At 62.6% G+C, this 226,225-nt stretch carries 209 protein-coding genes, 1 other RNA gene and 2 pseudogenes (1 of these 212 running past the window's edge); 119 read left to right on the forward strand and 93 right to left on the reverse strand.

All coding sequences use genetic code 11. From position 1 onward, the window contains the following. Positions 1-185: 185 nt before the first annotated feature. Entirely contained in the window at positions 186-707 is a 522-nt protein-coding gene (locus CCOS864_RS05070) for a hypothetical protein (RefSeq protein WP_115085690.1), read from the forward strand. Positions 708-773: 66 nt separating this feature from the next. Here CCOS864_RS05070 and CCOS864_RS05075 read toward each other — a convergent pair whose 3' ends face one another. The 3 genes from CCOS864_RS05075 to CCOS864_RS05085 form a co-directional block, all read right to left on the reverse strand. Next, positions 774-1,142 carry a YcgJ family protein gene (locus CCOS864_RS05075; RefSeq protein WP_244211882.1) on the reverse strand — a complete coding sequence of 123 codons (369 nt, stop codon included), beginning with the start codon at positions 1,140-1,142 and terminating at the stop codon, positions 774-776. A 63-nt stretch (positions 1,143-1,205) separates the two neighbouring features. Further along, positions 1,206-1,508: a DUF3077 domain-containing protein gene (locus CCOS864_RS05080; RefSeq protein ID WP_115085328.1), complete on the reverse strand. Its 303-nt coding sequence runs from the start codon at positions 1,506-1,508 to the stop codon at positions 1,206-1,208. A 62-nt stretch (positions 1,509-1,570) separates the two neighbouring features. Further along, positions 1,571-1,798: a hypothetical protein gene (locus CCOS864_RS05085; RefSeq protein WP_115085329.1), complete on the reverse strand. Its 228-nt coding sequence runs from the start codon at positions 1,796-1,798 to the stop codon at positions 1,571-1,573. 467 nt (positions 1,799-2,265) lie between these two features. On the opposite strand from CCOS864_RS05085, the gene CCOS864_RS05090 reads away from it, so the two are divergent. Continuing rightward, positions 2,266-2,868 (forward strand): transglycosylase SLT domain-containing protein, encoded by a 603-nt coding sequence (locus CCOS864_RS05090; RefSeq protein ID WP_115085330.1) that lies wholly within the window; start codon positions 2,266-2,268, stop codon positions 2,866-2,868. Here CCOS864_RS05090 and CCOS864_RS05095 read toward each other — a convergent pair. After that, the gene (locus tag CCOS864_RS05095) at positions 2,865-3,740 is read right to left on the reverse strand and encodes an EamA family transporter (RefSeq protein ID WP_115085331.1); all 876 of its coding nucleotides are present in this window, start codon (positions 3,738-3,740) and stop codon (positions 2,865-2,867) included. The genes CCOS864_RS05090 and CCOS864_RS05095 overlap by 4 nt on opposite strands. Positions 3,741-3,835: 95 nt before the next feature. On the opposite strand from CCOS864_RS05095, the gene CCOS864_RS05100 reads away from it, so the two are divergent. From CCOS864_RS05100 to CCOS864_RS05110, 3 genes are all read left to right on the forward strand, one after another. After that, the gene (locus CCOS864_RS05100) at positions 3,836-4,612 is read left to right on the forward strand and encodes an AraC family transcriptional regulator (protein WP_115085332.1); all 777 of its coding nucleotides are present in this window, start codon (positions 3,836-3,838) and stop codon (positions 4,610-4,612) included. Further along, positions 4,609-5,163, forward strand: a complete 555-nt coding sequence (locus CCOS864_RS05105; RefSeq protein WP_115085333.1) for a nucleotidyltransferase family protein — start codon at positions 4,609-4,611, stop codon at positions 5,161-5,163. The genes CCOS864_RS05100 and CCOS864_RS05105 overlap by 4 nt, the downstream gene beginning before the upstream one ends. 79 nt (positions 5,164-5,242) lie before the next feature. Then, positions 5,243-5,749: a hypothetical protein gene (locus tag CCOS864_RS05110; RefSeq protein WP_115085334.1), complete on the forward strand. Its 507-nt coding sequence runs from the start codon at positions 5,243-5,245 to the stop codon at positions 5,747-5,749. Positions 5,750-5,752: 3 nt separating this feature from the next. Here the strand turns inward: CCOS864_RS05110 and CCOS864_RS05115 are convergent, their stop codons facing one another. Both CCOS864_RS05115 and cra read right to left on the reverse strand, forming a co-directional pair. Further along, entirely contained in the window at positions 5,753-6,541 is a 789-nt protein-coding gene (locus CCOS864_RS05115; RefSeq protein WP_115085335.1) for a TatD family hydrolase, read from the reverse strand. A 2-nt stretch (positions 6,542-6,543) separates the two neighbouring features. Next, a complete protein-coding gene (gene cra, locus CCOS864_RS05120) occupies positions 6,544-7,539 on the reverse strand; it encodes a catabolite repressor/activator (protein WP_115085336.1) in 996 nt (331 codons plus the stop codon). A gap of 1,426 nt (positions 7,540-8,965) precedes the next feature. On the opposite strand from cra, the gene ptsP reads away from it, so the two are divergent. The 3 genes from ptsP to CCOS864_RS05135 are packed head-to-tail and all read left to right on the forward strand — an operon-like array spanning position 8,966 to position 14,507. Then, positions 8,966-11,824, forward strand: a complete 2,859-nt coding sequence (gene ptsP, locus CCOS864_RS05125) for a phosphoenolpyruvate--protein phosphotransferase (protein ID WP_115085337.1) — start codon at positions 8,966-8,968, stop codon at positions 11,822-11,824. Beyond that, positions 11,824-12,774: a 1-phosphofructokinase gene (gene pfkB / locus CCOS864_RS05130; protein WP_115085338.1), complete on the forward strand. Its 951-nt coding sequence runs from the start codon at positions 11,824-11,826 to the stop codon at positions 12,772-12,774. The genes ptsP and pfkB overlap by 1 nt, the downstream gene beginning before the upstream one ends. Then, positions 12,771-14,507: a PTS fructose-like transporter subunit IIB gene (locus CCOS864_RS05135; protein WP_115085339.1), complete on the forward strand. Its 1,737-nt coding sequence runs from the start codon at positions 12,771-12,773 to the stop codon at positions 14,505-14,507. The genes pfkB and CCOS864_RS05135 overlap by 4 nt, the downstream gene beginning before the upstream one ends. Here the strand turns inward: CCOS864_RS05135 and CCOS864_RS05140 are convergent, their stop codons facing one another. Continuing rightward, positions 14,508-14,738 (reverse strand): DUF3820 family protein, encoded by a 231-nt coding sequence (locus tag CCOS864_RS05140; protein WP_115085340.1) that lies wholly within the window; start codon positions 14,736-14,738, stop codon positions 14,508-14,510. 203 nt (positions 14,739-14,941) lie between these two features. On the opposite strand from CCOS864_RS05140, the gene CCOS864_RS05145 reads away from it, so the two are divergent. Beyond that, entirely contained in the window at positions 14,942-15,418 is a 477-nt protein-coding gene (locus tag CCOS864_RS05145) for a PA2169 family four-helix-bundle protein (protein ID WP_115085341.1), read from the forward strand. On the opposite strand, the gene CCOS864_RS05150 is transcribed toward CCOS864_RS05145, so the two are convergent. The 7 genes from CCOS864_RS05150 to CCOS864_RS05180 all read right to left on the reverse strand — a co-directional run bounded on the left by CCOS864_RS05150 (position 15,415) and on the right by CCOS864_RS05180 (position 25,371). After that, positions 15,415-16,908: a GGDEF domain-containing protein gene (locus tag CCOS864_RS05150; RefSeq protein WP_115085691.1), complete on the reverse strand. Its 1,494-nt coding sequence runs from the start codon at positions 16,906-16,908 to the stop codon at positions 15,415-15,417. The genes CCOS864_RS05145 and CCOS864_RS05150 overlap by 4 nt on opposite strands. A gap of 194 nt (positions 16,909-17,102) precedes the next feature. Further along, positions 17,103-18,434, reverse strand: coding sequence for an OprD family porin (locus CCOS864_RS05155; RefSeq protein ID WP_115085342.1), 1,332 nt, complete (start codon positions 18,432-18,434; stop codon positions 17,103-17,105). Positions 18,435-18,640: 206 nt separating this feature from the next. After that, positions 18,641-18,856 carry a hypothetical protein gene (locus CCOS864_RS05160; RefSeq protein ID WP_115085343.1) on the reverse strand — a complete coding sequence of 72 codons (216 nt, stop codon included), beginning with the start codon at positions 18,854-18,856 and terminating at the stop codon, positions 18,641-18,643. Positions 18,857-19,074: 218 nt separating this feature from the next. After that, positions 19,075-20,457: a heavy metal sensor histidine kinase gene (locus tag CCOS864_RS05165; protein ID WP_115085344.1), complete on the reverse strand. Its 1,383-nt coding sequence runs from the start codon at positions 20,455-20,457 to the stop codon at positions 19,075-19,077. Beyond that, the gene (locus CCOS864_RS05170; protein ID WP_115085345.1) at positions 20,432-21,106 is read right to left on the reverse strand and encodes a heavy metal response regulator transcription factor; all 675 of its coding nucleotides are present in this window, start codon (positions 21,104-21,106) and stop codon (positions 20,432-20,434) included. The genes CCOS864_RS05165 and CCOS864_RS05170 overlap by 26 nt, the downstream gene beginning before the upstream one ends. Positions 21,107-21,115: 9 nt before the next feature. Beyond that, positions 21,116-24,208 carry a multidrug efflux RND transporter permease subunit gene (locus CCOS864_RS05175; RefSeq protein ID WP_115085346.1) on the reverse strand — a complete coding sequence of 1,031 codons (3,093 nt, stop codon included), beginning with the start codon at positions 24,206-24,208 and terminating at the stop codon, positions 21,116-21,118. After that, positions 24,205-25,371, reverse strand: coding sequence for an efflux RND transporter periplasmic adaptor subunit (locus CCOS864_RS05180; RefSeq protein WP_115085347.1), 1,167 nt, complete (start codon positions 25,369-25,371; stop codon positions 24,205-24,207). The genes CCOS864_RS05175 and CCOS864_RS05180 overlap by 4 nt, the downstream gene beginning before the upstream one ends. A gap of 269 nt (positions 25,372-25,640) precedes the next feature. Between CCOS864_RS05180 and CCOS864_RS28660 the strand changes: the two are divergent. Both CCOS864_RS28660 and CCOS864_RS05185 read left to right on the forward strand, forming a co-directional pair. Beyond that, positions 25,641-25,922 (forward strand): annotated as a pseudogene (locus CCOS864_RS28660) (PAS domain-containing protein); the annotation flags it as partial. A 258-nt stretch (positions 25,923-26,180) separates the two neighbouring features. After that, complete coding sequence (locus CCOS864_RS05185; protein WP_415842521.1) at positions 26,181-27,224, forward strand: methyl-accepting chemotaxis protein; 1,044 nt, start codon at positions 26,181-26,183, stop codon at positions 27,222-27,224. A gap of 6 nt (positions 27,225-27,230) precedes the next feature. Here CCOS864_RS05185 and CCOS864_RS05190 read toward each other — a convergent pair whose 3' ends face one another. The 4 genes from CCOS864_RS05190 to norR form a co-directional block, all read right to left on the reverse strand. Next, positions 27,231-27,998, reverse strand: a complete 768-nt coding sequence (locus CCOS864_RS05190) for a YkgJ family cysteine cluster protein (protein WP_115085349.1) — start codon at positions 27,996-27,998, stop codon at positions 27,231-27,233. Next, positions 27,977-28,288 (reverse strand): hypothetical protein, encoded by a 312-nt coding sequence (locus tag CCOS864_RS05195; protein WP_115085350.1) that lies wholly within the window; start codon positions 28,286-28,288, stop codon positions 27,977-27,979. The genes CCOS864_RS05190 and CCOS864_RS05195 overlap by 22 nt, the downstream gene beginning before the upstream one ends. Positions 28,289-28,367: 79 nt before the next feature. Continuing rightward, positions 28,368-29,267 carry a chemotaxis protein gene (locus tag CCOS864_RS05200; RefSeq protein WP_115085351.1) on the reverse strand — a complete coding sequence of 300 codons (900 nt, stop codon included), beginning with the start codon at positions 29,265-29,267 and terminating at the stop codon, positions 28,368-28,370. Between the two features lie 80 nt (positions 29,268-29,347). Beyond that, a complete protein-coding gene (gene norR / locus CCOS864_RS05205; protein ID WP_115085352.1) occupies positions 29,348-30,901 on the reverse strand; it encodes a nitric oxide reductase transcriptional regulator NorR in 1,554 nt (517 codons plus the stop codon). A 153-nt stretch (positions 30,902-31,054) separates the two neighbouring features. On the opposite strand from norR, the gene hmpA reads away from it, so the two are divergent. Both hmpA and CCOS864_RS05215 read left to right on the forward strand, forming a co-directional pair. Continuing rightward, positions 31,055-32,236: an NO-inducible flavohemoprotein gene (hmpA, locus tag CCOS864_RS05210; RefSeq protein WP_115085353.1), complete on the forward strand. Its 1,182-nt coding sequence runs from the start codon at positions 31,055-31,057 to the stop codon at positions 32,234-32,236. Positions 32,237-32,407: 171 nt separating this feature from the next. Further along, positions 32,408-32,875, forward strand: a complete 468-nt coding sequence (locus tag CCOS864_RS05215; RefSeq protein ID WP_093379589.1) for a phosphate-starvation-inducible protein PsiE — start codon at positions 32,408-32,410, stop codon at positions 32,873-32,875. Here the strand turns inward: CCOS864_RS05215 and CCOS864_RS05220 are convergent. Next, a complete protein-coding gene (locus CCOS864_RS05220) occupies positions 32,844-33,146 on the reverse strand; it encodes a DUF3509 domain-containing protein (RefSeq protein ID WP_115085354.1) in 303 nt (100 codons plus the stop codon). The two genes, CCOS864_RS05215 and CCOS864_RS05220, sit on opposite strands and share 32 nt — an antisense overlap. Positions 33,147-33,455: 309 nt before the next feature. Here CCOS864_RS05220 and CCOS864_RS05225 point away from each other — a divergent pair, with 309 nt between their 5' ends. The 3 genes from CCOS864_RS05225 to CCOS864_RS05235 are packed head-to-tail and all read left to right on the forward strand — an operon-like array spanning position 33,456 to position 35,637. Then, entirely contained in the window at positions 33,456-33,818 is a 363-nt protein-coding gene (locus tag CCOS864_RS05225; RefSeq protein ID WP_115085355.1) for a hypothetical protein, read from the forward strand. A gap of 15 nt (positions 33,819-33,833) precedes the next feature. Next, positions 33,834-35,246: a PAAR domain-containing protein gene (locus CCOS864_RS05230; protein ID WP_244211883.1), complete on the forward strand. Its 1,413-nt coding sequence runs from the start codon at positions 33,834-33,836 to the stop codon at positions 35,244-35,246. Continuing rightward, positions 35,239-35,637 (forward strand): hypothetical protein, encoded by a 399-nt coding sequence (locus CCOS864_RS05235; protein ID WP_115085357.1) that lies wholly within the window; start codon positions 35,239-35,241, stop codon positions 35,635-35,637. Before CCOS864_RS05230 ends, CCOS864_RS05235 begins: the two co-directional genes overlap by 8 nt. Before the next feature lie 57 nt (positions 35,638-35,694). On the opposite strand, the gene CCOS864_RS05240 is transcribed toward CCOS864_RS05235, so the two are convergent. The 4 genes from CCOS864_RS05240 to CCOS864_RS05255 form a co-directional block, all read right to left on the reverse strand. Then, the gene (locus CCOS864_RS05240) at positions 35,695-36,099 is read right to left on the reverse strand and encodes an HPF/RaiA family ribosome-associated protein (protein ID WP_115085358.1); all 405 of its coding nucleotides are present in this window, start codon (positions 36,097-36,099) and stop codon (positions 35,695-35,697) included. A 178-nt stretch (positions 36,100-36,277) separates the two neighbouring features. Continuing rightward, positions 36,278-38,617 (reverse strand): TonB-dependent Fe(3+) dicitrate receptor FecA, encoded by a 2,340-nt coding sequence (gene fecA, locus CCOS864_RS05245; protein ID WP_115085359.1) that lies wholly within the window; start codon positions 38,615-38,617, stop codon positions 36,278-36,280. Positions 38,618-38,707: 90 nt separating this feature from the next. Next, positions 38,708-39,640 carry a FecR domain-containing protein gene (locus tag CCOS864_RS05250; protein ID WP_115085360.1) on the reverse strand — a complete coding sequence of 311 codons (933 nt, stop codon included), beginning with the start codon at positions 39,638-39,640 and terminating at the stop codon, positions 38,708-38,710. Beyond that, positions 39,637-40,131, reverse strand: coding sequence for a sigma-70 family RNA polymerase sigma factor (locus CCOS864_RS05255; RefSeq protein WP_115085361.1), 495 nt, complete (start codon positions 40,129-40,131; stop codon positions 39,637-39,639). Before CCOS864_RS05255 ends, CCOS864_RS05250 begins: the two co-directional genes overlap by 4 nt. A 219-nt stretch (positions 40,132-40,350) precedes the next feature. Between CCOS864_RS05255 and CCOS864_RS05260 the strand changes: the two genes are divergently transcribed. The 7 genes from CCOS864_RS05260 (at position 40,351) to CCOS864_RS05290 (ending at position 48,661) form a co-directional block, all read left to right on the forward strand. Next, positions 40,351-42,318, forward strand: coding sequence for a ligand-gated channel protein (locus CCOS864_RS05260; protein ID WP_115085362.1), 1,968 nt, complete (start codon positions 40,351-40,353; stop codon positions 42,316-42,318). Between the two features lie 75 nt (positions 42,319-42,393). Continuing rightward, positions 42,394-42,699 (forward strand): DUF3649 domain-containing protein, encoded by a 306-nt coding sequence (locus CCOS864_RS05265; protein WP_045197184.1) that lies wholly within the window; start codon positions 42,394-42,396, stop codon positions 42,697-42,699. Continuing rightward, the gene (locus CCOS864_RS05270; RefSeq protein ID WP_115085363.1) at positions 42,696-44,270 is read left to right on the forward strand and encodes a PepSY-associated TM helix domain-containing protein; all 1,575 of its coding nucleotides are present in this window, start codon (positions 42,696-42,698) and stop codon (positions 44,268-44,270) included. The genes CCOS864_RS05265 and CCOS864_RS05270 overlap by 4 nt, the downstream gene beginning before the upstream one ends. Then, entirely contained in the window at positions 44,270-44,596 is a 327-nt protein-coding gene (locus CCOS864_RS05275; protein ID WP_115085364.1) for a DUF3325 domain-containing protein, read from the forward strand. Before CCOS864_RS05270 ends, CCOS864_RS05275 begins: the two co-directional genes overlap by 1 nt. 22 nt (positions 44,597-44,618) lie before the next feature. Continuing rightward, the gene (locus CCOS864_RS05280; protein ID WP_115085692.1) at positions 44,619-45,182 is read left to right on the forward strand and encodes an RNA polymerase sigma factor; all 564 of its coding nucleotides are present in this window, start codon (positions 44,619-44,621) and stop codon (positions 45,180-45,182) included. Next, positions 45,179-46,153, forward strand: a complete 975-nt coding sequence (locus CCOS864_RS05285; RefSeq protein WP_115085365.1) for a FecR family protein — start codon at positions 45,179-45,181, stop codon at positions 46,151-46,153. The genes CCOS864_RS05280 and CCOS864_RS05285 overlap by 4 nt, the downstream gene beginning before the upstream one ends. Before the next feature lie 105 nt (positions 46,154-46,258). After that, a complete protein-coding gene (locus CCOS864_RS05290; RefSeq protein WP_115085366.1) occupies positions 46,259-48,661 on the forward strand; it encodes a TonB-dependent siderophore receptor in 2,403 nt (800 codons plus the stop codon). 61 nt (positions 48,662-48,722) lie between these two features. Here the strand turns inward: CCOS864_RS05290 and CCOS864_RS05295 are convergent, their stop codons facing one another. The 3 genes from CCOS864_RS05295 to CCOS864_RS05305 all read right to left on the reverse strand — a co-directional run bounded on the left by CCOS864_RS05295 (position 48,723) and on the right by CCOS864_RS05305 (position 52,521). Then, positions 48,723-49,157: an outer membrane protein assembly factor BamE gene (locus CCOS864_RS05295; RefSeq protein ID WP_115085367.1), complete on the reverse strand. Its 435-nt coding sequence runs from the start codon at positions 49,155-49,157 to the stop codon at positions 48,723-48,725. A 74-nt stretch (positions 49,158-49,231) separates the two neighbouring features. After that, positions 49,232-51,316, reverse strand: a complete 2,085-nt coding sequence (locus tag CCOS864_RS05300) for a YadA family autotransporter adhesin (protein WP_115085368.1) — start codon at positions 51,314-51,316, stop codon at positions 49,232-49,234. Between the two features lie 329 nt (positions 51,317-51,645). Beyond that, entirely contained in the window at positions 51,646-52,521 is an 876-nt protein-coding gene (locus CCOS864_RS05305) for an AraC family transcriptional regulator (RefSeq protein WP_115085369.1), read from the reverse strand. A 137-nt stretch (positions 52,522-52,658) separates the two neighbouring features. On the opposite strand from CCOS864_RS05305, the gene CCOS864_RS05310 reads away from it, so the two are divergent. After that, entirely contained in the window at positions 52,659-53,561 is a 903-nt protein-coding gene (locus CCOS864_RS05310) for a DMT family transporter (protein WP_115085370.1), read from the forward strand. A gap of 192 nt (positions 53,562-53,753) precedes the next feature. Beyond that, positions 53,754-54,134 (forward strand): hypothetical protein, encoded by a 381-nt coding sequence (locus tag CCOS864_RS05315; protein WP_115085371.1) that lies wholly within the window; start codon positions 53,754-53,756, stop codon positions 54,132-54,134. 14 nt (positions 54,135-54,148) lie between these two features. Here the strand turns inward: CCOS864_RS05315 and CCOS864_RS05320 are convergent, their stop codons facing one another. Both CCOS864_RS05320 and CCOS864_RS05325 read right to left on the reverse strand, forming a co-directional pair. Next, on the reverse strand, positions 54,149-55,120 hold the full coding sequence (locus CCOS864_RS05320; RefSeq protein ID WP_115085372.1) for a 2-hydroxyacid dehydrogenase: 972 nt from the start codon (positions 55,118-55,120) through the stop codon (positions 54,149-54,151). 73 nt (positions 55,121-55,193) lie between these two features. After that, the gene (locus CCOS864_RS05325) at positions 55,194-56,141 is read right to left on the reverse strand and encodes a LysR family transcriptional regulator (RefSeq protein ID WP_045197201.1); all 948 of its coding nucleotides are present in this window, start codon (positions 56,139-56,141) and stop codon (positions 55,194-55,196) included. A gap of 186 nt (positions 56,142-56,327) precedes the next feature. On the opposite strand from CCOS864_RS05325, the gene CCOS864_RS05330 reads away from it, so the two are divergent. The 4 genes from CCOS864_RS05330 to CCOS864_RS05345 are packed head-to-tail and all read left to right on the forward strand — an operon-like array spanning position 56,328 to position 61,105. Further along, positions 56,328-57,854 (forward strand): efflux transporter outer membrane subunit, encoded by a 1,527-nt coding sequence (locus tag CCOS864_RS05330; RefSeq protein WP_115085373.1) that lies wholly within the window; start codon positions 56,328-56,330, stop codon positions 57,852-57,854. After that, positions 57,851-60,037 carry an FUSC family protein gene (locus CCOS864_RS05335; RefSeq protein WP_115085374.1) on the forward strand — a complete coding sequence of 729 codons (2,187 nt, stop codon included), beginning with the start codon at positions 57,851-57,853 and terminating at the stop codon, positions 60,035-60,037. Before CCOS864_RS05330 ends, CCOS864_RS05335 begins: the two co-directional genes overlap by 4 nt. Further along, positions 60,027-60,227: a DUF1656 domain-containing protein gene (locus tag CCOS864_RS05340; protein ID WP_028943216.1), complete on the forward strand. Its 201-nt coding sequence runs from the start codon at positions 60,027-60,029 to the stop codon at positions 60,225-60,227. Before CCOS864_RS05335 ends, CCOS864_RS05340 begins: the two co-directional genes overlap by 11 nt. Positions 60,228-60,238: 11 nt before the next feature. Beyond that, positions 60,239-61,105, forward strand: a complete 867-nt coding sequence (locus tag CCOS864_RS05345; protein WP_115085375.1) for an efflux RND transporter periplasmic adaptor subunit — start codon at positions 60,239-60,241, stop codon at positions 61,103-61,105. A gap of 7 nt (positions 61,106-61,112) precedes the next feature. On the opposite strand, the gene CCOS864_RS05350 is transcribed toward CCOS864_RS05345, so the two are convergent. After that, on the reverse strand, positions 61,113-61,565 hold the full coding sequence (locus tag CCOS864_RS05350; protein WP_115085376.1) for a universal stress protein: 453 nt from the start codon (positions 61,563-61,565) through the stop codon (positions 61,113-61,115). 162 nt (positions 61,566-61,727) lie between these two features. On the opposite strand from CCOS864_RS05350, the gene CCOS864_RS05355 reads away from it, so the two are divergent. The 5 genes from CCOS864_RS05355 (at position 61,728) to CCOS864_RS05375 (ending at position 67,661) form a co-directional block, all read left to right on the forward strand. Further along, complete coding sequence (locus CCOS864_RS05355) at positions 61,728-62,633, forward strand: LysR family transcriptional regulator (RefSeq protein ID WP_115085377.1); 906 nt, start codon at positions 61,728-61,730, stop codon at positions 62,631-62,633. A 110-nt stretch (positions 62,634-62,743) separates the two neighbouring features. After that, the gene (locus tag CCOS864_RS05360) at positions 62,744-64,285 is read left to right on the forward strand and encodes an MFS transporter (protein WP_115085378.1); all 1,542 of its coding nucleotides are present in this window, start codon (positions 62,744-62,746) and stop codon (positions 64,283-64,285) included. Between the two features lie 23 nt (positions 64,286-64,308). Next, positions 64,309-65,379, forward strand: a complete 1,071-nt coding sequence (locus CCOS864_RS05365; protein ID WP_115085379.1) for an HlyD family secretion protein — start codon at positions 64,309-64,311, stop codon at positions 65,377-65,379. Continuing rightward, positions 65,376-66,830, forward strand: coding sequence for an efflux transporter outer membrane subunit (locus CCOS864_RS05370; protein ID WP_115085380.1), 1,455 nt, complete (start codon positions 65,376-65,378; stop codon positions 66,828-66,830). The genes CCOS864_RS05365 and CCOS864_RS05370 overlap by 4 nt, the downstream gene beginning before the upstream one ends. Positions 66,831-66,866: 36 nt before the next feature. Then, positions 66,867-67,661 carry an SDR family NAD(P)-dependent oxidoreductase gene (locus tag CCOS864_RS05375; protein WP_115085381.1) on the forward strand — a complete coding sequence of 265 codons (795 nt, stop codon included), beginning with the start codon at positions 66,867-66,869 and terminating at the stop codon, positions 67,659-67,661. Here CCOS864_RS05375 and CCOS864_RS05380 read toward each other — a convergent pair. From CCOS864_RS05380 to yaaA, 16 genes are all read right to left on the reverse strand, one after another. Further along, a complete protein-coding gene (locus CCOS864_RS05380; RefSeq protein WP_115085382.1) occupies positions 67,658-68,482 on the reverse strand; it encodes an SDR family oxidoreductase in 825 nt (274 codons plus the stop codon). The genes CCOS864_RS05375 and CCOS864_RS05380 overlap by 4 nt on opposite strands. A gap of 12 nt (positions 68,483-68,494) precedes the next feature. Continuing rightward, positions 68,495-68,869, reverse strand: a complete 375-nt coding sequence (locus CCOS864_RS05385) for a YbbN family protein (protein ID WP_115085383.1) — start codon at positions 68,867-68,869, stop codon at positions 68,495-68,497. Between the two features lie 83 nt (positions 68,870-68,952). Further along, positions 68,953-69,417, reverse strand: a complete 465-nt coding sequence (locus tag CCOS864_RS05390; RefSeq protein WP_115085384.1) for a multidrug transporter — start codon at positions 69,415-69,417, stop codon at positions 68,953-68,955. A 106-nt stretch (positions 69,418-69,523) separates the two neighbouring features. Beyond that, positions 69,524-70,975, reverse strand: coding sequence for a mannose-1-phosphate guanylyltransferase/mannose-6-phosphate isomerase (locus CCOS864_RS05395; protein WP_115085385.1), 1,452 nt, complete (start codon positions 70,973-70,975; stop codon positions 69,524-69,526). 33 nt (positions 70,976-71,008) lie between these two features. Then, the gene (locus tag CCOS864_RS05400) at positions 71,009-71,665 is read right to left on the reverse strand and encodes an alginate O-acetyltransferase AlgF (protein WP_115085386.1); all 657 of its coding nucleotides are present in this window, start codon (positions 71,663-71,665) and stop codon (positions 71,009-71,011) included. 13 nt (positions 71,666-71,678) lie between these two features. Next, positions 71,679-72,836: an alginate O-acetyltransferase gene (locus CCOS864_RS05405; RefSeq protein ID WP_115085387.1), complete on the reverse strand. Its 1,158-nt coding sequence runs from the start codon at positions 72,834-72,836 to the stop codon at positions 71,679-71,681. An 11-nt stretch (positions 72,837-72,847) separates the two neighbouring features. After that, the gene (locus tag CCOS864_RS05410; protein WP_115085388.1) at positions 72,848-74,305 is read right to left on the reverse strand and encodes an MBOAT family O-acyltransferase; all 1,458 of its coding nucleotides are present in this window, start codon (positions 74,303-74,305) and stop codon (positions 72,848-72,850) included. A gap of 196 nt (positions 74,306-74,501) precedes the next feature. Next, positions 74,502-75,626, reverse strand: coding sequence for a mannuronate-specific alginate lyase (locus tag CCOS864_RS05415; RefSeq protein WP_115085389.1), 1,125 nt, complete (start codon positions 75,624-75,626; stop codon positions 74,502-74,504). 7 nt (positions 75,627-75,633) lie between these two features. Then, positions 75,634-77,043 carry an alginate O-acetyltransferase gene (locus CCOS864_RS05420; RefSeq protein WP_115085390.1) on the reverse strand — a complete coding sequence of 470 codons (1,410 nt, stop codon included), beginning with the start codon at positions 77,041-77,043 and terminating at the stop codon, positions 75,634-75,636. Between the two features lie 13 nt (positions 77,044-77,056). After that, the gene (gene algG / locus CCOS864_RS05425; RefSeq protein ID WP_115085391.1) at positions 77,057-78,622 is read right to left on the reverse strand and encodes a mannuronan 5-epimerase AlgG; all 1,566 of its coding nucleotides are present in this window, start codon (positions 78,620-78,622) and stop codon (positions 77,057-77,059) included. 18 nt (positions 78,623-78,640) lie between these two features. After that, positions 78,641-80,122, reverse strand: a complete 1,482-nt coding sequence (locus CCOS864_RS05430; protein ID WP_115085392.1) for an alginate export family protein — start codon at positions 80,120-80,122, stop codon at positions 78,641-78,643. Then, positions 80,119-81,645: an alginate biosynthesis TPR repeat lipoprotein AlgK gene (gene algK / locus CCOS864_RS05435; RefSeq protein WP_244211884.1), complete on the reverse strand. Its 1,527-nt coding sequence runs from the start codon at positions 81,643-81,645 to the stop codon at positions 80,119-80,121. Before algK ends, CCOS864_RS05430 begins: the two co-directional genes overlap by 4 nt. 7 nt (positions 81,646-81,652) lie before the next feature. Further along, positions 81,653-82,819, reverse strand: coding sequence for an alginate biosynthesis protein Alg44 (locus CCOS864_RS05440; RefSeq protein ID WP_115085393.1), 1,167 nt, complete (start codon positions 82,817-82,819; stop codon positions 81,653-81,655). 37 nt (positions 82,820-82,856) lie between these two features. Further along, positions 82,857-84,347 (reverse strand): mannuronan synthase, encoded by a 1,491-nt coding sequence (alg8, locus tag CCOS864_RS05445; RefSeq protein WP_026001177.1) that lies wholly within the window; start codon positions 84,345-84,347, stop codon positions 82,857-82,859. Between the two features lie 63 nt (positions 84,348-84,410). Beyond that, a complete protein-coding gene (locus CCOS864_RS05450) occupies positions 84,411-85,727 on the reverse strand; it encodes a nucleotide sugar dehydrogenase (protein ID WP_010220716.1) in 1,317 nt (438 codons plus the stop codon). 791 nt (positions 85,728-86,518) lie between these two features. Beyond that, positions 86,519-87,298, reverse strand: a complete 780-nt coding sequence (gene yaaA / locus CCOS864_RS05455; RefSeq protein ID WP_115085394.1) for a peroxide stress protein YaaA — start codon at positions 87,296-87,298, stop codon at positions 86,519-86,521. A 134-nt stretch (positions 87,299-87,432) separates the two neighbouring features. Between yaaA and CCOS864_RS05460 the strand changes: the two genes are divergently transcribed. Both CCOS864_RS05460 and CCOS864_RS05465 read left to right on the forward strand, forming a co-directional pair. Further along, positions 87,433-88,560, forward strand: coding sequence for a polysaccharide deacetylase family protein (locus tag CCOS864_RS05460; RefSeq protein WP_115085395.1), 1,128 nt, complete (start codon positions 87,433-87,435; stop codon positions 88,558-88,560). A 340-nt stretch (positions 88,561-88,900) separates the two neighbouring features. After that, positions 88,901-90,295 carry a PhoH family protein gene (locus tag CCOS864_RS05465; protein ID WP_038998824.1) on the forward strand — a complete coding sequence of 465 codons (1,395 nt, stop codon included), beginning with the start codon at positions 88,901-88,903 and terminating at the stop codon, positions 90,293-90,295. Between the two features lie 41 nt (positions 90,296-90,336). On the opposite strand, the gene CCOS864_RS05470 is transcribed toward CCOS864_RS05465, so the two are convergent. After that, positions 90,337-91,566 (reverse strand): MFS transporter, encoded by a 1,230-nt coding sequence (locus CCOS864_RS05470; protein ID WP_167458861.1) that lies wholly within the window; start codon positions 91,564-91,566, stop codon positions 90,337-90,339. Between the two features lie 736 nt (positions 91,567-92,302). On the opposite strand from CCOS864_RS05470, the gene moaC reads away from it, so the two are divergent. From moaC to CCOS864_RS05490, 4 genes are all read left to right on the forward strand, one after another. Beyond that, positions 92,303-92,779 carry a cyclic pyranopterin monophosphate synthase MoaC gene (gene moaC / locus CCOS864_RS05475; RefSeq protein WP_010220726.1) on the forward strand — a complete coding sequence of 159 codons (477 nt, stop codon included), beginning with the start codon at positions 92,303-92,305 and terminating at the stop codon, positions 92,777-92,779. Next, the gene (moaD, locus tag CCOS864_RS05480; protein WP_038998825.1) at positions 92,776-93,021 is read left to right on the forward strand and encodes a molybdopterin converting factor subunit 1; all 246 of its coding nucleotides are present in this window, start codon (positions 92,776-92,778) and stop codon (positions 93,019-93,021) included. The genes moaC and moaD overlap by 4 nt, the downstream gene beginning before the upstream one ends. Before the next feature lie 2 nt (positions 93,022-93,023). Next, positions 93,024-93,470 carry a molybdopterin synthase catalytic subunit MoaE gene (gene moaE, locus CCOS864_RS05485; protein ID WP_115085397.1) on the forward strand — a complete coding sequence of 149 codons (447 nt, stop codon included), beginning with the start codon at positions 93,024-93,026 and terminating at the stop codon, positions 93,468-93,470. A 247-nt stretch (positions 93,471-93,717) separates the two neighbouring features. Beyond that, a complete protein-coding gene (locus tag CCOS864_RS05490; RefSeq protein ID WP_115085398.1) occupies positions 93,718-94,494 on the forward strand; it encodes an ABC transporter substrate-binding protein in 777 nt (258 codons plus the stop codon). A gap of 29 nt (positions 94,495-94,523) precedes the next feature. On the opposite strand, the gene CCOS864_RS05495 is transcribed toward CCOS864_RS05490, so the two are convergent. From CCOS864_RS05495 to CCOS864_RS05515, 5 genes are all read right to left on the reverse strand, one after another. After that, positions 94,524-95,150, reverse strand: coding sequence for a helix-turn-helix transcriptional regulator (locus CCOS864_RS05495; protein ID WP_038998828.1), 627 nt, complete (start codon positions 95,148-95,150; stop codon positions 94,524-94,526). 74 nt (positions 95,151-95,224) lie between these two features. Next, positions 95,225-96,355: an NAD(P)/FAD-dependent oxidoreductase gene (locus CCOS864_RS05500; protein ID WP_115085399.1), complete on the reverse strand. Its 1,131-nt coding sequence runs from the start codon at positions 96,353-96,355 to the stop codon at positions 95,225-95,227. A 10-nt stretch (positions 96,356-96,365) separates the two neighbouring features. After that, on the reverse strand, positions 96,366-97,316 hold the full coding sequence (locus tag CCOS864_RS05505) for an ornithine cyclodeaminase family protein (RefSeq protein ID WP_115085400.1): 951 nt from the start codon (positions 97,314-97,316) through the stop codon (positions 96,366-96,368). Positions 97,317-97,461: 145 nt separating this feature from the next. After that, positions 97,462-98,901 carry an ATP-dependent RNA helicase RhlB gene (rhlB, locus tag CCOS864_RS05510; protein WP_415842520.1) on the reverse strand — a complete coding sequence of 480 codons (1,440 nt, stop codon included), beginning with the start codon at positions 98,899-98,901 and terminating at the stop codon, positions 97,462-97,464. A gap of 102 nt (positions 98,902-99,003) precedes the next feature. Further along, a complete protein-coding gene (locus CCOS864_RS05515) occupies positions 99,004-99,660 on the reverse strand; it encodes an alpha/beta hydrolase (protein ID WP_115085402.1) in 657 nt (218 codons plus the stop codon). A gap of 335 nt (positions 99,661-99,995) precedes the next feature. Between CCOS864_RS05515 and CCOS864_RS05520 the strand changes: the two genes are divergently transcribed. From CCOS864_RS05520 to CCOS864_RS05535, 4 genes are all read left to right on the forward strand, one after another. Next, positions 99,996-101,024 (forward strand): amino acid ABC transporter substrate-binding protein, encoded by a 1,029-nt coding sequence (locus CCOS864_RS05520; RefSeq protein ID WP_115085403.1) that lies wholly within the window; start codon positions 99,996-99,998, stop codon positions 101,022-101,024. Between the two features lie 67 nt (positions 101,025-101,091). Further along, positions 101,092-102,270 carry an amino acid ABC transporter permease gene (locus CCOS864_RS05525; protein WP_115085404.1) on the forward strand — a complete coding sequence of 393 codons (1,179 nt, stop codon included), beginning with the start codon at positions 101,092-101,094 and terminating at the stop codon, positions 102,268-102,270. A gap of 10 nt (positions 102,271-102,280) precedes the next feature. Continuing rightward, entirely contained in the window at positions 102,281-103,378 is a 1,098-nt protein-coding gene (locus tag CCOS864_RS05530) for an amino acid ABC transporter permease (RefSeq protein ID WP_115085405.1), read from the forward strand. 10 nt (positions 103,379-103,388) lie between these two features. Beyond that, positions 103,389-104,153 (forward strand): amino acid ABC transporter ATP-binding protein, encoded by a 765-nt coding sequence (locus tag CCOS864_RS05535; RefSeq protein ID WP_010220739.1) that lies wholly within the window; start codon positions 103,389-103,391, stop codon positions 104,151-104,153. 77 nt (positions 104,154-104,230) lie between these two features. Here the strand turns inward: CCOS864_RS05535 and CCOS864_RS05540 are convergent, their stop codons facing one another. Both CCOS864_RS05540 and algW read right to left on the reverse strand, forming a co-directional pair. Next, positions 104,231-105,160: an IS110 family RNA-guided transposase gene (locus CCOS864_RS05540; protein WP_115085406.1), complete on the reverse strand. Its 930-nt coding sequence runs from the start codon at positions 105,158-105,160 to the stop codon at positions 104,231-104,233. Between the two features lie 259 nt (positions 105,161-105,419). Continuing rightward, positions 105,420-106,577, reverse strand: a complete 1,158-nt coding sequence (algW, locus tag CCOS864_RS05545) for a Do family serine endopeptidase AlgW (RefSeq protein ID WP_100782540.1) — start codon at positions 106,575-106,577, stop codon at positions 105,420-105,422. A 229-nt stretch (positions 106,578-106,806) separates the two neighbouring features. Between algW and CCOS864_RS05550 the strand changes: the two genes are divergently transcribed. The 4 genes from CCOS864_RS05550 to cysN all read left to right on the forward strand — a co-directional run bounded on the left by CCOS864_RS05550 (position 106,807) and on the right by cysN (position 111,017). Continuing rightward, positions 106,807-107,565, forward strand: a complete 759-nt coding sequence (locus tag CCOS864_RS05550; RefSeq protein WP_115085407.1) for a Nif3-like dinuclear metal center hexameric protein — start codon at positions 106,807-106,809, stop codon at positions 107,563-107,565. 136 nt (positions 107,566-107,701) lie between these two features. Further along, positions 107,702-108,619 (forward strand): sulfate adenylyltransferase subunit CysD, encoded by a 918-nt coding sequence (cysD, locus tag CCOS864_RS05555; RefSeq protein ID WP_038998836.1) that lies wholly within the window; start codon positions 107,702-107,704, stop codon positions 108,617-108,619. Positions 108,620-108,720: 101 nt separating this feature from the next. After that, complete coding sequence (locus tag CCOS864_RS05560; protein ID WP_010220745.1) at positions 108,721-109,062, forward strand: four helix bundle protein; 342 nt, start codon at positions 108,721-108,723, stop codon at positions 109,060-109,062. Between the two features lie 53 nt (positions 109,063-109,115). Beyond that, complete coding sequence (gene cysN, locus CCOS864_RS05565) at positions 109,116-111,017, forward strand: sulfate adenylyltransferase subunit CysN (RefSeq protein WP_115085408.1); 1,902 nt, start codon at positions 109,116-109,118, stop codon at positions 111,015-111,017. Between the two features lie 100 nt (positions 111,018-111,117). Here cysN and CCOS864_RS05570 read toward each other — a convergent pair whose 3' ends face one another. Further along, positions 111,118-111,597 (reverse strand): Lrp/AsnC family transcriptional regulator, encoded by a 480-nt coding sequence (locus CCOS864_RS05570; RefSeq protein WP_115085409.1) that lies wholly within the window; start codon positions 111,595-111,597, stop codon positions 111,118-111,120. A gap of 128 nt (positions 111,598-111,725) precedes the next feature. On the opposite strand from CCOS864_RS05570, the gene CCOS864_RS05575 reads away from it, so the two are divergent. Together CCOS864_RS05575 and mdeB are read left to right on the forward strand one after the other, a co-directional pair. Further along, positions 111,726-112,922, forward strand: a complete 1,197-nt coding sequence (locus tag CCOS864_RS05575) for a methionine gamma-lyase (RefSeq protein ID WP_115085410.1) — start codon at positions 111,726-111,728, stop codon at positions 112,920-112,922. Positions 112,923-112,959: 37 nt separating this feature from the next. Next, entirely contained in the window at positions 112,960-115,656 is a 2,697-nt protein-coding gene (gene mdeB, locus CCOS864_RS05580) for an alpha-ketoglutarate dehydrogenase (protein ID WP_167458862.1), read from the forward strand. 154 nt (positions 115,657-115,810) lie between these two features. Here the strand turns inward: mdeB and CCOS864_RS05585 are convergent, their stop codons facing one another. Further along, a complete protein-coding gene (locus CCOS864_RS05585) occupies positions 115,811-116,245 on the reverse strand; it encodes a Z-ring associated ZapG family protein (RefSeq protein WP_115085412.1) in 435 nt (144 codons plus the stop codon). Between the two features lie 138 nt (positions 116,246-116,383). Here CCOS864_RS05585 and CCOS864_RS05590 point away from each other — a divergent pair, with 138 nt between their 5' ends. The 3 genes from CCOS864_RS05590 (at position 116,384) to zapE (ending at position 119,567) form a co-directional block, all read left to right on the forward strand. Next, positions 116,384-117,016: an alpha/beta hydrolase gene (locus tag CCOS864_RS05590; protein WP_115085413.1), complete on the forward strand. Its 633-nt coding sequence runs from the start codon at positions 116,384-116,386 to the stop codon at positions 117,014-117,016. Between the two features lie 24 nt (positions 117,017-117,040). Then, on the forward strand, positions 117,041-118,390 hold the full coding sequence (locus tag CCOS864_RS05595; RefSeq protein WP_115085414.1) for a tryptophan--tRNA ligase: 1,350 nt from the start codon (positions 117,041-117,043) through the stop codon (positions 118,388-118,390). A gap of 82 nt (positions 118,391-118,472) precedes the next feature. Then, entirely contained in the window at positions 118,473-119,567 is a 1,095-nt protein-coding gene (gene zapE / locus CCOS864_RS05600) for a cell division protein ZapE (protein ID WP_115085415.1), read from the forward strand. Between the two features lie 119 nt (positions 119,568-119,686). Here the strand turns inward: zapE and CCOS864_RS05605 are convergent, their stop codons facing one another. Further along, positions 119,687-120,583, reverse strand: a complete 897-nt coding sequence (locus CCOS864_RS05605; RefSeq protein ID WP_166675646.1) for a GlxA family transcriptional regulator — start codon at positions 120,581-120,583, stop codon at positions 119,687-119,689. 214 nt (positions 120,584-120,797) lie between these two features. Continuing rightward, positions 120,798-121,838, reverse strand: coding sequence for an NADP(H)-dependent aldo-keto reductase (locus CCOS864_RS05610; protein WP_115085416.1), 1,041 nt, complete (start codon positions 121,836-121,838; stop codon positions 120,798-120,800). Positions 121,839-122,090: 252 nt separating this feature from the next. On the opposite strand from CCOS864_RS05610, the gene rplM reads away from it, so the two are divergent. The 7 genes from rplM (at position 122,091) to CCOS864_RS05645 (ending at position 126,961) form a co-directional block, all read left to right on the forward strand. Then, positions 122,091-122,519: a 50S ribosomal protein L13 gene (gene rplM / locus CCOS864_RS05615; protein WP_115085417.1), complete on the forward strand. Its 429-nt coding sequence runs from the start codon at positions 122,091-122,093 to the stop codon at positions 122,517-122,519. Positions 122,520-122,533: 14 nt separating this feature from the next. Further along, positions 122,534-122,926 (forward strand): 30S ribosomal protein S9, encoded by a 393-nt coding sequence (gene rpsI / locus CCOS864_RS05620; protein WP_115085418.1) that lies wholly within the window; start codon positions 122,534-122,536, stop codon positions 122,924-122,926. Between the two features lie 263 nt (positions 122,927-123,189). After that, complete coding sequence (petA, locus tag CCOS864_RS05625) at positions 123,190-123,783, forward strand: ubiquinol-cytochrome c reductase iron-sulfur subunit (RefSeq protein ID WP_010220763.1); 594 nt, start codon at positions 123,190-123,192, stop codon at positions 123,781-123,783. Continuing rightward, a complete protein-coding gene (locus CCOS864_RS05630) occupies positions 123,783-124,994 on the forward strand; it encodes a cytochrome b (protein WP_115085419.1) in 1,212 nt (403 codons plus the stop codon). The genes petA and CCOS864_RS05630 overlap by 1 nt, the downstream gene beginning before the upstream one ends. Next, a complete protein-coding gene (locus CCOS864_RS05635) occupies positions 124,994-125,773 on the forward strand; it encodes a cytochrome c1 (protein WP_115085420.1) in 780 nt (259 codons plus the stop codon). Before CCOS864_RS05630 ends, CCOS864_RS05635 begins: the two co-directional genes overlap by 1 nt. 118 nt (positions 125,774-125,891) lie before the next feature. Further along, positions 125,892-126,509 carry a glutathione S-transferase N-terminal domain-containing protein gene (locus tag CCOS864_RS05640; protein ID WP_010220766.1) on the forward strand — a complete coding sequence of 206 codons (618 nt, stop codon included), beginning with the start codon at positions 125,892-125,894 and terminating at the stop codon, positions 126,507-126,509. 17 nt (positions 126,510-126,526) lie between these two features. Further along, a complete protein-coding gene (locus CCOS864_RS05645) occupies positions 126,527-126,961 on the forward strand; it encodes a ClpXP protease specificity-enhancing factor (protein WP_115085421.1) in 435 nt (144 codons plus the stop codon). Between the two features lie 51 nt (positions 126,962-127,012). Here CCOS864_RS05645 and CCOS864_RS05650 read toward each other — a convergent pair whose 3' ends face one another. The 5 genes from CCOS864_RS05650 to CCOS864_RS05670 form a co-directional block, all read right to left on the reverse strand. Further along, positions 127,013-127,231: a YgdI/YgdR family lipoprotein gene (locus CCOS864_RS05650; RefSeq protein WP_038998857.1), complete on the reverse strand. Its 219-nt coding sequence runs from the start codon at positions 127,229-127,231 to the stop codon at positions 127,013-127,015. An 80-nt stretch (positions 127,232-127,311) separates the two neighbouring features. Continuing rightward, complete coding sequence (locus CCOS864_RS05655) at positions 127,312-127,890, reverse strand: BON domain-containing protein (RefSeq protein WP_115085422.1); 579 nt, start codon at positions 127,888-127,890, stop codon at positions 127,312-127,314. After that, entirely contained in the window at positions 127,887-128,480 is a 594-nt protein-coding gene (locus CCOS864_RS05660) for a phosphoheptose isomerase (protein WP_115085423.1), read from the reverse strand. The genes CCOS864_RS05655 and CCOS864_RS05660 overlap by 4 nt, the downstream gene beginning before the upstream one ends. Positions 128,481-128,615: 135 nt before the next feature. Then, positions 128,616-128,987: a YraN family protein gene (locus tag CCOS864_RS05665; RefSeq protein ID WP_045197304.1), complete on the reverse strand. Its 372-nt coding sequence runs from the start codon at positions 128,985-128,987 to the stop codon at positions 128,616-128,618. Next, positions 128,987-130,807 (reverse strand): penicillin-binding protein activator, encoded by a 1,821-nt coding sequence (locus tag CCOS864_RS05670; RefSeq protein ID WP_115085424.1) that lies wholly within the window; start codon positions 130,805-130,807, stop codon positions 128,987-128,989. Before CCOS864_RS05670 ends, CCOS864_RS05665 begins: the two co-directional genes overlap by 1 nt. 186 nt (positions 130,808-130,993) lie before the next feature. Here CCOS864_RS05670 and rsmI point away from each other — a divergent pair, with 186 nt between their 5' ends. The 18 genes from rsmI to lpxC all read left to right on the forward strand — a co-directional run bounded on the left by rsmI (position 130,994) and on the right by lpxC (position 150,388). Continuing rightward, on the forward strand, positions 130,994-131,869 hold the full coding sequence (rsmI, locus tag CCOS864_RS05675; protein WP_115085425.1) for a 16S rRNA (cytidine(1402)-2'-O)-methyltransferase: 876 nt from the start codon (positions 130,994-130,996) through the stop codon (positions 131,867-131,869). A 67-nt stretch (positions 131,870-131,936) separates the two neighbouring features. Then, positions 131,937-132,296, forward strand: an RNA gene (gene rnpB / locus CCOS864_RS05680) — RNase P RNA component class A. 308 nt (positions 132,297-132,604) lie between these two features. Further along, positions 132,605-133,060 (forward strand): division/cell wall cluster transcriptional repressor MraZ, encoded by a 456-nt coding sequence (gene mraZ / locus CCOS864_RS05685; protein ID WP_010220775.1) that lies wholly within the window; start codon positions 132,605-132,607, stop codon positions 133,058-133,060. Further along, positions 133,057-134,004: a 16S rRNA (cytosine(1402)-N(4))-methyltransferase RsmH gene (gene rsmH / locus CCOS864_RS05690; protein WP_167458863.1), complete on the forward strand. Its 948-nt coding sequence runs from the start codon at positions 133,057-133,059 to the stop codon at positions 134,002-134,004. Before mraZ ends, rsmH begins: the two co-directional genes overlap by 4 nt. Next, positions 134,001-134,294: a cell division protein FtsL gene (gene ftsL, locus CCOS864_RS05695; protein WP_115085426.1), complete on the forward strand. Its 294-nt coding sequence runs from the start codon at positions 134,001-134,003 to the stop codon at positions 134,292-134,294. The genes rsmH and ftsL overlap by 4 nt, the downstream gene beginning before the upstream one ends. After that, positions 134,294-136,027, forward strand: a complete 1,734-nt coding sequence (locus CCOS864_RS05700; RefSeq protein WP_166675647.1) for a peptidoglycan D,D-transpeptidase FtsI family protein — start codon at positions 134,294-134,296, stop codon at positions 136,025-136,027. The genes ftsL and CCOS864_RS05700 overlap by 1 nt, the downstream gene beginning before the upstream one ends. Next, positions 136,027-137,490 (forward strand): UDP-N-acetylmuramoyl-L-alanyl-D-glutamate--2,6-diaminopimelate ligase, encoded by a 1,464-nt coding sequence (locus CCOS864_RS05705; protein ID WP_115085428.1) that lies wholly within the window; start codon positions 136,027-136,029, stop codon positions 137,488-137,490. Before CCOS864_RS05700 ends, CCOS864_RS05705 begins: the two co-directional genes overlap by 1 nt. Beyond that, complete coding sequence (locus tag CCOS864_RS05710; RefSeq protein ID WP_115085429.1) at positions 137,483-138,853, forward strand: UDP-N-acetylmuramoyl-tripeptide--D-alanyl-D-alanine ligase; 1,371 nt, start codon at positions 137,483-137,485, stop codon at positions 138,851-138,853. The genes CCOS864_RS05705 and CCOS864_RS05710 overlap by 8 nt, the downstream gene beginning before the upstream one ends. Continuing rightward, complete coding sequence (mraY, locus tag CCOS864_RS05715) at positions 138,853-139,935, forward strand: phospho-N-acetylmuramoyl-pentapeptide-transferase (RefSeq protein ID WP_115085430.1); 1,083 nt, start codon at positions 138,853-138,855, stop codon at positions 139,933-139,935. Before CCOS864_RS05710 ends, mraY begins: the two co-directional genes overlap by 1 nt. A 6-nt stretch (positions 139,936-139,941) precedes the next feature. Next, the gene (gene murD / locus CCOS864_RS05720) at positions 139,942-141,288 is read left to right on the forward strand and encodes a UDP-N-acetylmuramoyl-L-alanine--D-glutamate ligase (RefSeq protein ID WP_115085431.1); all 1,347 of its coding nucleotides are present in this window, start codon (positions 139,942-139,944) and stop codon (positions 141,286-141,288) included. Continuing rightward, complete coding sequence (ftsW, locus tag CCOS864_RS05725) at positions 141,285-142,499, forward strand: putative lipid II flippase FtsW (protein WP_115085432.1); 1,215 nt, start codon at positions 141,285-141,287, stop codon at positions 142,497-142,499. Before murD ends, ftsW begins: the two co-directional genes overlap by 4 nt. Next, positions 142,489-143,568, forward strand: coding sequence for an undecaprenyldiphospho-muramoylpentapeptide beta-N-acetylglucosaminyltransferase (gene murG / locus CCOS864_RS05730; RefSeq protein WP_115085433.1), 1,080 nt, complete (start codon positions 142,489-142,491; stop codon positions 143,566-143,568). The genes ftsW and murG overlap by 11 nt, the downstream gene beginning before the upstream one ends. After that, entirely contained in the window at positions 143,561-145,015 is a 1,455-nt protein-coding gene (gene murC / locus CCOS864_RS05735) for a UDP-N-acetylmuramate--L-alanine ligase (protein ID WP_115085434.1), read from the forward strand. The genes murG and murC overlap by 8 nt, the downstream gene beginning before the upstream one ends. Next, the gene (locus CCOS864_RS05740) at positions 145,012-145,971 is read left to right on the forward strand and encodes a D-alanine--D-alanine ligase (RefSeq protein ID WP_115085435.1); all 960 of its coding nucleotides are present in this window, start codon (positions 145,012-145,014) and stop codon (positions 145,969-145,971) included. Before murC ends, CCOS864_RS05740 begins: the two co-directional genes overlap by 4 nt. A gap of 4 nt (positions 145,972-145,975) precedes the next feature. Beyond that, positions 145,976-146,845, forward strand: coding sequence for a cell division protein FtsQ/DivIB (locus CCOS864_RS05745; protein ID WP_115085436.1), 870 nt, complete (start codon positions 145,976-145,978; stop codon positions 146,843-146,845). A 15-nt stretch (positions 146,846-146,860) separates the two neighbouring features. After that, the gene (ftsA, locus tag CCOS864_RS05750) at positions 146,861-148,120 is read left to right on the forward strand and encodes a cell division protein FtsA (protein ID WP_010220793.1); all 1,260 of its coding nucleotides are present in this window, start codon (positions 146,861-146,863) and stop codon (positions 148,118-148,120) included. A 56-nt stretch (positions 148,121-148,176) separates the two neighbouring features. Then, entirely contained in the window at positions 148,177-149,364 is a 1,188-nt protein-coding gene (ftsZ, locus tag CCOS864_RS05755) for a cell division protein FtsZ (protein WP_115085437.1), read from the forward strand. A gap of 112 nt (positions 149,365-149,476) precedes the next feature. After that, complete coding sequence (gene lpxC, locus CCOS864_RS05760; RefSeq protein WP_115085438.1) at positions 149,477-150,388, forward strand: UDP-3-O-acyl-N-acetylglucosamine deacetylase; 912 nt, start codon at positions 149,477-149,479, stop codon at positions 150,386-150,388. Between the two features lie 137 nt (positions 150,389-150,525). On the opposite strand, the gene CCOS864_RS05765 is transcribed toward lpxC, so the two are convergent. Then, positions 150,526-150,993: a DUF721 domain-containing protein gene (locus CCOS864_RS05765; protein WP_115085439.1), complete on the reverse strand. Its 468-nt coding sequence runs from the start codon at positions 150,991-150,993 to the stop codon at positions 150,526-150,528. Positions 150,994-151,276: 283 nt separating this feature from the next. On the opposite strand from CCOS864_RS05765, the gene secA reads away from it, so the two are divergent. The 4 genes from secA (at position 151,277) to CCOS864_RS05785 (ending at position 157,008) form a co-directional block, all read left to right on the forward strand. Next, on the forward strand, positions 151,277-154,009 hold the full coding sequence (secA, locus tag CCOS864_RS05770; RefSeq protein WP_115085440.1) for a preprotein translocase subunit SecA: 2,733 nt from the start codon (positions 151,277-151,279) through the stop codon (positions 154,007-154,009). A 126-nt stretch (positions 154,010-154,135) separates the two neighbouring features. After that, a complete protein-coding gene (gene argJ, locus CCOS864_RS05775; protein ID WP_115085441.1) occupies positions 154,136-155,353 on the forward strand; it encodes a bifunctional glutamate N-acetyltransferase/amino-acid acetyltransferase ArgJ in 1,218 nt (405 codons plus the stop codon). Between the two features lie 81 nt (positions 155,354-155,434). Then, the gene (locus CCOS864_RS05780) at positions 155,435-156,067 is read left to right on the forward strand and encodes a glutathione S-transferase (protein WP_115085442.1); all 633 of its coding nucleotides are present in this window, start codon (positions 155,435-155,437) and stop codon (positions 156,065-156,067) included. Continuing rightward, on the forward strand, positions 156,064-157,008 hold the full coding sequence (locus CCOS864_RS05785; protein ID WP_115085443.1) for a Nudix family hydrolase: 945 nt from the start codon (positions 156,064-156,066) through the stop codon (positions 157,006-157,008). The genes CCOS864_RS05780 and CCOS864_RS05785 overlap by 4 nt, the downstream gene beginning before the upstream one ends. A gap of 97 nt (positions 157,009-157,105) precedes the next feature. On the opposite strand, the gene CCOS864_RS05790 is transcribed toward CCOS864_RS05785, so the two are convergent. The 3 genes from CCOS864_RS05790 to CCOS864_RS05800 are packed head-to-tail and all read right to left on the reverse strand — an operon-like array spanning position 157,106 to position 160,650. Then, on the reverse strand, positions 157,106-157,666 hold the full coding sequence (locus CCOS864_RS05790) for a cob(I)yrinic acid a,c-diamide adenosyltransferase (protein WP_115085444.1): 561 nt from the start codon (positions 157,664-157,666) through the stop codon (positions 157,106-157,108). 2 nt (positions 157,667-157,668) lie between these two features. Further along, positions 157,669-159,681, reverse strand: a complete 2,013-nt coding sequence (locus CCOS864_RS05795) for a sensor histidine kinase (RefSeq protein WP_115085445.1) — start codon at positions 159,679-159,681, stop codon at positions 157,669-157,671. Positions 159,682-159,732: 51 nt separating this feature from the next. Then, complete coding sequence (locus CCOS864_RS05800; RefSeq protein ID WP_115085446.1) at positions 159,733-160,650, reverse strand: putative 2-dehydropantoate 2-reductase; 918 nt, start codon at positions 160,648-160,650, stop codon at positions 159,733-159,735. Between the two features lie 113 nt (positions 160,651-160,763). Between CCOS864_RS05800 and CCOS864_RS05805 the strand changes: the two genes are divergently transcribed. The 3 genes from CCOS864_RS05805 (at position 160,764) to CCOS864_RS05815 (ending at position 163,625) form a co-directional block, all read left to right on the forward strand. Then, positions 160,764-161,249: a YajQ family cyclic di-GMP-binding protein gene (locus CCOS864_RS05805; protein ID WP_010220808.1), complete on the forward strand. Its 486-nt coding sequence runs from the start codon at positions 160,764-160,766 to the stop codon at positions 161,247-161,249. A gap of 116 nt (positions 161,250-161,365) precedes the next feature. After that, positions 161,366-162,208: a mechanosensitive ion channel family protein gene (locus tag CCOS864_RS05810; RefSeq protein ID WP_115085447.1), complete on the forward strand. Its 843-nt coding sequence runs from the start codon at positions 161,366-161,368 to the stop codon at positions 162,206-162,208. A gap of 166 nt (positions 162,209-162,374) precedes the next feature. Continuing rightward, the gene (locus CCOS864_RS05815; RefSeq protein ID WP_115085448.1) at positions 162,375-163,625 is read left to right on the forward strand and encodes an MFS transporter; all 1,251 of its coding nucleotides are present in this window, start codon (positions 162,375-162,377) and stop codon (positions 163,623-163,625) included. 24 nt (positions 163,626-163,649) lie between these two features. Here the strand turns inward: CCOS864_RS05815 and CCOS864_RS05820 are convergent, their stop codons facing one another. Beyond that, positions 163,650-165,191, reverse strand: a complete 1,542-nt coding sequence (locus CCOS864_RS05820; protein ID WP_115085449.1) for an AmpG family muropeptide MFS transporter — start codon at positions 165,189-165,191, stop codon at positions 163,650-163,652. Between the two features lie 43 nt (positions 165,192-165,234). Next, a complete protein-coding gene (locus tag CCOS864_RS05825) occupies positions 165,235-165,588 on the reverse strand; it encodes an MGMT family protein (protein ID WP_115085450.1) in 354 nt (117 codons plus the stop codon). 152 nt (positions 165,589-165,740) lie between these two features. Between CCOS864_RS05825 and CCOS864_RS05830 the strand changes: the two genes are divergently transcribed. The 5 genes from CCOS864_RS05830 (at position 165,741) to groL (ending at position 170,406) form a co-directional block, all read left to right on the forward strand. Beyond that, on the forward strand, positions 165,741-166,748 hold the full coding sequence (locus CCOS864_RS05830) for a DUF481 domain-containing protein (RefSeq protein ID WP_115085696.1): 1,008 nt from the start codon (positions 165,741-165,743) through the stop codon (positions 166,746-166,748). Between the two features lie 107 nt (positions 166,749-166,855). Further along, positions 166,856-167,587, forward strand: a complete 732-nt coding sequence (locus CCOS864_RS05835; RefSeq protein WP_115085451.1) for a HugZ family pyridoxamine 5'-phosphate oxidase — start codon at positions 166,856-166,858, stop codon at positions 167,585-167,587. A 64-nt stretch (positions 167,588-167,651) separates the two neighbouring features. Next, a complete protein-coding gene (locus CCOS864_RS05840; protein ID WP_115085452.1) occupies positions 167,652-168,155 on the forward strand; it encodes an FxsA family protein in 504 nt (167 codons plus the stop codon). A 257-nt stretch (positions 168,156-168,412) separates the two neighbouring features. Continuing rightward, the gene (locus tag CCOS864_RS05845; RefSeq protein WP_003260750.1) at positions 168,413-168,706 is read left to right on the forward strand and encodes a co-chaperone GroES; all 294 of its coding nucleotides are present in this window, start codon (positions 168,413-168,415) and stop codon (positions 168,704-168,706) included. A gap of 47 nt (positions 168,707-168,753) precedes the next feature. Continuing rightward, entirely contained in the window at positions 168,754-170,406 is a 1,653-nt protein-coding gene (gene groL / locus CCOS864_RS05850; protein ID WP_115085453.1) for a chaperonin GroEL, read from the forward strand. Between the two features lie 162 nt (positions 170,407-170,568). Here the strand turns inward: groL and CCOS864_RS05855 are convergent, their stop codons facing one another. Further along, on the reverse strand, positions 170,569-171,303 hold the full coding sequence (locus CCOS864_RS05855) for a phosphatase PAP2 family protein (protein ID WP_115085454.1): 735 nt from the start codon (positions 171,301-171,303) through the stop codon (positions 170,569-170,571). A 189-nt stretch (positions 171,304-171,492) separates the two neighbouring features. On the opposite strand from CCOS864_RS05855, the gene colR reads away from it, so the two are divergent. From colR to CCOS864_RS05880, 5 genes are all read left to right on the forward strand, one after another. Continuing rightward, positions 171,493-172,176 carry a two-component system response regulator ColR gene (colR, locus tag CCOS864_RS05860; protein WP_100782556.1) on the forward strand — a complete coding sequence of 228 codons (684 nt, stop codon included), beginning with the start codon at positions 171,493-171,495 and terminating at the stop codon, positions 172,174-172,176. Next, on the forward strand, positions 172,166-173,464 hold the full coding sequence (locus CCOS864_RS05865) for a sensor histidine kinase (protein WP_115085455.1): 1,299 nt from the start codon (positions 172,166-172,168) through the stop codon (positions 173,462-173,464). Before colR ends, CCOS864_RS05865 begins: the two co-directional genes overlap by 11 nt. Before the next feature lie 136 nt (positions 173,465-173,600). Next, on the forward strand, positions 173,601-174,281 hold the full coding sequence (locus CCOS864_RS05870) for a class I SAM-dependent methyltransferase (RefSeq protein ID WP_115085456.1): 681 nt from the start codon (positions 173,601-173,603) through the stop codon (positions 174,279-174,281). Between the two features lie 7 nt (positions 174,282-174,288). Continuing rightward, positions 174,289-174,999: a lipopolysaccharide kinase InaA family protein gene (locus tag CCOS864_RS05875; protein ID WP_115085457.1), complete on the forward strand. Its 711-nt coding sequence runs from the start codon at positions 174,289-174,291 to the stop codon at positions 174,997-174,999. After that, entirely contained in the window at positions 174,999-175,226 is a 228-nt protein-coding gene (locus CCOS864_RS05880) for a hypothetical protein (protein WP_115085458.1), read from the forward strand. Before CCOS864_RS05875 ends, CCOS864_RS05880 begins: the two co-directional genes overlap by 1 nt. A gap of 61 nt (positions 175,227-175,287) precedes the next feature. On the opposite strand, the gene CCOS864_RS05885 is transcribed toward CCOS864_RS05880, so the two are convergent. From CCOS864_RS05885 to CCOS864_RS05925, 9 genes are all read right to left on the reverse strand, one after another. Further along, on the reverse strand, positions 175,288-178,356 hold the full coding sequence (locus CCOS864_RS05885) for a multidrug efflux RND transporter permease subunit (RefSeq protein ID WP_115085459.1): 3,069 nt from the start codon (positions 178,354-178,356) through the stop codon (positions 175,288-175,290). A 13-nt stretch (positions 178,357-178,369) separates the two neighbouring features. Beyond that, positions 178,370-179,521 (reverse strand): efflux RND transporter periplasmic adaptor subunit, encoded by a 1,152-nt coding sequence (locus CCOS864_RS05890; protein WP_115085460.1) that lies wholly within the window; start codon positions 179,519-179,521, stop codon positions 178,370-178,372. Positions 179,522-179,646: 125 nt separating this feature from the next. Continuing rightward, positions 179,647-180,744: a DUF1513 domain-containing protein gene (locus CCOS864_RS05895; protein WP_115085461.1), complete on the reverse strand. Its 1,098-nt coding sequence runs from the start codon at positions 180,742-180,744 to the stop codon at positions 179,647-179,649. Between the two features lie 2 nt (positions 180,745-180,746). Then, positions 180,747-181,811, reverse strand: coding sequence for an imelysin family protein (locus tag CCOS864_RS05900; RefSeq protein WP_115085462.1), 1,065 nt, complete (start codon positions 181,809-181,811; stop codon positions 180,747-180,749). 15 nt (positions 181,812-181,826) lie between these two features. Beyond that, on the reverse strand, positions 181,827-183,254 hold the full coding sequence (locus CCOS864_RS05905) for a di-heme oxidoreductase family protein (protein WP_115085463.1): 1,428 nt from the start codon (positions 183,252-183,254) through the stop codon (positions 181,827-181,829). 195 nt (positions 183,255-183,449) lie between these two features. Then, positions 183,450-184,790, reverse strand: a complete 1,341-nt coding sequence (locus CCOS864_RS05910) for an imelysin family protein (RefSeq protein ID WP_115085464.1) — start codon at positions 184,788-184,790, stop codon at positions 183,450-183,452. Between the two features lie 148 nt (positions 184,791-184,938). After that, positions 184,939-186,990, reverse strand: a complete 2,052-nt coding sequence (locus tag CCOS864_RS05915) for a putative bifunctional diguanylate cyclase/phosphodiesterase (protein WP_115085465.1) — start codon at positions 186,988-186,990, stop codon at positions 184,939-184,941. Positions 186,991-187,335: 345 nt separating this feature from the next. Beyond that, positions 187,336-187,932, reverse strand: coding sequence for a superoxide dismutase (locus tag CCOS864_RS05920; protein WP_010220832.1), 597 nt, complete (start codon positions 187,930-187,932; stop codon positions 187,336-187,338). Positions 187,933-188,121: 189 nt separating this feature from the next. After that, the gene (locus tag CCOS864_RS05925; protein ID WP_115085466.1) at positions 188,122-188,721 is read right to left on the reverse strand and encodes a LysE/ArgO family amino acid transporter; all 600 of its coding nucleotides are present in this window, start codon (positions 188,719-188,721) and stop codon (positions 188,122-188,124) included. Between the two features lie 121 nt (positions 188,722-188,842). Here CCOS864_RS05925 and CCOS864_RS05930 point away from each other — a divergent pair, with 121 nt between their 5' ends. The 3 genes from CCOS864_RS05930 to CCOS864_RS05940 all read left to right on the forward strand — a co-directional run bounded on the left by CCOS864_RS05930 (position 188,843) and on the right by CCOS864_RS05940 (position 191,720). Continuing rightward, the gene (locus CCOS864_RS05930) at positions 188,843-189,733 is read left to right on the forward strand and encodes a LysR family transcriptional regulator ArgP (protein ID WP_115085467.1); all 891 of its coding nucleotides are present in this window, start codon (positions 188,843-188,845) and stop codon (positions 189,731-189,733) included. A 52-nt stretch (positions 189,734-189,785) separates the two neighbouring features. Further along, on the forward strand, positions 189,786-190,790 hold the full coding sequence (locus CCOS864_RS05935; RefSeq protein ID WP_115085468.1) for an NAD-dependent epimerase/dehydratase family protein: 1,005 nt from the start codon (positions 189,786-189,788) through the stop codon (positions 190,788-190,790). 87 nt (positions 190,791-190,877) lie between these two features. Further along, entirely contained in the window at positions 190,878-191,720 is an 843-nt protein-coding gene (locus tag CCOS864_RS05940) for an ATPase (protein ID WP_115085469.1), read from the forward strand. A gap of 127 nt (positions 191,721-191,847) precedes the next feature. Here CCOS864_RS05940 and CCOS864_RS05945 read toward each other — a convergent pair whose 3' ends face one another. Genes CCOS864_RS05945 through CCOS864_RS05955 form a run of 3 tightly spaced genes read right to left on the reverse strand, consistent with a single transcriptional unit; the run spans position 191,848 to position 194,400 of the window. After that, positions 191,848-192,897 carry an alkene reductase gene (locus CCOS864_RS05945; protein WP_115085470.1) on the reverse strand — a complete coding sequence of 350 codons (1,050 nt, stop codon included), beginning with the start codon at positions 192,895-192,897 and terminating at the stop codon, positions 191,848-191,850. A 17-nt stretch (positions 192,898-192,914) separates the two neighbouring features. Beyond that, on the reverse strand, positions 192,915-194,084 hold the full coding sequence (locus CCOS864_RS05950) for an MFS transporter (protein ID WP_115085471.1): 1,170 nt from the start codon (positions 194,082-194,084) through the stop codon (positions 192,915-192,917). A 13-nt stretch (positions 194,085-194,097) separates the two neighbouring features. Continuing rightward, positions 194,098-194,400, reverse strand: a complete 303-nt coding sequence (locus tag CCOS864_RS05955) for an ArsR/SmtB family transcription factor (protein ID WP_028943335.1) — start codon at positions 194,398-194,400, stop codon at positions 194,098-194,100. 155 nt (positions 194,401-194,555) lie between these two features. On the opposite strand from CCOS864_RS05955, the gene CCOS864_RS05960 reads away from it, so the two are divergent. Next, entirely contained in the window at positions 194,556-195,128 is a 573-nt protein-coding gene (locus CCOS864_RS05960; protein ID WP_115085472.1) for an acyl carrier protein phosphodiesterase, read from the forward strand. Here CCOS864_RS05960 and CCOS864_RS05965 read toward each other — a convergent pair. Together CCOS864_RS05965 and olsB are read right to left on the reverse strand one after the other, a co-directional pair. Further along, positions 195,125-195,910, reverse strand: coding sequence for a lysophospholipid acyltransferase family protein (locus tag CCOS864_RS05965; protein WP_115085473.1), 786 nt, complete (start codon positions 195,908-195,910; stop codon positions 195,125-195,127). The genes CCOS864_RS05960 and CCOS864_RS05965 overlap by 4 nt on opposite strands. Beyond that, positions 195,910-196,665, reverse strand: a complete 756-nt coding sequence (olsB, locus tag CCOS864_RS05970; RefSeq protein ID WP_115085474.1) for an L-ornithine N(alpha)-acyltransferase — start codon at positions 196,663-196,665, stop codon at positions 195,910-195,912. Before olsB ends, CCOS864_RS05965 begins: the two co-directional genes overlap by 1 nt. Positions 196,666-196,798: 133 nt before the next feature. On the opposite strand from olsB, the gene CCOS864_RS05975 reads away from it, so the two are divergent. From CCOS864_RS05975 to CCOS864_RS06005, 7 genes are all read left to right on the forward strand, one after another. Then, the gene (locus CCOS864_RS05975) at positions 196,799-197,686 is read left to right on the forward strand and encodes an acyl-CoA dehydrogenase middle domain-containing protein (protein WP_115085475.1); all 888 of its coding nucleotides are present in this window, start codon (positions 196,799-196,801) and stop codon (positions 197,684-197,686) included. A 63-nt stretch (positions 197,687-197,749) separates the two neighbouring features. Then, a complete protein-coding gene (locus CCOS864_RS05980) occupies positions 197,750-198,826 on the forward strand; it encodes a serine hydrolase domain-containing protein (protein ID WP_115085697.1) in 1,077 nt (358 codons plus the stop codon). Further along, on the forward strand, positions 198,823-199,119 hold the full coding sequence (locus tag CCOS864_RS05985) for an amidase (RefSeq protein ID WP_115085476.1): 297 nt from the start codon (positions 198,823-198,825) through the stop codon (positions 199,117-199,119). Before CCOS864_RS05980 ends, CCOS864_RS05985 begins: the two co-directional genes overlap by 4 nt. A 45-nt stretch (positions 199,120-199,164) precedes the next feature. Then, positions 199,165-199,746, forward strand: coding sequence for a YceI family protein (locus CCOS864_RS05990; protein ID WP_115085477.1), 582 nt, complete (start codon positions 199,165-199,167; stop codon positions 199,744-199,746). A 1-nt stretch (position 199,747) separates the two neighbouring features. After that, the gene (locus CCOS864_RS05995; RefSeq protein ID WP_115085478.1) at positions 199,748-200,905 is read left to right on the forward strand and encodes a phospholipase D-like domain-containing protein; all 1,158 of its coding nucleotides are present in this window, start codon (positions 199,748-199,750) and stop codon (positions 200,903-200,905) included. A gap of 65 nt (positions 200,906-200,970) precedes the next feature. Continuing rightward, complete coding sequence (locus tag CCOS864_RS06000) at positions 200,971-201,552, forward strand: DJ-1/PfpI family protein (RefSeq protein ID WP_115085479.1); 582 nt, start codon at positions 200,971-200,973, stop codon at positions 201,550-201,552. Between the two features lie 263 nt (positions 201,553-201,815). After that, positions 201,816-202,745: an IS110 family RNA-guided transposase gene (locus CCOS864_RS06005; RefSeq protein ID WP_115085006.1), complete on the forward strand. Its 930-nt coding sequence runs from the start codon at positions 201,816-201,818 to the stop codon at positions 202,743-202,745. Positions 202,746-202,888: 143 nt separating this feature from the next. On the opposite strand, the gene CCOS864_RS06010 is transcribed toward CCOS864_RS06005, so the two are convergent. Next, entirely contained in the window at positions 202,889-204,412 is a 1,524-nt protein-coding gene (locus CCOS864_RS06010) for a fumarate hydratase (RefSeq protein WP_045197431.1), read from the reverse strand. A gap of 315 nt (positions 204,413-204,727) precedes the next feature. On the opposite strand from CCOS864_RS06010, the gene CCOS864_RS06015 reads away from it, so the two are divergent. Both CCOS864_RS06015 and CCOS864_RS06020 read left to right on the forward strand, forming a co-directional pair. Beyond that, entirely contained in the window at positions 204,728-205,840 is a 1,113-nt protein-coding gene (locus tag CCOS864_RS06015; protein WP_115085480.1) for a GGDEF domain-containing protein, read from the forward strand. Beyond that, positions 205,833-206,771 carry an iron-sulfur-binding ferredoxin reductase gene (locus tag CCOS864_RS06020; protein WP_115085481.1) on the forward strand — a complete coding sequence of 313 codons (939 nt, stop codon included), beginning with the start codon at positions 205,833-205,835 and terminating at the stop codon, positions 206,769-206,771. The genes CCOS864_RS06015 and CCOS864_RS06020 overlap by 8 nt, the downstream gene beginning before the upstream one ends. Before the next feature lie 62 nt (positions 206,772-206,833). Here the strand turns inward: CCOS864_RS06020 and pyk are convergent, their stop codons facing one another. Beyond that, positions 206,834-208,285: a pyruvate kinase gene (gene pyk, locus CCOS864_RS06025; protein ID WP_115085482.1), complete on the reverse strand. Its 1,452-nt coding sequence runs from the start codon at positions 208,283-208,285 to the stop codon at positions 206,834-206,836. Positions 208,286-208,514: 229 nt separating this feature from the next. Between pyk and CCOS864_RS06030 the strand changes: the two genes are divergently transcribed. From CCOS864_RS06030 to sbcB, 3 genes are all read left to right on the forward strand, one after another. Continuing rightward, the gene (locus tag CCOS864_RS06030; protein WP_115085483.1) at positions 208,515-208,901 is read left to right on the forward strand and encodes a tetratricopeptide repeat protein; all 387 of its coding nucleotides are present in this window, start codon (positions 208,515-208,517) and stop codon (positions 208,899-208,901) included. Positions 208,902-209,027: 126 nt separating this feature from the next. Next, a complete protein-coding gene (locus CCOS864_RS06035; RefSeq protein WP_115085484.1) occupies positions 209,028-209,387 on the forward strand; it encodes a PilZ domain-containing protein in 360 nt (119 codons plus the stop codon). 61 nt (positions 209,388-209,448) lie between these two features. Then, the gene (gene sbcB, locus CCOS864_RS06040; RefSeq protein ID WP_115085485.1) at positions 209,449-210,879 is read left to right on the forward strand and encodes an exodeoxyribonuclease I; all 1,431 of its coding nucleotides are present in this window, start codon (positions 209,449-209,451) and stop codon (positions 210,877-210,879) included. Between the two features lie 77 nt (positions 210,880-210,956). Here the strand turns inward: sbcB and mvaT are convergent, their stop codons facing one another. Further along, positions 210,957-211,334, reverse strand: coding sequence for a histone-like nucleoid-structuring protein MvaT (gene mvaT / locus CCOS864_RS06045; RefSeq protein WP_045197447.1), 378 nt, complete (start codon positions 211,332-211,334; stop codon positions 210,957-210,959). 312 nt (positions 211,335-211,646) lie between these two features. Between mvaT and purU the strand changes: the two genes are divergently transcribed. Together purU and CCOS864_RS28160 are read left to right on the forward strand one after the other, a co-directional pair. Further along, positions 211,647-212,498 (forward strand): formyltetrahydrofolate deformylase, encoded by an 852-nt coding sequence (gene purU / locus CCOS864_RS06050; RefSeq protein WP_115085486.1) that lies wholly within the window; start codon positions 211,647-211,649, stop codon positions 212,496-212,498. Between the two features lie 23 nt (positions 212,499-212,521). After that, positions 212,522-212,695 (forward strand): hypothetical protein, encoded by a 174-nt coding sequence (locus tag CCOS864_RS28160; RefSeq protein ID WP_166675645.1) that lies wholly within the window; start codon positions 212,522-212,524, stop codon positions 212,693-212,695. Here the strand turns inward: CCOS864_RS28160 and CCOS864_RS06055 are convergent. From CCOS864_RS06055 to CCOS864_RS28670, 5 genes and pseudogenes are all read right to left on the reverse strand, one after another. Continuing rightward, positions 212,670-213,674, reverse strand: a complete 1,005-nt coding sequence (locus CCOS864_RS06055; RefSeq protein WP_115085487.1) for a glucosaminyl phosphatidylglycerol flippase — start codon at positions 213,672-213,674, stop codon at positions 212,670-212,672. The two genes, CCOS864_RS28160 and CCOS864_RS06055, sit on opposite strands and share 26 nt — an antisense overlap. Then, entirely contained in the window at positions 213,671-214,432 is a 762-nt protein-coding gene (locus tag CCOS864_RS06060) for an N-acetylglucosaminyl phosphatidylglycerol deacetylase (protein ID WP_115085488.1), read from the reverse strand. Before CCOS864_RS06060 ends, CCOS864_RS06055 begins: the two co-directional genes overlap by 4 nt. Then, the gene (locus tag CCOS864_RS06065; protein WP_115085489.1) at positions 214,425-215,546 is read right to left on the reverse strand and encodes an N-acetylglucosaminyl phosphatidylglycerol synthase; all 1,122 of its coding nucleotides are present in this window, start codon (positions 215,544-215,546) and stop codon (positions 214,425-214,427) included. Before CCOS864_RS06065 ends, CCOS864_RS06060 begins: the two co-directional genes overlap by 8 nt. 202 nt (positions 215,547-215,748) lie before the next feature. After that, positions 215,749-216,513 carry a methyl-accepting chemotaxis protein gene (locus CCOS864_RS28665; protein WP_371128668.1) on the reverse strand — a complete coding sequence of 255 codons (765 nt, stop codon included), beginning with the start codon at positions 216,511-216,513 and terminating at the stop codon, positions 215,749-215,751. 93 nt (positions 216,514-216,606) lie between these two features. After that, positions 216,607-217,629 (reverse strand): annotated as a pseudogene (locus CCOS864_RS28670) (HAMP domain-containing protein); the annotation flags it as partial. Between the two features lie 170 nt (positions 217,630-217,799). Here CCOS864_RS28670 and CCOS864_RS06075 point away from each other — a divergent pair. Beyond that, positions 217,800-219,278, forward strand: coding sequence for a helicase HerA-like domain-containing protein (locus CCOS864_RS06075; RefSeq protein ID WP_115085491.1), 1,479 nt, complete (start codon positions 217,800-217,802; stop codon positions 219,276-219,278). A 55-nt stretch (positions 219,279-219,333) separates the two neighbouring features. On the opposite strand, the gene CCOS864_RS06080 is transcribed toward CCOS864_RS06075, so the two are convergent. Further along, positions 219,334-220,806 (reverse strand): inorganic phosphate transporter, encoded by a 1,473-nt coding sequence (locus tag CCOS864_RS06080; RefSeq protein WP_115085492.1) that lies wholly within the window; start codon positions 220,804-220,806, stop codon positions 219,334-219,336. Between the two features lie 166 nt (positions 220,807-220,972). Here CCOS864_RS06080 and CCOS864_RS28005 point away from each other — a divergent pair, with 166 nt between their 5' ends. Continuing rightward, on the forward strand, positions 220,973-221,152 hold the full coding sequence (locus CCOS864_RS28005) for a hypothetical protein (RefSeq protein WP_134061452.1): 180 nt from the start codon (positions 220,973-220,975) through the stop codon (positions 221,150-221,152). Here CCOS864_RS28005 and CCOS864_RS06085 read toward each other — a convergent pair. After that, positions 221,149-221,349 (reverse strand): hypothetical protein, encoded by a 201-nt coding sequence (locus tag CCOS864_RS06085; RefSeq protein WP_038998948.1) that lies wholly within the window; start codon positions 221,347-221,349, stop codon positions 221,149-221,151. The two genes, CCOS864_RS28005 and CCOS864_RS06085, sit on opposite strands and share 4 nt — an antisense overlap. A 602-nt stretch (positions 221,350-221,951) precedes the next feature. Between CCOS864_RS06085 and pcaR the strand changes: the two genes are divergently transcribed. From pcaR to CCOS864_RS06105, 4 genes are all read left to right on the forward strand, one after another. Further along, a complete protein-coding gene (pcaR, locus tag CCOS864_RS06090) occupies positions 221,952-222,827 on the forward strand; it encodes a pca regulon transcriptional regulator PcaR (RefSeq protein WP_174242307.1) in 876 nt (291 codons plus the stop codon). Positions 222,828-223,104: 277 nt separating this feature from the next. Beyond that, positions 223,105-224,451: a 4-hydroxybenzoate transporter PcaK gene (pcaK, locus tag CCOS864_RS06095; RefSeq protein ID WP_115085493.1), complete on the forward strand. Its 1,347-nt coding sequence runs from the start codon at positions 223,105-223,107 to the stop codon at positions 224,449-224,451. 254 nt (positions 224,452-224,705) lie between these two features. Next, positions 224,706-225,563 carry a CoA transferase subunit A gene (locus tag CCOS864_RS06100; RefSeq protein ID WP_115085494.1) on the forward strand — a complete coding sequence of 286 codons (858 nt, stop codon included), beginning with the start codon at positions 224,706-224,708 and terminating at the stop codon, positions 225,561-225,563. Then, positions 225,560-226,225: the 5' portion of a CoA-transferase subunit beta gene (locus tag CCOS864_RS06105; RefSeq protein WP_115085495.1), read on the forward strand. Its footprint extends 114 nt past the window's final position; 666 of the gene's 780 nt are visible here — the first part of the coding sequence; it begins with the start codon at positions 225,560-225,562; the stop codon falls past the right edge of the window. Before CCOS864_RS06100 ends, CCOS864_RS06105 begins: the two co-directional genes overlap by 4 nt.

Consider the following 226,225-nt stretch of genomic DNA (forward strand, 5'->3'; position numbering starts at 1 on the left):
TCTGGCTGCCTAAGACCTCTACGAAATGCCCAACAAGGCCCGCCTTGTGCGGGCTTTGTTGTTTCCGGCTTCTCCTGATGTCTTGTTGCCTATCTGCTGGTCCAAGGGATAAATAGGGACATCCAGGTGGTACCATCGATGAGTATTGCGGATAATGGAAACCATGGAGTCATGGAGTGTCCAGTGTGAAAAAGTGGAAGTCAGCTTTAGCCGGTATAGTGTCGCTGGCTCTCGCAGCCTGTGAGCAAGCACCCCCTTATGAGTTCGAGGGCACGTATTTCATAACTGAAGGTGAAGACTGCACTATTCCGACAAGTGCGGAAGACAATGAGAATTATTTTTTGGAAATAGCCAGGCAGGTTCACAATGGAAGCTTGTCGTACTCCGCTAAGCTTCCATCAGCTGCAAAGGCTGAAATGCCTATTACTAGCGTGCAAAGCGCTTCGCCAACCAGCGATAATGAACTAACTTTCAATTTCACTCACGCTAAGGTGCCCGGCGCCGTGCCGGGGGGCTCAAAGATGAGCTTCGAAATCTCTGTAGTGCCGAATAAAAATAAGGAAAACCATCTATGGCTGACCAAACAAAAGGCCATCATGGTTCGGGACGAGAAAGTATCCGAGTACGACGTTCTCGATAATTTGAGAAGATTTTTCGAGCTCGGGAAGGCAGGGGCTTGCTTGAGAAAAGGAACAGTGGAAGGCTGAGTACAGCAGGGAGGCGGTCTTGGCGAGGATAACCAGACGCGCTCAACCTCGCCCGCCACCTTTCGGTTATTCGCCAAACAGCGCCTTGGTGTATTTTTTGGAGACCGCTCCGGATCGCTTCCCGTCCGCGCCGTAGTAGCGATCTTCGCGACATAGCCGCTCTTTCACGTCGCAGAATATCCCGTTGGCGAAGGTGAATTCGCTCAGGTCGACGTCACTCGATGTGAATACGTCGGTCGCAGCTGCCTTCTTGCCTAGATACTTTTCCGTCAGCGCGCGGGAGATGCCTTTGTCATTGGCGCACACGTAACGGTCGCAGAGCACGCCCGACACTGGCGTTTTCAGTACGGCTCGCTGTTTGGCCTGTGCGGGCATCACGCCCACCGCCAGCAGCAGCGCCAAAGAAAACGAAAGATGTGATTTATTCATACTCATTGGACTTCGTTCAGTGGGTTTCAGATTTACGCAAGCCACGGCGCAGCAGGTTAGCAGACCATGTTAAGGCAAAGAGGTTTCTACGAGACCAGGCGATTCATTCGCCGTAGCCAAATCCTCAACCAACGCCTTCGCCATCCCACTCAGAAAATGAGCCGCACAAGCCATCGCCTCATCCTCTTCAAGCATCACCTGATGAGTCAGCTTATTCACGCACCCCATCAACAAAGCCGCTTGCTCCAGCACAAAACCCGCACTATGCCCTGGCTCAACCCGAAACAGTCGTTCAGTGGTCTTCCCGCTTGGGCCTTCGCCGAACGTACCAACACCTATCGTTTTCAGAACTGAAGCATGATCATCGTTCATCCATACCTCCCAAAGCAGGCAGCCAGCCCTGCCAAAGCAACACTGGCGCTCGCCTGAAAAACTCAGTGCTTCAACTGAACCTTGCTCAAAGCCACTTCAACCAAGCTTCGGGCGTGTTCAATCTCATGCATGGTCGCCAAGGTCAGTACTTGCTCAGGTGGCCTGGGATGGAGCAGCACTGTCTGCTGAGCAATAGTCAGCGCACGGACCAAGTATCCGGAAGTCTGGACGAGAAGGTCTTCAAGGGATTGGTTGGGATGATGCGGAGGATCTGGGACGATTTTTAACATGGTGTCTCCCCGGTGAATGGAGCCGCCACGAATCTGCTGTCAAACAAATGGGTGGCAACTGTACGCGGGTTGACAGACCGAACACCGGAGAACTCGGCGCACACGAAGGTGCCCCACGTACAATCGCCATGAAGGCTTGCACATGTCCACGGTGTAGTCGGCCTGTCAAAACCGGTCGTTGAATTGCCAACGACCGGCCGAGACTAGAGTCCTACCGGGACCACTGCAATGCTTTGAAAGCGGCAAAAGTATGATTGGGAAATGGACTACATGGAATCAGGAAATTCTGAAGATTTCCGCCGCTAAAGTACCGTTCTCATGACTATTCGTTACAAATCCACAACACCTCTCTGGTGACCCTGCCATCACCCACGCCATCATAGGAGGTCACCGCAACCTGGCCCGTCCAGGCGCTGCGTTATATACGAAGGGCAACTAACGCCCTCTTTTTTCTGCTGGGGCGATGGATGAAACAAGGGCGAGTGTGGGCGCTGATGTTGATGGTTGCGGTCTTGTCGGGCTGCGCCACGGCGCCGCCGAGGGATCAGAACAATCTGTGCAATATCTACCGCGAGTACCCGGACTGGTACGAAGATTCGCTGAAGATGCAGCAGCAGTTTGGCACGCCGCAACATGTGGCGATGGCGATCATGAAACAGGAAAGCAGTTTCGTCTCCGATGCGCTGCCGCCCCGCGATTACTTGCTGTGGGTAATTCCGTGGGGGCGGGTGAGTTCGGCCTACGGTTATGCACAGGCCCAGGACCCGGTCTGGGGTGAGTACAAATCCGGTACCGGCAATGGCGGTTCGCGCGATAACTTCGATGACGCGGTCATGTTCATTGGCTGGTACACCGCTGGCACCCAGCGGCAGTTGGGGATTTCCAAGTGGGATGTCTACAACCAGTACCTGGCCTATCACGAAGGGCGCGGCGGTTTTAGTCGTGGGACTTATCGCAGCAAGCCGTGGCTGATGCAGGTGGCGCGCAAGGTAGAGGCGCAGTCGCGGCTCTACGGTGCCCAGCTCAAGGCGTGTCGCCAGGAGCTGGAGGATGATCGCGGCTGGTTCTAATTTGCACGGCGCAGCAGGGGACGGGTCTTGATCAGGCCCGCTGCAAGGGCGGCCAGAATCAAGGCAATGGCAATGCCTTCGTCCCGGTCGATGTGATGGCCGAGCAGGAGGATGGAGCCGGCGATGCCGAAAATCGGGATCAGCAACGACAGCGGCGCAACGGTTGAAACCGGGTACTCGCGCAACAACAGGTTCCAGCCCCAGTAACAGAAGTGCGTCGCCGCGTAGACCTGGAACAACAGCGATAACAGCGCGACACCCTCAACATGGCTGGCCAGGGCGGTGAATGGCGCGCTGCCCTGGCTGAGCCAGGTGAGCAGCAGCAAGGGGATCGGCGGGAACAGGCTGGCCCACACCACAAAGGCAAACATCTCACGCACTTTCGAGCGTTTGATGATGACGTTGCCCAGGCTCCAGCTGAAGGCGCTGACCAGCAATACGCTGTACCCCGCGGTCGTTGCCTGGCCGGGGCTGTTGGCGATAATGCAGATCAAGCCCAGGGCGGCGAGTACCACGCCAACGCACTGGCCAAGGCTCATGCCTTCGCGAAACAGCAGCACGCCCCAGCCCAAGGTGAAGAAGGCACTGAACTGGATCAGCAGGGCAGCGGTGCCGGGTGGTACGCCCAGGCTGATCCCCAGGTTGATCAGTGCCCACATCGCCACGCCGAAGATCAAGCCGTAGGCGGCCAGCCAGCCCAGGGCCACGGGCGGGCGTTTGATCAAGAACACCCAGGGCAGGGCGGCGAGGGTAAAGCGCAGGGCGGTGAGCAACAGCGGGTCGATCTCGGCCAGGGCCAGTTTGCTGATGGGGAAGTTCAGGCCCCAGATGGCTGTCACCAACACGGCGAGCAGCAGGTGTTTTCGTTGCATGGTGTTGTTATCCACAGGCGGGCAGGGTGCAACTATGCGCAATGCGGCTGCTGGCCCGCTTGCGCTATCGGGTCGTAGGTCGTTAGATTCGGGCCATGATTGAAATTGACCCGTCTGAACACATTCCCCGCGACGCGGTGGTGACCGCCGTTGACTATGCCGATGGTCATCACTTCGCCCTGCACACCCACCAGCGCGGGCAGTTCGCCTATGCGGCCTGTGGGGTGATCACCGTGTTCACGCGCCAGGGCAACTGGGTGGTGCCGCCGCAACGGGCCATCTGGGTGCCGGCGCAGGTGCCCCATGAGATGGTCATGAGCGGGCCGGTGACCATGCTCAACACCTACATCAGCAACGAGGCGGCGGCGCGTTTGGGGTTGCCGGGGTTGTGTCAGGTGTTCGATGTGTCGGCGTTTTTGCGCCAGTTGCTGATCCAGGCTGCGGATGTGCCGGCGCTGTATGCGCAAGAACAGCGCGACGGTCATTTGATGTCGTTGCTGCTGCACGAAATCGCCAGCATGGCGCCGTTGTCGCTGAATGCGCCGCTGCCGGATGATCCGCGCCTGGCCCAGGCTTGCCAGCGGCTGTTGCAACAACCGTCGCTTGAAGTGAGCATCGATGACATGGCCCGGCAGGTGGGCAGGAGCCGGCGCACGTTCACCCGGCTGTTTCGTCAGCAAACCGGTATCAGCTTTGTCGAATGGCGCCAGCAGGCATGCCTGTTGGCGGCGGTGGTGCGCCTGGGCAATGGCGAGTCGATCACCCGGGTGGCGGTGGACCTGGGCTATGGCAGCCCGAGTGCGTTCACCAGTGTGTTTCGCAAGGTGCTGGGAGCGGCGCCGAGTCGGTATTTCAGCAAGGAAGCGCTATGAACCATGAAGCACAGGTGCAGCAGATTATCTCGACCGATGCACGCCGATGGCAGGTGCTTGAGGTGGTCCGGCGCCTGGACCTGCCGGACTGCTGGATCGGTGCGGGATTTGTGCGTAATGCGGTGTGGGATCACCTGCACGGTCGTACGCCGTCAGCGCTGACCGGGGATGTGGATGTCATCTGGTTTGATCCCGCTCGGGCAGACGCTGGCGAAGACCAACGCCTGGAAGCGACGTTGCGCGAGCTGGCCCCAGGCATCGACTGGTCGGTAAAAAACCAGGCGCGCATGCACAGTCGCAACGGCGATGCGCCCTACGGTTCATCCGCCGAAGCGATGTCCTTCTGGTGTGAAACGGCTACCGCCATTGCGGTACGGCGTACTGCAGAAGATGAATGTGAAGTGTCGGCGCCTTTGGGGTTATATGACCTGTTCGAGCTGTTGCTCAGGCCGAGCCGGCGCTTTGTGGTGGAGAAGCGGTCGGTCTATGAAGAGCGGATTGTGGCCAAGGCGTGGTTGAGTAAATGGCCAAGGTTGCGGTGTGTTGGTTAAACCTAGCTGTCTGCGTTTGACAGTTCATGTCTGAATGACATCATTGCTGCCCTAAAGGTGTTTTTAGTAAGGATTTCGCATGACGTGGAAAGGTCGATTTTGGACCGAGTTCTGGGCTGTATTACTGTTGGGTTGCCTGCCAGTAGCGTTCAGTTATTGGTACGGAAACGTTGCGGAACTTACGAAGACGATGGATAGCTTGCTGAGCTCGGGGTTCATCGCCAACTATTCCATTGCGCTGTCTTTGGTGTTTTTTGCAGTTGCCGCTATCGAGAGATTTTTATGGAAGCGCACAGAGGCAAGCCGCAGCTTTTGGGCGTTTGTGAGTGATGTTTTTACTGAAGTGGGCACAGGTTTGATCGTGTTCTTACGGCTCGGTGTTGGAGCGATGATCGCATTTCCGACGCTGTGGTTTTTCGTTGAGCCGGAGTCATTCGAGCTCAAGAAGGTGGTTCACTTCTATATGGGGGGTGTCTTTACTTTCTTTGTAACGTTGCTGGTTTCGTATGGGTATGAGTACGTCAAAATCAAATGGCGTCGTAGGCCTTGGATAGATTCATCCTTGAGCCGCAGCGCGAGCCCGTGAAGCTCAAGAAGTCAGCGGCCAACCAAACAACTCACAAGCATTGCCCGTACTCGCCTCAGCCAACCGCTCAACCTCAATCCCCATGATCCCAGCCAGCGCCTGGGCAATCTGCGGCAGATGCTCCGGGCTGTTGCGCACGCCCGGGAACATCACCGGCGCCATGTCCGGCGCGTCGGTTTCCAGCACCACGCTGTCCAGCGGCAACTGCGGCAGCACCTTGTGCAAGCGCAGCGCCTGCGGCCAGGTCGCGGCGCCACCAAGGCCGAGCTTGAAGCCGAGCTTGTGATACTCGCGCGCCTCTTCAACGCTGCCGGCAAAGGCGTGGATGATGCCGCCGCGCTTGAGCTTGTAGCGCTTGAGCGTGGCGATCACCACGGCATGGCTGCGGCGCACGTGCAGCAGGGCGGGCAGGTTGCAGTCAACGGCCAGTTGCAGCTGGGCTTCGAACAGCGCCTGCTGGCGCTCGCGGTCGAGTTCGGGCAGGTAGTAATCCAGGCCGAACTCGCCGACGGCGCACAGCTGGCGCTCACCCTGCAGGCGGGTCAGCCAGTCGCCCAGTTCGGTCAGGTGTTCGGGGCGGTGCTGGTCGAGGTACACCGGATGCAGGCCGAACGCCGCGTACAGCTGCGTGTCGCTGCGCACCAGGTCCCAGACCCGCTGCCAATTGCTTTGATACACCCCCAGCACCACCATGCGCTCGACCCCGCCGGCCCGGGCATTGGCCAGCAGGGCCGGGCGGTCGGGGTCGAAGTCTGGAAAATCCAGATGGGTGTGGGTGTCGATCAGGCGCATGGTCAGGCCGGGAAGATTCGCTGTTTGAAGGTTCGACCGATGGCGTGCACGCCGGGTTCGTATTGCTTTTGTTCAACAGCGGCGAGGGCCAGTTTGAGCGCGGTTTCGGCGATCAAGCCGTGTTGCTGGGCCATGGCATTGACCGGCAGCGGCAAGAAGTCCAGCAACTGGTTGTCACCGAAAGTGCCCAGTTGCAGGCTGCGCGAGTCGGCCGGGCGTGCTTGCAGCACGTCGAACACGCCTTGCAGCAGCACGTAGGAGGTGGTCACCAGGGCGTCGGGCAGGCGGCCGAGTTCTTCGATCAGTTGGTTCATCAGGCGCTGGCCGCACTCGCGGCTGAAGGCTTCGCCTTGCAGGCGGCTGATCTTGCCGTTGAAGCCTTCCAGGGCCTGGTCGAAGCCGCCGGCGCGGGCCTGGCTGACGCTGAGCTCCGGGCGGGCGCCGATCAGGGCGATGTGCGCGGGTTTGGTGGCCAGCAGGCTGCGGGTCAGTTGCTGGCTGGCGTTGCGGTCGTCGCTGACGATCGAGCAGAAGTGTGCCGGGTCCAGGCTACGGTCGATGGCGATGATCGGCAGGCCCTTGGCTTGCAGTTCGCGGTAGCTGTCGTCTTCCGGCGGCAGGCAGCTGGCGACGAACAGCGCGTCGCAACGGCGGGCGCGGAACAGTTGCTGGAGCTGGCGCTCGCTCTCGGGCTGGTCGTCGCTGCTGGCGATCAGCAGTTGGTAGCCCTGGGCCCGGGCGCGTTGCTCCAGTTGCTTGGCGATGCGTGCGTAGCTGGGGTTTTCCAGGTCGGGGAGGATGAACCCCAGGGTACGCGTGTGCCGGCTGCGCAAACCTGCAGCCTGGGGGTTGGGGGTAAAGCCATGGGCTTCGACCACCGCCCGCACCCGCTCGACAGTGCTGTTGCTGATGCGTTGCTGTTCGGCCTTGCCATTGATGACGTAGCTGGCGGTGGTGACGGACACACCGGCCAGACGCGCGATATCGCTGAGTTTCACCGCATTTTCCTTGTTATTACCGAGACTGGCTGCAGAGCCTGACCGGGTATTGTCGCCGATCCTGTGAGGGCGGCGCAGACGACCATTGTCGCAATTGTCCGACAATATGGGCAATGTTGTTCACATCGGTGTGAGCAACTGTCATTGGCAGGTAGCCAGCATATCAGGCGGTGCCTGGGTTACGACCGCTTCGCGCTCGATCGCCGGCAAGGCCAGCTCCCACAGAGTTGGCGCAGTACCTGTGGGAACTGGTTTGCCAGCGATGAGGCCAGTGCAGCCAACAAAGTAGGTGGCGCTTGGGTTACGACCGCTTCGCGCTCGATCGCCGGCAAGTCCAGCTCCCACAGAGTTGGCGCAGTACTTGTGGGAGCTGGCTTGCCAGCGATGAGGCCAGTGCAGCCAATAAAGTAGGTGGCGCTTGGGTTGCGACCGCTTCGCGCTCGATCGCCGGCAAGTCCAGCTCCCACAGAGTTAGCGCAGTACCTGTGGGAGCTGGCTTGCCAGCGATGAGGCCAGTGCAGCCAACAAAGTAGGTGGCGCTTGGGTTACGACCGCTTCGCGCTCGATCGCTGGCAAGTCCAGCTCCCACAGAGTTGGCGCAGTACCTGTGGGAGCTGGCTTGCCAGCGATGAGGCCAGTGCAGCCAGTAAAGTAGGTGGCGCTTGGGTTACGACCGCTTCGCGCTTGATCGCTGGCAAGTCCAGCTCCCACAGAGTTGGCGCAGTACCTGTGGGAGCTGGCTTGCCAGCGATGAGGCCAGTGCAGCCAATAAAGTAGGTGGCGCTTGGGTTGCGACCACTTCGCGCTTGATCGCCGGCAAGGCCAGCTCCCACAGCGTTGGCGCAGTACCTGTGGGAGCTGGCTTGCCAGCGATGAGGCCAGTGCAGCCAACAAAGTAGGTGGCACTTGGGTTGCGACCGCTTCGCGCTCGATCGCCGGCAAGGCCAGCTCCCACAGAGTTGGCGCAGTACCTGTGGGAGCCGGCTTGCCGGCGATGAGGCCAGTGCAGCCAACAAAGTAGGTGGCGCTTGGGTTACGACCGCTTCGCGCTCGATCGCCGGCAAGTCCAGATCCCACAGAGTTGGCGCAGTACCTGTGGGAGCTGGCTTGCCAGCGATGAGGCCAGTGCAGCCAACAAAGTAGGTGGCGCTTGGGTTACGACCGCTTCGCGCTCGATCGCCGGCAAGGCCAGCTCCCACAGAGTTGGCGCAGTACCTGTGGGAGCGGTGCAGCTCCAGCAATACGACAAGCAGGGCTTCATTGATCGCACATTATCGAGTAACGTGCTCGTGAATCTAGATTAAACGTTTCAGCAGGCGATTTTCTGCCGATCCATTCGCCTGGACAGGGCCATTGCAACTGGCCTTACGCTGAACAATTCACAACAATACCTCAGCACCCACCTGGTGCTGCAAAGGAGAAGGTCATGCTCGAGCTCACCGTGGAGCAGATATCCATGGGCCAATCGGCTGTGGATAAGTCGGCGGCGCTGCACCTGTTGGCCGAGCGCCTGGTCAGCGATGGCCTGGTTGCCGACGGCTATCTGGCCGGCCTGCAAGCCCGCGAAGCGCAAGGCTCGACCTTCCTCGGCCAAGGTATTGCCATCCCCCACGGCACCCCCGAAACCCGCGAGCTGGTACATGCCACCGGCGTGCGCCTGCTGCAGTTTCCCGAAGGCGTGGACTGGGGCGATGGCCAGATCGTCTACCTGGCCATCGGCATCGCCGCGCGCTCCGATGAGCACCTGCGCCTGCTGCAACTGCTGACCCGCGCCCTGGGCGAGACCGACCTGGCCGAAGCCCTGCGTCGCGCCAGTTCCGCCGAAGCCTTGCTCAAGTTGCTGCAAGGCGCGCCGCAAGAGCTGGCCCTGGATGCGCAGATGATCGGCCTGGGCGTGCCCGCCGAAGATTTTGACGAGCTGGTGTGGCGCGCCGCGCGCCTGCTGACCCGCGCAGAATGCGTTGGCGGCGGCTTTGCCGGGGTGTTGCAGCAGGTTGATCCGCTGCCGCTGGGCGAGGGCCTGTGGTGGCTGCACAGCGAGCAGGCGGTGCGCCAGCCGGGCCTGGCCTTCGTCACCCCGCAACAGCCGCTGCGCCACAACGGCCAGCCGGTGCATGGCCTGTTCTGCCTGGCCAGCCTCGGCGCTGCGCATCAGGCCTTGCTTGAGCGCCTGTGCACGCTGTTGATCGAAGGCCGCGGCCAGGAGCTGTGCCGCGCCACCAACAGCCGCACCGTACTGGAAGTGCTGGGCGGCGAGTTGCCCGCCGACTGGCCGAGCGCGCGTATCGGCCTTGCCAACGCCCTCGGCCTGCATGCGCGCCCGGCCAAGGAGCTGGCGCAACTGGCGAAAAATTTTGCAGGCGAGATTCGCCTGCGCCTGGTCGACAGCGCCCAGCCCGCGGTGTCGGCCAAGAGCCTGAGCAAGCTGCTCAGCCTCGGCGCACGGCGTGGGCAGATTCTGGAAATCATCGCTGAACCAGCCATTGCCAACGATGCCTTGCCTGCGCTGCTGGCCGCGATTGAAGCGGGCCTGGGCGAAGAGGTGGAGGCGCTGGCGCCCGTCGTCGAGGCGCTCATCGAGGTGATGGCTGAGCCTGAACTTGTCGCGCCCGTAGCCGGTGCGCTGATCCAGGGCGTTGCCGCCGCACCGGGCATTGCCAGTGGCCCGGCGCATATCCAGATATTGCGCGAGTTCGACTACCCGTTGCGCGGTGAGTCGCTGCCCATCGAGCGGCAACGCCTGCAGCAAGCGCTGGCCAATGTGAACCACGAAATCGAAGCGCTGACCCAGCGCAGCCCGGCCAAGGCCATCCGCGAGATTTTCGTCACCCACCAGGAGATGCTCGCCGACCCGGACCTCAGCGACGAAGTCGACCAGCGCCTGCGCCAGGGCGAAAGCGCGGCGGCGGCGTGGATGGCGGTGATCGATGCCGCCGCGCGCCAACAGGAAGCCTTGCATGATGCGCTGCTCGCCGAGCGCGCCGCCGACCTGCGCGATATCGGTCGGCGGGTATTGGCCCAACTGTGTGGCGAAGCCGACGTGCCGGCGCCGGAGCAGCCTTATGTGCTGGTGATGGAGGAGGTCGGCCCGTCGGATGTGGCGCGACTCGACCCGCAACGGGTGGCCGGGATTCTTACCGCCCGTGGCGGCGCCACCGCCCACAGTGCCATCGTCGCCCGCGCCCTGGGTATCCCTGCCGTCGTTGGCGCTGGCGATGCCGTGCTGCTGATTGCCCCGGGCACGCCGCTGCTGCTCGACGGCCAACGCGGTCGCCTGACCGTGGCGCCAGCCGCTGACGAACTCGAACGTGCCCTGGCCGAACGTGACCGTCGCGAGCAACGCCTGCAAGCCGCCAAGGCCCGGCGTCTGGAGCCGGCGATCACCCGCGACGGCCATGCCATCGAGGTGTTCGCCAATATCGGTGAAAGCGCCGGGATCGAAGCGGTGGTTGATCAAGGCGCCGAAGGCGTCGGCCTGCTGCGCACCGAACTGATTTTCATGGCCCACCAGCAAGCCCCCGACGAAGCCGTGCAAGAGGCCGAATATCGCCGCGTGCTCGATGGCCTCGCCGGTCGGCCGCTGGTGGTGCGCACCCTCGATGTCGGTGGCGACAAGCCGTTGCCCTACTGGCCGATCGCCAAGGAAGAAAACCCTTTCCTCGGCGTGCGCGGCATTCGCCTGACCCTGCAACGCCCGCACGTGATGGAAAGCCAGCTGCGTGCCCTGCTGCGCGCCGCCGGCGACCGGCCGCTGCGGATCATGTTCCCGATGGTCGGCCAGCTCGAAGAGTGGCGCCAGGCCCGGGCCATGGTCGAGCGCCTGCGCGAGGAAATCGCCGTCAGCGACCTGCAGCTGGGGATCATGATCGAGGTGCCGTCGGCCGCCTTGCTGGCGCCGGTACTCGCCCAGGAAGTGGACTTCTTCAGCATCGGTACCAACGACCTGACCCAGTACACCCTGGCCATCGACCGCGGCCACCCGAGCCTCTCGGCGCAAGCCGACGGCCTGCACCCGGCGGTGCTGCAGTTGATCGACATCACCGTGCGCGCCGCCCATGCCCATGGCAAGTGGGTCGGGGTGTGCGGCGAGCTGGCGGCCGATCCGCAGGCGGTGGCGCTGTTGCTCGGCCTTGGCGTCGATGAGCTGAGCGTTGCGGCAAGGAGCATTGCCGAGGTGAAAGCCGAAGTACGTGAACTGAATTTTGAACATGCCCGGCAGCTGGCGCGCCAAGCGTTGCTGCAGGGCAGTGCCGGCGCAGTGCGGGCACTGGTGGAGACCCGTTGATGGCCAAGATACTGACCCTGACCCTGAACCCGGCGCTGGACCTCACCGTCAGCCTCGACAGCCTGCAGGCAGGTCAGGTCAACCGCAGCCAGGCGCAGCACAGCCACGCCGCCGGCAAGGGCCTGAACGTTGCCCAGGTGCTGGCCGACCTCGGCCATAGCGTGACCGTGGGCGGCTTTCTCGGCCGCGACAACCTGGCGCCGTTCGAGGCCCTGATCGCCCGCCGTGGCTTTGCCGATTGTTTCGTGCGGGTGGCAGGCGAAACCCGTTGCAACATCAAACTGGTCGAAGCCAGTGGCCAGGTCACCGATATCAACGGCCCCGGCCCGCAGGTCGATGAGCAAGCGCGCCTGGAACTGCTGACCCGCCTGGAGCAGATCGCCCCCGGCCACGCTGCGGTGGTGGTCGCCGGCAGCTTGCCGCGGGGCATCAGCCCGCAGTGGCTGCAGATGCTTCTGGCCCGGCTCAAGGCCATGGGCCTGAAAGTGGCCCTGGACAGCAGCGGCGAAGCCTTGCGTGCCGGGCTTGCCTGCGCACCGTGGCTGGTCAAGCCGAACACCGACGAGCTGGGTGAAGTGCTGGGCAGCGCTGTGCATGACTTTGCCGAACAGCAGCAGGCGGCGACCCGCCTGATCGGCCAGGGCGTCGAGCATGTGGTGGTGTCCCAGGGCGAGCAGGGGGTCAACTGGTTCCGCCAGGGCAGCACCCTCGGCGCCGTGCCGCCCAAAGTCAAGGTAGCCAGTACCGTCGGTGCCGGTGACTCGCTGCTGGCGGGCATGGTCCATGGCTTGCTGAGCGCCGATAGCCCTGCGCAAACCCTGCGCCGGGCCACGGCGATTGCCGCCCAGGCGGTGACCCAGATCGGCTTCGGTATTAACGACCGGGCGCAACTGGCGCAGCTGGAAAGCCAGGTGCAGCTGACAGAAGAACAACAAGAGGGTTGCAGATGAACATTGCCATCGTCACCGCCTGCCCCAATGGCCAGGTGTCCAGTGTGCTCAGCGCGCGTCTGCTGGCAGCGACAGCCCAGCGCCAGGGCTGGAGCACCAGCGTCGAAGTGCACGACCCGCAGCAACCCGAACGCCAATTATCCGAAGCCGCGATTGCCGCCGCCGACTGGGTGCTGGTGATCAACACCGGCCCACTGGACCTGCGCCGTTTCGCCGGCAAGCGCCTGTACCAGAGCACCCCGGCGCAAGCCCTGACGGAGGTGGAAAATTTTCTGCGTGAAGCGGCCGACAAGGCTGTGGTCTATCAGCCCGAAGCCGAGCAGGTAGCAGCCCCTGTCGAGCGCAGCGCCAAAGTCGTCGCGGTCACCGCCTGCCCGACTGGCGTCGCCCATACCTTCATGGCCGCCGAAGCCCTGCAGCAGGCGGCGCAGCAACTGGGCTACCAGCTCAGCGTCGAGACCCAGGGCTCGGTGGGCGCGCGTAACCCCTTGTCGGCAGCGGCCATTGCCGAAGCCGATGTGGTGTTGCTGGCCGCCGATATCGAGGTGCCCACTGCGCGGTTTGCCGGTAAGCGCATCTACCGCTGCGGCACCGGCGTGGCCCTCAAGCAGGCCCAGGCCACGCTGAAGAAAGCCCTGGCCGAAGGCCGCGAAGAAGCTGCCGTGCAAGGCGACAGCGCAGCCCCGGCCCGCAGCGAAAAAACTGGCGTGTACAAGCACCTGCTCACCGGCGTGTCGTTCATGCTGCCGATGGTGGTGGCCGGTGGCTTGCTGATCGCGCTGTCGTTCGTCTTCGGTATCGAAGCCTACAAGGAGCCCGGCACACTGCCTGCCGCCTTGATGCAGATTGGCGGTGACGCGGCCTTCAAACTGATGGTGCCGTTGCTGGCCGGTTACATCGCCTATTCGATTGCCGACCGCCCAGGGCTGGCGCCGGGGATGATTGGTGGCTTGCTGGCCAGCACCCTGGGCGCGGGTTTTATCGGCGGGATCGTCGCAGGCTTTCTCGCCGGTTACAGCGCCAAGGCCATCAGCCGCTGGGCGCGCCTGCCCAGCAGCCTCGAAGCACTCAAGCCGATCCTGATCATCCCGCTGCTGGCCAGCCTGTTCACTGGCCTGGTGATGATCTACGTGGTCGGCAAACCGGTGGCCGGCATGCTCGAAGGCCTGACCCATTTTCTCGACAGCATGGGCACTACCAACGCGATTCTGCTTGGGGTGTTGCTGGGCGGGATGATGTGCGTCGACCTGGGCGGGCCGATCAACAAGGCGGCCTATGCGTTCTCGGTCGGGCTGTTGGCTTCGCAGAGTTATGCACCGATGGCCGCGACCATGGCTGCGGGCATGGTGCCGCCGATTGGCCTGGGCATCGCCAGCTTCATTGCCCGGCGCAAGTTCGCCCAGAGCGAGCGCGAAGCCGGCAAGGCGGCGCTGGTGCTGGGCCTGTGCTTCATTTCCGAGGGGGCGATTCCGTTTGCCGCCAAGGACCCGCTGCGGGTGATCCCGGCCAGTGTCGTCGGCGGCGCGCTGACCGGCGCCTTGTCGATGTATTTTGGCTGCAAGCTGATGGCGCCCCATGGCGGCCTGTTCGTCATGCTGATCCCCAATGCGATCAACCATGCCTTGCTGTATCTGCTGGCGATCGTCGCCGGTAGCCTGCTGACGGCGCTGGTGTATGCAGTGCTCAAGCGCGGCGAAGGGGTGGAGCTGGCGGTGCAGCCGGCCAAGGCCTGATCAGTTGCGCGGGCGCGGGTGCTTCTTGCGCAGGGGTACCAGCAGGTCGCTCAGGCCGTTGTGATCGACCTCGTGCATCAGCGCCAGCAGGCCACCGAGCTCGCCCTTGGGAAAGCCCTGGCGGGCGAACCAGTTGAGGTAATCACCAGGCAGGTCGGCGATCAGCCGGCCCTGGTACTTGCCGTAGGGCATTTCACGGGTGACCAGCAGGACGAGGGCTTCCGGGTTCATGGCAACGCTGTTCTTTGAAAGGATGAGGCCAACATACATGCAATCTGCATGAAGGCCAAAGGACAGTTCATGCAGAACGCGTGGAAGTCATAAGTTCATTTAATTTCAAGTCATTGAAAGTAAACGATATTTTCTCAATTATCAGGCTGGCACGAACCCTGCTCCGATCTATTGCATCTTCCCTCATGCAAAGGAGCAATGTCATGACTACCCCCAACAAAGAAGTCGTCTCGGTTCTCAACGAACTGATCGAGTTCAGCAAGGATGGCGAAAAGGGTTTCAAAACCTCTGCCGAGGATGTGAAGAATCCCCAGCTGAAAAGCTACTTCATCCAGCGTGCTGGCGAATGCGGTACCGCTGCCGCGGAACTGCAGCAGCAAGTGCGCAGCCTCGGTGGCGATCCGGAAACCTCTACCAGTGTCAGCGGTGACCTGCACCGTGGCTGGGTCAACCTGAAGTCGATGCTCACCGGCAAGGATGAAGCCGCAGTGCTCAACGAAGTCGAGCGCGGCGAGGACCATGCCCTGAAAGCCTACAAGGACGCCCTGGAAAAACTGGCCCGCCTCAACACCCTGCCAAGCAGTGAGGTCTATGCCCTGGTTGAGCGTCAGTACCATGGCGTGCAGCGCAACCATGACCAGGTCAAGGCCCTGCGCAACGAGGCTCGCGCCCGCTCTTAAGCGGCGGCTTCGACCCGGTTGCGACCGTTGCCCTTGGCACGGTAAAGCGCCTCATCGGCAGCGCCCAGCAAGGTCTGAAGATCTTGCTGGGTGCCTGGCGTGTGGCAACCGATGCCGATGCTCACGGTGACCGGCGCCGTGTCATCGCCAAACGGCGGCAGCGCTTCGACTGCCGCGCGAATACGCTCAGCCAACAACCGCGCCCCTGCCAGTTCGGTCTCCGGCAACACCACCAGAAACTCCTCGCCACCGTAGCGCGCGGCCAGGTCGGCCGGGCGGCGGATGCTGCTGGCTATTGTTGTGGCCACTTGGCGCAAGGCGGCATCACCGCCCGGATGACCATGGCGATCGTTGAACGCCTTGAAGTGATCGACATCGACCATCAGCACTGCCAGCGGCCGGGCATTGCGCTGGCTGCGTGCCCATTCCTGGCGCAGTACCTGGTCCAGGCGCCGGCGATTGGCGAGGCCAGTCAGGCTGTCGGTGGCGGCGAGGGCGGCCAGGCCTTGTTCGGCGCTCTGCCGGCGGCGCAATTCGCGGCCCAGCAGCAAGGTCAGCCAGAGAATGCCGATGCACAGCACACCGGTGGCCACGCTGACCAGCAAGGCCGTGCGCCGCCACGACTCGAAGACTTCGTCGGCGGAGTGGGCGACGATAACGATCAGCGGCAAGTCGCCGACCCGGGCAAAAGTAAACAGCCGTTCTTTGCCGGTGCGGGTGGAGATGCCGGCAAAGGTGCCGCTGACATCCGCGCGCATGCGCTGAAAATTCGGCCGGTCGCTGTAGTTCTGGCCGATGCGCGGTTCGTCGGGCGTGCCCGGCTGGCGCACCAGCAGGGCGCCATCGGTGTTCATCAGGTTGATGCTGCTGTCGCTGCCGATATCCAGACGCTGGAACAGCGTGCTGAAGTACGACAGGCGCAAGGCGCCGGCAGCAACCCCGAGAAACTCACCGTTGGGCCCGGAAATGCGCCGGCTGAAGCTGATGCACCAGTCCAGGTCGCCCAGCCGCGCCTTGAATGGCTGGCCAATCAGCAGGCCCAGGTTGGGGTTGTTGCGGTGCTGCAGGAAGTCTTTGCTGTCGGCGAAATTGGCCTGGCGCGGGATGGCGCTGGTGGAGTCGGCGACTACATTGCCCTTGGCATCGAGCCAGAGGATATCGCCGCGTACCGGTGCGGTAACGGCCTGGTTGAAGAGAATCTGTTGGCGTAGCTCGGCGGGCACGGCGAGCAGTTCCGGGCGCTGTACGGCCCAGATCAGGCCTTGCAGCGAGAGGTCATAGAGTTCGACATTGCGCACGATGTCGCTTTCGATCAGCTGCACGATGTTGCTGGCCGAGCGTGCGGCGGCCTGTTCGACGCTGCTGCGTTCGCGCATCAACAGGAAGGTGACGATGGCAACGATGGCGAGCACCGCGAGGCAACTGCCCAGATTGAGGATCAGCTCCGGATGAGACTTGTACAGGGCGGATCGCTGGGATCGGGTGGGCAACGTCATGGTCACTGATGCCGAAGACCGTCTGGAAAGTGCGGTATTACTGCGCGGCGGCCGTATTCTAGGGGCCTGGGGATTGTCGGACAAGGATTTAATCGTGTCGTCTGACGAATGCAGGAGCGGGCTTGCCCGGCGATTGCAATGGGCCAGGCACATCGTATCGCGAGTCAAGCTCGCTCCTGCATTGCCGATCAGAAAATGTTCAGCGGGTAGTCAACGATCACCCGGTACTCATCGACATCGTTGTCGATATGCGAGTAGCCCTGGGTGCCACGGTGCGAGGCCCAGCGCAGCAGCACCGAAAGGTCCTTGAGCTGGCCTTCCTGGAATACGTACCGCAGGTCGACGTCGCGTTCCCAGTGCTGGGCGTTCTCGCCGTCGGCGTTGTACCAGTGGCCGTAGCCGACGCTATTGGGGTCGACCTTGCTCATGTCCAGCTCACCGCGCGAGTAGGACACCACCGAGCTCAGGCCCGGGATCCCGGCACCGGCGAAGTCATAGGCGTACTTGAGCTTCCACGAGCGCTCGTTGGGGCCGTTGAAGTCCGAGTAGATCTGCGAGTTGTCCAGGAAGATGCTGTCACCCTGGTTGATGTAGTCGAACGGCGTGTTGCCGTTGACCCGCTGGTACACCGCGGTAAGGCTGTTGTAGCCGACGTTGACGGTGAAATGCAGGCTGTAGGTGTTGTTGTCGATGTGCCCGAGCAGCGCCTGACCGGTGTCCTGGGTGTGATAGAAGTGCAGGCCGGGGTTGAGGCTGACCAGCTCGTTGACCTGCCAGGTGTAGTCAACGTCGAAGTAGTACTGGTTCCAGATGTCCTCGAGCTCGGCGGCATACAGGCTCGAGGTCAGGTTTGGCACGCCGCTCCAGGCCACGCCGGCCCAGTTCAGGTGGCGGCTGTCGCGCTCGTCCTGCAACTTGCTGTAGAAGGTGTTGATGCGCCGATGGCCGCTCTGGTTGTAAGGCTTGGTGAAGCTGGCCTGGCCGGCTTCGAGCATCACCCCGTCAAAGCTGTTGTTGGTGACGCTGACGCCGCGGAAGGTCTGCGGCAGCATGCGCGACTCGCCCCCGGCGATCACCGGGTTGGTGAGGAACAGGTCGCCGGCCTTGAGCACGGTGTCAAACGCCTTGAGCTTGAGCGCAGCACCGGCGGTGGAGAACGAATCATGGGCCTTGCCCGGTTCGCCATCACCCTTGGTGTTGATCGGCAAAATGCTCGAGCCCGAGGTACCGCCGCCGCCGTCGAGTTTCAGCCCGAGCATGGCGTAGGCATCGAGGCCGAACCCGACCGTGCCCGGGGTGTAGCCCGATTCGAACTTGCCGAGAAAACCCTGACCCCATTCGCGGTTGTCACGCACACCTGGCAGCAGCTGGTTACGGTTCAGGTAGTAGTTGCGTGCGTGCACGTTGAGGCTCGACCCTTCGATAAAACCTTCGGCCTTTTCCTCGTCGGCCTGGGCGGTGAAGGGCATCGTTGCAGCCAATGCAACGAACAGCGGGGTGAAGCGTAAAGCAGTGTTCACCGGTGTGGACTCCTTGAGGTGAATGTACGGCAGTTTTTATTGTGCGAAAGACGGTCTTGTCATGAACAAACGAGCCAGCGCGCTGGCACTTTTCGACACACGAAAAAAAAGCCGCTGATCGGCAGCGGCTTTGAAAGACAACCGCACAGGCGCTCAAGTCACCTGTGCGGCCATCGAGGGAGTCGAAGGGGTGGAACGTGGGCCGATCAGCTTTCGGAGGCGTCACTCGCATCAGCCTTGGAAGCGGTCTGTTCCAGGCTTTGCGCCTGCTCGGACTTCTGTGCGGCGATGGCTTCCTGGAGGACGGCGGCACGCTCGGCATTTCGGGCAACAAAGGCCTGGGATTCTTCAGCCATGGCCAGTGGCGACAGCAACAGGGACGACAGGACGAATACGCTGGCAACACCCATACTGTTGGACATTTGCAACAACCTTCTTGCTTGGCAAGAGTGAATTAGGTCTGAGTAAATTAGTCGGAAATGGGTGGGGGAAACAGTGACTTTTGGGATAAGCACTGTTGCGTCAAAGGTAATAGTTGACCGGGGGCTGCTTTCGCAGCCCATCGCTGGCAAGGCCAGCTCCCACAGGAGTGGCGTGCACCGATCTATTGTGGGAGCCGGCTTTGCCGGCGATGAGGCCCTCAAGCCGGCAACAAGATCCCGAAGGTATTGGCCCCCGCCTGGCTGCGCACAAACACACTGCCGCCGTGCATCAGCGCAATCGCCTTGACGATCGCCAGGCCCAGCCCGTGGTTGCCACTGCCACTGTTGCTGCGCGCCGCATCCACCCGGTAGAAGCGCTCGAACAGCATCGCCAGGTGCTCCTCGCCAATCGCCGGCCCCGGGTTGCTCACGGCGATACTCACTTGGCCATCCTGCTCCTCGATGCGCACCTGGATCACCTGCTCGGGCAGGGTGTGCTGCACCGCGTTGTTCAGCAGGTTGATCAGCGCCCGGCGCAACTGGGCCTTTTCGATCCGCGCCTGGGCATCGCCACTGACCTGCACGCGGATGTGCGCGTCTTCGAGGATGTAATCCAGGTAGTCGAGAGTGGTCGCCACTTCTTCGGCAAGCGAGGTGGAGGTCAGCGCCGTGGCCTTGCTGCCCTGGTCGGCGCTGGCGAGGAACAGCATGTCGTTGATGATGCTGCGCAGGCGCTCCAGTTCCTCGAGGTTCGATTGCAGCACCTCGAAGTAGTGCTCGGCACTGCGCCCACGGGTCAGGGCCACCTGGGTCTGGCCGATCAGGTTGGTTAATGGCGAGCGCAGTTCATGGGCGACGTCGGCGTTGAAGGCTTCCAGGCGGCTGTAGGCCAGGTCGACGCGCTCCAGGGTCGAGTTGAAGGCGCTGGCGAACTGCGCCAGCTCCGGCGCCAGGTCGGCCAGTTGCAGGCGCCCGCTCAGGCGCGGTGGCGCCAGCTTCTGGGCTTCGGCCGAGAGCGCCAGCAGCGGCCGCAGGCCAACCCGCGCGACCCAGTAACCGAGCAACGAGGCCAGCACCACGCCGAACACCGACAGGCTGATGATTGCCACCAGCAAGGTGTGCTGGGTGTGCCAGAAGGTCTCGGTGTCGATGCCAATCAAAAAGCGCAGGGCCGGCCGCGTGCCCATGGCCGGCAGTTCGCTGACCAGCACCTTGTACGGATAGGGGCTGCCGGCCAGGTGCAGGTCGCGCATGCCCAGCGGGCCCTGGGCGAAGTTGCGGAGGCTGGCGTCGGGTTGGCCGTATTCGAACGGGCTGGCGCCGCTCACCACCCAGAAGCGGATGCGCCGGTCTTCTTCGCTGAGCAGGTTGAGCTTGTTGGTGATCTTCAGCCAGTGCTCGCGGGTGTCGTAGCGGGTCAGCGATGACTCCAGCACGCTGAAGCGCGCTTCAAGCTCTGCGGTGGGCAGCAGGTCGAGGCTGCGGTCGACCTGCTTGTACAGCGCCGTGCCGATCAGCAGGAACACGCCCAGCGCGACCAGGGTGAACAGCGCGCTCAGGCGCAGGGCGATGGAGTTAGTCGGCACGGTTTTCCAGAACATAGCCCATGCCCCTTATGGTGTGCAGCAGTTTGGTTTCGAAAGGGCCGTCGAGCTTGGCGCGCAGGCGCTTGATCGCTACCTCGACGACGTTGGCGTCGCTGTCGAAATTGATATCCCAGACCAGCTCGGCGATGGCCGTCTTGGACAGGATTTCACCGTGCCGCCGGGCCAGCACGCTGAGCAACGAGAACTCCTTGGCGGTCAGCTCCAGGCGTTGCCCGGCGCGGCTGGCCTTGCGGCTGATAAGGTCGACCCAGAGGTCGGCGACCTGGATCTGCACCGGCTCATGGGCGCCGCCGCGACGGGTCAGGGCCTGCAGGCGGGCGACCAGTTCAAGGAAGGAAAACGGCTTGCCCAGGTAGTCGTCGGCGCCTTCGCGCAGGCCATGAATGCGGTCTTCGACCCGCTCGCGGGCGGTGAGCATGATCACCGGCGTCTGCTTGCGCGCGCGCAGGGCGCGCAGCACGCCGTAACCGTCGAGGCCCGGGAGCATCACATCGAGGACGATCACCGCGTAGTCACCTTCCAACGCCATGTGCAGGCCATCGATACCGTCGCGCGCCAGGTCTACGGTAAAGCCTTGCTCGCTCAGGCCGCGGTGCAGGTAGTCGGCGGTTTTTGCTTCATCTTCGATAATCAGCACACGCATGATCGGCTCTCAACGGGCATCGGTTTGCGCCAGGGTCACGGCCATCTGGCGCCGGTGGAACAGGCGCTCCAGGGCCAAGTATATGACCGGTGTGGTGAACAGTGTCAGGGCCTGGCTGACCAGCAGCCCGCCGACCACGGCAATGCCCAGCGGCTGGCGCAGTTCGGCGCCGGCGCCGATGCCGAACATCAGCGGCACGGCGCCGAGCAGGGCGGCGAGGGTGGTCATCATGATCGGCCGAAAACGCGTCAGGCAGGCCTTGTGGATCGCCTCTTCGGGGCTCAGGCCCTGATGGCGCTGGGCGTCGAGGGCGAAGTCGATCAGCAGGATGCCGTTCTTCTTGACGATGCCGATCAACAGCACGATGCCGATCAGGCCCATGATCGAGAAGTCCTGGCCCGACAGCCACAGCAGCGCCAGGGCGCCGAGCCCGGCCGAGGGCAGGGTGGAGATGATGGTCAGCGGATGGACGAAACTCTCGTAGAGCACGCCGAGGATGATGTACACCGCCACCAGCGCCGCGAGGATCAGCCACGGCTGGCTCGACAGCGAACTCTGGAAGGCCTGGGCCGCGCCCTGGAAGGTGCCGATGATCGAGTCGGGCATGCCCAGTTCGCGCTGGGTGCGCTCGAGGATCTGCACCGCATCGCCGAGGGCGACGCCGGGGGCCAGGTTGAACGACAGGTTGGCGGCCGGGAACAGGCCGTCATGGGCAATCGACAGCGGCCCGGTGCTCGGTGGCGCGACCTTGGCCAGCACCGACAGTGGCACCATCTCACCGCTCAGCGGTGAGCGCAGGTAGAAGTAGTTGAGGCTTTCGGCCTTGCCACGCTGGCGGGCGTCGAGTTCGAGGATCACCTTGTACTGGTTGGTCTCGGTCTGGAATTCGCTGATCTGCCGCTGGCCGAAGGCATCGTACAGCGCCTGGTCGACGTCGGTGGTGGTCAGGCCGAAACGCGCCGCGGCCTTGCGGTCGATGTCGATGCGGGTGACGCTGGCGCCCAGCTGCAGGTCGTTGGACAGGTCGCGAAAGGCCGGGTTGGCCTTCAGGCGTTCGGTCAGGCGCTGGGTCCAGAGGTTCAGCGCCGGGCCGTCGTTGCTCTTGAGCACGTACTGGTACTGGCTGCGGCTCGGTCCGGAGCTCAAGTTGATGTCCTGGCCGGCGCGCAGGTACAGGACCACGCCCGGCACCTTGGCCAGTTTCGGCCGCAGGCGGTCGATGAACTCGCTGGCCGACACGTCGCGATCACCGCGGTCCTTGAGGGCAATCCAGAAGCGGCCGTTGGCAATGGTCTGGTTGCTGCCGGTGACCCCGACGGCGTGGGAGAAGGCCCGTACTGCAGGGTCGGATTCGACGATCCTGGCCAGCGCTTTGTGTTTCTCGAGCATGTCCGGGTAGGACACATCGGCCGCCGCCTCGCTGGTGCCGAGCACGAAGCCGGTGTCCTGCACCGGGAAAAAGCCTTTGGGAATGGCCACGTAACCGATCACCGCCAGCGCCAGGGTCAGGCCGAAGATCCCCAGCATCAGCCGCTGGTGGGCCAGGGCCTTGACCAGCCCGCGCTCGTACCAGCCGAGCAGGCGGCTGGGGGTGTCATGCGCGTTGTGCTGCGGGCGGCGCATGAACAGGGCGCAGAGGGTCGGCGCCAACGTCAGCGATACCACCACGGAAATCAGGATGGTCGAAGTGGCGGTGAGGGCGAACTCCTTGAACAGCCGACCGACCACCCCGCCCATGAACAGCAGCGGAATGAACGCGGCAATCAGCGAGAAACTGATCGACACCACGGTAAAGCCGATCTCGCCCGAGCCCTTGATCGCCGCCTCGCGCATGCTGTCGCCGGCTTCCAGGTGGCGGTGGATGTTTTCCACCACCACGATTGCATCATCGACCACGAAGCCCACGGAGATGACGATGGCCACCAGGGTCAGGTTGTTCAGGCTGAAGCCGAACAGGTACATCAGGGCGAAGCTTGCGACCAGCGACACGCCGAGCACGCTGGAAACGATCAGGGTCGCCGACCATTGACGCAGGAACAGCGCCATCACCCCGATCACCAGCAGCACGGCGATCATCAGGGTGATCTCCACCTCGCGCAGCGACGCGCGGATGGTCTGGGTGCGGTCGTTGAGCACCGACACCTGCACCGCCGCCGGCAGCATCTGCTCAAGGCCGGGCAAGGCCTCCATGACCCGGTCGACGGTATCGACGATGTTCGCCCCGGGCTGGCGGAACACCACCAGATTCAGGCCCTGCTGCTCGCCGGACCAGGCTTTGACGTAAGCGTTTTCGGCACCGTTGATGACCTTGGCGACATCCTGCAGGTGCACCGGCGCGCCGTCGCGGTACGAGACGATCAGCTGGGCGTATTCCTCGGGGTGGAACAACTGGTCGTTGGTGGCGATGGTCGACACGCTGTTCTGCCCGTACAGCGCGCCCTTGGCCAGGTTCAGGCTGGTTTGCTGGATGGCCTGGCGCAGGTCGGCCAGGGTCAGGCCCAATGCTGCGAGTTTCTCTGGTTGGGCCTGCACGCGAATCGCCGGGCGCAGTTGCCCGGTGATGTTGATCAGGCCGACCCCGTCGATCTGGCTCAACTGGCGGGCCAGCAGGGTTTCGGCGTAGTCGCTGAGTTCGTTGGCCGGCATCTGCGCCGAGCTCACGGTGAGGATCAACACCGGGCTGTCGGCCGGGTTGACCTTGCGCCAGGTCGGCGGGCTGGGCATGTCCTGGGGCAGGCGCGCGGTGGCGGTGTTGATCGCTGCCTGGACTTCCTGGGCGGCGGTGTCGATGCTCTTGTCGAGGGTGAATTGCAGGATCAGGTTGGTCGAGCCCAGGGCGCTGCTGGAGGTCATCTGGGTCATGCCGGGGATGGCGCTGAACTGCACTTCCAGCGGCGTTGCTACCGACGAAGCCATGGTTTCCGGGCTGGCGCCGGGCAGTTGCGCGGTGACCTGGATGGTCGGGAAATCGGCTTCCGGCAGTGGTGCCACCGGCAGGCGCGGAAAGGCAATGATCCCGAGCAGCAGCAGGGCGAAGGTCAGCAGCAGGGTGGCGACCGGGCGGTCGATGCACCAGGCGGAAATCGAGCCGCGCGGGTTCATGGCCGTTCCTTGCCGCTGGCCACGTCTTCCACCGGCGGCGCATCAGGCGCCACTTCAACGTGCGCGCCGGGCTTGAGCCGCGACTGGCCGTCGGACACCAACGGGTCGCCGACCTCGACCCCGGCAATGATGTTCAGCACGCTGTCCTGGTACAGCACCTTGACCGGTATGCTGTCGACCTTGTTGCCATTGAGGCGGTACACGTAATGGCCGTCGATGCCGCGTTGCACCACCTGCGGCGGTACTACCAGGGCTTTTTGATCCAGCGCGGTTTGCAGCTTCAGGGTCACCAGTTGCCCGGGCCACAGCCGCGCGTCGGGGTTGGCGAACTCGGCCTTGACCCGGATGGTGCCGGTGTTGGCCGCCACCTGATTGTCGATCAGGGTCAGCTTGCCTTCGCCCAGCAGCGTGCCGCCGCTGTCGCCGTCGCCTTCCAGATAGGCTTGCACCACGGCTGGGGTTTGCGCGGCGAGCAGGCCTTGCAGGGTCGGCAGCAACTGCTGAGGCAGCGAGAACTCGACGCCGATCGGGTCGATCTGGGTAACGCTGAACAGCCCCTGGGCATCGGCGACGCGCAGGAAGTTGCCTTCATCCACATTGCGAATACCTACCCGGCCGCTGACCGGGGAGCGAATCTGGGTATAGGAGAGTTGCACCTGGGCGGCGTCAATCGCCGCCTGGTTGCCCAGCGCCGTGGCCTTGAGCTGGTTGAACAGCGCCTGCTGCTGGTCGAGGGTCTGCTTTGAGACGCTGTTGTCGGTACTCAGCAGGCGGTAGCGCTTGAGGTCGACTTCGGCCACCTGCAACTGCGCCTGGCTCTGGCCCAGTTGCGCCTTGGCCTGTTCGAGGCTGGCGCGGATCGAGCGGTCGTCGATGGTTGCCAGCAGGTCGCCCTGCTTGACCGCCTGGCCTTCCTTGACCAGCACGCGGGTCAGCACCCCCTCGACCTGCGGGCGAATCACTACGCTGTGCAGCGATAGCACCGAACCGATGCCGCTGACAAAGCGCGGTACGTCCTGCTGCTTGACGCTGACGATGCGCACCGGGATAGCGGCGGCGGTGGTGGAGTTTTCCTTGCCAGGCCGGTTCACCAGCCACAGGGCGGTGCCTGCCAGGGCGATGAGCAGGGCGCAGATAACGAGGGAACGAGGCTTGATTCGCATGCTTGCAGGGCACCGCGGGCGCAGGGGTGGGTATTTAGCGTTATAGCTGCTCAATCAGGTCAGCAGAGTGACCGCTAACTGACAGCGCGGACAGGTTCGGCGTACACATCCCCCGTAGGAGCGGGCTTGACCCGCGATAAGGCCAGTCCTGCCTGGAATCAGCGGTAATGGCCAAGTGCCAATATCCTGCGCTGGATCAAGATTGCGCAATAAATTGCCACTAGAGTCGTACGCCCTGCCGATTCTCCCGACAATAACGAGTGCCTCCGATGAAGAGCAATTTGCCTGTGACCGGTCGCAATGTGGATTATCCCGGTGACGCCAATATCCTTTCCACCACTGACCTGACCAGCCAGATCACCTATGCCAATGACGACTTCGTCAAGGTCAGTGGCTTTACCCGCGAAGAGTTGATAGGCAGCGCCCACCATATCGTCCGCCACCCGGACATGCCGCCCCAGGCCTTCGCGCAGATGTGGCAGACGCTAAAGAGCGGCCGCTCGTGGATGGGCCTGGTGAAGAACCGTTGCAAGAACGGCGATCACTATTGGGTCAGCGCCTTCGTCACGCCGATTTCCAGTAACGGCCAGGCCGTGGAATATCAGTCGGTGCGGACCAAGCCCAGTGCCGAGCAAGTCGAGGCCGCCGAGCGCTGCTACGCCCAGCTGCGCAGTGGCCGAAGTCGCTGGTGGCAGCGTTTGCCGGTGGTTGGATTGGCCTGGCAACTGTGGGGCGGGGTGACTCTGGCGCTTGCGGCGGTGTTCGCATTCAGCCGGCTGCTATTGCCGGCCCTGCCATGGCAAGGTGCGCTGGAGCTGATCCTGGCCAGTGGCCTGGCGGCCTTGATGATCTTCATCGCCTTGCGCCCGCTCGAGCGCTTGCGCGTCCAGGCCCAGGCCATCGCCGACAACCCCCTGAGCCAGCAGTTGTACACCGGCCGGCGCGACGGTATCGGCCAGATCGACTTCGCCCTGCGCATGCTCAAGGGCCAGTTGGGCGCGGTGGTCGGGCGTATCGGCGACACCTCGCGGCGCCTGGCCGGGCATACCGGCACGCTTGCCCAGTCGCTGCAAAGCAGCCACAGCAACAGCCTGGAACAACAGAGCGAAGCCGATCAGGTGGCCACCGCGATCAATCAGATGGCCGCCAGCGTTGCCCAGGTTGCCAGCAGCGCCCAGCAGGCCTCCCAGGCCGCCGATCAGGCCGAGGGTGAAACCCAGGCCGGGCACCAGTTGGTTGACCTCAACCGCAGCGCCATCCAGAACCTGGCCAACTCGTTGAACTCGGCCACTGAAGTTATCCACAATCTGGAAAGCCACAGCAGCGAGATTACCGGGGTGCTGGAGGTAATTCGCGGCATTGCCGAGCAGACCAACCTGCTGGCCCTCAATGCCGCCATCGAAGCGGCCCGGGCCGGTGATCAGGGCCGCGGTTTTGCCGTGGTCGCCGACGAGGTACGCGGCCTGGCCCAGCGCACCGCGCAGTCGACCCACGAAATCCAGCGGATGATCAGCGCCTTGCAAAATGGCGCGCGTGAAGCAGTGCAGGTCATGCAGCAGAGCAGCGAACATGCCGGGCACAGTGTCGAGCAGGCCCAGCGCGCCGCCAGTGCCCTGGACGGCATCAGCCTGCGGGTCAACCAGATCAGTGAAATGAGCCTGCAGATTGCTGCGGCAGTGGAGCAGCAAAGCCAGGTCAGCGAGAGCATCAACCGCAACATCATCAGCATCCGCCAGGCCAGCGAAGCCACCGTGCAGGTCGGCCAGCAGAGCCATCTGAGCGCCACTGATGTGGCCGGGCTGGCGCAGGACCTGCGCCGGCTGGCGGATGAATTCTGGCGGCGCTGCCAGTAGGGCAGTTCAGAAACCGATGAAGCTGTAGTAGGTGCCCGGTTCGCTGCGCACCTGCGCACCGCAGGCCTCAAGTTCGGCACTCAAGGCCGGATCGACGACGTGCAACGTCCACGGCGCCACAGGCTGGTCCAGCTGTGGTTGCTGCAGGGCTTGCTCCAGCGCCGCGATGTCGGGCAGGTAAGCGGTAAAGCCATTGCCTTTCAGCGCGCTGACGTCGATGCCCAGCGCCTGGCAGATGGCGAGCTTGGCGCGGATATCGTCGCGGTCGGCCTGGCGCGAGCGCTCGATCAGTTCGGCCAGGCGCTTATCCACCAACTGATTGCCGTGAATCAGCGCCGGGCCGCTTTGCCAGGCTTCGCTCGGGCAGTCCTTGGCTTCGGGGCGCAACGGGATGTGCGGATTGATTTCCATCGGGTAGATACGGCACACCAGCGGGCGTATCTCGTAGATGCCGCAACGGTTGTCGTCATCCAGGTTGCGGCAGCGGCCGGGGTTGAAGGCGGCGAAGGTGATGGTCACCCAGGCCTGGCTGCTGCCGCAGGGCACCAGCCAGGAGCGGCGCATGGCGTGCTCGCGCTGTTCTGCCGGCAGGCCCAGGCCGTTGGCGAGAAAGGCTTCGACCAGGACCATGACCTGGCCGCCAGCGCCAGCCCACTGCCGGGCTTCGCCCAGGGTCAGGGGTACATGATGGCCGGTGCAGCATTTGCCACAGCCGGTGCAGTCGAAACGGATATCGGATGCAGGTGCGCTGTTCACGGTTGGCCAGGTGTCCATTCGGTGACGAAAGCAGCCTTGCGCTTTTTATCGAACAGGCACAGTTCGGTGCCCTTGCGGTTGTTCATGTGTTTTTGCGGGTAGCGGCCTTCGAGCAGCAGGGCGCTGTAACCGACGCGATCGTCGAATTCGGCAGCCTTGCCCAGGGCCTTGACCTCTTTGAGCTGGCTGGCGGCGATGCAGCTTTGCAGCACGCGTTGTTCATGATCGCTCCAGGCCTGGCTGCTGGATGCCTGGGCACCGCTGCTGAACACAGCGCAGCCTAGCAGGGTGAAGAGGAGGGCTTTCATGGCGGGTACTCGCAAAGACGTACGCACAATTGTGCCTGAGCTTCAGGCACATTCAAGCGCAAGGCTTCCCGGGTATGTATCAGCGCTCTTCGAAGGCCACGGTGCGGGCGGCGACGATCAGGCAGTCGGTCAGGTCCGGCGAGGAGAACTTGGTCAACACCGCATTGGCCCCGGCGTCCTTGGCTTTATCGCTGTTCATGGCACTGTCCAGCGAGGTATGCAGCAGCACGTAGAGGTGCTGGAAATCCGGGGTTTCGCGCAGGGTGCGGGTGAAGGCGTAGCCGTCCATCTCCGACATCTCGATGTCCGACACCACCACGTTGATCTCGCGCTCGGTGCCTTGCAGCTCCAGCAGGGTATTGATCGCATCCTTGGCACTGCGCGCGGTGTGGCATTCGATGCCGAGGCTGCGCAGGGTATGCACCGATTGCTGCAGCGCCACCTGGCTGTCGTCGACCACCAGGATGTTGGTGGCGGCCAGCACCGCGGCGTCTTCGGCACTGAGCTCGGAGGTGACCACCTCGTGGGGCGGCGGGGCGATGCCGTGGATGACCTTTTCGATATCCAGCACCTGCACCAGGGTGTTGTCGACCCGGGTCACGCCGGTGATGAACGACTTGCTGCCCGAGCCATAGGGTGGAGGCTTGATGTCGGTGCTCAGGCAGTGGACGATCTTGCTCACCGCCTGCACATGCAGGCCCTGCTTGGAGCGGCTGATGTCGGTGACGATCAGGCAGCCGCCGTCCGGGTCTTCCAGCGGCCGTTCACCGATGGCCCGGGACAGGTCGATGACCGACAGCGAGTTGCCCCGCAGGGTAGCCACGCCTTTGACGTGGGGGTGCGACTCCGGCAGCTTGGTCAGCGGCGGGCAGGGGATGATTTCACTGACCTTGAGCAGGTTGATCGCCATCAGCTTGCCGCTGCGCAGGGTGAACAGCAGCAGCGACAGCGAATCCGCGCGGGCATTTTGCGACGCCATAGGCACCTTCAGGGCAGAGTAATAGGGGGAGATGCCAGGTTATCGACCCGGCAGCCCGTGGCTTTAATCAGTCGGTGAAATCAGCGTAGACCCAAGCGCCGCGCCAGGCGACTGAGATTGGCCCGGTCCAGGCCCAGCTCGCGGGCGGTGCTGGCCCAGTTGTGCTGGTGACGCTCCAGGCAAGCCTGGATCAGCTGGCGCTGGTAGTCATCCAGGGCCTGGCGCAGGTCGCCGCCGGGCAGTGGCGCATCGCTCAACTGAGTTGTTTCGGTTTGTGTGGGGAGCGACTCGACCGGGCGCAGGTCCAGATCGGCGGCATCCAGGGTGAGGATTTTCGGCCGCTGCGCATGCTGCCCCAGGGCCTTGAGCGCTGAGCGGCCAATCAGGTGTTCGAGCTCGCGTACGTTACCCGGCCAGCTGTAGGCAATCAGCGCGGCCTGGGCTTCGGGGCTCAGGCGCAGGCTGCCCAGGCCCATGCGCGAACGGTTCTGCTCGAGAAAGTAGCCGCTGAGCAGCAGCACATCGCGCCCGCGCTCACGCAGCGGCGGCACCAGCAGCGGGTACACGCTCAGGCGATGGTAGAAGTCGGCGCGGTAGCGCCCGGCGCGCACTTCTTCGGCCAGGTCGCGATTGGTGGCGGCGATCAGGCGCACATCGACGCGGTGCTCCTGGTCCGAGCCCAGGCGCTGCAGCTGGCCACTCTGCAGCACGCGCAAGAGCTTGGCCTGTACGGTCAGCGACAACTCGCCGACTTCATCGAGAAACAACGTGCCGCCATTGGCCAGCTCGAACTTGCCGCGGCGCTCGCCCACCGCGCCGGTAAAGGCGCCGCGCACATGGCCGAACAGCTCGCTCTCGACCAGGGTGTCGGGCAGTGCGGCGCAGTTGAGGCTGATCATCGGCTGGTTGGCGCGGCTCGAGGCCTGGTGGATGGCCTGGGCTACCAACTCCTTGCCAACCCCGGTTTCGCCGGTAATCAACACCGTCAGGTCGCTGCTGCCGACCAGGCGGATTTCCTCCAGCAGGCGTTTGTGCGTCTTGCTCTGGCCGATCAGTTCCTTGTGTTGCTGACCGCTGGCCTGGCGATAGACCTCGGCACGCGCGTGTTCATCTTCGGCGCGCAAGGCCAGGTGCTCGATGCGCTCGGCGACGTTGACCGTGGCCGCCGCCAGGCTGGCAAAGGCTTGCAGGGCATCCAGCTCGACCTGCTGGAACTGCTCCGGGTCCAGCGCATCGAGGGTGATCAGGCCCCAGGGCTGTTCATCGACGAACAACGGGCAGCCCATGCAGTCGTGCACCTCCAGGTGCTGGTGCAGACCTTCGACCAGGCCGTCGTAGGGGTCGGGCAGCTCGCTGTCGCTGGCAAAGCGGGTCGGCTCGTTGCGGCTGAGGATCGCTGCAAAGCGTGGATGCTCATCGACCTTGAAGCGCCGCCCGAGGGTGTCGGTGCTCAAGCCGTCCACCGCCAGCGGCACCAGCCATTCGCCGTCCAGGCGCAGCAGCGCGGCGGCATCGCACGGCAGCAGGCTGCGCATGGCTTCGAGCAGGCGCCGGTAGCGTTCGCGCTCGGGCAGTTCGCGGGACAGGTCGCTGACCAGCGGCAGCAAGGCGGTGAGCAGGGATTTTGCGGTCATAAAGACTCCTGTGGGTCAAAATGACTATATCGCAAGTGTTGTCCTTATGACTCTTTAATTTTTAACTCATTGATTTATAAGGATTAAAAAGTTGGCACGAAAGCTGTAATAACCAAGGCATTCATCAAGAAGCCACAGGCTCAGGAGTCATCCATGCTCAATGCCCAGGATCGTGCAATCGTCAAAGCCACCGTACCTCTGCTGGAAAGCGGCGGTGAAGCGCTGACCACCCATTTCTACAAACTGATGCTCAGCGAGTACCCCGAAGTGCGTCCGCTGTTCAACCAGGCGCACCAGGCCAGCGGCGACCAGCCACGGGCCCTGGCCAACGGCGTGCTGATGTACGCCCGGCACATCGACCAGCTCGAACAGCTGGGCGGCCTGGTCGGCCAGATCATCAACAAGCATGTGGCCTTGCAGATCCTTCCGGAACATTACCCGATCGTCGGTAGCTGCCTGCTGCGCGCCATCGAAGAAGTACTCGGCAAAGAGATTGCCACCCCCGAAGTGATCGCAGCCTGGGGCGCGGCCTATCAGCAACTGGCCGATATCCTCATCGGCGCTGAAGGCGATGTTTACGCGCAAAAAGCCGCGGCCCCTGGCGGCTGGCGCGGTGCGCGAGCGTTCAAGCTGGTCGAGCGGGTCGAGGAGAGCAGCGAGATCGTCTCCTTCTACTTCGCCCCGGTTGATGGTGGTGCGATCCTGCAGGCCGAGCCCGGCCAGTACATCGGCCTGCAACTGTTCATCGACGGCCAGGAACAGCGCCGCAACTACTCGCTGTCGGCCCTGAGCAATGCCGGCCAGTACCGCATCAGCGTCAAGCGCGAAGCGGGCGGCAAGGTTTCCAACTACCTGCACGAGCAGTTGGCGGTAGGCGACACTATCAACCTGTTCCCGCCATCGGGCGAGTTCACCCTGAGTGCCAGCGCCAAGCCTCTGGTGCTGATCAGCGGCGGCGTCGGCATCACCCCGACCCTGCCGATGCTCGAAGCAGCGCTGGAAAGCGGTCGTTTGGTGCACTTCATCCACTGCGCGCGCAACGGCGCGGTGCATGCCTTCCGTGGTTGGGTCGATGAACTGGCGGCGCGCCACCCGCAGGTCAAGCGCTTCTACTGCTATGCCGAAGACGACGGTGTCAGCCAGCCGGCGGATGCAGTGGGTCTGCTCAGCGCCGATCAACTCGGCCAGTGGTTGCCGCAAGAGCGTGATGTGGACGCCTACTTCCTCGGCCCCAAAGCCTTTATGGCGACCATCAAGCGCCACCTCAAGGGCCTGGGCGTGCCAGAGCAGCAAAGCCGCTACGAGTTCTTCGGCCCGGCGTCTGCGCTGGAGTAAACACGTTTCGGTAACCGCGAACTGAAAGGATAGGGGCACAGCCAGCGATGGCTGTGCCTTGCGGCAATCGGTCGCCTTCTCAAGCAGGGGGCCTGGCCTTTTTACTGCATGCAGACAAAGCGTCATGCGCTTGCCGCATCATCCTTCCAGCCGTATCAAGGAAACCGTATCGTGAGCATCAATTGGGCTGACAAACTGCGCAAGAGCCTGCATGGCTCGGCCGATTCGCTGGGCAACCTGTGCGTCGAAGCGTTCCATTACCTGGCCCTGTTCGGCATCGGTGGCATCACCGCCTACGCGGCCGTGGTCACCTTTATCGAGATGCTCGGCAAGGGCGTCAGCGTCGACGACATCCTGCTGCTGTTCATCTACCTCGAACTCGGCGCCATGGTGGGGATCTACTTCAAGACCAACCACATGCCGATCCGCTTCCTGCTGTATGTGGCGATCACCGCTCTGACCCGCCTGCTGATTGGCGACGTGTCGCACCACAAGGCGCCGGACGCCGGTTTGCTGTACGTGTGCGGCGGCATCCTGCTGCTGGCGTTCTCGATCCTGGTGGTGCGCTACGCCTCGTACCGCTACCCGTCGACCAAGGCTATCGATGCTAGTGGCAAGGAGATCGAGGAAGCGAAGTAACCTGGCCGGCTGCACCGTTGCGGGTCATGGCGGCGAGGATCTCCACGGCGCTGTGGCCTTGCTCGATGGCGATGCCGAACTGGATGCTCTCGATCAGCCGCTGCAGGCGCTGCGGGTCGTTGCGCTGGGCCGGGCTGATCAGCCGTTTGGCGACGATGCCGGTATCGTTGGAGAGGGTCAGCATGATGCTGCCGTCGAGCCGCTCGATACTCAGGTTGACCCGGTACTCGGGGGCGAAAGCGTCGTTGATCTGTTCGAAAGGGTTGATCATGGGGCTTCACCTGGCAAAGACATGCAGTGATTGACCGGGTGGGGGAGGGTTGGTTCAGGTTAATTCATCGGTCTGCTTAGACTGTGGGCGCGGCGGTGCAAGGCCTCGACTTGACCCTCGATTACGATTTACCCGTCACATTGCATCGCGGGGCAAGCCCGCTCCCACAGATTTTTCCCACATTAATTTTCCAAATCTGACGGCTAAATCCTACGACCGAGTGGGATGTTTCTGAATTGCTTCTGCCGGGGCAGAAGGCCACCTTTGCCGTGCTAGGTTCCGGGCTCCATTTGCCCAAGGAATCTGCACATGACAAGGAATGATCAACCCGCCAAACCCGAAGCCATCTATCGTCTGGCGACCCAAGGCAGCCGCACGCGCAAGGGTGGCGTCATTCGCCAAGCCAGCGCTCCACTGACCATCATGCTGGACGATGGCCAGATTGTGCGCGTGGCTCAGACCGGTGACGATGCCGAGTACCCGGACGGCAGCCGCGCGCACATCATCAGTGGCGCCGGAACCCAGGGGCAACTGCAGGAACAGGCCGTCGCCCTGGTCGGTAGCGCCTTGAGCAACGGTGATGAAATCATCGATACCCCACAAAACACTGCGCTGATCAGCAAGCGGCAAGGCGTACCCATGGCCGACGACTTCCTGACGAGCGTGGGGTGAGCGATGGTCTACCGCATGAACCTCAATGGTCGCGGCGCCGGGCAGCATGGCGACCACACCACCACCGGGGCGACCTGCCTCAGCAGCCAGTCCTGTCACCTGCAGAACGGGGTGGGCAATCTGCGCCTGGGCGATGCCACCACGCCGTGTCCGCAATGCGGTCAGGCCGGCAAGATTGCCGAAGGGTATGACGGCTGGACCATTAACGGGCTGCCGATTGCCGTTGACGGTGCGCAGATTGACTGCGGCTGCCCGGCCGGGAGCAATCGGCTGGTGGCACCTTTGGAGGGTGTGAGCAGCAGAGCGGTGCCGGCATCGGGCGGATTTGCCGAGCCGGCTCGCCAGGCCTTCAGCCCGCCTGCGTCGACATCCAAATCCGCCCCCGTCGCCACGGCTAACCCCGCTTCGGCCATGTCCGGCGCGCCGGGCACGCTGGAGCCGGGCTTCCATGTAGTGCCACGCAGCATGTCGGGTCAGCAGGTGCTGGCGCAGCTTGGCGGCGAAAGCCGCTACCTGAGCGCCCGGCTGCAGCGGCTCAACCCTACCTTCGCCGAAGGTTTCAAGGCCGGTGAACTGTTCGTCATCGGCGATCCCGACAATGGCACCAGTTGCACACGCGAGGAAGCCCAACTGATGGCTGCTGCCGCCCAGGTGCGCGAGGCACTGGCGCCGCTGGACGAAGAAGAAGCCAACTTCATGGTCCGCTACCAGGGTGAAATCGCCGGCTTGTTCAGCAGTGCCAGCCAGTCGATGGGCGTCGGCAAGGACATGCTCGGTCATGGCTTGAGCCAGGTTGAAAACAGCCTGCGCGCGCTTGAACAGCTGCATCAGCGCTCGTTCAGTACCTACGGGCATCTGAACAGCCCGCAGTTTTTCGCTTCCCGCCAACAGTTGTACCGCCAGCTGGATGCGCAGTTGAAAGCGGCTTTTCTCAACAAACCGTTGAACCTGGGCAGCTACGACAGCCTGCGTCGTGACCTGGGTATCTCGACCAAAAGCCTGGTGCACCACTGGAGCCGTGCCGGTGTGCCGGGTGAGATCCCCGGTTATGCCACGCACCTGGAGCAGGTATCCAGGACAGCGAAATACCTTAAACACGGGGGGTATGTCGGCATTGCACTAGGTGGTGGCGCGTCCGTTCTCAAAGTGCAGGAAGTGTGTAGAGCGGGGGAGAGGGAGGAATGTAAGAAGATTCGATTTACTGAGGCGGGGAGTTTTTCTGGGGGGCTGGCGGGTGGTGCCGCTGGTGCCTATTTGGGAGGGAAGACAGCTGTAGCAGTGTGTGGTGTCGCCGCGGCTGCCGGCGGGATTGGTCTGGCGGTATGTGGGATCGTCCTAGTGGGAGGGGGATCACTTGCAGGGGGGAGCGGCGGTGGATCATTTGGAGAATGGCTAGGAGACAAGATTTATGAGGTGAAACATGATTGATATCAACACTTGGCCGCCTAGCGTTGCGATCGCTTTCGGTTTTGCGCCCTTTGTGATCAGCTTATCTGGCGTAGCCATGGAGACCTACATCGCCCGAAGCCGTGACTTCGACCTCATCATTGCCAGCCTTCCAAACAGCCTCTGGCTCAAGCAGCAGATACCGTTCTGGGGGACCACCAGGTTGAAATCACGCTGCTATTTGCTCAGCACGATTTGCGGTGCAATGCTTTATCCAAGGCTTTGCATCCGCCTGGGAATGATGGATGCAGAGGACTTGCGCAACTTTCCGCCGCGGCTTCGCCGACGCTTGTTGATTGCTTCCTGGCTGATCATCATTGGCTCGGCATGGCTGTTTATCGGTGTCGGCCTGATCAAGCTTTCAAAAACCTGAGCATAAAAAAAGCGAGCCCCCTGGGCTCGCCTTTTTACCGTCTGCGTTGCTGCTTGTTCAGTTGATGCGAGCTTGCTCGTTCTCCAGAAACTCTTCCTGCAACAGCCCGTCATTCTGGGCGCCGTCGATGCTTTGCTGGGCCACCGCGCGTTTGCTGCGCAGTTTGCCGTAGAAGTGCTCCAAAGCGTGGTTCAGTTTGATTGCGGCGCCTTCGACAGCCTGGTCGAGGGATGCGGATTTATGGCTTACGGAAATCGGTTGATGGCCTTTTGGGCGTGCCTCCATCTGGCAGCGTTTGTCGTGCGGACCAGGCTTGTCGCCGTTCTCGTCGCGCAGGTGGACCTCGATGCGGGTGAGGTCTTCGTCAAATCGTTCGAGCGTGCTTTCTACCGTGCTGCGGACCCACTCTTCCAGCCGGATGTTGCCTTGAATATGGTTGTCGCTATTGACTTGGATTTGCATAGTTCAATCCCTTATTCAGCTAGCTCGCAAGAGAATCGATGGGGCCTTTGCGGCCTGTGAGAACCATCGCCTCTTGACTACAAGGTCAGGCACTTGGCCGAACAATTCAAGCCCTTTTGAAATAAAAATATCTTGTAGCAAAAAGCCCGGCACAGGCCGGGCTTTTGCATGCGCTGGATCAGAACGCGACGGAGGTCTGCAGGTATACCGTACGGGGTTCACCCACGTACTTGCCCTTGTTGTTGTCGTCGAACGAGCGGGTGTAGTACTGGTGATTGAAGATGTTCTTCACCCCCACGGCGACGTTGAGGTTCGCCAGTTGCGGGCCGAAATCGTAGGCCGCGCGGCTGCTGAACAGCATGTAGCCGGGGATGCGTCCGGTGCTGCCGTCGGCGCTTTCGGCCGAGGTGTTGGCGTTGTCGGCGAACTGGTCGCTCTGGTAGGTGCTGTCGAGGTTGAGCTTCCATTGGCCTTCGCTGTAGCCGACGCCCAGGGTGCCTTTGTGGCGTGACGAGAAGGGCACACGATTACCCTTGTTAGACCCGTCTTCGCGGATTTTAGCGTCAACAAAGGCATAGGTGGCGTACACGTCAAAACCTGCCAGCGCCGGGTTGAGGCCTTCAAGGGCGTACTTGACGCTGGTCTCGATGCCCTGGTGGCGGGTTTCGCCGCGGGCGATCACCGAATCGTTGGTCTGGTTGCTTTCGTACTGGTTGTCGAAGTTGATCAGAAACGCGCCGATTTCGGCCTGCAGGTTGCCGTTGTCGTAGCGGGTACCCAGTTCCCAGGTGCGGGCTTTTTCCGGTTTTACTTCACCGCTGCTGACCCGGTTGGGCATCTGGCTGTACTGCACGCTGCCGAACGAGCCTTCGGTGTTGGCGTACAGGTTCCAGCTGTCAGTCAGGTGGTACATGACGTTGAGCGCCGGCAGGGCGGTGTTGTAGTCGCCCTGGTAGCGCTGGCCGTTGAGCTTGTTGGACTGCTCGGAGTCGATCATTTCGTAGCGGATACCCGGGGTGATGGTCCACTGGCCGATGTCGATGCGGTCATCGAGGAAAATCGCGTGGGCTTCGGTGCTGCCACGGGTGTCGCGGTCGTTGCGGCTGGCGGTGGTCGGCAGCTGGTTGGCGGCGATCGGTTCGCGGTAGCGCAGTTCATGGCCGGCTTCGTTGATGTAGCGGTAGCCGACGCCGACTTCGTGCCAGCTCTCACCGAGGGCAAAGCCCTGGGAGAAGCGCGTTTCGATGCCGCGTACCCAGTACTCGCGTGGCGACAGCGAGACGAAGCTGCCCTGGTCCAGGTAGCCGCTGCGCAGGGTCTTGGTGAAGAAGCTGTTGACGCTGAACTGGCGGGCGTCTTCCTTGTAGTCGTAGCCGAAGTTGAACATCGTCCGCCGCCCCCAGAATTTGTCTTGCAGGCGGGTCGACTGGTACGGGTCGGCATCGTAGTCGGCAACGTTCAGGCCGCCGGGCATCTGTGCTTCGCCTTCGTAGTACTGGGCCATGGCGTGCAGGCTGTTGGCCTCATCGAGCTGGTACTTGCCCTTGAGGATCAGGTCGTCGATCTGCGTGTCGCTGTGCTCGCGCCAGTCGCCGCCACGGCTGCCGGAGTAGAGCAGGGCGCCGCCCAGGCCGTTGGCGTTGGTGCCACCGGCGAGCAGGTTGGCGCTGGTCTTGAAACCGTCATGGCTGGATGACGGGCTGGTCTGGGTCTGGAAACCGGCCTTGACCGTCGGCTCGTCGGGGATCGCCCGGGTCACGAAGTTGACGATGCCGCCGACGTTCTGCGGGCCATAGCGTACCGCTCCGCCGCCGCGCACCACGTCCACCGCGTCCATGTTGCCCATGCTGATCGGGGCGAACGACAGCTGCGGCTGGCCGTAGGGGGCGAAAGGCACCGGGATGCCGTCCATCAGCACCGTCGAGCGCGAGGCCAGGCGTGGGTTGAGCCCGCGAATGCCGAAGTTCAGCGCCATGTCGTGGCTGCCGGTGCCGTTGTTCTCCGGGGCGTTGACGCCGGGGATGCGGTTGAGCACTTCGCGCGCAGTGGTGGCGCCGCTGCGTTCGAATTCTTCGCGGCGGATCACGTCGCGGGCACCGGCATGTTCGAAGACGTTGTCCTGCTGCGCCGCACCCAGCCAGTCACCGACCACGGTGGAGGCACCGAGCTCGACCGGCGCACTGGCGGCGGCAAGCGGTTGCAGGCTGAAGGCGTTGTCACCTTCGGCGCGGGCTTGCAGGCCGCTGCCTTGCAGCAGTGCATCCAGACCCTGCTGCGGGCTGTACTGGCCTTGCAGGCCGGGGCTCTGCACACCGCGGGTGACCTGCGAGCCGAACGAGATCAGCACGCCGCTTTCGCGGCCGAACTGGTTCAGGGCGTTTTCCAGGCTGGTCGGCGCGATCTGGTAAGTGCGCGCAGGGGCTTGGGCGGCGTGTGCGCCAACAGCGGCAACGCTCAGGCTGGCGCCCAGCAGCAGGGCGCGCAGGGCCTGGGCAAGTGGACTCGGTCGAAGGGGCATGCAGGAGGTCCTTGAGAAGGTCAAAGCAAAGGGTTCTGCCTTCTCTGTCACGCGAGAATTGAAAACGGCTCAGGTCAGTTGAAAAAAGTTTCAGGCCTGCGCTTCGACTGTCACCCAGTAGCGGGTAAAGCGCCTGACGCGCACCGGCAGCGCCACCTCGAGCATGTCCAGAATGCGCTCGCTGTCAGCCAGTGGATAACTGCCGGAAATCAGCAAATTGGCCACTTCTGGCGCGCAGTTGAGCTGCCCGCGACGGTAGCGGCCCAGCTCGTCGAGAAACGCGCCCAGGGGCATGTGCGCGGCCACCAGCATGCCGTCGACCCAGGCCCCGACGTTGCTGTCCAGCGCCTGGCTGGCCTGCCATTGCGGGCCGTTGAAACGCGCTTGCTGGCCGCTGGGCAAGAGATTGCCAGCCAGGCTGGCGCTGCCTTCAAACACCGTCAACTGGCTGTACTGGGCGAACTGACGCAGGTTGTAGCGACCGCTGCTCAGGTTCAGCAGGCCATGTTCGCCGAGCAATTGCAGTGGTCGCGTATCACGGGCCACAGTCAGTTGCAGTTCACCTTCAAGCAGGCGCACCAGGCGCTGGCGGGAATCAAAACGGACATCGGCGGCGCTGCGGGTGTTGAGCTGCAGCTGGCTGCCGTCGTCCAGGGCCAGGCGGCGCCGCTCGCCGACCGGGCTGCGGTAATCGGCGAGTAGCGTCGGCAGTGGGTTGTGCTGCTGCAAAGCCAGGCCACTGGCGCTGCCGACGCCGAGGATCAGCAGGGTTTTCAGCGCCCGTCGGCGGCTGGTCGAACGCGGCGCCTGCAAGGCGGCGTGGGCCAGCGGCGACGACAAACCACGCAAGCGCTGGTTGACCCGCTGAATGTGTTCCCAGGCGCGCTGGTGATTGTCGTCGGCCTGCAACCACTGCTGCATGGCCTGCTGCTGACGCGCATCGAAAGCACCGCCCTGCATCTCGATCAGCCAGTGCACGGCCTGTTCGGCCACCTGCGGGGAAAATTCCTGATGGCCGTTCACAGGGCAAAGTAACAGCGCATGGCCGCCTTGTTCAGGTAGCGCTTGACCGTGGCCAGGGAGATGCCCAGTTGCACACCGATCGCGCTGTAGCTCAGGCCATCGACCTGAGCCATCAGGAAGGCGCGCTTGACCGGCAAGGGCAGGCCGTCGAGCAGGCGGTCGAGCTCAAGCAGGGTCTCGAAAATAATTGCCCGGTGTTCTTCTGATGGCGCCAGGTCTTCCGGCAGCTGCGCCAGTGCCTGGAGGTAGGCGCGTTCCAGGTCCTGGCGGCGGTAGTGGTTGCACAGCACACGTTTGGCCACGGTGGTGAGGAACGCCCGCGGCTCGTTGAGCAGCGGCGCTTGGCGGGCCTGGAGCAGGCGCATGAAGGTGTCCTGGGCCAGGTCCGCGGCGCTGTCGGGGCAGCCGAGACGCCGGCGCAACCAGCCGGTCAGCCAGTTGTGATGGTCGAGGTAGAGGCCTTCGAGCGAGGAAGAGGGAGCGCTGGGCACCGTGAACACTCCGGCGCCGGGATGCGCAACAGAATAAGAATTGTTCGCATTGTAGTGAAAAGTGCCACTACTCGGCAATCGGCGGCTGACTGACGGGCATAGCAGAGGATCGGGAAAATGTAAAAAACGTAAATACGCTTTACTCTCATTTGAGAATAACTAGCATTCGCTCCCTTGATGAATTTACGCAACCTTTACATTTCTCAGGGAGAGGTCCTCGTGTCCCCGACTTTCAGCAAATCCTGCCTCGCGCTCACCCTCTGCTCGCTGTACACCGCGAACGCCACTGCCCAGACCCAACCGCTGGAGCTGGACAACATGGTGGTGACCGCGTCGGGTTTCTCCCAGCAGATCAAGGATGCGCCGGCGTCGATTTCGGTCATTACCCGCGAGCAGATCGAGAACAAATCCTACCGTGACGTCACCGATGCCCTGCGCGATGTGCCGGGCGTGGTGGTCACCGGTGGCGCCAGCTCCAGCGACATCAGCATTCGCGGCATGGCCTCCAAGTACACCCTGATGCTGGTCGACGGCAAACGCCAGGACTCGCGTGCCACTCGCCCGAACAGTGACGGCGCCGGTATCGAGCAGGGCTGGATGCCACCGCTGGAAGCTATCGAACGTATCGAAGTGGTGCGCGGGCCGATGTCGTCGCTGTACGGCTCCGACGCCATGGGCGGGGTGATCAACATCATCACCCGCAAGGTTACCCCGCAGTGGTACGGCGGCATCCGCACCGAAGCGACCTTCCAGGACCGCTCCGACTCGGGCAACTACAACAGCACCAATGCCTTCATCTCCGGGCCGCTGGTCGACAACCTGGTCGGCCTGCAGCTGTACGGCCAGCGTTCGCGCCGCGACGAAGACCATATCGTCAACGGCTTCAACGAGCAGAGCACCGACAGCGCCACGGCCAAGCTGTCGTTCACCCCGGATGAACACAACGACATCACCCTGGAAGCGGGCAAGTCCGAGCAGGAGCGCAACTCGCACAAAGGTCGTTCGGCGAGCCGATCCGACAGCCGCAACGACTACGACCGCACCAATTTCGCCATCACCCATTCCGGGCGCTGGGACAGCCTCACCAGCGAAAGCTACCTGCAGCGCGAGAAGATCGAGAACCCCGGCCGGCGCATGGAACTGGAAAACACCGTGCTCAATTCGCAGGTGTCGTTCTTCAGCGATTCGCACATCACCACTTTCGGTGGCCAGTACAAATACGAAGACCTCAGCGACGAGGGCAACCAACTGGCCTCGGCGGCCAGCGTCAACCAGCTGACCCGCTGGTCGTGGGCACTGTTTGCCGAAGACGAATGGCGCCTGACCGAAGCCTTCGCCCTGACCGGCGGCCTGCGCATGGACCGCGACGAGAACTACGGCACCCACTGGTCGCCACGCCTGTACGGGGTCTATCACCCGACCGAGCAGTGGACCATCAAGGGTGGCGTATCCAGTGGTTATCGCTCGCCGGACATCCGCGCCGCCGTGGATGACTGGGGCCAGATCACCGGTGGCGGTGGCGACCCGGCAATCATCGTCGGTAACTCCAGCCTCAAGCCGGAGAAGAGCCTGAGCCAGGAAATCGGCTTCATCTGGGACAACCTCGAAGGTTTCTCCACCGGCCTGACCCTGTTCAACACCGACTTCAAGGACAAGATCACCGAGACCCGCCGCTGCACCGACAGCACCGGCAATGCCTCGGGCCAGTGCCAGATCGGCGGTACCTCGTACAAGTTCATCAGTGACCGGGTCAACGTCGATGAAGCGCAGATGCGTGGCATTGAAGCGACCCTGGACTGGGACATCACCCAGACCGTCTCGCTGGCCACCAACTACACCTTCACCGCCTCCGAGCAGAAGAGCGGCCCGCAGAAAGGCAAGGCCCTGAACCAGATGCCGCGGCACATGTTCAACGCCACCCTCGACTGGCAGGCCACCGATCAGCTGGGTACCTGGGCGCGCCTGAACTACCGCGGCAAAACCTCGGACTACCTGGGCCGGAGCACCATGTCCGACGGCACGCCGTCGTACACCTTCGTCGACTTCGGCGGCACCTATCGGGTGACCAAGAACGTCAAGCTGCTGGCGGGTGTGTACAACGTCTTCAACAAGGAAGTGGACTACGACAACTACCAGACCGTACTGGACGGCCGCCGCTACACCATGGGCGTCGACCTGTCGTTCTGATCCGTCTGGCCCGCGGCTTTGCTTATGAGAATATAAATCATTATTATTGTGCGCTTCTCGTAATGGACGGATGCCATGAAAAGCAAAGCCGCCGGGCTACCCATCAGCTATCGCCTGGCCGTGACCTCCCGCAGCCTGGCTGCCGTGTTCGGTGGCTACCTGCTGGCGGCCATGGCCAGCGTCTGCATCACCCTGCTGTTGCCGGTGCCGCGCGCCGAGGCGGTGATCAGCGGCATGATGCTGTCGTTCCTGTTCTACCTAGTGGCCTTTCTCTGGTGCTTCGCCTGTCGTAGCGCCTGGCAGGCCTGGCTGGGGGTACTGGTGCCGAGCCTGGTGCTGGCGATGATCAGCGGCCTGGCCTACTGGATGAAAAACCCATGAAAGAGGGCTTTCGCCAGGCCATGGCCTGGCTGCATACCTGGACCGGGCTGATTTTCGGCTGGTTGCTGTTTGCGATTTTCATGACCGGGACCATGTCCTATTTCAAGGAAGAAATCAGCCACTGGACCCAGCCGGAAGTGCCCAACCGGGCGCTGGACCCGGCGGCCAGCCTGGACCTCGCCCAACGCTACCTGCAAGAGCATGCGCCGACGGCGGGCAGCTGGTTCATCGAGTTGCCCAATGCCCGCGAACCGGCGCTGAGCGTGAGCTGGCCGAAGGCCGGTGGCGGGCGCCGCGACTTTACTTCCAAAACCCTCGACCCTGCCACCGGCGCCGAATTGCAGGCGCGCGAGACCCGTGGCGGCAATTTTTTCTACCGCTTCCACTTCCAGCTGGAGATGCCTCACCCCTGGGGCCGCTGGCTGTCGACCTTTGCCGCGTTCATCATGCTCCTGGGCCTGGTGACCGGGATCATCACCCACAAGAAGATCTTCAAGGAGTTCTTCACTTTCCGTCCGGGCAAGGGCCAGCGTTCCTGGCTCGACGGGCATAACGCCATTGGCGTGCTGGTGCTGCCGTTCCACCTGATGATCAGCTACAGCAGCCTGGTGATCTTCATGGCCATGGTCATGCCGGCCAGCATCATCGCCAGCTATGGCGACAACACCCGTGGCTTTTTCAACGACCTGTTCGGCGGCCAGAGCCAGGTACAGGCTGCCGGTACTGCGGCGCCGTTGCTGCCGTTGCCGCAGTTGTACGCCAAGGTCCAGGAGCAGGCGCCCGGGGCCAACCTGGCTTGGGTCGAGGTACAGAACCCCGGTGACCAGAACGCCCGGGTCCGGTTCGCCCGCCATGCCGGTGACCGCATCGCTCACCAGCGCGGCGGTGGCTGGCTGTTCGACGGGGTCAATGGCACGCTTGAGGGCGGCAGCCAGATCGAGGCCACGCCGGTGCTGATTTCCGGCGGCATGTACGGCCTGCACATGGGCATTTTCGCCGGCCCCTGGCTGCGCTGGCTGTACTTCTTCTTCGGCCTGGCCGGCACGGCGGTGATCGGCACTGGCCTGGTCATGTGGCTGGGCAAGCGCCAGCTCAAGCATGCCAAGAGCGGCACCCAGCCGTTCGAGTTGCGCCTGGTCGAGGTGCTGAACATCGCCAGCATGAGCGGCCTGCTGATCGGCGTGGCGGCGTTCTTCTGGGCCAACCGCTTGTTGCCGATCGGCCTTGAAGGCCGAGCCGACTGGGAGACCAACTGCTTCTTCCTGCTCTGGGCCTTGTCGCTGGTACACGCCATGCTGCGCCGCGGCCGCCGTGCCTGGGCCGAGCAACTGGGATTCGGTGCGCTGATGTGGGCGGGCTTGCCACTACTCAACGGCCTGACCACCGGCCAGGGCCTGAACCACTCGCTCGCCGTCGGCGACTGGGCCATGGCCGGTTTCGACCTGACCGCCTTGGCCAGCGGCCTGTTCCTGGCATGGGCTGCCAGCAAGATGTGGCGGGCGCCGGTAGTGGCGGCCAAGCGTGCGCCAAAGGCCGCGCCCGGCAAGCTGATCGAAAGCGAGGTGAACTGATGCTGGCCATTGCCCTGTTTGGTTTTGCCGGCTTCGCCGCCCTGTGCCTGGCGATGGAGAAGCACTACAAGGACCTGCTTGGGCACAAGCCCAGCAGTACCCGGCTCAAGGCGTTGCGGGTGGCGGGCTGGGTGCTGCTGGCCCTGGCGTTGCTGCTGGCCGTGCGTCACAGCGGCTGGGCCATGGGCCTGGTCGAGCTGTTCGCGGTGCTGATGGCCGGCGTTACCCTCTGGGTGTTCCTCTTGCCCTACCAGCCGCGGCTGCTGCTGTGCCTGGCGGCGGCCAGCGTGGTGCTGGCGCCGTTGACGGCCGTGGCTTCGCTGTAAGTTGGTCAACGAGCCGCTCGATCTGCCCACCGACGGTGCCAACGACACCGACGCGGCGAGCGGGCGCGCGCGTTTTGTGCAGGTGTTCCTCGCCCAGCGGGCGCAGATGGAAGCCCTGGTCAACCGGCGCATCGGCTGCCGGGCCACGGCCTCGGACCTGGTCCAGGAGCTGTTCCTGCGCTTCTGGCGGCGCCCGCAGGTCAAGGTCGAGGCGCTCGATACCTACTTGCTGCGTTGCGCCGGCAACATCGCCATCGATCACCTGCGCAGCGAAGGTGCCCGCGAGCGGGTCAACGACAGCTTGCAGCGGGAAGTGGCCGACGATCATGTCAGCGAACCGCAATTGGCACTGGAGGCGAACAGCGACCTGCAGCGCATCGAAGCGGCATTGCGCCAACTACCCGAGCGTACCCGGCAGATCTTTCTGCTCAACCGTATCCATGGGCGCAAGTACGCCGAGATCGCCAAGGCCATGGACCTGTCTCAGAGCGCGGTGGAAAAACATATGATGCGTGCCCTGGAGGCGTGCAAGGCGAGTGTTGCGCTGCCGCCAGCCAGTACGCGCATGCCAGGGAAAGCACCATGAGTGAAATCACCGCCGAGCACGAACAAGCCGCCCTGAACTGGCTGAGCCGGATCAATGAGCAACCGCAACTGGCCGAGCGCGCCGAGTTCAAGCGCTGGTTGCTGGCCAACCCGGCCCATGGCCGCGCCTATGCCCAGGCCCAGGCAGTGTGGCGCCTGAGTGAGGGGCCGGCGAGCCTTTTGGCGAGCGAGGATGACCAGGCCCTGCAAGGTTATTTGCGCGCCATGCAGCAACCTGCGCCGGGACGCACCTGGCGCCGCATTGCCACCTTCGCTGCAGCCGCTTGCCTGGTGCTGGCGCTGGGGACTGCTGCGGGCTGGCATCCAGGGTACTGGCTGGATGATCTGCAGGCGGATTACGTCACGGCGGCGGGGCAGGTCGAAGAGGTGGTGCTGGCGGACAACTCGCACATGACGTTGGATGCCGGCAGTGCGGTGTCAGTGGATTTTCGCGACGGTGAGCGCCAAGTGACGATCCGCCGCGGCGCGGCGTTCTTTCATGTCACCCACACCGGCGCGCCGTTCGTGGTCGAGGCGGCAAAAGGCCAAACCCGTGTGCTCGGCACGCGCTTCGAGGTGCGCAAGCACAATGGCGGCGCGCGGGTCACCGTGCTCGATGGCCGGGTGGCGGTGACGGCCGCGCCGGGGCGCGTGCAGCAACAACTGAGCGGCGGCCAGCAGGTGGGCTATCGCGACGGCACCGCCAGCGCGGTCGAAGCGGTGGACAGCGAGTCGCGCCTGGCCTGGCGCCAAGGCTGGCTCAATTATTATCAGGTGCCGCTGAGCACGGTGATCGACGACCTGGCTCGCTACTACCCGGGGCGCATCATGCTGCTCGACAGCGAACTGGGCAAACGCAAGGTCAGCGGCAGCTTCCCGGCCAGCCAGCCGCTGGCGGCGCTGGATTCGCTCGGCGCGGTGCTGGGCTTCAAGCGCAGTACCCTGCTGGAACGGGTCACCCTGATCCGCTGAAAAATATTTTCAGAAAAGTGATGAGGTAAGTTCGCGCGACAACCGTGTAGTGAGTGAAAGTGCGATTCATTCGCATAAACGTCACTCCTTCACAGGTCACCGGTCATGAAGTTCACACCCTTGGCAGCGCGTAGCTTTTCAATCTGGCTCAGTGTTTCGGCTCTGGCTGCGGGTAGCGCGTTACCCTTGGGGGCCGTTGCCGCGCAGCAGGTCTACGTGTTTGCCCAGGCGAGCAAGCCACTGGTGCAGGCGCTCAACGACTTCAGCCGGCTGACCGGGCAAAGCGTGATCTATACCACCGACCTGCCGATGCTCAACGCCCCGGCCCTGAATGGCAGCCTGACTGCCGAGCAGGCTTTGCAGCAACTGCTGGGCAATTCCGGTTTGGTCTTTCGCCGCGTCGACGCTCGCACCCTGACCCTCGAACCGCTGGATACCAGCGCTGCGCTCAAGCTCGACGCGACCACGGTGAACTCGCAAGCCGATGCCGACTACAGCTACCAGCCGCCGCCAAACAGCTCGGTGATGCGCAGCCAGGCATCGATCATGGAGACGCCCCAGGCCATCAACGTGGTGCCGGCCCAGGTGCTCAAGGACCAGGCCCCGCGCAACCTCGACGACGCCCTGGCCAATGTCAGCGGCGTGACCCAGGGCAACAACTTCGGCGGCACCCAGGACACGGTGATGAAACGCGGCTTCGGCGACAACCGCGACGGTTCGATCATGCGCGACGGCATGCCGATCGTGCAGGGGCGCAGCCTTAACGCCACCACCGAACGGGTCGAAGTACTCAAGGGCCCGGCCTCGTTGCTGTATGGCATCCAGGACCCGGGCGGGGTGATCAATGTGGTCAGCAAGCGGCCACAGCTGCAGCGCTACAACGCCCTGAACCTGCGTGGCTCCACCTATGGCAGCGGCAAGAACGGCAGCGGCGGCGGCCTGGACAGCACCGGCGCGCTGGGCGAGAGCAACTTCGCCTACCGCCTGGTGCTCGACCATGAAGACGAAGACTACTGGCGCAACTTCGGTACCCACCGCGAATCGCTGGTGGCGCCGTCGCTGGCCTGGTTCGGCGAAGACACCCAGGTGCTGCTGGCCTACGAGCACCGCGAGTTTCTCTATCCGTTCGACCGTGGCACGGCCATCGATCCGCGCACCAACCACCCGCTGGATATCCCCAGCACGCGGCGCCTGGACGAGCCGTTCAATGACATGGAGGGGCGCTCGGACCTCTACCGCCTGGAAGTCGACCATCAGCTTGCGGACGACTGGAAAGCTCACTTCGGTTTCAGCTACAACCGCGAAACCTACGACGCCAGCCAGGTGCGGGTGACCGCCGTCAACGCTGCCCGCGGCACCCTGACCCGGAGCATGGACGGTACCCACGGCGCGCTCAGCAGCGACCGTTTTGCCACCGTCAGTCTTGAGGGCAAGGTGCAACTGGCGGGGATGCAGCATGACCTGCTGTTCGGCCTGGATAACGAGTACCGCAAAGTCTACCGCGCCGACCTGATCCGCCAGAGCAGCCTGAGTACCTTCAGTTACCTGAACCCGGTGTATGGCCGCGAAGTCGAGGGCACCAGCGTGCGTGACAGCGACAGCGCGCAGACCGACAAGCTGCGCAGCGACTCGCTGTTCTTCCAGGATTCGATCCACCTCGACGAGCACTGGATTCTGGTCGCCGGTGCGCGCTACCAGATGTACGACCAAATCGCCGGGCGCGGGCGGCCGTTCAAGGCCAACACCAACAACAACGGCCAGGCCTGGGTGCCGCGGGTGGGCCTGGTGTACAAGGTTGACGAGCAGCTGTCGTTCTATGGCAGCTACACCGAATCGTTCAAGCCCAACTCCAGTATCGCTCCCTTGACCGGCGGCCTGGTGCTGGACTCGGGTATCGAACCGGAAGAAGGCAAATCCTGGGAACTGGGGGCCAAGCTCGACATGCCGGGGGCGCTGACCGGCACCCTGGCGCTGTTCGACATTCGTAAGCGCAACGTGCTGGTGGCCAACTTCGACTCGGCAACCGGCGACACCCTCTACAGCAACGCCGGCGAGGTACGCTCGCGGGGCGTCGAACTGGACCTGACCGGCCAGTTGAGCGAGCGCTGGAGCCTGATCGGCAACTATGCCTTTACCGACGCCGAAGTTACCCAGGACCCCACGCTCGAAGGCAATCGCCTGCAGAACGTGGCGCGCCACAGCGGCTCGCTGTCGGCGGTGTATGACGCTGGCAGCCTGTTCGGTGGCGACCGCCTGCGCCTGGGCGCCGGTGCGCGCTACGTCGGTGAGCGGGCGGGCAACGCCGAGAATGATTTCGAGCTGCCGGGCTACACCGTCGCCGATGCTTTCGCCAGTTACGAAACCCGCCTGGACGAGCACAAGGTGCGCTTGCAGTTGAACGTGAAGAACCTGTTCGACCGCACCTATTACAGCTCGGCGGTGAACCGCAACTTTGTCTCGGTGGGTGATGCGCGCCAGGTCAGCCTGTCCAGCACCCTGGAGTTCTAGCCGCTGCGCCACACCTCGAACTTCGTTCACGGCTGTGGCGCTGGCCAGGGGGGTAACCCGGTTACCCGTGCTTGAGTTGCTCGGCGCATTGCGCGGGCAACCAGAAAACATCCTGGGTCTTCATGTTCCGGTCGAACAGGATCTTGTATTGGCAGGTTCTATATTCAGTGCCGTTACCGCTAGGCAGCCTGAGGACATAGTCCCATTCGCGTACGGCCACTTGCCCCTCGGCGAAATGCGGGCGCCCCAACAGCTCGTAGACCTGAGGCTTGCTCAGTCCCGGCATCATGCGGCCAAGGTTATCAAGGTCAGGGAGGCTGCCTTCCGGCTGCCAGTGGTTGTCCTCGACGGAGGGCCAGACCGGCTCGGTATGGGCTTGCAGATGCCCGTCCTCGGTAATCTGGCTTAGTCGGGATGTACCGCAAGCCGCCAGCACGGTGCCGATTGCTAGTAAGGCAGCCCAGCGGGCAGCAGGCAAAATCGAACGTTTGTTCATGTCGAAATCCGTTGGAATCAGAGTGATTGATTGACCCGTGGCAGTTGCCCTGTAGCGGGCAACTGCCTTGCCGTTTACCAGTGGAAGCCCGCACCGACACCAACGCCCATCTGCCCGCGGGTGTCGGCCGAACCATTGGCCTTGAACACCCACTTGCCGTTGTCGGACAGCGTCGACAGGCCCACGGCCATCGAGGCCTCGCCACCGGTCGTGGCCATGCCGCTAGCCAGCATGCTTCGGCCGGGCAGATAGGCCTGGGGCATGCTGGCCATGGCCATGGCACCGGCAGCCGCGCCCATCGCATCCTTGCGCAGGTTGTTGACGTCCGAACGGATCTGGTCGAACTGGCCTTGCGTGCCGCCCCTGATTGCCGAGTGCAGTTGATTCACGTTGACCGCATCGGTGCCCTGGATGCCTGGCGCGACGTTGTGCACAGCGACAGGGCCACTGTTTCTGCCGGACAAGGTGACGTCATTGGAGGGCACATCAGGTGTCGCTACGCCGTGCGCATCCGAGTACTGAACCGGCGCGCCGGTCTGCAGCTTGTCGATAGCTTCGCCGACATTGCTGGTGTTGTTGCCATACACGGTGTAGGTCGGGTTGCTGACCTTGCCGGTGTTTGCGTCATAGCGCGAGCCTGCACCCAGGGTGTTGGCGACGCTATTGCCCTGATTGTGGAGGTGCTGTCGGGTCTGGTGCAGTTGGCCGCCATTGACCGCGTCCTTGCTGTCGCGCGCCACCACGCCATCCTGCACGTTGTGCAGGCTCACGGGTTGGCCCGGGGCGTTGCCGACCAGGGTGACGTCCTGAGTGGGGGTAATGCCGTTGACCGAACCGGCGCTTGAGCTTCCACCCGCGCCTCCCGAGCCGGGCGCATAGGGGTTTGCCTGGGTAGGCGTTTGCGGGTTGCTGTACTGCACGGGGCTCTTATCGCGCAGATCGGTGATCCGGGTGTCCAGGCTGGTCAGTGTGGTGTTCACTGCCTTGAACGCGTCGCCGACATTGTTGTAGTTGGAGCCCTGGATGAGGTAGCTCGGTGCAGACATGTTGCCGGTGAACGGGTTGTACACGGCACCGGCGCCGAAGTAATTGGCGATGTCACCGCCGAGACTGTTCAAGCGGCTGCCCACCAGGTTGACCGCCTGATGGGTAGCGAACAGCTGACTGCCGTTAATCGCATCGGTGCTGGTGCCGGTGATGCGTCCGGCCGCGACGTTGCTGATTTGGCGTTCGGCATCTTGGGCGCCGACACTGACCACGCTGGCAGGCTTGCTGCCTGCATAGATGTAGGCGTTACCGTCGATCACCGCGCCGGCTGTCGGCTGTGCGGCGGCGGTCTGGCTGCCGGCACCCAGTGCCACGTCATTGTGATTGATTGCACTTGCGCGGTTACCCAGGGCAACCGCGTCGGAGGCCGTGGCGCTGGCGTCGGTGCCGATGGCCACCGTGTCGTTGGCGCTGATCTTCGAGCCTGAGGTTCTGCCGATGGCAATGTTGTTGTCGCCACTTACGTTGTTGCCGGCGGAGAAACCTGCGGCGAAGTTGGAGCTGCCGTTAACCTGTTTTCCGGCGTGTGCGCCTGTCGCGGTATTGGTGTCGCCGGTCACATTCCAGCCGGAAAATGCCCCGTTGGCGCTGTTGAAGCTACCGTTGACCCGATTGCTTGCGTTGTTGCCGGCGCCGGAGTTGAAGTTGCCGGTAATGTTCTGCCCGGCGTTTGCACCTAAACCGCTGTTGCCCGTTCCGTTGACGGTGCGACCGGCATTGATGCCGAATCCGGTATTGCCCCGACCCTTGACGCCATTACCGGAATCGTTACCGGCGTAGGTGTTGTTGTCACCAACCACGTTACTGCCCGCGTTGCGCCCGACAGCGCTGTTGAATGAGCCTTCGACATTGACCCCGGCGTTCGATCCGACCGTCGTGTTGTGCTTGCCCGTAACCTTGGCACCGGCATTGAAACCGTAGGCCGAGTTTCCCGAGTTGCTGGTGATTTCGGGGTCTACGGCGCCGGCGCCGTAGGTGTTGTCGGTGCCAAACCCTGAGACTGAGTCCGCTTGAGCCAGTGGCGAAAGCACTGCCAGCAATGAAAGATAAAGGCTCGATCGCTGCAGGGAGTGCCGCTGTCGCAAGTGGCTGGGAGTCTGTACGTCGCTCATGGTGCTGTCCTGGTTTTAGGGGCCGCGTAAGCAGGCCGCTGGAATTGTCCTGATGAATAAATGGTTTTTGTTAGGCACGAATTTCTCTGAATTCTTGTTAATTCCCCAATAACCAAACAGCGAAGCTCCGCTGTTCTTTCACCCCGTTCAGCGCTCGTTTTCGGCTTAGGAAGATGAAGGCGGCGAAGCTTAAGGTGCGCAGACGTATTCACTAATTCGATTGTTTTGATCGAGATTATGAATAAATTCAATGAGCAGACGGCGGCCCGGCGTGCCGGGGCAGCGCCAGGGAGCGGGCGTCCTGGTGAGGGCTTGTGAGGCGGGGGGTATCAGCTTTTGAGCGCGGTTCGGTAGGCACCGGGCGTCGCGCCCAGGGCCTGGCGGAAGCGGTTGCTGAAATGGCTGGCGCTGGCAAAGCCGCACAGCAGGGCTACTTCGCCCAGCGGCAGTTGGCCATAGCGCAGCAGTTGGCGCGCCTTGGCCAGACGCCGGGCCAGCAGGTACTGGTGCGGCGGCAGGCCGAAGCTTTCGCGAAACATCCGTGCGAAGTGGTACTCGGAGAGGTTGCACAGCGCCGCCAGCTCGCCAAGGCTCAGGGGTTGATCCAGATGGCCTTCGACATACTCGCTCAGTTGCCGGCGCTGGTGCGCGGCCAGCCCGCCCTTCAGGCGCAGGCCCTGGCGCAGGCCGACCTGGCTGAGCAGGGCGTGGTCGAGAATCTCGTGGGCCAGGCTGCTGGTCAGCAGGCGCTCGGCGGGCTCGTCCCAGTCCAGGGCGATCAACTGACGAAAGCGTCGGGCCTGTTCAGGGTCGTCGAGAAAGGTCGCTTCCTGCAGTTGCAGCTCACGGGGTTCGCGGTCCAGCAGGCTGACGCAGCCGAGGGCGAACTGTTCCTGACTGATGTACAGGTGCGCCAGGCGGATCGAGCCGTTGACCACCCAGTGCGACGCCGACCCTGCAGGCATGATGCACAGCTTGTCGGGCGCGCCGGTGTGGCCGGGACGGTCGCGGCGGAAGGTGCCGGTGCCGTCGGCGATGTAACACGACAGGGTGTGATGGCTGGGGGCTTCATAGTCGCGGGCGTCGTGGCGGTTGTTCCATAGGGCTGCAGCCAGGCCGTCACCCAGGTGCGCGCTGTGTTCCAGGCGGGCATGGGGTGAGTCGTGCATGGCTTTGAAGACTTGCAGCTGGTCCAACGGCGTCATGGTTCTTACCTCTGTGGGCCATCGTACTCCGCCAGGCCGGGGCTGGCAGCTGCTGCCTGCGCAAAAGCGCAAGAATGTGCAAGTGCCGGCTGAGGGTGCAGTTGCACACTGGTGGCCTGGAATCGAGGAGTGCCGCCATGAACCTGTCGTTATATCTGCTCACTGTGCTGATCTGGGGGACTACCTGGATTGCCCTGAAGCTGCAATTGGGGGTGGTTGCCATTCCGGTGTCGATCGTCTACCGCTTTGCCCTGGCGGCGCTGGTGCTGTTTGTCATCCTGCTGCTCAGCCGCCGCCTGCAACCGATGAACCGCCGCGGCCACCTGATCTGTCTGGCCCAGGGGCTGTGCCTGTTCTGCGTCAACTTCATGTGCTTTCTCACCGCCAGCCAGTGGATCCCCAGTGGCCTGATCGCCGTGGTGTTCTCCACCGCCACCTTGTGGAACGCGCTGAATGCGCGGGTGTTCTTTGGGCAGAGGGTTGCTGCCAATGTGCTGGCCGGCGGCGCACTGGGCCTGGCCGGGCTGGGCCTGCTGTTCTGGCCGGAACTGTCCGGGCATGCCGCCAGCCGCGAAACCATCATCGGTCTGGGCCTGGCCCTGCTGGGCACCCTATGCTTCTCAGCCGGCAACATGCTCTCCAGCCTGCAACAAAAGGCTGGCCTGCGGCCGCTGACCACCAATGCCTGGGGCATGCTCTATGGCGCGACCATGCTCGGGCTGTATTGCCTGGTCAATGGCATTCCGTTTGCGATGGAGTGGAACACGCGCTACATCGGCTCGCTGTTGTACCTGGTGATCCCGGGCTCGGTGATCGGCTTTACTGCCTACCTGACCCTGGTCGGACGCATGGGGCCGGAGCGGGCCGCTTACTGCACGGTGCTGTTCCCGCTGGTGGCGTTGAACGTCTCGGCGTTCTACGAAGGTTATCAATGGACGGCGCCGGCGTTGGCAGGCCTGGTGCTGGTGATGCTGGGCAACGTCCTGGTGTTTCGCAAGCCCCGGCCCAAGGTGGTCGAGCCGGTCGTGGCCTTGAGGTAGCCAGCGCGGGGCAAGCCCGCTCCTACAGATATCGCACTGAACCTGTGGGAGCGGGCTTGCCCCGCGATGAGGCCGGTACAGCCAAGTACATCAGCTGTTGTCGACGCGGACCTGACAAAAATGCCAGGTTTCAATGGCGTTCCAAAGGCGTAGCTTGCGCAGAACACATTCGCAGCGTTCGGAGCAACGGTTATGGAAGTGATGATTGGCAAGTCCGATAAACCGGTGGTCGCGCCGCCCACTCCCAAAGACGCGGTCTGGACCATCAGCCTTTCCCAGGTGGGGGACGAGGGACTGACGCTTAGTGGTTATTCCTTGCCAGGCCTGCAGGGCTCTCAAGGGGCAACCTTGCTGTTTGGCTGGATTGGCACTCCACCGGAAGGGGCGCCGGAACTCTACGGGGAAACCTTTGTAATCGAACGCTGGGAAGATTATCGCGGGCATGACTTCGTACTGCCCAGGCACTATCTGCAAAGCGCGCTGGGCGGTACCGGTGTGCTGTTTTTCGATCTGGCGGTGCTCAGCCTGCCGTCGCAGATCTCACCACTGGTAACGGTAAGGGTTGTTGATTAGCTATACGTAACGCCTTACTTCCACACCTGCGGATTGACCAGATCCCGCGGCCGTTCACCCAGCAACGCGCTGCGCAGGTTATCAATCGCGCGATTGGCCATGGCCTCACGGGTTTCAGCGGTGGCTGAACCTACGTGCGGCAAGGTCAGGGCGTTTTTCAGCTGGAACAGCGGCGATTCGCTCAGCGGCTCTTTCTCGTACACATCCAGCCCGGCACCGCGAAGGGTGCCGGCCTGCAAGGCTTGCACCAGCGCCGCCTCATCGACCACCGGGCCACGGGACACGTTGATCAGAAACGCACTCGGCTTCATCAGTTGCAGTTCACGGGTGCTGATCAGGTGTTTGGTCTGCGCCCCCAATGGCACCACCAGGCAGACGAAATCAGCCTCAGCCAGCAGCTCATCGAGGCTGCGGTATTGCGCGCCCAGTTCCTGTTCCAGGGCCGGCTTGCGGCTGTTGCCGCTGTAGAGGACCGGCATGTTGAAGCCGAAGCGCCCACGCCGGGCGATGGCCGCGCCGATATTACCGAGGCCGACGATGCCCAGGGTCTTGCCGTGCACGTCGCTGCCAAACTGCGCCGGGCCCACGGTGGCCTGCCATTGCCCGGCCTTGGTCCAGGCATCCAGCTCGGCCACCCGCCGTGCCGCACCCATGAGCAGGGCAAAGCCCAGGTCCGCGGTACTTTCGGTGAGCACATCCGGGGTGTTGGTCAGGGCGATGCCGCGCTGGTTGAAGTAGGCCAGGTCATAGTTGTCATAACCCACCGAGACGCTGGCGACCACTTCCAGGTTGCTCGCGTTTTCCAGCTGTGCCTGGCCGAGTTTGCGGCCGACGCCGATCAGGCCATGCGCCTCGGGCAAGGCTTCGTTGAACTGGGCGCTGATGTCGCCGAGCTTGGGGTTCGGCACGATCACGTTGAAGTCTTGCTGCAGGCGTTCGACCATCGCCGGGGTGATGCGGCTGAAGGCAAGGACGGTCTTTTTCATCGGCGAAATCTCTGCGGGCGGTGGAGAATGGGTAGCACGCTATCATTCTCCACCGTCGCTGTGCAGCAAGATTTCAGGTGGCAATGCGCAGTTCGTGGGTTTTCAGGTCCGCTTCATGGGCGGCGAGAATCTCCGGCAGCGAGTTGCGCAGGTACTCGACCCAGGTCTTGATCTTGGCATCCAGGTACTGGCGCGACGGGTAGATCGCGTACAGGTTGAGCTCCTGCAGGCGGTACTCGGGCATCACCCGCACCAGCGAGCCATCGCGCAGGCCCTCTATGGCCGAGTAGATCGGCAACACGCCGACGCCCATGCCACTGCGGATCGCGGTTTTCATCGCGTCGGCGGAGTTCACCTGGAACGGCGCCTGGGTGATGTTGACCACTTCCTGGCCTTCGGGGCCGTCGAACAGCCATTTCTCCAGCGGGATCACCGGGCTGACCATGCGCAGGCAGGCGTGGTTGAGCAGGTCGCTGGGCTTGTGGGCAATGCCGTGGCGCTTCACGTACTCGGGCGAGGCGCAGACGATGCTGTAGGTGATGCCCAGGCGCTGGGAGACAAACCCCGAGTCCGGCAGCTCGCTGGCCAGCACGATGGACACGTCATAGCCTTCGTCGAGCAGGTCCGGCACGCGGTTGGCCATGGTCAGGTCGAAGGTTACGTCCGGGTGGGTTTCGCGGTAGCGGGCGATGGCGTCGATGACGAAATGCTGGCCTACCCCGGTCATCGAATGCACCTTCAACTGCCCGGCGGGGCGGGCGTGGGCATCGCTGGCCTCGGCTTCGGCTTCCTCGACATAGGTGAGGATCTGTTCGCAGCGCATCAGGTAGCGCTTGCCGGCTTCGGTCAGGGCAATGCGCCGGGTGGTGCGGTTGAGCAAGCGGGTTTGCAGATGGGCTTCAAGATTGGAGACCGCCCGCGACACGTTGGCGGTGGTCGTATCCAGTTGCACGGCCGCGGCAGTGAAGCTGCCGACTTGCGCGACGCAACTAAAAGCACGCATGTTTTGCAGGGTGTCCATGGGTCGCTCTCAAAGTAGACGACAAATTGTGACATGAAGTAACCGAGGCGGTCTTCAGACTAAAGCCGGATTATCGCTGTTTTCGTAACAAAGATTCGCAGTAATGCACGCTTATCGCCAGTGCGGCAGCCCCCTAGAATTGCGTCTCCAAGCGTCATCCACCTTCTACGTCGGGAATTTGCAGCTGTGCCGCGTCGCATCATCAGAGCGCTCAATGCGCTCAGTGCCTGTGCCTTTAGCTTGACCTTGAGCGGCTGTATCGGAACCTGGGGCATTGCCCCGCAAAGCAAGACGCTGCAAGCCAATACCCTGACCACCGACGCGGCGATCCGTGAAGCCGCCCGCGACGCCCATTGGCCCGACCAGCAATGGTGGCGGGCCTACGGCGACCCGCAACTCGATCGCTGGATCGCCCTGGCCGTGCAAGACAGCCCGAGCATGGCCATGGCCGCCGCCCGTGTGCGCGAAGCCAAGGCCATGGCCGGGGTGGTCGAGTCGGCGGAAAAACTGCAGGTCAATGGCCAGTCGACGCTCAAGCGCCACAACTGGCCGGAAGACCAGTTCTATGGCCCCGGCGCGTTGTCCGGTTCCAACACCTGGGACAACAATGCCGCGCTCGGCTTCAGCTACGCCCTCGACCTCTGGGGCCGTGAGCGCAATGCCAGCGAGCAGGCCGTGGACATGGCCCACATGAGCGTGGCCCAGGCCCGCCAGGCCCAGCTCGAGCTGCAGAACAATATCGTCAAGGTCTACATCCAGCTGTCGCTGCACTTTGCCCAGCGCGATATCGTCAAGGCCGAGCTTGAGCAGCAGGAGCAGATCCTGGCCCTGGCCGAACGGCGTCTGGCCGGCGGCATCGGCACCCATTTCGAAGTCAGCCAGGCGCAGACGCCGCTGCCGGAAACCCACCGTCAGCTCGATGCAATGAATGAAGAAATCGCCCTGGCCCGTAACCAGCTGGCAGCCCTGGCCGGTAAAGGTCCAGGCGAGGGTGCGCAACTGCAGCGTCCACAGCTGGCGCTGGGGACCGCGCTGAAATTGCCCTCGGCCTTGCCCGCCGAGCTGGTCGGCCAGCGCCCGGACGTGGTCGCCAGCCGCTGGCAGGTCGCGGCCCAGGCCCGCGGTATCGATGTCGCCCATGCCGGTTTTTTCCCCAACGTCGACCTGGTCGGTGGCCTCGGTTTCATGGCCACCGGTGGCGGGGCGCTGGAGTTTCTGACCGGGCGCAAGTTCAACTACAACGTCGGCCCGGCGATCAGCCTGCCGGTGTTCGATGGCGGTCGCCTGCGTTCGCAACTGGGGGTTGCCTCGGCCGGTTATGACATCGCCGTGGCGCGCTACAACCAGACCGTGGTCGAGGCGCTCAAGGGGATTTCCGATCAGTTGACCCGCCGTGAGTCGATGCACGAGCAGCAGCACTTTGCCGCCGAATCGGTGGCCTCGGCGCAGAAGACCTACGACATCGCCATGATCGCCTTTCAGCGCGGCCTGACCGATTACCTCAATGTGCTCAACGCGCAGACGATGCTGTTCCGCCAGCAGCAGATCCAGCAGCAGGTCCAGGCCGCACGCCTGAGTGCCCACGCCGAACTGGTCACGGCCCTGGGCGGCGGCCTGGGCGCGGGCCATGATGTGCCGGAAGCAGACCGGCAACAGGCACCGAAAACCCCGGCGACCCTGGCGATTTTCGACAAGCCGGGCCATGCCGAATGAGCGCACTGACCCTGCCGTTTCGCTGGCTGGCCACCCTGGAGTGGCGTCGCGGGTTCTTTGAATGGGTGCGCACCGACGGGGTGACCTGGGTGTACATCTTCAAGGTTCTCAGCGCCGCCTTCCTGACCCTGTGGCTGGCCATGCGCCTGGAGTTGCCGCAGCCGCGCACGGCGATGATCACCGTGTTCATCGTCATGCAACCGCAGAGCGGCCATGTGTTCGCCAAGAGCTTCTACCGGCTGCTGGGCACCCTGGCCGGCTCGTCGATGATGGTCGCGCTGATCGCCTTGTTTCCGCAGAACACCGAGCTGTTCCTGCCGAGCCTGGCGATCTGGGTCGGCCTGTGTTCGGCCGGCGCCATGCGCTACCGCACCTTCCGCGCCTATGGCTTCGTGCTCGCCGGTTACACCGCGGCGATGGTCGGCCTGCCGGCCCTGCAGCATCCCGACGGCGCGTTCATGGCCGCGGTGTGGCGGGTGCTGGAAATCTCCCTGGGGATTCTGGTTTCGACCCTGGTCAGCGCCGCGATTTTGCCGCAGTCGGCCAGCGCCTCGATGCGCAACGCCCTGTACCAACGCTTCGGCGTGTTTGCCGGCTTCGTTGCCGAGGGCCTGCGCGGCGACAGCCAGCGCGACCGTTTCGAAAGCAGCAACGTGCGCTTTATCGCCGAGGCCGTGGGCCTGGAAAGCCTGCGCAGTGTCACCGCCTTCGAAGACCCGCACATGCGCCGGCGCAACGGGCGCCTGGGGCGGATGAACAGCGAATTCATGGCCATCACCACGCGCTTCAACGCCTTGCACCAGTTGCTGGAGCGCTTGCGTTTGCGTGGGCCGCTGCAGATCGTCACCGCCATCGAGCCGGGGCTCACCGCCCTGGCCGAGCTGCTCGACGGCTATGCCGGTCGCGGTCTCACCGAGGGTGATGCGGCGCGCCTGGCCGAGCAGCTGGCCGCCTACAAGGAAGGCTTGCCGGAGCGCGTGCGCACCCTGCGTGCAGCGTATGTCGAGAGCGGCCCGAGCGATGCCGACCTGCTGGACTTCCACACCGCCTACGAACTGCTGTACCGCTTCGTCGACGACATGCACAGCTACGCCCAGACCCACGCTTCGCTGACCGAGCACAACCATGCCCGCGAGCAGTGGGATGAGCCCTATGTGGCGCAGACCAACTGGATGGCCTCACTGGCCGCCGGTGTGCGCGCCTCGTTCATCCTGCTGGTGCTGGGCAGCTTCTGGATACTCACCGCCTGGCCGAGCGGGGCGATGATGACGCTGATCGCCGCGGCCACCGTCGGCCTCTCGGCGGCCACGCCAAACCCCAAGCGCATGTCGTTCCAGATGGCCTGCGGGACCTTGTTCGGCGCCTTTGTCGGCTTCTTCGAAACCTTCTTCGTGTTCCCCTGGATCGACGGTTTCCCGCTGCTGTGCCTGGTGCTGGCGCCGGTGTTCGTGTTCGGCGCGTTCCTCGCTTCGCGACCGGCCTATGCTGGTTACGGGCTGGGCCTGCTGATCTTTTTTGCCACCGGTTCCGTGCCCGACAACCTGACCATCTACAACCCCTACAACTTCATCAACGACTACATCGCCATGGTCATCGGCATGCTGGTCTGCGCCGCTGCCGGGGCAATCATCCTGCCGCCCAACAGCCGCTGGTTGTGGAGCCGCCTGGAGCAGGATTTGCGTGCCCAGGTGCTGTATGCGATCACCGGGCGCCTACGCGGCTTGGGTTCGAGCTTCGAAAGCCGCACCCGCGACCTGCTGCACCAGGCCTATGGCCTGGCGGTCGGCCAGCCGCGGGTGCAGAGCAAGTTGCTGCGCTGGATGTTCGTGGTGCTTGAGGTCGGTCACGCGATCATCGAGCTGCGCAAGGAGCAGGCGATTTTGCCGGTGCACCCGTGCTACGCCGAATCGCAGCCCTGGCGCCAGGCCATCCGGGTCATGGGCCGTGCGCTGGCGCGGCTGTTCATGCAGCCGAGCGCGAGCAACCACGAGCGCGCGTTGGTGGCGGTGGATCACGCCATCAGCCGGGTGCAGGCCACCGACGAGCCGTTCGCCCGCCACTTCGACACCTCGGCCCTGCGCCGGGTGCAGAGCTACCTGCATTTCATCCGTACTTCGTTGCTCGACCCTCAGTCGCCGCTGGCCGAACTGGCCCCGGCCAAAGGACTGCCCCATGCCTCGTGAAATCGCCTTCCATGGCGTCTACATGCCGACCATGACCCTGATGTTCCTGTTCGCCGCCGGGCTTGCCTGGGGTTTGGACCGGTTTATCGCCAGCCATGACGGCTACCGCTTCTTCTGGCACCCGGCGTTGCTGCGCCTGTGCCTGTTTATCTGCCTGTTCGGTTCCATGGCCCTGACTCTCTACCGTTGAGACCCCTGTTGATGAAAAAGTTTTTCAGCCTGATCGCCACCTTGCTCGTGCTGGCCGCTGCCGTGGTGATCGGTCGCCAGCTCTGGGTGCATTACATGAACACGCCCTGGACCCGCGACGGGCGCGTGCGCGCCGACATCATCAACGTTGCTGCCGACGTGCCGGGTTATGTGGTCGATGTGCCGGTGCGCGACAACCAGTTGGTGAAGAAGGGCGATGTGCTGCTGCAGATCGACCCCGAGCACTACGAAGTGGCGGTCCGCCAGGCCCAGGCGCTGGTCGCTTCGCGCAAGGCCACCTGGGAAATGCGCAAGGTCAACGCCCATCGCCGCGCCGACATGGACAACCTGGTGATCTCGCGGGAGAACCGTGACGATGCCAGCAACATCGCCAACTCGGCGCTGGCCGATTACCAGCAGGCCCAGGCGCAACTGGCGGCGGCCGAGCTCGACCTCAAGCGCACCAGGATCCTTGCCACGGTCGATGGCTACGTCACCAACCTCAACGTCCATCGCGGTGACTACGCGCGCACCGGCGAGCCGAAGATGGCGGTGGTCGACAAGGACTCGTTCTGGGTCTACGGCTTCTTCGAGGAAACCAAACTGCCGCATGTTCGGGTGGGTGACCAGGCCGAGCTGCAGATGATGAGCGGCGAAAGGCTCAAGGGGCATGTCGAGAGCATCTCGCGCGGCATCTATGACCGCGACAACCCGGAAAGCCGCGAGCTGATCGCCGACGTCAACCCGACCTTCAACTGGGTACGGCTGGCCCAGCGCGTGCCGGTGCGGATTCATATCGATGAAGTGCCGGAGGGCTTTTTGCTGGCGGCGGGGACCACCTGTACGGTGGTGGTCAAGCCGGGTCAGAAAGAGGGTTAAAAGCGGCTCAGTCCTGGCGCGAATCCACCAGCACCGGGCAACTGACCTGATCGATCACCTTGTTGCTGATCGACGGATCCAGCAAGCGCCCCAGGCGGTTCAAGTGCCGGTGGCCGACGATGATCAGCTCGCACTCAAGCTCGCGGGCGGCAGCAACGATTGCCGCCACCGGCTCGCCTTGCACCAGCTTGCCTTCACTCTCGAACCCCAGCGCGCGCAGGTTCTCCAGGGCCTGGCGCACGGCCTGGGTGGCATGGCGCTGCTCATCGGTGGCCGCCGGATACTCCTGCTGCTCGTACAGGCTGATCGCCCCCGGCCCGTCACTCAGGGCAAAGGCGCTGTCGATGGCCAGCACCACCAGCAGGCGATGGCAGTTGGGCAGGCAGTACTGCTGCGCCAGTTCGACCAGGCGCTGGGAAGCGGGCGATCCATCGATGGCAATCAATACGGGGCTGAGCATGGGCGGCTCCTGTGGGCGGCAGTCGAGCCGGCTATTGTTGGGGATTCCCGGCCTGCGGATAAATGGCCTGGCCTGCACTGTGTAGTTGCGTGCGGCGCAAACCGAAGGCCGCTGTCGAGCTGTTAAGATCGCCCCTTGTTTACACGTCATGGATGCCTGGCAATGCAGATCCCGGATATGAACCTGTTGGTCGCCCTCGATGCCCTGCTCGATGAAGGCAGCGTGGTCGGCGCGGCGCGGCGCATGAACCTCAGCCCGGCGGCAATGAGCCGGACCCTGGGGCGGATCCGCGAGGCCATCGGCGATCCGATCCTGGTTCGCGCCGGCCGCGGCCTGGTGCCGACACCGCGGGCGCTGGCCCTGCACGAGCAGGTGCGGGCCCTGGTCGAGCAGGCCGGGCTGGTGTTTCGCAGCCGTGAAGAAGTCGACCTGGCGACCCTCGACCGGGCCTTCAACATCCGCACCAATGACCTGTTCATCGCCCTGTATGGCGCGCAACTGCTGCAGATGATGCACGAGCAGGCGCCGCATACCGTGCTGCGCTTCGTCCCCGAAAGCGGTGGCGACGATGATGCGGTACTGCGCGACGGTGGTACCGACCTGATCGTCAGCTCGACCATCGACCTGGGTCCAGAGATCAAGATGCAGAGCCTGTTCAACACCATCTACGTCGGCCTGGCGCGCCACGATCACCCGATCTTCGAGGCCGAGATCACCCCCGAACGCTTTGCCGCCTACCCGCAGATCAGCGTGTCGCGCCGTGGTCGGGCCAACGGCCCGATCGATGTCGAGCTGGCCAATTACAAGGTGCAGCGGCGGGTGGCGCTGATCACCCCGAGCTTTCATTCGGCGATGTTCTCCCTGCCGGACTCTGACCTGCTGCTGCCGATGCCGGCCAACATCCTCAGCAGCGTGACCAAGCTCGGCCTGCCGCTGCGCTCGTTCCACATCCCCTTGCCGATGGAGCGGGTGACGGTGATGCAGGCCTGGCACCCACGCTTTGACAACGATCCGGCGCACCGCTGGCTGCGCCAGATCCTCAAGGCCTGCTGCAGCGAGCAGCGCTGAACCGGCCGATTGCGTTTGCTGCACTAGTAAACTGCCAATATGTCAGTTTTCGTTAGCATTGACCCTTCATAGACTTCTGCCGGTTCCTTGTCTGTCCGGAGATGTCTGTCATGAGTTCGCTGATCGCGACTCCCTTACCTGTGCTGCCCCCACCTGCTGCCGCCGCTGCGGCGCCGGCGGCTTTCGGCACGCGCATTCTGGTCGGCCTGCTCGGGGTGCTGCTGGCGGTGCTGTGCGCCGGCCTCAACGAGATGGTCACCAAGGCCTCGCTGGCCGATATCCGTGGCGGCATGTTCATTGGCGCCGATGAAGGCGCCTGGCTGATTGCGGTGTATTCGGCGGCGTCGGTCTCGGCCATGGCCTTTTCGCCGTGGCTGGCGGCGACCTTTTCCCTGCGCCGCTTCACCCTTTGTGCCATCGGCGTGTTTGCCCTGCTCGGCCTGCTGCAGCCCTATGCACCGAACCTGTCCAGCCTGCTCCTGTTGCGCACGTTGCAGGGGCTGGCGTCGGGGGCGCTGCCACCGATGCTGATGAGCGTCGCCCTGCGCTTTCTGCCACCGGGGATCAAGGTCTACGGCCTGGCCGGTTACGCCCTGACCGCCACCTTCGGGCCCAACCTGGGCACGCCGCTGGCCGGGCTGTGGACCGAGTATGTCGGCTGGCAGTGGGCGTTCTGGCAGATCATCCTGCCGTCGTTGCTGGCCATGGCCTGTGTGTCCTGGGGTTTGCCTCAGGACCCGCTGCGCCTTGAGCGCTTCAAGCAGTTCGACTGGCGCGGCCTGCTGCTCGGCCTGCCGGCCATTTGCACGCTGGTGATCGGCCTGACCCTGGGTGACCGCATGGGCTGGTTCGACTCGACGCTGATCTGCTGGCTGCTCGGTGGCGGCCTGGTACTGCTGGTGCTGTTCCTGTGCAACGAGTGGTCCGAGCCGCTGCCGTTCTTCAAGCTGCAGATGCTCAAGGTGCGCAACCTGACCCACGCCCTGGTGACCCTGTTCGGCGTGCTGATCGTGTTGACTGCGGTGATCATCATCCCCTCCAGCTACCTCGCGCAGATCCAGGGTTACCGCCCGGCGCAGACCGGCCCGCTGATGCTGCTGGTGGCCTTGCCGCAATTGTTGGCGCTGCCGCTGGTAGCGGCGCTGTGCAACATCCGCGCGGTGGATTGCCGCTGGGTGTTGGCGACGGGGCTGGGCATGCTGTCGTTGTCTTGCGCGCTGGGCACCCAGCTCACCAGCGTGTGGATTCGCGACAACTTCTACCTGCTGCAACTGCTGCACATCTTTGGCCAGCCGATGTCGGTGATCCCTTTGCTGATGCTGGCCACCGGCGGCATGACCCCGCAGGACGGGCCGTTCGCCTCGGCCTGGTTCAACACGGTCAAGGGCCTGGCCTCGGTGGTCGCCGCCGGGCTGATCGAGGCGCTGACTACCGTGCGCCGGCATTTTCATTCCAACGCGCTGGTTGACAGCCTGGGCAATTCGCCGCTGGCCGACAGCAGCGCGCCGGGCCTGGCCAGGCGCATCCACGAACAAGCCCTGGTGCTGACCTCGGCCGACCTCTACCTGTGCATGGCGCTGCTGGCCGCGGCGCTGATTGTGCTGATTCCTTTTGTGCCTACCCGGATCTACCCACCGCGTGCGGTGGCCTAGGTTTGCGGACTTGAGAGAAAGACATGACCACTACAACAAACCATAAAAAAACCGCCTTGCTCGTCGCCGCCCTGGTCGTTGCCGGGCTGGCGGGCGTGCTCGGCCCGATGCTGCTGGGCCACGACAGCGAGCAGAGCACCAACGACGCTTATGTGTCTGCCGACTACACGGTGATCGCGCCCAAGGTGGCCGGATTCATCAAACAGGTACTGGTGGAAGACAACCAGCAGGTCAAGGCCGGCCAGTTGCTGGCGCTGATCGATGACCGTGACTACCAGGCCGCGCTGGCGGCGGCCCAGGCGCAACTGCTGGTATCCACCGCGCAAAGCCACAATGCCCGGGCGACCCTCGAACGTCAGGTTTCACTGATTGATCAGGCTCAGGCCGCAGTCAGCGCCGATCAGGCCGAGCTGGCCTTTGCCAACCACGAACTGACCCGTCACAGCCGCCTGGCCGAGCAGGGCGCCGGTACCGTGCAGAACGCCCAGCAGGCGCGCAGCCGGGTCGATCAGGCACGGGCGCGGCTGGCCAACTCACAGGCCGCGCTGGCCGCGGCGCGCAAGCAGGTGGACATTCTCAGCGCTCAGGTCGACAGTGCCGCAGGTGGCCTCAAGCATGCCCAGGCAAGCCTGGATCGGGCGCAACTGGACCTGTCCTACACCCGCATCGTCGCGCCCATCGACGGCATGGTCGGCGAGCGTGCGCTGCGCGTCGGAGCCTACGTCAATCCGGGTGCACGCTTGCTGTCGGTGGTACCGCTGGAGCACGCCTATGTGGTCGGCAACTTCCAGGAAACCCAGCTGACCCACGTGCAGCCCGGGCAGCCGGTGCAAATCCGTGTGGATACCTTCGCCGATGAATACCTGCACGGGCGGGTCGAAAGTATCGCCCCGGCGACCGGCGTCACCTTCGCTGCGGTCAAACCGGACAACGCCACCGGCAACTTCACCAAGGTGGTGCAGCGCATTCCGGTCAAGATTGTCTTCGACGCCAACCAGCCATTGCTGGAGCGCCTGCGGGTCGGCATGTCGGTCGTGGCGAAGATCGACACTGGCGCGACCCTGGCTACCGGTGAAGAGGTCAGCGCCCGATGAAACCTGCGTTCGCCTTTTGCCCGTTGTTGCTGAGCCTGTTGGCCGGCTGCACCCTGGGCCCGGATTTCAACAAGCCTGACAGTCATGCCCCCGCCAGTTGGGCAGCGCTGCAGGAAACGCCCGCCGCCAGCCAGGCCCAGGCCGACCCGTTGGAGCAACGCTGGTGGGAAAGCTTTCACGACCCCAAGCTCAGCGCCCTGATCGAGCGCGCCAGCCAGCGCAACCTCGACCTGCAGATCGCCAGTGCGCGCTTGCTGCAAAGCCGTGCGCTACGCATGAGCATCGCTTCCGAGCAGACCCCATCGGTTGACCTGGGCGGTGGTTACAGCCGTGCGCGCAACAGTGCCGAAGGCCTCAATGACCCGTCCGGCAACAGCGGCAAGTCGGCCTTCAACCTCTGGCAGGGCGACTTTACCGCCAGTTGGGAACTCGACCTCTGGGGCCGCGTGCGCCGCCAGGTCGAAGCCGCCGATGCGGTGGTCGAAGTGGCCGAGAATGACCGTCGTGGTGTGCTGTTGTCGCTGCTGGCCGAGACCGCTGGCAACTACATCCAGTTGCGCGCCGTGCAGAGCAACCTGGTTGTTACCCGGGAAAACCTCGAGGTCTCCCGGCACAGCCTGCGCCTGTCGCAGATGCGCTTGCGCGACGGTGTCGCCACCGCCCTCGATGTGGCTCAGGCCAGTGCCCAGGTCGCCTCGATCGAGGCACGCCTGCCAACCCTGGAAGAGCGCCAGGCGCAACTGATCAACGCCTTGGGCCTGCTGCTGGCTGAGCCGCCGCGCAGCTTGCAGGCCGAGCTGCTGGAACCTGCGGCGATGCCGACGCCACAGCAACGCTTTGCCATCGGCGTGCCGTCGGAGCTGGCCGAGCGCCGCCCGGATATTCTCCAGGCCGCGGCACAATTGCATGCCGCCACCGCCAGCATCGGTGTGGCCAAGGCCGACTTTTATCCAAGCATCCGTCTGTCGGGCAATGTTGGTTTTCAGTCGATGCAGTTGTCTGATTTCGGAAGCTGGGATTCACGCCGGTTTGCAATCGGCCCGCAGTTGAGCCTGCCGATTTTCGAAGGCGGGCGCTTGCGCGGAGTGCTCAAGTTGCGCGAAGCCCAGCAGCAGGAAGCCGCCTTGCGCTACCAGCAGGTGGTGCTGCGCGCCTGGCACGAAATCGACGATGTGCTACGCCTGTACAACGCCAGCCAGTTGCGCCGCGACCTGCTTGAAGAGGCCGTGCGGCAGAACCGCATCGCCCTGCAGACCGCGCAGCAGCAATACGTCGAGGGCGCCGTGGACTTTCTCAATGTGCTCAGCGTGCAGGGCGCCTTGCTGGCCAGCCAGGAGCAGTGGGTCGAAAGCTCGGCGGCGGTGTCCCAGGCTCTGGTCGGTTTGTACAAGTCGCTGGGGGGCGGATGGCAGCCGTTCAGTGCGCCGTTGCAGACCGCCGCACAGGGCTGATCTGTCAGTTTTTTCATCCAGCGTAAGGACACAGGTATGAACATTTCATTGCATGGCAAGCGCGCGATTGTCAGTGGCTCCACCGCCGGTATCGGTTTGGCGATTGCCATAGGCCTGGCCGAGTCGGGTGCCGACGTGGTGATCAATGGCCGTAGCCAGGAACGGGTCGATCAGGCCCTGGAGCACATTCGCCTGAAGCTGCCCGGCGCTCGCGTCTCGGGGCTTGCCGCGGACCTGGGCTGTGCCGAAGGCGCCGCCCGGCTGTTTGCCGAAGTGCCGCAGACCGACATCCTGGTCAACAACCTCGGCATCTTCGAGCCCAAGGGCTTTTTCGAGCTGACCGATGAAGACTGGCAGCTGTTTTTCGAGGTCAACGTCATGAGCGCGGTGCGCCTGGCGCGGCATTACGCACCGGGCATGGCCGAGCGTGGCTGGGGCCGGGTGCTGTTCCTGTCCAGTGAATCGGCCTTGCAGATTCCGGTGGAGATGGTCCATTACGGCACCACCAAGACCGCACTGCTGGCAGTGTCCCGCGGCCTGGCGGAAACCCTCGCCGGCACCGGCGTCACGGTCAATGCCGTGCTGCCCGGGCCGACCCGCTCCGAAGGAGTCGGCGGCTTCTTCGCCAAGATGGCCGAGGAGCAGGGTGTGCCGGTGGAGCAACTGGAGGCCGGCTTCATTGCCGAACACCGTCCCAGTTCGATCATCCAGCGCCTGGCTTCGGTAGAAGAAGTGGCCAACCTGGTGATCTACCTGGCCTCGCGCCAGGCCAGCGCCACCACTGGCGCGGCCATGCGCGTCGATGGTGGCGTGGTGCGTTCAATCGCCTAGAGCGCGCGGTCCAGGCCGAAGCGTTTTTTCAGCACCCGTTGCAGCAAGCCCTGGGGCAGCCAGGCTTGCAGCAGCGGCAAGGCGCGGCTGCCGTTGCCCAGGCGCACCAGTGCCGCGGGCTCTGGCTGCTGCACGGCCTTGAGTACGCCCCGGGCGAAGTCGGCGGCCGGGGTCGGCTTGTCCTGGGAGGCGCGGGCGCGGGCACGGATGCCTTCGCGCAGCGGCCACCAGGGCGAGTGTTCTTCGATCAATTGCTCAGCTTCGCGCCCGGCGTTGCTGGCGAACTGCGAGGCAATCGCCCCGGGTTGCACTTCCATCACGCGCACACCAAACGGCGCCACTTCCAGGCGCAACGCTTCGCTCAGGGCGTGCACCGCAGCCTTGGAGGCGCAGTAGGCACCGGCGAACGGCGTGACCAGGACCCCGGAGACACTGCCGATATTCACCACCAGGCCTTTGTTCTGACGCAAGGCCGGGAACAGTGCGCGGGTGACACCGACCACGGCAAACACATTGGTCTCGAACTGCCGTCGCATGGCCTCGACCCCGCCATCGAGCAGGGGGCCCATGGCGCCGTAGCCGGCGTTGTTGATCAGCACATCGAGGCCCTGGCCGCGTTGTTCCAGTTCGCTTGCCAATTGGCTCAATGCCGCTGGGTCATTGACGTCCAGCTGGCGGGCATTGAAGCCGTTGGCGGCCAGGCGCTGGACGTCCTCGGCCTTGCGCGCCGTGGCCCAGACCTCGAAGCCGGCGTTCTTGAAGGCCTCGGCCAAAGCCAGACCGATACCGCTGGAGCAACCGGTGATCAACACGCTGGGCATGAGCTGCTGTCCTTAAGCAGGGGGAGTCGCCACGAATACTACGTCAGGAAACCGCTGCACCAGTGTTTTTTTCAGCGGCTCGGCACTGGGGCCGAGAAACCGGCGGGGTGTGCCAGGAAGGTCATACAGCAGGTAGGTCGGTACGTGTTTGACTTCCCTGTCCAGTCGCAGCGCACTGAAGGCGCTGAAGGGAATCTGGTAGAAGTCGACCTTGTCTCGATAACCTTCATCGGCCAGCGCGCTGAACTGCGCCTTGGCGCCTGCGCAGGCCGGGCAGGTATCGGAAAAAACCAGAATGGCCACTGGCCGATCCAGCTGCGTGTTGCCCTGGATACGTTCGACAAGCGCCTTGAACTCGGCCTGAACCGCTGTTGAGGTGTCCGCCATGGTCCCGCTCCCGACGCTGGAAATGTGAGTGTCTATTCAACACGGCTTCGGGGTGTAGGTAACCTGGCAAAAATATCAGGTGCTCAGTCGGCGAAACTGCCTTGCAGGTGCTCGGCGCGGTAGTCGACGCTCTGTGGCCGGTAGCCGGAACGCAGCGGCGGCAATGGCAGGCACTCCTGCCAGCTGGCGCCGGGTTGCAGCTCGCCCGGGCCGCGGTAGCGCGGGGCGGCATAGGTGTTTTCGGCAAGGTTGACGGTATCGCCGGGGGCATAGGCTGCTACTCGCCAGCGCAGCTCCACTAATGGCACCGAGTTGCCGTTGTTGATGTGGACTTGCAGCGGGCGATCGGCCGGGCATTGCTCCGGGGCGTAGGTCAGGCGCAGTTCCAGGCGGGCCAGCTGGTTGGCTTCGCGATTGTCCAGCCACACCACCCACAACGCCACCAGCCCCAGGCCGAACAGCGCTGCCAGGGAAATCGGCAGGGCCTTGGCCGGGTAGCGCAGCAGCAGGACCAGCCAGGTAAGGATGAGCAGGGCGCCGATGAACATGGAGCGAACCTTGTGTGCGGGTATTCTTTCATCCTAACCAAAAAGCATCGCGGGGCAAGCCCGCTCCCACAATGTGTAGGAGCGGGCTTGCCCCGCGATTGGGGTTTTACTGCGCGATGGTCTTGATCGAAATCCCGCGCTCGATCGGTGTCGAGCGCCCGTAGACATCTTCAAAGCGCTCGATATCGTCTTCGCCCAGGTAGCTGCCCGACTGCACTTCGATGATCTCCAGCGGGATCTTGCCCGGGTTGCGCAGGCGGTGCACCGAGGCGATCGGGATGTAGGTGGATTGGTTCTCGGTGAGCAGGAACACGTTCTCGTCGCAGGTCACCTCGGCGGTGCCGGACACCACGATCCAGTGCTCGGCGCGGTGGTGGTGCATCTGCAGCGACAGGCTGGCGCCGGGCTTGACGGTGATGTGCTTGACCTGGAAACGCCCGCCCATGTCCACCGAGTCGTACGAGCCCCACGGCCGGTAGACCTCGCAGTGGGTCTGGGTTTCGCTGCGGCCCTGTTCGTTGAGGGTGTTGACCAGTTGCTTGACGCCCTGAACCTTGTCCTTGTGGGCAATCATCATGGCGTCCTTGGTCTCGACCACGACGATGTTCTCCAGGCCGATCACCGACACCAGCTTGCCGTTGCCGTGGATCATGCAGTTGTGGCTGTCCTGGACCACCACATCACCCTTGGTCACGTTGCCGTTGTGGTCTTTTTCATGCACGTCCCACAGCGACGACCAGCAACCGACATCGCTCCAGCCCGCCGACAGCGGTACCACGCAGGCGCGCTGGGTCTTCTCCATTACGGCGTAGTCGATGGAATTGTCCGGGCAGCAGGCGAAGGTGGCTTCGTCGATGCTCAGGTTGTCGCCGTCTTCCGCGCTGCGCTCCAGGGTCAGCAGGCAGGTGTCGTAGATGTCGGCATCGTGCTTTTTCAGCTCTTCGAGGAAGCGGCTGGCGCGGAACAGGAACATGCCGCTGTTCCAGAAGTAGCCACCCGCCCGCACGAACTCGGTCGCGCGTTTTTCGTCCGGCTTCTCGACAAACTGCGCCACCCGGCTGACGCCTTCGGGCAGCAGTACGTCCTGGCTCGACTTGATGTAGCCGTAGCCGGTTTCCGGCTTGGTCGCCGGGACTCCGAACAGCACCATCTCGCCGCGCTCGGCGGCCACGGTGGCCAGGGCCAGGGCCCGCTGCAGGGCTTTCTGGTCGTTGATCACATGGTCGGCCGGGAGCACCAGCATCAGCTCGTCACGGCCTTCGTTGACCAGTTTCATCGCGGTCAGCGCCACTGCTGGCGCGGTGTTGCGGCCGAAGGGCTCCATGAGGATGCCCTGGGTTTCGAGTTTCAGGCTTTGCAGCTGCTCGCTGACGATGAACTTGTGGTCCTTGTTGCAGACCACGATGGGGGCGTCCATGCCGTCGAACACCAGGCGCGAGAGGGTCTGCTGGAACAGGGTGTGTTCGCCGGTCAGGGCCAGGAACTGCTTGGGGAATTGCTTGCGCGACAGGGGCCACAGACGCGAGCCGCTACCACCGGACAGAATGACTGGAATCATGGGTGTTCTCCAAAAATAGAAATAGGCAGGTGGTTAACGGGTGGATACCGGGCGCTTGACCCAGACCGGCGACAGGTTGCTGCCGGAGCCGGTGACATACAGCACCGCCGCTTCGCCGCGCTCCAGAGCCACAGGCTTCAGATCGCTGACTTTCTTATCGCCTTCATACAGCGCCAGGCTGACCTTGACCGGGTTGATCTCACGCTCGCCACGGGCCTTGGCGGCCACCGGCTTGACCACTTCGGTCTTGCCGTCGGCGGTCTTCAGGGTCAAAGCCTGGTTACTGAGGTTCTGTACCCGCACCAGGGATTTCTGCTTGTTCTTGAACGGCGGCTCCTCGACCAGCTGCGGCTGGCCCGAGGTGTTGTTGACCAGGGTGTAGTAGTGATCGGCGGCGAGCTTGACCGGCAGGCTCTGGCTGCCGACCTTGGCGCTGTAATCGCCCTGGGGCATGAAGCTGAAATCACTGCTGCCCTGGGCGGCCACTTCGTTGATCTGGGTATTGCCGACGCTGGCGCTGACCGGCTGGGCACCGGCGTTGTAGATGCGCACGAAGGTCGAGCCTTTCGGCGCGGTCGGGCCATACAGCGCGGCGTCGGCGCCGGCCAGGGCTTGCAGCGAGAGCAGGCTCAGACCGGCGGCCAGGGCGCAGGCTTTGGCGATGCGGAGCTTTTGGGTATGCAAGGTCATGTGCGTTTCCTCTTCAGTTTTCCGTCCGATGGGACGACAGGGCCAGGTCTTGATTGGCATTGCGGGTTTTTTTCAGCTGCGCGATCCACTGCGGATCGAATGCGCTGAGGTCGTTTTTCATTGGCAGATAACGTTCCGGGAACTCCCAGATCAGCACTTGCGGCGCGCTGTTCTTGAAGGCGTCGGTTTGCAGGTACTTGAGCATCGGCAGCAGCGGGCCATGACCGTCTTCGGCGTAATTGACCACGTCGCTGCGCAGCGCTTGCTGCAGGGCACCGAGGAAGTTCCAGCTGGGGTTGGCGCTGTAGCTGGTGCCGATCAGTGCCACCGGGATTTCGTTGTCGGCGAACAGTGCGTCGCCGTTTTCACCTTCAGCCTGGGCCGGGCGGGTGCTGCGTTGTTGCAGGGTGTCCGGCGGCGGCAGCAGGTTGCTGAACAGTGGGTCGAGCGGCAGGAAGTTGGTCAGGTCGCCTTTGTACGGCGCGCTCTGGCGCTGTTCGGTGACGAACTGCTGCGGCTCGCCGTTGAGCAGGGTCTGGCGCGCGACGGCGGCGGCCAGGTGCTGGGCGACCACTTCGGCGCCCATGGGCGTCCAGTGGGTGTCGGTACGCAGGAACACCTGGCCACGGGCCTTGGCCTCCTGCAGCGGCGCCAGCAGGTCGGGGGCGAACACGCCGGCCTGGCGGGCCTGGGCGTGGAACTCGTTGTACAGGTCGGTGTGCAGGCTGGCCGGGGTCTGTTCGCCGACGTACTCCGGATACAGCCGCGCCTTGGCCGGCACGATTGCCAGTACCAGCTGTACGCCACGTTGCTGCAGGGTGTCGCGCACACCGCGGATCAGCGCGAGGTTTTCCTGTTCGAACTGGTCGCTGTTGGCCACCGGCTTGAACTCCTCGTCACTGAACAGCCAGTGCTCGCGGCCCAGTACCACGCCTGGGCGGCCTTCGTTGAACAGCTTGAAATCCAGCGCCGCCCACAGGTTGGTGCCGATGCGCTTGAGCGGGAACTGCTCGTCGTAGTGGGTCTCGGCGGCCTTGGCCAGCTTGCCGTCGAGGGCGGTCATCTGCGCGGTGCGCTGGAAGCTGCCCAGGCCGCCCAGCGACCACAGGCCCAGGCCCAGCAACAGGGCGAGGAACAGCAGGGCGTAGAGTTTGCGTAATGATCGGGTCATGGTCGGCTCGCTCAGAACTGGAAGTAGAGGAACGGCGAGTAGCTTTGCGCCGAGAGCTTGAGGATCGAGGCCACGAACAGCAGCAGCACCAGCGCACGGGTGGCGTACAGGCCCCAGTCCAGGCTCAGGCTGCCGTCGGCATGGACCGCCACCGGGCTGGCCTTGGGCTCGGGCCTGGCGTTGCGATAGAAGTCGCGCAGGCCGAAGTACGCCAGGGTCACGTAGGCCAGTACCAGGGTCGCCACTTGCAGGCCGGTGAGGTTGGCGCGGTTGAGTTCCGACAGCTGCCAGTCACCGAAGCTGAACATGGCGCCATACATGCGTGCGGCGACGTGCAGGTTCTCGGCGCGGAAGATTACCCAGCCCATCACCACCAGCAGGAAGGTGAAGGCCCAGCGCACCAGGTTGAAGCGTTGCGGCGCGGCGTTGATGCCCAGGGCCCGTTCGATCGCCAGCCACATGCCATGCCAGGCGCCCCAGACGATGTAGGTGAAGTTGGCGCCGTGCCACAGGCCGCCCAGGAGCATGGTCAGGAACAGGTTGCGGTAGGTGGCGAAGGTACCGCCGCGGTTACCGCCCAGGGTGATGTACAAGTAGTCGCGCAGCCAGGTCGACAGGCTGATATGCCAGCGCCGCCAGAACTCGGTGATCGACTGGCTGATGTACGGTTGCTTGAAGTTTTCCATGAAGCGGAAACCCATCATCAGGCCCAGGCCGATGGCCATGTCGCTGTAGCCGGAAAAGTCGAAGTACAGCTGCGCGGTGTAGGCCAGGGCGCCGAGCCAGGCGTCGCCGGTGCTCGGGTTCTGCAGGGCGAAGCAATGGTCGGCGACCACCGCCAGGGTGTCGGCGATGAACACCTTCTTGATGAAGCCCTGCATGAAGCGCGTGCAGCCTTCGGAGAACTTGTCGAGGGTGTGGGTGCGGTGGTTGAACTGGTCGGCCAGGTCCTTGAAGCGCAGCACGGGGCCGGCGATCAGGTGCGGGAAGATCGCCACGAAGGCGGCGAAGTCGATCAGGTTGCGGGTCGCCGGGGTGTCGCCGCGGTACACGTCGATGATGTAGCTGATCGACTCGAAGATATAGAACGAGATCCCGATCGGCAGCAGCACATGGGTGAGGATGAACGGCTCAAGGCCGAACGAGGTCATGATCGCGTTGATGCTGTCGACGCCGAAATTGGCGTATTTGAAGTAGCCGAGGATGCACAGGTCGACCCCCACGCCCAGCAGCAGCCAGCGCTGGGCCGGTTTGGTGCGCACGCCGGCGGCGCCGACTTTCAGGCCGATCCAGTAGTTCCACAGGGTGACCCCGGCGAACAGCGCCAGGAAATCCACCCGCCACCAGGCATAGAACACATAGCTGGCCAGCAGCAACAGGGCGTTGCGATAGCGTTGCCCGCTCAGGTAGTACAAGCCGAGAAAGATCGGCAGGAACAGGAACAGGAACACGTTGGATGAAAACACCATCCCGATCTCTCCTTGTCGTTATCAACCGGGGCAACAGCCCCCCAAACCCCCCGTGAAACCTCCCGGGAGAAACCAGATCAAATCTTTGCCTTGCACCAACCCTGTGGGAGCTGGCTTGCCAGCGAGGCGTCGTATCTGACACACCGCGGTGTTCCGATCGCTGGCAAGCCAGCTCCCACAGGGACAATGCAGATCCTTACTTTTTCTGTTCGGCCTGCGGGTCGTAGACCCGGGTCAGGTCGCCGCCCAGGCGGAAGCTCTTGAACGGCTGCATGTCGTGCTTGCGCCCGAGCACGTCGCTGTTGCAGCGGTAGAGGCTGCACCAGGGTTCGAGCCAGGCGTATTTGCTGTCGATCTTCAGGTCGTCCATGTCCTGTTTCTCGCCGTTTTTGGCTTTGAACGGGCTCGGGTCTTTGGCGCCGGCCAGCACCCGATCACCCAGGCGCTTGAGCGCGCCGTTGTTCTCGGGACGCACATCGACGCCGTTGGCCTGGGCGAAGCTGGCGATCATCGCCAGCGGCGGCAGGGCATAGTTGTGGTAGGCCAGGGCGCGCTGCTTGCGCTTGAGCTCGTTGGGCAGGAAGCCCTGGGCGTCGACCTGGTTGGCGGCTACCCGGTATTCCTTCAGCGACCAGTCGAACAGGTCGCGGCGGTCAGTGGCGACGGCGGTAGCCATCACCGACCAGGCCGCCCAGTACGAGTGGTTGTTGATCTTCTCCAGCGGCAGGTCGCTCCAGTCCTTGACCACCTGATCGGCCAGGCGCCCGAACCATTTCTCGATCAGCTCGGCCTGCTGCTGGTGCGCCGCCAGGGGCTGCGAGTTGGAGAACTTCAGGCGCAGCCAGGCCGAGCTCAGGCTGCCCAGCGCCCATTTGCGCATCGACTTGCCGGTGTGGTTGTAGTCGGTGGACATCAGCGCATCGGCGCTGGCCCAGCTGCTCAGCCACTCGAGGGTGCAGTCGAGCTGCTGTGGGCGGCCGTCGCGCATGTACTGCATGACCTGCTTGCTGACCCCGCGCTCAAGGGTGGTGATGTTCGCGGTGGAGTCGCGGAAGGCTTTTTCCGAGGCTTTGTTCAGGGTCGCGCGGGACTTGTCCGAGCCTTCGTACTTGCTGCGAAACTGCAGCTTGCCGGTGTAGGGCCGGGGGATGGCTTCGCACTTGAAGTCGCTGTCGCCGGTCTTGAGTTTCTCGATCCCGGCGTAATAGCCCTGGGGGGGGACCAGCCCGGCGGCCTGCGCGGCCGAGCCGAACAGGGCCAGAGCCAGTGCGAGCACCTTGAAGCAGCCCGCTCCCGCAGGGGATGTGCTGAATGTGTTCATAAGCACCTCAGTTTCGTTTGCACAGCGTGGCTGCGACTTTCTGGCTGCCGCTTTCCGGCCCCTGGACTTCGACAGCGAGCAGGGTCTGGGCAGCCCAGTCCTCATCCTCGCGCAGCTCGAAGGCGAAGCGGCCATCGGTGTCGGCGGTTTCCGGCTTCTCGATCTTCAGGTCTTCGTGACGACCGTTCAGGTACCAGAGGGTGGCTTGCAGGGTCTTGACCGACTTGTCTTCGAACTGGATATCCAGTTGATGACGGCCATTGGTCAGGTCCTTGATCACGCCATTGCGGCCGTTGACCATCAGTTCGTTCTTGCCCGGCTTGAGTGCGGTGTTGGCGCTCAACTGCGCAGGCTTGCCTTCACAACCGTTGTCGATCAGGGCGAGCATCTGCCGCCAGATGGTTTCCTGGTCCAGGCGGTACAGCGGCGAGAACTCCCAGATGAGGATCTTCGGCGGGTTTTTCTGGAAGTCTTCGCTGCCCAGGTACTGGATCATCGAGCCTTCCAGGCCGCCGCCAGGGAAGGCGACGTTGAGCACGTCGGCGCCGATGTATTGCTCGAGGAAGCCCGAGAAGTTGTAGTTCTTGCCGCTGTGGCTGGTGCCGACCAGGGTGATCTGCGGGTTACCGGAGTCGCCGAACAGGTCGCCGCTGCCACTCTCGCCCTTGGGCTCGGTGACGAACTGGTCCATGTACTGCACCGCGTAGCTGGTGCCGCACAGTTGCCCGGCGACGTTGTGCAGGGTGCCGGTCTTGCCCATGCGCCCGGACTTGTGGCTTTCGAACTCGCGCTTGGGCACGTCGGCGAAGGCCGCCATCTTGTGCACGCTGTCGGCGACGATCTTCGCCGCGCGCTCGGCGCCGTACGGCGTCCAGTGCTGGTCGCCGCGGAAGTAGAAATCCTTGCCCTGGTCGGCGGCGGCCAACTGTTCGTTGGTCAGCGGCGACAGGTCGGGCACGGTGTAGCCCATCTTGCTGAAGCGCCCGAGCATGGCCTGGTAGTTCTGCAGCGCCTTGGCGTAGTTGAACGCGGCCTTGTCGGCGGGCTTGAGCATGTTGCGGTTCACCAGGCCGCGGGTTGGCTGGTAGACCACCACCAGTTCCACGCCCTTGGCCTTGAACGCATCGTGCAACTGCTGCAGGCGGCGGTAGCCGGCTGGCGTGGTGTCGAACTCGGTGCGCAGGTCTTCGCGGGTACGGAACAGCCAGTCGCCCTGGGCTTGCACCAGGGTGGTGAAGTTCTGCTGGTAGCGGGTGGTGTAGCGGCTGGCGTCGTGGGCCTCCGGGCACAGCTGGCAGCACGGCTCGGCGCTGAAGCTTGGCGCCTGGACCTGCTCGGCCGACGCCTGGGCACTGATGGCGAGCAGGGCGGCGGCAAGTCCGGAAAGGCTCAGCAGCTTGGTCAGTTGTGGTTGCATAGAATTGGCTTCCTCAGTCCAGCATTTCGGTCTGGCGCTCGACCGGATCGATCAGCACGGCTTTGCCCTGGCGCACCATCAGGTCGAGAATCTCGTCCTGACGCTCGCCCAGTACCCCGGAGAAACTGATGCCGCTGGCCTTGCTCGGGGCCAGCATCGAGACCCGGTACAGCTCCACGCTCAGCGGCGAGTCGATCGACAGCGGGCCGCTGCCGTTGGCTGCCAGCTCACCGCCGACGACGATCAGCGAGACCTTGGTGTCGAACGGATCGAGGGCGATGTCGCGGTCGGTTTCGGACAGGTCCTTGATGTGCCCGTAGACCCCGACCAGGCCGTTGGCCATGGCGATGTTCTCGTACAGGCGGATGTTCACGCTGTTGCGCACACGGATGCCGTGGCGGCGGTTGCTGATCAGCTTGTTGCCCCAGATCAGGTTGTCGCCGCTCTCGTACAGGGTGATGCCGTCGGTGTGGTTGCGGTAGATCTCGTTGTAGGCGATCAGGTTGTTGACGCTGTTACGGTCGATCACCACGCCCGAGAGCTTGTTGTCATAGCTCTTGTTGTTGATGATCCAGCTGTCGTTGACTTCGCGCGAGACGATGATGCCGTGCTTCTTCTTGGTCCCGTACACGGTGTTGCCGGCGATGATCAGCCGGTGCGAACGGTCGTGGGGGTCGATGCCATAGACGATGTTGTCGCGGTAGGTACTGTCCTTGACCACGAAGTCGCTGGTCTCGTAGCAGTAGAAGCCGTACCACATGTCGCTGAACTCGGAGCCGATGATCCAGCCGGTGGGTTCCGGGCGGCCCATCTGCTTGGCCATGTTCGGCGTGTACTGCGAGATGCTCACGCCGTAGGACTTGCTCTTGGCGTAGCCGAAGCTGGCCATCTTGCTGTTGACGATGTAGGTCTCGGTGCCACCCCACGACAGCAGGAACGGGCGAAACTCCTTGGGCGAGCGGAAGGTCGCCGGGCCGTTGTCCTTCTCGCGCCAGCCGGTCACTCGGGTGTCGCTGACGAACAGCTTGCCGTCATTGACCAGGAACGCGCCGCCTTCCTGGGACAGGCGCAGTTCTTTGACCTTGGCGTCGATCTCCAGCACGCCTTTTTGCCCGACCACGATCGGCAGGCGCGCCAGGTACACGCCCGGTGCGGTTTCGCGCAGGTACTGGCTGGGCACCTGCTTGCTCAGCTCGGTGAAGTCGACATGGCCGTCGTCGATGAAGATCGCCTGGGGAATGCCATGCTGGCGCGCCACCCATTCGGCCATCTTGTTGTCACCGCCGATGAACTCCTTGAGGCTGTTTTCCTGGAGCATGCGCCGGACCGAGACCTTGCCCTTGCGCTTACGGTCGATCTTGTTCTGCACGGCATCGTAGGTGTAGCCAGACAGGTCCGGCAGGGTCGGCGCCGGGATCTGCAGCGGCTCGATCGGCGCGCTGCTGACCGTGTAGGTCTTGGCCTGCTGCAGCTCCTTGGCCACCGGCGTCGGCGCCTGGCCGTTGGCCAGGGCGATGCTGCTGGCCAGCAGCAGGGTGCCGGCCAATAGGGCGTGGAGCTTGTTCGGTTGATGGCTCATTTCATTGCACCCCAGGCGTCAGAAGCGCCAGATCACGTCGACGAAAGCGCGGTGCATGTAGGAGTCCGCTTCCTTGCCATAGGCATCACCGGGCTTGAACACGCCGCCACGGAAACGCACCAGCGCCGACGGCTCGTCGATCGACTGGCTCAGTGCCGCCGGCAACAGGCCCTGCTTGAAGTACTTGGTGACCACCAGGTCCATCTCCTGGCCGAGGTCTTTCTCGCCCTGGATCAGCGGCCGGTTGATGCCGTTGTCCTCGACCACGGCGTTGATGCCGCTGCTGCCGATGTTCTGGTCGCCATCGACGCGCCAGAACTTGTGGTAGATCAGGCTGGCGTCATAGTCGTCGCGCAGTTGCCAGGAGGTGAACAGGGTCGCCGCCTGCAAATTGCCCAGTTCGCCACGGAAGGCCTCGCCGAAGCGGTGCACGCGCGAGCGGGTGCCGGTGAAGTTGGAGCGGTTGCTCTCAAGGCCGGTCTGCTCGTAGTTGCCCGAGCCGTCGCTGCCACCGCCGCCACTGCCACGGGCATAGGCGGCGCCGACCTGCCAGTTGGGGTCGAGGCGCAGGCGGATGCCGAGGTCGGTGGCCCAGGCATTGACGTCGCCGCTGTGCTTGCCGCTGGCCACTTGCTCGCCATTGACCGTGGTGCTGCTGAGGCTGTCGCGATCGCCGGTCAGCCAGGTCATGCTGCCCCAGTAATTGACGCGGTTCTGGTTGCGCCAGTTATAGGCGTCGCTGTTGGCTTCCAGGCCCAGCCAGGTGAGGTCGCCGGTGCGGGTCTTGTCCAGGGCGTCGACGGTTTCGCCAGGGTTTTTCAGGTTGCCGTCGTCGTGGGTGTGGTGGGCGCGCAGGCCGACCCAGTGGCCGGGGGTCCACTGCGTGGCGACGTCGCCGTAGAGGTGCAGGCGGTCCTTGTCTTCCGGGGCCAGCTCGGTAAGGTCGGTGCGGTACTCGCTGAAGCGCTCGGCCACGCCCAGGTTGGCGCGCAGCAGGGTGGTGTCGAAGGTCCAGTTCAGCGCTTCGATGTTGGTGTCGCGCCACATGCCATCGTCGTTGCGCAGGCGTTGGCGGCCGAAGCGCAGCTGCTCGCCGGGGTAAGCGGTCAGGCCGCTGTAGCCGACCCAGAATTCGCGCATGGCCAGGTAGCTTTTGTCCGCTTCGCGGCCATTGGCACGACCGCTGTCGGACTCGGCTTCGTCGCCGGACTGGCGCAGGGTGTCGGTCTCGATGATGTCGGTGGCCGCCACCGCCTGGCCCATGGCGAAGGCGCTCCAGTTGCCGCGCTCGCCGTACACCCAGGGGCGCAGGTCCAGGCCCAGGCCGTTGACGTCACCGCCGGAGCGGGTGCCCAGGTCACGGTCGTCTTCGGATTGGCCGGTGATTTTCACGTCCAGGCCGAAGTTCTTTTCAGCAGTCATCGCCGCCAGGGTCGGGCACGACCAGAGCAGGGCGAAGCCCAGACCTACGCCTGCTTTCATCCACGGATTGAGTGTCATAGGGAGTCCTCGCCTTGTTCGGGTTGCGCTACGGCCTGCAGGGGCAGGGCACCAGGGCCTGGGCCCATGGCACCACGGGCCTGGCGTTCTTGTTGCAACAGGCGTTCAGCCTGGGCCTTCTGCGCCGGGGGGAGTTGCTGGTCGAGCTGGGCAGCCAGCTGGCGTGACTGCTCGCTGGGGTTGGCTTGCGCCAGCTGGCTGAACACCCAGGCGTTGACCAGGTCCTGGCGAATGCCGTGGCCTTCGCTGAACAGCTGGGCCAGGGCATAGTCGGCGCTGAGCTGGCCGCCGCGGGCGGCGCGGAGCAGATGATCGACGGCCTTTTGCGGGTCGACGCTGCCCAGGTAGCCACGACGGTACAGTTGGCCCAGGTAGTAATGGGCGCTGACTTCGCCGGCGTTGGCGGCGCTGAGCAGGTGGGTCTCGGCCTTCTGCGCGTCGGCCGGTACGGTCTTGCCTTCGTAGTACAGGCGGCCCAGCAGCAGTTCGGCACGCGGCTGTTCGGCGGCGCGGCCCTTGTCGATGTACTCCATCAGCTTGTCGGTGTCGCCAAGCTCGGGGAAGTCATAGAGCAATTGCGCCAGGCTGACCCAGGAGCCGGGGTTGACCGGCGCCACCTGTTCGAGCAGGGCCTGGGCGGTTTTCTCGTCGGTCTGGCCGAGGCTGCGGTCGGCCAGTACCCGGGCAACGCTGTCGACCCGGGTGGCCGGGATCGCGCCGCGCTGGTAGGCGCTTTTCACCTGTTCGAGCAGCGCTGCCTGTTGCTCGGGCTGGGCGCGTTTCTGGTAGACGGTGGCCAGCTCCACGTAGCAGATGTCGGTGCTGTTCAGGGCTGCCTTGCAGATGCGCTCGACTTCGTCCAGGTGCTGGTCGTAGGTGCCCTGGGTGCGGTACAGCAGAATCTGGGCCAGGCCGGCTTCCGGGTAGCCGGCGGTACGCCATTGGTCGATCTGCTGCTGGGCGTTGGTGCCGGAGAAGCTCTGCGGGTATTGCAGGTAGAGCATCGCCAGTGGGATCAGGGTGTTGCCCTCGCCATTGGCGAAGGCTTTTTTCAGCAGGGTTTCGGCTTCCTGGCGCTCGGCTTCGGTAGCGTCCGGCTTGGCTGCCAGCAGGCGGCCGAGGCGGGCCTGGGCGCGTGGCGAGATATCGGCGGCGGCGCGGTAGGTGGCTTCGGCTTCCTTGAGCTTGGCCGGGTCGCGGGTTTCCATCTGGATATCGGCCAGGCCGACCTGGGCTTCGCTGTAACCGAGGTCGGCGAGCTGGCGGTAATTCTGTTCGGCGAGGGCGGTGTCACCGCGCTTGAGTGCTTCGTTGGCCAGGCGCTGGTCGGGCAGGCCGGCGCAACCGGCGAGGCTGATGGCCAGGGCCAGGCTGCAGAGACTGAGGATGTAGTTCGACCCCTGTGGGAGCCGGCCTTGCCGGCGAAGCAAGGCGCAGCCTTGCCCATTGGGGCTGCTGCGCAGCCCATCGCCGGCAAGGCCGGCTCCCACGGAGAGGGTGGCAATCTTGGTGTTCACCGGCATGTCTCCCTTAGAGCCCACGGGCCATGGCTTTATCGATCAGCCAATCCAGCGACGGGCCACGGTTGCTGTCCACCGCTACCGGGCGGCCGGCCAGTTCGCTGGGCAGCGACTCATCCGGCTTGATCTGCACGCGGATGTCCGACGACAGGTCTTCGCTGTTCAGGCTGGTGCTGTTGACGATCTGCCCGGTGCGGGTCTGGTCTTCGCCGGCGACGGTGAAGTGCACGCGCGAGCCCGGTTGGACGTCATCGAACTGGCGATAGCTGAAGCGTGCTTCAACGGTGGGGATGGTGGTGCGCGGGACCAGCTGGAAGATCACCTGGCCCTTGCTGGCGTACTGGCCGTTATCCACCAGCTGGCGGGCGACCACGCAATCGCAGGGGCTGGTCAGGGTGCCGCTCATCTGTTTGCCGAACAGCTCCTCGACCTTGGCCGGCTCCAGCTGCTGGTCATCCAGGTGGCCCTTGAGCATGTCCAGCATGCTGGTGCTGAACGAGGCCAATGGCGCGCCCTTGACCACCTGGCCGCCGTTTTCCACCAGGCCCTGCACGGTGCCGTCGCGCGGCATGGTGACGTTGCTGGTCGGCACGCTGACCACCCCGGCCTGGGCATGGCTGACGAAGTACAGGCCATACACCGACTTGGCGATGAAACCGAACGCCGCCACGCCGACCACGAACACGCCGAGGCTGAAGGTCACTGCCCGCAGGCGGCCAAAAGCGCTCATGCCGCCGTTGGCGTCTTTTTGTTTGCGCGCCTTGGTGAAGTTGTCGCGCTGCAGGGTGCTGAGTACATCGCCCATGGTGATCAGCTCACCCGACAGGTGCGAGGTGATGATGTGGCGCAGAGTGGCGATGTCGCGTGGTTCAAGGTTCTGGAACTGCACGCCGGTGCGGCCGCTGGAGGGGTCGAAAGAGCGCACCTGGAACTCGATGTCCATGGCCAGGCCGAGTTTGTCGACGGTGAACTGCAGGCGCCCGCGCAGCACTTCGCCGACTTTCAACGGGTGCTTGGCATGGAAGCTCAGGCCGCCGGCCGAGAGGTCATCGACCTTCACTTCCAGGGTTTCGCGGTTCTGACACAGGTAGCGCAGCTTGGCCGGGATGCGCACCCGGGCGTGCTGGCGCTGTGCTTCGGACTCATGCACGACATTGACGTTCACGGCGGTATTCATGGCGATTTGTTCCTGTTTAATCCAATCGGGTTCCGGCTCACACGACCATGAACAGCACAGCAATGAAGATGCTGGCCGCCGAGAAGGTCATGGTCCGGGAGGACCAGGTGTTGAACCATTGTTGAAAGCTGGCGAGGTCGCGTTTGAGGGCAGTGGGCTGGCGGGTCCAGGACTGCTTGTCGAGGCGGAAGAACACGTAGATCTTCATGATCGCGCCGACGATCTGGTTGTAATAAAGAATCAGCGGGTAGGCCGGGCCGATGTTGTGGCCCGAGCACAGCAGCATGATCGTCAGGATCAACCGGGTGATGCCGATCCACAGCAGGTACACCAGCAGGAACGCCGGGCCGAACTTGAGGCTGGCGATCACCGCGACGGTCAGGCCCAGCAGGCTGGTCCACATCGACACGCGCTGGTCGAACAGCACCACGCTGGTGAACAGGCCCAGGCGGCGGATACCCAGGCCCAGGGCCCGGGAGTTCTGCCGCAGGTTGTTGCCGTACCAGCGGTACATCAGTTTGCGGCTGGCCTTGATGAAGCTCTTTTCCGGCGGGTGCTCGACCGTGTTGATCGCCGCGTCCGGCACGTAGAAGGTGTCGTAGCCCAGGCGCATGAGGCTGAACCAGCTCGACTTGTCGTCGCCGGTGAGGAACTTGAAGCGGCCCAGGCGCCAGTGCTGCAGCGAGTCGTTCTCGACGTCGGCGATGAACTCCGGGTTGGTCACCACCGCGGCGCGGAACACCGACATGCGCCCGGTCATGGTCAGCACGCGCTTGGACAGGGCCATCGAGCACATGTTGATGTGGCGCTGGGCGAAGCGCAGCTTGTGCCACTCGCTCATGATGTAGCCGCCACGCACTTCACAGAATTCATTGGTGGTCAGGCCGCCGACATTGCCGAACAGCTTGAACCAGGGCACGGTCTTGCGTACCACGCCTTCGCCGAGCACGGTGTCACCGTCGATCACCGCGACCACGGCATTTTCATCCGGCAGGTGGCGGGAGATGGCACGAAAGCCATAGGCCAGGCCGTCGCGCTTGCCGGTACCGGCAATGCGCACGAAGTCGAGGGTCACGCGCTCCGGCGGGTTGTATTTTTCCCACAGGCTTTTCACCAGCAGTTCGTCGGACATTTCCACCAGCGAACAGACCACAGTGGTCGGGTAGCCGCAGTCGATTGCCTCGCGGATCACCGAGCTGTAGACCTGGGCGGTAGTCAGGGCATCGATGCGAAAACTGGTGACCATCAGGTACACGTGGGACGGGTCGGCCGCGCTACCGAGCTTGCGCACCTTGCGCCGCAGGTAGGGGTAGACCACGTAGAGGAACAGCATGCCGCGCACAAAGTGCGTGGCACCCATGGAATAGCGCCAGATGCCGACGGCGCCGACCAGGAAAATGAAGTCCTTCGAGTCGGGGTCGAAAATGGAGTTGGGCAAGGCCAGGGCGATCAACATGAGCAAGCTCACGTAGAACAGCCAACCGGCGACCTGTAGCAGGCCGTGCTTGAGCCTTTGCATGTTCTGCATCCGTATCGAATGGAAAGGGCGTTGATGCTGGGCGGGGCCGGAAGGCCCCGCCCAGCCTGCGGGTTACCAGCAGATACCTTCGGTACGGCTGGCCGGGCAGGATGGTTTGTTCATGAAACCGACTAGGTCGATGACCTGTTTGCCTTCCGGAGCCTGTTGGGCCAGGGCACGGAATTTCTCGTCGCGGTTGCCCAGGACGATCACGTCGGCATGCTTGATCACCTGGTCGAAGTCGGCATTGAGCAGCGACGACACGTGGGGGATCTTCGACTCGATGTAGTCCTTGTTGGCGCCGTTGACCCGCGCATACTCGACGTTGCTGTCGTAGATGTTCAGGTCGTAGCCCTTGCCGATCAGGCGTTCGGCCAGTTCCACCAGCGGGCTTTCACGCAGGTCGTCGGTGCCGGCCTTGAAGCTCAGGCCGAGCAGGGCGATCTTGCGCTTGTCGTGGCTCTCGATGATGTCGAAGGCGTTCTGCACCTGCGATTCGTTGCTGGTCATCAGCGAGTTGAGCAGCGGTGCTTTGACGTCCAGGCTGCCGGCGCGGTAGGTCAGGGCGCGCACGTCCTTGGGCAGGCACGAGCCGCCGAAGGCAAAGCCCGGGCGCATGTAGTACTGCGACAGGTTCAGGGCCTTGTCCTGGCAGACCACGTCCATCACCTCGCGGCCATCGACGCCGACTGCCTTGGCGATGTTGCCGATCTCGTTGGCGAAGGTGACCTTGGTGGCGTGCCAGACGTTGCAGGTGTACTTGATCATCTCGGCCACTTCGATGTCCTTGCGGATGATCGGTGCGTCGAGTTCTTCGTACAGCGATTGCAGAAGGTCGCCACTGGTCTTGTCCAGCTCGCCGATGACGGTCATGGGCGGTTGGTCGTAGTCCTTGATCGCGGTGCTTTCGCGCAGGAATTCCGGGTTGACCGCCACGCCGAAGTCGACGCCGGCCTTTTTCCCCGAGCAGTCTTCGAGGATCGGGATGACCACGTTCTTCACCGTGCCCGGTAGCACGGTGCTGCGCACCACGATGGTGTGGCGGCTGGATTTTTCCCGCAGCACGAAACCGATTTCGCGGCACACCGACTCGATGTATTCCAGGCCCAGGTCGCCGTTCTTCTTGCTCGGCGTGCCGACACAGATCATCGACAGGTCGCTGTCGCGGATGGCGGCAGCAAAATCGGTGGTGCCACGCAGGCGGCCGTTGTCGATACCCTGTTGCAGCAGGGCCTCGAGGCCCGGTTCGACAATTGGCGATTTGCCTTGGTTGATCAGGTCGATCTTGGTGGTGGATACATCGACGCCAATCACTTCATGGCCACGTGCCGACAGGCAGCCAGCACAGACTGCACCCACATAACCCAAACCAAAGATGCTGATACGCATCGCATTCACCTCATGTGTTTATCACGCCGGCTCAATTAGAAGAGCCAGACCGGGTTGATTAACCAGCAGTTATCGGGCACACGGCGGCGTGGCAAAAAGATGTCACTTCACCGTGTGCAGGCATATAAGTATCAAGTGCAAAAGTGTCTGCACTTAAAGTTGGCAGCCAAAGGCCAATAATTATGGACGTGCCCTGTTATGCAGCCGTCTTTATTGCAGATCGGTTACCCGGAACTGCAGTGCTTGTTCTTTCAAGTGAATAAAATCCTTTGAAATCAACCACAAGGACGATTTGTAGGGGCGCGTTTCTCCTGGGTTCAACTGTAGGTCGGGCGACCGACACTCAAGTCAAAGTTGTCTGGATGCACAATGGCTGTGCGCTCCAGTCAATGATGTAGGTCATCTCTCACATAACGCTCGAGAATCGTTACGGGTGGTATGAGCGACGGCTGAAGGGATAAGTTCCGGGGTGAGTTCAGCGGTGGTGAAAGATTTTTTAATATTTTAGCTGATGGCCATACTTTCACTTTGATAGCACTTGGCAGTTTCGTCCCTGTTTATAAAGGACGAACTCGAGGGGGGATGTTTTTGTGCCAGTACCGGAAATTATTTTTCGAAATTCGTCAAAAAATTACGAACGGTCTTATGGCGTTTTGCGATAAAGCTAGAAGGGTGGTTTTTTGACGTCAGGATTGCGTCGATTATTCGGGCGTCATCGCTGGCAAGCCAGCTCCCACAAAAAACCTGTGTCCACTGGACCTGTGGGAGCGGGCTTGCCCCGCGATTGGTGTTTACTCGTCCGCGTGATCGCGCAGGAACACCAGGTTATCGGCCTTCGACAGCTCGGCACTGTAGTAGTAGCCCTGCACAGCGAACTGCTTGAGCTGCTCGGGGTCGTTGATGCGCTCCTGGATCACGAAGCGGCTCATCATGCCGCGGGCCTTTTTGGCGTAGAAGCTGATGATCTTGTACTGGCCGTTCTTGAAGTCGCGGAACTCGGTGTTGATCACCCGCGCCTTGAGGGCGCTGCGCTTGACCGCGCTGAAGTACTCGTTGCTGGCCAGGTTCAGCAGCAGGTCGTCGCCTTGCTCGGCCAGGGCCTGGTTCAGCCACTCGCTGATGCGCGTGCCCCAGAAGGCATACAGGTCCTTGCCACGGGCGTTGGCCAGCTTGGTGCCCATTTCCAGGCGGTAGGGCTGCATCAGGTCCAGCGGGCGCAGCAGGCCGTACAGGCCGGAGAGCATGCGCAGGTGGTCCTGGGCATAGCTGAAGTCGTCTTCGCTGAGGGTCTGGGCATCCAGGCCGGTGTACACGTCACCCTTGAACGCCAGCAGTGCCTGCTTGGCGTTGTCCGGGGTGAAGGCCGGGGTCCAGCTGCCGAAACGCGCGGCGTTGAGCCCAGAAAGCTTGTCGGAGAGGTGCATCAGCTCGCTGATCTGTGCCGGCGACAATTCACGCAGCTGTACGATCAGCTCCTGGGAATCGTCCAGGTACTGCGGCTGGGTGTAGCGCTGGGTCACCGGCGGGGTGTCGTAGTCGAGGGTCTTGGCGGGGGAAATCACCGTCAGCATCAGGTCGGCTCCTTTATTCGTGGCGCCGATTCTACGGGGCGGGGGCGGCGATCTCCAGCTATCAAGGCAATAGCCACAGACCATCCCGCCACTTGGCGCTATAGTGCGCGGCGAGGAAAACGGAGAGCCCGATCGTGCGCATTGCCCTTCTCTTACTGGCTGGCCTGTTCAGCCTCACGGCCCAGGCCGCACCAGCCCCGGTCGCCACCTTCGACCGCAGCCACTGGCCGGAGCAGCTCGACAGCCCGGCGCTGTTCGATGTCGCCTCGCGTGCCGAGATCCTCGGTTTTGCCCGGGTGCTGGGCGAAAGTGAAAAGCTCGACCAGGGCGCCCTGGCGGCGCGGCTGAACCTGCGTCAGGTCAACCTGCTGTCGATCAACAGCGTGCGCCAGCGCCTGTGGCAGCGCTTGTGGCGTAACTACGACCTGGCCCAGAAGAGCTGCGAGCAGGATGCCTCGTTCTGTTATGCCATCGACGACCTGGCTGATTTTCGCAAGCAGACCGCGTCCTTTGAAGTCGCCGCCGATTCGTTCTACGCCGGTTGGGTCGAGCCGGGCCGGGCTTTTCATGAGCACTACCTGAATGAGCTGCTACGCAAGGCCGCGCTGTTCCCCCAGACTGCCAGCGAGATCGAACGCTTTTCCGACCTTGAACGTAATGGTGACGAACTCAATGACCGGCTGTTCCTGCTGACCTTCGATGGCGGCCCGTCGCTGGCGGGCGGCAGCACCGACGGCCTGACCGAGTTCCTGCGCCGGCAAAGGCTTGGCGCTACCTTTTTCGTGCTTGGCAACAACCTGCAGAACCGCCGCGACAAGACGTCGCTGGCTGAGCTTCGCGCACTCTACAAAGGCCAGTGCGTCGGCCTGCAAGGCTGGCAGTACCGCTCCCATGGGCAGTGGCAGGGCTGGCAGGATTCGGTGCTGCGCAGCCAGGCGCGGGTGCAGGGCGACTTGCCAGAGCAGTATGTGCCCTTGTTCAGACCGCCTTACGGCCAGCGCCGCGCCGACAGCCAGGCGTTCTTCGCCAGTCAGCATCTGCAGGTGGTGTTGTGGGATATCGACGCCCAGGATCAAGGGCCATTGAGCAGTGAGCAGTCGGCCCAGCGGGTACTGACTTTGATGCTGCTGTGGCGCAAGGGACTGATCCAGTTTCACGATGCCCAACCCAAGGCGCAGGAGGTGGTTGCCTGGTTGCTCAAGCAAACGGCGCAAAGTGGAATTGGTTGGGAAGATTGCAGGAATTTCGGCGAAAAGTCGTGAAATTGACCGGGATTCTGGACGGCAGGGAATAAAGCGCCGCACGCATTTCACATGACTGGATTTATGACTGTAGCGGTGCTTTGCCCCTGCGCCAAGGGCTAATTGGCCGATCGAAAAATAAACTTCAAAAATACGTAAAAATGCTTTTTTCGGTCATGGGTTTTGCGGTATTACGAAGACAGACCGCCGAACCCTGCAGCACAGGTGGCGTCCTACGGCCCATTCTTTGTTCGCAGCTCCCTACCCGTAACGACGCGGGCCTGGGGAGAACCGGCGGCCACTTCGCGGCGCAGCACCGCACAGGTATTGCGTCGTCTGGCTTCCACAAAGGTGACCGAGTATGGATGATCAAGGACGCACCAATTCCTCCAACCAGCCAATCCTTTATGTGCTCGATACCAATGTACTGATTCACGATCCAAACGCCTTGCTCAACTTCGAGGAGCACCACGTCGCCATCCCGATGACGGTGCTGGAGGAGCTCGACAAACTCAAGACTGGCAAACAGACGATTGCCGCCGAATGTCGCCAGGCGATCCGTCTGATCGACCAGACCCTGGGTGATGCCTCGCCGACCGATGTCGAGCAGGGCGTGCCGATCCAGCGTGGCAAGAGCGGCCCCAAAGGCTTCCTGTCGATTCTCATGAGCCCGCGCAACGAGCCCAACCGCCTGCTGCCGGAAAACCTCAACGACAACATCATCATCAACCAGTTGCTGGAGCTGCGCAGCCGGCGCCAGGAACTGGACGTGGTGCTGGTGACCAAAGACATCAACATGCGCCTCAAGGCCCGCGCCTGCGGGATCGCGGCCGAGGACTACAGCACCGACCAACTGGTCGACGACGTTTCCTTGCTGTCCAAGGGGTATCACAGTGTCACCGGGTCATTCTGGGACCGCGTCAGCAAGGTCGAGACCCGTCAGGATCATGGCCGCACCTGGCACCGGGTACAGATGATCGACAACCTGCCGGCCGTGCACATCAACGAGTTCATCATCGACGAACAGGGCTTCGTTGGCTGGATCAAAGGCATCAAGGATGGCGAGCTGGTGCTGCTCGACCTGCACCAGGAGCCGCTGCTGCACCAGGAAGCCTGGGGCCTCAAGCCTCGCGACATTCACCAGAGCCTGGCGCTGTTCGCCTTGCTCGACCCGGATATCCACCTGGTCAACCTGACCGGCGCTGCCGGCTCCGGCAAGACCATCCTGGCCCTGGCTGCCGCCATCGAGCAGACCATGGTCAGCAAGCGCTACCGGCGCATCATCGCCACCCGCAGCGTGCAGGGGCTGGACCAGGAGATCGGTTTCCTGCCGGGCACTGAAGCAGAAAAAATGGAGCCCTGGCTCGGGGCAATCACCGACAACCTCGAAGCCCTGCACATGGATGATGAAAACACCCATGGCAGTGTCGAGTACATCCTTGAGCGGGTGCCGCTGCAGTTCAAGTCGCTGAACTACATTCGCGGTCGCAGCTTCCAGCAAAGCCTGATCCTGATCGACGAATGCCAGAACCTAACCCCGCACCAGATGAAAACCATCATCACCCGTGCCGGTACCGGTTCCAAGGTGATCTGCCTGGGTAACCTGGCGCAGATCGACACCCCTTACCTGTCCGCCACCAGCTCGGGCCTGACCTACCTGACCGAGCGCTTCAAGGACTTCCCCAACGGCGTACACATCACCCTGCAGGGCGTGCCGCGCTCGATCCTGGCCGAATACGCCGAATCGCATCTGTAACCTTTAACTGCAAGCCTGCGCTTTCGCAGGCTTGCAGTGTTTCAGTCTATGGTTGCACTGTCTCGTGGGCTGGTACTTTCTGAATGATTCGTCCGATGGGTAATATGTAGCGTGCAAGCGATCAAGGTGGTGGAGATGCCTGCCGCTAAGAGAACGCTAGCGATGTTGGCCAATTCCGCTAGCCAACCACCCAGTATGGGGAAACTGATGAACAGAGCGATGGATAGAGTGCGCACAGTCGCAAATGTCGTACCCAATTTGTTAGGGGGACAAGTGAGTTGCAAAGTGGTTGTGAGGCCCTGAGTTGTCAGGCCATAGGCGAATCCGGCGAGAAGAAAAAGTAGCGACAAGAGATTAAGCTCGAAATACGCAGGAAAAAAGCTGAGAGATCCGACTGCGAGTACTGCGAGACCAAAACACATCGACGCTATTGTGGAGCAGATACGCGAACCACTACGATAAAGGCGTGGAAACAAGAAGCCTGCAAAAATGCCACCCAGTGCAGTTGCACTGACGATAACGCCGAAAGACGTTGCACTTTGTCCATTCCCCTTCAACAGCAAGCTCAATAGGGAGTCGTATAGGCCCAGGGCGGCTGACTGGGAAAGTATGCACATTAAAAAAATACGTGCGGTCAATTGTTTTTTGAAAAAATTATAGATTTGTCGGTTGCTGGTTTTTGGAATTAAAGGACATGTGGCCTCGCTTCTCATGATCCTTGCAGATAGTAAAGTTACGAATAGTAAACCGCACAAACACACAAAAGCGGAAAGTAAAAAACCGGCTGACTTAAAACTCAATCCTGTGAGAATCCCAGCTGCAAGGGGGGATACGATTTTTACGGTTTGATCTATTATCATAATTAATGAAGTGTTACGGATAATCTGCGGTGCGGTCAGCAAGTTTCTTGTGAGAACGACTTCGGCCGCTGTTGAGCCAAGGTTAGATAAGCCTTTTAGCATTGTAAATGCCAAAAACAACTCGACGGAAGGGGCTACAAACAGAGCGCAAGATGCAATGAAACGAATACAGAAACTGACCGAGATTATTATGCAGGGGTTGAATCGGTCTGCCAATGATCCTAGATAAGGGCCAAAGAGAAGTGCCGGAATCCCATACAAGGAAGCTGCTAATGCTAGCGTTTGTGCCGAGGCATCGAAAATGAAAGTTAGCGTCGAAAAAATGAGTATGAAGTCGAGCCATAGTACAATAGAGCTGCAGAACCGGATTCCACACAGAGAGAAGTAGTTCTTGGTGCTGATCTGTTGCACTTCAAAGGTCTCCTGGCTTGACGTGCATGGTGTCATTTATCACGCGTGTCGTTATTTTATGGTGAATGCAGAAGGTTTCGAAGTCTGTGCGGTTATTGATAAAGCCAGAAATTGTAAGATCTATCTAGGAGCCGGCGATCAAAAAAATCATATTGATGTCCTGTTTGCAAATTCCAAGCGACAAATCTACCTTTGCTGACGGTGAAAATTATATTCTCATTGATGTTGTATTCATTCATGTAATTGTCTCCGGATTGGGCAGGTATGACCTGCCCAATATCAAGATTAACTTACAAGTGCCTGCTTATCATTCAGTCTTGTGACCAAGATGTGGTAGGCGTCGTTCGACAGTGAACTAAGATGGCTCTGCATGATGATTTTTTTCATGTGAATCCCTCGTTGTTGTTGGTGAGGCTTGATGGCCTCATGTGTGAGGATAATTTTGCTCTGGTCAATGTCAATATTAGATGTGGTCAGGAGAATCTTATAAGGTTGTAAGATTATTCGTGGTTTTTATGTGTTTTAAGTATCAGTAAGTTAGAGGGTTTTCTATTTCATGTGCAGGGTGATCCGTTGAAGTTAATTCTGGGTATGGCGACCTTTAGTGCTCTCAACGCAAGATCTATATTCAGCCGTACGCTCCAATGAAGCGCCTTGACGCTGGCCCAGGCTATTTTTCGCTTCGAAGACCTGACCCCAGGGTTTACACTCTTTGCTCCTGAACAGGAGGAAAGCTGTGCTCACTCATCTCGATTCCCAAGGTCGCGCCAATATGGTCGACGTCACCGATAAAGCCGTGACTTCGCGTGAGGCCGTGGCCGAAGCGCGGGTGCGCATGCTCCCGCAAACCCTGCAGATGATCGTCGAAGGCGAGCACCCCAAGGGCGACGTGTTTGCCGTGGCGCGCATTGCCGGCATCCAGGCGGCAAAGAAAACCAGCGACCTGATCCCGTTGTGCCACCCATTGCTGCTGACCAGCGTCAAGGTCGAGCTCAGCGCTGAAGGCAACGACACCGTTTACATCGTCGCCCGCTGCAAGCTGGCCGGGCAGACCGGCGTGGAAATGGAAGCCCTGACCGCTGCCAGCGTCGCGGCCCTGACCATCTACGACATGTGCAAGGCGGTCGACCGCGGCATGATCATCGACGGCGTGCGCGTGCTGGAGAAACTGGGCGGCAAGAGCGGCCATTACCAGGCGGATGAAGTGAAATGAGCATTAAGGTGATGTATTTCGCCCGTTATCGGGAAGCTCTGGGTGTTGATGCCGAGAAGCTCGAGGGTTCGTTCGCTACCCTGGATGACGTACGCAAGGCACTGGTCGCAAAGGGCGGCAAGCATGATGTGCTGAGCGAACAGAACCTTATGTGCGCGCGTAACGAAGAGCTGTGCAAGCTGGATGAGCCGCTCGAAGACGGTGACGAAGTGGCGTTCTTCCCGCCCGTGACCGGAGGCTGAGCATGAGCGTTCGAGTCCAGAGCGAACCCTTTGATCCGGGTGTCGAAGTCAATGCCATGCACGCGGCGAATGTCGGCGTTGGTGCGGTGGTCGGCTTTGTTGGCTATGTGCGCGACTTCAATGATGGCCAGGAAGTGGCGGGGATGTTCCTCGAACACTACCCGGGCATGACCGAAAAGGCCCTGGCCAAGATCGTGGTTGAAGCCGAGGCGCGCTGGCCACTGCTCAAGGTCGAGGTGCTGCACCGCATCGGCGGCCTTGAACCGGGTGAGCCGATCGTTTTTGTCGGTGTTGCCAGTGCCCATCGCCAGGCCGCGTTCGACGCCTGCAACTTCATCATGGACTACCTCAAGACTCGCGCGCCGTTCTGGAAGAAGGAACAGACCGGGGACGGCCCGCGCTGGGTCGAAGGCAAGCAGAGTGATGAAGAGGCTGCCGGGCGCTGGTAACCCTGTGGGAGCTGGCTTGCCCGCGATCGAGCGCGTAGCGGTCGCAAAGCAGGCAACACCTGATGTGCTGATTGCACTGGCCTCATCGCTGGCAAGCCAGCTCCCACAATGCTTTTGCTTGTTGAGTTTTCATACCAAAAAGTCCAGTATGGAATTATAAGTACAAAATAATTCCAGGCCGACCCTTGCCTGCCCCTATTCCTCTGTCTTGCAACACACCTCCAACAACGAGCGAGAGAGACCCGTCATGAACAAGTTCACCCTGATCAGCGGTCTGGCCTTGAGCCTGGTGGCCAGCAGCAGTCTGTTCGCCGCTGGGGATACCCTGCGCCTCGGCATCGAAGCCGCCTACCCACCCTTTGCCTCGAAGAATGACAAGGGCCAGATCGTCGGTTTCGACTACGACATCGGCAATGCCCTGTGCGCCCAGATGCAGGTCAAGTGTGAGTGGAAAGAGGTCGAGTTCGACGGTCTGATCCCTTCGCTGAAAGTGAAGAAAATCGACGCCGCCCTGTCGTCGATGACCATCAGCGAAGAACGCAAGAAATCCGTGGACTTCACCCACAAGTACTATTTCACTTCATCGCGGCTGGTGATGAAGAAAGGTGCGGTGGTCGATGACCAGTACGCGAGCCTCAAGGGCAAGACGGTTGGCGTGCAGCGCGCGACCACCACTGATCGCTACGCCACCGAAGTGTTCGAACCCAAGGGCATCAAGGTCCAGCGTTACGGCAACAACGAAGAAATCTACATGGACCTGGCATCCGGACGGGTCGATGCGATTTTTGCCGACACCATCCCGCTGGAAGACTTCCTGTCGATGCCACGCGGCGCGGACTATGCCTTTACCGGCCCTGAGCTGAAAGATCCGAAATACGTCGGTGAAGGTGCCGGGATTGCCGTGCGCAAAGGCAACGGCGAGCTGGTCAGCAGGCTCAACAAGGCCATCGACGATATTCGCGCCAGCGGCGAATACCAGAAGATCCAGGCCAGGTACTTCAAATCCGATATCTACGGCGACTGATCGCCGCCTCACTCAAGGCCTGAAGGTAGTCAGGCCTTGAGTTCCTTCAGGTGCTTGTACACCGTCGCCCGTCCCATCCCCAGCACATTGGCCACATAGTTGGCCGCACTCTTGCCCTTGAACGCGCCTTCGGCATGCAGGGCCAGCACCAACTCGCGCTTGTGGTCGCGGCTGAGCAGGTTGAGGCTCAGTTGCCGCTGGCGCAGCCAGCTGTTGAGGAAGGTGTTGATGCGCTCCTGCCAGTCATCGCGAAACAGTGCATCGGGCTGCGGGATCAGCTTGCTCGGCGAAAGGAACAGGTCGAGCGCCGCCTTGGCGTTCTCGAACAGGGAAATGTTCAGGTTGATGCACAGCACCGCCAGCGGCTTGCCGGCCGGGTCGCGCAGCACGGTGCTCAGCGAGCGGATCTTCTGGCCGTCCCAGTTGAGCTTTTCGTACGGGCCGATATTGGTTTCGTCGGTACCTTCCTCGAACATGTCCTCCAGGGCCGCATCGTCGCCTACCTCGCGCTTGGACAGGTTGTTGGCGATGTAGTCGATCTTCTGGCTGCGCAAATCGTGCAGCACCACTTCGGCGTGGGGGAAGAACAGGGTGGCGATGGCGTCGGCGATGGCCCGGTAGTTGTGCAGGGCTGGATCGGGGCGGGGTGTGGGCATTCGGGCAGGCTCCAGGCGGTGTCAGCGCCCTTGGCAAAAGGGCGCTGGGAGTGTGCCGCAATCGCGACCGGGCGTCACCCTTGCAGGCGGCGCGGCGACAGCATTGCGGCGTTCAGGCCAAAGCCCTTGAGTGCTTCGGGCAAGTCCTCGCCACGCACCAGGGCGGCGCTGGCCTGGCCCATGGCCGGCGAGGTCTGGATACCATAGCCACCTTGCGCGGCGACCCAGAACAGGCCGGGAACCTGCGGATCGAATCCGGCGACCAGGTCGCCGTCGGCAACGAAGCTGCGCAACCCGGCCCAGGTGCGGGTCGGGCGACGAATGCTCAGGGTGGTGGCTTCTTCGATCTGGTAGATGCCCATGGCGATGTCCAGCTCTTCGGCCTGCACGTCATGAGGCTCGACCGGGTCGGCATTGGCCGGTGAACCGAGCAGCATGCCGGCGTCGGGCTTCATGTAGAACGACTCATCGAGGCTCACCAGCATTGGCCAGGCATGGCTGTCGATGCCTTCGGGGCCGGCGAAGATGAACGCCGCGCGACGCTTTGGCTGCAAGCCCAGCGGCTGGGCACCGGCCAGTTCCCCAAGCTTGTCGGCCCAGGCACCGGCGGCATTGATCAGCACAGGGGCGCTGAAGGTGCCACGGCTGGTCTGCACCTGCCAGAGGCCGTCGGCATCGCGGCTCAGTTGCTGCACTTCGCAGTCGCTGTGCACTTCACCTTGCTGACGGCGAATACCACGCAGGTAGCCCTGGTGCAGGGCGTCGGTGTCGATGTCACTGGCGCTCGGGTCGTACAGGGCGCCATGAACCTTGTCGCGGCGCAACACTGGCAGGCGCGCGCAGGCCTGCTCGGCGCTGAGCAGCTCGACTTCAGGCACGCAGGCCTTGGCGTTCTGGTACTGGCGCTGCAGCTCTTCAGGGTCGCCGTTGAGGTCGACGGTCATTTCCCCGCGAGGGCTGAGCAACGGGTGCTCGGCGAAGCCCGCAGGCGGATGGTCGAAAAACTCACGGCTGGCCAGGGTCAGCGCGCGGACCTGCGGTGTGCCATAGGCTGCGGTGTACAGCGCGGCCGAGCGGCCGGTGGAGTGGTAACCCGGCTGCGACTCGCGCTCAAGCAGCAGCACACGCCCGTGGCCGGCCAGCCAGTAACCTGTGGAGGCACCGGCAATACCGGCGCCGATGATGATGAAATCAGCGTGTTGCATGGAGGTTTCCTCAGTCGGCGCGTTGCAGGCGGTACAGGGCGTTGGCCAGGGCGATGTCTTCCAGGCCCAGGCCGATGGAGCGGAAGAAGGCATGGCGCTGGTAGTCCGGTTTTTTCGCGGTACCACTGATCAATTGCGCCAGGTCGCCGACGATCGCTTCGGCTTGCCAGCCATGTTGCTCGGCGGCGATGCGCATCTCACCGGCGCTGCCTGGGGTGGTTACCCGGTAGTCGCAGTAGACGTCCATCTCGTTCAGGGTCGCTGGCGGCACTTCATGAGCGCGCACGGCGTTGGTGCTGATCGAGGTGATCAGCGCAGGCTTGCTCAGCTGGCGCGGGTCGAGCACCGGGCTGGCCGAGGAGGTGCACAGCAGGATCACGTCGGCATCCATCACTGCCTGCTCCAGGCTCTCACTCAGCACCAGGCGTGGATCGAGATCGGTCAGGGCCTGGCGCTGCTCGGCCGTCTGTTCGCCCAGGCTTGGCGAATACAGGCGGATGTCCTGCCACTCGCGCAGGCCGCGGGCGTAATGCAGGTGCGCGCGGGCGATCGGGCCGCTGCCGATCAGGGTCAGGCGCCGGGCGTCAGTTGCGGCCAGGGCATCGACGGCCACGGCGGTGGTGGCGGCGGTGCGGGCGCTGGTCAATTCGCCGGCATCGCAGAGCATCAGCGGTTGGCCGCTGTCCATGGACATCAGCAGGGTCCAGGCGGTGACCAGCGGACCCTGTTCGCGGACGATGTAGGGCGAGGTCTTGACGCCGTACACGCGCTCTTCGGCCAGTACGCCGCCGTAGTTGATGAAGTCGCCCTTGCCGGCCGGGAACTCCACCAGTTGCTGGGGCGGTTGCACTGCCTGCCCGGCCGCCAGGTCACGGAACAGGTTGCGCAGGATCTGCGGGACATCCACCTGGGCGAGCAGTTGGCGAGCGTGCTGTTGATCGATGACGAGAGGCGCAGACATGCGAAGCTCCAAATGAACTATTTTGTCTATTATGGACTTTTAGTTTATTTGGGCAATATAGGGCGGTGTAAAAAGCATCGCGGGGCACGCCCGCTCCTACCGGATGGGGTAGGAGCGGGCGTGCCCCGCGATAGGCTCAACGCAATCAGTGATGCTTGCGCGGTACCGGCTTGAGCAGCTCGGTCGGCGGCATCTCGCAGCTGATCTTGCGTCCCAGCAGCTCCTCGATGGCCGGCAGCTGGTAGGAGTCATCTTCACCGGCAAAGCTGATCGACACGCCGCTGGTGCCGGCACGACCGGTACGGCCGATGCGGTGCACGTAGTCGTCCGGGTCTTCCGGCAGGGTGAAGTTGATCACATGGCTGATACCGTCGATGTGGATCCCGCGGCCAGCCACGTCGGTGGCCACCAGCACGGTGATGCGCCCTTCGCGGAAGCTCTCGAGGGTCTTGATGCGCTTGTGCTGCGGTACGTCGCCCGACAGCTGGGCGGCGTTGACACCGTCGCGCACCAGGCGTTCTTCGATGCGCCGTACTTCGTCCTTGCGGTTGGCAAAGACCATCACCCGTTCCCACTTGTTCTCGGTCACCAGGTTGTACAGCAGCTTGTACTTGTCGCTGCCGGCCACGGCATAGACGTGCTGCTCGACGGTTTCGCTGGCAACGTTCTCCGGCTCGATCTCGACGATGGCAGGGTCGGTGGTCCACTGCTTGGCCAGGTTCATCACGTCTTCGGTGAAGGTTGCCGAGAACAGCAGGGTCTGGCGTTCGCTCTTGGGTGGGGTCTGGCGGATGATCTGCCGCACCTGGGGGATGAAGCCCATGTCGAGCATGCGGTCGGCCTCGTCCAGTACCAGCACCTCGACCATGTCCAGGTGTGCTTCGCCGCGCTGGTTGAAGTCCAGCAAGCGGCCCGGGGTGGCCACCAGGATGTCGCAGTGGCGGGCTTCGAGGGCCTTGAGCTGCTTGTCGAAGTCCATGCCGCCGACGAAGGTCATGACGTTGAGGCCGGTGTATTTGGTCAGCGCCGCGGCGTCCTTGGCGATCTGTACCACCAGCTCGCGGGTCGGGGCGATGATCAGTGCCCGTGGTTCGCCCATGTAGCGCTCTTTCGGCGGCGGGGTCTGCTGCAGCTGGGTGATGATCGAGATCAGGAAGGCCGCGGTCTTGCCGGTACCGGTCTGGGCCCGGCCGATGGCGTCTTTGCCGCGCAGGGTGTAGCCCAGGACCTGGGCCTGGATCGGCGTGCAGTAAGGGAAGCCGAGGTCGTGGATCGCATGCATCAGCTCGGGCGAGAGCTTGAAGTCATGGAAACGGGTCTTGCCTTCCTGCGGCTCGACGGCGAAGTCTTCCAGCTTCCAGGTGGAGGCTGCGGGTTTTGGCTTGCGCTCACGGCGCGGCTTGGCCTCGGCCGGTTTCTCGGCGCGGGCCGGGGCCGGTGCAGGGGCTGCGGCCTCGGTCTTGAGCGGAGCCGACGGGGCAGGGGCCTGGAGTGCTGCGGGCGGCTGCATCACGGGGGCAGCGGTTTCGGTGGCGAGTTGCTCAACCTCGCTCTTGCCGAACATCTTCTTGAGTGCTTTGAGCACGGTCATCTCATCAATTGGTTAAGGAATGTACGCCGGGCAGTGTAATGCAAGAATCGGGCGCGGCGTAGTGGATTGCACTGACAACTACAGGGAACTCTGCATTTAGCGCAGGCGTTTGATCAGCCACTCGCCGATATCGCTGATTTCCTCAGGTAGCACCGCGTGTTCCATCGGGTATTCCTTCCACTCGGCGTTGACGCCCCAATGCTGGAGGTGCTCGAAGGCGGTTCGGCCCATCGCCGGCAGCACCACGGGATCATAAACACCGTGCAGGCACAGGGCCGGGGTCCGTTGCTGACAGGCGCTCAGTTCGCGTTCCTGGGCGAAGGTCGGGGCATAGGTCGAAAGCGCCAGTACACCGCCCAGGGCTTCTTGCCACTTTATATAGGCCGTGTGCAGTACCACCGCGCCGCCCTGGGAGAAGCCGGCGAGGATGATGCGCGACAGGGCCACGCCTTTTGCCTGTTCGGCCTTGATCAGTTCGATCACCTGCTCGGCCGATTCCTGCAGCTGCTCTTCATCAATGGCCCGCGCCGGGCTCATGGCCTTGATGTCATACCAGCTGGGCATTGCATAGCCGCCGTTGATGGTCACTGGCCGGGTGGGCGCCTGGGGCATGACGAAGCGGGTGGTCAGCAGCACTTCCTGCAAGGCCTCGGCGACCGGCATGAAGTCGTAACGATCGGCCCCCAGGCCGTGCAACCAGATCACACAGGCATCAGCGTTTTTTTGTGGTTCGAGAATCAGCGGGTGGGTCATGACTGCTCCGAAAGTGTGCGCGCGCTCTTGTTTGCGTGCATGAAATGAAGGCGCGTCGGGTAAATCCGGGAAAAACCTGTCGCAACGCTGCAAGTTTCCCTCTTGACGTGAACTGAAACGCTTTAGCCCCTCAGTGTGGTACGCGCTTTGCTATGAAACTCCTGATGCGAGGTTACACGTTTTGGACGGTAACACCCGTTAGCGGTCCCCAAGGCTGTCACAGAACAGCGCATTGCGCCAATTGACCCAAAAACAAGCCAACACGGGTCGGATGCGCCTCATAAGGGTGCGGTGCAATCCCGGCTCACACAACAAGAGCAAAACTGGAGGTTTGAATGAAGATGTTGAAATCCACACTGGCAGTGGTTACCGCTGCTACCGCGTTGAGTATCAGCGGTTTCGCACAGGCAGGTGCGACCCTGGACGCAGTACAGAAGAAGGGATTCGTTCAATGTGGTGTCAGTGACGGTTTGCCGGGCTTCTCGGTTCCGGATGCCAAGGGCAACATCGTCGGTATCGACGCTGACGTCTGCCGCGCGGTGGCTGCTGCAGTGTTCGGCGACGCCAAGAAGGTCAAGTTCAGCCAGCTCAACGCCAAGGAGCGCTTCACTGCGCTGCAGTCCGGTGAAGTCGACGTGCTGTCGCGCAACACCACCTGGACCAGCTCCCGCGACGCCGGCATGGGCCTGGTGTTCGCCGGTGTTACCTACTACGACGGCATCGGTTTCCTGGTCAACAAGAAGCTGGGTGTTTCCAGCGCCAAGGAACTGGACGGGGCAACCATCTGCATCCAGGCCGGTACCACCACCGAGCTCAACGTCTCCGACTACTTCCGCGCCAATGGCCTGAAGTACACCCCGATCACCTTCGACACTTCCGACGAGAGCGCCAAGTCGCTGGAATCCGGCCGTTGCGACGTGCTGACCTCCGACAAGTCGCAGCTCTACGCACAGCGCTCCAAGCTGGCCGCCCCGGCTGACTACGTGGTACTGCCAGAGACCATCTCCAAGGAGCCGCTGGGCCCGGTAGTGCGCAAAGGCGATGAAGAGTGGTTCAGTATCGTCAAGTGGACCCTGTTCGCCATGCTCAACGCCGAAGAGATGGGCATCAGCTCGAAAAACGTCGAAGCCGAAGCCAAGGCCACCAAGAACCCTGACGTGGCCCGTATGCTCGGCGCCGATGGCGAGTACGGCAAAGACCTGAAACTGCCGAAGGACTGGGTAGTACAGATCGTCAAGCAGGTCGGCAACTACGGTGAAGTCTTCGAGAAAAACCTGGGCAAGGAAACCCCACTGCAAATCGACCGCGGTCTGAACGCCCTGTGGAACAACGGCGGCATCCAGTACGCGCCACCGGTGCGCTGACGCTTGCAGCCTGCGGCGGCATTCGGCCGCCGCAGGCTGTTCGGTTCCCTTCCTTTCGGGGCATTACATGCAAAATAATATCGGCGCACCCAAGGGACTATCCCTGAGCGATCCACGTGTGCGTGCGTGGCTGTTCCAGATCCTCACCGTGGTCGCGGTGGTCGGTCTGGGCTGGTACCTGTTTCACAATACCCAGACCAACCTGCAACACCGCGGGATCACTTCGGGCTTCGACTTCCTTGAACGCAGTGCCGGCTTTGGCATCGCCCAGCACCTGATTCCCTATACCGAACAGGACAGTTATGCGCGGGTCTTCGTCATCGGCCTGCTCAACACCCTGCTGGTAACCTTCATCGGCATCATCCTCGCGACCCTGCTGGGCTTCATCATCGGTGTGGCGCGACTGTCACCGAACTGGATGATCAGCAAGCTGGCCACGGTGTATGTCGAGACTTTCCGTAACATTCCACCGCTGCTGCAGATCCTGTTCTGGTACTTCGCGGTGTTCCTGACCCTGCCGGGACCGCGGGGTAGCATCAATCTCAACGACACCTTCTTTATCAGCAACCGGGGCCTGAACATGCCCGGTGCTTCCATGGCCGAAGGATTTTGGCCATTCGTCGTCGCCGTGGGGCTGGCCATCATTGCCATTGTGGTAATGGTGCGCCTGGCCAACCGGCGCTTTGAGGCCACCGGCGAGCCGTTCCACAAATTCTGGGTCGGCCTGTTCCTGTTCTTCGGTATTCCGGCGCTGTGCGTGCTGCTGTTCGGCGCGCCGGTGCACTGGGAAATGCCGCAGCTCAAGGGCTTCAACTTCGTCGGCGGCTGGGTGCTGATCCCGGAACTGCTGGCCCTGACCCTGGCGCTGACCATCTACACCGCAGCCTTTATCGCCGAGATCGTGCGTTCGGGCATCCGTTCGGTGAGCTACGGCCAGACCGAAGCGGCCCGTTCCCTGGGCCTGCGCGAAGGGCCGACGCTGCGCAAGGTGATCATTCCCCAGGCCCTGCGGGTGATCATCCCGCCGCTGACCAGCCAGTACCTGAACCTGGCGAAGAACTCGTCGCTGGCGGCCGGTATCGGCTACCCGGAAATGGTCTCGCTGTTCGCCGGTACCGTGCTCAACCAGACCGGTCAGGCCATCGAGGTGATCGCCATCACCATGAGCGTCTATCTGGCCATCAGCATCAGCATTTCCCTGCTGATGAACTGGTACAACAAGCGCATTGCGCTGATCGAGCGGTGAGGACAAGCGCATGAGTACCCATGTTTTCAAACCTGATATGCCGCCACCGGTCAAAGCCGTCGGCGTGATGGCCTGGATGCGCGCCAACCTGTTCTCCAGCTGGCTCAACACCCTGCTGACGCTGTTGGCCGTGTACCTGGTGTGGCTGATCGTACCGCCGCTGCTGCAGTGGTCGATCTTCGACGCCAACTGGGTCGGCACTACCCGCGCCGACTGCACCAAGGAGGGCGCCTGCTGGGTGTTCATCCAGCAGCGCTTCGGTCAGTTCATGTACGGCTACTACCCGAGCGAGCTGCGCTGGCGTGTCGATCTGACTGTCTGGCTAGCGGTCATCGGCGCTGCGCCGTTGTTCATCTCGCGCTTCCCGCGCAAGGCGGTTTACGGCCTGGGCTTCCTGGTGCTGTACCCGATCGTCGCCTACACCCTGCTGCACGGCGGCTACCTGGGCCTGGCCACGGTACCGACCAACCAGTGGGGCGGGTTGATGCTGACCCTGGTGATCGCCACCGTGGGCATCGTCGGTGCCTTGCCGCTGGGGATCTTGCTGGCGCTGGGGCGGCGTTCGAACATGCCGGCGGTGAAGGTGGTTTGCGTGACCTTCATCGAGTTCTGGCGCGGCGTGCCGCTGATTACCGTGCTGTTCATGTCCTCGGTGATGCTGCCGTTGTTCCTGCCCGAAGGCATGAGCTTCGACAAGCTGCTGCGGGCCATGATCGGGGTGATCCTGTTCCAGTCGGCGTACATCGCCGAGGTGGTGCGCGGCGGCTTGCAGGCCATTCCCAAGGGCCAGTACGAAGCTGCTGCGGCCATGGGCCTGGGCTACTGGCGTTCGATGGGCCTGGTGATTCTGCCGCAAGCCCTGAAGCTGGTGATCCCCGGCATCGTCAACACCTTCATTGCCCTGTTCAAGGACACGAGCCTGGTGATCATCATCGGCCTCTTCGACCTGCTCAACAGCGTCAAGCAGGCCGCTGCCGACCCGACCTGGCTGGGCATGGCGACCGAGGGCTATGTATTCGCCGCCCTGGTTTTCTGGATTTTCTGTTTCGGTATGTCCCGCTACTCCATGCATCTGGAGCACAAGCTGGACACAGGCCACAAGCGTTAGGAGTGTTCCCATGAGTGAAGCGATCAAACAGCCTGTGAGCCCTGAAGGCATTATTCAGATGCAGGGCGTGAACAAGTGGTACGGCCAGTTCCACGTGCTCAAGGACATCAACCTGAATGTCCGTCAGGGCGAGCGTATCGTGCTGTGCGGGCCGTCGGGCTCGGGCAAGTCGACCACCATCCGTTGCCTCAACCGCCTGGAAGAGCACCAGCAGGGGCGCATCGTCGTCGATGGCGTGGAGCTGACCAACGACCTCAAGCAGATCGAAGCGATCCGCCGCGAAGTCGGCATGGTGTTCCAGCATTTCAACCTGTTCCCGCACCTGACCATCCTGCAGAACTGCACCCTGGCGCCGATGTGGGTGCGCAAGATGCCCAAGCGCAAGGCCGAGGAAATCGCCATGCACTATCTTGAGCGGGTGCGTATTCCGGAGCAGGCCAACAAGTTTCCGGGGCAGCTTTCCGGTGGTCAGCAGCAACGGGTCGCGATTGCCCGGGCGCTGTGCATGAAGCCGAAGATCATGCTGTTCGACGAACCGACTTCGGCGCTGGACCCGGAGATGGTCAAGGAAGTGCTCGATACCATGGTTGGCCTGGCGGAAGACGGCATGACCATGCTCTGCGTGACCCACGAGATGGGCTTTGCCCGCACCGTGGCGAACCGGGTGATCTTCATGGACAAGGGTGAGATTGTCGAGCAGGCAGCACCGGACGATTTCTTCGACCGGCCGCAGAATGAGCGGACCAAGTTGTTCTTGAGCCAGATTCTGCACTGACCCATTGGGGCTGCTTTGCAGCCCATCGCCGGCAAGGCCGGCTCCCACAGGTTCGGCGGTGGGAGCAACTGTCTTGATCAGGCTGTTTGCTCTCGCCAAGGGGTATTGTCCCGCAGCATTGCATTCAGCCTGACGATCAGCACCCGCATGCAAGCTACGAGTGCCACCTTGGCGCACTTGCCACGTGCCCGAAGTGCTTCGTAGCGTGCTTTAAATTCTGTGTTGTGACGGATGATGATCCAGCTCGACATGTACAGCACTCGCCTTACATGGGCCCGACCACCCCATATCTGGCGGTGCCCTCGATGGCTACCACTATCGTTGTTGTAAGGCGCTACGCCCACCAGAGCAGCGATCTGACGGCGGTCCAACTGCCCCAGTTCAGGCAGTGAGGCGAGCAGATTTGCGGCGGTTACTCGACCGATTCCGGTCACTGCCAATAACTGACGCGCCCTGGTATCGTCCAGTTGCACCATCGCCTGATCAATTTCTTCGTCGAGGCGTTTGATCAGCACTTTCAGGTGTTCTATGTGCTCATCAAAGTGGGCCATCGCCATTGCCGAGCGGCATTGCAGGCGACGCCGTTTGTAGTCATCACGGCTCTGCACAAATTGGGCGCGCTGCTTCACCAACTCGCGCAGCTCTTCGCGTTCCGGGCTGACCGGTTGGCCTTGAGGGGCGCTGAGGTGTGCAGCGAAGTCCGCAAGGACTTCGGCGTCGATCTTGTCGGTTTTGGCTTTTTTACCCATGGCATCGGCGAATTTTCGGGCACGGGCTGGGTTGATGCAGATGGTTTCCAGTCCTGCTGAGGCCAGGGCGATCAACACATCTTTCTCGTAGCCGCCTGTCGCTTCGATCAGCACTCGACTGATATTGAAGTCCTTCAGACGCTCAAGCAACGCCTCGAAGCCTGCGGAGTTGTTGGCCACTTCGAAGCGAATTTTCTGAGGCTTGATGCAGATTTCCAAAGTGGCTTTGGCAGTGTCGATTCCAACAGAAGACAACATGGCTGAACCCTCTTACACTCAGTTGTGAGAGCGCTCTGGCTTGGCCCACGCTTGTGATTCGAGAGGCGCTCAATCAACTGTTCGGGCTCGGGCCAGAGTGGAGAGGTGAATGGCAGCTTTGCTCCCACACGTGCTTTAAGCACTACCGGCGTACAGCTTGCCATTCACCGCTCTCACTTCTGATTCTATTCCTACCTCAAGACACAAGCCGGCCTTGCCGGCGATGGGTTGTGAAACAGCCCCGCTTCTTGGTAGAAGGTCAGTTTTCTTCTTTGGCAGCAAGTGCCGGCGGTGGACGCAAGCCAATCTCGGCGGTCAGCTTGAGCTCCTTGCCGTTGCGCATGACCTGGATCGCCACCTTGTCGTTAGGCTTGATCCGCGCCACCTGGTTCATCGAGCGACGGCCATCGCCAGCCGGCTCGCCGTTGATGCTCAGGATCACGTCACCCAGCTCCAGGCCGGCCTTCTGCGCCGGGCCATCACGGAAAATCCCCGCCACGACGATCCCCGGGCGCCCCTGCATGCCGAACGACTCTGCCAGTTCCTGGCTCAGCGGCTGCACCTCGATACCCAGCCAGCCACGGATCACCTGGCCGTGCTCGATGATCGACTTCATTACCTCCAGCGCCAGTTTGGTCGGGATGGCAAAGCCGATGCCTTGCGAACCGCCGGACTTGGAGAAGATTGCCGTGTTGATGCCGGTAAGGTTGCCGTTGGCATCGACCAGCGCGCCACCGGAGTTGCCCGGGTTGATCGCGGCGTCGGTCTGGATGAAGTCTTCGTAGTTGTTCAGGCCCAGCTGGTTGCGCCCGGTGGCGCTGATGATGCCCATGGTCACGGTCTGGCCGACACCGAAGGGGTTGCCGATGGCCAGGGCGACGTCGCCGATATGGATGTTGTCGGAGCGGCCGATGGTGATCGACGGCAGGTTCTTCAGGTCGATCTTCAGTACCGCGAGGTCGGTTTCCGGGTCGCTGCCGATCACCCGAGCCAGGGTTTCGCGGCCGTCCTTGAGCGCCACCACGATCTGGTCGGCACCGGAGGTCACGTGGTTGTTGGTCAGCAGGTAGCCTTCCGGGCTCATGATCACTGCCGAACCCAGGCTCGATTCCCAACGGCGCTGCTTGGGCAGGTTGTCACCGAAGAAGCGGCGGAACTGCGGGTCTTCGAACAGTGGGTGGGCGGTCTTGTTGACCACTTTGGTGGTGTACAGGTTGGCCACCGCCGGGGCGGCGATGCTCACGGCGTCGGCGTAGGACACCGGCCCCTGCATGATCCGCGTGGTCTGCGGCGCCTGTTGCAGGTTGACGTCCTGGCTGGGCAGGCCGACCCATTGCGGAAAGCGCTGGATGACCAACAGGGCGATCAGCACGCCGACCAGCAGCGGCCAGCCAAAGTAACGCAAAGCCTTGAACATTGAAGGAATCCTGGGAGTTGGCAGAGGGCCGATGACAGCTGGGAGCGTGAACGCGCGCGATCATACTGTGCCCGGGCTCGGGCAGGAACTGCTAAATCGTCACGAAAGCCAACAATGCCGGCCCCCAGGCAACTGCCGTCGGTTTCCCCAAACCCGGCGACGGCCCATAATGGCGGTCATTATACGGGGCCTTGGGCCGCGCTGAACTGCGAAATTGAGGAGTCTTTCCATGGCTGTTGCCCTGAGTACCCTGGTCGAGGAAGCCGAACGCTACCTCGGCAGCGCGAAAATCCAGGACTACTGCCCCAACGGCCTGCAGGTCGAGGGCCGTCCGCAGGTGACCCGCATCGTCAGCGGCGTCACTGCCAGCCAGGCATTGCTCGACGCCGCGGTCGAGGCCGATGCCGACCTGGTGCTGGTGCACCACGGCTACTTCTGGAAGGGCGAGAACCCGTGCATAACCGGCATGAAGCAGCGCCGGCTGAAAACCCTGCTGAAGAACGACCTGAGCCTGCTGTCCTACCACCTGCCGTTGGACCTGCACCCGGAAGTGGGCAACAACGTGCAGCTGGCGCGGCAGCTCGACATCACCGTCGAAGGCCCGCTGGACCCCGAGAACCCGCGGGTTGTTGGCCTGGTCGGGTCGCTGGCCGAACCGATGTCGGCACGGGATTTTGCCCGCAAGGTGCAGGACGTGATGGGCCGCGAGCCGCTGCTGATCGAAGGCGAGCAGATCATCCGCCGGGTCGGCTGGTGCACCGGCGGCGGCCAGGGCTACATCGACCAGGCGATTGCCGCCGGAGTCGACCTGTACCTGAGTGGCGAAGCCTCCGAGCAGACCTTCCACAGCGCCCGCGAGAACGGCATCAGTTTCATCGCCGCCGGCCACCATGCCACCGAGCGTTACGGCGTGCAGGCGCTGGGCGATTACCTGGCCCGGCGCTTTGCCCTGGAGCACCTGTTCATCGACTGCCCGAACCCGATCTGAAGCTAAAACGGCAGGGCATATTCTTATACTGTTTCGTTCTAGTTGGCCGCCTAAATAGAATCGGGTGCTGTGATAAAGTGGCTCGCTCGAACACGGCCCGCTGGCCGTCCATAAGATCGTATTTCCGTGAGTAACCATGGTCGACAAACTGACGCATTTGAAACAGTTGGAGGCGGAAAGCATCCACATCATTCGTGAGGTGGCCGCCGAGTTCGATAACCCGGTGATGCTGTACTCGATTGGCAAGGACTCGGCCGTGATGCTGCACCTGGCGCGCAAGGCCTTCTTCCCGGGCAAGCTGCCATTTCCGGTGATGCACGTCGACACCCAGTGGAAATTCCAGGAGATGTACAGCTTCCGCGACAAGATGGTCGAGGAAATGGGCCTGGAGCTGATCACTCACGTCAACCCGGACGGCGTCGCCCAGGGCATCAACCCGTTCACCCACGGCAGTGCCAAGCACACCGACATCATGAAGACCGAGGGCCTCAAGCAGGCGCTCGACAAGTACGGCTTCGATGCTGCCTTCGGTGGCGCGCGCCGCGATGAAGAGAAGTCGCGGGCCAAGGAGCGCGTCTATTCGTTCCGTGACAGCAAGCACCGCTGGGACCCGAAGAACCAGCGCCCCGAGCTGTGGAACGTGTACAACGGCAAGGTCAACAAGGGCGAATCGATTCGCGTGTTCCCGCTGTCGAACTGGACCGAGCTGGACATCTGGCAGTACATCTACCTCGAAGGCATCCCGATCGTGCCGCTGTACTTCGCAGCCGAACGCGAAGTGATCGAGAAGAACGGTACCCTGATCATGATCGACGATGCGCGCATCCTCGAGCACCTCTCGGAGGAAGAAAAGGCCCGTATCGTCAAGAAGAAGGTGCGTTTCCGTACCCTTGGCTGCTACCCGTTGACGGGCGCGGTGGAGTCGGAGGCCGAAAGCCTCACCGACATCATTCAGGAAATGCTCCTGACGCGCACTTCCGAGCGCCAGGGCCGGGTCATCGACCACGATGGCGCCGGCTCAATGGAAGACAAGAAACGGCAAGGGTACTTCTAAGCTTCAAGTTACAAGCGGCAAGCTGCAAGTTAGAAGCAAGATGCGTAGCTTCTGGATTTTGTCGGCTGCCGCCCCATTGTGGGCGCGTGAGAGTGCTCACAATGGACTTTGAGAAGCTTGCTGTTTGGCAGAGAAGCAAAGATTTGACGGTAGCGATTTACAGGCAGCAGAGGGTGTGCCGGGATCTTGGATTCAAGGATCAGATCACGCGGGCGGCACTTTCCATCCCGTCGAATATCGCTGAAGGCATGGAACGGAGAACGGCAAAAGAAAAGGTTCGTTATCTGTGTATTGCCAAGGCTTCCTGCGGTGAGTTGCGTACGCAGATCATCATCGGGGGAGAGGTAGGCTATCTGCCAAAGCCTTTGTCGAATGAGTGGATTACAGAGACTCGTGAGCTTTCAAGAATGCTGAGCGGGTTGATCAACAAAATTTCTGACTAGTTGTATGCCGACAAGCTTGCCGCTTGAAGCTTACAGCTTGGAGCTTGAATGTAATGAGCCACCAATCTGATCTGATCAGCGAGGACATCCTCGCTTACCTGGCCCAGCACGAACGTAAAGAGCTGCTGCGCTTCCTTACCTGCGGTAACGTCGATGACGGCAAGAGCACCCTGATCGGGCGCCTGCTGCACGACTCGAAGATGATCTACGAAGATCATCTGGAAGCCATCACCCGCGATTCGAAGAAAGTCGGCACCACCGGTGACGACATCGACCTGGCGCTGCTGGTCGACGGCCTGCAGGCCGAGCGCGAGCAGGGCATCACCATCGATGTGGCCTACCGCTACTTCTCTACCGCCAAGCGCAAGTTCATCATTGCCGACACCCCGGGCCACGAGCAGTACACCCGCAACATGGCCACCGGTGCGTCGACCTGCGACCTGGCGATCATCCTCGTCGATGCCCGCTACGGCGTGCAGACCCAGACCCGCCGGCACAGCTACATTGCCTCGTTGCTGGGCATCAAGCACATCGTCGTCGCGGTCAACAAGATGGACCTCAAAGGCTTCGACGAGGGCGTGTTCGAGAGCATCAAGGCCGACTACCTGAAGTTCGCCGAAGCCATCAACATGAACCCGAGCAGCCTGCACTTCGTGCCGATGTCGGCGCTCAAGGGCGACAACGTGGTCAACCGCAGCGAGCGTTCGCCGTGGTACACGGGGCCGGCGCTGATGGAGATCCTCGAAACCGTCGAAGTCGCGGCCGACCGCAACTTCACCGACCTACGCTTCCCGGTGCAGTACGTCAACCGCCCGAACCTGAACTTCCGTGGCTTTGCCGGCACCCTGGCCAGCGGCGTGGTGCACAAGGGCGATGAAATCGTCGTGCTGCCGTCGGGCAAGAGCAGCCGGGTCAAGTCCATCGTCACCTTCGAGGGTGAGCTGGAAAACGCCGGCCCCGGCCAGGCCGTGACCCTGACCATGGAAGACGAGATCGACATCTCCCGCGGCGACCTGCTGGTGCACGCCGACAACGTTCCGCCAGTGACCGACCAGTTCGACGCCATGCTGGTGTGGATGGCTGAAGAGCCGATGCTGCCGGGCAAGAAATACGACATCAAACGCGCCACCAGCTACGTGCCGGGCTCGATTGCCAGCATCGCCCACAAGGTCGATGTGAATACCCTGGAGCAGGGCGCTGCCAGTGCCCTGCAGCTCAACGAGATCGGCAAGGTCAAGGTCAGCCTCGACGCCCCGATCGCGCTGGACGGCTATGACAGCAACCGCACCACCGGTGCCTTCATTGTCATCGACCGCCTGACCAACGGCACCGTTGGCGCCGGCATGATCATCGCGCCACCGGTTGTGCCTCATGGCACCGTCGGCCAGCACGGCAAGCTGGCCCACGTGGACACTGCGGAGCGTGCCCTGCGCTTTGGCCAGCAGCCAGCCACCGTGCTGTTCAGCGGCCTCTCGGGCGCGGGCAAGAGCACCCTGGCCTACGCCGTGGAGCGCAAGCTGTTCGACATGGGCCGTGCGGTGTACGTGCTCGATGGCCAGAACCTGCGTCACGACCTGAACAAGGGCCTGCCGCAGGACCGCGCCGGGCGTACCGAGAACTGGCGCCGCGCCGCACATGTCGCGCGTCAGTTCAACGAGGCCGGCCTGCTGACCCTGGCCGCCTTCGTCGCCCCGGATGCCGAAGGCCGCGAACAGGCCAAGGCGCTGATCGGCAAGGAACGCTTGCTCACCGTCTACGTCCAGGCTTCGCCTCTGGCTTGCCGCGAGCGCGACCCGCAGGGCCTGTATGCCGCCGGCGGCGACAACATCCCGGGCGAAAGCTTCCCGTATGACGTACCGCTGGATGCGGATCTGGTGATCGACACCCAGAACGTCAGTTTGGAAGACGGCGTCAAGCAGGTGCTGGATCTGCTGCGCAAGCGTGGCGCGATCTAAGCGTTAGCGCGCTGAACAGGAAACCCCACCCCGGTGGGGTTTTTTGTTGCGTGCCGACAGGATGGGAGCGGGCTTGTCCCGCGCATATGACGGCTCGAACTTAGATGTGTTTTTCCGACACCGGAATCACCCGTTTCTCCTTCACCGCCTTGAACGAGAAGCTTGAGTAAATCTCCTTCACCCCCGGCAAGGTCTGCAGCACTTCCCGCGCAAACTCACCGAATGACTCCAGGTCCCGCGCAAGGATTTCCAGCAGGAAGTCATAACGCCCGGAGATGTTGTGGCAGGCGACGATTTCGGGGATTTCCATCAGCCGCTGCTCGAAGGCGCGGGCCATTTCCTTGGTGTGCGAGTCCATCATGATGCTGACGAAAGCAGTCACGCCAAAGCCCAGGGCCTTGGGTGAGAGGATGGCCTGGTAGCCGGTGATGTAGCCGGACTCTTCCAGCAACTTGATTCGCCGCCAGCAAGGCGAGGTGGTCAGCGAGACCTGGTCGGCCAGTTCGGAAACAGTCAACCGTGCGTTGTCCTGCAGGGCCGCGAGCAATGCGCGGTCGGTGCGATCAATGGTCGTAGGCATGTTTTACCCTCCGTGGTCTGAAATCGTTGTTTTTATGTCAATAACCATCCGAAGAGGTGGCTACATTTGGAAAAAAATCAGCACCTCAGTGGCATAAGCTTATAACAAACCACTAGAGGCTGTTTGCCATGAGCGGCACCAACAACAAATCAGGTTTTGCCACCCGCGCCATTCACCACGGTTACAACCCGCTGGACCACAATGGTGCCCTGGTACCGCCGATCTATCAGACGGCCACCTTTGCTTTCCCCACGGTCGAATATGGTGCTGCCTGCTTCGCCGGGGAAGAGGCCGGGCACTTCTATAGCCGCATTTCCAACCCGACCCTGGCCCTGCTGGAGCAACGCATGGCTTCGCTGGAGGGCGGGGAGGCGGGGCTGGCGCTGGCCTCGGGGATGGGCGCGATCACTGCCACCCTTTGGACGTTGCTGCGTCCCGGTGATGAAGTACTGGTGGGGCGGACCCTGTACGGCTGCACCTTCGCCTTTTTGCACCATGGCATCGGCGAGTTCGGGGTCAAGGTCCGGCATGTCGACATGAGCGATCTGCAGGCGGTGGCCGCTGCGATCAGCGATAGGACCCGGGTGATCTACTTCGAAACCCCGGCCAACCCCAACATGCACATGACCGATATCGCCGCCGTGGCCAAGCTTGCGCACCAGCACGATATCAGCGTCGTGGTCGACAATACCTATTGCACCCCGTACCTGCAGCGGCCGTTGGAACTGGGGGCCGACCTGGTGGTGCATTCGGCGACCAAGTACCTCAGCGGCCATGGCGATATCACCGCCGGTCTGGTGGTGGGACGCAAGGCGCTGGTTGATCGGATTCGTCTGGAAGGCTTGAAGGACATGACCGGCGCAGTGCTGTCGCCCCATGACGCCGCCTTGCTGATGCGCGGGATGAAAACCTTGACCCTGCGTATGGAACGCCATTGCAGCAATGCTCAAACCATCGCTGAATACCTGGAGCAACAGCCAGAAGTTGAACTGATCAGTTACCCCGGCTTGCCCGGTTTTGCCCAGTACGAGCTGGCACAGCGGCAGATGCGCTTGCCCGGCGGCATGATCGCTTTCGAACTCAAAGGTGGCGTCACCGCCGGTCGGCGTTTCATGAACGCCCTGCAATTGTTCAGCCGTGCCGTCAGCCTCGGTGACGCCGAGTCCCTGGCTCAGCACCCGGCAAGCATGACCCATTCCAGCTATATCCCAGAGGAGCTTGCCCAGTACGGCATTTCCGAAGGGCTGGTAAGGCTGTCGGTGGGCCTTGAGGACATCGACGACCTGCTGGCGGATATCCAACAGGCGCTCAAGGCCTGCGCCTGAACCCTTCACGGACGAGGTCAATGCAATGGTGGCAATGATGAACCTTGTGCCTGGCGAAGGTGTGCCGCGGCGCCTGGGTGATCCACAGCTGGACAGCGACCCGGGTGAAACCGCCGAGTGGCTGGAGGCGCTGGATTCGACCCTGCTGCACTGCGGCCCGGAGCGTGCGCGGTTTTTGCTCGAACAGCTGGAAGCCCACGCTCGTGAGCTGGGCCTGGAACGCGGTGCCCAGGCCTTTTCGGCCTATCGCAACACCTTGTCGGTGGAGCAGCAGGGCGTCTACCCGGGCGACCTCGAACTCGATGAACGCATCACCAGCATCCTGCGCTGGAATGCCCTGGCCATGGTAATGCGGGCCAACCACGCCTATGGCGACCTGGGTGGGCATATCGCCAGTTACGCGTCGGCAGCGGAGATCTTCGAAGTCGGCTTCCAGCATTTCTTTCGCGGCGAAGCGGGCGCTGAACAGCGTACGGCTGACCTGGTGTTTTTCCAGCCGCATTCGGCACCGGGCATTTATGCCCGGGCCTTTCTCGAAGGCCGCCTGAGCGAAGAGCAACTGGCCAGCTACCGCCAGGAAGTGGCAGGCAACGGCCTGTGTTCTTATCCACACCCATGGCTGATGCCCGACTTCTGGCAGTTCCCTACCGGCTCCATGGGCATCGGGCCGATCAACGCCATCTACCAGGCGCGGTTCATGCGTTATCTGCATAACCGCCAGTTGCTCGACACCAGCGCCCGGCATGTTTGGGGCGTGTTCGGCGATGGCGAGATGGACGAGCCGGAGTCCATTGCCGGCCTGACCCTGGCCGCCCGCGAGCAACTGGATAACCTGACGTTCGTGGTCAACTGCAACTTGCAGCGCCTGGACGGCCCGGTGCGAGGCAACGGCCAGATCATCCAGGAACTGGAAGCGCTGTTCAGTGGCGCTGGCTGGAACGTGATCAAGGTGCTCTGGGGTTCGGAGTGGGATGCACTGTTCGCCCGTGACACCGAGCACGTACTGTTGCGTCAGTTGGCGGCAACACCCGACGGGCAGTTCCAGAACCTCGGGGCCAAGGATGGCGCCTACAACCTCGAGCACTTTTTCAATCAGCAGCCGGCCTTGCAGAAACTGGTCGAGCACATGAGTTCGGCCGAGATCAACGCGCTCAAGCGCGGTGGCCACGACTTTCGCAAGCTGTATGCCGCCTTCACCGCCGCCAAGGCCTGCAAGGGCCGGCCGACGGTCATTCTGGCCAAGACCAAGAAAGGCTACGGCATGAGTGCCGCCGGTGAGTCGCGGATGACCGCGCACCAGGCCAAGAAACTCGACGTGCAGGCCTTGCTGGCGTTCCGTGATCGTTTTCATTTGCCGCTGTCGGATGCGCAGGTCGAGCAGTTGCAGTTCTATCGGCCGGCCGAAGGCAGCGCGGAAATGCGTTACCTGCGCGAGCGTCGCTCCGCCCTGGGTGGCCCGCTGCCTGCCCGGCGCAGTGACGTGCGCCCGGTGCCGGTGCCCGCCCTGGAGACCATGGGCGGCTTCGCCCTGCAGGCCGAGGGCAAGGAAATGTCCACCACCATGGCCGCCGTGCGCATGCTCAGCGCCTGGCTCAAGGCGCCGCAGTTGGGGCCGCGGGTGGTGCCGATAGTGGCCGACGAGGCGCGCACCTTCGGCATGGCCAGTCTGTTCCGCCAGATCGGCATCTACTCGCCTCAAGGGCAGTGCTACGAGCCGGAAGACGCAGGTTCGCTGCTGTCCTACAAGGAAGCGCGTGATGGCCAACTGCTGGAGGAAGGTATCACCGAGGCCGGGGCGATTTCTTCCTGGGTGGCAGCGGCAACGTCTTACGCCGTGCATGGCGAGCCGATGCTGCCGGTGTACATCTATTACTCGATGTTCGGCTTCCAGCGCGTCGGTGACCTGATCTGGGCCGCCGCCGACCAGCGTGCCCGTGGCCTGCTGCTGGGGGCAACGGCCGGGCGTACCACGCTGGGGGGTGAGGGGTTGCAGCACCAGGACGGCTCTAGCCTGGTAATGGCCTCGATGGTGCCCAACTGCCGCGCCTGGGAACCCTGCTTTGCCGGTGAGCTGGCGGTGATCCTCGAGTACGCGGCGCGGCGCATGCTCACCGAACAGCGCGACGAGTTTCACTACGTTGCGGTGATGAACGAAAACTATCCACAGCCGTCCCTGCCGGCGCAGGTGCATGAAGAGGTCTTGCGCGGCATGTACCGTTATGTCGAACAGCAGGTGGCGGATGCCCGGGGGCAGGTGCGCCTGTTGGGCTCCGGGGCGATCCTGCGGGAGGTCATTGCCGCCAGTGAGTTGCTGGCCAGCGAATGGCAAATTGCCAGTGAAGTGTTCAGTGTCACCAGCTTCAGCGAGCTGGCGCGGGAGGCACGGGATGTTGATCGCGCCAGCCGGCTGGGGCAGGGCAGTGGTGATGTCAGTCATGTGCAGCGCTGCCTGGACGGTGATGCGCCGGTGATTGCCGCAACCGACTATGTGCGTGCCTGGCCGCAATTGATTGCTGAATATGTACAGGCGCCTTATGTGACGCTTGGGACTGACGGTTTTGGCCGTAGTGACACCCGCCAGCAGTTGCGGCGCTTCTTCGAGGTCGATCGCTTCAGTATCGTGCTGGCCAGCTTGCACAGCCTGGTGCGCCAGGGTGGGGTGGAGCGGCGGGTGCTGGATGCGGCGCGGGAGAGGTACGGCTATCGGGAGGGGGAGGCGCCTTGGTATTGCTGAGGCTGGCAGGGGCTACTGCGTAGCCCATCGCCGGCAAGGCCGGCTCCCACAAGTGACCCTGTGGGAGCTGGCCTTGCCAGCGATCGAGCGCATAGCGCTCGCAACGCAGGCGACGCTTATAAAAAAGGCCCCTCACAGGGGCCTTTTATTTTGCTCAGCGCTTGAGCCCGTAATGCTCATCGAGCATGCCCGGCGAGTTGGGCGCTTTCGGTGCGTAGTCGCGCGGCACCTCGGTGTCCTTCGGCGGGGTCAGGCGATCACGCGCAGGCTGCACGGCTTCGGAGTGCAGGGCGGCCAGCAGGCGCTGACGGGTGAGTTCGTCCAGGGCCAGGCGGTTGGCGCCTTCGGCCAGGTGATCCTGGACGTCCTGGTAACTTTGGGTCAGTTTCTTGACCAGCGCAGCCGTACTGTTGAAGTGAGTAACCACCTCATTCTGGTAGCTGTCGAAACGTTCCTGGATATCATCCAGCTGACGCTGGGTGCTGCTCGGTGCAGCATTAGGCAACAGGCGGGCGACCAGGAAACCAACGACGACACCCACGACGAGGGCCAGGGTCGGCAACAACCAAACTAAGAGCGAGAGTTCCACGAGTCCTTCCTCTATAAACGGCTTTGCTTTACGTTAACGGCTCGGACCTGCGCTGTATACCGCGAACCATCGCAAATATCTCAGACAGAATCATTCAGCTAGACGAGTCGACCCTTTCCGAGGTCACGGAGTTTATCCTTGCTTATCCGCGAAACCCCCGTATTCATCGATGGCCCGGTCGGCCAACTGGAAGCCTTGTACCTCGATGTCGCCGACGCCCGCGGCGTTGTGCTGCTGTGCCACCCCAACCCGGTGCAAGGTGGCACCATGATGAACAAGGTGGTGTCGATGCTGCAGCGCACCGCCCGCGATGCCGGCTACATTACCCTGCGTTTCAACTACCGCGGCGTTGGCCAGAGTGCCGGCAGCCATGACATGGGCAGCGGCGAGGTGGACGACGCCGAGGCGGCGGTGAGCTGGCTGCGGGAACAGCACCCTGAGCTGCCACTGACCCTGATGGGCTTCTCTTTCGGCGGCTTCGTCGCAGCCAGCCTCGGTGGTCGCCTGGAAGCCCAGGGCGTTGCCCTCAAGCACCTGTTCATGGTCGCCCCGGCGGTGATGCGCCTGGGCGATAACCCCTTGGCGCAGCAGGGCGAACTCAGCGTGATCCAGCCGGAAACCGACGAAGTGATCGATCCGCAGATCGTCTACGATTGGTCCGACGCACTGCCACGCCCCCATGAGCTGCTGAAAGTGGCAGAATGCGGACACTTTTTCCATGGCAAGCTCACCGACCTCAAGGAACTGGTGCTGCCGCGCCTTTCGAACTGATACAAGCCTGATAAGCGATTACCCATGACTACGCGCATCCTTACCGGTATCACCACCACGGGCACGCCTCACCTGGGCAACTATGCCGGTGCCATCCGCCCGGCGATCCTCGCCAGCCGTGAACCGGGTGTCGACTCGTTCTATTTTCTGGCCGACTACCACGCCCTGATCAAGTGCGATGACCCGCAGCGCATCCAGCGCTCGCGCCTGGAAATCGCCGCGACCTGGCTGGCCGGTGGCCTGGACCCGGAGCGAGTGACCTTCTATCGCCAGTCCGACATCCCGGAAATCCCCGAGCTGACCTGGCTGCTGACCTGCGTCGCGGCCAAGGGCCTGCTCAACCGCGCGCACGCCTACAAGGCTTCGGTAGACAAGAACGTCGAAAGCGGTGAAGACCCGGATGCCGGTATCAGCATGGGCCTGTACAGCTACCCGGTGCTGATGGCCGCCGACATCCTGATGTTCAACGCCAACAAGGTGCCGGTCGGTCGCGACCAGATCCAGCACGTGGAGATGGCCCGTGATATCGGCCAGCGCTTCAACCACCTGTTCGGCCAGGGCAAGGAGTTCTTCGCCATGCCCGAGGCGCTGATCGAAGAAAGCGTCGCCACCCTGCCGGGCCTGGACGGACGCAAGATGTCCAAGAGCTATGACAACACCATCCCGTTGTTCACCAGTGCCAAGGACATGAAGGATGCCATCTCGCGCATCGTCACCGACTCCCGCGCCCCGGGCGAAGCCAAGGACCCGGACAACTCGCACCTGTTCACCCTGTTCCAGGCCTTCGCCACGGCTGCGCAAGCCGACGAGTTCCGCAGCGAACTGCTCCAGGGCCTGGGCTGGGGCGAAGCCAAGCAGCGTCTGTTCCAGCTGCTCGACGGTCAGCTGAGCGAGCCGCGCGAACGTTATCACCAACTGATCAGTCGCCCGGCCGACCTTGAGGACATCCTCCTGGCCGGTGCGCAGAAAGCCCGCAAGGTGGCCACGCCGTTCCTTGAGCAACTGCGCGAAGCGGTGGGCCTGCGCTCATTCCGCAACATCGAGCAGGCCACTGCCCAGGTCAAGAAGAAGGCCGCCAAGACCGCGCGCTTTGTCAGCTTCCGCGAAGACGACGGCAGTTTCCGCTTCCGTCTGCTGGCTGCCGATGGCGAGCAACTGCTGCTGTCGCGCAACTTCGCCGATGGCAAGACTGCGGGTGCGGTGAGCAAGCAACTGCAACAGGGCGGCGAGCTCGACGTGCGCCACGAAGGCCTGGGCTTCAGCCTGTGGCTGGAAGGCGAGTGCGTCGGCGACGGCCCGCAGTTCGCCGATGCCGCTGCCCGCGACAGCGCGATCGAAACCCTGCGCGCGGCCCTGGTGCCCCAGCAGGACTGAACGGCTTATCGCAAGTCTGATTGCCATTATCCCGGGCCGTCGCTACAGTGACGGCCCGTTTTTGTTACCTTGCTAACGAATTATGACGCCCCTAGAACGATATCAAGCAGATCTGAAACGTCCCGAATTCTTCCATGACGCGGCGCAGGAAACTGCAGTGCGTCATCTGCAGCGCCTGTACGACGATCTGATCGCGGCGCAGAACAACAAGCCGGGCGTGTTCGGCAAATTGTTCGGCAAGAAGGACCAGGCACCGGTCAAGGGCTTGTACTTCTGGGGTGGGGTAGGCCGCGGCAAGACCTACCTGGTCGATACCTTCTTCGAGGCGCTGCCGTTCAAGCAGAAGGTGCGTACGCACTTCCACCGCTTCATGAAGCGCGTCCACGAGGAAATGAAAACCCTCAAGGGCGAGAAGAACCCGCTGACCATCATCGCCAAGCGTTTTTCCGATGAGGCCCGGGTGATCTGTTTCGACGAATTCTTCGTCTCCGACATTACCGACGCGATGATCCTCGGCACCCTGATGGAGGAGCTGTTCAAGAACGGCGTGACCCTGGTGGCCACCTCCAACATCGTCCCGGACGGCTTGTACAAGGACGGCCTGCAGCGTGCGCGCTTCCTGCCGGCGATTGCCCTGATCAAGCAGAACACCGAGATCGTCAACGTCGACAGCGGCGTCGACTACCGTTTGCGCCACCTGGAGCAGGCCGAGCTGTTCCACTTCCCGCTCGACGAAGCTGCCCACGAAAGCCTGCGCAAGAGCTTCCGCGCCCTGACCCCGGAATGCACCCAGGCGGTCGAAAACGATGTGCTGGTGATCGAGAACCGCGAGATTCGTGCCCTGCGCACCTGTGACGACGTGGCCTGGTTCGAATTCCGCGAACTGTGCGACGGCCCGCGCAGCCAGAACGACTACATCGAACTGGGCAAGATCTTCCATGCCGTGCTGCTGAGCGACGTCGAGCAGATGAGCGTGGCGACCGATGACATCGCCCGGCGCTTCATCAACATGGTCGACGAATTCTATGACCGCAACGTCAAGCTGATCATCTCGGCCGAGGTTGAGCTCAAGGACCTGTACACCGGTGGTCGCCTGACCTTCGAATTCCAGCGGACCCTGAGCCGCTTGCTGGAAATGCAGTCCCACGAATTCCTGTCGCGGGCGCATAAGCCTTAAAAGCAGCTGCAAGTTTCAAGCTTCAAGCTGCAAGCAGGATCAAGAGCCGACCGCGCGCTGCTCTTGATCCTGCTCTTGCTTGCCGCTTGAAGCTTGAGGCTTGAAGCTGAGGAGGCCTTTCAGGCCTCCTGCATAAACTGCTGCCGATACTGATTCGGCGACAACTCCGTGTGCTGCCTGAACAACCGGGCAAAGAAACTCGCATCGTCATAGCCAACTTCATAGCTGATGGTCTTGATGCTCTTGCGCGTGCCCGACAGCAAGCCCTTGGCCGTTTCGATCCGCAGCCGTTGCAGGTAGTGCAGCGGCTTGTCGCCGGTGGCGCTCTGGAAGCGACGCATGAAGTTGCGGATGCTCATGCCGTGGTTGCGGGCCACGTCCTCGAAGCGGAACTTGTCGGCGAAATGCTCTTCGAGCCAGTGCTGGATCTGCAGGATGATCAGGTCCTGGTGCAGTTTCTGCCCGCCAAAGCCCATGCGCCCCGGGGTGTAGTTGCGCTGCACTTCGTAGAGGATGTCGCGGGCCACCGCTTGCGCCACGTTGGCGCCGCAGAATCGCTCGATCAGGTAGATGTACAGGTCGCAGGCAGAAGTAGTGCCGCCGGCGCAGTAGAGGTTGTCGGCGTCGGTCAGGTGCTTGTCCTGGTTGAGGCTGACCTTGGGGAAGCGTTCTTCGAACTGGTTGAAGAAACGCCAGTAGGTGGTCGCCTCCTTGCCATCGAGCAGCCCGGCCTCGGCCAGCCAGAACACGCCGCTGGCTTCGCCACAGAGCACGGCGCCGCGGGCGTGCTGCTCACGTAGCCAGGGCAGTACTTGCGGGTAGCGCTGGCAGAGGGCATCGAAGTCGTCCCAGAAGGCCGGCAGGATGATGATGTCGGCCTGTTCCAGGCCGCTGTCGACCGGCAGCATCACATCGCTGAAACTACGCACAGGCTGGCCGTCAGGGCTCACCAGGCGGGTTTCGAACATCGGTTGCAGGCCCAGGCCCAACTGCTTGCCGTAGCGCAGGCTGGCCAGGTGGAAGAAATCCTTGGCCTGCATCAGGGTCGATGCGAAGACATTGTCGATGGCCAGGATACTGACGCGCCGCAAGGACGCCGTGGGTTGGGTAAACATCATTTTCTTTATTCTTATAGGGTAGAGTGGTCAATCACCGGCTGGATCGTCTTATTTTTTGGCGATTGTGTCTACCCTCGGTTCCCACCTTGTTTGTGGGAACCGGGATCGCGTCTCAGGGCGCGGGGTTGGGCTGGTCCTGATGGATGGCCTCGATGCCCGCCAGCAGCTCGTCGCTGAGCTTCAGGTCGAAGCTGGCCAGGTTGCTGTCCAGTTGCTCGAGGGTCGTGGCGCCGATGATGTTGCTGGTCACGAACGGCTGGCGGGTGACGAACGCCAGGGCCATCTGGGCCGGGTCCAGGCCGTGGTCGTGGGCCAGCTTCACGTAGCGGCTGCAGGCGGCCACGGTTTGCGGGTTGGAGTAGCGCGAGAAGCGGCTGAACAGGGTCAGGCGCCCTGCGGCCGGGCGCGCGCCGTTCTCGTACTTGCCCGAGAGCATGCCGAAGGCCAGTGGCGAGTAGGCCAGCAGGCCGCACTGTTCGCGGATGGCGATCTCCGCCAGGCCCACCTCGAAGCTGCGGTTGAGCAGGTTGTAGGGGTTCTGGATTGAAACCGCACGGCTCCAGCCACGGCTTTCGGCCAACTGCAGGAATTTCATGGTGCCCCACGGGGTTTCGTTGGACAGGCCGATGTGGCGGATCTTGCCGGCCTTGACCTGTTCGTCGAGCACCTCGAGGGTTTCTTCCAGCGGGGTGAACAGGTCCTGCGGCGCGTGCTGGTAACCCAGCTTGCCGAAGAAGTTGGTGCTGCGCTCGGGCCAGTGCAACTGGTAGAGGTCGATCCAGTCGGTCTGCAGGCGCTTGAGGCTGTCGTCCAGGGCGGCGACGATGTGCTGGCGGTTGTGCTTGAGCAGGCCGTCGCGAATATGGTTGATGCCGTTGCCGGGCCCGGCCACCTTGCTGGCCAGGATCCACTGGGCACGGTCGCCGCGCTGGCTGAACCAGTTGCCGATCATGCGCTCGGTGGCGGCGTAGGTTTCCGGGCGGGGAGGGACGGGATACATCTCGGCAGTATCGATGAAATTGATCCCGGCGGCCTTGGCCCGTTCGATCTGGGCGAAGGCCTGGGCCTGGTCGTTCTGCTCGCCCCAGGTCATGCTGCCCAGGCACAGGGCGCTGACGTTGAGATCGGTTCGGCCCAGCTGGCGATAGTCCATTCGGCTGCTTCCTGTCTAAAAGAAGCATAAAAGCAGGTTGAATTTTTTTTCGCAATCTGGATAATTCAGCCCCTCTCCGTGCAGCGGAAGTGATGCCCCGCTCCATAGAAGAACCCTGCCGAATATTGGACGCGCTGACCCGAGCCCCCGATAGCGTCCGTGTGCGGCTGTGTCCTTGACTTGTCAAGGTGCGCACTATCCAGTAAGATCTGCCGTCTTATTTTCGCTGGGCGGCCCCTGAGGCTATAAAGAATGAAAACTTTTACTGCTAAACCGGAAACAGTAAAGCGTGACTGGTTCGTCGTTGACGCTGCTGGCAAGACCCTGGGTCGTCTGGCCACTGAGATCGCGAGCCGTCTGCGTGGCAAGCACAAGCCAGAGTACACTCCTCACGTTGACACCGGCGACTACATCGTCGTCATCAACGCCGAGCAGGTTCGCGTCACTGGTGCCAAGACTTCGGACAAAATGTACTACTCCCACTCCGGCTTCCCGGGCGGTATCAAGGAAATCAACTTCGAGAAGTTGATCGCCAAGGCCCCAGAGCGCGTGATCGAGACCGCGGTTAAAGGCATGCTGCCTAAGAACCCACTGGGTCGCGACATGTACCGTAAGCTGAAAGTCTATGCGGGCGCTGCTCACCCTCATACTGCTCAGCAGCCCCAAGAACTGAAGATTTAACGGAATAGTTCATTATGTCGGCGACTCAAAATTACGGCACTGGCCGTCGCAAGACCGCAACCGCTCGCGTTTTCCTGCGTCCAGGTACCGGTAACATCTCCATCAACAACCGTTCTCTGGACGTGTTCTTCGGTCGTGAAACCGCGCGCATGGTAGTACGCCAGCCGCTGGAACTGACCGAGACCACCGAAAAGTTCGACATCTACGTCACCGTTATCGGTGGTGGTGTCAGCGGCCAGGCCGGTGCGATCCGTCACGGTATCACCCGTGCACTGATGGACTACGACGAAACCCTGCGTGGCGCTCTGCGTCGTGCTGGCTTCGTCACCCGCGACGCTCGTGAAGTCGAGCGTAAGAAAGTGGGTCTGCGTAAAGCACGTAAGCGTCCTCAGTACTCCAAGCGTTAATTTCGCTTCGGTGTTCAAAAAAAGCCCGGTTCCTGGTGGAACCGGGCTTTTTTTATGTCTTGAATAACTATGCTGTTGTTTGCTGTGACAACTTGCCGCATAGACGCAAGTCAAGAGTTACAAGGGATAGCGGGGTGGCACAAGGCTAATCACCTTGTCAGAGAAGGGTCTTTTCATTACCATGCGGCAAATTTTTAGCAGTTCAGAAATTACTTAGTAGATGCCTGTTGCAACAGGCCATAAAGCTGATGGGAGAGGACTGAATGAGCAATGACGGCGTCAATGCAGGCCGGCGTCGCTTCCTCGTAGCAGCCACGTCCGTGGTGGGTGCTGCAGGAGCGGTGGGGGCTGCGGTCCCGTTCGTAGGGTCATGGTTCCCCAGTGCCAAGGCGAAAGCCGCAGGTGCACCGGTGAAGGTCAATATCGCCAAGGTAGAGCCTGGTCAGCAGATGATTGCTGAGTGGCGCGGCCAACCGGTGTTCATCGTCCGCCGTACCGAAGAGATCCTCGGTAACCTCAAGAAGATCACCGGCGACCTCTCCGACCCTGAGTCCAAGGCATCGGTTCAACCGACTTATGTCGATCCGTCGAACCGCTCGATCAAGCCGGAGATCCTGGTGCTGGTCGGTTTGTGCACCCACCTGGGCTGCTCGCCAACCTTCCGTCCGGAAGTGGCACCTGTCGACCTGGGTCCGAAGTGGGTCGGCGGCTACTTCTGCCCGTGCCACGGTTCCCACTACGACCTGGCTGGCCGCGTCTACAAATCTCAGCCGGCGCCGCTCAATCTGCCAGTGCCGCCGCACTCTTATGAGTCGGACGACATTATCGTCGTCGGCGTCGATCAGGAGAACGCGTGATGAGTAAGTTAATGGACTGGGTTGACGCCCGCTTCCCCGCGACCAAGATGTGGGAAGACCATCTCAGCAAGTATTACGCGCCGAAGAACTTCAACTTCTTCTACTTCTTCGGCTCCCTGGCACTGCTGGTGCTGGTCAACCAGATCGTCACCGGTGTGTGGCTGACCATGAGCTTCACGCCGTCGGCCGAAGAGGCATTCGCCTCGGTCGAATACATCATGCGTGACGTCGAATACGGCTGGATCCTGCGCTACCTGCACTCCACCGGCGCTTCGGCGTTCTTCATCGTGGTCTACCTGCACATGTTCCGCGGCCTGCTGTACGGCTCGTACCAGAAGCCTCGCGAGCTGGTGTGGGTGTTCGGCATGCTGATCTACCTGGCACTGATGGCCGAGGCCTTCATGGGCTACCTGCTGCCGTGGGGCCAGATGTCCTACTGGGGTGCCCAGGTGATCATCTCGCTGTTCGGTGCCATTCCGGTGATCGGCGACGACCTGACCCAGTGGATCCGTGGTGACTACCTGATCTCCGGCATCACCCTGAACCGCTTCTTCGCCTTGCATGTGGTGGCCCTGCCGATCGTCATTCTCGGCTTGGTGGTGCTGCACATCCTGGCGCTGCACGAAGTGGGTTCGAACAACCCTGATGGCGTCGACATCAAGAAGCTCAAGGATGAAAACGGCGTTCCGCTGGACGGTATCGCGTTCCACCCTTACTACACCGTGAAGGATATCGTCGGCGTCGTCGTGTTCCTCTTCGTGTTCTGCGCCATCGTGTTCTTCTTCCCGGAAATGGGCGGTTACTTCCTGGAGAAACCGAACTTCGAACAGGCCAACGCCTTCAAGACCCCTGAGCACATTGCCCCGGTCTGGTACTTCACGCCGTTCTACGCGATCTTGCGGGCGGTTCCGGACAAGCTGCTCGGCGTAATTGCCATGGGCGCTGCGATTGCCGTGCTGTTCGTCCTGCCGTGGCTGGATCGCAGCCCGGTCAAGTCCATGCGCTACAAGGGCTGGATGAGCAAGACCTGGCTGCTGGTGTTCTGCATCTCGTTCGTGATCCTCGGTGTGCTCGGCGTTCTGGCGCCTACCCCGGGCCGTACGCTGCTGTCGCAGGTGTGCACCTTCCTGTATTTCGCCTACTTCCTTCTGATGCCGTTCTACACCCGGCTCGAGAAGACCAAACCGGTTCCGGAAAGGGTGACTGGCTGATGAAAAAGCTATTTGCAGTATTGATTCTGGCAGTGATGCCCGCGTTGACCTTCGCCGCCGAACACGGCCTGGAGCTGGACAAGGTCGATATCGACCTGACCGACAAGGCCGCTATGCAGGACGGCGCACGCACCTTTGCCAACTATTGCATGGGTTGCCACAGCGCCAAGTTCCAGCGTTACGAGCGAGTGGCTGACGACCTGGGTATTCCTCACGAGCTGATGCTCGAGAAGCTGGTGTTCACTGGGGCCAAGATTGGCGACCACATGAAGATCGGCATGAAGCCTGAAGATGCCAAGACCTGGTTCGGTGCCGCTCCGCCTGACCTGACCCTGGTTGCCCGCGTGCGTGGCACCGACTGGCTGTACAGCTACCTGCGCAGTTTCTATGAGGACAAGTCGCGTCCGTACGGGGTGAACAACAAGGTTTTCCCGAACGTCGGCATGCCCAACGTGCTGGTTGGCCTGCAAGGCAACCAGGTGATTGGCTGCAAGCAAGTGCAGACCGTGGTCGATGGCAAGAAGCAATATGACCCGCTGACCGGCTCGCCGTTGACTCATGAAGCATGTGACCAGCTGACCGTGGAGCCGAAATCCGGTACCCTGACGCCAGAGCAGTTCGACGAGAAGGTCAAGAACCTGGTGACCTTCCTGGCTTACTCGGCTAACCCGGTCAAACTGGAAAGCCAGCGCATCGGTACCTATGTGCTGCTGTATCTGGCCTTCTTCTTCGTATTCGCTTATCTGCTCAAGCGCGAATACTGGAAGGACGTGCACTGATCACGCAGTAGTTTCTGGTAGTTGAACGCGCCCTGGGGCGCCTCTGGATTCACAGGGGCACCCGCAGGGCGCGTTTGCATTTGCAGCATTTATAAATTCATACGCGAGGAGGACCACTATGGGCGTGACCAACCGGTTAGCCTGCTACTCCGACCCCGCTGACCATTATTCTCATCGGGTGCGCATCGTTCTCGCCGAGAAGGGTGTCAGTGTCGAGATCATCAACGTCGATCCTGGTCGCCTGCCGCCCAAGCTGGTTGAAGTGAACCCCTATGGCAGCGTGCCAACCCTGGTCGATCGCGACCTGGCGTTGTACGAGTCGACCGTGGTGATGGAATACCTCGATGAGCGTTACCCGCACCCGCCACTGTTGCCGGTGTATCCGGTGGCGCGGGCCAACAGCCGCCTGCTGATTCACCGCATCCAGCGCGACTGGTGTGCACTGGTCGACCTCATACTCGACCCGCGCAGCAAGGAGCCTGCACGCGTGCAGGCGCGCAAGGAATTGCGCGAGAGCCTGACCGGGGTGTCGCCGTTGTTTGCCGACAAGCCTTGTTTCCTCAGTGAGGAGCAAAGTCTGGTCGATTGTTGTCTACTGCCCATACTCTGGCGTTTGCCGGTGTTGGGTATCGAACTGCCGCGGCCGGCCAAGCCGTTGCTCGATTACATGGAGCGACAGTTTGCCCGCGAAGCCTTCCAGGCAAGCCTGTCCGCTGCTGAACGTGAAATGCGCTAGGTTTTAAGGAGCTGTCGATGAACTCCAGTCGCCCCTATTTGGTACGTGCACTCTATGAGTGGATCGTGGACAACGACTGCACGCCGCATATGCTGGTCAATGCCGAATACCCGGCCGTCCAGGTACCCCAGAGCTTCGCCAGTGACGGCCAGATCGTCCTGAACATCTCACCCAGTGCCGTACGTCACCTGCACATGGATAACGAAGCAGTGAGCTTCGAGGGCCGCTTTGGCGGCGTTGCCCACACCCTGTTCGTGCCGGCGGGTGCGATTCTGGGTATTTATGCCCGGGAAAACGGCCAGGGCATGGTCTTCGAGCTCGAGCCGCCGCTGCTCGACGATGAAGACGAAGAAGATGACGATACCGTCGAGCCGGATGACGACGGTCCGCCTACCAGTGGCGGCCAGCCGCCACGGCCAAGCGGGCGTCCGAGCCTGAAGGTGGTCAAGTAACAAAAAAGGCGATCCGCAGGGATCGCCTTTTTTGTGTCTGTCCGGCCTGGATTACAGGTCGGTGATGGTGCGGACCTGGTCCTTGTTGACCTTGATCACCTTGCCATCGAGTTGCTTGAATTCGTAGAAGCCGGCGGCGCGATCGTAGCGAGGCGCGTCGACTGCCTGGAATTCGCGGCCGTCGTTGAGGGTGATCTGGCTTGGGGTGGAGCAGCCGGCCAGGGTGGCGAAGGCGCCAATCAGCAAGGTTGGCAGCAGGCCGTTTTTCATGGGGACTTCCTAGAGATGGTTGGATCGCGGGGCAAGCCCGCTCCCACAGGTGGGAGCGGGCTTGCCCCGCAATGGGTTTATCAGTCGATGTATTCGAACAGTTTGACGATCTTCTGCACGCCCGACACGCCCTGCACCAGGTTGGTGGCGCGGGTGGCTTCCTGTTGGGTCAGCAGGCCGAGCATGTAGACGATGCCGTTCTCGGTGATCACCTTGATGCGCGAGCCGGGAATGTTGCTGTCGGTGAGCATCTGGGTCTTGATCTTGGTGGTCAGCCAAGCGTCGTTGTTACGCGCCAGGATCGAGGAGGGCGGCAGCACCTGCAGTTCGTTGTGCACCTTCTTCACTCGCTGGACCTGGCCTGCGGCCTGTTCGGCCAGGCTCTTGAGGTCGGCGCGCGGAGTTTGTCCGGCGAGCAGGACGATACCGTTGAAGCTGCTGACGACAATGTGCGAGCTCTTGTCCAGGTCAGGGCTGGCCTTGGCAACGTTGACCGATACCTTGGTTTCGATCAGCGAGTCATCGATCTTGCTGCCGAAGGTGCGGGTGCCGCGGTCGTCCTCGATCGGCTTGTCGCGGGTGGCGGTGAGCACCGAGCTGCAACCGGTGAGGCTCAGGCACAGGGTCAGGGCCATCAGGCCGAGGCGGTTAGGGGTCATTCTTCACTCCCGAACAATTGGCTGTCGATCAGGTCGCAGAGGCAGTGGATCGCCAGCAGGTGGACTTCCTGGATACGTGCGGTGACGTTGGCCGGTACGCGAATCTCGACGTCTTCAGGCAGCAGCAGCGAGGCCATGCCGCCGCCATCGCGTCCGGTCAGAGCTACGACAATCATTTCGCGATCATGTGCGGCCTGGATCGCCTGAATAACGTTCGCCGAGTTACCGCTGGTCGAAATCGCCAGCAACACATCGCCGGGTTGGCCCAGGGCGCGGATCTGCTTGGAGAAGATTTCGTTGTAGCTGTAGTCGTTGGCGATCGAGGTGATGGTCGAGCTGTCGGTGGTCAGGGCGATGGCCGGCAGGCTCGGGCGTTCGCGCTCGAAGCGGTTGAGCAGTTCGGAAGAGAAGTGCTGGGCATCGCCGGCCGAGCCGCCGTTACCGCAGGCAAGCATCTTGCCCTCGTTGAGCAGCGCATTGACCATGACCTGACTGGCTTGCTCGATGTGTGGTGCAAGGACTTCCATCGCCTGTTGCTTGGTGTTGATGCTGGCCTGAAAAAGCTGGCGAATTCGGGATTGCATGTCCATCAGTGTGACCTTAAGTAGGGCGGCTGGCCGGGCGCGTCGGGAGTATACAAAAAAAGGTCCCGGCACATGACTGTGCAGCCCGTGAAGCAAAGAGCAAAAAAGTTGTAGGGGTAATGGGGCGCGGGTATGGCGGGTTCAACACTCGAAGGCATTTTTCAGCCAGTCCAGCGGTGGGCCCGAATGACCTCTGCCTTGCAAGGCGATGACATCGAAACGGCAGGGGTGATTGGCCCAGCGTGTTTCCTTTTGCAGAAAAGACTCGGCGGCTAGCACCAGTTTGTCCTGCTTGCGCCCGTCGATACTGGCGAGCGCACCGCCAAAGTCCGCGTGCAGCCGGTAGCGGACTTCGACGAATACTACTGTATCGCTGTCGAGCATGACCAGATCAAGCTCGCCGCGTTTGCATCGCCAGTTCTGCGCCAGCAGCCGCAGGCCTTGCCCTTGAAGGTATTCAAGGGCTTGCCGTTCGGCGGCCTGGCCGGCCTGTTGGCGCGAACTGTCGGGCATCAGCGTGGGGTGTCGGGCAGGCGTTTGACCTGGCCGCCGGAGAACTCGGCCCAGGGCAGTTGCCGCTCGATGCGCTGGTTCTCGTTCATGCTCAGGCTGCCGGACAAGCCGTCAATGCGGTTTTCAGGCAGCGCGCGCAGCTGGCCCAGACGCGGTGCCAGGCTGAAGGCGTCGATGCCCATGGCGTACAGGCGGCCCAGGCTGCCGGCAGCTTGTGGCCACTGGCGCTCGACCTGCTGACGCAGCGGATTGCCGCTGTCGAGCAGCCACGGGGTATCGCAGAAGCGCACGCCGGTGAGGTCGTTGTACTGGTTGACGTCGCCGCTGGCGCTGTACACGTGCGAGGTGGCGTACACCGGAACGTCGCCGGCGTACTGGAAGTTCAGGGTCGGCTTGATCTGCTGGCCTTGCTGCGGGGTGGCGGCAAGGAAGATGAAGTCGATGTCCTGGCGGCGCGAAGGCTGGGCCGATACCGCACCGCCTACAGTGTTTTGCAGGCTCTTGGCACGGCCTTCGCTCTGGCGCAGCTGGAACAGGTCAGCGATCTGCTGAGCCAGGGCCACTGGCTGATCGATGTGCTGGGCGGCCAGCAGGCTGCCGCCGTTGGCTTCCCAGTCCTGGCGGAAGGCCTTGAGCACGCGGTCGCCCCATTCACCTTTTGGCACCAGGGCTACGGCGCGAACCATGCCGTCGGCGCGGGCGCGACGGGACACTTCACGGGCTTCGTCTTCGGCGGCGAGACCGAACTGATACAGCTGCTCCGGGCCTTTCTGGCCTACGTCGCTGTAGTTCAGGGCCAGGGTGGTAATAGGCAGCTGCGGGTAGGCGGCGAGCTTTTTCACCAGCGGTTTTTCCAGCGGGCCAACCACCAGTTGCACGCCCGAGGCCTGGGCCTGGCGATAGAAGTCATCCAGCGAGGTCAGTCGCGAGCTGTCGAAGACTTCGATGGTTGGCGGCTTCTGCCCGGCTTGCTGGGCCTGGAAGTGCGCAGCCATGAAGCCGTCACGCAGGGCGCGGGCCACACCGGCCAGTTGGCCTTCCTGTGGCAGCAGCAGGGCGATCTTGGTCAGCGGCTGGCTGGTCAGCTCCATCAGTTTGATCAGCGAGGGCGGCAGCTGGGCGGCGGCCGGGTGATCGGCGTGCTGGGCGCGCCAGGCATCGATGGCGGCTTGTTGCTGCTCGACGGTGCCGGCGCCTTTTACTGCCAGGGCCAGGCTGGCCCAGCCGGCCATGGTGTCGGTGCCGGTGCTCAGGTCTTTGAGCTGGTCGCGCGGGACTGCCGCTACCAGGTTCCAGATCGCGTCGTTGTTGGTGTTGGCGGCATCACCCTTGAGCAACGGCGTCAGTTGCGCGCGCTCCTGGGCGGCAGCCAGGGGCTGGCCATTGGCTTCGAGCACCGCGGCATGCACGCTGCGGGTACGGATCTGTTGATCTTCCGGCAGCTCGTTGAGGCGCGCCAGGCTCGGGTGGCTCAGGGCGGTCAGGGCCAACTTCGGCTGGTTGCGGCTCATGGCCAGTTCTGCCGCCAGGGTGCTGGCGAAGATCTGCTGGGCCGGTTTGAGCTGCTCCAGTGGCACTTGCTCGAGGATGCGCGCGGCGCGGGCATTGTCCTTTTGCTTGTAGGCCAGGTCGGCGGCGCTCAGGCGCAGCAGTGCAGCTTGCTCCGGCGTCTTGCTGGTGGTGGCCTGTTCAAGCAGTTGCTCGATGCTGGCATCCGGTGTGCGCGGCAGTTCGCCGAGGCTCGACGAGGGCGAGCTGGCGCAGGCTGCCAGCAGGGCGGCGAGGCAAAGGGCTGTGAGCAGCCGCAGGCAAGCGATCATGTAAGGGTCCTGTTACTCGATCAAATTAACTGGCAATTGTACCCAAGCGCTGGCCGGGGCGCGATCTTGCTGGCGTTAATCCTTCAATATAGGTCGTGGAGCGCCGGTTTGCGGCAATCCTGATTGCCCAATGTTGCCGAGTCTCGGGCTACAATGGCGCTTTGATCATGATGACAGGTGTGTGCAGTGACTGATGTTCCAGGGGCTTCCCAATCCACTTCGGGCACGCTTTACGTGGTGGCCACGCCGATCGGCAACCTGGATGACATGAGTGCCCGGGCGCTCAAGGTGCTCGGCGATGTGGCGCTGATTGCCGCCGAGGACACCCGTCACTCCATTCGTCTGTTGCAACACTTTGGTATCAATACCCCCTTGGCCGCCTGCCATGAGCACAACGAGCGTGATGAGGGCAGCCGCTTTCTCACCCGTTTGCTGGCCGGGGACAACGTCGCACTGATTTCCGATGCCGGCACGCCGCTGATTTCCGACCCTGGCTATCACCTGGTGCGCCAGGCCCGTGCCGCGGGCATATCGGTGGTGCCGGTGCCTGGCGCCTGCGCGCTGATCGCGGCGCTGTCGGCCGCTGGCCTGCCGTCGGACCGGTTCATCTTCGAAGGCTTCCTGCCGGCCAAGGCGGTAGGACGTCGTGCGCGCCTGAGTCAGGTAAAGGAAGAACCGCGGACGCTGATCTTCTACGAAGCGCCGCACCGGATTCTCGAATGCCTGCAGGATATGGAAGAGGTGTTCGGGGGTGAGCGTCCGGCGCTGCTGGCCCGCGAGCTGACCAAGACCTTCGAGACCCTCAAGGGCTTGCCGCTGGCTGAACTGCGCGCCTTCGTCGAGGCCGACAGCAATCAGCAGCGTGGCGAGTGCGTGGTGCTGGTGGCGGGCTATACCGCGCCGGAGGATGAGCAGGCGGTAAGCACCGAGGCGATGCGCATCCTCGACCTGCTGCTGGCGGAGATGCCGCTCAAGCGCGCCGCGGCGCTGGCGGCGGAAATCACCGGTGTGCGCAAGAACCTGCTGTACCAGGTGGCGCTGGAAAAACAGAAAGACCACTGATGTTATAGTGCTATTATTGGTTTTATCGCTTGTTCTTGGCGCCCGCTACCGTTAACCTTTGCGGCGGAGAGTCGATTGGACAGTCGCTGCCTTCTATTGTTCCGCAATAGAGGGGGGAGGAAAGTCCGGGCTCCATAGGGCAGAGTGCCAGGTAATGCCTGGGGGGCGCGAGCCTACGGAAAGTGCCACAGAAAATAACCGCCTAAGCACTTCGGTGCCGGTAAGGGTGAAAAGGTGCGGTAAGAGCGCACCGCATGACTGGCAACAGTTCATGGCTAGGTAAACCCCACTCGGAGCAAGACCAAATAGGGTTCCATATGGCGCGGCCCGCGTTGGAACCGGGTAGGTTGCTAAAGGCGTCCAGTGATGGCCGTCGTAGAGGAATGACTGTCCTCGACAGAACCCGGCTTACAGATCGACTCTCCACCTCTTCCCTCCTGCTTGAATCGATAGCAGATGCGTCTTCGTAATACCGAAAAAATCTTACTCTTAATAAATTACTTTAACTTCTCACTCTATCCGTCTGAGTGGGTTTGAGTTTTTTCGTCAAAATCCCTTCCGAATTGTCCTTCTATCTTCTCTGTGCGCGCTAAATCTCCGATCTGTAAGGGATTTCCTTATAAGCGTGCCTTGACGGTGTGGTAGGCGGATTCCTATAGTGTGCGCAAGTGGCAGAAAGTGGCATGAAGTGGGTTTTCTGACACAAAAACGCTAACATTGTGGGGAATCGCAGCCGTGTTCCGCGGAGCCAACGCCATCAACCTCGACGCAAAGGGCCGTCTCGCAATGCCGAGCCGGTACCGTGACGAGCTCGATTCGCGTAGTTCCGGGCAGTTGATCGTGACCATCGATGCGGTTGATCCCTGTTTATGCGTGTACCCGCTCGATGAGTGGGAACTGATTGAAGCCAAGTTGCGCGCCTTGCCGTCATTGCGTGAAGAGAACCGTCGCCTGCAGCGTTTGCTGATCGGCAATGCGGTGGATCTGGAGCTTGATGGCAGTGGTCGTTTCCTGGTGCCGCCGCGTTTGCGCGAGTACGCCAAGCTCGACAAGAAGGCAATGCTGGTGGGGCAACTGAACAAATTTCAGCTGTGGGACGAGGATGCCTGGAACGCGGTTTCGGCAGCCGACCTTGCAGCTATCCAACAACCGGGCGCCATGCCTGATGAACTGCGTGATTTGATCCTGTGACTATAGATAGCGGCTTTAACCACATCACCGTACTGCTTGACGAAGCCGTCGAGGCTCTCGCCGTACGCGCCGATGGCTGCTATCTGGATGGCACCTTCGGACGCGGCGGGCATAGCCGGTTGATCCTCAGCAAGCTCGGGCCGCAGGGCCGGCTGCTGGGTTTTGACAAAGATCCTCAAGCGATTGCCACCGGGCAAGCGCTGGCGGCCGAAGACGGCCGCTTTGTCATTGTGCAGCGCAGTTTTGCCGAGCTGGGCGCCGAAGTCGCCGAGCGCGGCCTGGCCGGCAAGGTCAGCGGCATCCTGCTCGACCTGGGCGTGTCGTCGCCTCAGCTGGACGACCCTGAGCGTGGCTTCAGCTTCCTCAATGATGGCCCGCTGGACATGCGCATGGACCCGACCCGTGGCGTCAGTGCTGCCGAGTTCATTGCCAACGCGCCCGAAGAAGAAATCGCCCGGGTGTTCAAGGAATACGGCGAGGAGCGCTTTGCCAAACGCATGGCCCGTGCCGTGGTACTGCGCCGCGAAGAAACCCCGTTCACCCGCACCGCCGACCTTGCCGAAGTGCTCAAGGTCGCCAACCCGGCCTGGGAAAAGGGCAAGAACCCGGCTACCCGTGCCTTCCAGGGCCTGCGCATTCACGTCAACAACGAGCTCGGTGATCTCGAAGCCGGCCTTGATGCTGCGCTCGAAGCACTGGAAGTCGGTGGGCGGCTGGTGGTGATCAGCTTCCACTCCCTGGAAGACCGCATCGTCAAATTGTTCATGCGCAAGCTGGTCAAGGGCGAGGCCGACAACCTGCCGCGCAACCTGCCGGTCCAGCACAAGCATTTCGAACCGAAGATCAAGGTCCACGGCAAGGCCCAGTTCGCCTCCGAGGCCGAGCTCAAGGCCAACCCACGTTCGCGTAGCGCGGTCATGCGCGTCGCCGAGAAGCTGCGGTGAGCCGCTTGTTCGCCAAGCCTTTGCCAGGCGGAAGCTTCCTGATGCTTCTGCTGTTCATCGGCGTGCTCGTTTCCTCGGTGGCGGTGTCCTACAGCGCGCACTGGAACCGTCAGTTGCTCAACAGCCTGTACGGCGAACTCAGCGAGCGTGACAAGGCGCAGGCCGAGTGGGGTCGGCTGATTCTTGAACAGAGCACCTGGACTGCCCACAGCCGCATCGAGAACCTCGCCAGCGAACAGCTGAAGATGCGCATTCCGGCGGCTGACGAAGTGCGGATGGTGGCGCCATGATGAAACTCGACGGCGCACTCTACCCCTGGCGGTTCCGCGTGGTCATCGCCCTGCTGGCGCTGATGGTCGGCGCAATTGCCTGGCGCATCATCGACCTGCAGGTGGTCGACCGTGACTTCCTCAAGGGCCAGGGCGATGCCCGCAGCCTGCGCCATATCCCTATTCCTGCGCACCGCGGGCTGATCACCGACCGTAATGGCGAGCCGCTGGCTGTCAGTACTCCCGTGACCACCCTGTGGGCCAACCCGAAAGAAATGCAGGCTGCCAAGGAGCGCTGGCCGGCCCTGGCCGCCGCGCTGAAGCAGAACCCGCAGCAGTTGGCGGCGCGCCTGGAGCAGCAGGCCAGCAAGGAATTCATCTACCTGGTCCGCGGCCTGACCCCGGAGCAGGGCCAGGTAGTGCTCGATCTCAAAGTCCCCGGTGTCTATGGCATCGAGGAATTCCGCCGTTTCTACCCGGCCGGCGACGTCGCCGCGCACATGGTCGGCTTTACCGACCTCGATGATCACGGTCGCGAAGGGGTCGAGCTGGCCTACGATGAATGGCTGGCCGGCGTGCCCGGCAAGCGACAGGTGATCAAGGACCGGCGCGGCCGGCTGATCAAGGACATCCAGGTAACCAAAAACGCCAAGGCCGGAAAGACCTTGGCGTTGTCGATCGACCTGCGCCTGCAATACCTGGCCACCCGCGAGTTGCGCAACGCCATTGCCGAACAGGAAGCCAAGGCCGGCAGCCTGGTGATTCTCGACGTCAAGACCGGCGAAGTGCTGGCCATGGTCAACCAGCCGACCTACAACCCCAACAACCGCCGCAGCATGTTCCCGGCGGCCATGCGTAACCGGGCGATCATCGACGTCTTCGAGCCCGGCTCGACGGTCAAGCCGCTGTCCATGAGCGCGGCCCTGCAGAGCGGGCGCTGGAAGCCGACCGACAAGGTCGAGGTCTATCCCGGCACCCTGCAACTGGGGCGTTACACCATTCGTGACGTGTCCAGGAGCGAGGGGCCGATCCTTGACCTGACCGGCATCCTGATCAACTCCAGTAACGTCGGCATGAGCAAGATCGCCTTCGATATCGGTGGCGAATCGATCTACCGGGTGATGTCCCAGTTGGGTCTCGGTCAATACACCGGCCTGGGGTTCCCGGGCGAGCGCGTCGGCAACCTGCCGAACCACCGTGAATGGCGCAAGGCCGAAACCGCGACCCTGTCCTATGGCTACGGCCTGTCGGTCACCGCGCTGCAACTGGTGCATGCCTACGCGGCGCTGGCCAATGACGGCAAGATGGTGCCGCTGAGCATTCTCAAGGTCGACAAGGCGCCGGAGTCCACCCAGGTGGTGCCCAAGGAAGTCGCCGAGACCATCCAGGGCATGGTCCAGCAGGTCATCGAAGCGCCGCGCGGGGTGTTCCGCGCCCAGGTGCCGTTCTACCACGTGGGTGGCAAGTCGGGTACGGCGCGTAAAGCCACCATCGGTTCCAAGGGCTACACCGAAAACTCGTACCGTTCGCTGTTCGCCGGCTTCGGGCCGATGAGCGACCCGCGCTATGCCGTGGTCGTGGTCATCGACGAGCCGAGCAAAGGCGGCTACTTCGGTGGCCTGGTATCGGCACCGGTATTCAGCAAGGTCATGTCCGGTACGTTGCGCCTGATGAACATTCCGCCGGACAACCTGCCGCCGGCAACCCCACCGCAGCAGGTCAATGCTGCGCCCGCCAAAGGAGGGCGCGGTTGATGACGATGCCATTGAGCAAGCTTTTTACCCAGGCCAGCCGCGATCCGTCGATCCGCGAACTGACCCTGGACAGCCGTAACGTACGCCCGGGCGACCTGTTCCTGGCGGTGCCGGGTACGCGCATGGATGGCCGTGAACACATTGCCGACGCGCTCAAGCGCGGTGCGGCGGCGGTTGCCTACGAAGCCGAAGGCGCCACCGTGCTGCCGATCACCGAAGTGCCGCTGATTCCGGTCAAGGGCCTGGCGGCGCAACTCTCGGACATCGCCGGGCGTTTCTATGGTGAGCCAAGCCGTCTGCTCGACCTGGTGGGTGTCACCGGTACCAACGGCAAGACCAGCGTCACCCAGCTGGTGGCCCAGGCGCTGGACCTGCTCGGTCAGCACTGCGGTCTGATCGGCACCCTCGGTACCGGCTTCTATGGCGCCCTGCAAAGCGGTCGCTTGACCACGCCGGACCCGATCGCCGTACAGGCCACCCTCAACGACCTGAAGAAGGCCGGGGCCAAGGCCGTGGCCATGGAAGTGTCTTCCCATGCCCTGGACCAGGGCCGGGTCGCCGCCCTGGCATTCGACATCGCGGTGATGACCAACCTGTCCCGTGATCACCTCGATTACCACGGCAGCATGCAGGCCTACGAAGACGCCAAGACGCGCCTGTTCGGCTGGCCGAACCTGCGTTGCCGGGTGGTCAACCTCGATGACGACTTTGGTCGGCGGCTGGCAGCCGAGCAGGGTGAGTCGCGCCTGATCAGCTACAGCCTGAAGGATCCAGCCGCTTCGCTGTACTGCCGCGAAGCGCATTTCGATGATGATGGCGTGCGCGCCGTGATCGTCACTGCCCAAGGTGAGCACTCGCTGCGCAGCCGCCTGCTCGGGCGCTTCAACCTGAGCAACATGCTCGCGGCGGTCGGCACCTTGATGGCCCTGGATTACCCGCTGGACGAAATTCTCAAGGTCACCCCGGTGCTGGAAGGCCCGGTCGGGCGCATGCAGCGCCTGGGTGGCGGCAGCAAGCCGCTGGTGGTGGTCGATTACGCGCATACCCCCGATGCCCTGGAGCAGGTGTTGCAAGCACTGCGCCCGCATGCCAAAGGCCAGTTGCTGTGCCTGTTCGGCTGCGGTGGCGACCGTGATCGCGGTAAGCGTCCGCTGATGGCCGAAGTGGCCGAGCGCCTGGCGGATGGTGTGCTGGTCACCGATGACAACCCGCGCACTGAAGATCCGCAGCAGATCTTCGCCGATATCCGCCCTGGCTTTGCCCAGGCCGATGCCGTCGAATTCGTTGCCGGTCGTGGCCCTGCCATTGCGCAGTTGATTGCCAGTGCTGGCGTTGACGATGTCATCGTCCTGGCCGGCAAGGGGCATGAGGACTATCAGGAAATCAACGGCGAGCGCCACGACTTCTCCGACCTGGTCGAAGCCGAGAAAGCCCTTGCCGTGTGGGAGGCCCCCGATGCTTAAGCCATTGTCCCTCAGCCAGCTGACCGCGCCGCTCAACGGCCGCCTGCAGGGCCAGGACGCGACCTTCAATGGCGTCAGCATCGACAGCCGGGCAATCACTGCCGGGCAGCTGTTTGTCGCCCTGGCCGGGCCGCGCTTCGACGGTCACGACTACCTGAACGACGTTGCCGCCAAGGGCGCGGTCGCCGCCCTGGTGCAGCGCGAAGTGCCGGGCAGCAGCCTGCCGCAGCTGGTGGTTAGCGACACCCGCCTGGCCCTGGGCCAGCTGGGCGCGCTGAACCGCGCCGCATTCGACAAGCCGGTTGCCGCCATCACCGGTTCCAGCGGCAAGACCACGGTCAAGGAAATGCTTGCGAGCATTCTGCGTACCCGTGGCCCGGTGCTGGCCACTCGCGGCAACCTCAACAATGATTTCGGCGCACCGCTGACCCTGCTCGAACTGGCCCCGGAGCATACCGCGGCGGTCATCGAGCTGGGTGCCTCGCGCATCGGTGAAATCGCCTATACCGTCGGCCTGACCAAGCCGCAGGTAGCGCTGATCAACAATGCCGGAACCGCTCATGTCGGCGAGTTCGGCGGGCCAGAGAAGATTATCGAAGCCAAGGGCGAGATCCTCGAAGGTCTGGGTCAGGATGGCGTGGCGGTATTGAACCTTGATGACAAGGCCTTCGCCATCTGGAAAAAGCGCGCCGGCAATCGCTCGGTGCTGACCTTCGCCCTGAACAACGCCGGCGCGGATTTCCACGCCGGCAGCATTGCTCACGACCAGCGTGGTTGCCCGTCGTTCGACCTGCACAGCCCGCTGGGCGTGGCGCGGGTCCAGCTCAACCTGCTCGGTACCCACAACGTGGCCAATGCACTGGCCGCCGCCGCTGCCGCCCATGCCTTTGGTCTGACGCTGGACGGTATCGTCCAGGGCCTCAATGCCGTGCAACCGGTCAAGGGCCGCACTGTGGTGCAGATGGCGCCCAACGGTGTGCGGGTAATTGATGACACTTACAACGCAAACCCCACCTCCATGTGCGCTGCCGTTGATATACTCGCCGGCTTTTCCGGCCGCACCGTCCTGGTGCTCGGGGATATCGGCGAATTGGGCCAGTGGGCTGAGGAAGGGCATCGGCAGGTAGGCGAGTACGCCAAAGACAAGGTTTCGGCACTCTATGCGGTGGGCAGCAACATGGCCCACGCGGTAGCAGCGTTCGGCACCAATGCCCGACATTTCGCTAATCAAGCTGACCTGATCGACGCCGTTCGCGCCGCCGAGCAGGCCACCAACACCACTATTTTGATCAAGGGTTCGCGCAGCGCTGCGATGGAGAACGTCGTGGCGGCTTTGTGCGGTTCCAGCGGGGAGAAACATTAATGCTGCTGCTGCTGGCTGAGTATCTGCAACAGTTCTACAAAGGCTTCGCGGTCTTCCAGTACCTGTCCCTGCGCGGGATCCTTGGTGTACTGACCGCGTTGTCGCTGGCCCTTTGCCTGGGCCCATGGATGATCCGTACCCTGCAGATTCGCCAGATCGGTCAAGCGGTCCGTAACGACGGCCCGCAATCGCACCTGTCCAAATCCGGCACCCCGACCATGGGTGGCGCACTGATTCTTTCCGCGATCGGCATCAGTACCCTGCTGTGGGCCGACCTGACCAACCGTTATGTCTGGGTGGTGCTGATCGTCACTCTGCTGTTCGGCGCAATCGGCTGGGTCGATGACTACCGCAAGGTGATCGAGAAGAACTCGCGCGGCCTGCCAAGCCGCTGGAAGTATTTCTGGCAGTCGGTGTTCGGCCTCGGCGCAGCAATCTTCCTGTACATGACCGCTCCGACCAGCGTCGAAACCACCCTGATCGTGCCAATGCTCAAAGACGTCACCATCCCGCTGGGTATCGGTTTCGTGGTCCTGACCTACTTCGTCATCGTCGGCTCGAGCAACGCGGTGAACCTCACCGACGGCCTCGACGGCCTGGCGATCATGCCGACGGTGATGGTTGGCGGCGCCCTGGGCATCTTCTGCTACCTGTCGGGTAACGTGAAATTCGCTGAATACCTGCTGATCCCTTACGTGCCGGGCGCAGGTGAGCTGATTGTGTTCTGCGGCGCGCTGATCGGTGCCGGCCTGGGCTTTCTGTGGTTCAACACCTATCCGGCCCAGGTGTTCATGGGCGACGTCGGTGCCCTGGCACTGGGCGCCGCACTGGGCACCATCGCCGTGATCGTGCGTCAGGAAATCGTCCTGTTCATCATGGGCGGTGTGTTCGTCATGGAGACCCTGTCGGTGGTGATCCAGGTGGCCTCCTTCAAGTTGACCGGCAAGCGCGTGTTCCGCATGGCGCCGATCCACCACCACTTTGAACTCAAGGGTTGGCCCGAGCCTCGGGTGATCGTCCGCTTCTGGATCATCACCGTGATTCTGGTGCTGATCGGCCTTGCCACCCTGAAACTGAGGTAGAAACGCGTGTCCTTGATCGCTTCTGACCACTTCCGCATCGTTGTCGGCCTCGGCAAGAGCGGCATGTCCCTGGTTCGCTTCCTGGCGAACCGGGGCGTTGCCTTTGCGGTTGCCGACACCCGTGACAACCCGCCGGAACTGGATACCCTGCGCCGTGATTTTCCGCAGGTGGAAGTGCGCTGTGGCGAGCTGGACGTAGAGTTCCTCTGCCGCGCCGACGAGCTGTATGTCAGCCCCGGCCTGGCCCTGGCCACCCCGGCCCTGCAGCAGGCAGCTGCCCGTGGCGTGAAGCTGTCGGGCGACATCGAACTGTTCGCCCGCAACGCCAAGGCGCCGATCATTGCCATCAGCGGTTCCAACGCGAAAAGCACCGTGACCACCCTGGTCGGCGAAATGGCCGCCGCGGCAGGCAAGCGTGTGGCAGTCGGCGGCAACCTCGGTACCCCGGCGCTGGATCTGCTCAGCGACGACGTCGAGCTGTACGTGATGGAACTGTCGAGCTTCCAGCTGGAAACCACCGACCAGCTCAACGCCGAAGTGGCCACCGTGCTCAACGTCAGCGAAGACCACATGGACCGCTACAGTGGCTTGCCGGCCTATCACCTGGCCAAGCACCGGATCTTCCGTGGTGCGCGGCAGGTGGTGGTCAACCGTCAGGACGCCCTGAGCCGCCCGCTGCTGGCTGAAGGCCAGCCGGTATGGACCTTCGGTTTGAACGCGCCCGACTTCAAGGCCTTTGGTCTGCGTGAAGAAAACGGCGAGAAATACCTGGCGTTCGAGTTCCAGAACCTGATGCCGGTTCGTGAACTGAAAATCCGCGGCGCGCACAATCAGTCCAACGCCCTGGCAGCCCTGGCCCTGGGCCACGCTGTTGGCCTGCCGATGGACGCCATGCTGTCCAGCCTGCGCACCTTCGCTGGCCTGGCGCACCGTTGCCAGTGGATTCGTGAGCGCAATGGCGTGAACTGGTACGACGATTCCAAAGCGACCAACGTCGGTGCCGCCCTTGCGGCTATCGAAGGCCTGGGCGCCGATATCGACGGCAAGCTGGTGCTGGTCGCCGGTGGCGACGGCAAAGGCGCCGACTTCAGCGCGTTGACTGCGCCGGTTGCCGCCAACTGCCGCGCCGTCGTGCTGCTGGGCCGCGATGCCGAGCGCCTGGCCGAAGCCCTGGGTGACGGCGTGCCGCTGATCCGGGTGAAAACCCTCGATGAAGCGGTGCAGCAATGTGCCGAACTGGCCCAGCCCGGCGACGCCGTGCTGCTGTCGCCAGCTTGCGCCAGCCTGGACATGTTCAAGAACTTTGAAGAGCGTGGGCGCCTGTTCGCCCAGGCCGCAGGAGGGCTGGCATGATCTTCGGCATCATCAAGCCTTATCCATCGCCGCTGATCAGCGGGCGCGGCGTCGATCTCGATTTCGCCATGCTCGCCGGGTGCCTGGCACTGCTGGGCCTGGGCCTGGTGATGATTACCTCGGCTTCCTCGGAAGTGGCCGCGGTGCAGTCGGGCAACCCGCTTTACCACATGTTCCGCCACCTGGTGTACGTGGCAATCGGCGTGTTCGCCTGCATCGTCACCATGATGGTGCCCATCGCCACCTGGCAGAAGATGGGCTTCACCATGCTGGTCGGCGCCTTCGCGCTGTTGGTACTGGTACTGGTGCCAGGCATTGGCCGCGAAGTGAACGGTTCGATGCGCTGGATCGGCTTCAGTTTCTTCAACGTCCAGCCCTCGGAAATCGCCAAGGTCTTCGTGGTCATTTACCTGGCCGGATATCTGGTGCGTCGCCAGCAGGAAGTGCGCGAAAGCTGGATGGGTTTCTTCAAGCCGTTCATCGTGCTGCTGCCGATGGCCGGCCTGTTGCTGATGGAGCCGGACTTCGGCGCCACGGTGGTAATGATGGGCGCGGCGGCGGCGATGCTGTTCCTCGGCGGCGTCGGCTTGTTCCGCTTCAGTCTGATGGTGGTGCTGGCGGTTGCAGCGGTGTTCATTCTGGTCCAGGCCCAGCCCTACCGGATGGCGCGTCTGATCACCTTCACCGACCCCTGGTCGGATCAGTTCGGCTCCGGCTACCAGTTGACCCAGGCACTGATCGCCTTCGGTCGCGGCGAGTGGCTCGGCGTTGGCCTGGGCAACAGCGTGCAGAAGCAGTTCTACCTGCCCGAAGCGCACACCGACTTCGTCTTCTCGGTACTGGCCGAAGAGCTGGGTGTGGTCGGCTCGCTGGTTACCGTGGCGCTGTTCGTGTTCGTCACTGTGCGCGCGCTGTACATCGGCCTGTGGGCAGAAAAAGCCAAACAATTCTTTGCCGCCTATATGGCCTTCGGCCTGGCGTTCCTGTGGATCGGTCAGTTCCTGATCAACATCGGCGTGAACGTCGGCCTGCTGCCGACCAAGGGCCTGACCCTGCCGTTCCTCAGCTACGGCGGTAGCTCCCTGGTGATCTGCTGTGCCTGCGTCGGCTTGCTGCTACGCATCGAATGGGAGAGCCGTACGCACCTGGGCAGTGAAGAACACGAATTCAATGAAAGCGATTTTGCCGAGGAGCCGAATCATGGCCGCTAACGGCAAGAGCGTATTGATCATGGCAGGCGGCACCGGGGGCCACGTGTTCCCGGCGCTGGCCTGCGCCCGTGAATTCCAGGCGCGCGGTTACAGCGTGCACTGGCTGGGCACCCCGCGCGGTATCGAAAACGAACTGGTGCCCCAGGCCGGCCTGCAGTTGCACCTGATCCAGGTCACTGGCCTGCGTGGCAAAGGCAAGCTGTCGCTGCTCAAGGCGCCGTTCACCCTGGTCAAGGCCGTGCTGCAGGCGCGGCGGATCATTCGTCAGCTCAAGCCGGTGTGTGTGGTTGGCTTTGGTGGTTACGTGACCGGTCCGGGGGGCGTCGCTGCCCGGCTGTGCGGCGTACCCGTGGTGATTCACGAGCAGAACGCCCGCGCCGGTACCGCCAATCGGCTGCTGGTGCCTTTGGCTGGCCGAGTCTGCGAAGCTTTCCCCGACACCTTCGCGGCGTCGGACAAACTGCGCACCACCGGTAACCCGGTGCGCAGCGAACTGTTCATGGAAACCCTGCGCGAGCCCCTGGGTGCGCGCAAGCCTCGTTTGCTGGTGCTCGGCGGAAGCCTGGGTGCCGAACCGCTGAACAAATTGCTGCCCCAGGCTTTGGCCCAGGTGCCTCAGGAGATTCGTCCCGAGGTATTCCACCAGGCTGGCAAGCAGCATGACCAGATTACCGCCGAGCGTTATCGCGAGGCCGGTGTCGAGGCTCAGGTAGAGCCGTTCATCAAGGACATGGCCCATGCCTATGGCTGGGCTGATCTGGTGGTCTGCCGCGCGGGTGCGCTGACTGTCAGCGAGCTGGCCGCGGCCGGCTTGCCCTCGATGCTGGTGCCCTTGCCCCACGCCATCGACGACCACCAGACCCACAACGCCCATTATCTGGCCCGTGAAGGCGCTGCCTTCCTGATGCCACAAGCGACAACTGGCGCAGCGCAACTCGCTGAACGCCTGAACGAGGTGCTGATGCAACCGGAAAAACTCACCACCATGGCCGCCACTGCCCGGCGCCTGGCCAAGCCCGCTGCCACCCGCACCGTGGTCGATATCTGTCTGGAGGTGGCCCATGGTTGAGAACAAAAAAGCCATGCCACAACCGGAAATGCGCCGTATCCGTCGCATCCACTTCGTCGGTATCGGCGGTGTGGGCATGTGCGGTATTGCCGAAGTGCTGCTGAACCTGGGTTACCAGGTGTCGGGTTCCGACCTCAAGACCTCGCCGGTTACCGAGCGTCTGGAATCCTTCGGTGCGCAGATCTTCATCGGTCACCGTGCCGAGAACGCCGCCAGCGCCGATGTGCTGGTGGTGTCCAGTGCCATCAATACTGCCAACCCGGAAGTCGCCACTGCCCTTGAGCGGCGCATTCCGGTGGTGCCGCGGGCCGAGATGCTCGCCGAGCTGATGCGCTATCGCCACGGCATCGCCGTTGCCGGTACCCATGGCAAGACCACCACCACCAGCCTGCTGGCCTCGGTATTCGCCGCCGGTGGCCTGGATCCGACCTTCGTCATCGGTGGCCGCCTGAATGCAGCCGGCACCAATGCCCAGCTCGGCACCAGCCGCTACCTGATCGCCGAAGCCGATGAAAGCGACGCCAGCTTCCTGCACCTGCAGCCGCTGGTGGCCGTGGTCACCAACATCGACGCCGACCACATGGCGACCTACGAAGGCGACTTCAACAAGCTGAAGAAAACCTTCGTCGAGTTCCTGCACAACCTGCCGTTCTACGGGCTGGCGGTGATGTGCCTGGACGACCCGGTGGTGCGCGAGATCCTGCCGCAGGTCAAGCGTCCGGCGGTTACCTACGGTTTCAGCGAAGAAGCCGATGTGCGTGCGATCAATGTTCGCCAGTCGGGCATGCAGACCCACTTCACCGTGCTGCGCCGCGATCGCGAGCCGCTGGACGTGTCGGTCAACATGCCGGGCAACCACAACGTGCTCAACGCCCTGGCGACCATCGCCATTGCCACCGACGAAGGCATCAGCGACGAAGCCATTGTCCAGGGCCTCTCGGGGTTCCAGGGGGTAGGGCGGCGCTTCCAGGTCTACGGCGAACTGCCGGTGGACGGCGGCAGCGTGATGCTGGTCGACGACTACGGCCACCACCCGACCGAAGTCGCGGCGGTGATCAAGGCCGTGCGCGGTGGCTGGCCTGAGCGGCGCCTGGTGATGGTGTATCAGCCGCACCGTTACAGCCGCACCCGCGACCTCTACGACGATTTCGTCCAGGTCCTGGCCGATGCCAACGTGCTGCTGCTGATGGAAGTCTACCCGGCCGGCGAAGAGCCGATCCCGGGCGCCGACAGCCGTCAGCTGTGCCACAGCATCCGCCAGCGCGGCCAGCTCGACCCGATCTACATCGAGCGCGGCATCGAGCTGGCGCCGCTGGTCAAGCCGCTGCTGCGCGCCGGCGACATCCTGCTGTGCCAGGGGGCCGGTGACATCGGTGGCCTGGCCCCGCAATTACTCAAGAGTCCGTTGTTCGCTGGTGCAGTTGCCAGTCAGGGGAAGTCGAAATGACTGATAACGCATACGCCACTTTGCACTCGACCATCGAGCCGAAAGCCTTCGGCCGCGTAGCCGTGCTTTATGGCGGCAAGAGCGCCGAGCGCGAGGTTTCGCTCAAGTCCGGTGCCGCAGTCATCGAAGCGCTGACCAGCGCCGGTGTCGACGTGGTCGCCATCGATGTCGGTGACGACCTGCTGCAGCGCCTGCAGAGCGAGAAGATCGATCGCGCCTTCATCATCCTCCACGGTCGTGGCGGTGAAGACGGCAGCATGCAGGGCCTGCTGGAGTGCCTGGGCATTCCGTACACCGGCAGCGGCATCCTCGCTTCGGCGCTGGCCATGGACAAGCTGCGGACCAAACAGGTCTGGCACAGCCTGGGTATTCCGACCCCGCGTCATGCCGTGCTTAGCAGCGAAGTTGACTGTATTTCTGCAGGTGCGGAACTGGGCTTCCCTTTGATCGTCAAACCGGCCCATGAAGGTTCCAGTATCGGTATGGCGAAAGTGAACGGTGTCGACGAATTGATCGCCGCCTGGAAAGACGCCGCTACCTACGATTCGCAAGTGTTGGTCGAACAATGGATTCACGGTCCGGAGTTCACCGTCGCGACCCTGCGTGGCCAGGTGTTGCCACCGATCGCCCTGGGCACGCCGCACACGTTCTACGACTACGACGCCAAGTACCTGGCCTCCGATACCCAGTACCGGATCCCGTGTGGCTTGAGCCCTGAGAAAGAGCAGGAACTCATCGACCTGACCGCCCGCGCCTGCGACGCCATTGGCATCGCTGGCTGGGGCCGGCTGGACGTGATGCAGGACGAGCAGGGGCGTTTCTGGCTGCTCGAGGTCAACACCGCACCAGGCATGACTGATCACAGCCTGGTCCCGATGGCGGCACGCGCGGCCGGCCTGGACTTCCAGCAGTTGGTGCTGGCGATCCTGGCGGCAAGCGTCGAGGCGCGAGGTTAAGCCCATGCAAGGCGCGATGTTACGTCATCAGCAACCCGCCCCCGGCCGTAACAAGCCGGTGCCGCGTGGTGCCAGCCGGATGGTGGCCAAGGAGCCACTGTCGGCGCGCCTGCCCAAGGCCAACTTCAGCGTGTTCAAGCGCCTGCTCTGGCCGGTGTTGCTGGTCGCCGCCGGGTTTGGCGCCTACGAGGGTGCCCAGCGCCTGATGCCGTATGCCGACCGGCCGATCACCAAGATCGCCGTGCAGGGCGACCTCAGCTACATCAGCCAGCAGGCGGTGCAGCAGCGGATCGCTCCGTACGTGGCGGCAAGCTTCTTCACCGTCGACCTGGCGAGCATGCGTGCGGAACTGGAGCAGATGCCCTGGATCGCCCACGCCGAAGTGCGCCGGGTATGGCCGGATGAAGTGGTGATCCGCCTGGAAGAACAGTTGCCGGTAGCGCGCTGGGGTGACGAAGCCTTGCTCAATAACCAGGGCCAGGCCTTCACCCCGCGCGAACTTGCCAACTACGAGCACCTGCCGCAGCTGTTCGGGCCGCAGCGGGCGCAGCAAAAAGTAATGCAGCAATATCAGGTCCTGAGCCAGATGTTGCGGCCGATGGGCTTTTCGATTGCCCGGCTGGAGTTGCGCGAGCGCGGCAGCTGGTTCCTGACCACCGGTGCCGGTAGCGCCGGGCCAGGTATCGAACTGCTGCTGGGACGCGATCATCTGGTGGAAAAGATGCGCCGCTTCATTGCCATTTACGACAAGACACTCAAAGAACAGATCACGAACATCGCCCGCATCGATCTGCGTTATGCCAATGGCCTGGCCGTTGGCTGGCGGGAACCGAATGCACCGACAACGGCCCAACCCGCCGTTGCGAAGAATTAGAGAGAGGCAGGACCCATGGCAAATGCGCATAGCGGCAAAATGATCGTCGGGCTGGATATCGGCACCTCCAAGGTTGTGGCACTGGTGGGCGAAGTCGCCGCCGACGGCACCCTGGAAATCGTCGGTATCGGCACCCACCCATCGCGCGGGCTGAAGAAGGGCGTGGTGGTCAATATCGAGTCCACCGTGCAGTCGATCCAGCGCGCGGTCGAAGAAGCCCAGCTGATGGCGGGCTGCCGGATTCACTCGGCGTTCGTCGGTGTTGCCGGCAATCACATCCGCAGCCTGAACTCCCACGGCATCGTCGCCATCCGCGACCGCGAAGTCAGCGCGGCGGACCTGGAGCGCGTGCTCGACGCCGCCCAGGCCGTTGCCATCCCGGCCGATCAGCGGGTCCTGCACACCCTGCCGCAGGACTACGTGATCGACAACCAGGAAGGCGTGCGCGAGCCGCTGGGTATGTCCGGCGTGCGTCTGGAAGCCAAGGTCCACGTGGTCACCTGCGCCGTCAATGCCGCACAGAACATCGAGAAGTGCGTGCGTCGCTGCGGCCTGGAAATCGACGACATCATCCTCGAGCAGTTGGCCTCGGCCTACTCGGTCCTGACCGACGACGAAAAAGAGCTGGGCGTGTGCCTGGTCGACATCGGCGGCGGCACCACCGACATCGCCATCTTCACCGAAGGCGCGATCCGTCACACCGCGGTGATCCCGATTGCCGGCGACCAGGTGACCAACGACATCGCCATGGCCTTGCGCACGCCGACCCAGTACGCCGAAGAGATCAAGATCCGTTACGCCTGCGCCCTGGCCAAACTGGCCGGTGCCGGTGAAACCATCAAGGTGCCGAGCGTCGGCGACCGTCCGCCGCGCGAACTGTCGCGCCAGGCCCTGGCCGAAGTGGTCGAGCCGCGTTACGACGAGCTCTTCACCCTGATCCAGGCCGAACTGCGTCGCAGCGGCTACGAAGACCTGGTACCGGCGGGCATCGTCCTGACCGGCGGTACCTCGAAAATGGAAGGCGCGGTAGAACTTGCCGAGGAAATCTTCCACATGCCGGTACGCCTGGGCGTGCCGCACAGTGTTCGCGGCCTTAGCGATGTGGTGCGCAACCCGATCTATTCCACCGGTGTGGGCCTTTTGACCTACGGCCTGCAGAAGCAGTCCGACGGCTTGACCCTGACCGGTATCAGCAGCAGCAACAACGGCTATGGCGATGAACCGAAGGCTCCAGCGTTCGAACGCTTCAAACGTTGGGTCCAGGGCAACTTTTAAAGTTTCAAAGCAGTAGTAGTAGGCGCAAAAACTAGAGAACTGTAAGGAGAGGGAAAATGTTCGAGCTCGTAGACAACGTCCCGCAAAGTCCGGTCATTAAAGTGATCGGCGTCGGTGGCGGCGGTGGCAACGCCGTCAATCACATGGTCAAGAGCAACATCGAAGGCGTCGAATTCATCTGCGCCAACACTGATGCTCAAGCGCTGAAAAACATCGGCGCGCGCACCATCCTGCAACTGGGTACCGGCGTGACCAAGGGCCTGGGTGCTGGTGCCAATCCGGAAGTCGGCCGCCAAGCCGCGCTGGAAGACCGTGAGCGCATCGCCGAAGTGCTGCAAGGCACCAACATGGTGTTCATCACTACCGGCATGGGTGGCGGTACCGGTACCGGTGCGGCGCCAATCATCGCCGAAGTGGCGAAAGAGCTGGGCATCCTCACCGTTGCCGTGGTCACTCGTCCGTTCCCGTTCGAAGGCCGCAAGCGCATGCAGATTGCCGACGAGGGCATCCGTGCACTGGCTGACAGCGTCGACTCGCTGATCACCATCCCCAACGAGAAGCTGCTGACCATCCTCGGCAAGGACGCCAGCCTGCTGTCGGCATTCGCCAAGGCTGACGACGTTCTGGCCGGTGCCGTTCGCGGTATCTCCGACATCATCAAGCGTCCGGGCATGATCAACGTCGACTTCGCCGACGTGCGTACCGTGATGAGCGAGATGGGCATGGCGATGATGGGTACCGGCTGCGCCAGCGGTCCTAACCGTGCACGTGAAGCGACCGAGGCAGCCATCCGCAACCCGCTGCTCGAAGACGTCAACCTGCAGGGCGCTCGCGGCATCCTGGTCAACATCACGGCGGGTCCTGACCTGTCGCTGGGTGAATACTCGGACGTCGGCAGCATCATCGAAGCCTTCGCTTCCGATCACGCCATGGTCAAGGTCGGTACCGTTATCGATCCGGACATGCGCGACGAGCTGCACGTTACCGTGGTTGCCACTGGTCTGGGTGCGAAAATCGAGAAGCCGGTCAAGGTTATCGACAACACCATGCAGACTGCTGCGGCGCAGACCCCGGCACCGGCTCCTGTTCGTCACGAATCTTCGGTGAACTACCGTGATCTGGAGCGTCCAACCGTGATGCGCAACCAGGCTCACGCCGGTGCGGCAGCGGCTGCCAAACTTAATCCGCAAGACGATCTGGACTACCTGGACATCCCGGCATTCCTGCGTCGTCAGGCCGATTAATGAAATTTATCAGGGGTATAAGGGTGATTGGTGTTCAGCAAAGGCCGGGTCTGGTATTATCCTCAGCCTTTGTTGATACCAGTTCGCAATTTGCGCTGAAGCGGCCAATGCCATGATTAAACAACGCACCCTGAAAAATATCATCCGTGCCACAGGTGTCGGCCTGCACTCCGGGGAAAAGGTTTACCTGACCCTCAAACCCGCACCTGTGGATACCGGCATCGTATTTCGTCGTGCCGACCTCGACCCCGTGGTGGAAATTCCTGCCCGCGCGGCGAATGTCGGCGAGACCACCATGTCGACGACACTGGTCAACGGCGATACCAAGGTAGACACGGTTGAGCACTTGCTCTCGGCCATGGCTGGCCTGGGCATCGATAACGCCTACGTCGAGCTCTCCGCGTCCGAAGTGCCGATCATGGACGGTAGCGCTGGGCCCTTTGTATTCCTGATTCAATCTGCCGGCCTGGAAGAACAGGACGCAGCCAAGAAGTTCATCCGCATCCTGCGCGAAGTGACAGTGGAAGACGGCGACAAGCGCGCCACTTTCCTGCCGTTCGACGGGTTCAAGGTGAGTTTCGAGATCGATTTCGATCACCCGGTGTTCCACAACCGGACTCAAAGTGCCAGCGTGGACTTTTCCAGCACCTCGTTCGTGAAGGAAGTCAGCCGCGCCCGTACCTTCGGGTTCATGAGTGACATCGAGTACCTGCGCAAGAACAACCTCGCACTCGGTGGCAGTGTGGAAAACGCCATCGTGGTCGACAAGGACGGCGTGCTCAACGAAGACGGTCTTCGCTACGAAGACGAATTCGTCAAGCACAAGATCCTCGACGCCATCGGCGACCTCTACCTGCTGGGCAACAGCCTGATCGGCGAGTTCAAGGGCTACAAGTCCGGACACGCGCTGAACAACCAGCTGCTGCGCAAGCTGATCGAGGAAAAAGACGCCTGGGAAGTGGTGACTTTCGAAGATGCCAGCACGGCACCGATCTCTTACATGCGTCCGGTTGCGGCAGTGTAAGTACGAACACTCTCTTCTTTAGTTTTTTTGGGCCACCTTCGGGTGGCCTTTTTTATGCCTGGTTTTTGCTCGACACAGTACCTGTGGGAGCCGGTCTTGCCGGCGATGGGCTGCGCAGCAGCCCCATGTACGGAATATCAGCCGTCCGCCGAATCCTTGTCTCGCGCATGGCTGGCCAGCCGCTCCAGCGCCGCCCGCAGCTTGGGATCGCTGATGCCCTCAGCCGTCGCCTGAATGCTCTCGGCCGCGCGGCTCGACAGGTCTGCGGTGTGCCCGACCGCCCGGCTCTGGGTGGTCGGTGGCTGCACCTTGAACAGGATCCGGGTCAGGCTGGCGAAGACCTCCAGGGTCTGCAACTGGCGTTGCAGGCGTTTTTGCTGGTACCGCAGGCGGGTGGCCCAGTGGCCGTCGGTGACGATCAGCAGCAGCGTGCCTTCGCGCCAGGAGGCGATGTGGCAATGCTCACGGGCAGCCGGCTGCAACTGGCTGTCGAGCAGCTTCTGCAGTTGCGCCAGGCGCTGGGCCTGGCTGAACAGGGCTTTGAGCGGCCGGGCTTCGCGCAGAAGAACAGCGGGGGCGCGGGCTGGCGAGGGGCGAAAAGCCATGAAGGGACACCTGAAGTTACAGAGCTGCCATCTTAGCAGATCGCCTGTGGTAAGCCTTGGCCAGGCAGTCAGGGTAAAACTTCATGTTGCAATGGGTTGAAGTTGGCGAAAAAGGCCTTATTTTAACCATGCCCCGTCAAAGCGCTGTGCCAGCATCGTGGAAATCCGCCACTTTCCTCACCATCGTTTCCGGGTAGAATGCTCGTTCGCATGCGGCCATAAGGGCTGCACGGGCGACTTACGGGGCCGCCCTCCATCCCCACGTGTGGAAGATCCTGCCGATATGTTTGCGCCTTTGTTAAAAAAACTTTTTGGAAGCAAGAACGAGCGTGAAGTCAAACGCATGCTCAAGACGGTACAGATCGTCAATGCCTTCGAAGAGCAGATGGTGGCCCTCTCGGATGAGCAGCTGCGCGCCAAGACCGCAGAGTTCAAAGAGCGCCTGGCCAAAGGCGAGACCCTCGACCAGCTGTTGCCTGAAGCCTTCGCGGTTGCCCGTGAAGCCGGCAAGCGGGTCATGGGCATGCGTCACTTCGATGTGCAGCTGATCGGCGGCATGACCTTGCACGAAGGCATGATCGCAGAAATGCGTACCGGTGAAGGCAAGACCTTGGTCGCAACCCTGGGCGTGTACCTCAATGCCTTGTCGGGCAAAGGCGTGCACGTGGTCACGGTGAACGACTACCTGGCCCGCCGCGACGCCAACTGGATGCGTCCGCTGTACGAATTCCTCGGCCTGACCGTCGGCGTCGTTACGCCGTTCCAGCCGCCGGAAGAGAAGCGCATCGCCTATGCCGCCGACATCACCTACGGCACCAACAACGAATTCGGTTTCGATTACCTGCGCGACAACATGGCCTTCAGCATGGAAGAGAAATTCCAGCGTGAGCTGAATTTTGCCGTGATCGACGAAGTCGACTCCATCCTGATCGACGAAGCCCGTACCCCGCTGATCATCTCCGGCCAGGCCGAAGACAGCTCCAAGCTGTACATCGAGATCAACAAGCTGATCCCGCGCCTCAAGCAGCACATCGAGGAAGTCGAGGGCCAGGTTACCCAGGAAGGCCACTACAGCATCGACGAGAAGAGCCGTCAGGTTGAACTCAACGAAGCCGGCCACCAGTTCATCGAAGAGATGCTCACCCAGGTCGGTCTGCTGGCCGAGGGCGAGAGCCTCTACTCGGCGCACAACCTGGGCCTGCTGACCCACGTCTACGCCGGCCTGCGCGCGCACAAGCTGTTCCATCGCAACGTTGAATACATCGTCCAGGACGGCCAGATCCTGCTGATCGACGAACACACCGGCCGTACCATGCCGGGCCGTCGTCTGTCCGAAGGCCTGCACCAGGCGATCGAAGCGAAAGAGAACCTGAACATTCAGGCCGAGAGTCAGACCCTGGCTTCGACCACCTTCCAGAACTACTTCCGCCTGTACAACAAGCTGTCCGGCATGACCGGTACCGCCGACACCGAAGCGTTCGAGTTCCAGTCGATCTACGGACTCAACGTGATGGTGATCCCGCCGAACAAGCCGTTGGCCCGTAAGGACTTCAACGACCTGGTGTACCTGACTGCCGAAGAGAAGTACCAGGCGATCATCGCCGACATCAAGGAAAGCATGACCCAGGGCCGCCCCGTCCTGGTGGGTACGGCGACCATCGAAACCTCCGAGCACATGTCCAACCTGCTGCAGAAGGAAGGCATCGATCACAAGGTCCTCAACGCCAAGTACCACGAGAAAGAAGCCGAGATCATTGCCCAGGCCGGTCGCCCGGGTGCGCTGACCATCGCCACCAACATGGCCGGCCGTGGTACCGACATCCTCCTGGGCGGTAACTGGGAAGTCGAAGTCGCCGCCATGGAAAACGCGACGCCTGAGCAGGTTGCGCAGATCAAGGCCGACTGGCAGAAGCGTCACCAGCAGGTGATCGAGTCCGGTGGCCTGCACGTGATCGCCTCCGAGCGTCACGAGTCGCGCCGTATCGACAACCAGCTGCGTGGCCGTTCCGGCCGTCAGGGCGACCCGGGTTCGAGCCGTTTCTACCTGTCGCTGGAAGACAGCCTGATGCGTATCTTCGCCTCCGACCGGGTGAAGAACTTCATGAAGGCGCTGGGCATGCAGTCCGGTGAAGCCATCGAACACCGCATGGTCACCAACGCCATCGAAAAGGCCCAGCGCAAGGTCGAAGGCCGCAACTTCGACATTCGTAAACAGCTGCTCGAATTCGACGACGTCGCCAACGAGCAACGTAAAGTCATCTACCACATGCGTAACAGCCTGCTGGCAGCTGACAATATTGGCGACACCATCGCCGACTTCCGCCAGGAAGTGCTCGACGCCACCGTCGCCCAGCACATTCCGCCGCAGTCGCTGCCCGAGCAGTGGGATGTTGCCGGCCTGGAAGCGTCGCTGGCCAGCGATTTCGGGGTCAAGCTGCCGATCCAGCAATGGCTCGACGAAGACGACCACCTGTACGAAGAAACCCTGCGCGAGAAGCTCATGGCCGAGCTGCTGGCGGCCTACAACGAGAAGGAAGAGCAGGCCAGCGCCGAAGCCCTGCGCACCTTCGAGAAGCAGATCCTGCTGCGCGTCCTCGACGACCTGTGGAAAGACCACCTGTCGACCATGGACCACCTGCGTCACGGTATCCATCTGCGCGGCTATGCGCAGAAGAACCCGAAGCAGGAGTACAAGCGCGAGTCGTTCAACCTGTTCCAGGAACTGCTCGATTCGATCAAGCGCGACACCATCCGCGTGCTCTCGCACGTTCAGGTTCGCCGCGAAGATCCGGTCGAGGAAGAAGCCCGTCTGCGCCGCGAAGCCGAAGAACTGGCTGCGCGCATGCAGTTCCAGCACGCCGAGGCCCCAGGCCTGGAAGCTGAGCCGCAGGAAGAGGGCGCTGACGTTGCCGTGGCCACCGCGCCCGTACGCAACGAGCAGAAGCTGGGCCGCAACGAGCCATGCTGGTGCGGTTCGGGCAAGAAGTTCAAGCAGTGCCACGGCAAGATCGACTGATCAGACCGTCGTTGCACCCCGCTGACATCTGAACACCGCGCCGCGACTGGTACTCACCGTCGCGGCGTTGTTCCATCTCAAGCGCCGGTTATCTCGACCCGGCGCATTTTTTCTAGGAGCGCTTTCATGGCTGTTGGTCTTGGTCCTTTGCCAACGTTGCACCCGGTTCCAGGTTTCGAACTCGGCATCGCCTCTGCGGGCATCAAGCGCCCGGGGCGCAAGGACGTGGTGGTAATGCGCTGCGCCGAAGGCTCCAGTGTTGCCGGCGTGTTCACCCTGAACGCGTTCTGCGCCGCTCCCGTGATCCTTGCCAAGCAGCGCGTGCAGGGCACCGTGCGCTACCTGCTGACCAACACCGGCAACGCCAATGCCGGCACCGGCGCGCCGGGCCTGGCCGCCGCCGAACGCACCTGCGCCAAGCTGGCCGGGCTGACTGGCGTCGACGCCAGCGCCGTGCTGCCGTTTTCCACCGGCGTGATCGGCGAGCCGCTGCCGGTCGAGAAGATCGAAGGCGCCCTGCAGGCCGCCCTGGATGACCTGTCGGAAAACAACTGGGCCGCTGCCGCCACCGGCATCATGACCACCGATACCCTGCCAAAAGGCGCCAGCCGACAGTTCCAGCATGACGGCGTGACCATCACCGTCACCGGCATCAGCAAGGGCGCGGGCATGATCCGTCCGAACATGGCGACCATGCTCGGCTACATCGCCACCGACGCCAAGGTGGCGCCTGCGGTGCTCAAGGACCTGATCCTCGACGGCGCCAACAAGTCGTTCAACCGCATCACCATCGACGGCGACACCTCGACCAACGACTGCTGCATGCTGATTGCCACCGGCAAGGCCGATGTCGCCGAAGTCACCGAAGCCAGCGGCCCGTTGTTCGAAGCGCTGAAAAAGGCCGTGTTCGAAGTGTGTATGGAAGTGGCCCAGGCCATCGTCCGTGACGGCGAAGGCGCGACTAAGTTCGTCACCGTTGAAGTCAATGGCGGCGGCAATCACCAGGAATGCCTGGACGTCGGCTACGCCGTGGCTCACTCGCCGCTGATCAAGACCGCGCTGTTCGCCTCTGACCCGAACTGGGGCCGGATCCTCGCCGCCGTCGGCCGTGCCGGCGTGCCGGACCTGGACGTCAGCCTGATCGACGTCTACCTGGGTGATGTGTGCATCGCCAGCAAGGGCGGGCGCAGCGCCAGCTACACCGAAGCCCAGGGCTCGGCAGTAATGGCCAAGGAAGAGATCACCATCCGTATCGAGCTGGGCCGTGGCCAGTGCAGCGAAACCATCTGGACCACTGACCTGTCCCACGAGTACGTGAAAATCAACGCCGAATACCGTACCTAACCTCATCGCGGGTCAAGCCCGCTCCTACAAAACCTGTAGGAGCGGGCTTGACCCGCGAAAAGTCCCTGATGGAGCTGAACCATGAGCTACCAACTGATCATCGGCGACAAGCTGTATTCCTCCTGGTCGCTGCGCGCCGCCCTGGCCCTCGAGCTGGCCGGTGCTTCCTATGATGAAACCCTGATCAAACTCAACCAGCCCGATACCCGCCAGCGTCTGCTCGAGCATTCGCCCACTGCCAAGGTGCCGCTGCTCAAGAGCGAGCATGGGGTAATCGCCGACTCCCTGGCGATCGCCGAGTACCTGGCTGAACGCTACCCGCACGCCAACCTCTGGCCCACCGACATCGCCGCCCGGGCCCAGGCCCGTTCGGCCTGCGCGCAGATGCACAGCGGCTTTTTCGCCCTGCGCGGCAACATGCCGTTCGACCTGTCCCGGGATGAAGCGCTGGAAACCGTGCCGCTGGACGTGCAGGTGGATATCGACCGCATCGTCGCGCTGTGGTCCGAATGCCGCCTGGCCGCCAAGGAAGCAGGCCCGTACCTGTTCGGCCGCGTCAGCCTGGTCGATGCCTTCTTTGCCCCGATCGCCGTGCGCCTGCGCACCTATCGGGTAGAGGTGCCGGCAGAAGCGGCAGCCTATATCGAAACCATCTACCAGTGGCCAGCCTTCCAGGCCTGGCAAAAGGCTGGCCTGGCGGAGCGTGAAGGGTGAAACGTGTGCATGTAGCCGCTGCGGTCATCCGCGGTACCGACGGGCGCATCCTGATTGCCCGCCGTGCCGACTGCCAGCATCAGGGCGGCCTGTGGGAGTTCCCGGGCGGCAAGGTTGAAGACGGCGAAGCGGTCGAGCGGGCCCTGGCGCGGGAGCTTCATGAAGAGCTGGGCATCGTCGTCACTGCGGCGCGGCCATTGATCAAGGTCAAACACGATTACCCGGACAAGCAGGTGCTGCTGGATGTCTGGGAGGTCAACGGTTTTACCGGCGAGCCCCACGGCGCAGAAGGCCAGCCTCTGGCCTGGGTAAGCGCGCGGGAGCTGCCGCACTACGACTTCCCCGAAGCCAACCAGCCGATCGTTGCTGCCGCGCGCTTGCCGGGGCAATACCTGATCACGCCCGAAGGCCTGGAAGTTCCGCAGATGCTGCGTGGCATCCAGAAGGCCATTGCCGGCGGGATCAAGCTGGTGCAACTGCGTGCGCCGAACATGTACGACCCCAAGTACCGCGATGTGGCGGTGGATGCGGTCGGGCTGTGTGCGGGCAAGGCGCAGTTGATGCTCAAGGGCCCGTTGGAGTGGCTGGGTGACTTCCCGGCGGCCGGTTGGCACCTGACCTCCGAGCAGTTGCGCAAGTACGCCAGCAAAGGCCGGCCGTTCCCCAAGGAACGCTGGCTGGCGGCGTCCTGCCACAATGCTGAAGAATTGGCGTTGGCCGAGCAGATGGGCGTGGATTTCGTCACCCTGTCGCCGGTGCAGGCGACCCAGACTCATCCACACGCCGTGCCGTTGGGTTGGGAGCAGGCGCAGCAACTGATCGAAGGCTTCAGCAAGCCCGTGTATTTGCTCGGTGGCGTGGGTGCTGCCGAGCTGGACAAGGCCTGGCTGCATGGCGCTCAGGGTGTGGCGGGGATCCGCGCATTTTGGCCTGAGCTCTGATAGGGGGCTGCTTTGCAGCCCATCGCTGGCATGCCAGCTCCCACAAGGTTCGGTGTATGCAGTCTTTGTGGGAGCTGGCTTGCCAGCGATGAGGCCCTCAAGGCTTGGCCGCAGCCTGCCACAACACCTCGGCAACGCCCTGACGCCGCGCAATCAACCGCGCCGCGACAAACAGCAAATCCGACAACCGGTTGATATACGCCAGCCCCACCCCGGCCAAAGGCTCGACACTGTTCAACTGCTGGCAACGCCGCTCGGCACTGCGCGCCAGGCTGCGGCACACATGGGCCTGGGCAATCAGTGCCGAACCACTGGGCAGGATAAAGTTCTCCAGCGGCCCCAGCTCTTCGTTCCAGCGGTCGATCGCCGCCTCCAGGCGCTCCACTTCAGCACTGTTCAGCGCCTGGTAAGCGGGCATCGCCAATTCCCCGCCCAGATCGAACAACCGGTGCTGACAAGGCGCCAGCACCTCGCTGAGCTCATCCAGCCTGTGCTCGGCCAACCCGGCCAGCAACAAACCCAGCTGGCTGTTGAGGCTGTCCACCTCGCCAATGGCTTCGATCCGCGGGTGGTCCTTGGGTACCCGGCGGCCATCGCCCAGGCCGGTCTCACCTTTGTCGCCGGTGCGGGTGTAGATCTTCGACAAACGAAAACCCATGCTCATGACTCCGTCTTCAGGGGGGCAAGCGGCAGGCGCAAGGTGAAGCAGGTGCCCTGGCCAGGTGCCGATTGCACCTCCATCTGCCCCTTGTGATTGTTGGTGATGATGAAATATGACACTGACAGGCCCAAGCCCGTGCCCTGGCCGATTTCCTTGGTGGTGAAGAACGGCTCGAAGGTACGTTTGCGCACTGCTTCGGGCATGCCGATACCGTTGTCCTCGACCTGGATCTCCGCCCACGGCGGATTGAGCCGGGTGCGCAGGGTGATACGCCCGGGCTCGCTGTCATCCTGGCGCAGGTGAATGGCCTGGGCGGCGTTTTTCAGCAGGTTGAGCAGCACCTGTTCCAGTTCGTTGGCGGTGCACGGCACCGGGCCCAGATCAGGGTCGAACTGGCGGACGATGGCCTGGCCCTTGAAATCGAAACCGATGGTCAGGTCGAAGTCGTTGCCGGCAATTTCCACCGCCTGGTCGATCAGCGCCGGCAGGTCGCAAGGCGCCAGCTGGCGGTTGCTGCGGCGGCTGAAGCTGAGCATGTGGGTGACGATCTTCGCTGCACGGGCACCGGCCTGCTGGATGCCGTCGAGCAACTGCGGTACTTCGCGGCTTTCCAGGTAGCGGTTGACGGTGGGCAGATCAATGCCGATCTCATCGGCCTGTTCCTGGTTCTTGGCCAGGTCCGGCGACAGCCGCCGGCGAATGTTCTGCACATTGTGCAGGATGGCGCCAAGGGGGTTGTTGATTTCGTGAGCCATGCCGGCTGCCAGGCCGCCGACTGAAAGCATCTTTTCCGACTGAACCATCATTTCTTCCAGCGACAGCCGCTGGGTGATGTCGTCGATCCGGATCACCACGCCGCGGCCACCACCGCCCATCAGCGGGTAGAAGGTCAGGGCATAGTGGCGGGCGTCGTCGTCCTTGGTCCAGGTCACCCGCTCGATCTTCGCCACCCGGTGCTTTTCGACGCTCTCCTTGAGCTGCGGCAGGAACGGCTTGAGCGGTTCGAAAGCGAGGAAGATCGGCTGGTTCAACGCTTCGTCAAGCGGTGTGCCGGAGAGCGCGCTGGCTTCCTGGTTCCACTGAGTGACGTAGAGCTGTTCGTCAAGGGCGATCAGCGCCGAGGGCATGGAGTCGATGATGCTGTTGAGATAATTCTGAAAGCCGGTGAGTTTTTTCTCGATCTTGCTGCGTACCTGAACTTCCAGCTCCAGTTTGCGGTTGGTGTGACGGGTTTCTTCGGCCAGACCCTGGGCCTGGTCGTAGGCGTCCTGAAATTCGTCGCGGGTGCGCTTGAGCTGCTGCTCGCGGGCTTCGATGCGCGAAAGCATGGTGTTGAAGGCGTCGGCCAGGCTGCCGATTTCGTCGTCATTGCCGCGTTTGGCGCGCAGGGCGTAGTTCTCTTCGCGGGTGACCTGGCGCGACAGTTCTTCGAGCTGGTAGATCGGCTGGGTGATCAGGCGCTTGATCTGCCGGGCGATGATCATCCACAGCAGGATACTGAACACCAGGATGCCCAGGCTGGCAGTCAGGGTGCCGGTGTAGAAGGCCATCGGCAGTTCGCTGCTGGCCACCAGCAACAGGTGGCCGGGCGGGCCGCCCGCACGGGGCAGGCTCACCAGTTGCGTGCTGCGAAATTCGGTCAGGCGCCAATTGTCGATGTTGCGGTAGCGCTTGGGCAACGGCAGGGCTTCACCATGCTGCAACTGCGCCAGCATCTTGCCGTCGCTGCCGTACAGGGCGGCGGCGCGCAGTGGGGTGTAGCTGTCGAGTTCCTTGAGCAGGGCTTTGGCGGCTTCCGGCGAATCGCTGGCCTGTTGCGCCAGTTGCGGATTGGACACCAGTCGGCCGATAGTCTGCAGGGCCTGCGGGGCCATGCTCTCCTGGGAGATCCAGTAGGCAGCGCTGATAAAGGTCAGGTTGGCCACCAGCAGGATGGTGATCAACAACACCAGCAGGGCGGCCAGCAACTTCTGGCCGACCGGCAGGTTCTCCAGGCGTTCGCGCAAGGTCATGTGAAAGGCGTTATCCCGGTCTGTAGGTGAAAGGGCAGGGTAGCGCCGTGCTCAGTCGCTGGGCAATCCGCGCGTGTTCAGGTGTTCGACCAGGCGCCGGTACAGCCGTTCCAGGTGCGGCAGCTGCCGGCCGTGACGGCTGGCGGTGCGGCAGGCATGGCCGAGCAGATAGTGGATTTCGGTGCGCCGGCCATGGCGAACATCCTGGTACATGGAAGAGTAGTTGGCCGCGGTGGCATGGATCACCCGTTCGACTTCCTCGTTGAGGCCCTCGGCCGCTTCCGGCTGGCCGCAATACTGCAGCAGCTCGGCCAGTTCTGCACACAGGGTGGCGACTTCGCAGTGATGCGCCTGCAGGCCGCCATTGCGACAGTCATGCAGCACGGTCAGCGGGTTGATCGCGCAGTTGAGCGCCAGTTTGCGCCACAGGCGGGTGAGGATGTCCGGGGTCCACTGGTGGGGAATGCCGGCGTCGCTCAGGTCTTCGAGCCAGCCCGGAGGGCCGGGGTTGGCCGGATCGCCCAGCCAGTTGAAGCCGTGACCGGCGAAATTCACCTGCCAGTCCTGTTCGCGGAACGCGCCTTCGGTGCTGGAGGCGAACACGCAGCGGGCGTGTGGCACGCGATTGGCCACTGCTTCCTGGCTGCCCAGGCCGTTCTGCAGCAGGATCAGCTCGGCGTCCCGGGCCAGGCGCGGCGCCAGTTGCGCCACCGCCTGTTCGGCGTCGTAAGCCTTGCAGGCCACCAGCAAACGGTGGATCGGCGTGTTGTCGTCGGCCAGTTGCGCCGGAATCGCCTGCAGTTGCGCCTTGCCCTGTTCGACCAGGGTCAGGCCGCCTGCGGCTTCATAGGCCTGTAACCGCGCCTTGTCGCGCAGGACCAGCCGGACCGGTTTGCCGGCGCGGGCCAGCCGGCAGGCCCAGAGGCTGCCCAGACTGCCGGCGCCGAGAATATGCCAGGTGCTGCTCATCAGCGTTTCGCAACCGTTATAATGATCCGGTATTTTAACCGTCAAACCCTGCGCGCTCCATCGCGCTCTTTCAGCAGAGCCGCGAGGGTGCCTTTATTTTTTGGAGAAAAGGTATGCCGTCGTTCGACGTGGTATCGGAACTGGACAAGCACGAAGTCACCAACGCCGTGGAAAACGCGGTCAAAGAGCTGGATCGCCGCTATGACCTCAAGGGCAAGGGCAGCTTCGAGTTCAAGGAAAAGGAGCTGACCGTCAACCTGACCGCCGAAGCCGAATTCCAGCTCGAGGCGATGATTGACATCCTCAAGCTGGCCCTGGTCAAGCGCAAGATCGACGTGCAGTGCCTGGAAGTGAAGGACGCCTTCGCCTCGGGCAAGGTCATGAAGCAGGAAGCGGTGCTCAAAGAGGGTATCGATAAAGAACTGGCGAAGAAGATCGTCGCTCATATCAAGGACGCCAAGCTCAAGGTCCAGGCCGCCATCCAGGGCGAGCAGGTGCGCGTCACCGGCAAGAAGCGCGACGACCTGCAAGAGGCCATCGCCGCCTTGCGCGCCAAAGAGTTCGGCATGCCCCTGCAGTTCAACAATTTCCGCGACTGAAGTCACGGAGCCCGGAACCTTGGCGCCTTTTTGGCGTCCGAGGGCCGAGGTGCCGCTGAAACGTTTGCGGCAGGTCTTATTCAGCTTTGTGCCGCCCGGCATCAGGAGAACACACTATGGATTTGAACGCTGAGGTCGACCAGCTGGTCAAGGCTTCGCAAACCTGGCTTCCGATGATCATGGAATACGGTAGCCGTCTGTTGCTGGCGTTGTTGACCCTGGCCATCGGCTGGTGGGTAATCAACAAGGTCACCTATCGCCTGGGCAAACTGCTTGCCCTGCGTAACGCCGACCTGGCCCTGCAAGGTTTCATCAGCAGCCTGGCCAACATCATTCTGAAGATCCTGCTGATTGTCAGCGTGGCCTCGATGATCGGCATCGAGACCACCTCGTTCGTCGCTGCCATCGGTGCTGCGGGCCTGGCCATCGGTCTGGCCCTGCAAGGTAGCCTGGCCAACTTCGCGGGCGGCGTGCTGATCCTGCTGTTCCGTCCGTTCCGTATCGGCGACTGGATCGAAGCCCAGGGTGTGGCGGGTACCGTCGACAGCATCCAGATCTTCCATACCGTGCTGCGTACCGGCGACAACAAGACCGTGATCCTGCCCAACGGCAGCCTGTCCAACGGCATCATCACCAACACCAACCGCCAGCCGACGCGCAAGGTGGTGTTCGATGTTGGCGTTGACTACGACGCCGACCTGCAAAAGGCCCGCAACGTGCTGCTGGAACTGGCCCAGGACCCGCGGGTGCACCAGGATCCGGCGCCACAGGCAGTGATTTCGACCTTGGGCGACAGCTCGATCACCGTATCGCTGCGCATCTGGGTCAACACCGCCGATTACTGGGACGTGCTGTTCATGCTCAACGAGCATGCCCGTGACCGCCTGAAGGCCGAGGGCATCGACATTCCCTTTCCACAGCGGGTGATCCGCGTGGTGCAGGAAGCGGCGGTGCAGTAACGACCGACGCAATCGCGGGGCAAGCCCGCTCCTACACAATCCTGTAGGAGCGGGCTTGCCCCGCGATGCTTTCAGCAGCCATTACACTTGTTCACGTCTTCGCGCTATCTGCGCCCAGTGCTTTCTGGCATATAGGCTCGCTTACTTCTGTTTGCCCGGTCTTATCATGCTTACCCCCCTGATCAACATTACGCCGCTACGGGCGTTTTGTTTCGCCATGACCCTGGCGCTGTTCGAACTGCTTACCTACCTCGCCAGCGACGTGGTGATGCCGGCCATGCCGGTGGTGGTCGGTGAGCTCAACGCCAGCCCCGAATTCATCCCCCATGCCCTGAACCTCTACCTGCTCGGTGGCGTGCTGCTGCAATGGCTGATCGGCCCGCTGGCCGACCGTTACGGCCGTCGTCCGTTGCTGCTGGGCGGCTGCGCGTTCTTCTGCCTGGCCTGTATCGCCACCTTCTGGGTGCAGAGCATCGAGCTGTTCAACCTGCTGCGCCTGTTGCAGGGCATTGGCCTGGGCTTTGTGGTGACGGTCAGCTACCCGGCACTCAACGAGGCGTTCAGCGAAGCCGATGCAGTGCGGATGATGGCCTTGCTGGCCAATATCGCCCTGCTGTCGCCGCTGCTTGGTCCGCTGGTCGGTACCCTGCTGCTGGAGTGGGTGTCCTGGCGCTGGCTGTTCGTGCTGTTCGGTGCGGCAGCGGTGCTGGCCTGGTTTGCCCTGTACCGGTTCATGCCGGAGACCCTCGGCGTCGAACGCCGGGATGGCTCGCGCCTGGCGTTCCAGCCGATCCACTTGCTGCCGTTGCTGGCCGGCTACGGGCAACTGTTGGCCAACCGCCGCTTTGTCGCCGGCAGTGCCGCGCTGGGCCTGGTCGGCCTGCCGCTGATCGGCTGGATCGGCCTGTCGCCGGTGCTGTTGATCCACGACGAGGGCCTGAGCACCCTGGATTACGCCCTGTGGCAATTGCCGGTGTTCGGCGGCCTGATCCTCGGCAACCTGGTGATCAACCGGATTGCCGATCGCCATGCGCTCACCACCCTGGTGCGATTGGCGTTGTGGCCGTTTCTGATCGGTTTGCTGGGCATGATGCTCGGCACCTGGCTGTACCCTTCGGTACCGAGCCTGGTGATCGGCATGTCGGTGTATGCGCTGGGCCTGGGTATTGCCAACGCCGTGCTGTACCGCATGACGCTGTTTTCCAGCGAGCAGAGCAAGGGTCTGGTGTCGGCGATGCTGGGGATGATCACCATTGCCCTGCTGGGCCTTGGCGGGGCGTTGCTGGCGATGCTCGGGGCTGGCGCCAGCCTTGTGCACTTCGCCCTGGCGGCGGGGGCGGCGGGAATTCTGGCGCTATGGCCGCTGAGGGTCGTTCTGAGCGCTTCCACCAACTTGCCAGAGGCTATCCCGGAGTAGCTCCGGTAATAGCCTCAGCGCGGTTCAGGGGCGTTCTCCAACCTGGTTCTCGAGCGGTTCCTGCTTGCCCCGCTCCTGGCGCCATTGCAGGGCGATCAGGATCAGGGTCGGCACGCCGAGCAGGGCGGTGATCAGGAAGAAGTCGTGGTAGCCGAACTTCTCGACCATGACTCCCGAGTAACCGCCGATCAGCCGCGGCAACAGCAGCATGATCGAACTGAGCAGGGCGTACTGCGTCGCCGAGAACTTCAGGTTGGTCAAACTCGACAGGTAGGCGACGAACGCCGAGGTGGCCAGGCCCGAGCTGAAGTTGTCCAGCGAAATGGTCAGCACCAGCATCTGCAGGTTGGCGCCCATGTCGGCGAGCATCAGGAACAGAATGTTGGTCGCCGCCGACGCCACGCCGCCGATGAACAGGATCGGCAGGATACCGAAGCGCACGATCAGCAGGCCGCCAAAACCGGCACCCACCAGGGTCATGATCAGGCCGAAGATCTTGCTGACGCTGGCGATCTGGTCCTTGGTGAAGCCCTGGTCGATGTAGAACACGTTGGCCATCACGCCCATCACCGTGTCGGACATCCGGTAGGTGGCGATCAGCCCGAGCAGCAGCAGGGCCTGCCAGCGGTAGCGGGTGATGAAGTCGTTGACCGGGGTCAGCACCGGTGCCAGGCCACGGCGGCCCATGGACGACAGGCACAGGACGGTCAGGGTGATGTACAGGATCGCCCGCAGGAAGGCGCGGTCTTCGAGCAGCAGGTCGAGCAGGCTCACGCCTTCGAACAGCACGCTGGCGAAATCGGTGTTGTACAGCTGGGTGAACGTTGCCGGTACCGATACCAGCAGGATGATCAGCACGAACACCGACACCAGCTGGTGGCTCAGGCCGTAGCGCGCCGCCGACAGCTGGGTGCGCAGTGGCACCGGAGGCTCGCGCATCAACAGGGTGGTGATCACTGCCGGCAGCATCATCACACCGAACAGCACGTAGGTGCCGGTCCAGGCCTTGTGCAGGTAGCTGAAGCCGGTGGAGCCGAAGCCCTCGGCGAAGAACAGCGCACCGGCGGTGGCCAGCAGCGCGGCAACCCGGTAGCCGGCCATGTAGCTGGCGGCAAGCGCAGCCTGGCGCTGGTCGTCGGCGATTTCCAGGCGATAGGCGTCGACGGCGATGTCCTGGGTGGCCGAGGCAAAGGCCACCAGTACCGCCAGGGCAATCAGCCACGACAGGTGTTTTTGCGGGTCGCAGAAGCCCATGCCGACCAGGCCGATGACCACCAGCACCTGAGACAGCACCAGCCAGGAGCGACGGCGCCCGAGTTTGCCGAGCAAGGGCAGGCGCCATTGGTCGAGCAGCGGCGACCACACCCATTTGAAGGCATAGGCCAAGCCGATCAGGCTGGCATAACCGATGGTTTCACGGGCCACGCCGGCCTCGCGCAGCCATACCGACAGGGTCGAAAACACCAGCATGTAAGGCAAGCCGGCGGCAAAGCCGAGCAACAACAGTACCAGTGTCGACGGGCTGGCATAGGCAGCGAGCGCAGCGCGCCAGGTTTTACGGGGCATGGGCCAACATCTGCCTCAAGTTTACGAAAACAAAGCGCGCACTCTAACCGCTGTGCTCCATCGGGCGCCAGCCATGGCGCAACATATCCACACGATTATTGTGCAGGGTGATGCCTTCTGCCCGTAGCCGGGCACGCTGCTCGTCGCCCGATGGGGTGCCCAGCGCCAGGCTCAGGCGACCGCCGGCGCCCAGCACCCGGTGCCAGGGCAACTGGGTGTCACTGGGCAGCTGGCTCAGGGTACGCCCGACCCAGCGCGCTGCACGGCCAAGGCCGGCCAGGTGGGCGAGCTCGCCGTAGCTGATCACCTTGCCGGCGGGTACCTGGCCAAGCACCAGATAGAGTGCCATTCGTCGGGCTTCGGCGCTTTCGGTCGGATCGCCAGGAATCCCGCTCATCGCGCAATTGACCCAGACCACGCGGGATGTGCCGGGTAGAGCGGGCAAATAAGAATTGAACTCATCGACATGGTGCAGGTCAGTCCTTGCTCTGATGGCGGGTATCTGGATAATGCCCGACTTTTTTCGCGAACCCGAGTCCGTTGCTGCTTATGTCTCCTAGAGCCCTGTTGTGCGTTGCCCTGGCCGCTGCCTGTACCCCAGCCCTTGCCGATACCGTGTGGATGAAAAACGGTGACAAGCTGAGCGGCAAGATCAAGGTCTTTGATGGCGGTAAACTGCTGCTCGAAACGCCCTATGGCGGCTCCATTGCACTGGACTGGAAGCAGGTCAAGACTCTGGAAAGCGACCAGGAACTGCTGGTCAAGCAGGACGCCTACACCGGCGAGAAGGCCAAGTCGCTGCACGCTGCAGACAACGGTAAGGTCACTCTGGCCAACGGCGAGACACCCAGGACGGTCGAGCTGGCCAGCATCCAGCAGATCATGAAACCAAAGCCGGTGGTCGAGGACCTGACCTGGAAGGGTAACGTCGACCTGGCCCTGGACTACAAACGCGCCGAAACCAACAGCGACGACTACGACATCGACTTCAAGACCACCGCCCGTCACGGCCGCTGGCGCCACCAGGCCGAGGGCGAATACAACCGCGAGAGCAAGGACGACGTCACCACCACCAACAACTGGAGCGCCGAATATGCGCTGGACCGCTTCATTACCGAGAAGTGGTTCTGGCAGGGCCGTCTGGAATACAAGCGTGACCATATCGAAGACCTGGCCCGCCAGCGCACCGTGGGTACCGGCCCGGGTTACCAGTTCTGGGACAACGAGCTGGGCGCGTTCTCCCTCGGCTCGCTGATCAACCGTACCGACTATGAATACGCTGATGGCGGCAAGGACAACTTCTACTCGCTGGCCATGAAGTGGGACTACAACCGCTACCTGATCGGCAAGCGCGTCGAGTTCTTCACCAACGGCGAGGTCGGCAAGCCGCTCGGCGGCGTCGCCGAGTACGCCCTGGATGCCGAAGTCGGCCTGCGCTACAAGGTCACCGAATGGGCCTCGCTCAACCTCAAGGCCGAGAAGGACATCATCAGCGGCACCCGCGACAGCGACCTGGACAAGACCCGCTACACCGCAGGTTTTGGCGTCGCCTGGTAAGCACGCTGGCAACCCCGGGCGATAATGATTATTTTGTCGGTTAACCAGGCTGGTCGGGCACTTTCACCGCCAGCCACGACGACGATTATCGAGCGGGGAGACATACAGTGAGCGCGAAAGCCGCAACACAGGCACGGGAGCTGCTGCTCAAGGAATACCGCGGGGTGCTGTCGACCCATTCCAAGTCGATGCCGGGGTTTCCCTTCGGTTCGGTGGTGCCCTACTGCCTGGATGCCGACGGCAACCCGCTGATCCTGATCAGCCGCATTGCCCAGCACACCCACAACCTGCAAAAAGACCCCAAGTGCTCGTTGCTGGTAGGCGAGCGTGATGCCCAGGACGTCCAGGCAGTGGGCCGCCTGACCGTGCTGGCCGAGGCGCACAAGCTGGTTGAGCCCGAAGCGGTCGAAGCCGCAGCAGAGCGCTACTATCGCTATTTTCCAGAGTCGGCCAACTACCATCAAGCCCACGATTTTGACTTCTGGGTGCTCAAGCCGGTGCGCCATCGCTACATCGGCGGCTTCGGCGCGATCCACTGGGTCGATCACCTGAGCCTGGCCAACCCCTTTGCCGGCAAGGCCGAACAGAGCATGATCGAGCACATGAACAGCGATCATGCCAATGCCATCGAACACTACGTCCAGCTCAGCGGCCTGCCCCAGGGCGTGGCGGCGCAGATGGTCGGCATCGACAGCGAGGGCATGCACCTGCGCATTGGTCAGGGCTTGCACTGGTTGCCGTTCGCTGCGCCCTGCAATACGCCGATACAAGTGCGCGAGGCCCTGGTTTTTCTGGCCCGCGCCGATCAATGGCCGCAACGTGCAACCGCCGAGGCTTGAAATGGCGATGGATCGCATCCATTAAAGGTCTACTGCAAGGACATCTTGCGCAGAGGAACCGTTGATGCGTGCTTTTCTATTGCTGTTTCTGATTTTTCCGGTGCTGGAGCTGTATGTGTTTTTCAAGGTCAGCACCGCGATCGGCTTCTTTCCGGCGCTGCTGCTGATCATCGCCGGCTCTGCCCTGGGTGTGCTGGTGGTGCGGGTGGCGGGTCTGGCCACCGCCCTGCGTGCCCGCGAGAGCCTGCAGCGTGGCGAATTGCCTGCCGAAGACATGTTCCACGGGCTGATGCTGGCGCTGGGTGGCGGCCTGCTGCTGTTGCCAGGTTTCATCAGTGACGTGATCGGTCTGGTCTGCCTGCTGCCGTTCACCCGCCGCCTGCTCGGGCGCAAGATGCGCGAGCGCGCCGAGGCCCAGGCCATGCGCCAGCGCGCCTTTGGCGATGACCCGTTCATGGCGCGCCCAGGTCAGTCCAGCCGTGGCCATCAGCCAACGGTGATCGAAGGCGAAGTGGTCGGCCGTGAAGATCCTGCTCAGCCCAACCTGCGCAATCCTCGGGATCTGTAAAGGTTGCTTGTGCTGTGCCAGCGGCCCCTTTTGGGGCCGTTTTGCTGTACAGGGGGCTGATCGCTAAAAATTTTCATCAGCAAGCCTTGTAATTGCTCTTGGCGACCTCATGTATGGGTCACCGCAAGGTTTCTGGTGATTTGCACCAGACATTACATGTGTGGTCCGCCCCGCGGGCTACGAGCGGCCAAGCCGCAAGCATCAACCCGCCGGTGTCGATACCGGCCGATGAAAACCACAATTAGGAGAGATCGACAATGAAGCTTCGTCCTCTGCATGACCGCGTCGTTATCCGTCGCAGCGAAGAAGAATCGAAAACCGCTGGCGGTATCGTTCTGCCAGGTTCGGCCGCTGAAAAACCTAACCGTGGCGAAGTCGTCGCTGTAGGTACCGGTCGCATCCTGGACAACGGTGAAGTGCGTGCGCTGGCCGTGAAAGTGGGTGACAAGGTGGTTTTCGGCCCTTACTCGGGCAGCAACACTGTGAAAGTTGACGGCGAAGACCTGCTGGTGATGGCTGAGAACGAAATTCTCGCTGTCATCGAAGGCTGATTCCGCTGGTTTCCCGTTACTCCAAAGTATTCAAGGATTAAACGATCATGGCTGCTAAAGACGTAAAATTCGGCGACTCCGCCCGTAAGAAAATGCTCGTTGGTGTCAACGTTCTGGCTGATGCTGTAAAAGCCACCCTGGGCCCGAAAGGCCGTAACGTTGTTCTGGCCAAGAGCTTCGGCGCTCCGACCATCACCAAAGACGGTGTTTCGGTTGCCAAAGAAATCGAGCTGAAAGACGCTTTCGAAAACATGGGCGCCCAGCTGCTCAAAGACGTTGCCTCCAAGGCCAACGACGAAGCCGGTGACGGCACCACCACCGCAACCGTTCTGGCTCAGGCCATCGTCAGCGAAGGCCTGAAAGCCGTTGCTGCCGGCATGAACCCGATGGACCTGAAGCGTGGTATCGACAAGGCCACCATCGCCATCGTCAAAGAGCTGAAGACCCTGTCCAAGCCATGCGCCGACTCCAAGGCCATCGCCCAGGTCGGTACCATCTCGGCCAACTCCGACAACTCCATCGGTGACATCATCGCCGAAGCCATGGAAAAAGTCGGTAAAGAAGGCGTGATCACCGTCGAAGAAGGCTCGGGCCTGGAAAACGAACTGTCGGTCGTGGAAGGCATGCAGTTCGACCGTGGCTACCTGTCCCCTTACTTCGTCAACAAGCCAGACACCATGGTCGCCGAGCTGGATGGCCCGCTGCTGCTGCTGGTTGACAAGAAGATCTCCAACATCCGCGAACTGCTGCCAGTTCTGGAAGCCGTTGCCAAGGCCGGCCGTCCACTGCTGATCGTGGCTGAAGACGTCGAAGGCGAAGCGCTGGCTACCCTGGTAGTCAACAACATGCGCGGCATCGTCAAGGTTGCAGCGGTCAAGGCACCTGGCTTCGGCGACCGCCGCAAGGCCATGCTGCAGGACATCGCTGTCCTGACCGGCGGTACCGTGATCTCCGAAGAAATCGGCCTGAGCCTGGAGTCCGCTACCCTGGAGCACCTGGGTAACGCCAAGCGCGTGACCCTGTCCAAGGAAAACACCATCATCGTCGACGGTGCTGGCGTAGAAGGCGACATCCAGGCGCGTATCGCCCAGATCCGCACTCAGGTCAACGAGACTTCCTCGGACTACGACCGTGAAAAACTGCAAGAGCGTCTGGCCAAACTGGCTGGCGGTGTTGCCGTGATCAAGGTTGGTGCTGGCACCGAAGTCGAAATGAAAGAGAAGAAAGCCCGCGTTGAAGACGCCCTGCACGCTACCCGTGCAGCCGTCGAAGAAGGCGTGGTGCCTGGCGGTGGTGTTGCACTGGTTCGCGCTCTGCAAGCCATCGAAGGCCTGAAAGGCGACAACGAAGAGCAGAACGTTGGTATCCAGCTGCTGCGTCGCGCTGTTGAAGCGCCGCTGCGCCAGATCGTTGCCAACGCCGGCGACGAGCCAAGCGTAGTGGTCGACAAGGTCAAGCAAGGTTCCGGCAACTTCGGTTACAACGCTGCTACCGGCGAGTACGGCGACATGATCGAAATGGGTATCCTGGACCCTGCCAAGGTAACCCGTTCGGCCCTGCAAGCTGCAGCTTCGATCGGCGGTCTGATGATCACCACCGAAGCCATGGTTGCTGACGCTCCAGTTGAAGCTGGTGCTGGCGGCGGCATGCCAGACATGGGCGGCATGGGTGGTATGGGCGGCATGGGCGGCATGATGTAAGCCAGCCTTACCCGTTCGATAAAAAGCCCCGCCTAGTGCGGGGCTTTTTTTTGCCTGAATTCTGGGGTTGCTGTGCAACCCATCGCCGGCAAGACCGGCTCCCACGGGGGGCTGTATGTGGGAGCTGGCTTGCCAGCGATGCAGTCACCGCACATTCCAGCCTTACGAGGTCGGCACGGTAACCGCAGCCTTGTGCTTCAGTTCAACCGGCCGGCGATACAACACCCAGTAGTAACAGCCCAGGCTGATCAACCAGCAAAACACCGCAGTCCACACGTTGTGCGAAAAGAAGTGCGCGCCCTGCAGCATGCGCCCTACCGAAAACAGCGTGCCCAGGCCAAAGGCGAACAACAGTGCCGCCTTTGCCAGGCGCGGGCGCCGGTCGCGCAGGACAAAGAACAGCGCAAACAGGGTAAAGCCAGTCGCCGCGTGGCCACCCGGCCAGCAGCGCCCGGGCTTGTCCGTCGCCGGGCGCGGGCTGAGCAGCTCGCTGTAGGTCTCCTTGCCGCCAAACTCGGTCAGGCTCCACGGGCACTGCACCGCCGTCACTGCCTTGACCGGTGTGACAAAGCTGGTCGACAACCCCATGGCCAGCACCAGGCAGCCCAGTTCCCGACGCCAGCTGAACAGCCGCGACCAGAAGAAACTCATCGCAAAGGCGACGATCGCCAGCAGACCCAGGACGATCACGGCCTGTTTCGCCCGGTCATGCAGGATGTCTTCGAGGAAGTAGCTGTGCCGGCCAATGAACTGCCCGGCCAGCGGGTCGAACGCCAGCTTGGCCAGGTCCATGTCCAGTGAGGTCAGCTCCAGCAGGATCAATATCACCGCGGTGACGGCGGGGATGCCCAGGGCAATCCAGAAATTCAGCGGACGGGAGTAGGCAGGTAGCGACATGGCAAGTCCAGGTGAATGGAGGGGACAATCCGACCGGCAATTCTCGGGCAGCCGCCATCACCTGTCCGTGAAGGCTCGGTGAAAAAAACGTTAACCTGCAATAAAGTCGCGCCGACCTAGCCGGGCGTCGCCGATGGCCTTAAGCTGCGCCTGCCAAGCAGGCAAAAGCGCCAGACGGGAGATACCCCAATGCGAATTCTACTGGTTGAAGACAACCGCGATATCCTTGCCAACCTGGCCGACTACCTTGGCCTGAAGGGCTATACGGTGGACTGTGCCCAGGATGGTCTGTCCGGCCTGCACCTGGCGGCGACCGAACACTATGACCTGATCGTGCTCGACATCATGCTGCCGGGCATCGACGGCTACACCCTGTGCAAGCGCCTGCGCGAAGATGCCCGTCGTGACACCCCGGTCATCATGCTCACCGCCCGTGACCAGCTGGATGATCGCCTGCAGGGCTTTCGCTCCGGCGCCGACGATTACTTGCTCAAGCCTTTTGCCCTGTCGGAACTGGCCGCGCGCATCGAAGCGGTGCTGCGCAGGGCCCAAGGCGGCGGCCGGCGTACCTTGCAGGTCAGCGACCTGGTGTATGACCTCGACACCCTGGAAGTCAGCCGCGAAGGGAAGCTGCTCAAGCTCAACCCGGTCGGCCTGAAGCTGCTGGCGGTGCTGATGCAGAAGAGCCCCCACGTGCTGCGCCGCGAAGTGCTCGAAGAGGCCCTGTGGGGTGATGATTGCCCGGACAGCGACAGCCTGCGCAGCCACGTTCACCAACTGCGCCAGGTGATCGACAAGCCGTTCGAAAAGCCCCTGCTGCATACCGTTCACGGCGTGGGCTATCGTCTGGCCGAGGGCCGTGATGGAGTTTAGACAGAGCCTTGCCCAGCGGATCATCATTGCCTTTGCCCTGATGAGCGCGCTGGTGGCCGGGGCTTTCGCTTTCGGCATTGTCGCTACCGTCCACCTGGTTGAAGAACGGCTGATTTCCGCAGTGCTGGGCGGCGACCTCCAGCGTTTGCTGCGCATGGACAGCGTCGGCGACTGGAGCCACCGGCCGCGACCGGATCAACTGTTCTATTTCAGCGGCGGGCGCGATGACTTCGAGCTGCCCAAGGATCTGCGCCACCTCGACCGTGGCTTTCACGAAGTGTTTCGTGAAGATCTGTCCTACCACGCGATGGTTGAGATCGTCGATGGCCGGCACTATGTACTGCTGCAGGACCAGAGCGACTTCGAAGAACGCGAGCGCGTGCTGTTCGCGGTGGTGGTGGTCGGCTTCATCCTCAGCCTGGCACTGGCGGTGTTCCTCGGCTGGGTCCTGGCCCGGCGGGTGATGGCACCGGTGATCCGCCTGGCGCGCCAGGTACGTCACCGTGACCAGTTGCTCGGCCTGGCGCCACCGTTGGCACCTGATTACGCTGCGGACGAAGTCGGCCAGCTGGCGGTGGCGTTCGACGACACCCTGGGGCGTCTGCGTGATGCCCTGACCCGTGAGCGGCTGTTTACCAGCGATGTCAGCCATGAGCTACGCACCCCGTTGATGGTGCTGGCCAGCTCCTGCGAGCTACTGCTGGTCAATCCCAACATTGACACCCGTGCGCGTTCTCAGGTCGAGCGCATCGCCCGCGCCACCGAAGAAATGCAGGAACTGGTGAAGACCTTCCTGATGCTCGCCCGCGCCCAGCGCGACGAAGGGGCCGTGGCGTCGCAGGCGAGCATGAAGGAAGTGGCGGACGACCTGATTGGCGTCTGGCGCGACACCATCGAGCAAAAGGGCCTGACCTTGCTGTACGACGTCAGGGCTGCAAGCGCGACCCTGTATAACGCCACGTTCCTCCAGGCAGTGATGGGCAACCTGTTGCGCAACGCCGCGCACTATACCGATCAGGGTTTTATCCGCCTGACCCTGGAGCCGGCCGGGTTCCTGGTCGAAGACAGTGGCGTCGGGATTCCTGAAGAGCAGCGCGAAGCCATGTTCCGGCCGTTCGTGCGCGGTGATGAGAGGCGTGGTGAAGGGCTGGGCCTGGGGCTGTCATTGGTGCAGCGGATCTGCGACGACCAGGGCTGGACGGTGAGCCTGACCGCCATGGTGCCCCACGGCTGCCGCTTTCATGTGGACCTGAGCCTGGCCCCGGATCGGACGGTCGAGGCGCAATAGGGCCATTGGCCAGCTGTGAAAGTTTGTAATTAATTGAAACCTTTGCCGCGCTAACTCACAAATTTTTCACACCCGCATGACCTGACGCCAACGCTTGCCTGCCTAAGGTGGGCGTATTGGAGTCAGGAGATGCACCATGCGTAGCCCCATCAAGCTCGAGTTTTCGGAAAAGTACGACCAGCAGCACGCCAAGGAATACTTCCACAAGCACCAGGACGGTCTGGCACGCAGGATGTCCCACCAGCGTGACGAGCAAATGGCCCGTCGCGCCCTGGCGCTGGCTGGCGAACCCGGGCTGGTCCTCGACCTGCCGTGCGGCGCCGGGCGTTTCTGGCCCCTGCTAGCGGAAAAACCCAACCGGGTAATCATCGGCGCCGACAACTCCGAAGCCATGCTCGAAACGGCACGTGCCTCGCAACCGGCCGAAGTGGTGGAACGGGTACGCACTTTGCAGACATCTGCGTTCGCCATCGATTTACCGGATAACTCGGTCGACAGCATTTTTTGCATGCGCCTGATGCATCACATCGGCGAGGCCGCCCACCGCAAGACATTACTTTCGGAATTTCAACGAGTTACCCGCGACAGCGTGATCGTGTCGCTGTGGGTCGATGGCAATTTCAAAGCCTGGCGGCGCAAGAAGCTCGAACAGCGGCGTTACACCGAAAAGGGGCAGGGCAGTTACCAGAATCGCTTTGTGTTACCAGCTGCTACGGTTGAGGAAGAGTTCGAAGCCGCAGGATTCCGTATTCAGGAACGATTGGACTTCTTGCCGTTCTATGCCATGTGGCGAGTCTATCTATTGCGTAAGGGGTAAGCTGGGCATGGGGTTTGAGCGCACAACAGCATCGACGAACAAGGATCAGTTCGATCATTTCTGGCACCAGCAGGGCGAATGGGTGGAAGAGCCCAATCAGCGCCGCGGCGGCGAGAGTGGTGTACAGCGACTGAGCGATGACACTGGCCATACGTTCTACGCCAAGCGCCAGATCGGCCATATCTACCGCAGCCTGTTGCATCCCTTCGGCCGCCCTACCGTGCTGCGTGAGTACGATGCCTTGAACAGTTTCGAGCAGCTCGGCGTGCGGGTGCCGCATATTGTCTATTGCGGTGTTGACCGCGACACCGAGCATCAGTGGCGAGCCCTGCTGGTCAGCGAGGCACTGGAAGGTTTCGAGGATATCGACAGCTGGTTCGCCGACGGCGCCCGTGAACGTTACCACCCGGCGCTGCATGAGCGGGTTCTGCAGGACCTGGCGCAGAACCTGGCGCGGATGCACCGTGGCCACTGGCAACATGGTTGCCTGTACGGCAAGCATGTGTTCGTCAAGGTTATCGGCGAAGGCGCCGAAGCCAGGGCTGAGGTGGCGTTGCTCGACCTGGAGAAATGCCGCCGGCGTATCAGCTGCCAGCGCGCCGCCGCCAACGACCTTAAACAATTGCGCCGCCATTCGTCTTTCACTGACGCAGAGTGGCAAAAACTGCTCTATTTTTATCAGAGGGCGTTTGGCAGCGCAGTCAAAGGTTTAGAGTAATGAAACTAGAAATTGCTCGAGGTGTGTTTCTGTTGATTGCGCTGGGGGTGGCAACCGCCGCCGTGGCCGCGTGGGAGGAGCCGCGCCCGCAGATTTTCAGCAAGGTCGATGCGGGTGCGCAATGCCCGCTGCCACGGGTAGTGAAACCCCAGGTCGATGCCAAACCTGACCACGATCTGCTGCTGTTGCTGTTCGGGCTGAGCCAGGGCGTACGCGCCAGCGGCTGAACCCTGAGGGAGCGGCGGTGCGACGATTCGACTTGCCCCGCGGTCGATCCCGAAGCGAAGGTTATTCAGGCAGCACCTCATCGCGGGTCAAGCCCGCATTCACCTGCGGCGCGTCGGCCTTGGCCAGCAGGGTGTAGATACAAGGCAGCACGAACAGGGTGAACAAGGTGCCCACCGACATGCCGGTGGCGATTACCGTGCCGATGTCGAAGCGGCTGACCGCACCGGCGCCGGTGGCGAGGATCAGCGGCACCATGCCAAACACCATCGCCGCAGTGGTCATCAATACCGGACGCAAACGGATGGCCGCCGCTTCTTCCACCGCTTCGCGGGCACTCAGGCCTCTTTGCTGGCGCAACTGGTTGGCGAACTCGACGATCAGGATGCCGTGCTTGCTGATCAGCCCGATCAGGGTCACCAGCCCCACCTGGGTGTAGATGTTCATGCTCGATATGCCCAGGAACAGCGGAATCAACGCCCCGCAGATCGACAACGGTACCGTCACCAGGATCACCAGCGGGTCGCGGAAGCTTTCGAATTGGGCTGCCAGCACCAGAAAGATGATCGCCAGGGCCAGGCCGAAGGTTACCCACAGAGCACTGCCTTCCTGGACGAACTGGCGCGCCGCGCCGCCATAATCGAAACCGTAGCCCTCCGGCGCTTCTTCACGGGCGATGCTGCGCACGGTTTCCAGTGCTTCGCCCATGCTGACCATCGGGAAACCCTGGATGATCGCCGAGTTCAGTTGCTGGAACTGGTTGAGCTGACGCGGGCGGGCACGATCGCTGATGCTGATCAGGGTCGACAGCGGCAGCATCTGCCCTTGCTGGTTCTTCACGTAGTAGTTGTTCAGCCAGTCGGGATTGTCGCGGTAGGGCCGTTCGACCTGGGCAATGACCTTGTAGCTGCGCCCGTCGATGGTAAAACGGTTGATCTCCGCCTCACCGAGCAGGGTCGCCAGGGTGCCGCCAAGGGCGTCCATGGACACGCCCATCTGCGCGGCCTTGGCCCGGTCGATATCGACCACCACTTCCGGCTTGTCGAAGGCCAGGTCGATGTCGAGGAAGGCGAATTTACCGGACGCCTGGGCACGCGTCTTGACCCGCTCGGCCACCTCCAGCAGCGACGCGTAGTCGTTGGCCGTGTTGATCACGAAGGCAAATGGCAAGCCTTCGCCGGTGCCGGGCAGCGAGGGCAGGTTGAAGCCGAAGATCTGCAGGCCGCTGATGCCTTCAAGCTTGGCCTGTACCAGCGGTAGCAGCTCCATCTGGGTGCGCTCGCGCTCGTTCCACGGTTTGAGCAGGAAGCCGCCGATACCCGACTGCACACCGTTGAAGCCGTTGATCTGGAACGACGAGTAGTACTCGGGAAACGCCTTGAAGATCTTGAGGAACTCCTCGGTGTAGCTGTTCAGGTAGTCGAGGTTGGTCGGCTGCGGGGCGGTGGCCATCATGAAAATGATGCCCTGGTCTTCATCTGGCGCCAGTTCGTTCTTGGTGAACATCAGGAACACCGGAATCAGGCACAGCATGATCAGTGCGAACACCAGCACCACCGGCCGGGTGTTGAGGGTGCCGTGGAGGATTGTCTGGTAGCGCTGCTTGAGCCGCTCGAACAGTACATCCAGACGGTGGGCCAGGCCGGTGGGGTTCTGTTCGTGGCGCAAGAGCAGGGCGCACATCATCGGTGACAGGGTCAGGGCGACGATCCCGGAGATCACCACGGCGCCTGCCAAGGTCAGGGCGAACTCCTTGAACAGCGCGCCCGTGAGCCCCTCCAGGAAGCCGATAGGGGCATAGACCGCCGCCAGCGTGATGGTCATCGATACCACCGGCATGGCGATCTCCCGCGCGCCTTCCAGGGCTGCGTCGTAGGGCGATTTACCTTCTTCGATATGCCGATGGATGTTTTCCACCACGACAATGGCGTCATCGACCACCAGGCCGATCGCCAGCACCATCGCCAACAGGGTCAGCAGATTCAGCGAGTAGCCCATCAACTGCATGAAGAACAGCACGCCGATCATCGACAGCGGGATGGTGATCACCGGGATCAGCACCGAGCGCAGGGCGCCGAGGAACAGGAAGACCACGACGATGACGATCAGCACCGCTTCGACCAGGGTTTTCACCACTTCGTCGATCGAGGCCTGGATGAACAGCGTGGCGTCGTAGGCGATCGAGGATTTCAGGTTTGGCGGCAACTGGCTCTCAAGCTCGGGCATGAGCTTGCGCACCTCCTTGATCACCTCCAGCGGGTTGGCCGCCGGGGTGGCCTTGATGCCGATGTACACCGATGGCGTGCCGTCGAAGGAGCTGACCGTGTCGTAGTTTTCCGCACCCATTTCGACCCGTGCCACATCACCCAGCAGCACCCGGCTGTCGCCACTGGTCTTGAGCGGGATGTTGGCAAAGGCTTCGGCGGTTTTCAGCTCGGTGGTGGCGTTGATGCTGGTGACGATGTACTCGCCCTTGAGTTCGCCGGCCGCGGAAAGGAAGTTGTAGCCGCGCACCGCCTGGGTCACGTCATTGGCGCTCAGGCCGTAGCCGGCCAGCTTGACCGGGTCGATCCACAGGCGCATGGCGAACAACTGGTTGCCGAGGATCTGCGCTTCGGCCATGCCCGGCAGGGTTGCAAGCTTGGGCTGGATCACCCGTGACAGGTAGTCGGTGATCTGCGGGTTGCTCAGTTCACTGCTGTAGAAACTGATGTACATCAGCGCCGAAGCGTCGGCGGCTTCCTTGCTCAGCACCGGGTCTTCGGCGTCCTGAGGCAGCTTGTTCTTGACCTCGTTGCCCTTGGCCAGCAGCTCGGTAAACAGCCGGTCGCTGTCCGAGCCGATGCGCGCGTAGATCGAAATCACCGAGAAGTTCTGCCGGCTCACCGAGGTCATGTAGTCGATGCCTTCGGCGCTGGCCAGGCTCTGTTGCAGTGGCTGGGTGATATAACCCTGGATGGTCTCGGCGTTGGCTCCGGGGTAAGCGGTGGTTACCGTGATCAGGGCATTTTCCATCTGCGGATACTGCCGGATCGGCAACTTGCTCCAGGCCTGAAAACCGAGCAGGACGATCAACAGGCTGACCACAGTGGCCAGTACCGGGCGGCGGATGAACGGATCGGTAAAAGCCATGACGGTTCCTCGCTCAGTTGACGCGCGACTGGCTGTTCGGTGCTGCCTGGGTCTTGTCCGGACTGATGCTGATCGCCGCGCCCTGGGTGAGTTTCAACTGGCCGGCGGTCACAACGGTTTCACCGGGTTTCAAGCCTTTGCTGATCACCACCAGGCCGTCACGCCGTTCGCCGGTCTCGACGAAGCGCCGCTCGGCGATCAGCGCCGGCGGCTGGTCATCGGCGTTGTGCGGCGGCTGAGCGTCGTCGGTTTTTTGCGGTACGGCGACATACACCGAGTTGCCATACAGGGTGTAGGTCACCGCGCTTTCCGGGACCACCACCTGTGGCTGCGGGTCGGGCAGCAGCACCTGCAGGCTGGTGAACATGCCGGGTAGCAGCTTGCCCTCGGGATTGGCCAGGGTGGCGCGAACCTGCACGTTGCGCGTGCTGTCCTCGACCTTGGGATTGATTGCGCTGATGCTGCCGGGGAAGTTTTCTTGCGGGTAAGCGGCGACGTTGACCAGCACCTGCTGGCCGATGCTCAACTTGGGAATCGACTGTTCCGGGACGAAGAAATCGACGTAAAGGCTGCTAAGGTCTTGCAGGGTGGCGATTACCGTACCGCTGGCCAGGTAGTCGCCGACGTCGACCTGGCGGATGCCGATGGTACCGCTGAAGGGCGCATTGATGCTCTTTTTCGCCAGTGAGGCCTTGAGCTGGTCGACCACCGCCTTGTTGCGCTTGAACTGGGCGCTGAGCCGATCGAACTCGCCCTTGGAAATGGCCTGGCTGCCGACCAGCTGGCTGCCGCGGTTGTAATCGACCTGGGCCAGGCCCAGATCGGCCAAGGCGGTACCGAGCAGGGCGGTTTCGACATCGCTGTCCAGTTGCAGCAGCGGTTGGCCCTTGCTGACCTGCTGCCCGGACTCGAACAGCAGCGTCTTGACCGTACCGGCGATCTCCAGGCTCAGGTCGACCCCTTGCAGGGCCTTGAGGCTACCGACGGCGGGCAGGCGGTTCTGCCAGGCGCGCTCGCGGGCCTCGGTCGCCGCCACGCTGATCGGCGGCTTGGGGACCGAGAACATCTGCACCTGCTGGTAAATCGTGAAGGCTTTATAGCCCCCCAGGATCAGTACGAGCAGCAGGACAACACCTAACATGATCAGCATGCGGCGGCGCAGCATAGTCCAGTTCCTTGGATACGATTTTTTGTTCGATTGGCACGACTGCGGGCGCTCCTGCCCACGTGCGATGTAGCCGAATATTACTCTGTTGACCGGGCCTGGGAAGCCTGTGTTCCAGGCTAATTTCAGGCCAGGTGCAGGTGGTTGTCCCAGAGCCCTGAAGGCAGTTGCAGCGGCTGGCCGATCAGCTCGCTTTTGCGGCAATCGTACAGGCGGCAGCGGCCCTGGCCGGAGGTCACGACAAAGCCGTCTGCCACGGCGCCGACGCCGGCGCAATCGGGCATCGGTGCATCCAGGCGCACCTGGGCAGTGTCCAGGTCCCAGATGAACAGGCGGTTGGCCCGTGGCGCGGTCAGGGCGACCAGGCGCAGCTCGTTGTGAATGGCGACGCTGGCGGTGTAGTGGGCCATGGACTGCAACTGCTGCTCGGACACCGGAAAGGCTTCGAAAGCCTGGCCCGGGCGCTTGATCGCCAGCAGCTCGGCGGTTTCGTGGCTGGCCCCCATGAACTGCTGGCCGGCAACGATGGTGCCATCGGCGGCAATCGCCAGGTGGCGCACGCTGTTCATCTGCTGGCTCAGCACCTCTTTGCTCAGCAGGGTGCCGTCGCGCTGCATCAGCACCAGGCTTGGCTGCATGGCGTCGAGGTTCATCTCTACCCGGCTTTCGGCTTCGGTGCGGATGCCGCCGTTGGCCACCACCAGGGTTTCGCCGTCGGGCATCCACGACACCTGATGCGGGCCGATACCGTGGGTGGAGATTTCACCGCTGTGCTGCAGGCGTTCGCCGTCGAACCGATACACACCCAGCACGCCACGACCGGGCTCGGTGGTGTCGTTCTCGGTGGCGTACAGCCATTCACCGCTCTTGTGAATCACCGCGTGGCCGTAGAAATGCCGGTTCGGCTGCGAAGTGATGGTCTGCAGCAAGCGACCATCACGCAGGTCGATCAGGTAGCTCTCGGTGCCGGGGCGGCGGGCGACGAACAGGGCAATCGGCTGCTCGGGATGGTTGATGATGTCGTGGCAACGCAGGCCCACCTGGGTGGCGAACACCTGGGTACCGTCCAGGCGGTAGCCGACGGCGTAGTGCTTGCCATCGCCATCGTCCCGCGCCGAGAGCAGCAGCGGGGTGCTGCCCTTGTTGCGAAACAGGGCCCAGCCGCCGAGGGTGAGGGCACTGAGCACAACGCTACCGAGTTTGAGAGCCTGGCGTCGCAACATGATCAGTCACCGTCGTTGGCGTTGAAGCCGAGCTGGATGCCCAGCGCCTTGGCCAGCTCGCCTTCGTGCAGGCGGTGGACGACGTTGAGGCTGTCGTAAAGGGTGTTCAACTGCTGGCGACCGGCTTCGTCGTCGAGCAACTCGCCCAGGGTTTTCTGGTTGCTGGTCAGCAGCTTGATCGCGTTGGCGTAGGCGGCGTCGATCTTGTCGGCCAGGGCTTGCTGGTCTTTGCCCAGCAGGCCGCGCAGGCCCTTGTTGTCGACCCCGACCCAGACGGTCTGGGCAGCGTTCAGGCTGGCTTCCAGGCTTTTCAGCGAAGAGTGGCTGCGCCAGGCTTCGGCCTGCAGTGGCTGCGGGATGCCCTTGCTCAGGCGGCCCATGGGTGCGCCGAGCTTCTTCTTCAGGGTGTCCAGGGCGGTGACCTGGGCACGCAGCAGGTCGGCAATGGCCTCGTGGGAATCGGCATAACGCTGGTTGGGGAACTTGGTCATCTGCGCCAGCATGCCGTCGGTGGTGTTCCAGCCTTTGAGGATTTCTTCGGCCAGGGCCTTCTGGTGCTCGCCGATGGCCACCAGCAGCGGGCAGTAGCGGGCTTTCTGTTCGGCGTTGGCGGTATCCGGCTTGCTGTCGAAGAGGATGTATTCGTAAGCCGACAGGCCGCGCACGACGACACTGGATTTGCCCAGGGTTTCGGCGTCGACCGGCTTGTCACCGTTGACCAGTTGCTCGACCTGACGGCCGACCAGGTTTTTCTTGTCGGGCCAGAACTGCACCTGCCAGGCGCGGTTGCCTTCAGCCAGCGGGCCGATCAGCAGCGGCTGCAGCTCTGCCCAGGCTTTTTGCGCGTGGAGGAAGTCGGCGCGGGCAGTGGCAAGGTCCGCCTTGCCTTCGCAGAAGGCCAGGGCACTGACGGCCAGTTGGCGGTCGGCTTCGACCCAGCGGCTGTAGGTCGGCAGGATCACTTGTTTGGCGATCGCTGCCGAAGTCACCGCTTGCGGGTCTTGCGGCGAGCAGGCGCCGAGGGCGAGGGCGGCAAGGCTGGTGAACAACAGTTTGGGACGGAACATGCCCGGCTCCTTTGCTTAAAGTGAATTCAGGAAGGCCAGCAACGCGGCGCGCTGCTCGGCATTGAAGGTCAGTACGTACTGCTTGGCCGCTTCGGCCTCGCCGCCATGCCAGAGCACGGCTTCGAGCAGGCTGCGGGCGCGGCCATCGTGGAGAAACTGGGTGTGACCGCTGACGGTCTCGTTCAAGCCGATGCCCCACAGCGGCGGGGTGCGCCAGTCCTGGCCGCTGGCGGCGAACTCGCTGCGGTTGTCGGCTAGGCCCGGGCCCATGTCATGCAGCAGCAGGTCGCTGTAGGGGCGGATCAGCTGGTTGGCCAGCTCCGGCTCGGCGGCGTCGCTGGCGGTGGTGAATTGCGGCGTGTGGCAGCTCTGGCAGCCGGCCTGGTGGAACAAGTTCTTGCCGGCCAGCACCTGGGGCGAGTCGACGTCCTTGCGCACCGGCACCGCCAGGTTGCGGGTGTAGAACAGCACCAGGCGCAGGATGTTGTCGCTGACCTCCTGCTCGCCATTGGCGCCGTTGCCGTTGGGGGCGTTGAGGCAGTCGGTCTGCGCCGGGGTGCAATCGTCCATCGGCCGCAGGCTGGTGGTCAGGCCCATGTCGCCGGAAAACGCGTGGACATTCTGTTGGTTGAGGTTCGGTTGCCCGGCCTTCCAGCCGAAGCGGCCGACCACGGTCTTGCCCAGGGCATCGTCCCAGACCCGGTTGGCGCGACCACGGATACCGTCGCCGTTGCGGTCATCGGGGTCGGCATTGGCCAGGATCGCCGCCTCGGGGATGGCCTCGAGCAGGCCCAGGCCGATCATCGGCGGGGCGACGCGGGCGGAAAAGCGCGTGTCCGGATGCATCGGGCCGTAGCCCAGTTGACTGATTTGCAACCTGGGCTGGCGCAGCTCGACCTGAGTGCCGTCCTTGAAGGCCACGGCTACCGGGTCGTATTCGACCCTGACCTTGCCCTCGGGGGCGACACCGGGCACTGCCATGTCCTGAAACTGACCGCCATACACCGGCTCCGGAACGATGCCCAGTTGCTCGATGACCTTGGCGTACTGCGGCTGATCCGGGATCGACAGGCGCACCAGCATCGACACCGAGTTGGCGGCGGTGGGCCCGGGCGGGTGGCCGCGGCCGTCCTTGATGTGGCAGTTCTGGCAGGCATTGGTATTGAACAGCGGGCCCAGGCCGTCACGGGCGGTGGTGGTCGACGGCGCGATCACCCAGGGGCTGCGGAAGAAGCTGTTGCCGACACTGAAGTCCAGGCGCCGGCTCGGCGGCAGGTTCGCCGAAGGCATGGAATAGGCGTTCTGGTCGCGCTTGTTCACCGTCGCCTTGCCACCGGCCAGCGCTTCACCGGGCTCGGCCTGGGTGAAACGCGGTGCGTCGTCGCAACCGGCCAGAAGGACGGCCAGAAGCAGGGGACTGAGGCGGGGAAGCAACGAGGACATCAATAATCCTGGGGCTTGGGCAAAAAACCGGCGTGCAAGCTTAGCAGGCTCAGGGTAATTGAATAAGAGGGATTTGCGTTTGCTGGATGAAATCTATCGCGGGGCAAGCCCGCTCCTACAGGTGGCAGCGGGCTAGCCCGCGATGATGCGCATAAAAAAGGCGACCCGAAGGTCGCCTTTTTTACCGCCGCTGAATCAGAACTCGTGATCGGCGGTGTCTGGCGCCAGGTTGGCGATGCCCAGTTTGCTCGACGCCTGTTCGATTGCACCGGTCTGTTTGACCAGGGCGGCGATGGCGTCACGCACGATCTGGTTGCCGGCAGCATTATCGGCTGCGATCAGCTGGTCGTAGTGCTCGCCTTTGGCCGCGTGGTCGACCATGACCTGGATCTTGGCTTCGGTCGCTTCCAGGTCGGCCTTGAGGGTGGTGTCGGTGGCCGCGTCGACCTTGGCCACCAGCGACGACAGGCTCGGGCCGGTCAGCTTGGTGCCGTCGGTGCGGGTGTACTCGCCCAGGTAGACGTTGCGGATGCCCTTGGCGTCGTAGAAGTGCGAGTTGTGGGTGTTGTCGCTGAAGCAGTCCTGCTCGTCTTCAGGCGAGTTGGCCTCCAGGGAAACCTTCATGCGCTCGCCAGCCAGTTCGCCCAGCGACAGGCTGCCCATGCCGAACAGCATTTTGCGCAGGCCGTCGGCAACCGGCTCGGCTTCGAGGGTGGCGCGGTAGTTGGTGGCGACGTTCGGCGCCCAGTTGCCGACCATTTCTTCGAGGTCGTTGACCAGCAGTTGGGTCACGGCTTTCAGGTAAGCGCGACGGCGTTCATTGTGGCCACCGGTAGCGCCCTTGCCTTCGAGGTAGTCGGAAGCAGGACGAGCGCCAGCGCCTGGGCCGGTGCCGTTGAGGTCCTGGCCCCAGAGCAGGAATTCGATGGCATGGTAACCGGTGGCAACGTTGGCTTCGGAGCCGCCCAGCTCGTTCAGGCTGGCCAGTTTCTCCGGGGTGATGTCCTTGACGTCAACCTTGTCTTCGCCGACCTGCACTTGCGTGTTGGCGATGATGTTGGCGGTGGCGCCAGGGTTGCCCAGGGCATGCTCGTAGCTCTTGTCGACGTAGTCGATCAGGCCTTCGTCCAGCGGCCAGGCGTTCACCTGACCTTCCCAGTCGTCGATGATGGTGTTGCCGAAGCGGAACACTTCGCTCTGCAGGTACGGCACACGGGCAGCGACCCAGGCGGCCTTGGCGGCGTTCAGGGTTTCATCGTTGGGCTTGGCGAGGAAGGCATCGATGGCGGTTTGCAGGGTCTTGGCGGTGCTCAGCGAGTCGCTGTAGACGGCATGGACCATGTCGGCGTAATGCTTGACCACGGCTTTTGCCGCTGCCTCGTCGACGGCGCCAGCGGCGGCCGGTGCGGCAGCCGAGGAGGTGGCAGCCGGGGCTTGCGGTGCGGCGGCCTTGTCCTTGTCCTTGCTGTCGCCGCAACCGGCGAGAGAGATGGCAATGGCCAACAGACTGGCGGTGGCCAGAGGCATACGAATCATGGCGAATTCCTGCGTCGAGAGGTTGGACAGGCGTACCGGGGCACGCAAAACTGCAACATAATGCGAAAGATTTGCATTTTGTGTAAAGGGGCAGTCACGTAAATATTCAAATGCGTGTTTCCACCCCTTCGGGCAATGCGAACAGGGGTTACAGAATCGAAACCTGGTTGCGCTGCGCCTGCTTGAGGAACGCGGTCAACTCCCGGGCAGGCAGCGGTTTGCTGTAGTGATAGCCCTGACCTTCGTGGCAACCCTGGGCGATGATGTAGGCCTCTTGTTCAGCTGTCTCGACACCCTCGGCAATGACCTGCATGCCCAGGCTCTTGCCCAGCTGGATGATGGCGCGAACGATGGTGGCATCGTCGTCGTCATCGAGCAGGTCCTGGACGAAACTCTTGTCGATCTTGATCTTGTCCAGCGGCAGCGACTTCAGGTAGCTGAGCGATGAGTAGCCGGTACCGAAGTCGTCAATGGCGATCAGCGCCCCGGAGCGGCGCAGGCTCAGCAGGTGCTGGGCGGCGGTGCTGATGTCTTCCATCAGGCCGGTTTCGGTGACTTCCAGCTCCAGGCTGCGCGGTGGCAGGCGGTAGATCTGCAGCAGGTTGTTGACCACCCGCGGCAGCTCGTTGTGGTGCAGTTGCACGGTCGACAGGTTGACCGCCATGCGCAGTTCGCTGAAGCCCTGGTCGTGCCAGTCGCGCAGTTGCCGGCAGGCCTGGTCGAGCACCCACTCACCGATGGTGATGATGTTGCCGTTCTGCTCGGCCAGGGGGATGAACTGGTCCGGCGGAACCATGCCCAGTTCCGGATGCTGCCAGCGCAGCAGCGCTTCCACACCGACCACGCGATGGTCGCGGTAGCTGATCTGTGGCTGATAGACCAGAAACAGCTGGTTGCGCGGCAGGGCTTCGCGCAAGTCTTTTTCCAGTTCGCGACGGCGGCGCATCTCGCTGTCGACGCTGGCAATGTAGAACTGATAACGGTTGCGCGAGCGGGCCTTGGCCAGCGTCATGGTCTGTTCGGCCTTTTGCAGCAGCTTCTCGGTGCTGTCGCCGTCCTCGGGGAACAGGGTGATGCCGATGGTGGCACGCAGGCGGATTTCCTGATGGTCGAGGGCGAACGGCGCCTCGAGATCATCAAGAATGCTCTGGGCCAGCTCGGCAGCTTCGTAGGGCTGCTCGATATCGGCCTGGACCAGGGCGAACTGGTCGCCGCCCAGGCGCGCCAGGGCGCCAAGCCGGCCACTGTGGGCACGCAGGCGATCGGCCAGGGCCAGCAGCAACTGGTCGCCGGCCTGGTAGCTGAACTGCTCGTTGATGCCCTTGAAGTCGTCCAGGCCGACGCACAGCACCGCTACCCGGCGTTGCAGGCGGCCGGCGTCGACGAGGATCTTGTCCAGTTGCTGCTGCAGTTGCTGGCGGTTGGGCAGGCCGGTGAGGAAGTCGTACTGGGCCATGCGCAACAGGCTGTTCTCGGCTTCGTGGCGCAGGTGGGTGTTGCGCTCGATCGACGCCAGCAGCTGGTTGGCGGTATTGACCCACAGGCCCAGCTCGTTCTTTTCGTGGCCCTTGATCAGCGGCAGTTGATGCTGGCTGGGACGGTCGGGGTTGATCTGGGTGAGGTGCTCGATGATCTTCGACAGCGGCTTGGTCAGCATCCAGTGATAGACCAGGTACAGCACCAGGCCCATGGCCAGGGCGCGCAGCACGCCGGAAATGAAGATGATCACCGAACTGACCAGGAAGCCCTCGCCATATGCGGCGGTGTCGAGGGTAATGCTCAGGTCGCCGTAATATTCGCTATAGGGGCCACGGCCGACCAGTTGGGTGGTGAAGCTACGTTCCTGGCCGAGAATCAGGTCGGTTAACCAGCGGCTGGAAACTTCCTGCAGCGGGCGGGATTTTTCCGCCAGCATGGTTTCGTTGGGATGGCCGATGGCGGCCATGCGCACGGATTCGTCCTGGAACAAGCCCTCCATGACCTGCATGCCCATTTCCTTGTCGAGGCTGTACACCGCCTGGGTCGAAGGGTCACGGAACATGTCGAGGATCCGTTGAGCGTCATTGGCGACGGCCTGGCGGGTCTTGTAGACATCGAAGACGATCTGCGCACAACTGAGAACTACACCGACGACCAACGCCGAGAGCAGTACTACCCTGAGCAACTTGACCGATAAGCTGTTCTTGAGTTCCAGCTTCAATGGGGTTTCCTTAATCCATGCGCATGGCATCATTTTGCCATCAAACTTGGCAATCCACTATCGGCCGTCAACAGGACTTCTCCAGCTCCGCGAGGGTGCTTTTTTGCACCCGGAGCAGGTTGGCTACCTGCCGTCACTGTATCGGTTGCCCGGCCTCGCGACTTTAATCCGTGGGAACGAGTTTCCCAACGTTTGATGTTAGCGCGCTCTGCGTGCGCGGCAAGATACACGGCGCGTGAATAGGATGAAAAATGTTGCAGCGAAGGCGCCCATAAAAAAGCCCACCGCTAGGGTGGGCTTTTCGGTCGCTCGATACCTTGTGCAACGTATCGATCAGCAGCCGGCTCAGGCAGTGAAGGTCTTGCCTTCGAACTGCTCGGCCACGAACTTCCAGTTGACCAGGTTCCAGAACGCCTCGACGTACTTCGGACGCAGGTTGCGGTAGTCGATGTAGTAGGCGTGTTCCCAGACGTCGCAGGTCAGCAGCGGGGTGTCGCCGCTGGTCAGCGGGTTGCCGGCGCCGATGGTGCTGGCCAGGGCCAGGGAACCGTCGGCTTTTTTCACCAGCCAGCCCCAACCGGAACCGAAGGTGCCGACCGAAGTCTTGGTGAACTCTTCCTTGAACTTGTCGAAGGAACCGAACGCGGCGTTGATGGCTTCAGCCAGGGCGCCGGTTGGTTGGCCGCCAGCGTTTGGCGCCAGGCAGTTCCAGTAGAAGGTGTGGTTCCAGACCTGAGCGGCGTTGTTGAAGATACCGCCCGAGGAGGTCTTGACGATCTCTTCCAGGGTTTTGCCTTCGAACTCGGTGCCTGGCACCAGGTTGTTCAGGTTCACGACATAGGTGTTGTGGTGCTTGTCGTGGTGGTATTCCAGGGTTTCCTTGGAAATGTGCGGCTGCAGGGCGTCGTGGGCGTAAGGCAGCGGCGGCAATTCAAAAGCCATGGTGATTCTCCTAATCAGGTCTGTTGCGGTGAGCGCAAGGCCGATCACGGGCGGCCGGTGTGCGTCGGCGAGTTTGTACTCTTTGCGACGCAAGGGCTGGATCATAGCACCGGGCCCGGTGCTTAACCACGCAACAAGTGTACGGGAAAGAGGTTCCAGAGCCTTTGCCGGTGCCGGACGAGCGGTGCCTCAGGTAAAGATCAACTGTGCCGCCACGGCAAACATCATCACCGCCACCATCAGGTCGAGCAGCCGCCAGGTGCCTGGGCGCGCCAGCCACGGTGCCAGCCAGGCGGCGCCCAGGGCCAGGGTGAAGAACCACAGCAGCGAGGCGCTGGCGGCACCGGCCACGTAGGCGCCGGGCACGGTTTGCTGGGCACCCAGGGAGCCGATCAACAATACGGTATCGAGGTACACATGCGGGTTGAGCAGGGTCACCGCCAGGGCGCTGAGCAGCACCGCCCGGCGCGAGCGCAGGCCCTGGCCCTCACCCTGATGCAGGCTCTGTTGCGAGCAGGCGCGCAGCAGGGCCTTGCCGCCGTACCAGATCAGAAACACCGCGCCGCCCCAGCGCGCCACTGCCAGCAGGGTCGGGTTCTGCGCCAGCACCGTGGCCAGGCCGAATACCCCGGCCGCCACCAGGATGGCATCGCAGACCACGCACAGCGCCGCCACCGGCAGGTGATGTTCACGGCGCAGGCTTTGCGCCAGGACAAAGGCGTTTTGTGTGCCGATCGCCATGATCAGGCCGAAGGCGACCAGCAGGCCGTTCAGGTAGCTTTGCCACATAGGGAAGACTCCACAGACACCCGCAGGGCGCGGGCGCAAACACAAAGAAGATGCTGGCCATTGTGGGGATTTCATCTGTATAAGAAAAACAAATAAAGCTGATCAGGCATTAGGAAAAATAATGTTCGATTACAAACTGCTTTCAGCCCTCGCTGCCGTTGTCGAGCAGGCCGGCTTCGAGCGCGCCGCCCAGGTGCTGGGTTTGTCGCAGTCGGCGATTTCCCAGCGCATCAAGCTGCTCGAGGCGCGGGTCGGCCAGCCGGTGCTGGTGCGCGCCAATCCGCCGAGCCCCACCGATGTCGGCCGGCGCTTGCTCAACCATGTACAGCAGGTGCGCCTGCTCGAACGCGACCTGCAAAGTCAGGTGCCGGCGCTGGACGAGGAGGGCATGCCCGAGCGTTTGCGCATTGCCCTGAACGCCGACAGCCTGGCGACCTGGTGGGCAGGAGCGGTGGGTGAGTTTTGTGCCGATCAGCAAGTGCTGCTGGACCTGGTCGTGGAAGATCAGGAAGTCGGCCTCAAGCGCATGCGCGCCGGTGAAGTGGCCGCCTGCCTGTGTGGCAGCGAACGCCCGGTGGCAGGCGCACGCAGCCTGTTGCTCGGCGCCATGCGCTATCGGGCCCTGGCCAGCCCGGCGTTCATGGCCCGCTACTTTCCAGCGGGCTTCGATGCCGCCCGCTTGTCGCGCACCCCGGCGCTGGTGTTCGGACCGGATGATTTTCTCCAGCATCGTTACCTGGCTTCCCTGGGTATTCAGGACGGTTTCCTTCATCACCTGTGTCCCTCATCCGAAGGCTTTTTGCGCATGACCGAGGCAGGCCTGGGTTGGGGCCTGGTGCCGGAACTGCAGGTACGCGATCAGCTGGCCAGCGGGCGTCTGGTAGAAATATCAGCGGATAAACCCATCGACGTGCCCTTGTACTGGCATCATTGGCGCAATGGCGGGCAGTTGCTCGGCCAACTGACGGAACACCTGCGCCTCACAGCCGGGCAGTGGCTGGTGCCCTTGTAGGCCCTGGCGGCGTCAGCAGTATCTGAAAAACCTGTTTTAGGCGGAGTGCTACATGCGAATTCTGGTCACCGGCGCGAGCGGCTTCATTGGCGGGCGCTTTGCGCGCTTTGCCCTGGAGCAGGGCTTTGACGTTCGGGTCAACGGCCGACGCGCCGAAGGCGTCGAGCACCTGGTGCGGCGCGGCGCGCAGTTCATCCCGGGTGACCTGAACGACCCGGACCTGGCCCGGCGCCTGTGCCAGGGCGTCGAGGCGGTGGTGCATTGTGCCGGTGCGGTGGGTAACTGGGGGCGATACCAGGACTTCTATCAAGGCAACGTGGCGGTCACTGAAAACGTTGTCGAGGCTTGCTTGAAGGAGCATGTGCGGCGGTTGGTGCACCTGTCGTCGCCATCGATCTACTTCAATGGCCGCTCGCAGCTGGGTATCACTGAAGACCAGGTGCCGCGGCGCTTCCATGATCATTACGGGGCGACCAAGTACCTGGCCGAGCAGAAGGTCTTTGGGGCCCAGGAGTTCGGTCTCGAAGTGCTGGCCTTGCGTCCACGCTTCGTCACCGGCGCGGGCGACGTGAGTATCTTCCCGCGCTTGCTGCAGATGCAGCGCAAGCGGCGCCTGGCAATCATCGGCAATGGCCTGAACAAGGTCGATTTCACCAGCGTGCAGAACCTCAACGAGGCGTTGGTCAGTGCCTTGCTCGCCGACGAGGCAGCGCTGGGTCAGGCCTACAACATCAGCAATGGTCACCCTTTGCCATTGTGGGATGTGGTCAATTACGTGATGCGGCAAATGCACCTTCCGCAGGTCACCCGCTACCGTTCCTACGGCCTCGCCTACAGCCTTGCCGCCTTGAACGAAGGCGCCTGCCTGCTCTGGCCGGGCCGCCCGCAACCGACCCTGTCGCGCCTGGGGATGCAGGTGATGAGCAAGGACTTCACCCTCGACATCAGCCGCGCCCGGCAGTTTCTTGATTACCGCCCCAGCGTCAGCCTGTGGTCGGCGCTGGATGAGTTCTGCGGCTGGTGGAAAGCCCAGGACCTTCCGTCCGGCAAGGACTGAACCGGATCAAGGCTTTGCGGTCGATCAGTGCGCTGATCAGGCTTTATACTACTGACCATTTGCTATCACCGTGGTTGAAGGGATCCCATGCGTAACGATGCTCCAGATGATTTCGATAACGTGCCGACCTTGACCGCCGGTAGCCGTGATGACGATGATTTCGTACCGGTAGCGGGTGCGCGACGTGGCCATGCATCGGCTCCGCGCGCTGTACCGAAGGCGGCAAATACTGGCCCGCTGTGGGCATTGCTCGGCGCCTCGTTCATTGCCCTGGCCGGCCTTGGCTGGTGGAGTTTTCAACAGATTTCCCTGATGGAGCAGCAACTGGTTGCCACCCAGGAGAGCTTTGCCCGCATCAGTGAAGACGCGGCGGGGCGCCTGCAGGCGATCAGCGGTAAGGTTGCGGCCAGCGAGACCAGCGTCAGCACCGACAGCGAAGCCCTGAAGCTGCAGATCAAGCAACTGCAGGCGAGCCTGACCGAGCAGGGTAAGCAACAGCAAGGTGTGGCCGGGCAGACCGGCGATCTGGGCAAACGCCTGGAGCTGGTACTGGCTCAGGCCAGTGAGCAACAGGCGGCCAATGCCAAGTTGCAGGAACAACTGCAGGCTCAGCTCAAGCGGGTGAACGACGAGCTGGCCGCATTGAAGACGGCCCAGGTGGATGGCGGCAAGCTTGATGGTGAGCTCAAGAGCCTGAACGCTGAGGTGACGGCGTTGAAGAAGCAGGGCAACCCGACGGCGGCGATCCAGCGCCTGGAGCAGGACCTGATCGTGCTCAAGAGCGAGCAGGAGAACCGCCCGGCGCCTGCGGCCAGTGGCGGTGCGTCAACGGCGGAGTTCGATGCGTTTCGTGGCCAGGTGACTCGAAACATCAATACCTTGCAAAGCCAGGTGCAGAACCTGCAACAGCAGATCAACGCCCGGCCTTGATCGGCGCTAAACAGGGTCGCTGTTGCGGCCCATCGCCGGCAAGGCCAGCTCCCACACTGGATCTGCTTGCAGCGGACTTTGTGGGAGCTGGCCTTGCCGGCGATGGGCTGCAAGGCAGCCCCAAGGTTTACATCCGCGGATAATCGATATAACCCACCGGCCCCTTGGCATAGAAGGTCTCCGGGTGCGGCTCGTTCAGCGGTGCATCCGCCGCCAGCCGCGCCGGCAGGTCCGGGTTGGCAATGAACGGGATACCGAAGGCCACTGCATCGGCTTTGCCACTGGCCAGCGAAGCATTGGCGCTGGCTTTGGTGAAGCGCTCGTTGACGATGTAAGGGCCGCCAAAGGCTTGCTTGATCAGCGCGCCAATGCTGTCGTCCGCTTCCTTCTCCCGCGAGCAGATAAAGGCAATACCGCGCTTGCCCAGTTCCCGGGCCACATAGGTGAAGGTCTCGGCACGGTTGGCATCGCCCATGTCATGGGCATCGGCCCGTGGCGCCAGGTGCACGCCAACCCTTTGCGCGCCCCAGACTTCGATCACCGCGTCAGTCACTTCCAGCAGTAGCCGTGCACGGTTCTCCAGCGAACCACCGTACTGGTCATTGCGCTGGTTGGTGCTGCTCTGCAGGAACTGGTCGATCAGGTAACCGTTGGCGGCATGCACTTCGACGCCATCGAAACCAGCCGCCTTGGCGTTCTCGGCACCGGTGCGGTAGGCCTCGACGATGTCGGCGATTTCTGCGCTTTCCAGCGCACGCGGGGTCGGGTAGTCGGCCAATGGACGCACCAGGCTGACATGGCCTTTCGGCTGGATGGCGCTCGGCGCGACCGGGGCTTCACCATTGAGGTAGCTGGGGTGCGAGATACGCCCCACATGCCACAGCTGCAGGAAAATCCGCCCGCCGGCGCCATGCACCGCCTTGGTCACGTTGGTCCAGCCACGCACCTGATCGTTCGACCAGATGCCCGGGGTGTCCGGGTAGCCCACGCCCATCGGCGTGACCGAGGTGGCTTCGCTGAGGATCAGCCCGGCACTGGCCCGTTGTACGTAGTACTCGGCCATCAGTGCGTTGGGCACCCGGCCTTCATCGGCGCGGCAACGGGTCAGCGGGGCCATGATGATGCGGTTCGGCAGGTCGAGGTCGCCGAGGGTGATCGGATCGAAAAGAGTCGTCATATGTACCTCAAGGCCTATCAGTGAGTGGCAGGTGCCAGTTCGGCTTTGTTACCGCCCTGGCTGAAAGTGATCAGGGTGACGATCAGCGCCAGTACCGCCAGCGCTGCGGCGGCCAGGGGCACGCGGGTCAGGCCCAGGCCCTGGGCGATGACGGTGCCGCCGACCCAGGCGCCGAGGGCGTTGCCCAGGTTGAACGCGCCGATGTTCAGGGTCGAGACCAGGTTCGGGGCAGCCTTGCCGAAGGTCACCACGTTGACCTGCAGGGCGGGGACGGCGGCAAACGCTGCAGTGGCCCAGAGGAACAGGGTGATTTCCGCCGGGATCAGCGCAACGCTGGTCCAGCTCAGTACGGTAGAGACTACCGCCATGCTGGCGAACACGCCGATCAGGGTGGCGCCCAGGCGCTTGTCGGCAAGCTTGCCACCGAGGATGTTGCCCAGGGTCAGGCCCACGCCGATCAGCAGCAGGGTCCAGGTCACGCCTCGTGGCGACACCCCGGTAACATCACCCAGCAGCGGCGCGACATAAGTGAACAGGGCGAACATCGAGGCCGAGAACAGCACGGTCATCGACAGCGACAGCCAGATGCCGGCGCCTTTGAGCGCAGCCAGTTCGGCGCGCATGTCGAGTTTTTCTTCGTCATGCCGGAACGGCAGGAAGCGGATCAGGCCGATCAAGGCAATCACGCCGATCACGGTTACCGCCCAGAAGGTCGAGCGCCAGCCGTATTCCTGACCCAGCGCGGTACCCAGCGGCACACCCAGCACGTTCGCCAGGGTCAGGCCGGTGAACATCAAGGCGACCGCCGAGGCACGGCGGTTGGCCGGCACCAGGCTTGCCGCCACCACCGAACCGATACCAAAGAAGGCACCGTGGCACAGGGCGGTCACCACCCGGGCGAACATCAGCAGGTTGTAGTCGCTGGCCACCGCACACAGCAAGTTGCCGACGATGAACACGCCCATCAGCGCAATCAGCGCCGCTTTGCGCGGCAGGCGCGAGGTGGCCAGGGCCATGAACGGCGCACCGATGGCCACGCCCAGGGCGTAACCGGTGACCAGCCAGCCGGCGCCGGGAATCGATACCCCCAGGTCTGCCGCCACATCGGGCAGCAGACCCATGATGACGAACTCGGTGGTACCGATGGCGAAGGCGCTGAGCGCCAGGATAATCAGCGAAAGGGGCATTGCAAGGTCCTTGTCAGAGCTCTTGGCTCATCTGCTTGAGGAAGGCCTGGATGGTTTCCTCGTTGCGTTTGAAAAAATGCCACTGGCCAATCTTCTGGCTGCTGATCAGGCCCGCGCGCTGCAAGGTCGCCAGGTGGGCGGAGACGGTCGACTGCGACAGGCCGCAGCGTTGATCGATCTGCCCGGCACACACACCGTGTTCGGTGCTGTGGTGCTGGTCGGGGAACTGCGCGTCGGGGTCCTTCAGCCAGTTGAGGATTTCTCGCCGTACTGGGTGGGCCAGGGCTTTTATTATTTCGTCGAGATCGAGAGGCATGGTTGGGCTCGTGGTGTGTGTAGCGTTATATCGCGATGGGGCGAAATATAAATCGGTATTTCGCGATATACAAATATGATGTGGTTCTGAGCTCAGCTTGAATCGCTATATCGGGTTATAACGATATGGGTGGCAGGGTGCTAGAATCCCTCCCCATGAACTACCTCGCACACCTTCATCTCGGCGGTCAGCAGCCTGAGCAATTGCTCGGCAGCCTCTATGGCGATTTCGTCAAAGGGCCGCTGCAGGGGCGCTTCCCCTTGCCGCTGGAAGCGGCGATCCGTCTGCACCGGCAGATCGATGTCTACACCGACAGCCATCCGCTGGTGCTGGCGGCGCTGTCGCGCTTTCCGCGGGAGCGGCGGCGTTACGCCGGGATCATCCTCGATGTGTTTTTCGACCATTGCCTGGCCTTGCACTGGCAGGACTATGCCGAGCAGCCCTTGAGCCAGTTCACCGACCGCGTGTATCGGGTGCTCGCCGCAGAGCCGGCCCTGCCCGGGCGCCTGGCGCAGATTGCACCGTACATGGCCGCTGATGACTGGCTGGGGTCTTACCGCGATTTTGCGGTGCTTGAACAGGTGTTTCGCGGCATCGCCCGGCGCCTGTCGCGGCCCGAAGGCATGGACGGCGCGGTGGAGGAGGTGGCGGCGCTGTATGCGCCGTTGCTGGATGACTTTCGCAATTTCTATCCGCAGCTGCAGCGCTTTGCCCGGGCCAATACCTAGGCAGCCCTGGCCCGGCGTTGCTGTTGGACCGCCGGTTCGCTACCGAACAATGCCTGCTGGATCGCCTGCTGCGCCTTGAAGGCCAGGGCGGCGCGTTCTTCACCGGCGCTGGCAATCGGCGTGAGCAAATGGATCTCGACCTCAGCGCAATCATTGCTGAACAGCCGCAGCAGGTGCGAGAGCAGGTCGTCATCACCGATAAACGGCGCGATCGAATCGGTTTGCCCGTTGCGCAGGTAGCGCAGGGCCACCGGTTGCAGCGGTGTTTGCGTGTCGATGGCGCTGGCCAGCAGACGGCCGTGGAAGGTGCGCAGGCTGCGCCCGTCGGTGGTGGTGCCTTCAGGGAAAATCAACAGCGCGCAGTCTTGTTGCAGGTGCTGGCTGATTTGCTTGCGCAGCAACTGGCTGTCGTTGCCGCCACGGCGGATGAACAGGGTGCCGGCCTTGAGCGCCAGCCAGCCGGCCACCGGCCAGGTGCGCACTTCGGCCTTGGACAGGAACGACAGCGGCGCAAGCATGCCCAGCAACGGGATGTCGGTCCACGATACATGGTTGCTGACCCAGAGCGTCGGCTGTTGCGGCAACTGGCCCACCACCCGCACCTTGAACGGCAGGGCGTTGCTCAGTTTGCCCATGAACAGTTGCGACCAGCGCTGGCGGCGCTCGGTCGAGGCCGGCACGCGCAGGCGTTCATAGAGGGTGAACAGTGCGGCCATGGCCAGGCCGAACAGCACCACCAGCAGCACCCGAACCACGCGCCCATAGACGCGCAGGCGCTGCATCAGACCGCCGCCTTGAAGTGACGGGCATAGCGCGGGCACAGCTCGTCGCGCTTGAGCAGGATGAACACGTCGGCCACCTGGAAGTCTTCGTCCCAGCACGGCTCGCCGCAAATCTTCGCTCCCAGGCGCATGTAGGCCTTGAGCAGTGGCGGCATTTCGGCGATGACGTTGCTCGGCAGGGCCAGGCTCGGCAGCGGCTTCTTCGGTTCGGCGCGCAGATGCTCGGTACACAAGTAGCGTTCGCGCAGGCGCTGCATGATCGCATGGGCCTGCACGCCACCATCCTGCATGGGAATGCTGGCGCAGCCCATCAGGTAGCTGTAGCGGCCTTCGTTGAGCACTTCGGCCAGTTCCGCCCAGAGCACGGCGATGGTGCCGCCGTTGCGGTAGGCCGGGTCGACACAGGTGCGGCCCAGCTCGAGGATCGGCCCTTGCAGGTGGCCGAGGCCGTGCAGGCTGAACTCCTCTTCGCTGTAGAAGCGCCCCAGGCTGCTGGCCGCCTGATGATCGAGCAGGCGGGTGGTGGCGACCAGGCGCCCGCTATTGAGGTCGCGCACGCCGATGTGGCGGCAATGAATGTCATAGTCATCCATGTCCAGGCCCAGTTCGGCGCCTTTGAGCTTGGCCTTGAATTCACCGCTGAATACGCTGAAACGAAGGGCCTGTGCTTCCTGCAGGGCCGTCGGGCCGACCAGGCGTTCGGCTTGCAGACGGCGTTCAGTGCTGTTGTCGCCAGAGCGAGCGATCCGAGTCATTGCGTGTCTCCATAAGCCAGCCATGGGGTTGCGGCCGGTCGACTTTGTTGTGCAAGCTCAGCCTAGGTAGATGCGGTGTCACCCCCATGAACAATTGGTGATGCTTGTATGACAGCCCTCAAGGAGCGCTTCGATGACCTGGCTGCAACGACTCAACGACCGAAAGCGACACCCTCAGGCGGCCAATCTGGCCGACACCTATTCCAGCCTGCTGGCGCGCCTGGGCCCGGTCAGCCCGTTCGAGCTGGCGGTGCTCGGCGGGCGGGCCATGGCCACCCCGGGCCTGGCCTTTCTGGTCGGTTATCAGGCAGCCCTGAGGGTGCTATGGCCGAGCGCGCCGCAGAGCCTCGGTGCCCTGTGCGCCAGCGAGCGGCGCAGCGTGCGCCCGGCGGACATGCAGGTGCGTCTGGATGACCTGCGCCTGAGCGGCAGCAAGGACTTCGTCACCGCTGGGCTCGATGCCGAATGGCTGCTGGTGGCGGCGCGCTGCGAGGCGCAAGGGCAGCCGGTGGAACTGAGCCTGGCGGTGGTCTATGCCGGCGAGCCTGGCGTACGCCTCGAACCGCTGCCGGCCTTGCCGTTGATGCCGGAAGTCGGCCATGCCCGCCTGCATCTGCAAGGGGCGTTGTGCGAGCGCCTGGCGGGGGACGGCTGGGATGCCTACGTCAAACCCTTCCGCTCGCTGGAAGATCTCTATGTGCTCAGTGCCTTGTGTGCCTGGCTCTATGGCGTCGGCCAGGAAACGGGCTGGCCGCAAGGTCTGCAATTGCGCCTTATCGGCCTGCTCGGCGCGTGCGCCGAAAGCACCCGCCAGAGCGCTGATGCCGCGGCCAGTCATCTGCTGCTGGGCGGTCTGTTTGCCCAGTTCAACGCCTTGAAGGAGGAACTCAACCAGGCGCTGCTGGCCAGCCCAGGCGAGTGGGCAACCCTGTGGCAACGCGATCAGGGCTTGCTGGAGATCGCCAGCGCCGCCCGGGCCAAACGCCTGGCCAAGGCCTGGGCCGCCGCCGGACTGTCATGAAACGCTGGCAGGCTGGGCGAACCCTGGCCTTGAGTAAGCGGCATGAGCAAAGTGGCGTGGTGGATGCTGGCTGTGTTCGCCTTCAGCAAGGCAGTGCCGGCCGAGGAATACTGGCCTGTACCTGACTGGGCGGTTGCGCACGCTACCCACCAAAACGCCTGGCAGGCGGTCGAACGCTATGCCTTCGCCCCACGCGATGATCAGCAACGCCGGGGTGTACGCACCGACGCGCTGCTGGTGATCGCCGACGGGCGCATTGTCTACGAGCACTATGCCGCGCCCAGCACCGCCGAAACTGCGCACCTGACCTGGTCGATCAGCAAGAGCGTACTGGCGACCCTGCTCGGCGTTGCCCACGCCGAAGGCCGCTTTGACCTGCAGGATCCAGTCGCGCGTTTTTATTCACCGATGCGTGCCCATCCCCAGGTGCGCATCGAGGACCTGATGCACTGGGCCAGCGGCCTGGACTGGCAGGAAGACTACGAATATGCACCGCTCAAGTCCTCGGTGGTGGCCATGCTCTACACCCGCGGGCGCGGCGATATGGCCGGCTACACGGCGGCCAGGCCCGAAGCGGTCAGCCCCGGGCAACGCTTTCGCTACTCCAGCGGCGACAGCAACGTGCTGGCGGCTGCTTTGCGTGGCATGGTCGGCGACGCTGGTTATGCGGAGTATCCCTGGCGCGCTTTGTTCGAACCGTTGGGCATCGGCAGTGCAGTCTGGGAGCGTGACGCCAAAAGTACCCTGGTGGGTTCTTCCTACCTGTACATGAGTGCTCGCGATCTGGCCCGCATCGGCCTGCTGATGTTGCGCGAAGGGCGCTGGCACTCACGGCAGTTGCTGTCCAGCGAGTGGGTTACCTTCAATCGCCGGCCGTTCCTGCAGGCTACGGCCCAACCCGGTGAAGCCAATCCGGGTGGGCACTGGTGGCTCAACCTGCCGTTGCCCGGCAGCCCGCCACCCTGGCCGGATGCGCCGCCTGATACCTACGCAGCCCTGGGACACTGGGGCCAGGCGATGTATGTGCTGCCGACGCACAGGCTGGTGATCGTGCGTTATGCCGATGATCGCGACGCCAGTTTCGCCCACAACGAACTGCTCAAGCGGGTACTGGCTGCGCTCAACGAGGTGCGGCCATGAAGCGCGTGTTGCTGGTGCTGTTGCTGCTGACAGGCGGCTGGGCCTGGTACGAACGCCAGGCCTTGATGGATTTCCCCGGCATTCTCAGTGCCTACTCGGCCAAGGAATACTGTTCGTGCCGTTATGTCATGGGCTTTGATTCGCAGTATTGCCAGGGCTACGTGCAGCAGTACCTGCCGCTGAGTCGCCTGGACGAGGACCTGCAGCAGCGGCTGATCAGCGCTGCCGGGCTGGGGGTAGAGAATCGTGCGCAGTGGCTGGGCCCGCGCGAGGGCTGTCGCTTGCTGCCGTGAAGGCAGCCGGGTAAGGTTGGCGATCATTGTGTTACAGGATTTCACATGTTCAGTCTGCCGCGTCTTCTGCTTGCCCTGCTGGTCGTCTTGAGTCTCCCTGCCCAGGCCAATTGGCACCTGGATGGCGAGTCGTCACGCCTGTCGTTCGTTTCCAGCAAGAATGGCGACACCGCCGAGGTGCATCGCTTCCTCGTCCTGCATGGCAAGGTCGATCGCAAGGGCGCCGCCGAGTTGCAGATCGAGATGGACTCCAACAGCAGCAGCGTGCCGCTACGTGATGAGCGCATGCGCAAGGAGCTGTTCGAGTTCAGCAAATTCCCCGAGGCCAAGGTCAACGCACAGATCGACCTGCGTCCGATCAACGACCTGGCCAACGGCGCCCAGGTGGAACTGCGCCTGCCGCTGACCGTCAGCCTGCATGGCAAGCAGCACAGCTACAGCGCCCTGTTGCTGGCCACGCGCCTGGATGAGCGGCGCTTTCAGGTGGTAACCCTGGAGCCGTTGATGCTGCGTGCTGATGATTTCGATCTGCTCCCGGGGCTTGCCACTCTGCGCAAGCTGGCCGGGCTCAAGTCCATCAGCCCGTCAGTGCCGGTGGCCGCGGTGCTGATCTTCACGGCGCGCTGATATGGCCGGACCGGTCTTTCCCTGGCGCGATGGCAATCAGTTCGAGCTATTGATCGACGGTCCGCAATTCTTCCCGCGCATGCTCACCGCGATCGTGCGCGCTGAGCATCAGGTCGACCTTGAGTTATACCTGGTCGAAGCGGGGGCCTGTGCCGAAACCATGGTCCAGGCCCTGGTGCAGGCCGCCGAGCGCGGTGTGCAGGTGCGTTGCCTGTTCGATGACTACGGTTCACTGGCCTTCACCCTGAGCTTGCGCCAGCGCTTGCTGGCCGCCGGCGTCGAGTTGCGCTGGTACAACCGCCTGCGCTGGCGCCGGGGCTTTCGCAACCTGTTTCGCGATCACCGCAAGTTGCTGTTGGTTGACCAGCGCTGGGCAGTGGTGGGCGGCACCGGCGTTACCGACCAGTTCTGGACGCCAACGGAAGACGTCAGTGAATGGCACGAAGTGATGGTGCAGATGCAAGGCCCGCTGGTGGCCGACTGGCAGATGCTGTTCGACCGCCAGTGGCGGGCCAACTTGCGCCGTACGGCCTGGCGGCCACCGACCCATTTCGGCCTGTCGCGTTTGCCACGGATACCGCTCAGTGGCGCCGGCATGGGGCGGGTAGCCTACGCCGATGCCCGCCAGCACCGGGATATCCTGCAGTCGCTGGTGCGTGCCCTGAACAGCGGCCAACGGCGCATCTGGCTGGCCACGCCGTATTTCTTGCCGACCTGGAAAGTCCGTCGCTCCCTGCGCCGCGCCGCGTCCCGGGGTGTCGATGTGCGATTGCTGCTGACCGGGCCACGCACCGATCACCCTTCGGTGCGTTACGCCGGCCATCGCTATTACCCGCGGCTGTTGCGCGCCGGGGTGAAAATCTTCGAGTACCAGCCGTGCTTCCTGCACCTGAAAATGGTGCTGGTGGATGACTGGGTGAGCATCGGCTCGTGCAACTTCGATCACTGGAACCTGCGCTTCAACCTTGAGGCCAACGTCGAAGCAATCGACCCGCCGTTGACCGCAGACGTGGCGGCAAGCTTCGAGCGCGACTTTGCCCAAAGCCTGGCCGTCGACCTGGCCCACTGGCATGCGCGGCCGTTGTGGAAGCGGGTGCAGCAACGTTTGTGGGGCTGGCTTGATCGCCTGGTGGTCAACCTGCTCGACCGGCGTGATTGAGCCTGTCGCAAGCTGACGGTCTATGGTGTCTTTACCTTTCCATTGCACCTGAAGGAGTTGATGACATGGCTGCGAAGAAGATTCTGATGCTGGTTGGCGACTACGTTGAAGATTACGAAGTGATGGTGCCGTTCCAGGCCCTGCAGATGGTTGGCCATAGCGTGCATGCAGTGTGCCCGGGCAAGAGCGCCGGGCAGACGGTGCGCACTGCGATCCACGATTTCGAAGGCGATCAGACCTACAGCGAAAAACCCGGGCACAACTTCGTGCTCAACTTTGATTTTGCCCAGGTCAAGGCTGATGACTACGACGCGCTGGTGATTCCGGGGGGGCGGGCACCGGAGTATCTGCGCTTGAACGAACAGGTGCTGGCGCTGGTCAAGGCGATCGATCAGGCCGGCAAACCCATTGCCGCGGTGTGCCATGGCGCACAGCTGCTGGCGGCGGCTGGCGTGCTCGAAGGGCGCAAGTGCAGCGCTTACCCGGCCTGTGCCCCGGAAGTGCGCCTGGCCGGAGGGCAGTATGTCGAGATCGCCGTCGATCAGGCCCATGTGCAGGGCAACCTGGCCTCGGCACCTGCCTGGCCGGCGCACCCGGCGTGGCTGGCGGGTTTCCTGCAACTGCTGGGTACGCGCATTACCCTGTGAACCAAGGTGCTGGCCGAAGTACGAGCGCTTCGCGCTCGATCGCCGGCAAGGCCGGCTTGTGTCTTGAGGAAGGAATAGAATCAGAAGTGAGAGCGGTGAATGGCAAGCTGTACGCCGGTAGTGCTTAAAGCACGTGTGGGAGCAAAGCTGCCATTCACCTCTCCACTCTGGCCCGAGCCCGAACAGTTGATTGAGCGCCTCTCGAATCACAAGCGTGGGCCAAGCCAGAGCGCTCTCACAACTGAGTGTAAGAGGGTTCAGCCATGTTGTCTTCTGTTGGAATCGACACTGCCAAAGCCACTTTGGAAATCTGCATCAAGCCTCAGAAAATTCGCTTCGAAGTGGCCAACAACTCCGCAGGCTTCGAGGCGTTGCTTGAGCGTCTGAAGGACTTCAATATCAGTCGAGTGCTGATCGAAGCGACAGGCGGCTACGAGAAAGATGTGTTGATCGCCCTGGCCTCAGCAGGACTGGAAACCATCTGCATCAACCCAGCCCGTGCCCGAAAATTCGCCGATGCCATGGGTAAAAAAGCCAAAACCGACAAGATCGACGCCGAAGTCCTTGCGGACTTCGCTGCACACCTCAGCGCCCCTCAAGGCCAACCGGTCAGCCCGGAACGCGAAGAGCTGCGCGAGTTGGTGAAGCAGCGCGCCCAATTTGTGCAGAGCCGTGATGACGACAAGCGGCGTCGCCAGCAATGTCGCTCGGCAACAGTGATGGCCCACTTCGATGAGCATATAGAGCAGCTGAAAGTGCTGATCAAACGCCTCGACGAAGAAATTGATCAGGCGATGGTGCAACTGGACGATACTAGGGCGCGTCAGTTATTGGCAGTGACCGGAATCGGTCGGGTAACCGCCGCAAATCTGCTCGCCTCACTGCCTGAACTGGGGCAGTTGGACCGCCGTCAGATCGCCGCTCTGGTGGGCGTAGCGCCTTACAACAACGATAGTGGTAGCCATCGAGGGCACCGCCAGATATGGGGTGGTCGGGCCCATGTAAGGCGAGTGCTGTACATGTCGAGCTGGATCATCATCCGTCACAACACAGAATTTAAAGCACGCTACGAAGCACTTCGGGCACGTGGCAAGTGCGCCAAGGTGGCACTCGTAGCTTGCATGCGGGTGCTGATCGTCAGGCTGAATGCAATGCTGCGGGACAATACCCCTTGGCGAGAGCAAACAGCCTGATCAAGACAGTTGCTCCCACAGGTCAGGTGCATGAAGAGCCATTGTGGGAGCTGGCTTGCCAGCGATGAGGCCGGTACAGGCAAAAAAAAAGCGGCAGGGGAATAATCCCCTGCCGCTTTTTTCTATCAGCAAACCTTTACGGCTTACTTCACTTCCACCGCCAGGCTTTCAGCGATCTTGTGCTGCCAGATCGCTGGGCCGGTGATGTGTACCGATTCGCCGTTGCTGTCGACCGCGACGGTGACCGGCATGTCCTTGACCTCGAACTCGTAGATCGCTTCCATGCCCAGTTCGGCAAATGCCAGGACCTTGGACTTCTTGATCGCCTGGGCTACCAGGTAGGCAGCGCCGCCGACGGCCATCAGGTACACGGCCTTGTTGTCCTTGATCGCTTCGATGGCGGTCGGGCCGCGCTCGGATTTGCCGATCATGCCCAACAGGCCGGTTTGCTCGAGGATCTGACGGGTGAACTTGTCCATCCGCGTCGCGGTGGTCGGGCCGGCCGGGCCAACCACTTCGTCACCAACCGGATCAACCGGGCCAACGTAGTAGATGAAGCGACCCTTGAGGTCGACCGGCAGTTCTTCGCCCTTGTTGAGCATCTCGACCATGCGCTTGTGCGCAGCGTCGCGACCGGTGAGCATCTTGCCATTGAGCAGGATGGTCTCGCCCGGCTTCCAGCTCTGCACGTCTTCCGGGGTCAGGGTGTCGAGGTTGACACGGCGGGCCGACGGGCCGGCTTCCCAGACGATTTCCGGGTAGGCGTCCAGCGATGGCGCTTCCAGGTCAGCCGGGCCGGAACCGTCGAGCACGAAGTGGGCGTGACGGGTGGCGGCGCAGTTAGGGATCATGCACACCGGCAACGAGGCGGCGTGGGTCGGGTAGTCCATGATCTTGACGTCGAGCACGGTGGTCAGGCCGCCCAGGCCCTGGGCGCCGATGCCCAGCTGGTTGACCTTATCGAACAGCTCCAGGCGGATCTCTTCGATGCGGTTCTGCGGGCCACGGGCCTTGAGCTCGTGGATGTCGATGGATTCCATCAACACTTCCTTGGCCATCACCGCGGCTTTCTCGGCGGTGCCGCCGATGCCGATGCCGAGCATGCCCGGTGGGCACCAGCCAGCACCCATGGTCGGAACGGTCTTGAGCACCCAGTCGACGATCGAGTCGGACGGGTTGAGCATGGCCATCTTCGACTTGTTCTCGGAGCCGCCGCCCTTGGCCGCCACGTCCACTTCCACGGTGTTGCCCGGGACGATGGAGTAGTGGATGACCGCCGGGGTGTTGTCCTTGGTGTTTTTACGCGCACCTGCCGGATCGGCCAGGATGGAGGCACGCAGGACGTTTTCCGGCAGGTTGTAGGCGCGGCGCACGCCTTCGTTGATCATGTCGTCCAGGCTCATGGTCGCGCCGTCCCAGCGAACGTCCATGCCGACGCGCACGAACACGGTGACGATACCGGTGTCCTGGCAGATCGGCCGGTGGCCGGTGGCGCACATGCGCGAGTTGATCAGGATCTGGGCGATGGAATCGCGCGCAGCAGGCGACTCTTCACGCAGATAGGCCTCATGCATGGCCTGGATGAAATCAACGGGGTGGTAGTACGAAATGAACTGCAGGGCGTCGGCAACGCTCTGAATCAGGTCGTCTTGCTTGATCACGGTCATGCAGCGCGCTCCTCTTAAAGACGGGAACATTCATTAAGGTATTCCGACGCGGACTGGCCGAGGTGTCGAAACGACCTTCAACAGGCGCCAACGCAAGGCTGTCGGCGCAAAAAAGGCGCGGCAGTATAGCGCGCATCCGCCGCTGGTACACGTACCAAAGGTCCCCACCAAGGTCGGCAGTGGCCGGGCACTGTTCTTGCCTGAGCGTTTGCCCGAGCGATTTGTGCAAACATGGCAATTATTCTTCACACACCCTAAAGTGGCGGTTGGCCATGCCCCATTCCTCTGCCCTGGCCAGAGCACGGTGAGTCACCTGTGACCGAAACAGCGCTGCAGAAACTTCTCCTCAAACGCTTTCTCATGGCGGCTGGCACTTATCTGCTGGTGTTGGCGCTGGTCTGGGTGGCGCTTTTGAGCGGTCATCTGCAAGCCTCCCTGAATGCTTTGCTGCTGGGTAGCGGCCTGTTGCTGGTGTGCCAGTTGCTGCTCGGCTGGGTGTTCGCCAGCGGCCGCAACCTGCGCTTTAACGACCCGAGCCTGACCGAGTTCCAGGTGCTGCTGGCGATCGCCTGGCAAACCTGGCTGTTGGCCCAGCTTGACCAGGGCCGCGGCACCTTCCTGATGTTCTACCCCTTGATCCTGATGTTCGGCCTGTTTCACCTGAGCGGGCGGGTGTTTGTGCGCTGCGCGCTGCTGGTGTTGTGCAGTTTCGTTGGGCTGATTGCCTGGGAGGCTTGGCAGGCAGCACATTTCGATGGGTCGTTGCTGGCGTTGCAGGCCTGTGCCTTGCTGGTGGTGCTGTGCTGGTTGTGCCTGTATGCCCGCTATGTTCAGGCCGCACGCCAGCGCATGCGCCAGCGGCGCTATGCCCTGCAAGCCCATCAGGACACCTTGCGCGGCATGATGCGCCAGCTTGAAGACCTGGTCGCCACCGACGAGCTGACCGGCCTGTTCAACCGTCGGCACTTCCTGAGCCTGGCCACCTGCGAACTGGAGCGGATGCGCGCGGACAGTTGCCATGGCCTGGCGCTGATCGACCTCGACCATTTCAAGCGTATCAATGATGTGTATGGTCATGCCGCCGGTGACCAGGTGCTGCAGGTGTTTGCCACGATCGCCAGCGACTGCCTGGGTGACACTGCAGTACTGGCCCGTTACGGCGGTGAAGAGTTCGTGCTGTTGCTGCCTGATTGCAGCGAAGAGCAATTGGCCAGCTGTTGCGAGCGGCTGCGCAAGGCTTTTGCCCTGGCCCAGCCACCGGCCGTCGGATTGCGGGTCGAACCGTTGAGCCTGTCGGCAGGGATGACTCTGCTGAGCGAAGGTGATGACCTCGATGATGCCCTGCAGCGCGCCGACCAGGCCCTGTATCGGGCCAAGCGCAGCGGACGCAATCGCTGCCTGGCCGCCTGGGAGGCCGTCGATGCCTGAGTTGCGGGTCGGTGAGCGGCAATGGACGGTGGCGCCGGGCAGCAACCTGCTCGATGCCTTGAATGATGCCGGGTTGTCGGTGCCCTACAGTTGCCGCGCGGGCAGTTGTCACGCCTGCCTGGTGCGCTGCCTGCAGGGCCAGCCGGGGGATGCCCGGCCCGATGCCCTGGCGGCGGACAAACGCCAGCAAGGCTGGCGCTTGTCGTGCCAGTGCAGCGTCGAGGAAGACTTGCAGGTGGCCTTGTTCGACCCGCTCCAGGATGGCTTGCCGGCCCAGGTTACCGGCCTCGACTGGCTGAGCCCGACCGTGCTGCGCCTGCGTCTTGAGCCACAAAGATCGCTGCGCTATCAGGCCGGCCAGCACCTGGTGTTGTGGAGCCCGAACGGGGTCGCCCGGCCTTACTCGCTGGCCAGCCTGCCGGGGGAGGAGGGCTTTCTGGAGTTTCATCTCGATTGCCGGCAACCCGGCGCTTTCTGCGATGCCGCGCGGCAACTGAGTCTCGGTGCAACGCTGCGCCTGGGCGAGTTGCGCGGCGGGGCCCTGCATTACGATCCGGACTGGCAGGAACGCCCGTTGTGGCTGCTGGCCGCCGGTACGGGGCTGGCGCCGTTGTGGGGGATTCTGCGCGAGGCGCTGCGCCAGGAGCATCACGGCCCGATTCGCTTGCTGCACCTGGCCCATGACACCCGGGAACATTACCTGGCGCCGGCCCTGGCGGCGCTGGCCAGCCGCCACCCGCCGCTGCAGGTCGAGCTGCTGACCCCGGCTCAATTGCCCCAGGCCCTGGCGGCGTTACGTTTGCAGTCACGCCAGACCGTGGCCCTGGCGTGTGGCTCTGCAGCCAATGTCGAACAGTTTTCCCGGCGCATGTTCCTCGCCGGCCTGCCGCGCAACCAGCTGTTCGCCGACATTTTCATCGGTCACGCCTGATTCCGGCCAAAAAAAAGCCCCGCAGCACAGGCTGCAGGGCTTTGTTCAGCAGTGTCCGAGCATCAGACCAGCGAATCACCGACGTGCAGGATCTTCATGCCGTTGGTGCCACCGATGGTGTGGTAGCTGTCGCCTTTGGTCAGGATCGCCCAGTCACCTGGCTCGACCGCGCCACGCTGCAGCAGCTCGTCGACTGCCGCCTGGCTGACTTTCTCGGCCGGCAGGGCTGCCGGGTCGAAGGCCACCGGGTACACACCACGGAACATCGCGGCGCGGGCCAGGGTGGCGCGGTGCGGCGAGAAGGCGTAGATCGGCACCGAAGAACGCAGGCGCGACATGATCAACGGGGTGTAGCCACTTTCGGTGAGGGCGATGATCGCCTTGACGCCGGGGAAGTGGTTGGCGGTGTACATGGCCGCCAGGGCGATGCTTTCGTCGCAGCGCTCAAAGCGGGTGTGCAGACGGTGGCTGGACTTCTGGCTGGTCGGATGCTTTTCCGCGCCCAGGCAGATGCGCGCCATGGCCTGTACGGCTTCGATCGGGTAGGCACCGGCGGCACTTTCGGCCGACAGCATCACCGCGTCGGTGTTATCCAGTACGGCGTTGGCCACGTCGGATACTTCGGCACGGGTCGGCATCGGGTTCTGGATCATCGACTCCATCATCTGGGTCGCAACGATCACCGCCTTGTTGTTGCGGCGGGCGTGCTGGATGATCTTCTTCTGGATCGCGATCAGCTCGGCATCGCCGATTTCCACGCCCAGGTCGCCACGGGCAACCATGACTGCGTCACTGGCGGCGATCAGGCCGTCGAGGGTCTCGTCATCGGCGACCGCTTCGGCGCGCTCGATCTTGGCCACCAGCCAGGCGCTGCCGCCGGCTTCGTCGCGCAGGCGACGGGCGTATTCCATGTCGGAGGCATCGCGTGGGAAGGAAACGGCCAGGTAGTCCAGGTCCATTTCGGCTGCCAGCTTGATGTCGGCCTTGTCTTTTTCGGTCAGGGCCGGGGCGGTCAGGCCGCCGCCGCGACGGTTGATACCTTTGTGGTCGGACAGCGGGCCGCCGATCAGTACTTCGCAGTGCAGGGCATCGGCAGTGGCGCTGGTTACGCGCATGACCACGCGGCCGTCGTCGAGCAGCAGTTCGTCACCGACGCCGCAGTCCTTGACCAGGTCCGGATAGTCGATGCCGACGATTTCCTGAGTGCCTTCGGTCAGCGGGTGGGCGGTGGAGAAGGTGAAGCGGTCACCGACCTTGAGTTCGATACGCTTGTTGCTGAACTTGGCGATACGGATCTTCGGCCCTTGCAGGTCACCGAGCAGCGCCACGTGGCGGCCCAGGCGGGCGGCGATTTCGCGGATCAGGCGCGCGCGAGCCTTGTGCTCGTCAGGCGTGCCGTGGGAGAAGTTCAGGCGAGCGACATCCAGGCCGGCAAGGATCAGTTGCTCGATCACTTCCGGCGAGTTGCTGGCGGGGCCAAGGGTGGCGACGATTTTGGTACGGCGGATGGTCATGCACAGACTCCTATAGTGAAGCGCAGCGAAAGGCTACTCCGGAAAATCGCTGTAGTCATTGTTCCTTTGCACTACCTGCCGGTTAGCGCGGGTGGCGTTTGAACGGCGGCAGGGCCCGAGCGCGGCCGCTGTGGGGGCGGGCTTGCCCGGCGATGAGGCCCTTGCAGCCAGCAACGTCTACAGATTTTCCGTACAAAGCCGATACACTGCTCAATACAGGAGATCCCCCATGCGAGCCTTGATCGTTTTAGCCCTGGCCACCAGCGTCGTCGGCTGTACCCGCTGGTCGATGGACCATCATTTGAACAACGCCTACCGCGCCTATGACCGGGGCAACTGCGAGAAGGTGATGCTGGAGCTGTCCCAGGTCGAACGCACCAGCCGTGCCCGACCGTTCATCCAGCCGGAAGTGTCGCTGCTGCGCGGCCAGTGCCTGGAACGGCAGAAGCTGTTCGTCGATGCGGCACAGACCTACCAGTTCATCCTTCAGCGCTACCCACAGAGCGAATACGCCTTCCGTGCCCGTGCCCGCCTGCAGACCCTCGAGCAACTGGGTCACTACCGCACCGGCGAAGCGGCGATTGCCCGCCCGGTCACGACCACGCCTTGGCGTTAATACTAAAGTCAGCAGGTCTGATTGTGACGCGCGGGTCAGGGTGCGCTAATCTTGTTGCTGAGATGAATGAAAATCAGCAGCCCTAGCGCGGCCCTGCTAAAAGGGTCTTCGACAGCGATCCCGACCATGTTTGACGAGCGCCGCATCGAGCGTCACCAGCTCCCTTATTTTCTCAAAGTCTTCAACCGCTTCACCGACCAGCCCATCGGCTACCTGGGAAATGTGTCTGAAGACGGCCTGATGCTGATCAGCCAGCTGCCGATGCTGGTCGGCCCGGATTTCGAGTTGCAACTCAAAGTCCCTGGTCGCGACGGCACCGTGCACCCGATCAACCTTACCGCCAGCTGCCTGTGGAGCCATGAAGACCAGACGCCCGGGCATTACGACTCCGGCTTCATGCTGCTGCAGGCGCCGCGCGACTACGAGCAACTGGTGCGCGCCCTGCGCAACTATTTCAGCTTCCATCCGTTGAACGCTTCGGCCTGACGCTGGCCGTGACGGGCCTGTGGCCCTAGACTCTGGTCGATCTTCTGTTCAGGACGACCCCGTGAGCTCCAGCATTTTCTGGCACGACTACGAAACCACCGGCATCAACCCGCGCAACGACCGGCCCTTGCAGGTCGCCGGGGTGCGCACCGACCTTGACCTCAACGAGATCGAGGCGCCGATCAACTTCTATTGCCAGCCCAGCGACGACATCCTGCCCCACCCCAAGGCCTGCCTGGTCACCGGCATTACCCCGCAGCAGCTGGCCAGCCAGGGTTTGAGCGAAGCCGAATTCATGACCCGGGTGCATGCCGAACTGGCGCGCCCAGGTACTTGTGGTGCTGGTTACAACAGCTTGCGTTTCGACGATGAGGTCACCCGGTACAGCCTCTATCGCAACTTCTTTGATCCGTACGCCCGCGAGTGGCAGGGCGGCAACAGCCGCTGGGATTTGATCGACATCGTCCGCACTGCCTATGCCCTGCGCCCGGACGGGATTGTCTGGCCGCAACAGGACGGTCGCACCAGTTTGCGCCTGGAGTTGCTGACTGCCGCCAACGGCATCGACCATGGTCAGGCCCATGAAGCGCTGTCAGACGTGCGCGCCACCATTGCACTTGCGCGATTGATCCGACAGAAACAGCCCAAGCTTTATGACTGGTTGTTTCAACTGCGCAGCAAGCAGAAAGTCCTCGACCAGATTCGATTATTACAACCGCTGGTGCATATTTCCGGACGCTTCTCTGCCGCACGCAATTATTTAGGCGTGGTATTACCCCTGGCCTGGCATCCGCGTAATCGCAATGCCTTGATTGTCTGTGACCTGCATCTGGATGCTCAACCCTTGATAGATGAGGATGCTGATTCACTGCGTCAGCGTTTATACACACGTCGCGAGGAAATGCCTGACGGACAATTGCCGGTGCCGCTGAAACTAATCCATATCAATCGCTGCCCGGTGGTCGCGCCCTTGAGTGTATTGCGCGGCGAAGATCAGCAGCGTCTGGAACTGGATATGGCTGTTTATCAGGCGCGAGCCGCGAGCCTGATAGCTGCAGCAGGACAATGGCAGGACAAATTGCCGGTGATCTATAGCGCCGAGGAGTTTGCCCCCAGTGAAGACCCGGAACAGCAGTTGTATGACGGTTTTCTTGGCGACCGCGATCGTCGTTTGTGCGAGCAAGTGCGCAGTGTCGATCCGCAGCAATTGGGGCAGGGCCAGTGGATGTTCGATGATGAACGTTTGCCGGAACTGTTGTTTCGCTACCGCGCGCGTAATTTTAGCGAAACCTTGAATGCCGAAGAACGCCAGCGCTGGCAAACCTTCTGCCAGCAACGCTTGAGCGATCCGCTGATGGGCGCACCCAATACCCTCGGGGATTTCGAGCGGGCCTTGCAGGACTGCTGGGCGCAAGCCGATGCCGAACAACAGGCGCTGCTTGGCCAGTGGCGCAGCCATGTGCAGGCATTGAAGTTGCAATTGGGGATGTAAGCAATCGTTGAAAATAAAAAACGCCAGCTAAGCTGGCGTTTTTTTTAGCGAGTAACACATGGTTACCAGCGGGCGTATTAACCCAGCAGGGTTGCCCAGCCTTCAACCACGTCACCACCCCATTTGGCTTTCCATTCTTTCAGGGTTTTGTGGTTGCCGCCTTTGGTTTCGATGACTTCACCGTTGTGCGGGTTTTTGTATTGCTTGACCTTGCGCGCACGTTTGGTGCCGGTGGTCTTTACCGCGCCACGAGGGGCTTTGTTCAGTTTGGCTTCTGGATCCAGCAGCGCAATGATGTCACGCAGGGACTTCGAATATTCGCCCATCAGTGCACGCAGTTTGCCTTCGAACTCCAGCTCGGTTTGCAGCTTGTCGTCTTGCGACAGGTTCTGCAAACGCGCCTGCAGTTCTTTGATGGCTTCTTCGGTAGCGCGATATTCGTTGATCAGGGACATGAGGCGTTCCTTGGAAATGAAGGTTTAGAGAGACAGTGCGGCAATAATAATCAGACGGTACCCCCAAGTAAACATTAAAGCGGGCAATTAGCTCAATGAATTGTTAATCACCTCGATAGAATAGGTTAAGAAAAATTTACAAACTAAGACTTTTTTCCAATAGTTAACTTAGTCGCCGGCCCACCGCACCAGGCGGGTGCACCCCGTACGGTGCTACCTGGGCAGGCGACAGGCCGCGCGCAATGAGTACTGCAGTTTTGTCGGGCACTCGCTAGAATGTGCGCCTTTGCGAAAGTTTCTGGAGTCCATTTCATGCGCACCTACCGGCTGGTGATTGCCTGCCCCGACCGTGTTGGCATCGTCGCCAAAGTCAGTAATTTCCTGGCGTCCTATAACGGCTGGATCAACGAAGCGAACCATCACTCCGATGAGCAGAGCGGCTGGTTCTTCATGCGCCACGAAATCCGCGCCGAAACCCTGCCATTCGGCATCGAGGCGTTCCGCGAAGCGTTCGCGCCGATCGCCGAAGAGTTCTCGATGGTCTGGCGTATCACCGATACCGACCAGAAGAAGCGCGTGGTGCTGATGGCCAGCCGTGAGTCCCACTGCCTGGCTGACCTGCTGCACCGCTGGCACACCAAGGAACTCGATTGCGATATTCCCTGCGTGATCTCCAACCACAATGACCTGCGCAGCATGGTCGAGTGGCACGGCATCCCGTTCTTCCATGTCCCGGTCGACCCGCAGAACAAGCAGCCGGCCTTTGCCGAAGTGTCGCGCCTGGTCAAGGAGCACGGTGCCGACGTGGTGGTGCTGGCGCGCTACATGCAGATCCTGCCGCCGCAACTGTGCCAGGAATACGCCCAGCAGGTGATCAACATCCACCATAGCTTCCTGCCGTCGTTCGTTGGCGCCAAGCCGTACCACCAGGCTTCGTTGCGTGGGGTCAAGCTGATTGGTGCTACCTGCCACTACGTCACCGAAGAGCTGGATGCCGGCCCGATCATCGAGCAGGACGTGGTCCGCGTCAGCCATAGCGACAGCATCGAAGACATGGTGCGTTTCGGCCGTGATGTCGAGAAGATGGTCCTGGCCCGTGGCCTGCGCTACCACCTGGAAGACCGCGTGCTGGTGCACGGCAACAAGACCGTGGTGTTCAACTAAGCCTCAGTGCAGGAGGTTGCCCCATGGCCGATCCCCTCGACAAGGCCACCTCCAAGGCCCCGCCGACCCTCGGCGAGGGCTGCCTGAGCCGCTACGACCCGGATGCGCTGGACAGCGAAGACGGCACCGATTTTCCCGGTGCCGCCGAGCTCTGGGAGCGGGTCAAGCCGGCTAGCGACGAATCCGCGCTTGACTGAGGCGCAAGCGCTGCAGCAATGGCCGACCCAGCAGGCAGAGGAACACCGGGCCACCGGCGAGCAGATAGAAGTAATAGGTCACCAACCGCCAGATCAGGATTGCCGCCGCCGCGGTGGACGTTCCCACCATGGGCGAAAGCAACGCGGCCGAAGTCATTTCGGCGGCGCCCGCGCCACCCGGCAGCAGGCTGAACTGACCGGCGCTGAGCGACAGCATCTGTACCAGAAAGCTCGGTATCCATTGCAGGTCGACGCCCAGCCCGCGCAGCGCCAGGTACAGCACGCTGTAACGTAACCCCCAATGCACGCAGGTCAGGGCAAACACCAGTGCCAGGGTGCGCTTGGGCAGGCGCCAGGTTTCGCCGAAGGCGCGAAAGAAGTGCAGCAGCTTGCGCGTCCAGCGCCGACGCCTGGGGGCGGCCATCTTGAGCCTGCGCAGCAGCCGGCCATTAAGGCACAGCAGCGCGCGGCGGTAGCGCACCAGTCCGAGCAAAGCGCCGAAGGCTGCGAACATCAAGACCGCGCTGCCGAGCAACATGCTTTCCAGGCTGCGGTTGAGGTTGTGGAACAGCGTGTAGCCGGCGATCCCCAGCATGGCGCAGAAAAAGAACAGCAGGTCGTTGAGCTGGTCGGCGGCAAACACTGCGCTACTGCGCGCAGGACCAATGCGGTCGCGGGCCAGCAAGGCGATCAGCGCCAGCGGGCCACCGCTGCCGCCCGGGGTGGTGCAGATGGCGAACTCGGTGGCCATGATCACGCCGAGGCTGCGCCAGCGTCCCAACGCCGCGCCCTGGCTGCCGAGCAGCAAGCGCAGGCGGACGGCGTTGATGATCCAGCACAGCACGATCATGGCGAACAGGCCGAGCAGCAGGTGCGGGGCAAAGCCACGCAGACGCGACAACAGCTCGCTGCCGCCGAGCAACGCCGGCACCAACAACGCCACAATCAGCGCCAGGAGCAGCCAGAGCAGGCGGTTCACCGGCCGTGCCTGCTGGCCAGCCAGGCGGATTTGGTCAGCGGTTCGCGGCCTTGGCGCAACAGGCGTTGCACGGTTTGCAGCCAGTAGCGGCGGGAAAAGCCATGGCGCATGTCCACCGGGTGCAGGCCCAGGCGGATGACCGGGGCCTGGCGCAGGCGCGTTTCACGCATATCACAGAGCACTTTCGACAGGCCTCGCCGCCAACGGCTACGGGCGCTCCAGACCAGGCCGGGCGCGGGGATCGGGCTGAAGTCTGGCAGTTGATAGATGTGCTGCGAGTCGCTGGTATAGCGCAGCGGCAAGCTGCGCAATACCTGGCGTGTACCGTCGCTCATCAGCCATGCCGGGGCGACGAAGCCCGCCAGTGGCCAGTCATAACGCTGGAACAGCGCGATGCCGGCCTCCAGACGCTCGCGTGCCTGGGCCTGGTCGAGGCTGTAGAACTCGCCTTCCCAGGTGTAGATCCGGCGCATGAAGTAGTCCCGCGGCGAGCGTGGCGGCGGGCTGTCATCAGCATGAAAGTAGCCATGCAGCGCCATTTCGTCGCCACGCTGCAGGCGCCGGTCAAGCATCAGGCGAAAACCGGGCGAATGCTCCAGGGCATTGCGTTTGTGAAAGTCCGGCACCACCAGCCAGGTCATGGGAATGTCGCCCAGGGCATCGACCGCTTCGACGAAAGGCTGGTAGTCCGGCCAGGTTTCCGGCGCAACATCATGCAGCACCAGCAGCAGGCTTTGTCGATCAGCATGCTCAGGCATGAGCGCGCACCAGCATCGGGTGGCCCAGCACTGCCCGGTAATGTTCCAGCAGCCCGTTGACCACGGTGTCCCAGGCGTAGTGCTGCTCGACATGGGCGCGGGCCTGCAGGCCCATTTGCCGGGCGCCGACCTCGAACACCTCCCTGACCGTGCGGGCCATGGCCAAGCCATCGTTGGGCGTACACAGCCGGCCGCACTGGTCATTGACGATTTCGGTGAAGGCCCCGGCGGCCACGGCAATGACCGGGATGGCGCTGGCCATGGCTTCGAGAATGACCAGGCCGAAGGTTTCCTGGTCGCCAGCGTGCAGCAGGGCATCGGCACTGGCCAGCAGGCGGGCGACTTCGCTGGCCGGGCAGAAGTGATCGATGACACTGACATTGGCTGGCACATTGGCCGGCATGTGCGAGCCGACCAGCAGCAGATGGTAGTGCTTGCCCAGGCGTTTCATGCAGTCGAGCAGCACCGGCAGGTTCTTCTCCCGCGAGCCGCGCCCGGCGAACACCAGCAGGCGGGTGGTATCGGTTATACCCAGTTCACGGCGCAGAGACAGATCGCGGTGCTGCGGGTTGAAGGTCGTCAGGTCGACGCCCAGGCGCTGCACGTGAACATTATCGATGCCCAGGCCGCGCAGCTTGTCGGCCATCACCTGGCTCGGCGCCAGGACCCGGTCGAAGTTGCCGTAGAGCTTGCTGACGTAGGCTTCGACATTGGGCGTAAACCAATTGCCCATGCGGTTGCTCACCAGCAGCGGGAGGTCGGAATGGTAGAAGCCGATCACGGGTACGTCGAGCTGGCGGCGGGCATCCAGGGCTGCCCAGGCGGTCAGGTAAGGGTCGCCGACTTCGATCAGATCGGGCTGAAGATCCTGCAGGACATTGCGCCAGGGCGCCAGGCGCAGGGGAAAGCGGTAGCCGTTGCCGAACGGCAGGGCCGGTGCCGGTACCTTGTAGATACCGTTGTCGTGGCTGGCGCTGGCGCCGGGGATCAACAGGCTGTGACGGACACCGGGAGTAAGGCCCAGGCGGCGGTGTTTGGCATCAAGATAGGTACGCACGCCGCCACTGGCAGGGGCGTAGAACATGGTGATGTCAGCGATGTGCACGATCAGCATCCCTCCGAGATCGTCTCCAGAGTGTGTCGCCAGGCAGCTTTTCGCCGCTGGAGACGCGCCCTAAGGTTGACCTCTATGAAGGATAGTTTGTTCGATGGGGTTCGGCAGCGGCTGGCTGCAAGCTACAAGCTGCAAGAAAAAGACAAGCGCATTCGGCTCTGTTTCTTCTTGCAGCTTCAAGCTTGCCGCTTGCAGCTCAAGTTCAGATACGGAAGCTGCCCACCAGTTGTTTCAGGCGGCTGGCCTGCTGCTCCAGGTCGGCGCAGGCGCGCAGGGTCGACTGCAGGTTCTCGACGCCTTCCTGGTTGAGCATGTTGATTTCGTTGATGTCCATGTTGATCGAATCGACCACGGCGGTCTGTTCCTCGGTGGCGGTGGCCACCGACTGGTTCATGCCGTCGATCTCGCCGATGCGCAGGGTCACGCTGCCCAGGCGCTCGCCGGCCTGGTTGGCGATCTCGACGCTGTCCTGGCTGTGGCGCTGGCTCTGGCCCATGGTGTCGACCGACTCGCGGGCGCCGACCTGCAGCTCTTCGATCATGTTCTGCACCTGTTGCGCCGACTCCTGGGTGCGGTGCGCCAGGTTGCGCACTTCATCGGCGACCACGGCAAAACCGCGACCGGCTTCACCGGCCCGTGCTGCCTCGATGGCGGCGTTGAGCGCCAGCAGGTTGGTTTGCTGCGAGATGCTGGTGATCACTTCGAGGATCTGGCCGATGTTCACAGTCTTGCTGTTGAGCGTCTCGATGTGCGCGCTGGAGGTGCAGATCAGGTCCGACAGACGGTTCATCGCCTGGATGCTGCGATCGACCACCTGCTGACCTTCTTCGGCCAGATGCCGTGCCGAGCTTGCCTGTTGCGAGGCTTGCGCGGCGTTGTGGGCAATTTCCTGGGCGGCAGCACCCAACTGGTTGATCGCCGCGGCCACGCTGTTGGTGCGGTTGGACTGCTCGTCGGAGTTGACCATCGACGAGTTCGAGGCGCTGACCACCCGCAGGGCCACTTCGTTGACCTGCTCGGTGGCCGAGGACACTTCGCGGATCGAGCCATGGACGCGCTCGACGAAGCGGTTGAAGGCGCTACCGAGGATGCCGAACTCATCGTGGTTATGAATGGCCAGGCGCTTGGTCAGGTCGCCTTCACCTTCGGCGATGTCTTCCATGGCCCGGGTCATGGTGTGCAGCGGTTGCATCAGCACGCGGATCAACAGGCCGAGCAGGGCGATGATGATGACCACGGCGACCAGGGTGGCAATCACCGCGGAGGTGCGGAACTTGCTCAGCATCGAGTAGGCCTCGTCCTTGTCTACCGACAGGCCGATGTACCAGTTGGCCGAAGGCAGGCCCTTGACCGGGGCGAAGCTGAGGATCCGGGTCTTGCCGTCGAGCTGGACTTCACTCGGTTCCTTGCTGATGCGCGGGGTGTTCTGCGGGAACAGGTCCGACAGCGACTTCATCACCAGGTTCTTGTCCGGGTGCACGAGGATCTTGCCTTGATCGTTGATCAGGAAGGCGTAGCCCATGCCGCCGAAGTTCAGCGAGTTGATGATCTCGGTCAGGCCATCGAGGGCCAGGTCGCCACCGACCACGCCGACATTGCGCGCAGCGGTCGCGACTACCGAGATGACCATCTTGCCGGTGCTGACATCAATATAGGGTTCGGTCAGGATCGGTCCGTTGGCCGCCATGCCGTCCTTGTACCAGGGGCGTACGCGCGGGTCGTAGCCGTCCGGCATCTTGGTTTGTGGGCGGATGGTAAAACCACCGTTGACATCACCCAGGTAAATCGTCAGGAAACTTGAGACCAGGGCCTGTTGGCCGAGCAGGGTGCCGATTTTGTCGGCCTCGGGAAACGCGGCAATGTTTTGTGCAACGTTTTGTACCAGCAGAATACGACCGTCAAACAGGTTCTTGATATTGGTCGAAGTGGTTTCGCCCATTTCCTCAAGATAGTTTTCCAGATCCTCGCGAATGGCATTACGCTGCAAGAAATCGTTGTACAAAGTAAACAGGGTAAAGGCGATCATGACGATCAGCGAGGCGGCCAATAGGATCTTGTGGCTGAATCGGAGGCTTTTGTTCATAACGTGTCGGTCCGCTAAGGTCTTGTTATCCGGGTCGTTCGCACAAAGAACAGCGTGAAAAGCGGTGCAGGTCCCAATTCCTTGTCGGGCTATTCCTGTCTTCCTGGTGGTCTATCGCTATTTAATATCGGCCGTTTCAAGCCAAAGCTTTAAACAGAGGGTGAAAAAACATGCCTGACTCTTCGCAATTCGTGCTCGGCGCCGACCTTGCCGGACAGCCGGTGGCCCAGGCCATGCGCCTGGCCAATCGTCACGGCCTGGTGGCCGGGGCGACCGGTACCGGCAAGACCGTGACCCTGCAACATATGGCCGAAGCCTTCAGTGACGCGGGCGTGGCGGTATTTGCCGCCGACGTCAAAGGCGACCTGTGCGGGCTGGGCGCAGTGGGCAACCCCCAGGGCAAGGTGGCCGAACGCATTGCCGGCATGCCCTGGCTGGGGCATCGGCCTCAGGCTTATCCAGTAAGCTTGTGGGATATCCACGGTCAGTCCGGTCATCCGTTGCGCACCACCCTCAGTGAAATGGGCCCGCTACTGCTGGGTAATCTGCTGGAGCTGACCGACAGCCAGCAGGCCGCACTGTATGCCGCGTTCAAGGTCGCCGACCGCGAAGGCCTGTTGCTGCTGGATATCAAGGACCTCAAGGCCCTGCTGGCGCACTTGAAGGACAACCCGCAACTGCTCGGTGAAGACAGTGCGCTGATGACCACAGGCTCCAGCCAGGCCCTGTTGCGGCGACTGGCAACCCTGGAGCAGCAGGGCGCCGAAGCGCTGTTCGGCGAGCCGGCCTTGCAGCTGGAAGACATCCTGCAACCGGATGCCGATGGCCGCGGACGCATTCACCTGCTCGATGCCAGCCGCCTGGTGCATGAAGCGCCGAAGGTCTATGCGACCTTCCTGCTCTGGCTGCTGGCCGAGCTGTTCGAGCAATTGCCCGAGCGCGGCGATGCCGACAAGCCGTTACTGGCGCTGTTCTTCGATGAAGCGCATCTGCTGTTCAACGGCACCCCCAAGGCCCTGCAGGACCGCCTGGAACAGGTGGTGCGGCTAATCCGATCCAAAGGCGTAGGGGTGTATTTCGTCACCCAGTCGCCGAGCGACCTGCCGGATGATGTCCTGGCGCAGTTGGGCTTGCGCGTCCAGCATGGCCTGCGGGCCTTTACCGCCAAGGAGCAGAAATCCCTCAAGGCCGTGGCCGATGGCTTCCGTCCCAACCCGGAATTCGACACCCTGAGCGTATTGACCGAGCTGGGTATCGGTGAGGCACTGGTCGGTACCCTGCAGGAAAAAGGCACGCCGGGCATGGTCCAGCGTGTGCTGATCGCGCCGCCGCAGTCGCGTATCGGGCCGCTGAGCGCTGCTGAGCGGGCGGCGCTGATTGCCGCTTCGCCATTGGTCGGGCGTTATGACAAGCCGGTAGACCGTGAATCGGCCTATGAGCTGCTCAATGCCCGCAAAGGCGGCGCGGTTGCGCCTGAACAAGCACCGGCAGCGGCTGAAGAGAGCTTTGCCGACAAGGCCGGCGAGTTCCTCCAGAGCGCGGCGGGGCAGGCGATCAAGTCGGCGGTACGCCAGGCGGCGAACCAGTTCGGTCGCCAGCTGGTGCGTGGCCTGATGGGCTCGTTGCTCGGTGGCAGCAAGCGCCGCTGATTGTATCAGGCATAAAAAAGGCGCCCCTCGGGGCGCCTTTTTACTGCGGGGTGCTTTAGCCGATGGCTTTGGTCGCCAGCCAGAACAAGCCTGCCGACAGGCCCACAGTGGCCGGAAGGGTCAGTACCCAGGCCAGCAGGATGGTCCTGACGGTGCCACCTTGCAGGCCGCTCTTGTTCGCCACCATGGTACCGGCCACACCCGAGGACAGTACGTGGGTGGTCGATACCGGCAGGCTGAAGATGTTGGCCATGCCGATGGCGCAGGCTGCGGTGATCTGTGCCGACATGCCCTGGGCGTAGGTCATGCCCTGCTTGCCGATCTTCTCGCCGATGGTCAGCACTACGCGTTTCCAGCCGACCATGGTACCCAGGCCCAGGGCCAGGGCGACCGCGAGAATCACCCAGAACGGGGCGTACTCGGTGGTGGCAGTGAGGTCCTTGCGCAGTTTGTCCAGGTCCGCCTTCTCGCGTGCCTGCAGGCCTGGCAGCTTGCCGACCTTCTTGGCGGTGTCGTCCAGGCAGAGCAGGTAACGACGTACTTCAATGCGTTTTTCCGGTGTCAGCGACCGGTAGTCGGCCACGCCTTTGAGCGAATCGAGCAAGGCATTGATGGTCGGCTCGGTCTGCTGCGGGTTGCAGCTGAACTGTTCTGGCAGGTCGCCTTCTTTGGCTTTGCCCAGGGCCAGGAATTCGCCCAGGGTCGCTTCGTTGCGCTGATAGAACTGGTTCAGGTGCAGGGTGGCGTCGCGGGTCCGCTCGATCTGGTAGGTCGTGCTGTTCAGGTCGAGAACGAACGCGGACGGAACGATACCGATCAGCACCAGCATGATCAGGCCGATACCTTTCTGACCGTCGTTGGAGCCGTGCACGAAGCTTACGCCCATGGCTGAAATCACCAGGACCAGGCGGTTCCAGAATGGCGGGTGCTTCTTGTCGTCGAGCTTGCGGCGCTGTTCCGGCGTCTTGTGCATCTTCGACAGCGGCCGCCACCATTTCAGGCCCAGCAGCACCAGCGCGGCGACAGCGAAACCGGCCATCGGCGACAGTACCAGCGACATGCCGATATCGATTGCCTTCTGCCAGTTGACCCCGTCACCCAGCGGAATGTCGCTGATCAGGGCGTTGGCCAGGCCCACGCCCAGGATCGAGCCGATCAGCGTATGCGAACTGGACGCCGGGATCCCGAAGTACCAGGTGCCCAGGTTCCAGGTGATGGCGGCAGCCAATAGAGAGAAGACCATCGCCAGGCCGTGGCCGGTGTTCACATTGATCAGGAGTTCGACCGGCAGCAGGTGAACGATGGCATACGCCACGCCGACACCGCCGAGCAGAACCCCGAGGAAGTTGAACACGCCGGAGAAGAACACGGCCAGGTGCGGCGGCATGGCTTTGGTATAGATGACTGTAGCTACCGCGTTAGCGGTGTCATGAAAGCCATTGATGAACTCGAAGGCGAGTACGAAGGTCAGAGCGAGCAGCAAGCTCACCAGTACCCAGGCATCAAGTCCGCTGAATAAATCGATCATGAAGGAATTCTGACCCGGTCATAAGGGGGCGCGATTATGCCAGAAATCCCCGGTAATCGATGCCCCTGCTGCTGACCGCTCGACGACTTTTCTAGCCCGGCGCCCAACCCGTTGAGGCGGCGATGCTTCGCTTAACGTCGGCTAAAATGCTAAAAAATCGAGAAAAATGAAAGGTTTGCACTCAGGTCTGGTTGTCAGGAAAAAATCAAACGACCGTATGAAATTTGTGAAATTCCGTTACGGCATGCTGTGGACCGCGCAAAAATCCGCAGCATTGCGGGCCGGCAAAAGCGCCCCCGGTACGCCGTTCAATGGCCTGCTTGCGCTGCCTGCAGCAGCGGGCTAGGGCGCCTGGTCCTTGAGTTCTTTCTCGATTTTTTCCAGTTCCTGGGCGAAGGCTTGGTCAAGCACGCTTGCTCGCTTGCGCCATGGCTTGCGCTCCGGATCGGGTTGCGCGGCGTAAGTGGTGACTTCACCACCATAGACTTCCTTGTAACGTTGCTCCTGGCGCTCTAGTTCTGCGCGCAGTTCATCTTTGGTCACAGTACTACCTGTAGTGTGGATATAAACCCTGGCGTTTACGCGGGCAAACAGCGCGGGGCGCAATATGCACACGGCTACGCTGCCAGAGCGGCATAACTGTCGCAGCAACAGTAGGTTCTGGTTGTGCAAGCGAATGTGAACAACGGGCTATTCACGTTAATGGCACTTGCAGCGGTCCGCTTCTGTCTGCCTGGGCAGAGGCGGTTGGATCCGCAGCAACCCTACTTGGGGCAGGGTTACGAAGTTTTATTATAGCAAGCAGATAGTCTGACAGTAGCACTCTCTATTGTAGATAGGACCAAACAAGCGCCAGTTTTGTTACCAAGTTATGAAAGTCGTCAGACGGCCGAGATTGGCATTGGCACCGGAGGCAATAGAAAAGTTTTCGGCTTGCAGCCCCGCGTTGTACGGAGGAAGGAAAAACGGCCTCGCTTCGTGGGCAAGGCCGTGCCTGGGACTTCTACGGTGGGTACCTGACCAGTCTCTCCAAGAAGCCACGTTGTGGCGGTAGAAAGGTATAAGCAATTGTGGGTAGCGGTCAATTGCGATTATCGGTCGATGGTTCGATAATCGCACCAGTGACCGTTTTTCCGAGGTTAGCCATGACAGAAGAAACAACGCCCAAAGGGCCAGGGTTGAACGATAACGTGCGTAGCTCGTTTGCGTCCCTGGCGCCGCCCATCGTCGCCTCGCCGGCCAAACGCATCCAGGCCTTTACCGGTGACCCCGATTTCATGACCTCGCTGGCCCGCGGCCTTGCGGTGGTGCAGGCATTCCAGGAGCGCAAGCGTCACCTGACCATCGCCCAGATCAGCCACCGCACAGAGATTCCCCGGGCGGCGGTGCGGCGTTGCCTGCATACCCTGATCAAGCTGGGCTATGCCACCACCGACGGGCGCACTTACTCGTTACTGCCCAAGGTGTTGACCCTGGGCCACGCCTATCTGTCGTCGACCCCCCTGGCGGTGTCGGCGCAGCCTTATCTGGACCGGATGAGCGATCAACTGCACGAGGCCTGCAATATGGCTACCCTGGAAGGCGATGACATTCTTTACATCGCCCGTTCGGCCACCGTGCAGCGTCTGATTTCGGTCGACCTCTCGGTCGGCGGGCGCCTGCCGGCCTATTGCACCTCCATGGGCCGTATCCTATTGGCGGCGCTGGACGACGCGACCTTGCACGAATACCTCGAGCATGCCGACCTGCAGGCCAAGACCAGTCGCACCATTCACGACCCGGTGGCTTTGCTCGAGTGCCTGCAGCTGGTTCGCCAGCAGGGCTGGTGCGTGGTCGATCAGGAGCTCGAGCAAGGTTTGCGCTCGATCGCCGTGCCGGTCTATGACGCCTCTGGCCAGGTCCTGGCGGCGCTCAACGTCAGCACCCATGCCGGCCGGGTCAGCCGCACCGAGCTTGAGCAGCGCTTCCTGCCGATCATGCTCGCCGCCAGCCGCGACCTCAGCGCGCAACTGTTCGCCTGAACGTTCCTGTTCGATAAACGCACAGAGATGCGTTTATCGAATTGCGCCGCGCCCGCCTGCTTATTAATGTCCCTCGCAGCGGTCAACCTGCCTTGACCGCCCATAATAATGAGCGAGAGGCAAACGCCCCATGACCGACTTCCTGTCCCCGCACGGCTTGCACCTGTCCTACGCTGGACTGCGCGGCAGCTGATCCAGCTTTCCGAACCTGTTCCTGTTCGCCTGTGCCGTTCATGCGCGCACCCGCACACTCGCGCGCTTCTTCTGGATAAAAATAATGAATAGTCCTCAAGCTGCTGTCGGAAACTGCCTTGATGTGCAGTCCTTTATCAATAGCCAACCGCTGTCGCGCTACCAATGGCGGGTGGTAATCCTGTGCTTCCTGATTGTCTTCCTCGACGGCCTCGATACCGCCGCCATGGGCTTTATCGCCCCGGCCCTGTCCCAGGAATGGGGCATTGACCGGGCCAGCCTGGGGCCGGTGATGAGTGCCGCCTTGATCGGCATGGTCTTCGGTGCGCTGGGTTCCGGGCCGCTGGCCGACCGTTTCGGGCGCAAGGTGGTACTGGTGGGGGCGGTTGTGCTGTTCGGCGCCTTCAGCCTGGCGTCTGCCTACAGCACCAACGTCGACCAGTTGCTGGTGCTGCGCTTTCTGACCGGGCTGGGCCTGGGCGCGGGCATGCCCAATGCCACCACGCTGCTGTCCGAATACACCCCGGAGCGGCACAAGTCGCTGTTGGTGACCAGCATGTTCTGCGGCTTCAACCTGGGCATGGCCGGTGGCGGCTTCATTTCCGCCAAGCTGATCCCGGCGTTCGGCTGGCACAGCCTGTTGCTGATCGGCGGTCTGCTGCCGTTGGTGCTGGCAGTGGTGCTGGTGTTCTGGCTGCCGGAGTCGGCGCGCTACCTGGTGGTACGCAACCGTGGCACCGATAAGGTGCGCAAGACCCTTGCCCCGATCGAGCCGGCCATTGTCGGCCAGGCGTCGAGCTTCAGCGTGCCGGAGCAAAAGACGGTCAAAGCCCGCAACGTGTTTGCGGTGATCTTCTCCGGTACCTACAGCGTCGGCACCCTACTGCTGTGGCTGACGTATTTCATGGGCCTGGTGATTGTCTACCTGCTGACCAGCTGGCTGCCAACGCTGATGCGTGACAGTGGCGCGAGCATGGAACAGGCCGCCTTTATCGGCGCGTTGTTCCAGTTTGGGGGTGTGCTCAGCGCCGTGGCAGTGGGTTGGGCCATGGACCGTTACAACCCGCACAAGGTCATTGGTGTCTTTTACCTGCTGGCAGGGGTATTTGCCTACGCAGTAGGGCAGAGCCTGGGCAACATCACCGTGCTGGCAACCCTGGTGCTGGTTGCCGGTATGTGCGTCAACGGTGCGCAATCGGCGATGCCGTCACTGGCGGCGCGTTTCTACCCGACCCAGGGCCGCGCCACCGGTGTGTCGTGGATGCTCGGCATCGGCCGCTTCGGCGCGATCCTCGGGGCCTGGATGGGCGCGACCCTGCTGGGCCTGGGCTGGAATTTCGAGCAGGTGCTGACCGCGCTGGTGATCCCGGCGGCCCTCGCCACTACCGCGGTGATCATCAAGGGCATGGTCAGTCACGCGGATGCGACCTGATATCGGCAGCCTGTGGGAGCTGGCCTTGCCGGCGATGGTATCGACGCTATGCCTGGCTTTGCGCGGTGCCCGCATCGCTGGCAAGGCCAGCTCCCACAAGGGTTCTTAGCAAGACAACAATCGGTTCGATAATCGAACAATTAGTCGATTATCGGATTGAACCGCCCCCAAGCCCCCCTTAATCTGAACCCATACCCGGCGCCGCCCAAGGCGCCTTGAAACCGACCCCGACTCAGCATATCCAGGAGTCTGCAATGGCTGAAATCCTCTCGCTCCACGACGCCGTGAAGCAGTTCGTCAACGACGGCGACAGCGTCGCCCTCGAAGGCTTCACCCACTTGATTCCGACTGCCGCCGGGCATGAAATCATTCGTCAGGGCAAGAAAGATCTGACCCTGGTACGCATGACCCCTGACCTGATCTACGATCAGCTGATCGGCGCCGGTTGCGCCCGCAAGCTGATCTTCTCCTGGGGCGGCAACCCGGGTGTCGGTTCCCTGCATCGTCTGCGCGACGCCGTTGAAAAACAGTGGCCGCACGCGATCGAAATCGAGGAACACAGCCACGCCGACCTGGCCAACGCCTACGTCGCCGGTGCCTCGGGCCTTCCGTTCGCAGTACTGCGGGCTTACGCCGGTTCCGACCTGCCCAAGGTCAACCCGCTGATCAAGAGCGTTACCTGCCCATTCACCGGCGAAGTCCTCGCCGCCGTGCCATCGGTACGCCCGGACGTTACCGTGATCCACGCGCAAAAGGCCGACCGCAAAGGCAACGTGCTGCTCTGGGGCATCCTTGGCGTGCAGAAGGAAGCGGCCCTGGCGGCCAAGCGCTGCATCGTTACGGTCGAGGAGATCGTCGACGACCTCAAGGCACCGATGAATGCCTGCGTGCTGCCGACCTGGGCGCTGTCTGCGGTGTGCCTGGTACCCGGTGGTGCGCATCCGTCCTACGCCCATGGTTACTACGAGCGCGACAACCGCTTCTACCAGGCCTGGGACCCGATTGCCCGCAGCCGCGAAAGCTTCACGGCGTGGATCGACCAGTACATTCGCGGCACCGCCGACTTCACTGAATTCAAGGCAAAACTGGCCAGCGCGGAGGTTGCACAATGAGCTACTCCACCAATGAAATGATGACCGTTGCCGCAGCCCGTCGCTTGCGCAATGGCGCAGTCTGTTTCGTCGGCATCGGTCTGCCGTCCAAGGCCGCCAACCTGGCGCGCCTGACCTCGTCGCCGGATGTGGTGCTGATCTACGAGTCCGGCCCGATCGGTGCCAAGCCGAGCGTGCTGCCGTTGTCGATTGGTGACGGCGAGCTGGCTGAAACGGCCGACACCGTGGTGCCGACCGGCGAGATCTTCCGCTACTGGCTGCAGGGCGGGCGCATCGACGTGGGTTTCCTTGGCGCCGCCCAGGTCGACCGCTTCGGCAACATCAACACCACTGTGGTCGGTGATTATCACCAGCCGAAAGTGCGCCTGCCGGGTGCCGGTGGCGCGCCGGAGATCGCCGGTTCCGCCAAGCAGGTACTGATCATCCTCAAGCAGTCGAACCGCGCCTTTGTCGACAAGCTCGACTTCATCACTTCGGTCGGCCACGGCGAAGGCGGCGATTCGCGCAAACGCCTGGGCCTGCCAGGCGAAGGTCCGGTGGGGATCATCACCGACCTGTGCATCATGGAGCCGGAAGCCGGCACCCATGAGTTTGTCGTGACCTCGATCCACCCGGGCGTGACCCGCGAGCAGATCGCCGACGCCACCGGCTGGGCCATCCGT

It is taken from the genome of Pseudomonas wadenswilerensis, assembly GCF_900497695.1.
GTDB classification, from domain to species: Bacteria; Pseudomonadota; Gammaproteobacteria; order Pseudomonadales; family Pseudomonadaceae; genus Aquipseudomonas; species Aquipseudomonas wadenswilerensis.

Bases quoted from the DNA above. Each gene is read 5' to 3' on its own strand.
- CCOS864_RS05075 (WP_244211882.1), bottom strand. From the start codon at position 1,142: ATGAGTATGAATAAATCACATCTTTCGTTTTCTTTGGCGCTGCTGCTG.
- CCOS864_RS05080 (WP_115085328.1), bottom strand. From the start codon at position 1,508: ATGAACGATGATCATGCTTCAGTTCTGAAAACGATAGGTGTTGGTACG.
- CCOS864_RS05085 (WP_115085329.1), bottom strand. From the start codon at position 1,798: ATGTTAAAAATCGTCCCAGATCCTCCGCATCATCCCAACCAATCCCTT.
- CCOS864_RS05090 (WP_115085330.1), top strand. From the start codon at position 2,266: ATGAAACAAGGGCGAGTGTGGGCGCTGATGTTGATGGTTGCGGTCTTG.
- CCOS864_RS05095 (WP_115085331.1), bottom strand. From the start codon at position 3,740: ATGCAACGAAAACACCTGCTGCTCGCCGTGTTGGTGACAGCCATCTGG.
- CCOS864_RS05100 (WP_115085332.1), top strand. From the start codon at position 3,836: ATGATTGAAATTGACCCGTCTGAACACATTCCCCGCGACGCGGTGGTG.
- CCOS864_RS05105 (WP_115085333.1), top strand. From the start codon at position 4,609: ATGAACCATGAAGCACAGGTGCAGCAGATTATCTCGACCGATGCACGC.
- CCOS864_RS05110 (WP_115085334.1), top strand. From the start codon at position 5,243: ATGACGTGGAAAGGTCGATTTTGGACCGAGTTCTGGGCTGTATTACTG.
- CCOS864_RS05115 (WP_115085335.1), bottom strand. From the start codon at position 6,541: ATGCGCCTGATCGACACCCACACCCATCTGGATTTTCCAGACTTCGAC.
- ptsP (WP_115085337.1), top strand. From the start codon at position 8,966: ATGCTCGAGCTCACCGTGGAGCAGATATCCATGGGCCAATCGGCTGTG.
- pfkB (WP_115085338.1), top strand. From the start codon at position 11,824: ATGGCCAAGATACTGACCCTGACCCTGAACCCGGCGCTGGACCTCACC.
- CCOS864_RS05135 (WP_115085339.1), top strand. From the start codon at position 12,771: ATGAACATTGCCATCGTCACCGCCTGCCCCAATGGCCAGGTGTCCAGT.
- CCOS864_RS05140 (WP_115085340.1), bottom strand. From the start codon at position 14,738: ATGAACCCGGAAGCCCTCGTCCTGCTGGTCACCCGTGAAATGCCCTAC.
- CCOS864_RS05145 (WP_115085341.1), top strand. From the start codon at position 14,942: ATGACTACCCCCAACAAAGAAGTCGTCTCGGTTCTCAACGAACTGATC.
- CCOS864_RS05160 (WP_115085343.1), bottom strand. From the start codon at position 18,856: ATGTCCAACAGTATGGGTGTTGCCAGCGTATTCGTCCTGTCGTCCCTG.
- CCOS864_RS05165 (WP_115085344.1), bottom strand. From the start codon at position 20,457: ATGTTCTGGAAAACCGTGCCGACTAACTCCATCGCCCTGCGCCTGAGC.
- CCOS864_RS05170 (WP_115085345.1), bottom strand. From the start codon at position 21,106: ATGCGTGTGCTGATTATCGAAGATGAAGCAAAAACCGCCGACTACCTG.
- CCOS864_RS05175 (WP_115085346.1), bottom strand. From the start codon at position 24,208: ATGAACCCGCGCGGCTCGATTTCCGCCTGGTGCATCGACCGCCCGGTC.
- CCOS864_RS05180 (WP_115085347.1), bottom strand. From the start codon at position 25,371: ATGCGAATCAAGCCTCGTTCCCTCGTTATCTGCGCCCTGCTCATCGCC.
- CCOS864_RS05190 (WP_115085349.1), bottom strand. From the start codon at position 27,998: ATGGACACCTGGCCAACCGTGAACAGCGCACCTGCATCCGATATCCGT.
- CCOS864_RS05195 (WP_115085350.1), bottom strand. From the start codon at position 28,288: ATGAAAGCCCTCCTCTTCACCCTGCTAGGCTGCGCTGTGTTCAGCAGC.
- CCOS864_RS05200 (WP_115085351.1), bottom strand. From the start codon at position 29,267: ATGGCGTCGCAAAATGCCCGCGCGGATTCGCTGTCGCTGCTGCTGTTC.
- norR (WP_115085352.1), bottom strand. From the start codon at position 30,901: ATGACCGCAAAATCCCTGCTCACCGCCTTGCTGCCGCTGGTCAGCGAC.
- hmpA (WP_115085353.1), top strand. From the start codon at position 31,055: ATGCTCAATGCCCAGGATCGTGCAATCGTCAAAGCCACCGTACCTCTG.
- CCOS864_RS05220 (WP_115085354.1), bottom strand. From the start codon at position 33,146: ATGATCAACCCTTTCGAACAGATCAACGACGCTTTCGCCCCCGAGTAC.
- CCOS864_RS05225 (WP_115085355.1), top strand. From the start codon at position 33,456: ATGACAAGGAATGATCAACCCGCCAAACCCGAAGCCATCTATCGTCTG.
- CCOS864_RS05230 (WP_244211883.1), top strand. From the start codon at position 33,834: ATGAACCTCAATGGTCGCGGCGCCGGGCAGCATGGCGACCACACCACC.
- CCOS864_RS05235 (WP_115085357.1), top strand. From the start codon at position 35,239: ATGATTGATATCAACACTTGGCCGCCTAGCGTTGCGATCGCTTTCGGT.
- CCOS864_RS05240 (WP_115085358.1), bottom strand. From the start codon at position 36,099: ATGCAAATCCAAGTCAATAGCGACAACCATATTCAAGGCAACATCCGG.
- fecA (WP_115085359.1), bottom strand. From the start codon at position 38,617: ATGCCCCTTCGACCGAGTCCACTTGCCCAGGCCCTGCGCGCCCTGCTG.
- CCOS864_RS05265 (WP_045197184.1), top strand. From the start codon at position 42,394: ATGAAAAGCAAAGCCGCCGGGCTACCCATCAGCTATCGCCTGGCCGTG.
- CCOS864_RS05270 (WP_115085363.1), top strand. From the start codon at position 42,696: ATGAAAGAGGGCTTTCGCCAGGCCATGGCCTGGCTGCATACCTGGACC.
- CCOS864_RS05275 (WP_115085364.1), top strand. From the start codon at position 44,270: ATGCTGGCCATTGCCCTGTTTGGTTTTGCCGGCTTCGCCGCCCTGTGC.
- CCOS864_RS05285 (WP_115085365.1), top strand. From the start codon at position 45,179: ATGAGTGAAATCACCGCCGAGCACGAACAAGCCGCCCTGAACTGGCTG.
- CCOS864_RS05290 (WP_115085366.1), top strand. From the start codon at position 46,259: ATGAAGTTCACACCCTTGGCAGCGCGTAGCTTTTCAATCTGGCTCAGT.
- CCOS864_RS05295 (WP_115085367.1), bottom strand. From the start codon at position 49,157: ATGAACAAACGTTCGATTTTGCCTGCTGCCCGCTGGGCTGCCTTACTA.
- CCOS864_RS05300 (WP_115085368.1), bottom strand. From the start codon at position 51,316: ATGAGCGACGTACAGACTCCCAGCCACTTGCGACAGCGGCACTCCCTG.
- CCOS864_RS05305 (WP_115085369.1), bottom strand. From the start codon at position 52,521: ATGACGCCGTTGGACCAGCTGCAAGTCTTCAAAGCCATGCACGACTCA.
- CCOS864_RS05310 (WP_115085370.1), top strand. From the start codon at position 52,659: ATGAACCTGTCGTTATATCTGCTCACTGTGCTGATCTGGGGGACTACC.
- CCOS864_RS05315 (WP_115085371.1), top strand. From the start codon at position 53,754: ATGGAAGTGATGATTGGCAAGTCCGATAAACCGGTGGTCGCGCCGCCC.
- CCOS864_RS05320 (WP_115085372.1), bottom strand. From the start codon at position 55,120: ATGAAAAAGACCGTCCTTGCCTTCAGCCGCATCACCCCGGCGATGGTC.
- CCOS864_RS05325 (WP_045197201.1), bottom strand. From the start codon at position 56,141: ATGGACACCCTGCAAAACATGCGTGCTTTTAGTTGCGTCGCGCAAGTC.
- CCOS864_RS05335 (WP_115085374.1), top strand. From the start codon at position 57,851: ATGAGCGCACTGACCCTGCCGTTTCGCTGGCTGGCCACCCTGGAGTGG.
- CCOS864_RS05340 (WP_028943216.1), top strand. From the start codon at position 60,027: ATGCCTCGTGAAATCGCCTTCCATGGCGTCTACATGCCGACCATGACC.
- CCOS864_RS05345 (WP_115085375.1), top strand. From the start codon at position 60,239: ATGAAAAAGTTTTTCAGCCTGATCGCCACCTTGCTCGTGCTGGCCGCT.
- CCOS864_RS05350 (WP_115085376.1), bottom strand. From the start codon at position 61,565: ATGCTCAGCCCCGTATTGATTGCCATCGATGGATCGCCCGCTTCCCAG.
- CCOS864_RS05355 (WP_115085377.1), top strand. From the start codon at position 61,728: ATGCAGATCCCGGATATGAACCTGTTGGTCGCCCTCGATGCCCTGCTC.
- CCOS864_RS05360 (WP_115085378.1), top strand. From the start codon at position 62,744: ATGAGTTCGCTGATCGCGACTCCCTTACCTGTGCTGCCCCCACCTGCT.
- CCOS864_RS05365 (WP_115085379.1), top strand. From the start codon at position 64,309: ATGACCACTACAACAAACCATAAAAAAACCGCCTTGCTCGTCGCCGCC.
- CCOS864_RS05370 (WP_115085380.1), top strand. From the start codon at position 65,376: ATGAAACCTGCGTTCGCCTTTTGCCCGTTGTTGCTGAGCCTGTTGGCC.
- CCOS864_RS05375 (WP_115085381.1), top strand. From the start codon at position 66,867: ATGAACATTTCATTGCATGGCAAGCGCGCGATTGTCAGTGGCTCCACC.
- CCOS864_RS05380 (WP_115085382.1), bottom strand. From the start codon at position 68,482: ATGCCCAGCGTGTTGATCACCGGTTGCTCCAGCGGTATCGGTCTGGCT.
- CCOS864_RS05385 (WP_115085383.1), bottom strand. From the start codon at position 68,869: ATGGCGGACACCTCAACAGCGGTTCAGGCCGAGTTCAAGGCGCTTGTC.
- CCOS864_RS05390 (WP_115085384.1), bottom strand. From the start codon at position 69,417: ATGTTCATCGGCGCCCTGCTCATCCTTACCTGGCTGGTCCTGCTGCTG.
- CCOS864_RS05395 (WP_115085385.1), bottom strand. From the start codon at position 70,975: ATGATTCCAGTCATTCTGTCCGGTGGTAGCGGCTCGCGTCTGTGGCCC.
- CCOS864_RS05400 (WP_115085386.1), bottom strand. From the start codon at position 71,665: ATGACCTTGCATACCCAAAAGCTCCGCATCGCCAAAGCCTGCGCCCTG.
- CCOS864_RS05405 (WP_115085387.1), bottom strand. From the start codon at position 72,836: ATGACCCGATCATTACGCAAACTCTACGCCCTGCTGTTCCTCGCCCTG.
- CCOS864_RS05410 (WP_115085388.1), bottom strand. From the start codon at position 74,305: ATGGTGTTTTCATCCAACGTGTTCCTGTTCCTGTTCCTGCCGATCTTT.
- CCOS864_RS05415 (WP_115085389.1), bottom strand. From the start codon at position 75,626: ATGAACACATTCAGCACATCCCCTGCGGGAGCGGGCTGCTTCAAGGTG.
- CCOS864_RS05420 (WP_115085390.1), bottom strand. From the start codon at position 77,043: ATGCAACCACAACTGACCAAGCTGCTGAGCCTTTCCGGACTTGCCGCC.
- algG (WP_115085391.1), bottom strand. From the start codon at position 78,622: ATGAGCCATCAACCGAACAAGCTCCACGCCCTATTGGCCGGCACCCTG.
- CCOS864_RS05430 (WP_115085392.1), bottom strand. From the start codon at position 80,122: ATGACACTCAATCCGTGGATGAAAGCAGGCGTAGGTCTGGGCTTCGCC.
- algK (WP_244211884.1), bottom strand. From the start codon at position 81,645: ATGCCGGTGAACACCAAGATTGCCACCCTCTCCGTGGGAGCCGGCCTT.
- CCOS864_RS05440 (WP_115085393.1), bottom strand. From the start codon at position 82,819: ATGAATACCGCCGTGAACGTCAATGTCGTGCATGAGTCCGAAGCACAG.
- alg8 (WP_026001177.1), bottom strand. From the start codon at position 84,347: ATGCAGAACATGCAAAGGCTCAAGCACGGCCTGCTACAGGTCGCCGGT.
- CCOS864_RS05450 (WP_010220716.1), bottom strand. From the start codon at position 85,727: ATGCGTATCAGCATCTTTGGTTTGGGTTATGTGGGTGCAGTCTGTGCT.
- yaaA (WP_115085394.1), bottom strand. From the start codon at position 87,298: ATGCTGACGGTGATTTCCCCCGCCAAGACCCTCGACTACGACACCCCG.
- CCOS864_RS05465 (WP_038998824.1), top strand. From the start codon at position 88,901: ATGGATGATCAAGGACGCACCAATTCCTCCAACCAGCCAATCCTTTAT.
- moaD (WP_038998825.1), top strand. From the start codon at position 92,776: ATGAGCATTAAGGTGATGTATTTCGCCCGTTATCGGGAAGCTCTGGGT.
- moaE (WP_115085397.1), top strand. From the start codon at position 93,024: ATGAGCGTTCGAGTCCAGAGCGAACCCTTTGATCCGGGTGTCGAAGTC.
- CCOS864_RS05490 (WP_115085398.1), top strand. From the start codon at position 93,718: ATGAACAAGTTCACCCTGATCAGCGGTCTGGCCTTGAGCCTGGTGGCC.
- CCOS864_RS05495 (WP_038998828.1), bottom strand. From the start codon at position 95,150: ATGCCCACACCCCGCCCCGATCCAGCCCTGCACAACTACCGGGCCATC.
- CCOS864_RS05500 (WP_115085399.1), bottom strand. From the start codon at position 96,355: ATGCAACACGCTGATTTCATCATCATCGGCGCCGGTATTGCCGGTGCC.
- CCOS864_RS05505 (WP_115085400.1), bottom strand. From the start codon at position 97,316: ATGTCTGCGCCTCTCGTCATCGATCAACAGCACGCTCGCCAACTGCTC.
- CCOS864_RS05515 (WP_115085402.1), bottom strand. From the start codon at position 99,660: ATGACCCACCCGCTGATTCTCGAACCACAAAAAAACGCTGATGCCTGT.
- CCOS864_RS05520 (WP_115085403.1), top strand. From the start codon at position 99,996: ATGAAGATGTTGAAATCCACACTGGCAGTGGTTACCGCTGCTACCGCG.
- CCOS864_RS05525 (WP_115085404.1), top strand. From the start codon at position 101,092: ATGCAAAATAATATCGGCGCACCCAAGGGACTATCCCTGAGCGATCCA.
- CCOS864_RS05530 (WP_115085405.1), top strand. From the start codon at position 102,281: ATGAGTACCCATGTTTTCAAACCTGATATGCCGCCACCGGTCAAAGCC.
- CCOS864_RS05535 (WP_010220739.1), top strand. From the start codon at position 103,389: ATGAGTGAAGCGATCAAACAGCCTGTGAGCCCTGAAGGCATTATTCAG.
- CCOS864_RS05540 (WP_115085406.1), bottom strand. From the start codon at position 105,160: ATGTTGTCTTCTGTTGGAATCGACACTGCCAAAGCCACTTTGGAAATC.
- algW (WP_100782540.1), bottom strand. From the start codon at position 106,577: ATGTTCAAGGCTTTGCGTTACTTTGGCTGGCCGCTGCTGGTCGGCGTG.
- CCOS864_RS05550 (WP_115085407.1), top strand. From the start codon at position 106,807: ATGGCTGTTGCCCTGAGTACCCTGGTCGAGGAAGCCGAACGCTACCTC.
- cysD (WP_038998836.1), top strand. From the start codon at position 107,702: ATGGTCGACAAACTGACGCATTTGAAACAGTTGGAGGCGGAAAGCATC.
- CCOS864_RS05560 (WP_010220745.1), top strand. From the start codon at position 108,721: ATGGACTTTGAGAAGCTTGCTGTTTGGCAGAGAAGCAAAGATTTGACG.
- cysN (WP_115085408.1), top strand. From the start codon at position 109,116: ATGAGCCACCAATCTGATCTGATCAGCGAGGACATCCTCGCTTACCTG.
- CCOS864_RS05570 (WP_115085409.1), bottom strand. From the start codon at position 111,597: ATGCCTACGACCATTGATCGCACCGACCGCGCATTGCTCGCGGCCCTG.
- CCOS864_RS05575 (WP_115085410.1), top strand. From the start codon at position 111,726: ATGAGCGGCACCAACAACAAATCAGGTTTTGCCACCCGCGCCATTCAC.
- mdeB (WP_167458862.1), top strand. From the start codon at position 112,960: ATGAACCTTGTGCCTGGCGAAGGTGTGCCGCGGCGCCTGGGTGATCCA.
- CCOS864_RS05595 (WP_115085414.1), top strand. From the start codon at position 117,041: ATGACTACGCGCATCCTTACCGGTATCACCACCACGGGCACGCCTCAC.
- zapE (WP_115085415.1), top strand. From the start codon at position 118,473: ATGACGCCCCTAGAACGATATCAAGCAGATCTGAAACGTCCCGAATTC.
- CCOS864_RS05610 (WP_115085416.1), bottom strand. From the start codon at position 121,838: ATGGACTATCGCCAGCTGGGCCGAACCGATCTCAACGTCAGCGCCCTG.
- rplM (WP_115085417.1), top strand. From the start codon at position 122,091: ATGAAAACTTTTACTGCTAAACCGGAAACAGTAAAGCGTGACTGGTTC.
- rpsI (WP_115085418.1), top strand. From the start codon at position 122,534: ATGTCGGCGACTCAAAATTACGGCACTGGCCGTCGCAAGACCGCAACC.
- petA (WP_010220763.1), top strand. From the start codon at position 123,190: ATGAGCAATGACGGCGTCAATGCAGGCCGGCGTCGCTTCCTCGTAGCA.
- CCOS864_RS05630 (WP_115085419.1), top strand. From the start codon at position 123,783: ATGAGTAAGTTAATGGACTGGGTTGACGCCCGCTTCCCCGCGACCAAG.
- CCOS864_RS05635 (WP_115085420.1), top strand. From the start codon at position 124,994: ATGAAAAAGCTATTTGCAGTATTGATTCTGGCAGTGATGCCCGCGTTG.
- CCOS864_RS05640 (WP_010220766.1), top strand. From the start codon at position 125,892: ATGGGCGTGACCAACCGGTTAGCCTGCTACTCCGACCCCGCTGACCAT.
- CCOS864_RS05645 (WP_115085421.1), top strand. From the start codon at position 126,527: ATGAACTCCAGTCGCCCCTATTTGGTACGTGCACTCTATGAGTGGATC.
- CCOS864_RS05650 (WP_038998857.1), bottom strand. From the start codon at position 127,231: ATGAAAAACGGCCTGCTGCCAACCTTGCTGATTGGCGCCTTCGCCACC.
- CCOS864_RS05655 (WP_115085422.1), bottom strand. From the start codon at position 127,890: ATGACCCCTAACCGCCTCGGCCTGATGGCCCTGACCCTGTGCCTGAGC.
- CCOS864_RS05660 (WP_115085423.1), bottom strand. From the start codon at position 128,480: ATGGACATGCAATCCCGAATTCGCCAGCTTTTTCAGGCCAGCATCAAC.
- CCOS864_RS05665 (WP_045197304.1), bottom strand. From the start codon at position 128,987: ATGCCCGACAGTTCGCGCCAACAGGCCGGCCAGGCCGCCGAACGGCAA.
- CCOS864_RS05670 (WP_115085424.1), bottom strand. From the start codon at position 130,807: ATGATCGCTTGCCTGCGGCTGCTCACAGCCCTTTGCCTCGCCGCCCTG.
- CCOS864_RS05700 (WP_166675647.1), top strand. From the start codon at position 134,294: ATGAAACTCGACGGCGCACTCTACCCCTGGCGGTTCCGCGTGGTCATC.
- CCOS864_RS05705 (WP_115085428.1), top strand. From the start codon at position 136,027: ATGACGATGCCATTGAGCAAGCTTTTTACCCAGGCCAGCCGCGATCCG.
- CCOS864_RS05710 (WP_115085429.1), top strand. From the start codon at position 137,483: ATGCTTAAGCCATTGTCCCTCAGCCAGCTGACCGCGCCGCTCAACGGC.
- mraY (WP_115085430.1), top strand. From the start codon at position 138,853: ATGCTGCTGCTGCTGGCTGAGTATCTGCAACAGTTCTACAAAGGCTTC.
- ftsW (WP_115085432.1), top strand. From the start codon at position 141,285: ATGATCTTCGGCATCATCAAGCCTTATCCATCGCCGCTGATCAGCGGG.
- murG (WP_115085433.1), top strand. From the start codon at position 142,489: ATGGCCGCTAACGGCAAGAGCGTATTGATCATGGCAGGCGGCACCGGG.
- murC (WP_115085434.1), top strand. From the start codon at position 143,561: ATGGTTGAGAACAAAAAAGCCATGCCACAACCGGAAATGCGCCGTATC.
- CCOS864_RS05740 (WP_115085435.1), top strand. From the start codon at position 145,012: ATGACTGATAACGCATACGCCACTTTGCACTCGACCATCGAGCCGAAA.
- CCOS864_RS05745 (WP_115085436.1), top strand. From the start codon at position 145,976: ATGCAAGGCGCGATGTTACGTCATCAGCAACCCGCCCCCGGCCGTAAC.
- ftsA (WP_010220793.1), top strand. From the start codon at position 146,861: ATGGCAAATGCGCATAGCGGCAAAATGATCGTCGGGCTGGATATCGGC.
- ftsZ (WP_115085437.1), top strand. From the start codon at position 148,177: ATGTTCGAGCTCGTAGACAACGTCCCGCAAAGTCCGGTCATTAAAGTG.
- lpxC (WP_115085438.1), top strand. From the start codon at position 149,477: ATGATTAAACAACGCACCCTGAAAAATATCATCCGTGCCACAGGTGTC.
- CCOS864_RS05765 (WP_115085439.1), bottom strand. From the start codon at position 150,993: ATGGCTTTTCGCCCCTCGCCAGCCCGCGCCCCCGCTGTTCTTCTGCGC.
- secA (WP_115085440.1), top strand. From the start codon at position 151,277: ATGTTTGCGCCTTTGTTAAAAAAACTTTTTGGAAGCAAGAACGAGCGT.
- argJ (WP_115085441.1), top strand. From the start codon at position 154,136: ATGGCTGTTGGTCTTGGTCCTTTGCCAACGTTGCACCCGGTTCCAGGT.
- CCOS864_RS05780 (WP_115085442.1), top strand. From the start codon at position 155,435: ATGAGCTACCAACTGATCATCGGCGACAAGCTGTATTCCTCCTGGTCG.
- CCOS864_RS05790 (WP_115085444.1), bottom strand. From the start codon at position 157,666: ATGGGTTTTCGTTTGTCGAAGATCTACACCCGCACCGGCGACAAAGGT.
- CCOS864_RS05795 (WP_115085445.1), bottom strand. From the start codon at position 159,681: ATGACCTTGCGCGAACGCCTGGAGAACCTGCCGGTCGGCCAGAAGTTG.
- CCOS864_RS05800 (WP_115085446.1), bottom strand. From the start codon at position 160,650: ATGAGCAGCACCTGGCATATTCTCGGCGCCGGCAGTCTGGGCAGCCTC.
- CCOS864_RS05805 (WP_010220808.1), top strand. From the start codon at position 160,764: ATGCCGTCGTTCGACGTGGTATCGGAACTGGACAAGCACGAAGTCACC.
- CCOS864_RS05810 (WP_115085447.1), top strand. From the start codon at position 161,366: ATGGATTTGAACGCTGAGGTCGACCAGCTGGTCAAGGCTTCGCAAACC.
- CCOS864_RS05815 (WP_115085448.1), top strand. From the start codon at position 162,375: ATGCTTACCCCCCTGATCAACATTACGCCGCTACGGGCGTTTTGTTTC.
- CCOS864_RS05820 (WP_115085449.1), bottom strand. From the start codon at position 165,191: ATGCCCCGTAAAACCTGGCGCGCTGCGCTCGCTGCCTATGCCAGCCCG.
- CCOS864_RS05825 (WP_115085450.1), bottom strand. From the start codon at position 165,588: ATGAGCGGGATTCCTGGCGATCCGACCGAAAGCGCCGAAGCCCGACGA.
- CCOS864_RS05830 (WP_115085696.1), top strand. From the start codon at position 165,741: ATGTCTCCTAGAGCCCTGTTGTGCGTTGCCCTGGCCGCTGCCTGTACC.
- CCOS864_RS05840 (WP_115085452.1), top strand. From the start codon at position 167,652: ATGCGTGCTTTTCTATTGCTGTTTCTGATTTTTCCGGTGCTGGAGCTG.
- CCOS864_RS05845 (WP_003260750.1), top strand. From the start codon at position 168,413: ATGAAGCTTCGTCCTCTGCATGACCGCGTCGTTATCCGTCGCAGCGAA.
- groL (WP_115085453.1), top strand. From the start codon at position 168,754: ATGGCTGCTAAAGACGTAAAATTCGGCGACTCCGCCCGTAAGAAAATG.
- CCOS864_RS05855 (WP_115085454.1), bottom strand. From the start codon at position 171,303: ATGTCGCTACCTGCCTACTCCCGTCCGCTGAATTTCTGGATTGCCCTG.
- colR (WP_100782556.1), top strand. From the start codon at position 171,493: ATGCGAATTCTACTGGTTGAAGACAACCGCGATATCCTTGCCAACCTG.
- CCOS864_RS05865 (WP_115085455.1), top strand. From the start codon at position 172,166: ATGGAGTTTAGACAGAGCCTTGCCCAGCGGATCATCATTGCCTTTGCC.
- CCOS864_RS05870 (WP_115085456.1), top strand. From the start codon at position 173,601: ATGCGTAGCCCCATCAAGCTCGAGTTTTCGGAAAAGTACGACCAGCAG.
- CCOS864_RS05875 (WP_115085457.1), top strand. From the start codon at position 174,289: ATGGGGTTTGAGCGCACAACAGCATCGACGAACAAGGATCAGTTCGAT.
- CCOS864_RS05880 (WP_115085458.1), top strand. From the start codon at position 174,999: ATGAAACTAGAAATTGCTCGAGGTGTGTTTCTGTTGATTGCGCTGGGG.
- CCOS864_RS05885 (WP_115085459.1), bottom strand. From the start codon at position 178,356: ATGGCTTTTACCGATCCGTTCATCCGCCGCCCGGTACTGGCCACTGTG.
- CCOS864_RS05890 (WP_115085460.1), bottom strand. From the start codon at position 179,521: ATGCTGCGCCGCCGCATGCTGATCATGTTAGGTGTTGTCCTGCTGCTC.
- CCOS864_RS05895 (WP_115085461.1), bottom strand. From the start codon at position 180,744: ATGTTGCGACGCCAGGCTCTCAAACTCGGTAGCGTTGTGCTCAGTGCC.
- CCOS864_RS05900 (WP_115085462.1), bottom strand. From the start codon at position 181,811: ATGTTCCGTCCCAAACTGTTGTTCACCAGCCTTGCCGCCCTCGCCCTC.
- CCOS864_RS05905 (WP_115085463.1), bottom strand. From the start codon at position 183,254: ATGTCCTCGTTGCTTCCCCGCCTCAGTCCCCTGCTTCTGGCCGTCCTT.
- CCOS864_RS05910 (WP_115085464.1), bottom strand. From the start codon at position 184,790: ATGATTCGTATGCCTCTGGCCACCGCCAGTCTGTTGGCCATTGCCATC.
- CCOS864_RS05920 (WP_010220832.1), bottom strand. From the start codon at position 187,932: ATGGCTTTTGAATTGCCGCCGCTGCCTTACGCCCACGACGCCCTGCAG.
- CCOS864_RS05925 (WP_115085466.1), bottom strand. From the start codon at position 188,721: ATGTGGCAAAGCTACCTGAACGGCCTGCTGGTCGCCTTCGGCCTGATC.
- CCOS864_RS05930 (WP_115085467.1), top strand. From the start codon at position 188,843: ATGTTCGATTACAAACTGCTTTCAGCCCTCGCTGCCGTTGTCGAGCAG.
- CCOS864_RS05935 (WP_115085468.1), top strand. From the start codon at position 189,786: ATGCGAATTCTGGTCACCGGCGCGAGCGGCTTCATTGGCGGGCGCTTT.
- CCOS864_RS05940 (WP_115085469.1), top strand. From the start codon at position 190,878: ATGCGTAACGATGCTCCAGATGATTTCGATAACGTGCCGACCTTGACC.
- CCOS864_RS05945 (WP_115085470.1), bottom strand. From the start codon at position 192,897: ATGACGACTCTTTTCGATCCGATCACCCTCGGCGACCTCGACCTGCCG.
- CCOS864_RS05950 (WP_115085471.1), bottom strand. From the start codon at position 194,084: ATGCCCCTTTCGCTGATTATCCTGGCGCTCAGCGCCTTCGCCATCGGT.
- CCOS864_RS05955 (WP_028943335.1), bottom strand. From the start codon at position 194,400: ATGCCTCTCGATCTCGACGAAATAATAAAAGCCCTGGCCCACCCAGTA.
- CCOS864_RS05960 (WP_115085472.1), top strand. From the start codon at position 194,556: ATGAACTACCTCGCACACCTTCATCTCGGCGGTCAGCAGCCTGAGCAA.
- CCOS864_RS05965 (WP_115085473.1), bottom strand. From the start codon at position 195,910: ATGCAGCGCCTGCGCGTCTATGGGCGCGTGGTTCGGGTGCTGCTGGTG.
- olsB (WP_115085474.1), bottom strand. From the start codon at position 196,665: ATGACTCGGATCGCTCGCTCTGGCGACAACAGCACTGAACGCCGTCTG.
- CCOS864_RS05975 (WP_115085475.1), top strand. From the start codon at position 196,799: ATGACCTGGCTGCAACGACTCAACGACCGAAAGCGACACCCTCAGGCG.
- CCOS864_RS05980 (WP_115085697.1), top strand. From the start codon at position 197,750: ATGCTGGCTGTGTTCGCCTTCAGCAAGGCAGTGCCGGCCGAGGAATAC.
- CCOS864_RS05985 (WP_115085476.1), top strand. From the start codon at position 198,823: ATGAAGCGCGTGTTGCTGGTGCTGTTGCTGCTGACAGGCGGCTGGGCC.
- CCOS864_RS05990 (WP_115085477.1), top strand. From the start codon at position 199,165: ATGTTCAGTCTGCCGCGTCTTCTGCTTGCCCTGCTGGTCGTCTTGAGT.
- CCOS864_RS05995 (WP_115085478.1), top strand. From the start codon at position 199,748: ATGGCCGGACCGGTCTTTCCCTGGCGCGATGGCAATCAGTTCGAGCTA.
- CCOS864_RS06000 (WP_115085479.1), top strand. From the start codon at position 200,971: ATGGCTGCGAAGAAGATTCTGATGCTGGTTGGCGACTACGTTGAAGAT.
- CCOS864_RS06005 (WP_115085006.1), top strand. From the start codon at position 201,816: ATGTTGTCTTCTGTTGGAATCGACACTGCCAAAGCCACTTTGGAAATC.
- CCOS864_RS06010 (WP_045197431.1), bottom strand. From the start codon at position 204,412: ATGACCGTGATCAAGCAAGACGACCTGATTCAGAGCGTTGCCGACGCC.
- CCOS864_RS06020 (WP_115085481.1), top strand. From the start codon at position 205,833: ATGCCTGAGTTGCGGGTCGGTGAGCGGCAATGGACGGTGGCGCCGGGC.
- pyk (WP_115085482.1), bottom strand. From the start codon at position 208,285: ATGACCATCCGCCGTACCAAAATCGTCGCCACCCTTGGCCCCGCCAGC.
- CCOS864_RS06030 (WP_115085483.1), top strand. From the start codon at position 208,515: ATGCGAGCCTTGATCGTTTTAGCCCTGGCCACCAGCGTCGTCGGCTGT.
- CCOS864_RS06035 (WP_115085484.1), top strand. From the start codon at position 209,028: ATGTTTGACGAGCGCCGCATCGAGCGTCACCAGCTCCCTTATTTTCTC.
- mvaT (WP_045197447.1), bottom strand. From the start codon at position 211,334: ATGTCCCTGATCAACGAATATCGCGCTACCGAAGAAGCCATCAAAGAA.
- purU (WP_115085486.1), top strand. From the start codon at position 211,647: ATGCGCACCTACCGGCTGGTGATTGCCTGCCCCGACCGTGTTGGCATC.
- CCOS864_RS28160 (WP_166675645.1), top strand. From the start codon at position 212,522: ATGGCCGATCCCCTCGACAAGGCCACCTCCAAGGCCCCGCCGACCCTC.
- CCOS864_RS06060 (WP_115085488.1), bottom strand. From the start codon at position 214,432: ATGCCTGAGCATGCTGATCGACAAAGCCTGCTGCTGGTGCTGCATGAT.
- CCOS864_RS06065 (WP_115085489.1), bottom strand. From the start codon at position 215,546: ATGCTGATCGTGCACATCGCTGACATCACCATGTTCTACGCCCCTGCC.
- CCOS864_RS28665 (WP_371128668.1), bottom strand. From the start codon at position 216,513: ATGGTCAACTCCGACGAGCAGTCCAACCGCACCAACAGCGTGGCCGCG.
- CCOS864_RS06075 (WP_115085491.1), top strand. From the start codon at position 217,800: ATGCCTGACTCTTCGCAATTCGTGCTCGGCGCCGACCTTGCCGGACAG.
- CCOS864_RS06080 (WP_115085492.1), bottom strand. From the start codon at position 220,806: ATGATCGATTTATTCAGCGGACTTGATGCCTGGGTACTGGTGAGCTTG.
- CCOS864_RS28005 (WP_134061452.1), top strand. From the start codon at position 220,973: ATGAAAGGTTTGCACTCAGGTCTGGTTGTCAGGAAAAAATCAAACGAC.
- pcaR (WP_174242307.1), top strand. From the start codon at position 221,952: ATGACAGAAGAAACAACGCCCAAAGGGCCAGGGTTGAACGATAACGTG.
- pcaK (WP_115085493.1), top strand. From the start codon at position 223,105: ATGAATAGTCCTCAAGCTGCTGTCGGAAACTGCCTTGATGTGCAGTCC.
- CCOS864_RS06100 (WP_115085494.1), top strand. From the start codon at position 224,706: ATGGCTGAAATCCTCTCGCTCCACGACGCCGTGAAGCAGTTCGTCAAC.